Annotated in this window: 161 protein-coding genes, 4 tRNA genes, 3 rRNA genes and 1 pseudogene (2 of these 169 running past the window's edge); 91 read left to right on the plus strand and 78 right to left on the minus strand. The window is 36.0% G+C overall.

The window, feature by feature from the left end:
- Nucleotides 1–891 carry the 5' end (the start) of an EAL domain-containing protein gene (locus Dongsha4_RS11070; RefSeq protein ID WP_330202449.1) on the minus strand. Its footprint begins 1,275 nt before the window's first position, so 891 of the gene's 2,166 nt are visible here — the first part of the coding sequence; the start codon lies at nucleotides 889–891; the stop codon falls past the left edge of the window.
- 308 nt (nucleotides 892–1,199) lie between these two features.
- Here Dongsha4_RS11070 and Dongsha4_RS11075 point away from each other — a divergent pair, with 308 nt between their 5' ends.
- Complete coding sequence (locus Dongsha4_RS11075; protein WP_330202450.1) at nucleotides 1,200–1,337, plus strand: photosystem II reaction center protein K; 138 nt, start codon at nucleotides 1,200–1,202, stop codon at nucleotides 1,335–1,337.
- A gap of 149 nt (nucleotides 1,338–1,486) precedes the next feature.
- Complete coding sequence (locus Dongsha4_RS11080) at nucleotides 1,487–2,542, plus strand: glycosyltransferase family 4 protein (protein ID WP_330205425.1); 1,056 nt, start codon at nucleotides 1,487–1,489, stop codon at nucleotides 2,540–2,542.
- Here Dongsha4_RS11080 and Dongsha4_RS11085 read toward each other — a convergent pair.
- Nucleotides 2,539–2,955: a hypothetical protein gene (locus Dongsha4_RS11085; protein ID WP_330202451.1), complete on the minus strand. Its 417-nt coding sequence runs from the start codon at nucleotides 2,953–2,955 to the stop codon at nucleotides 2,539–2,541. The two genes, Dongsha4_RS11080 and Dongsha4_RS11085, sit on opposite strands and share 4 nt — an antisense overlap.
- Before the next feature lie 202 nt (nucleotides 2,956–3,157).
- Nucleotides 3,158–4,468 (minus strand): urea ABC transporter substrate-binding protein, encoded by a 1,311-nt coding sequence (gene urtA / locus Dongsha4_RS11090; RefSeq protein WP_330202452.1) that lies wholly within the window; start codon nucleotides 4,466–4,468, stop codon nucleotides 3,158–3,160.
- 101 nt (nucleotides 4,469–4,569) lie between these two features.
- Here urtA and Dongsha4_RS11095 point away from each other — a divergent pair, with 101 nt between their 5' ends.
- Nucleotides 4,570–5,190: a TVP38/TMEM64 family protein gene (locus tag Dongsha4_RS11095; RefSeq protein ID WP_330202453.1), complete on the plus strand. Its 621-nt coding sequence runs from the start codon at nucleotides 4,570–4,572 to the stop codon at nucleotides 5,188–5,190.
- Nucleotides 5,191–5,303: 113 nt separating this feature from the next.
- Here Dongsha4_RS11095 and Dongsha4_RS11100 read toward each other — a convergent pair whose 3' ends face one another.
- Together Dongsha4_RS11100 and Dongsha4_RS11105 are read right to left on the minus strand one after the other, a co-directional pair.
- The gene (locus tag Dongsha4_RS11100) at nucleotides 5,304–6,959 is read right to left on the minus strand and encodes an alpha/beta hydrolase (protein WP_330202454.1); all 1,656 of its coding nucleotides are present in this window, start codon (nucleotides 6,957–6,959) and stop codon (nucleotides 5,304–5,306) included.
- Nucleotides 6,960–7,309: 350 nt separating this feature from the next.
- A pseudogene (locus tag Dongsha4_RS11105) lies at nucleotides 7,310–7,980 on the minus strand (IS982 family transposase).
- A gap of 181 nt (nucleotides 7,981–8,161) precedes the next feature.
- On the opposite strand from Dongsha4_RS11105, the gene hisH reads away from it, so the two are divergent.
- Nucleotides 8,162–8,785 carry an imidazole glycerol phosphate synthase subunit HisH gene (gene hisH, locus Dongsha4_RS11110; protein ID WP_330202455.1) on the plus strand — a complete coding sequence of 208 codons (624 nt, stop codon included), beginning with the start codon at nucleotides 8,162–8,164 and terminating at the stop codon, nucleotides 8,783–8,785.
- Between the two features lie 108 nt (nucleotides 8,786–8,893).
- Nucleotides 8,894–9,301 carry a hypothetical protein gene (locus tag Dongsha4_RS11115; protein WP_330202456.1) on the plus strand — a complete coding sequence of 136 codons (408 nt, stop codon included), beginning with the start codon at nucleotides 8,894–8,896 and terminating at the stop codon, nucleotides 9,299–9,301.
- 322 nt (nucleotides 9,302–9,623) lie between these two features.
- Here the strand turns inward: Dongsha4_RS11115 and secF are convergent, their stop codons facing one another.
- The 3 genes from secF to Dongsha4_RS11130 form a co-directional block, all read right to left on the minus strand.
- The gene (gene secF, locus Dongsha4_RS11120) at nucleotides 9,624–10,571 is read right to left on the minus strand and encodes a protein translocase subunit SecF (protein WP_425590794.1); all 948 of its coding nucleotides are present in this window, start codon (nucleotides 10,569–10,571) and stop codon (nucleotides 9,624–9,626) included.
- Nucleotides 10,572–10,721: 150 nt separating this feature from the next.
- Nucleotides 10,722–12,134, minus strand: a complete 1,413-nt coding sequence (secD, locus tag Dongsha4_RS11125) for a protein translocase subunit SecD (RefSeq protein WP_330202458.1) — start codon at nucleotides 12,132–12,134, stop codon at nucleotides 10,722–10,724.
- 113 nt (nucleotides 12,135–12,247) lie between these two features.
- Nucleotides 12,248–13,231 carry an alpha-ketoacid dehydrogenase subunit beta gene (locus Dongsha4_RS11130; protein ID WP_330202459.1) on the minus strand — a complete coding sequence of 328 codons (984 nt, stop codon included), beginning with the start codon at nucleotides 13,229–13,231 and terminating at the stop codon, nucleotides 12,248–12,250.
- Nucleotides 13,232–13,356: 125 nt separating this feature from the next.
- Here Dongsha4_RS11130 and Dongsha4_RS11135 point away from each other — a divergent pair, with 125 nt between their 5' ends.
- From Dongsha4_RS11135 to Dongsha4_RS11145, 3 genes are all read left to right on the plus strand, one after another.
- Nucleotides 13,357–13,713, plus strand: a complete 357-nt coding sequence (locus Dongsha4_RS11135) for a single-stranded DNA-binding protein (RefSeq protein ID WP_330202460.1) — start codon at nucleotides 13,357–13,359, stop codon at nucleotides 13,711–13,713.
- 6 nt (nucleotides 13,714–13,719) lie between these two features.
- Entirely contained in the window at nucleotides 13,720–14,865 is a 1,146-nt protein-coding gene (locus tag Dongsha4_RS11140; RefSeq protein ID WP_330202461.1) for a glycosyltransferase, read from the plus strand.
- Between the two features lie 130 nt (nucleotides 14,866–14,995).
- On the plus strand, nucleotides 14,996–15,718 hold the full coding sequence (locus tag Dongsha4_RS11145) for a sugar transferase (RefSeq protein ID WP_330202462.1): 723 nt from the start codon (nucleotides 14,996–14,998) through the stop codon (nucleotides 15,716–15,718).
- A gap of 136 nt (nucleotides 15,719–15,854) precedes the next feature.
- On the opposite strand, the gene Dongsha4_RS11150 is transcribed toward Dongsha4_RS11145, so the two are convergent.
- On the minus strand, nucleotides 15,855–16,109 hold the full coding sequence (locus Dongsha4_RS11150; RefSeq protein ID WP_330202463.1) for a FeoA family protein: 255 nt from the start codon (nucleotides 16,107–16,109) through the stop codon (nucleotides 15,855–15,857).
- A gap of 107 nt (nucleotides 16,110–16,216) precedes the next feature.
- Between Dongsha4_RS11150 and sir the strand changes: the two genes are divergently transcribed.
- Together sir and Dongsha4_RS11160 are read left to right on the plus strand one after the other, a co-directional pair.
- Nucleotides 16,217–18,151 (plus strand): sulfite reductase, ferredoxin dependent, encoded by a 1,935-nt coding sequence (gene sir / locus Dongsha4_RS11155; RefSeq protein ID WP_425590795.1) that lies wholly within the window; start codon nucleotides 16,217–16,219, stop codon nucleotides 18,149–18,151.
- Nucleotides 18,152–18,399: 248 nt separating this feature from the next.
- Nucleotides 18,400–18,588 carry a hypothetical protein gene (locus Dongsha4_RS11160; protein WP_330202465.1) on the plus strand — a complete coding sequence of 63 codons (189 nt, stop codon included), beginning with the start codon at nucleotides 18,400–18,402 and terminating at the stop codon, nucleotides 18,586–18,588.
- A gap of 56 nt (nucleotides 18,589–18,644) precedes the next feature.
- Here Dongsha4_RS11160 and Dongsha4_RS11165 read toward each other — a convergent pair whose 3' ends face one another.
- Complete coding sequence (locus Dongsha4_RS11165; protein WP_330202466.1) at nucleotides 18,645–19,754, minus strand: glycosyltransferase family 4 protein; 1,110 nt, start codon at nucleotides 19,752–19,754, stop codon at nucleotides 18,645–18,647.
- A 363-nt stretch (nucleotides 19,755–20,117) separates the two neighbouring features.
- Between Dongsha4_RS11165 and Dongsha4_RS11170 the strand changes: the two genes are divergently transcribed.
- Both Dongsha4_RS11170 and Dongsha4_RS11175 read left to right on the plus strand, forming a co-directional pair.
- The gene (locus Dongsha4_RS11170; protein ID WP_330202467.1) at nucleotides 20,118–20,687 is read left to right on the plus strand and encodes a DUF1997 domain-containing protein; all 570 of its coding nucleotides are present in this window, start codon (nucleotides 20,118–20,120) and stop codon (nucleotides 20,685–20,687) included.
- 54 nt (nucleotides 20,688–20,741) lie between these two features.
- The gene (locus Dongsha4_RS11175) at nucleotides 20,742–21,959 is read left to right on the plus strand and encodes an ABC transporter permease (protein ID WP_330202468.1); all 1,218 of its coding nucleotides are present in this window, start codon (nucleotides 20,742–20,744) and stop codon (nucleotides 21,957–21,959) included.
- 90 nt (nucleotides 21,960–22,049) lie between these two features.
- Here Dongsha4_RS11175 and Dongsha4_RS11180 read toward each other — a convergent pair whose 3' ends face one another.
- From Dongsha4_RS11180 to Dongsha4_RS11195, 4 genes are all read right to left on the minus strand, one after another.
- Nucleotides 22,050–24,461, minus strand: coding sequence for a pentapeptide repeat-containing protein (locus Dongsha4_RS11180; RefSeq protein ID WP_330202469.1), 2,412 nt, complete (start codon nucleotides 24,459–24,461; stop codon nucleotides 22,050–22,052).
- A gap of 402 nt (nucleotides 24,462–24,863) precedes the next feature.
- Nucleotides 24,864–25,097 (minus strand): DUF4327 family protein, encoded by a 234-nt coding sequence (locus tag Dongsha4_RS11185; RefSeq protein WP_041922475.1) that lies wholly within the window; start codon nucleotides 25,095–25,097, stop codon nucleotides 24,864–24,866.
- 157 nt (nucleotides 25,098–25,254) lie between these two features.
- Nucleotides 25,255–26,847: a glycoside hydrolase family 3 protein gene (locus Dongsha4_RS11190; protein WP_330202470.1), complete on the minus strand. Its 1,593-nt coding sequence runs from the start codon at nucleotides 26,845–26,847 to the stop codon at nucleotides 25,255–25,257.
- A gap of 746 nt (nucleotides 26,848–27,593) precedes the next feature.
- Nucleotides 27,594–28,130, minus strand: a complete 537-nt coding sequence (locus Dongsha4_RS11195) for a DUF721 domain-containing protein (RefSeq protein ID WP_330202471.1) — start codon at nucleotides 28,128–28,130, stop codon at nucleotides 27,594–27,596.
- A 10-nt stretch (nucleotides 28,131–28,140) separates the two neighbouring features.
- On the opposite strand from Dongsha4_RS11195, the gene Dongsha4_RS11200 reads away from it, so the two are divergent.
- Nucleotides 28,141–29,055: a hypothetical protein gene (locus tag Dongsha4_RS11200; RefSeq protein WP_330202472.1), complete on the plus strand. Its 915-nt coding sequence runs from the start codon at nucleotides 28,141–28,143 to the stop codon at nucleotides 29,053–29,055.
- A gap of 105 nt (nucleotides 29,056–29,160) precedes the next feature.
- On the opposite strand, the gene Dongsha4_RS11205 is transcribed toward Dongsha4_RS11200, so the two are convergent.
- Together Dongsha4_RS11205 and Dongsha4_RS11210 are read right to left on the minus strand one after the other, a co-directional pair.
- Nucleotides 29,161–29,613: a hypothetical protein gene (locus Dongsha4_RS11205; protein ID WP_330202473.1), complete on the minus strand. Its 453-nt coding sequence runs from the start codon at nucleotides 29,611–29,613 to the stop codon at nucleotides 29,161–29,163.
- Between the two features lie 66 nt (nucleotides 29,614–29,679).
- On the minus strand, nucleotides 29,680–31,113 hold the full coding sequence (locus tag Dongsha4_RS11210) for a MotA/TolQ/ExbB proton channel family protein (protein ID WP_330202474.1): 1,434 nt from the start codon (nucleotides 31,111–31,113) through the stop codon (nucleotides 29,680–29,682).
- Nucleotides 31,114–31,300: 187 nt separating this feature from the next.
- Here Dongsha4_RS11210 and Dongsha4_RS11215 point away from each other — a divergent pair, with 187 nt between their 5' ends.
- Together Dongsha4_RS11215 and Dongsha4_RS11220 are read left to right on the plus strand one after the other, a co-directional pair.
- Complete coding sequence (locus tag Dongsha4_RS11215) at nucleotides 31,301–32,443, plus strand: 5-(carboxyamino)imidazole ribonucleotide synthase (RefSeq protein ID WP_425590796.1); 1,143 nt, start codon at nucleotides 31,301–31,303, stop codon at nucleotides 32,441–32,443.
- A 127-nt stretch (nucleotides 32,444–32,570) separates the two neighbouring features.
- A complete protein-coding gene (locus Dongsha4_RS11220) occupies nucleotides 32,571–34,034 on the plus strand; it encodes a carotenoid oxygenase family protein (RefSeq protein WP_330202476.1) in 1,464 nt (487 codons plus the stop codon).
- A 173-nt stretch (nucleotides 34,035–34,207) separates the two neighbouring features.
- Here Dongsha4_RS11220 and Dongsha4_RS11225 read toward each other — a convergent pair.
- The 5 genes from Dongsha4_RS11225 to def all read right to left on the minus strand — a co-directional run bounded on the left by Dongsha4_RS11225 (nucleotide 34,208) and on the right by def (nucleotide 46,303).
- Nucleotides 34,208–34,932 (minus strand): IS1 family transposase gene (locus tag Dongsha4_RS11225; protein WP_330202302.1). Its coding sequence is split into 2 segments (ribosomal slippage): nucleotides 34,208–34,608 and nucleotides 34,608–34,932, totalling 726 coding nucleotides; the frame shifts between segments, so codons are not numbered across the junction.
- A gap of 403 nt (nucleotides 34,933–35,335) precedes the next feature.
- Nucleotides 35,336–43,894, minus strand: coding sequence for a Calx-beta domain-containing protein (locus tag Dongsha4_RS11230; RefSeq protein WP_330202477.1), 8,559 nt, complete (start codon nucleotides 43,892–43,894; stop codon nucleotides 35,336–35,338).
- A gap of 285 nt (nucleotides 43,895–44,179) precedes the next feature.
- Nucleotides 44,180–44,557, minus strand: a complete 378-nt coding sequence (locus Dongsha4_RS11235) for a DUF4359 domain-containing protein (protein ID WP_330202478.1) — start codon at nucleotides 44,555–44,557, stop codon at nucleotides 44,180–44,182.
- Between the two features lie 32 nt (nucleotides 44,558–44,589).
- Nucleotides 44,590–45,726, minus strand: a complete 1,137-nt coding sequence (lptC, locus tag Dongsha4_RS11240; RefSeq protein ID WP_330202479.1) for an LPS export ABC transporter periplasmic protein LptC — start codon at nucleotides 45,724–45,726, stop codon at nucleotides 44,590–44,592.
- A gap of 58 nt (nucleotides 45,727–45,784) precedes the next feature.
- Nucleotides 45,785–46,303 (minus strand): peptide deformylase, encoded by a 519-nt coding sequence (def, locus tag Dongsha4_RS11245; protein ID WP_330202480.1) that lies wholly within the window; start codon nucleotides 46,301–46,303, stop codon nucleotides 45,785–45,787.
- Nucleotides 46,304–46,503: 200 nt separating this feature from the next.
- Between def and Dongsha4_RS11250 the strand changes: the two genes are divergently transcribed.
- A complete protein-coding gene (locus Dongsha4_RS11250) occupies nucleotides 46,504–48,090 on the plus strand; it encodes an iron uptake porin (protein WP_330202481.1) in 1,587 nt (528 codons plus the stop codon).
- A gap of 208 nt (nucleotides 48,091–48,298) precedes the next feature.
- On the opposite strand, the gene Dongsha4_RS11255 is transcribed toward Dongsha4_RS11250, so the two are convergent.
- Together Dongsha4_RS11255 and clpB are read right to left on the minus strand one after the other, a co-directional pair.
- Nucleotides 48,299–49,216: a glycosyltransferase family A protein gene (locus tag Dongsha4_RS11255; protein WP_330202482.1), complete on the minus strand. Its 918-nt coding sequence runs from the start codon at nucleotides 49,214–49,216 to the stop codon at nucleotides 48,299–48,301.
- Nucleotides 49,217–49,273: 57 nt separating this feature from the next.
- Entirely contained in the window at nucleotides 49,274–51,913 is a 2,640-nt protein-coding gene (gene clpB, locus Dongsha4_RS11260; protein ID WP_330202483.1) for an ATP-dependent chaperone ClpB, read from the minus strand.
- A gap of 248 nt (nucleotides 51,914–52,161) precedes the next feature.
- On the opposite strand from clpB, the gene Dongsha4_RS11265 reads away from it, so the two are divergent.
- On the plus strand, nucleotides 52,162–52,548 hold the full coding sequence (locus tag Dongsha4_RS11265) for a hypothetical protein (RefSeq protein ID WP_330202484.1): 387 nt from the start codon (nucleotides 52,162–52,164) through the stop codon (nucleotides 52,546–52,548).
- Between the two features lies 1 nt (nucleotide 52,549).
- On the opposite strand, the gene Dongsha4_RS11270 is transcribed toward Dongsha4_RS11265, so the two are convergent.
- Entirely contained in the window at nucleotides 52,550–52,957 is a 408-nt protein-coding gene (locus Dongsha4_RS11270; RefSeq protein WP_330202485.1) for a Fur family transcriptional regulator, read from the minus strand.
- 164 nt (nucleotides 52,958–53,121) lie between these two features.
- Between Dongsha4_RS11270 and hemB the strand changes: the two genes are divergently transcribed.
- On the plus strand, nucleotides 53,122–54,096 hold the full coding sequence (gene hemB / locus Dongsha4_RS11275; protein WP_330205426.1) for a porphobilinogen synthase: 975 nt from the start codon (nucleotides 53,122–53,124) through the stop codon (nucleotides 54,094–54,096).
- A gap of 230 nt (nucleotides 54,097–54,326) precedes the next feature.
- Here hemB and Dongsha4_RS11280 read toward each other — a convergent pair whose 3' ends face one another.
- The 4 genes from Dongsha4_RS11280 to Dongsha4_RS11295 all read right to left on the minus strand — a co-directional run bounded on the left by Dongsha4_RS11280 (nucleotide 54,327) and on the right by Dongsha4_RS11295 (nucleotide 57,724).
- Nucleotides 54,327–55,010, minus strand: coding sequence for a GUN4 N-terminal ARM-like repeat domain-containing protein (locus Dongsha4_RS11280; protein ID WP_330202486.1), 684 nt, complete (start codon nucleotides 55,008–55,010; stop codon nucleotides 54,327–54,329).
- A 252-nt stretch (nucleotides 55,011–55,262) separates the two neighbouring features.
- The gene (locus Dongsha4_RS11285) at nucleotides 55,263–56,024 is read right to left on the minus strand and encodes a TIGR00297 family protein (RefSeq protein ID WP_330202487.1); all 762 of its coding nucleotides are present in this window, start codon (nucleotides 56,022–56,024) and stop codon (nucleotides 55,263–55,265) included.
- Between the two features lie 88 nt (nucleotides 56,025–56,112).
- Nucleotides 56,113–56,658 carry an adenylyl-sulfate kinase gene (gene cysC, locus Dongsha4_RS11290; protein WP_330202488.1) on the minus strand — a complete coding sequence of 182 codons (546 nt, stop codon included), beginning with the start codon at nucleotides 56,656–56,658 and terminating at the stop codon, nucleotides 56,113–56,115.
- 220 nt (nucleotides 56,659–56,878) lie between these two features.
- Complete coding sequence (locus Dongsha4_RS11295; RefSeq protein WP_330202489.1) at nucleotides 56,879–57,724, minus strand: alpha/beta fold hydrolase; 846 nt, start codon at nucleotides 57,722–57,724, stop codon at nucleotides 56,879–56,881.
- Nucleotides 57,725–57,973: 249 nt separating this feature from the next.
- On the opposite strand from Dongsha4_RS11295, the gene Dongsha4_RS11300 reads away from it, so the two are divergent.
- The 7 genes from Dongsha4_RS11300 (at nucleotide 57,974) to Dongsha4_RS11330 (ending at nucleotide 66,092) form a co-directional block, all read left to right on the plus strand.
- On the plus strand, nucleotides 57,974–58,396 hold the full coding sequence (locus tag Dongsha4_RS11300) for a YeeE/YedE family protein (RefSeq protein WP_015219732.1): 423 nt from the start codon (nucleotides 57,974–57,976) through the stop codon (nucleotides 58,394–58,396).
- A 99-nt stretch (nucleotides 58,397–58,495) separates the two neighbouring features.
- Entirely contained in the window at nucleotides 58,496–58,918 is a 423-nt protein-coding gene (locus Dongsha4_RS11305; RefSeq protein WP_330202490.1) for a DUF6691 family protein, read from the plus strand.
- A gap of 192 nt (nucleotides 58,919–59,110) precedes the next feature.
- Nucleotides 59,111–61,129 carry an ATP-binding protein gene (locus Dongsha4_RS11310; protein ID WP_330202491.1) on the plus strand — a complete coding sequence of 673 codons (2,019 nt, stop codon included), beginning with the start codon at nucleotides 59,111–59,113 and terminating at the stop codon, nucleotides 61,127–61,129.
- 7 nt (nucleotides 61,130–61,136) lie between these two features.
- Nucleotides 61,137–62,972 (plus strand): two-component system response regulator, encoded by a 1,836-nt coding sequence (locus tag Dongsha4_RS11315; RefSeq protein WP_330202492.1) that lies wholly within the window; start codon nucleotides 61,137–61,139, stop codon nucleotides 62,970–62,972.
- A gap of 104 nt (nucleotides 62,973–63,076) precedes the next feature.
- The gene (locus tag Dongsha4_RS11320; RefSeq protein ID WP_330202493.1) at nucleotides 63,077–63,652 is read left to right on the plus strand and encodes a TerD family protein; all 576 of its coding nucleotides are present in this window, start codon (nucleotides 63,077–63,079) and stop codon (nucleotides 63,650–63,652) included.
- A 138-nt stretch (nucleotides 63,653–63,790) separates the two neighbouring features.
- Nucleotides 63,791–64,387: a TerD family protein gene (locus Dongsha4_RS11325; RefSeq protein ID WP_330202494.1), complete on the plus strand. Its 597-nt coding sequence runs from the start codon at nucleotides 63,791–63,793 to the stop codon at nucleotides 64,385–64,387.
- 175 nt (nucleotides 64,388–64,562) lie between these two features.
- Complete coding sequence (locus tag Dongsha4_RS11330; RefSeq protein ID WP_330202495.1) at nucleotides 64,563–66,092, plus strand: serine/threonine-protein kinase; 1,530 nt, start codon at nucleotides 64,563–64,565, stop codon at nucleotides 66,090–66,092.
- Nucleotides 66,093–66,094: 2 nt separating this feature from the next.
- Here the strand turns inward: Dongsha4_RS11330 and Dongsha4_RS11335 are convergent, their stop codons facing one another.
- The 5 genes from Dongsha4_RS11335 to Dongsha4_RS11355 all read right to left on the minus strand — a co-directional run bounded on the left by Dongsha4_RS11335 (nucleotide 66,095) and on the right by Dongsha4_RS11355 (nucleotide 71,531).
- Nucleotides 66,095–67,444: a HAMP domain-containing sensor histidine kinase gene (locus tag Dongsha4_RS11335; RefSeq protein WP_330202496.1), complete on the minus strand. Its 1,350-nt coding sequence runs from the start codon at nucleotides 67,442–67,444 to the stop codon at nucleotides 66,095–66,097.
- Between the two features lie 260 nt (nucleotides 67,445–67,704).
- On the minus strand, nucleotides 67,705–68,487 hold the full coding sequence (locus Dongsha4_RS11340) for a sulfite exporter TauE/SafE family protein (RefSeq protein ID WP_330202497.1): 783 nt from the start codon (nucleotides 68,485–68,487) through the stop codon (nucleotides 67,705–67,707).
- A gap of 21 nt (nucleotides 68,488–68,508) precedes the next feature.
- On the minus strand, nucleotides 68,509–68,850 hold the full coding sequence (locus tag Dongsha4_RS11345) for a rhodanese-like domain-containing protein (protein WP_330202498.1): 342 nt from the start codon (nucleotides 68,848–68,850) through the stop codon (nucleotides 68,509–68,511).
- Between the two features lie 69 nt (nucleotides 68,851–68,919).
- Complete coding sequence (locus tag Dongsha4_RS11350) at nucleotides 68,920–69,618, minus strand: MBL fold metallo-hydrolase (RefSeq protein ID WP_330202499.1); 699 nt, start codon at nucleotides 69,616–69,618, stop codon at nucleotides 68,920–68,922.
- Between the two features lie 185 nt (nucleotides 69,619–69,803).
- Nucleotides 69,804–71,531, minus strand: a complete 1,728-nt coding sequence (locus tag Dongsha4_RS11355; protein WP_330202500.1) for a succinate dehydrogenase/fumarate reductase flavoprotein subunit — start codon at nucleotides 71,529–71,531, stop codon at nucleotides 69,804–69,806.
- A gap of 328 nt (nucleotides 71,532–71,859) precedes the next feature.
- Here Dongsha4_RS11355 and Dongsha4_RS11360 point away from each other — a divergent pair, with 328 nt between their 5' ends.
- The 4 genes from Dongsha4_RS11360 to Dongsha4_RS11375 all read left to right on the plus strand — a co-directional run bounded on the left by Dongsha4_RS11360 (nucleotide 71,860) and on the right by Dongsha4_RS11375 (nucleotide 77,108).
- Nucleotides 71,860–74,013, plus strand: coding sequence for a WD40 repeat domain-containing protein (locus Dongsha4_RS11360; protein ID WP_330202501.1), 2,154 nt, complete (start codon nucleotides 71,860–71,862; stop codon nucleotides 74,011–74,013).
- 175 nt (nucleotides 74,014–74,188) lie between these two features.
- Nucleotides 74,189–75,340 carry an 8-amino-7-oxononanoate synthase gene (bioF, locus tag Dongsha4_RS11365; RefSeq protein WP_330202502.1) on the plus strand — a complete coding sequence of 384 codons (1,152 nt, stop codon included), beginning with the start codon at nucleotides 74,189–74,191 and terminating at the stop codon, nucleotides 75,338–75,340.
- A 177-nt stretch (nucleotides 75,341–75,517) separates the two neighbouring features.
- Nucleotides 75,518–75,958: an FHA domain-containing protein gene (locus Dongsha4_RS11370; protein WP_330202503.1), complete on the plus strand. Its 441-nt coding sequence runs from the start codon at nucleotides 75,518–75,520 to the stop codon at nucleotides 75,956–75,958.
- A 169-nt stretch (nucleotides 75,959–76,127) separates the two neighbouring features.
- A complete protein-coding gene (locus tag Dongsha4_RS11375; RefSeq protein WP_330202504.1) occupies nucleotides 76,128–77,108 on the plus strand; it encodes a glycosyltransferase family 4 protein in 981 nt (326 codons plus the stop codon).
- A gap of 12 nt (nucleotides 77,109–77,120) precedes the next feature.
- On the opposite strand, the gene Dongsha4_RS11380 is transcribed toward Dongsha4_RS11375, so the two are convergent.
- The 6 genes from Dongsha4_RS11380 to Dongsha4_RS11405 form a co-directional block, all read right to left on the minus strand.
- Complete coding sequence (locus Dongsha4_RS11380; RefSeq protein WP_217983190.1) at nucleotides 77,121–77,999, minus strand: IS982 family transposase; 879 nt, start codon at nucleotides 77,997–77,999, stop codon at nucleotides 77,121–77,123.
- 39 nt (nucleotides 78,000–78,038) lie between these two features.
- On the minus strand, nucleotides 78,039–79,073 hold the full coding sequence (locus Dongsha4_RS11385; RefSeq protein WP_330202505.1) for a sulfate/molybdate ABC transporter ATP-binding protein: 1,035 nt from the start codon (nucleotides 79,071–79,073) through the stop codon (nucleotides 78,039–78,041).
- Between the two features lie 130 nt (nucleotides 79,074–79,203).
- Nucleotides 79,204–80,016, minus strand: a complete 813-nt coding sequence (cysW, locus tag Dongsha4_RS11390) for a sulfate ABC transporter permease subunit CysW (protein WP_330202506.1) — start codon at nucleotides 80,014–80,016, stop codon at nucleotides 79,204–79,206.
- Entirely contained in the window at nucleotides 80,003–80,827 is an 825-nt protein-coding gene (cysT, locus tag Dongsha4_RS11395) for a sulfate ABC transporter permease subunit CysT (RefSeq protein ID WP_330205427.1), read from the minus strand. Before cysT ends, cysW begins: the two co-directional genes overlap by 14 nt.
- 128 nt (nucleotides 80,828–80,955) lie before the next feature.
- On the minus strand, nucleotides 80,956–81,261 hold the full coding sequence (locus Dongsha4_RS11400) for an NIL domain-containing protein (RefSeq protein WP_330202507.1): 306 nt from the start codon (nucleotides 81,259–81,261) through the stop codon (nucleotides 80,956–80,958).
- A gap of 12 nt (nucleotides 81,262–81,273) precedes the next feature.
- Nucleotides 81,274–82,335, minus strand: a complete 1,062-nt coding sequence (locus Dongsha4_RS11405) for a sulfate ABC transporter substrate-binding protein (RefSeq protein WP_330202508.1) — start codon at nucleotides 82,333–82,335, stop codon at nucleotides 81,274–81,276.
- A gap of 155 nt (nucleotides 82,336–82,490) precedes the next feature.
- On the opposite strand from Dongsha4_RS11405, the gene Dongsha4_RS11410 reads away from it, so the two are divergent.
- Both Dongsha4_RS11410 and Dongsha4_RS11415 read left to right on the plus strand, forming a co-directional pair.
- On the plus strand, nucleotides 82,491–83,282 hold the full coding sequence (locus Dongsha4_RS11410) for a Crp/Fnr family transcriptional regulator (RefSeq protein ID WP_330205428.1): 792 nt from the start codon (nucleotides 82,491–82,493) through the stop codon (nucleotides 83,280–83,282).
- Between the two features lie 128 nt (nucleotides 83,283–83,410).
- A complete protein-coding gene (locus tag Dongsha4_RS11415; RefSeq protein ID WP_330202509.1) occupies nucleotides 83,411–83,575 on the plus strand; it encodes a hypothetical protein in 165 nt (54 codons plus the stop codon).
- Between the two features lie 176 nt (nucleotides 83,576–83,751).
- Here Dongsha4_RS11415 and Dongsha4_RS11420 read toward each other — a convergent pair whose 3' ends face one another.
- Together Dongsha4_RS11420 and Dongsha4_RS11425 are read right to left on the minus strand one after the other, a co-directional pair.
- Nucleotides 83,752–84,426, minus strand: a complete 675-nt coding sequence (locus tag Dongsha4_RS11420) for an N-acetylmannosamine-6-phosphate 2-epimerase (RefSeq protein WP_330205429.1) — start codon at nucleotides 84,424–84,426, stop codon at nucleotides 83,752–83,754.
- A gap of 196 nt (nucleotides 84,427–84,622) precedes the next feature.
- Complete coding sequence (locus Dongsha4_RS11425) at nucleotides 84,623–85,534, minus strand: cation diffusion facilitator family transporter (protein WP_330202510.1); 912 nt, start codon at nucleotides 85,532–85,534, stop codon at nucleotides 84,623–84,625.
- 170 nt (nucleotides 85,535–85,704) lie between these two features.
- Here Dongsha4_RS11425 and Dongsha4_RS11430 point away from each other — a divergent pair, with 170 nt between their 5' ends.
- Both Dongsha4_RS11430 and Dongsha4_RS11435 read left to right on the plus strand, forming a co-directional pair.
- A complete protein-coding gene (locus Dongsha4_RS11430) occupies nucleotides 85,705–85,884 on the plus strand; it encodes a hypothetical protein (protein ID WP_330202511.1) in 180 nt (59 codons plus the stop codon).
- Complete coding sequence (locus tag Dongsha4_RS11435; protein WP_330202512.1) at nucleotides 85,881–87,941, plus strand: AAA family ATPase; 2,061 nt, start codon at nucleotides 85,881–85,883, stop codon at nucleotides 87,939–87,941. The genes Dongsha4_RS11430 and Dongsha4_RS11435 overlap by 4 nt, the downstream gene beginning before the upstream one ends.
- Before the next feature lie 129 nt (nucleotides 87,942–88,070).
- Here Dongsha4_RS11435 and psb34 read toward each other — a convergent pair whose 3' ends face one another.
- The 5 genes from psb34 to Dongsha4_RS11460 all read right to left on the minus strand — a co-directional run bounded on the left by psb34 (nucleotide 88,071) and on the right by Dongsha4_RS11460 (nucleotide 103,071).
- On the minus strand, nucleotides 88,071–88,247 hold the full coding sequence (gene psb34, locus Dongsha4_RS11440) for a photosystem II assembly protein Psb34 (RefSeq protein ID WP_330202513.1): 177 nt from the start codon (nucleotides 88,245–88,247) through the stop codon (nucleotides 88,071–88,073).
- Nucleotides 88,248–88,351: 104 nt separating this feature from the next.
- Nucleotides 88,352–88,879 carry a DUF4330 domain-containing protein gene (locus tag Dongsha4_RS11445; RefSeq protein WP_330202514.1) on the minus strand — a complete coding sequence of 176 codons (528 nt, stop codon included), beginning with the start codon at nucleotides 88,877–88,879 and terminating at the stop codon, nucleotides 88,352–88,354.
- Between the two features lie 82 nt (nucleotides 88,880–88,961).
- Nucleotides 88,962–101,156 carry a Calx-beta domain-containing protein gene (locus Dongsha4_RS11450; RefSeq protein WP_330202515.1) on the minus strand — a complete coding sequence of 4,065 codons (12,195 nt, stop codon included), beginning with the start codon at nucleotides 101,154–101,156 and terminating at the stop codon, nucleotides 88,962–88,964.
- A gap of 60 nt (nucleotides 101,157–101,216) precedes the next feature.
- Nucleotides 101,217–102,506: an O-antigen ligase family protein gene (locus tag Dongsha4_RS11455; protein ID WP_330202516.1), complete on the minus strand. Its 1,290-nt coding sequence runs from the start codon at nucleotides 102,504–102,506 to the stop codon at nucleotides 101,217–101,219.
- The gene (locus Dongsha4_RS11460; RefSeq protein WP_330202517.1) at nucleotides 102,487–103,071 is read right to left on the minus strand and encodes a DDE-type integrase/transposase/recombinase; all 585 of its coding nucleotides are present in this window, start codon (nucleotides 103,069–103,071) and stop codon (nucleotides 102,487–102,489) included. Before Dongsha4_RS11460 ends, Dongsha4_RS11455 begins: the two co-directional genes overlap by 20 nt.
- Nucleotides 103,072–103,252: 181 nt before the next feature.
- On the opposite strand from Dongsha4_RS11460, the gene Dongsha4_RS11465 reads away from it, so the two are divergent.
- Nucleotides 103,253–103,966: an energy-coupling factor ABC transporter ATP-binding protein gene (locus tag Dongsha4_RS11465; protein ID WP_330202518.1), complete on the plus strand. Its 714-nt coding sequence runs from the start codon at nucleotides 103,253–103,255 to the stop codon at nucleotides 103,964–103,966.
- Nucleotides 103,967–103,973: 7 nt separating this feature from the next.
- Here Dongsha4_RS11465 and Dongsha4_RS11470 read toward each other — a convergent pair whose 3' ends face one another.
- Nucleotides 103,974–104,771: a pentapeptide repeat-containing protein gene (locus tag Dongsha4_RS11470; protein WP_330202519.1), complete on the minus strand. Its 798-nt coding sequence runs from the start codon at nucleotides 104,769–104,771 to the stop codon at nucleotides 103,974–103,976.
- A gap of 234 nt (nucleotides 104,772–105,005) precedes the next feature.
- On the opposite strand from Dongsha4_RS11470, the gene Dongsha4_RS11475 reads away from it, so the two are divergent.
- From Dongsha4_RS11475 to rrf, 6 genes are all read left to right on the plus strand, one after another.
- Entirely contained in the window at nucleotides 105,006–107,051 is a 2,046-nt protein-coding gene (locus Dongsha4_RS11475) for an FAD-dependent oxidoreductase (protein WP_330202520.1), read from the plus strand.
- Between the two features lie 629 nt (nucleotides 107,052–107,680).
- Nucleotides 107,681–109,166: ribosomal RNA gene (locus Dongsha4_RS11480) — 16S ribosomal RNA — on the plus strand.
- Between the two features lie 69 nt (nucleotides 109,167–109,235).
- Nucleotides 109,236–109,309 (plus strand) — tRNA-Ile (locus Dongsha4_RS11485).
- A gap of 2 nt (nucleotides 109,310–109,311) precedes the next feature.
- Nucleotides 109,312–109,384 (plus strand) — tRNA-Ala (locus tag Dongsha4_RS11490).
- Between the two features lie 94 nt (nucleotides 109,385–109,478).
- Nucleotides 109,479–112,255 (plus strand): 23S ribosomal RNA (locus Dongsha4_RS11495).
- Nucleotides 112,256–112,306: 51 nt separating this feature from the next.
- A 5S ribosomal RNA gene (gene rrf, locus Dongsha4_RS11500) occupies nucleotides 112,307–112,423 on the plus strand.
- The 16S, 23S and 5S rRNA genes sit together here with 2 tRNA genes alongside, the layout of an rRNA operon.
- A 252-nt stretch (nucleotides 112,424–112,675) precedes the next feature.
- Here the strand turns inward: rrf and Dongsha4_RS11505 are convergent.
- The 6 genes from Dongsha4_RS11505 to sufB form a co-directional block, all read right to left on the minus strand.
- Nucleotides 112,676–113,494: a TlyA family RNA methyltransferase gene (locus tag Dongsha4_RS11505; RefSeq protein WP_330202521.1), complete on the minus strand. Its 819-nt coding sequence runs from the start codon at nucleotides 113,492–113,494 to the stop codon at nucleotides 112,676–112,678.
- A 156-nt stretch (nucleotides 113,495–113,650) separates the two neighbouring features.
- Nucleotides 113,651–114,193 (minus strand): peroxiredoxin, encoded by a 543-nt coding sequence (locus Dongsha4_RS11510; protein ID WP_330202522.1) that lies wholly within the window; start codon nucleotides 114,191–114,193, stop codon nucleotides 113,651–113,653.
- A 75-nt stretch (nucleotides 114,194–114,268) separates the two neighbouring features.
- A complete protein-coding gene (locus Dongsha4_RS11515; protein WP_330202523.1) occupies nucleotides 114,269–115,318 on the minus strand; it encodes an LOG family protein in 1,050 nt (349 codons plus the stop codon).
- Between the two features lie 255 nt (nucleotides 115,319–115,573).
- Nucleotides 115,574–115,897: a thioredoxin gene (trxA, locus tag Dongsha4_RS11520; RefSeq protein ID WP_015220403.1), complete on the minus strand. Its 324-nt coding sequence runs from the start codon at nucleotides 115,895–115,897 to the stop codon at nucleotides 115,574–115,576.
- A 486-nt stretch (nucleotides 115,898–116,383) separates the two neighbouring features.
- Nucleotides 116,384–117,460, minus strand: a complete 1,077-nt coding sequence (locus Dongsha4_RS11525) for a hypothetical protein (RefSeq protein WP_330202524.1) — start codon at nucleotides 117,458–117,460, stop codon at nucleotides 116,384–116,386.
- 260 nt (nucleotides 117,461–117,720) lie between these two features.
- Complete coding sequence (gene sufB / locus Dongsha4_RS11530) at nucleotides 117,721–119,160, minus strand: Fe-S cluster assembly protein SufB (RefSeq protein WP_330202525.1); 1,440 nt, start codon at nucleotides 119,158–119,160, stop codon at nucleotides 117,721–117,723.
- Nucleotides 119,161–119,461: 301 nt separating this feature from the next.
- Here sufB and ppk1 point away from each other — a divergent pair, with 301 nt between their 5' ends.
- The 5 genes from ppk1 (at nucleotide 119,462) to Dongsha4_RS11555 (ending at nucleotide 126,025) form a co-directional block, all read left to right on the plus strand.
- Nucleotides 119,462–121,633: a polyphosphate kinase 1 gene (ppk1, locus tag Dongsha4_RS11535; RefSeq protein WP_330202526.1), complete on the plus strand. Its 2,172-nt coding sequence runs from the start codon at nucleotides 119,462–119,464 to the stop codon at nucleotides 121,631–121,633.
- A 135-nt stretch (nucleotides 121,634–121,768) separates the two neighbouring features.
- Nucleotides 121,769–122,611: a hypothetical protein gene (locus tag Dongsha4_RS11540; protein ID WP_330202527.1), complete on the plus strand. Its 843-nt coding sequence runs from the start codon at nucleotides 121,769–121,771 to the stop codon at nucleotides 122,609–122,611.
- Between the two features lie 44 nt (nucleotides 122,612–122,655).
- Nucleotides 122,656–122,940 (plus strand): hypothetical protein, encoded by a 285-nt coding sequence (locus Dongsha4_RS11545; protein ID WP_330202528.1) that lies wholly within the window; start codon nucleotides 122,656–122,658, stop codon nucleotides 122,938–122,940.
- Between the two features lie 51 nt (nucleotides 122,941–122,991).
- Nucleotides 122,992–123,684, plus strand: a complete 693-nt coding sequence (locus tag Dongsha4_RS11550; RefSeq protein ID WP_330202529.1) for an ABC transporter ATP-binding protein — start codon at nucleotides 122,992–122,994, stop codon at nucleotides 123,682–123,684.
- Nucleotides 123,685–123,835: 151 nt separating this feature from the next.
- Nucleotides 123,836–126,025, plus strand: coding sequence for a Na-K-Cl cotransporter (locus tag Dongsha4_RS11555; protein WP_330202530.1), 2,190 nt, complete (start codon nucleotides 123,836–123,838; stop codon nucleotides 126,023–126,025).
- Nucleotides 126,026–126,351: 326 nt separating this feature from the next.
- Here the strand turns inward: Dongsha4_RS11555 and leuD are convergent, their stop codons facing one another.
- Complete coding sequence (gene leuD, locus Dongsha4_RS11560; RefSeq protein WP_330202531.1) at nucleotides 126,352–126,939, minus strand: 3-isopropylmalate dehydratase small subunit; 588 nt, start codon at nucleotides 126,937–126,939, stop codon at nucleotides 126,352–126,354.
- Nucleotides 126,940–127,270: 331 nt separating this feature from the next.
- On the opposite strand from leuD, the gene Dongsha4_RS11565 reads away from it, so the two are divergent.
- The gene (locus Dongsha4_RS11565) at nucleotides 127,271–127,468 is read left to right on the plus strand and encodes a hypothetical protein (RefSeq protein ID WP_330202532.1); all 198 of its coding nucleotides are present in this window, start codon (nucleotides 127,271–127,273) and stop codon (nucleotides 127,466–127,468) included.
- 39 nt (nucleotides 127,469–127,507) lie between these two features.
- On the plus strand, nucleotides 127,508–127,987 hold the full coding sequence (locus Dongsha4_RS11570; protein WP_330202533.1) for a Tic20 family protein: 480 nt from the start codon (nucleotides 127,508–127,510) through the stop codon (nucleotides 127,985–127,987).
- Nucleotides 127,988–128,093: 106 nt separating this feature from the next.
- Here Dongsha4_RS11570 and Dongsha4_RS11575 read toward each other — a convergent pair whose 3' ends face one another.
- Nucleotides 128,094–128,879, minus strand: a complete 786-nt coding sequence (locus tag Dongsha4_RS11575) for a fumarylacetoacetate hydrolase family protein (RefSeq protein ID WP_330202534.1) — start codon at nucleotides 128,877–128,879, stop codon at nucleotides 128,094–128,096.
- A gap of 190 nt (nucleotides 128,880–129,069) precedes the next feature.
- Between Dongsha4_RS11575 and rpsF the strand changes: the two genes are divergently transcribed.
- The 3 genes from rpsF (at nucleotide 129,070) to Dongsha4_RS11590 (ending at nucleotide 130,011) form a co-directional block, all read left to right on the plus strand.
- Nucleotides 129,070–129,510, plus strand: coding sequence for a 30S ribosomal protein S6 (gene rpsF / locus Dongsha4_RS11580; RefSeq protein WP_330202535.1), 441 nt, complete (start codon nucleotides 129,070–129,072; stop codon nucleotides 129,508–129,510).
- 23 nt (nucleotides 129,511–129,533) lie between these two features.
- Nucleotides 129,534–129,890 carry a DUF1818 family protein gene (locus Dongsha4_RS11585; protein WP_330202536.1) on the plus strand — a complete coding sequence of 119 codons (357 nt, stop codon included), beginning with the start codon at nucleotides 129,534–129,536 and terminating at the stop codon, nucleotides 129,888–129,890.
- A 47-nt stretch (nucleotides 129,891–129,937) separates the two neighbouring features.
- Nucleotides 129,938–130,011 (plus strand) — tRNA-Pro (locus Dongsha4_RS11590).
- Between the two features lie 122 nt (nucleotides 130,012–130,133).
- Here the strand turns inward: Dongsha4_RS11590 and Dongsha4_RS11595 are convergent.
- Nucleotides 130,134–130,457 (minus strand): DUF760 domain-containing protein, encoded by a 324-nt coding sequence (locus Dongsha4_RS11595; protein WP_015217959.1) that lies wholly within the window; start codon nucleotides 130,455–130,457, stop codon nucleotides 130,134–130,136.
- A gap of 244 nt (nucleotides 130,458–130,701) precedes the next feature.
- On the opposite strand from Dongsha4_RS11595, the gene Dongsha4_RS11600 reads away from it, so the two are divergent.
- Nucleotides 130,702–132,768: an AarF/ABC1/UbiB kinase family protein gene (locus Dongsha4_RS11600; RefSeq protein WP_330202537.1), complete on the plus strand. Its 2,067-nt coding sequence runs from the start codon at nucleotides 130,702–130,704 to the stop codon at nucleotides 132,766–132,768.
- 172 nt (nucleotides 132,769–132,940) lie between these two features.
- On the opposite strand, the gene Dongsha4_RS11605 is transcribed toward Dongsha4_RS11600, so the two are convergent.
- Nucleotides 132,941–133,834: a serine protease gene (locus Dongsha4_RS11605; RefSeq protein WP_330202538.1), complete on the minus strand. Its 894-nt coding sequence runs from the start codon at nucleotides 133,832–133,834 to the stop codon at nucleotides 132,941–132,943.
- Nucleotides 133,835–134,114: 280 nt separating this feature from the next.
- Here Dongsha4_RS11605 and Dongsha4_RS11610 point away from each other — a divergent pair, with 280 nt between their 5' ends.
- From Dongsha4_RS11610 to Dongsha4_RS11625, 4 genes are all read left to right on the plus strand, one after another.
- A complete protein-coding gene (locus tag Dongsha4_RS11610) occupies nucleotides 134,115–134,906 on the plus strand; it encodes a PspA/IM30 family protein (RefSeq protein WP_330202539.1) in 792 nt (263 codons plus the stop codon).
- Nucleotides 134,907–135,087: 181 nt separating this feature from the next.
- Nucleotides 135,088–136,710, plus strand: a complete 1,623-nt coding sequence (locus Dongsha4_RS11615; RefSeq protein WP_330202540.1) for a SpoIID/LytB domain-containing protein — start codon at nucleotides 135,088–135,090, stop codon at nucleotides 136,708–136,710.
- Between the two features lie 151 nt (nucleotides 136,711–136,861).
- A complete protein-coding gene (dxs, locus tag Dongsha4_RS11620) occupies nucleotides 136,862–138,778 on the plus strand; it encodes a 1-deoxy-D-xylulose-5-phosphate synthase (protein ID WP_330202541.1) in 1,917 nt (638 codons plus the stop codon).
- A gap of 386 nt (nucleotides 138,779–139,164) precedes the next feature.
- Entirely contained in the window at nucleotides 139,165–139,287 is a 123-nt protein-coding gene (locus Dongsha4_RS11625; protein ID WP_330202542.1) for a hypothetical protein, read from the plus strand.
- 55 nt (nucleotides 139,288–139,342) lie between these two features.
- Here Dongsha4_RS11625 and Dongsha4_RS11630 read toward each other — a convergent pair whose 3' ends face one another.
- A complete protein-coding gene (locus tag Dongsha4_RS11630; protein WP_330202543.1) occupies nucleotides 139,343–140,005 on the minus strand; it encodes a DUF2290 domain-containing protein in 663 nt (220 codons plus the stop codon).
- Nucleotides 140,006–140,067: 62 nt separating this feature from the next.
- Between Dongsha4_RS11630 and Dongsha4_RS11635 the strand changes: the two genes are divergently transcribed.
- A protein-coding gene (locus tag Dongsha4_RS11635) for an IS1 family transposase (protein ID WP_330202302.1) occupies nucleotides 140,068–140,792 on the plus strand; the annotation gives its coding sequence in 2 pieces (ribosomal slippage) (nucleotides 140,068–140,392 and nucleotides 140,392–140,792; 726 coding nt in all).
- 430 nt (nucleotides 140,793–141,222) lie between these two features.
- Here Dongsha4_RS11635 and Dongsha4_RS11640 read toward each other — a convergent pair.
- Nucleotides 141,223–145,245 (minus strand): magnesium chelatase subunit H, encoded by a 4,023-nt coding sequence (locus Dongsha4_RS11640; RefSeq protein WP_330202544.1) that lies wholly within the window; start codon nucleotides 145,243–145,245, stop codon nucleotides 141,223–141,225.
- 448 nt (nucleotides 145,246–145,693) lie between these two features.
- On the opposite strand from Dongsha4_RS11640, the gene Dongsha4_RS11645 reads away from it, so the two are divergent.
- The 4 genes from Dongsha4_RS11645 (at nucleotide 145,694) to Dongsha4_RS11660 (ending at nucleotide 149,353) form a co-directional block, all read left to right on the plus strand.
- Nucleotides 145,694–146,170 (plus strand): NUDIX hydrolase, encoded by a 477-nt coding sequence (locus Dongsha4_RS11645; RefSeq protein ID WP_330202545.1) that lies wholly within the window; start codon nucleotides 145,694–145,696, stop codon nucleotides 146,168–146,170.
- Between the two features lie 93 nt (nucleotides 146,171–146,263).
- Nucleotides 146,264–146,839 carry a CPBP family intramembrane glutamic endopeptidase gene (locus tag Dongsha4_RS11650; RefSeq protein WP_330202546.1) on the plus strand — a complete coding sequence of 192 codons (576 nt, stop codon included), beginning with the start codon at nucleotides 146,264–146,266 and terminating at the stop codon, nucleotides 146,837–146,839.
- Between the two features lie 347 nt (nucleotides 146,840–147,186).
- A complete protein-coding gene (locus Dongsha4_RS11655) occupies nucleotides 147,187–147,399 on the plus strand; it encodes a hypothetical protein (RefSeq protein ID WP_330202547.1) in 213 nt (70 codons plus the stop codon).
- Nucleotides 147,400–147,820: 421 nt separating this feature from the next.
- On the plus strand, nucleotides 147,821–149,353 hold the full coding sequence (locus tag Dongsha4_RS11660; protein ID WP_425590797.1) for a phytoene desaturase family protein: 1,533 nt from the start codon (nucleotides 147,821–147,823) through the stop codon (nucleotides 149,351–149,353).
- Nucleotides 149,354–149,493: 140 nt separating this feature from the next.
- Here the strand turns inward: Dongsha4_RS11660 and Dongsha4_RS11665 are convergent, their stop codons facing one another.
- Entirely contained in the window at nucleotides 149,494–151,176 is a 1,683-nt protein-coding gene (locus Dongsha4_RS11665) for an alpha/beta hydrolase (protein WP_330202549.1), read from the minus strand.
- 338 nt (nucleotides 151,177–151,514) lie between these two features.
- Here Dongsha4_RS11665 and Dongsha4_RS11670 point away from each other — a divergent pair, with 338 nt between their 5' ends.
- The gene (locus tag Dongsha4_RS11670) at nucleotides 151,515–152,579 is read left to right on the plus strand and encodes an ABC transporter ATP-binding protein (protein ID WP_330202550.1); all 1,065 of its coding nucleotides are present in this window, start codon (nucleotides 151,515–151,517) and stop codon (nucleotides 152,577–152,579) included.
- Nucleotides 152,580–152,752: 173 nt separating this feature from the next.
- Here the strand turns inward: Dongsha4_RS11670 and Dongsha4_RS11675 are convergent, their stop codons facing one another.
- Together Dongsha4_RS11675 and Dongsha4_RS11680 are read right to left on the minus strand one after the other, a co-directional pair.
- Nucleotides 152,753–154,495, minus strand: coding sequence for a R3H domain-containing nucleic acid-binding protein (locus Dongsha4_RS11675; protein ID WP_330202551.1), 1,743 nt, complete (start codon nucleotides 154,493–154,495; stop codon nucleotides 152,753–152,755).
- Nucleotides 154,496–154,624: 129 nt separating this feature from the next.
- The gene (locus Dongsha4_RS11680; protein ID WP_330202552.1) at nucleotides 154,625–155,752 is read right to left on the minus strand and encodes a glycosyltransferase; all 1,128 of its coding nucleotides are present in this window, start codon (nucleotides 155,750–155,752) and stop codon (nucleotides 154,625–154,627) included.
- Between the two features lie 88 nt (nucleotides 155,753–155,840).
- Here Dongsha4_RS11680 and Dongsha4_RS11685 point away from each other — a divergent pair, with 88 nt between their 5' ends.
- The 5 genes from Dongsha4_RS11685 to Dongsha4_RS11705 all read left to right on the plus strand — a co-directional run bounded on the left by Dongsha4_RS11685 (nucleotide 155,841) and on the right by Dongsha4_RS11705 (nucleotide 161,170).
- Nucleotides 155,841–156,575, plus strand: a complete 735-nt coding sequence (locus Dongsha4_RS11685; RefSeq protein ID WP_330202553.1) for a hypothetical protein — start codon at nucleotides 155,841–155,843, stop codon at nucleotides 156,573–156,575.
- Nucleotides 156,576–156,826: 251 nt separating this feature from the next.
- Nucleotides 156,827–158,146 (plus strand): tetratricopeptide repeat protein, encoded by a 1,320-nt coding sequence (locus tag Dongsha4_RS11690; RefSeq protein WP_330202554.1) that lies wholly within the window; start codon nucleotides 156,827–156,829, stop codon nucleotides 158,144–158,146.
- A 243-nt stretch (nucleotides 158,147–158,389) separates the two neighbouring features.
- The gene (locus Dongsha4_RS11695; RefSeq protein ID WP_330202555.1) at nucleotides 158,390–159,457 is read left to right on the plus strand and encodes an inorganic phosphate transporter; all 1,068 of its coding nucleotides are present in this window, start codon (nucleotides 158,390–158,392) and stop codon (nucleotides 159,455–159,457) included.
- A gap of 48 nt (nucleotides 159,458–159,505) precedes the next feature.
- Nucleotides 159,506–160,057, plus strand: coding sequence for a hypothetical protein (locus tag Dongsha4_RS11700; RefSeq protein WP_330202556.1), 552 nt, complete (start codon nucleotides 159,506–159,508; stop codon nucleotides 160,055–160,057).
- Nucleotides 160,058–160,165: 108 nt separating this feature from the next.
- Nucleotides 160,166–161,170 carry a phosphoglycerate dehydrogenase gene (locus tag Dongsha4_RS11705; RefSeq protein ID WP_330202557.1) on the plus strand — a complete coding sequence of 335 codons (1,005 nt, stop codon included), beginning with the start codon at nucleotides 160,166–160,168 and terminating at the stop codon, nucleotides 161,168–161,170.
- A 373-nt stretch (nucleotides 161,171–161,543) separates the two neighbouring features.
- On the opposite strand, the gene cruF is transcribed toward Dongsha4_RS11705, so the two are convergent.
- Both cruF and Dongsha4_RS11715 read right to left on the minus strand, forming a co-directional pair.
- Complete coding sequence (gene cruF, locus Dongsha4_RS11710) at nucleotides 161,544–162,443, minus strand: gamma-carotene 1'-hydroxylase CruF (RefSeq protein WP_330202558.1); 900 nt, start codon at nucleotides 162,441–162,443, stop codon at nucleotides 161,544–161,546.
- A 218-nt stretch (nucleotides 162,444–162,661) separates the two neighbouring features.
- Nucleotides 162,662–164,983: a DUF3769 domain-containing protein gene (locus tag Dongsha4_RS11715; RefSeq protein ID WP_330202559.1), complete on the minus strand. Its 2,322-nt coding sequence runs from the start codon at nucleotides 164,981–164,983 to the stop codon at nucleotides 162,662–162,664.
- A 290-nt stretch (nucleotides 164,984–165,273) separates the two neighbouring features.
- On the opposite strand from Dongsha4_RS11715, the gene Dongsha4_RS11720 reads away from it, so the two are divergent.
- The gene (locus tag Dongsha4_RS11720) at nucleotides 165,274–165,585 is read left to right on the plus strand and encodes an excalibur calcium-binding domain-containing protein (RefSeq protein WP_330202560.1); all 312 of its coding nucleotides are present in this window, start codon (nucleotides 165,274–165,276) and stop codon (nucleotides 165,583–165,585) included.
- Nucleotides 165,586–166,052: 467 nt separating this feature from the next.
- Entirely contained in the window at nucleotides 166,053–168,911 is a 2,859-nt protein-coding gene (locus Dongsha4_RS11725; protein WP_330202561.1) for a cellulase family glycosylhydrolase, read from the plus strand.
- 616 nt (nucleotides 168,912–169,527) lie between these two features.
- Here Dongsha4_RS11725 and Dongsha4_RS11730 read toward each other — a convergent pair.
- Together Dongsha4_RS11730 and Dongsha4_RS11735 are read right to left on the minus strand one after the other, a co-directional pair.
- Nucleotides 169,528–170,634, minus strand: coding sequence for an RNA-guided endonuclease TnpB family protein (locus tag Dongsha4_RS11730; protein WP_330202562.1), 1,107 nt, complete (start codon nucleotides 170,632–170,634; stop codon nucleotides 169,528–169,530).
- Nucleotides 170,631–171,128, minus strand: coding sequence for an IS607 family transposase (locus Dongsha4_RS11735; protein WP_330202563.1), 498 nt, complete (start codon nucleotides 171,126–171,128; stop codon nucleotides 170,631–170,633). Before Dongsha4_RS11735 ends, Dongsha4_RS11730 begins: the two co-directional genes overlap by 4 nt.
- A 179-nt stretch (nucleotides 171,129–171,307) precedes the next feature.
- Here Dongsha4_RS11735 and prfA point away from each other — a divergent pair, with 179 nt between their 5' ends.
- Entirely contained in the window at nucleotides 171,308–172,417 is a 1,110-nt protein-coding gene (gene prfA / locus Dongsha4_RS11740; protein WP_330202564.1) for a peptide chain release factor 1, read from the plus strand.
- Nucleotides 172,418–172,846: 429 nt separating this feature from the next.
- On the opposite strand, the gene gpmI is transcribed toward prfA, so the two are convergent.
- Nucleotides 172,847–174,445, minus strand: coding sequence for a 2,3-bisphosphoglycerate-independent phosphoglycerate mutase (gene gpmI / locus Dongsha4_RS11745; RefSeq protein WP_330205430.1), 1,599 nt, complete (start codon nucleotides 174,443–174,445; stop codon nucleotides 172,847–172,849).
- A gap of 546 nt (nucleotides 174,446–174,991) precedes the next feature.
- Between gpmI and Dongsha4_RS11750 the strand changes: the two genes are divergently transcribed.
- The 4 genes from Dongsha4_RS11750 to Dongsha4_RS11765 all read left to right on the plus strand — a co-directional run bounded on the left by Dongsha4_RS11750 (nucleotide 174,992) and on the right by Dongsha4_RS11765 (nucleotide 178,878).
- On the plus strand, nucleotides 174,992–175,717 hold the full coding sequence (locus Dongsha4_RS11750; protein ID WP_330202565.1) for a 2-phosphosulfolactate phosphatase family protein: 726 nt from the start codon (nucleotides 174,992–174,994) through the stop codon (nucleotides 175,715–175,717).
- A 72-nt stretch (nucleotides 175,718–175,789) separates the two neighbouring features.
- Nucleotides 175,790–177,130 (plus strand): TldD/PmbA family protein, encoded by a 1,341-nt coding sequence (locus Dongsha4_RS11755; RefSeq protein WP_330202566.1) that lies wholly within the window; start codon nucleotides 175,790–175,792, stop codon nucleotides 177,128–177,130.
- 184 nt (nucleotides 177,131–177,314) lie between these two features.
- Nucleotides 177,315–178,010: an acireductone synthase gene (gene mtnC / locus Dongsha4_RS11760; protein ID WP_330202567.1), complete on the plus strand. Its 696-nt coding sequence runs from the start codon at nucleotides 177,315–177,317 to the stop codon at nucleotides 178,008–178,010.
- A 184-nt stretch (nucleotides 178,011–178,194) separates the two neighbouring features.
- Nucleotides 178,195–178,878, plus strand: coding sequence for a lecithin retinol acyltransferase family protein (locus Dongsha4_RS11765; protein ID WP_330205431.1), 684 nt, complete (start codon nucleotides 178,195–178,197; stop codon nucleotides 178,876–178,878).
- 144 nt (nucleotides 178,879–179,022) lie between these two features.
- Here Dongsha4_RS11765 and cbiQ read toward each other — a convergent pair whose 3' ends face one another.
- The 4 genes from cbiQ to crtR all read right to left on the minus strand — a co-directional run bounded on the left by cbiQ (nucleotide 179,023) and on the right by crtR (nucleotide 181,826).
- On the minus strand, nucleotides 179,023–179,790 hold the full coding sequence (gene cbiQ, locus Dongsha4_RS11770) for a cobalt ECF transporter T component CbiQ (RefSeq protein WP_330202568.1): 768 nt from the start codon (nucleotides 179,788–179,790) through the stop codon (nucleotides 179,023–179,025).
- 102 nt (nucleotides 179,791–179,892) lie between these two features.
- Entirely contained in the window at nucleotides 179,893–180,255 is a 363-nt protein-coding gene (locus tag Dongsha4_RS11775; protein ID WP_330202569.1) for an NAD(P)H-quinone oxidoreductase subunit M, read from the minus strand.
- Between the two features lie 68 nt (nucleotides 180,256–180,323).
- A complete protein-coding gene (locus tag Dongsha4_RS11780) occupies nucleotides 180,324–180,854 on the minus strand; it encodes a hypothetical protein (protein WP_330202570.1) in 531 nt (176 codons plus the stop codon).
- Between the two features lie 90 nt (nucleotides 180,855–180,944).
- On the minus strand, nucleotides 180,945–181,826 hold the full coding sequence (gene crtR, locus Dongsha4_RS11785) for a beta-carotene hydroxylase (RefSeq protein WP_330202571.1): 882 nt from the start codon (nucleotides 181,824–181,826) through the stop codon (nucleotides 180,945–180,947).
- A 372-nt stretch (nucleotides 181,827–182,198) separates the two neighbouring features.
- Here crtR and rplS point away from each other — a divergent pair, with 372 nt between their 5' ends.
- From rplS to Dongsha4_RS11820, 7 genes are all read left to right on the plus strand, one after another.
- Nucleotides 182,199–182,603: a 50S ribosomal protein L19 gene (rplS, locus tag Dongsha4_RS11790; protein WP_041922587.1), complete on the plus strand. Its 405-nt coding sequence runs from the start codon at nucleotides 182,199–182,201 to the stop codon at nucleotides 182,601–182,603.
- Between the two features lie 128 nt (nucleotides 182,604–182,731).
- Nucleotides 182,732–182,803 (plus strand) — tRNA-Trp (locus Dongsha4_RS11795).
- Nucleotides 182,804–182,973: 170 nt separating this feature from the next.
- A complete protein-coding gene (secE, locus tag Dongsha4_RS11800; protein ID WP_051018172.1) occupies nucleotides 182,974–183,150 on the plus strand; it encodes a preprotein translocase subunit SecE in 177 nt (58 codons plus the stop codon).
- On the plus strand, nucleotides 183,150–183,770 hold the full coding sequence (nusG, locus tag Dongsha4_RS11805; protein WP_330202572.1) for a transcription termination/antitermination protein NusG: 621 nt from the start codon (nucleotides 183,150–183,152) through the stop codon (nucleotides 183,768–183,770). Before secE ends, nusG begins: the two co-directional genes overlap by 1 nt.
- A 19-nt stretch (nucleotides 183,771–183,789) precedes the next feature.
- A complete protein-coding gene (gene rplK, locus Dongsha4_RS11810) occupies nucleotides 183,790–184,215 on the plus strand; it encodes a 50S ribosomal protein L11 (RefSeq protein ID WP_015218085.1) in 426 nt (141 codons plus the stop codon).
- Between the two features lie 121 nt (nucleotides 184,216–184,336).
- Nucleotides 184,337–185,044 (plus strand): 50S ribosomal protein L1, encoded by a 708-nt coding sequence (gene rplA, locus Dongsha4_RS11815; RefSeq protein ID WP_330202573.1) that lies wholly within the window; start codon nucleotides 184,337–184,339, stop codon nucleotides 185,042–185,044.
- Nucleotides 185,045–185,844: 800 nt separating this feature from the next.
- A complete protein-coding gene (locus Dongsha4_RS11820; protein WP_330202574.1) occupies nucleotides 185,845–198,621 on the plus strand; it encodes a cadherin-like domain-containing protein in 12,777 nt (4,258 codons plus the stop codon).
- Nucleotides 198,622–199,114: 493 nt separating this feature from the next.
- Here the strand turns inward: Dongsha4_RS11820 and Dongsha4_RS11825 are convergent, their stop codons facing one another.
- Entirely contained in the window at nucleotides 199,115–200,689 is a 1,575-nt protein-coding gene (locus Dongsha4_RS11825; protein WP_330202575.1) for a hypothetical protein, read from the minus strand.
- A 147-nt stretch (nucleotides 200,690–200,836) separates the two neighbouring features.
- On the minus strand, nucleotides 200,837–204,820 hold the full coding sequence (locus Dongsha4_RS11830; protein ID WP_330202576.1) for a hypothetical protein: 3,984 nt from the start codon (nucleotides 204,818–204,820) through the stop codon (nucleotides 200,837–200,839).
- A gap of 464 nt (nucleotides 204,821–205,284) precedes the next feature.
- On the opposite strand from Dongsha4_RS11830, the gene Dongsha4_RS11835 reads away from it, so the two are divergent.
- The 8 genes from Dongsha4_RS11835 to Dongsha4_RS11870 all read left to right on the plus strand — a co-directional run bounded on the left by Dongsha4_RS11835 (nucleotide 205,285) and on the right by Dongsha4_RS11870 (nucleotide 223,928).
- Nucleotides 205,285–205,758: a hypothetical protein gene (locus Dongsha4_RS11835; protein ID WP_330202577.1), complete on the plus strand. Its 474-nt coding sequence runs from the start codon at nucleotides 205,285–205,287 to the stop codon at nucleotides 205,756–205,758.
- Nucleotides 205,759–206,068: 310 nt separating this feature from the next.
- Nucleotides 206,069–206,992 (plus strand): calcium-binding protein, encoded by a 924-nt coding sequence (locus Dongsha4_RS11840; RefSeq protein ID WP_330202578.1) that lies wholly within the window; start codon nucleotides 206,069–206,071, stop codon nucleotides 206,990–206,992.
- 540 nt (nucleotides 206,993–207,532) lie between these two features.
- Nucleotides 207,533–207,745, plus strand: coding sequence for a hypothetical protein (locus Dongsha4_RS11845; RefSeq protein ID WP_330202579.1), 213 nt, complete (start codon nucleotides 207,533–207,535; stop codon nucleotides 207,743–207,745).
- Between the two features lie 80 nt (nucleotides 207,746–207,825).
- Nucleotides 207,826–208,779 carry a calcium-binding protein gene (locus Dongsha4_RS11850; protein WP_330202580.1) on the plus strand — a complete coding sequence of 318 codons (954 nt, stop codon included), beginning with the start codon at nucleotides 207,826–207,828 and terminating at the stop codon, nucleotides 208,777–208,779.
- Nucleotides 208,780–209,229: 450 nt separating this feature from the next.
- The gene (locus Dongsha4_RS11855) at nucleotides 209,230–210,315 is read left to right on the plus strand and encodes a hypothetical protein (RefSeq protein WP_330202581.1); all 1,086 of its coding nucleotides are present in this window, start codon (nucleotides 209,230–209,232) and stop codon (nucleotides 210,313–210,315) included.
- A 118-nt stretch (nucleotides 210,316–210,433) separates the two neighbouring features.
- On the plus strand, nucleotides 210,434–210,691 hold the full coding sequence (locus tag Dongsha4_RS11860; protein WP_330202582.1) for a hypothetical protein: 258 nt from the start codon (nucleotides 210,434–210,436) through the stop codon (nucleotides 210,689–210,691).
- A 10-nt stretch (nucleotides 210,692–210,701) separates the two neighbouring features.
- Nucleotides 210,702–211,862, plus strand: a complete 1,161-nt coding sequence (locus Dongsha4_RS11865) for a response regulator (RefSeq protein WP_330202583.1) — start codon at nucleotides 210,702–210,704, stop codon at nucleotides 211,860–211,862.
- Between the two features lie 210 nt (nucleotides 211,863–212,072).
- Complete coding sequence (locus Dongsha4_RS11870) at nucleotides 212,073–223,928, plus strand: Calx-beta domain-containing protein (protein ID WP_330202584.1); 11,856 nt, start codon at nucleotides 212,073–212,075, stop codon at nucleotides 223,926–223,928.
- A 210-nt stretch (nucleotides 223,929–224,138) separates the two neighbouring features.
- Here the strand turns inward: Dongsha4_RS11870 and psaM are convergent, their stop codons facing one another.
- A complete protein-coding gene (gene psaM, locus Dongsha4_RS11875; RefSeq protein WP_330202585.1) occupies nucleotides 224,139–224,234 on the minus strand; it encodes a photosystem I reaction center subunit XII in 96 nt (31 codons plus the stop codon).
- A 119-nt stretch (nucleotides 224,235–224,353) separates the two neighbouring features.
- On the opposite strand from psaM, the gene Dongsha4_RS11880 reads away from it, so the two are divergent.
- Nucleotides 224,354–224,908: a ComEA family DNA-binding protein gene (locus Dongsha4_RS11880; RefSeq protein ID WP_330202586.1), complete on the plus strand. Its 555-nt coding sequence runs from the start codon at nucleotides 224,354–224,356 to the stop codon at nucleotides 224,906–224,908.
- A gap of 122 nt (nucleotides 224,909–225,030) precedes the next feature.
- Here the strand turns inward: Dongsha4_RS11880 and dnaN are convergent, their stop codons facing one another.
- Nucleotides 225,031–226,215 carry a DNA polymerase III subunit beta gene (dnaN, locus tag Dongsha4_RS11885; RefSeq protein ID WP_330202587.1) on the minus strand — a complete coding sequence of 395 codons (1,185 nt, stop codon included), beginning with the start codon at nucleotides 226,213–226,215 and terminating at the stop codon, nucleotides 225,031–225,033.
- Between the two features lie 269 nt (nucleotides 226,216–226,484).
- On the opposite strand from dnaN, the gene Dongsha4_RS11890 reads away from it, so the two are divergent.
- Together Dongsha4_RS11890 and Dongsha4_RS11895 are read left to right on the plus strand one after the other, a co-directional pair.
- Nucleotides 226,485–226,781 carry a BrnT family toxin gene (locus Dongsha4_RS11890; protein ID WP_330202588.1) on the plus strand — a complete coding sequence of 99 codons (297 nt, stop codon included), beginning with the start codon at nucleotides 226,485–226,487 and terminating at the stop codon, nucleotides 226,779–226,781.
- The gene (locus tag Dongsha4_RS11895) at nucleotides 226,771–227,052 is read left to right on the plus strand and encodes a hypothetical protein (protein WP_330202589.1); all 282 of its coding nucleotides are present in this window, start codon (nucleotides 226,771–226,773) and stop codon (nucleotides 227,050–227,052) included. The genes Dongsha4_RS11890 and Dongsha4_RS11895 overlap by 11 nt, the downstream gene beginning before the upstream one ends.
- Here Dongsha4_RS11895 and Dongsha4_RS11900 read toward each other — a convergent pair.
- The 3 genes from Dongsha4_RS11900 to Dongsha4_RS11910 form a co-directional block, all read right to left on the minus strand.
- On the minus strand, nucleotides 227,042–229,099 hold the full coding sequence (locus Dongsha4_RS11900) for an ATP-binding protein (RefSeq protein ID WP_330202590.1): 2,058 nt from the start codon (nucleotides 229,097–229,099) through the stop codon (nucleotides 227,042–227,044). The genes Dongsha4_RS11895 and Dongsha4_RS11900 overlap by 11 nt on opposite strands.
- A 56-nt stretch (nucleotides 229,100–229,155) precedes the next feature.
- Nucleotides 229,156–230,109 carry an ABC transporter ATP-binding protein gene (locus Dongsha4_RS11905; RefSeq protein WP_330202591.1) on the minus strand — a complete coding sequence of 318 codons (954 nt, stop codon included), beginning with the start codon at nucleotides 230,107–230,109 and terminating at the stop codon, nucleotides 229,156–229,158.
- Nucleotides 230,110–230,275: 166 nt separating this feature from the next.
- A protein-coding gene (locus Dongsha4_RS11910) for a HEAT repeat domain-containing protein (protein WP_330202592.1) crosses the window boundary here: on the minus strand, nucleotides 230,276–230,686 show its final stretch. It continues 414 nt past the right edge of the window; 411 of the gene's 825 nt are visible here — the last part of the coding sequence; the start codon falls outside the window, past its right edge; its stop codon occupies nucleotides 230,276–230,278.

Genomic DNA, 230,686 nt, shown 5'->3' on the forward strand with positions numbered 1-230,686 from the left:
TTTATTTATTTGCCAATAAAAAAAATCTCGATTAGGAATACCCGTAAGAGAATCGTGTAGTGCATGGTATTTTAGTTTTGCTTCGGAATTTTTTCGCTCTGTGATGTCAAAAATATAACTTCTTATCACATTTTCCTTTGATAAATAATGAATATACTGTTCATAATGCTTATCTTCTATCTCTATTTCTCTGATAATTAATTCACCATGATGCTCTTGTGAGACTGGTTTTAAGCCTTTTATGAGGGGATTATCTTGGTGTGTTTGTTTCAGCAAGTCTTCAAAGTTCAGTTTTGCAGAAGGATTACAATAAATGATATTGCCACTGAAATCAAATTCTAAAATAGGGTTAGGAGATAATTCGGGAAAAGAAGCTAATCTTTGTATATCGTAATTTTCAAGGCTATTTTTAAGATTTAATTCTGAGACAATGAGAGTGTCTTGAAGTTTTTCCCTTGCTAAGTTACTGTTAGTTAGGGGTTCGGTCTTAGATTTTTTAGAATTTAGATCACAAGAGGGATAAATGACTGTATTTTCGGAAACTTCCTGCTTATAAACCGCTTGATTTTCGTTACTGCCAAAGGCAATTAAATCACCATCTTGGAGAGAATGATGTATGATTTTTTTTCCGTTAACTAAAGTTCCATTTTGACTTCTTTTACCTTCTAAGTCTCCATCTATTAATATATACATACTTTCTCCGTTGGCTGAATCCTTACGCATTAAAGTCGCATGATGTCGAGATACGGAGGGAGAATTGAGGCGAATAGAATTGTTAGAGTGACGGCCAATAAAATATATTCCTTCTGTCAGTTGAAAGGTTGTGTCTTCCGTACAATCATCACACAGAAAAAGTAAAAGATGATTATTTTTATTGGCTGAGTCATTCATTGATGATAGACTATAATTTTAGAGAGTATTTAATGAAGTTTAAATTAAGATCACGACATTCTTATAGATTCAGGATAGCAATTCTTTTTTTATCTTAAACTATGTTAATTATGGCATTGTAATGATTATTGAATTGTGGTGTTTCCATGAAAATTTAGTTTTGATGATGATAATTGAAAAAATTAATTGAACCAAAGTTCGGCAATAAAACTTTACATTTAATGAAGAAAGTATATCATTGACCGCCGATGATGATAATATATATTACCAATTAGAAAAATTAGTTTAGTAAGGAACAATTAATTAACATGGAAGCAATGATGTTATTGGCTAAATTACCAGAGGCTTATGAGATTTTTAAGCCTTTAGTGGATGTTTTACCTGTTATTCCCTTATTCTTTTTGTTATTAGCTTTTGTATGGCAGGCTGCCGTAGGCTTCAGATAAACAGTTTTGTTATTATTAATATTTACAAATAAGCCCGTGTGAGTGAATATGGTCACAACATGGGTTTTATTTATGTTTTGATATACATTCATAATGTTGTTATTCAAAGATTAAGAGATTAGGAAGAGGGAAACATAATTAAGTCTATGATGAAAAAAGTTTTAATTTTATCTACTCCTGTGGGTGCATTAAGTTCGGGCATTGGTGGCGGTGTAGAATTAACTATTTATAATCTGATTCAAGAAATGCAAGGGCGTGGTCATATTATAAAGGTAATAGCTCCAAAAGGATCTTTTTTTGATCATGCTGATATTGTGGAAATTGAGGGAAATTTACATACTCCTGCCCAAACTCAAAGTCGGCAAACTCCTGTAATTATGCCTGATAATTCGGTTTTAGCCAATATGCTTGATTATGCTTATCAGGTGCAATCTGAATACGATGTAATTGTTAATTTTGCTTTTGATTGGCTTCCTTTTTATCTTACTCCTTTTTTTTCAACTGCGATCGCACATTTTATTAGTATGGGTTCTCTTTCTGATAGTTTAGATCAGATTATGGGAAAAATAGCAACACAATTTCCTTATCAATTTGGTGTTTACACTCAATCTCAAGCAGATACCTTTCCTTTTGCCGATAAATGTCAATGCTTAGGTAGCGGTATCGATTTATCTTTATATCAGTTTCAACCTCAACCGAAAAAACAATTAGCATGGTTAGGAAGAATAGCCCCAGAAAAAGCCTTAGAAGATGCAGTAAAAGCCTCGGAAATCACAAACATTCCCTTACTAATTTTCGGTAAAATTCAAGATCAAGAATACTGGCAAACCATTCAAAATCAACATCCCTCAGCCCCAATTAAATATCAAGGGTTTTTATCTACCAAAGATTTACAAGCACAACTGCGTGACTGTTTAGGATTGATAATGACTCCTCGTTGGGTAGAAGCCTTTGGAAATGTTGCCATTGAAGCTCTTGCTTGTGGAGTTCCTGTAATTAGCTATGCTAGAGGTGGCCCTGCCGAAATTGTTACCAATGGTAAAACAGGATTTTTAGTAACGCCTGATAGTGTAGAAGATTTAGCAGTTGCCATTCAACGTCTTCCTCAAATTAATCGCTATGATTGTCGTCAGGTGGCAGAAGATGTTTACTCTTTACCTGCATGGGGCAACCGTTTTGAATCGTGGTTAGACTCTTTTATTTAATCTAAAAAATCTGTTAGAATTTCGTCTGGTTCATCATATATATCTTCATCATCAAAAGAATGGGTAATATTTCCTTTTTCTATATGACGAGGGTTGATTTGATATTGTAGATTTTCCACCAGTTTTTCTAAGAGACGAAATCTAGCTTCTATTTTTTCTAACTCTAAATTTTTTTCTAACTCTAAATTTTTCCCTTCTAATACAGTCAGACGTTGGTTTAATTTTTCATAGTCTTGGGTTAAATTTTCTAATTTTTCATGCTCTAAACTTTCACCTAAATAATTGCCGATAATATTAGCAATTAATTTTTCTAAAGATATATTCTTTTTTTGGGCAATATCAATTAATTTTTCTTTCCACTTAAAATCAATGTGAATACTTAAAACTGATATTTTATCCACTTTTGTGTCCATTATTTATGATTGAAACTTTAATTAAATAATTAAAAATAATTTTTATAAATCTGACAAAGATTTTTTGAACACCCAAACACCTTAAGGGGTGAATAAATTCAACCCCCATCCTAATTTCCTGCTTTTTATGGAGAAACGAAAAACTGCGGTCACCGAAGTTGCGGCTACGCAGATCGCGCTTCTGATTGAATTATTGTCAGAATTAGCTCATTTTATATTTACCACCTTTAGCCGGATCTGTCCAGTCACAAGCAAAGCCTTTAGTTTCAGCTACATATTGATTCCAAGGTACTGGGTCAACAGGTGCATCTGTGGCAAAGACAATATCAAATAAACCGTCATCTCTTACCTGTCCGATTCTGACTGTTTTAGAAATATGATGATTTGGTTGCATGGTGACAAGTCCTTCAGGAGCTTGTAATGACTGACCAATTGCGGCACTTCTTACAGGCTCTAAATCAGTTGTACCAGCGGCTTCAACGGCTTGTTTCCAGAGATAAACCATAATATAAGCGGCCTCCATAGGGTCATTGGTTACTCTGTCTTGACCATATTTAGCACGAAAAGCCTCTACAAATTTGGTGTTTTCGGGACTTTCTACAGTTTGGAAATAGTTCCATGCGGCGTAATGACCTTTAAGATATTCTACCCCAATTTGTCTAACCTCTTCTTCGGCAATACTTACAGACATAACAGGATATTTATCTGGAGTTAAACCTGCGGCTTGAATTTGTTTGAAGAAAGCAACGTTACTATCTCCGTTTAAGCTATTAAAAATAACACCGCCGTTGGGCAGAGCGGCTTTTATCTTAGTAATAATGGGAGTAACTTCCGTATTGCCGAGGGGTAAATAATCCTCTCCTACGGTTGTGCCACCTTTTGCTTCTAATTGGGCTTTAATGATGGTGTTTGCCGTTCTGGGAAATACATAGTCAGAACCAACGAGGAAAAATTCCTTGCCTTTATTTTCTAATAACCAGTCCACCGCAGGTTCAATTTGTTGGTTAGGGGCGGCACCAGTATAGAAGATATTTTTAGAGCATTCTTGTCCTTCGTATTGTACGGGATACCATAACATATGATTTTTGGACTCAAATACAGGTAAAACAGCTTTTCGACTAGCAGAAGTCCAACAGCCAAATACTGTTACTACACCATCTTGATCAATTAGCTTAGTTGCTTTTTCCGCAAAGGTAGGCCAATCAGATGCACCATCTTCGACAATCGCTTCGATTTGCTTTCCTAAAACTCCGCCACTGGCGTTAATTTCTTCGATCGCAAGTTGTTCAGCTTCCACAACAGTGGTTTCACTAATAGCCATCGTACCACTAAGAGAGTGCAAGATTCCCACTTTAATGGTATCCCCTCCACCACCGGCAGGAGTTTCCGTAATGGTATCCGTAGCGGTATCATCAGCAGGAGGAGGAGCATCAGCACAGGCTTTGAGGAGTAAACTTGTTCCTAATGTAGCCGATCCGTAAAGGAGAAATTTTCTTCTACCCAGTCTTGACATAGTATTATTTTTACTAATTATGTTGTTTTAAACTAATTAATAGTAAAGATAAGGTTAAGCATATTTTGTATTTTTGGATACATAATTTTCGGGAGTGATTAGTGAAGGGTAAATTAATTGTTGTAACGGTAATTTTGATCTGTTTAACAGGGGTTAGTATTGTTTGGATGGGAGGGATTCAACCCGAAATTTTCCATGAGCAGGTAAAGAGACTAGGAATTTTTGCACCGATAATTTATGTATTGTTATATATTGTCGCTACGATTTTACTTTTACCCTCAACTCCTTTAAATGTTAGTGGTGGTTTAATTTTTGGTTTTCAATGGGGTTTATTTTGGACTGCGATCGCAGCTATTGTGGCCGCCATAGCAAGTTTTCTCTACGCTAGATTTCTGGGACAAAATTGGGTCAGACAAAAATTTGGTAGTTACCTACAAAACCTTGATGAAGAAATACGAAAAGGAGGAATGTGGTATATTTTCGCTATTCGTCTTTTACCTTTAATTCCCTACGGAATAGTCAATTATGGTGCAGGTTTGACTTCTGTTACCCAAAAAGATTATTTATTTGGTACGGTTTTCGGTACAATTCCAGGAATTTTTCCTTTTGTGATGATAGGAGCAGGTTTAGCCGAGGGCAATATATTACCTGTAACTCTTGCCTCTGGTTTGGCTGGTTTACTATTATTCGGGGCAACTTGGTTTAAAAATAAATCAAATTAACTATACTAAATAATTTAGGCAATCGCTTACAATACAACGAATGCCGTCGAGGAAATTTCCCAGTTAACAAGTATTCATAGGAAAAGATTTTTCCAGCAGAGAGATAAGCTATATTACTCTATATTATTTTCCTCTTTAAAACGCTCGATCGCATCCTTTAATTTATCAACAGAAGTCAAGGTAATGAAATCGAGCTTATAATCCTGATTTTCACTCAAATATTGAGCATAGGAAGACTGCAAATAAGGAGCATAATCCTGATTGTCATTCAAATAAATCTCAAAAAAAGCCAGAGAAATACCTCTGACATAACCTGCAATTAAATCTTGTTTCGGCAAAGCTAAAGCAATTGTTGAATCCAAAGCCTTTTTTATACCCCCATCTAATTCATCTATATTTACATGAGCTTGTCCTTCAATTAAAGCCCAATATTTATCTTCCATTTTTAACCAAGTAAAAGGCAATGCTTGTTCAATGGCAGGGGGAGTAGCAGGGTCATCACTACCAGAACCAAACATCACAGGAATCATAATTTCACTTAAACCTTTTTCTCCAAAAATATAACGATTGACAGGATTAGCGGCAAACACAGCCCCAACACGGTTATCTCTAAATTGATAATTTTGTCTTGGTAACTCTAAAGCTCGACATTCCAACAGAATTGCCAAATTTAAACCCAAATAAGGAGTATTACAAGCCTCCTGCAAGTAGTCAAAATCAATAGTTGCCCCAGCAATTGCCAAAGCAGTATAACCACCAAAAGAATGCCCTGTAACTCCCACATTTTTTAATTCTAGTAATCCCTGAAAATCTTTAGAATTACGTCTTTCTAACTCATCAATGACGAAACTAATATCTAGGGGACGATTAACAAAATCGTTAACATCAAAAATATTACCATTCAAGCCTTCAAACATTTCTTGTAAATAAATAATATCACTTCCTACGTGTTGAGGGGCGGCAATCAAAAATCCATGAGACGCAATATGATTTAAGTTCTTAGAATAATCTTCAGGACGAGAAGATAACCCATGAGAAAAAATAATCACAGGTACTTTTCCTTGTAATCCTTGAGGTATATAAACATCAACATAAAAAGAGCGATCGCGACTCTCATCTTTCAACTGCCACACCTGCTTTTCCACTTGATATTTTCCCTGTAAACGAATATCAGGTAATTCACTATAGTTAAAAGAACTATTTTGAGCCTCCTCATTCGTCCAAAGACGCATACTTTCCACTAAAGTATCTGTAGCTTTTATGATTTTTTGTGCGTGTTCTGCTCCACCCATCACTAACTCACCTTGTATCTGCAAATTAGTGGGATATTTTTTTAAAACATTCATTAAAGTCAATCCTGTGTCTTCATCCAAAGCAGATTGAATAATTGCTCCCCGTAAAGCGATACCTCCATTTTCTCCCCCCTCAAGGGTAATTCCTTTCCCCAAACGTAATAGAATTTGCTCCCCCATTTGAGTATTAAAAAAGCGAGAAACCTTCACACCATCTATATCAAGTTTTTTATTCAGAAATTCCCTAAATTTATTTTGTTGTTCTGGACTAACTCTTTGTAAATATTGTTGTAAATCTTCATTAATAATACCATCTTCAGCAAAAGACTCTAAAGACTCAACTTCCACAGATAATTTAAGAGGCCCATAAGTAAAAAAAATTTTCTCAGCCGCTTCAGTTTTGATAGGAATAGCCGTTAAACAAGCAGAAAAAAAACCAAATAAAACAACAGATACTTTAGAGGAAGTCAGTTTCATAACCTTTATTCTCAGAACAATTTATTAATAAAATCCTATTCACTATCGATTTTAGAATTAATTTATTAAAAGCTATAGTTTATGTATTTTTCTTAATATTCTTTTCTATTCCCTGTTGTCGTTGTTGTTTTTATTAAGGTAAACATACAATTAATTTTACTTAACCTGAGTTCGGGATAAATTTTCATTTATGAGTGATGGAGAAAAGGGCAGAGGGCAAAGGTAAAAGGTAAATAGTTGATAATTAATAACTTCTAACTCCTAACTCCTAACTTGTTTTCCCCTAATACCCCAAAACCCTAAGCCCCCACTTCCCTTATACCCTGACACCTACTAACCCAAGTTGCTAGTTATAAAAAAGAATGTTCTAATGTAAAAGCAAAAATAAATGATGAAATTTTTAGTAAAAAGCCTTCAAAGGTAACTGCATGAATGAATTTCGGGAATCTTCTGGTGATCTGACTAAAAACTGTTTCAATAAAATGACGAGTTGATTGCTTGAGATAATTTGCCCATGATTCATCTTTTCGTTTGGATTTGTTTTTTCTGATTACCTTTAACTTTATCCGCTCTAACTCCGCTAATTCATCTTCTACTTGATAATCATTAAATGCTTTATCACCGTAAATTTCACTATTTTCTGGGAGATTAAACGGTAATAAATCCAAACCTCTAACATCATTGGCATGACCCAGTATATATGCCCATTCAACTGGAGTTCCATCTTTGGTACTGAGTAAATGTATTCTTACACCATAAAAATAACGTTTTTTGGAAGCGATATAACCTCGATAATCTTCTGAATTGACCAGCTTACAACGATTAATTCGAATATTGTCGCATATTGGTACAGGAAAGGAATCAAGCAAGTAATTGATTTCCCCCAAAAAAAAGAGATGATGTTAAACAAGAAGTGATAACTTCTGCGTCACTCATAATTCTACGAGCGTCTTCACGGTGAGCGATCGCCTTTAATTAAGTCATCAACAATCACATAAATCTCGAAAATTTCGTCAATCATTTTTCCTTCTCATAAATATATATATGAGAATTTTAGGATTTGGTTATAAATTTATCCATAACTAGCAACTCGGGTTATTATTTTATTCTATACACAAAAAGGCTTTAACTCATTATTTATGCAACAAAGCCCCTTCAAACTGTAAAATTTAGACTTAATTCCTTTTAAATTAGATACTTTCATGACTACAATTGCCGTAATAGACTATGATATGGGAAATTTACACTCCGCCTGTAAGGGGTTAGAAAAAGCAGGGGCAAATCCTATCATTACCGATTCACCTCAAGTAATTGCCCAAGCTGATGGAGTGGTTTTACCCGGAGTAGGATCATTTGATCCAGCAATGCAACATCTGCAACAACGAGACTTGGTGACACCGATTCAGGATTTTGTGAAAAGTGGTAAGCCCTTTTTGGGTATTTGCTTGGGATTACAGATTTTATTTGAGTCATCAGAAGAAGGCAAAGAGTCTGGTTTAGGTATTATTAAAGGTCAAGTTAAGCGTTTTCAATCCGAACTAGATTTAACCATTCCTCACATGGGATGGAATAACTTAGACTTAGTTCAGGCACATCACTCCCTTTGGCAAAATCTTCCTGTATCTCCTTACGTTTATTTTGTTCACTCTTATTTTGTTTCTCCTGGTGATTCTCAGGTTATTGCGGCACAAGTTACTCATGGCTCACAAACTGTAACGGCTGCGATCGCATTTGAAAATATTATGGCAGTACAATTTCACCCCGAAAAATCATCTGACTATGGGTTACAAATTCTCACTAATTTTGTTGATATGGTAAAAAAATAAATTGAGGAGGAATTAGGAATAAGATTTTTGAATTATGATCCTAAAAACAAAGAAAAGAAATCAATTATAATTCATCTAAAATAGAAGAAAAACTAACTTCAAAAGAAAATGAATAATTTTAGCAAGATTTGTTGTGTGTTTTTTATTTTATTAAGTAGTAATTTTTCTGATAAAAAAGCCTTAGCACAAATTCAATCAACTCCTTCTGAAAATCTCCTCAGAAATCGCTACTATTTCAAACTAGGATTACAACAAGTAGATAATATTTGCCAGTCTTTCACCAGTTCCAGTCTTAAAAATGATTGCAATAAAATATTGAGTGAAACTACTTTTTTTGATCCTGATGCAGTTTTTTTCTGCGAACAAAAATTTAATATATCTTCTCGAACTATCACTTGCTTTAAATATATTCAAGATAAATTCTATGTAGAATCAGAATTAAAAGACTGTGGAAACTCAATGAATTATTCTAATATTTTTAAATGTTTAAGCAAAAAAGGAAGACCATATATTTAACATGATTTCAGAGTAAATTTTTCTGCTTATGGTAGAAAAAAAGGCAAGGAATAAACCTGAGTTCGGAGTTAAACCTTAGATATATTGACACAAATAATAGATAAATTGACTTTACATCTTTTTTCTTAAGTTTAACAGTTTTTATCGGTACAAACAGAATTAATTATTACTCTTAATACCTCATCCCACAAGGTTTTTCACATCGAACTCAGGGTTAATTAAAAATTAGTTTCCCTCTGTCATCCTTTATCCCCGCTCTCCTCATTCTTCCGCTAAACCGCCAAAACTAATCCTATCTGATATTCTTAATAGCGAACTCAGGTTAATTATTTTCAACAATAACAGGATTTTCCCAATTAGTTTTTTTCCGCCACCATCCTAATAATGTACTAGCAACAAAAATACTAGAATAAGAACCAGCAAAAATACCAATAATTAAAGCAAGGGCAAAATATTTTAAGGTTTCCCCTCCAAAGAGAAAAATTGCTACTAAAGGTAATAGAGTTGTGACACTGGTGTTTATAGAACGGGTTAAAGTTTGATTGACGGCAACATCAATAATTTCATTCATTGAATCAGCATTGCTAGTTTTACTAATTTCCCTGATTCTGTCATAAATAACGACAGTATCGTTAACCGAATAACCGATAATAGTTAACAATGCTACAAGAAACAGAGTATCAATTTCTAAGCCCATAATCAAACCTAAAATGGCAAATACTCCAGAAGTAATTAACACATCATGGAATAAGGCAACAATGGCAAAAATTGCGTAATCGGTTTGGAAGCGGAAACTTAAGTAAACGACAGTACCAACGAAAGAAACAAGTAAGGCTAAAATACCAGAGACAAAAAGTTCTTTTCCTATGGTAGGCCCTACCGTATCAATTTGGGTACTTTCAGCTTTAAATACACCTATTTTCTGTTGTAGGGCATCTTGAAGTTTTGTTCTTTCTTCCACATCAAGAGTTTTTGTCCGAATAGAAATACCCTGTTTTTCTTGTCCAACTATTTGAATACTACTGTTACCTAAATTTTCTTCTTCTAATACTTCTCTTACCTCATTGGCAGTCAAGGCACGGGAGCAATTATCAGGTACAGTACAATCTAATTCTATTTGTAAGCGAGTACCACCGACAAAATCAAGACTAGGACGAATCACACTACCGATAGAAGAATAGGAAATAATCATCGCCACAATACTGCCCAGACAAAGAATAGCGGATATTGTCCACCATAATTTTTCCCATTTAACAACACTAAATTTAATCATAAGTAATAGGTAATAAGTAATCTAATGAGTTCGGAGTTCGGAAAAAGGCTTCAGGTTTCAGGTGTTGGGGGATTGAGGTGTTGCGGTATTTGGTAGAAAATAATTAATTACCTTTGCCCCTTGCCCTTTGCCCTTTGCCCTTTGATTTTAATTATTAACTGCTTTTAGATTTGGGCAGAATAGTTCAGGGCGTTGACGCACCGCAGGAAAACCTAACACAGTAATTAGTAATAAAGTACGACTACAAGTTAAAGCAGTAAACATACTAACTACAACCCCAATAGCTAAAGTTAAAGCAAAACCTTTGACTAAGCCTGAGCCTAACCAAAATAAAGCGGCACAAGCAATTAAAGTCGTTACGTTTCCATCTAAAATGCTGGAAAATGCTCGATAAAAACCAGATTCTACCGCACGGTAAAGGGTTTTTCCATCTCTTAATTCTTCTCTAGTGCGTTCAAAAATCAACACATTGGCATCTACCGCCATACCGATACTGAGAACAAAACCTGCAATACCGGGTAAAGTTAGGGTCACTCCTGCTAGGGAAAAACAAGCTAAAGTTAGTAAAGCATAAATAATTAGGGCTATGTCCGCCAAAAATCCGGGGAGACGGTAATAAATGACCATATAGACCAAAACAAGGGCTAAACCTACTAAACCAGCGATAATACTGCGACGAATACTATCTTGTCCTAGGGTTGCCCCTACTGTGCGATTTTCTACTATTTTGACGGGTAAGGGTAAAGCACCACCTTCTAGTTGTAAGGCTAGTTCTCTGGCTTGTTCTAGGGTAAAGCCTCCACCTCCTGAAATGGTTGCTCTTCCTCCCATAATTCCTGTACTGGCATATTCAGCACTAACGGTGGGAGAACTAATTAATTCGTCATCGAGAAAGATACCTAAAGTTCTACCAGTACCTGCAATTTGTTTAGTTAATTCAGCAAAAAGTCTTCCTCCTTCGTTGTTAAATTCTAAAACTACTTCCCAATCATTACCTTGAGGGGCAGGTTGAAAATTCGCTCCCTGTAATTTCTCACCGTTTAACTCAGTTTTTTCATACAATTGCGTTGAAAGTTCCTCAATTTGTTTTTCAACAGCTTCAATTTTGCTCTGTTGTGCTTCTAGGGCTTCTCCCTGTAGGGATTGGGCTTGAAAAATTAAACTCGCTAATTCTTGCTGTTTGATTTGATACTCTGCCCGAATTTCTTGGTTATCGGTTTCCACACGAAAATCTAGTAAGGCTGTTCCCCCTAAAACCCTTTCTGCTTCTTCGGGATCACTAACGCCGGGTAATTGAACTAAGATGCGATCGCTCCCTACAGTTTGCACTACCGCCTCAGAAACTCCTAAACCATTGACTCGATTACTAATTACCGATTGCACCCCTTGTAATTTTTCAGGGGTAATTTCAGGCACTTGGGGGGTAGTTTCTAGCTGAATTGTTAACTGAGAACCGCCTCTTAAGTCTAAACCTAATTGTAGAGGCAAATTTATCAAAGTTACGATCGCTGTTGCCACTAAAATAATAATTAAAATTATAAAAGCCCTTTGTCTTTCCATTTATATAAATAAGCTAGTTTATATTTAAAATCTTCTGATGAAGATAGTGAATAGTTAATAATTGATAGTTAATAATTAATAATTCAAAACTCCGTACTCCAAACTTCTAACCCCTAAATCTGATTATTCATAATCTTGCGTACCGCATCGACAATTTGTTCTGGTTGTACGATAGTTAAACGCTCTAAAGTTCCATTATAAGGAGTGGGAATATCTTGAGATGAAAGACGAATAACAGGAGCATCTAATTCATCAAATAATTGGTCATTAATTGAAGCAGTTAACTCCGCACCAATTCCTCCAGTTTTCATACATTCTTCTACGATAATGACTTTATGAGTTTTACGCACAGATTCGCCAATGGTTTCCATATCTAAAGGCTTCAAGGAAATTAAGTCAATGATTTCAGGATCATAACCATCTTTTTCCAATTGTTTTAAAGCCTGTAAACAGTGATGTCTCATGCGAGAATAAGTCAGGATAGTAACATCTTTACCTTCTCTAACTATTTCTGCTTTATCTAAGGGCAAAGTATATTCGTAGTCTGGTAAGTTCTCTTTTAAATTGTATAATAAAACGTGTTCAAAAAACAGTACGGGGTTATCATCTCTAATGGCAGATTTCATTAAACCCTTAGCGTTGTAAGCAGTAGAACAAGCCACAATTTTTAAGCCCGGTACAGCCTGAAAATAGGCTTCTAAACGTTGAGAATGTTCTGCACCTAATTGTCTGCCTACCCCTCCAGGACCTCTAATCACTGTAGGAATTTTAAAGTTACCCCCAGAAGTATAACGTACCATCCCGGCATTATTAGCAATTTGGTTAAAAGCAAGAAGAAGAAAACCCATGTTCATCCCTTCAATAATGGGGCGTAATCCCGTCATCGCCGCACCAACTGCCATTCCTGTAAAGCTATTTTCTGCAATGGGAGTATCTAAAACCCTAAATTCTCCGTATTTCTGATATAAACCCTTTGTTACTTTGTATGATCCACCATAATGACCGACATCTTCACCTAAAACAAATACTTTGTCATCTCTTGCCATTTCTTCATCGATAGCTTGACGCAAAGCATTAAACATTAATGTTTCTGCCATCTATATTCCTTTATATACTAATTTTTAATATTTACAGCAAAGATGATCTTATCATTTTTTCACAACCTGAAGATAATTGGAATTATATGCTAATATGATATTTATTTAGTACATAGTTACCTAGTATGAGTTTAAATATAGTACATTTAGTAGGAAGAACAGGGACAGATCCTGAAATTCGCTATTTTGATTCAGGTTCGGTTAAATGTCGTCTTACTTTAGCGGTTAATCGTCCCACAAAAAAAGATGATTCCACTGACTGGTTCGAGTTGGAAATTTGGGGCAAAACGGCAGAAGTTGCGGCTAATTATGCAAAAAAAGGTAGTTTAATCGGCGTGCAAGGTTCTTTAAAAATTGATACTTGGAGCGATCGCACCACTGGAGAAAATCGTTCTAAGCCAGTAATTAGAGTGGATAGACTTGATTTATTGGGGTCAAAACGAGACAATGAAAACTATAACCAAAATAACGATAATTTTTAACCATTAATGAAAATCGCTCTGGTACATGAATGGCTTACCCCAAAAGCAACGGGAGGTTCAGAATTAGTAGTCAAGGAAATTTTACAGTTTATTGATGCTGAGGTTTTTGCTCTCATTGACTTTGAATCGGTAAATCCCCATAGTTATCTGTATCAGAGAGAAATCAAAACTACTTTTTTGCAACACTTTCCTTTTAGTGGCAATGGTGTGCAGAAATATTTACCTCTGTTACCCCTTGCCATTGAACAACTCAACCTTACTGAGTATGATGTGGTGTTATCTTCCTCCCACGCAGTGGCTAAAGGAGTGATTACTCGTCCTGATCAACCTCATATATGTTACTGCCATACCCCGATGCGTTATGCTTGGGACTTAACTTTCGATTATCTAGATCGCACCTCTGCAGGAAAAGGGATTCAGGGCATTTTCACCCGTTATTTACTCCACCAATTACGCCAATGGGATGTCATCTCTGCTAATCGAGTGGATTTTTTTATTGCTAATTCCCATCACACAGCAAGAAGAATTTGGCGTTGTTATCGTCGTCAGGCAAAAGTAATTTATCCCCCAGTACAAGTTTCTCAATTTCCCTTCAAAGCAGAAAAATCTGATTATTATCTCACCGTTTCCCGTCTGGTTAGTTACAAAAAAGTTAGTATGATTGTGGAGGCTTTTAACCGTAACGGTTTACCCCTTGTGGTCATTGGAGAAGGGGCAGAAATGGACTATATAAGAGCGATCGCCAAACCGAATATTACCCTTTTGGGTTCAGTGGATGACAAGACTTTAAAAGAATATATGTCCAACGCTAAAGCCTTTATTTATGCCGCCTGTGAAGATTTTGGCATCGCCATTGTGGAAGCCCAAGCCTGTGGAACTCCCGTGATCGCGTATAGTGGAGGAGGTGCATTAGAAACAGTGATTGACATTAGAAATAACAGTCAACAAGGTACAGGAATATTATTTTCTCCTCAAACAGTAGAAGGTTTGCTCGAAGGGGTAAAAACTTTTACTATATTAGAGAAGGAATTTAAACCAGAAAATGCTCGTATCCAAGCTGAAAAGTTCAGTGCTGAAACATTTAAACAAGATTATCTGGCTTTTTTTGACCAATGTTGTCAAAATTTTGAGATCATAAGGTTTAAAAATTGAATTTTCTGGTCATAATACTAAATAATAAAACACAAAATTAAAATTTAAAAACAGAACAGATCATAATAATTGTCCTACTAGGCAATTTTCCGTATCTGTAATTATTTATGGTGTGAAGTGAAGGAGAAACATGACAGCAAATAGCCAACTTGTCTCTGTAAAGGTAATTCAAAGTTTGGCAAGACGGGGGTTAATTCGTCTCTCTCGTCAATCAAACCGCGATCGCATTAAATTTACTAGAGAATTCTACAAACGAACCTTTGACATTGTCTTTTCGGCTTCGGTATTAATTCTATTTTCCCCTCTGTATGCAATCCTTGCTCTCTTGGTGGCTCTTAGCTCTCCTGGACCTATTTTCTATGCCCAAGAAAGAGTTGGAAAAAATTATCGGCATTTTAAATGTATTAAATTCCGTACGATGGTAGTTAATGCTGATCAAGTGTTGGAAAAAATGTTATCGGAATGTCCAGAAAAAAGAAGGGAATTTGAGGAAAATTTTAAGCTAAAAGAAGATCCTCGTATCACTTGGATTGGCAAATTTTTGCGTTTGACTAGCCTTGATGAATTTCCCCAATTTTGGAACGTTTTAATGGGGGATATGAGTGTGGTGGGTCCTCGCCCTCTTGTTCCTGATGAGTTACATAAGTATGGTAGTAAAATGGAACGAGTTTTAACCGTCAAGCCTGGTATAACAGGCTTATGGCAAGTTTCTGGGAGAAATGACATCCCCTATCCTCAAAGGGTCTTAATCGATGTTTACTATGTTAATCATCATAATTGGCTTTTAGACCTGTGGATTATTATTAAAACCATTGGGGTTGTTCTTTTTCCTCAAAATAATGGTGCTTATTAGATTGGACATTTGGGGTATTGGAGTATTAGGGTATTGGGGGGAAACAAGTAATGAGTTCGGGGTACTGTGTTAGGAGTTAAGAGTTAGAAGTTATTACTTATCAACTATTCACTATTTACCCTTACTCTTTACCCTTTCAAATATTATTGACTAATACTAAATCCGCCTCTTGAGAACGAAGTGCGATCGCAGTTGTGCTACCAACTTTAACATGGAGAGTTCCCCCTAACCAAGATTTACGAATTACTTTCACCTTTTTTCCCGACACTAAACCGAGAGACTGAAAACGAGTGGTTAAGGCTTGACCATGAATACCCGTGATAATCTGGTTAATGATAGCTGTTTTTCCACATTCTAAATTGGTTAAAGGAATATTATTATTTGATTTCATAGTTGTTTTGGCAAGGTAGTTACTTTTTAAAACTAATATTTTATTTTTGCATACTAAGAAGCGATCGCATTAAAATGAAATAAGTATGAGAACTAAACAGAAAAAATATAATGAGTAATCGTGCCACCGCGCAAAAAAAACCTTCAAAAGTAGAAAGTTTAAAAGAAAAGAGCAATTTTTTAAGAGAACCGATCTTAACTGAATTACAATTAGATACAACTCATTTCAGCGAAGACGGGATTCAAATTCTTAAATTTCACGGCTCTTATCAACAAGATAATCGAGATAATCGCAAAAAAGGACAAGAAAAAGATTATCAGTTTATGTTGCGCACCCGTAGCCCTGGGGGTTTTATTCCTCCTCAGCTATATTTGACCCTAGAAAGATTGTCAGAAGAATACGGCAATCATACCCTAAGAACTACCACCAGACAAGGCTATCAAATTCACGGTATCCTCAAAAAAGATCTCAAAACAGTAATCTCCAACATTGTTAAAAGTATGGGATCAACCTTAGGGGCTTGTGGTGATTTGAATCGCAACGTTATGGCACCCCCTGCACCCTATAAAAATAGTCCTGAGTATCAACTAGCTTGGGAATATGCCGATAAAATTGCCGACTTATTAACACCCCAAACAGGTGCTTACTATGAAATTTGGTTAGATGGAGAAAAAGCCATCAGCGCCGAGGAAGCCCCCGAAATTAAAACTGCACGGCAGAAAAACGGTAATGGTACTATATTTACCGACTCTATTGAGCCTATTTATGGCACTCATTATATGCCCCGTAAATTCAAATGCTGTGTCACAGTGCCTGGAGACAACTCTGTTGATATTTATACCCATGACCTCAGTTTAGTTGTCATAACTAATAAAAAAGGAGAATTACAGGGTTTCAATATTTTAGCAGGAGGAGGACTTGGTAGAACTCATCGTAAAGAACAAACTTTTGCTAGAGCCGCCGATGAAATAGGCTTTGTTGCTAAAAATGATGTTTTTGACCTAGTTAAAGCCGTTGTTGCTACCCAAAGGGATTACGGCGATCGCACCGACAGAAGACACGCTCGTTTAAAATACTTAATTAACGATTGGGGCGTAGAAAAATTCAGAAACAAAGTAGAAGAATATTTTGGCAAAAAACTCAAACCATTCAAAAAACTACCCCAGTGGAAATACGAAGACTACTTAGGATGGTATGAACAAGGAGACGGTAAACTGTTTTTAGGTATCTCCATCGAAAATGGTAGGGTAAAAAATGAGGGAGATTTTCAACTCAAAAATGCCCTGAAAAAAGTCATTGAAAAATATGAACTTCCCACCCGTCTAACTCCCAATCATAATGCCATTATTTATGAAATTGAACCTAAGTGGCAAGAAGACATCGAAAAAATATTTCTCTCCCACGGCGTAGAAATCAATCCTGATAACGTTAATCATCTTACTCGCTATGCTATGGCTTGTCCTGCACTACCTACCTGCGGATTAGCTACCACAGAATCAGAGCGCATTATTCCTAGTATCTTGACACGCATTGACACCCTCTTAGCTAAATTGGGAATGGCAGAAGAAACCTTTGTAATTAGAATGACAGGATGTCCTAATGGTTGCGCTCGTCCTTATATGGCAGAATTAGGTTTTGTAGGAGACTCCCCCAATGTCTATCAAATTTGGTTAGGTGGATGCCCCAATCAAACCCGTTTAGCACGTCCCTATGTTGATAAACTAAATATAGCGGAGTTAGAAACATTTTTAGAACCATTATTGGTTTATTTCCGTGATTCTAAAAAGAAAAAGGAAACTTTTGGACAATTTTGTCATCGAGTCGGCTTTGATGCTTTACGCACCTTTGCCAATGAATATCAACCTAATGCAGAAAATGTTATGAAAAAGACGACTAAAAAATCTCGTGGTACAAGAAATGAGCATCGCATCAGTGTTAACGATGAATGGTATCAAAAATTAAAAACCATCTCCAAAAACGATAACAAGCCTATGAGTCAAATTGTATCTGAGGCTTTAGAAAATTATTTTACTAACAAATAAGCAGTAGGGATTGGGGTATTGGGGAAAAACGAGTTAGGAGTTAGGAGTTAGGAGTTAGGAGTTATTAATTCTTGATTCTTAATTATTAAACCATTCCCTATTCCCTATTCCCTATTTACCTTTGCCCTTTGCCCTTTGGTTTCTTTCGACAATTTTATGAACTTCAAAAGAAAATTTTTAGGTTTGTTTTTTCTTTTCCCATATATATTGAAAATAGGTAAAAATAATTAGTCTGTAGGGAAAATATTATGTCTGAAGATACCCAAAAATTAAGGAAAATGATTGAAAATGCTTTAGCGGATGGGGTTTTGTCTCGTGCTGAAAGTGAAATGATAAAAAGAGAAATCTATGCCGATAAAAAAGTTACTCCCGAAGAAGCTAGACTTTGGCAAGATTTACAAAGAAAAATATCCGATGGAGAAATAGAAATTAATTAAAAAAGTCGGAATTATAGCAACTTAATCTTATCCAGTTTAGTATATTTATCCTAAAATCACAGTTTTGAGTACAGATGCTCTAACTTGGTGACATTGTCACTGAGAGTATATTTTTCTAACACTCTTTTCCTTGCCTTTTCTCCTAATAAGTAATTGATTTCTGGGTGATGAGAAAATAAAGGTAATATTGTCTTGAGTTGGGTGGTAACGTCTTGGGTAGAAATGACAATTCCCGCATTGGCTAAAACTTCTCCATCAGCACCAGCATCGGTAGCAACACAGGCTAAACCGCAACTCATCCCTTCTAGTAAAGATAGAGATAAGCCTTCTACTAAAGAGGGTAAAATAAAAACGTCTGCTCCTCGCAAAATATCAATACGTTTTTCTTCGTCAACGATCGCACCTAACCAGATAACATTATCATCTTGATTATATAGTGGTTTGAGATTTGGAGTTAAAGGACCATCTCCAATAATTAAAAGTTTTCCTTGTTGACTAATTCCTGAGTGTTTCCAAGCCTTCAGTAAAGACTCAACATTTTTTTCTACGGCAATTCTTCCTTGATAAACATAAAGCAAATCATTGGGATGTTGTTGCTTAAAATAGGATTTTCCGGGGGTATATTTTTGAGTATCCACTCCATTAGGAATAATGGCTAATTTTTCCCTTGGCACACCCAATTTAATTAATAAATCTCTCTGTAATTCTGAGAAAATAATAATTTGATCATATTTTGCCAAAAAAGGGGCATATAGTTGATAAGTTAGATATTGAGTGCTAGATTTGAGATTTCTCAAACGACTGTCAAAAGGTGGATGAAAGGTTGCCACTAAAGGGATATTTAGTTTTTGACAAATTTCGGGAAGGGTAAAGTCTAAAGGAGATAGGGTTAAGGAAGCATGGACAAGATCAGGTTGTAACTCACGAAGCGATCGCAGTAATATCTTACTAGATTTTGGTGCAGGAATAGTATAAATTTGAGATTTATAAAGAAAAGGAAGGCTAACTTCTGTAGAATAATGATCTTGCTCCGAATCATCATTATCTTGGCTAAAATGAAGGAAACTCACTTTATAGCCTCTTTTCACCAAAGAAGTTGTTATTTCTCTACTATAAGTAACGTTGCCACAAAAAGGGGTTTTTTTTCCAAGCCAAGCAATGTGCATTCAATTATACTTCTATGAAAGATGGACGAGATAATTTAAGTTTTAAGTAATTTAGTTTAGTAGCATAAATAGTTTAAACCAAAACAGGTTTTTTGAGTAACGACTCATAGGTTAAAAGTAGTGTCTCTCGGTTTCAGTTTACTGAAAATAATACATTGCCGATCATTTAATTACTAATTCCTCATGGAAATTTCCGCTTCAATGTAAAATAAGATACAAACACTTACTTTATCAGAATATAAGAATAAAATCTTATTCGGTAATCCACAGTGTTTAATTCACAATTATATTAAGTTATATTAATAAATAAGCGTTAATAACTTTACATAAATAACTTTACATAAATATAAGTATAGATATAATATGCAAATTTGTTTTCAAGCAGAAGAAACGGTAAAACTAGAGGTAAAACAACAAGCAATACCTATTCAACATTATCTTAGACAACCTTCAAGATTAGTAAAGGCGATCGCAGATCGAAAATTGATGACTGCTTTAAAAGATGACTGTTATCGCCTTCAAATGCACCCCCTCAGTTTTTTGGAGATGTATCATTTTCAACCTACGGCAGTGTTAAAGGTTTGGTCTGGTGCTTCTGGAAATGTTTATGTTAATTCTGTATCCTGTGAAATTAAAGGGATAGAATATCTAAATCGCCGTTTTTCTCTACAGCTTAAAGGAAAACTAACCCCAACGGAAATCGAAGGTAAAGTTTATTTACAGGGAAAAGCAAACCTTACGGTTACTGTTGATTTGCCTCCTCCACTTTGGTTAACTCCTAAACCTTTATTACTAACTACGGGTAATGGCTTACTTAAAGGGGTTTTAGTAAGAATTAAAAATAAATTGATGTCACAACTTTTAAATGATTACTATGACTTTGTTAAAAGTGAGCAAGAAAAAATCAATTCCCTTGGTTGGCAAGAAGCCTAAACTTAGGTTTTGTTAGAATAAGACATCACACAGTAGATGTAGTCTTAATCAGCGATGAAACTTAACGATGCTCTAAAAATGGCAATGACGACTATTTTTGCCAATAAAATGCGTAGTAGCTTAACTATGTTGGGTATAGTAATTGGAAATGCTTCCGTTATTGCGATGATTGGCATTGGAGAAGCGGCTCAAAGATTGGCGGCAGAACAGTTTGAGACATTAGGGGCTAATGTTCTTTTTGTTGTACCAGGTAGTAGGGAATCTCGTCGCACTACTTTTGAAGTTCCTAAAACTTTAGTGTTAGATGATGCTGATGCGATCGCATCTCAAGTGCCGACGGTGGAAGAAGTTGCACCTCAAATAAATTCTCGCTTATTGGTGACTTATCGTAATCGAAATAATAATGTATCCATAATTGGCACGACTCCAGAGTTTTTGACAGTGCGTAGTTTTGATGTTGCTCAAGGGCGTTTTATTAATGATAGTGATTTAAAACGAAATAATCGGGTTGCAGTGTTAGGTTGGCAAATAGCAGAGGAATTTTTTCCCAACGAAAATCCCATTGGTAAGCGTTTACGAGTTAAAAACGTTTCTTTTGAGGTAATTGGCATTATGGAGGCAAAAGGTTCGTTTCTAGGTACGAATCAGGACGAAACTATCTATCTACCCCTGACTACTATGGCGAATCAAATTGTCGGCAAGACTTCTAATTATGGTTTAGAATTGAGTTTCATTTCTGTTTCAGCTAATTCCTCTGACTCCATTGCGGCGGCACGATTTCAAATCGAAAACTTATTGCGCTTACGACACAAAATTAATGGGGAAGATGATTTTCGGGTGGAAACTCAGAAGGATATTCTTAGTATTGTCGGAACTGTAACCAGTGGACTGACAATGATGTTAGGTGCGATCGCAGCTATTTCCTTGTTAGTAGGCGGTATTGGTGTGATGAATATTATGCTGGTATCAGTGAGTGAAAGGACTCAAGAAATAGGTTTGAGAAAAGCAGTCGGTGCAACTGAGAATAATATACTATCACAATTTTTGATTGAAGCAATTATTATTTCTGCCATTGGTGGTTTAATTGGCACTGTGATTGGAGTTAGTGGTTTAATTATTATTGGTTTGGTTTCTCCTTTACCAACCGCCATTTCTGCTAACACCATTATTTTAGCGGTAGGAGTTTCTGGAGGTATTGGCTTATTTTTTGGAGTAATTCCTGCCCAACAAGCGGCTAAATTAGATCCAATTGTCGCTTTACGTAGTGCATAAAAGCAAAGGGCAAAGGTAATTAATTATTTTCTCCCTAATACCCTAAGCCTCTATTTTTCCCCCTCCCCTCATCCCTTGATTTCGATATATTCATATCATTTTTGTATCGGAAAAATCAACATTAGTTAAATTCGCACCATCAAAATTTACCCTAATCAAATTCGCACCTATAAATTTAGCGTTTTTTAAGTTAGCATTGCGAAAGTCAATATCTTTTAAATCTGCATTGATAAACTTTGCTTTTTCTAAGGAGGTTTGTTGAAAATTAATTTTTTCTAAGTTACTACCAATTAAATTAATATTATCTAAGCAACACCCCTTAAAACTTTCCCCCGATAAACGTAAATATTTAAAATTTCGATTTCCCAAGGCAAATCGTTTCAATAACTCCTCTTTTTCACTAGCTTTGATGATATTCTCAGGTAAATTACGTAAGGTTAAATTAAAACTATCTCCTTTGACTGCTAAAACTTCTTTTAATTCCGAATACATCACATAGTTTCCCACACCGCTAAGATACACCCATCCTTTACTGCGAGTTAAAGCCACAAATAGTTGATTCCTTAAACTAATATTATCTTCTTCTTTAGCGATGCGATCGCATCCTATAATATAAACCAAAAATGCTTCATTTCCCTTTGCCTGATAAACATTACAAACCGTTACCGCCCCATCTTGCCAAAATTGACGAGAATTATCCTGATGAGGAAAATATACTGAAATGGCATTTCTTTCTAAAACATCCCGACATTGATTTTCAATAATTTGACTTTCATAACCATTCCCTAAAACAATTACTAAAATTTGCCGACTAGGACGTAAACCATCATATCGTAGATTATATAAAATTTTTTCTGCTAAATAATTTAACTCCTCTTGACGAGAATAAAAAGACTGAAAATTGATTATTTCTCCCCTATCAAAATTATCTAACGGATGAATATATTTATTATTTTTTCTCTCAATGGTAATATTATTATTTAACTGTAAATTACCCTTCAACTCATAACCCATTTCCCGCCAATTATGAGCAGATTTTATCATACTTAAAACACCCAAAGGACGGCACCAACCCATATTAATAGCAAAAGCAGTATTGATAATTTTTTTAGGAGTGCGATAACTATTAGTTAAAGTATAAATTTTTTCTGATGGATGCTTAGAAGGTAAAATATCAGCAAATAATCCCCTTTGATAACTTTCACCAATTTGATTTAAACATTGAATTTCATCATAAGCATAAATAAGTTTTTTTCTCTCTTTTCCATTGATATAATTAGGAGCTAAAGCATTATAAACTAAATACAAAAAAGGTTGTTTACCTTGAAAAAGCCATCGGGAAGATAAAAAATCTTGAGCCTCATCTAAAATTATTAAATCAAATAAAGTAGGAATTTTTTTGCTCTCTAATAACTGACAACAAACTTCTGCCAAACTATCATTAGGTGATTGACTATAAGTATCATTAACTCTTAGTTTACTCGATTTAGTTTGATGACATATTAAACTATAAAAACCTTCTTGATTTTTATTACCCCAGCCATGAAGAATTAACAAATTTTTATTAAAAGGATCATATCCTATTTGATTATTACTATAATGTCTTAACCACTTATCAATTAAAGTTATTATCTGTTCATATAAACTACGACTAAAAAAGATAAAAGCAATTTTCCATTCAGGATATTTTAAATGAAAATAAGCCGCTTTTTGACATAAAAGTAATGTTTTGCCTGTTCCAGCAGTTCCTTTAATACCCTCAATTGCATTAATATTTTTTTTACTAATTATTTCCTGTTTTAAATCTAAATGATGATAATAATTAACTAATTTATTAATAATCTTTCCTTTACTATTATCTTTAGTTAAAACTCTATAAGTAGGAGGAGTAATAACTGATTTTCCGGTGATAATAGATAGTAATGTTTTCCATTGTTGGCTATCTAATTCCTTTCCTTTAACCACTGTAGAAGTGTTAATAATTTTTTCTTTCAACGAGTTTAAATTAAGTAAATCATTAGCAAAAATAATAGGAGGATTACTAGGTAATTTATCAAAACCTTTTTCTTGCCATGCTTCGCTTTTGATGAAGGGTAATGCAATTAAAACCCGTCCTTTGATTTGTTGAGATAAACTAGGTTCAGTAGAAAAATAATCTAAAATATTAAAAAGTTGATTTTCAGCTTGTTGATAAGGATTTCCTTGATTAGTATAAAAATTTTGATACTGCCAAAGATGTCCATTTATGCTTACTATTTGCTCAATATTTATTGCTTTTACTTCTATAATAACAACGCCTATCTTTTTCTGAAAAATAAGTATGTCTGGCTCTTTTCTTTGATTTTTAGTATTAAATAAAGGATAACGCCAATAAGCTAAAATCTCATGATTAATAAAAGCATTTTTTATTGATTGCCAAACAAAATATTCCCCTTTTTCACCCTTATTATCTAACTTCTCTGTAGCGATAAAACAGCTCTTAGGCAAGTTTATATCAGTCATTACTAGACACAATCAAAAGTTTCTTCAATTAATTAGACAGACATTTTCAAAAAACATCGGAACAAACTTGTGGTGAGGGCTTCAACTTTAATTATTATTTATTAATATATCATACTGCTTAATGGTATATTCAAAAAATAAAACAGGCTTCAATTAATATTTCTTAAAGGGTTATTAAATTAATTTGGCTCTTCAATTTTTTTCTTAGTTTACTCTTTCCAAAAACAAAACAATAGGCTATGAATTCAATAGCCCACTCTTAACAATTTATTCTTTTAACAATAAGCCAAGACGCATTTAACTGGACACTTTTATTAATTTTTGAAAATTACAATAACTATTTACTTTTGCCTTTTGCCTACCTTCATTGGTAAACTTGTGATGCGTCCTAACTCATTTTAGTTAATCAGATTCCCAATTTTCACAAGCAATTAAATCACCAATTTGATCTCTTAATAAATAATCGCATTGTTCTAATTCACATTCAACACAAACCCATTCTCTAGCCGGGATGTATTGACATAAAATGTAAATGGGTTGATGACGACTAACAACTCCTTTTTCCACTAAATGACGTGCTTCGTCTCTAATCATCTCAATTGAGTAATCCGTGGCGTTTTTGGTTAAAGTTTTCATCATTTTTGCCCCGTTAATTTTTATCCTGTTTCAATACTTAATATAGTCTAACCCAAGGAAATTGATTATAGTTACTTAATGTATCTTAAATTACATTTTTCTCAAAAAAAATCAGATATTCTAAAGGGTTGCTATAAGCCCCATAGAGAAAAAAATACTATAAAAAATCTCCTTTAACAATGTCAAATTTTCCTGACAAATTAAATAAGGATTTTAGGGCTAATTCTTGAGCAATAGGCATTTGTCCATAGGAAAACACCCAAGGTATAGATTTTGGCATATGAGATAAAAACCAATTTTTAACATAAGGGCTACCGTAAATCACCACCCCTTGAAGATTATTTTGGGATAACAATTTCAGATAAACTTCCTGACTTTCAGGGGTTAAACCTGCCCTTCCTCGAAAGGGATTTCCTCGTAGAAAAATCTGTAACAGTAATGGTTGTTGAGCATTTTGCACAGAAAATAGATTATATTCATCAAAAACCCGACGATGATAACCCCTTGTTTGTGGTATTGTAATAGCGGGTGAACTGCGATCGAGATATTCACAGTTTAATAAATCTTCCACTACAACTAAATTTATTCCCTCAGAGGCATTTTGAATGGGTATATTACCCCCTTTACTCATACTTTGGGCTAAAATTTCATTTATTACTTGACTGGCATCTGAACTATAAATGTTAGCCATAGAATGAGATTGAGAACTAACACCTTCACTAAATAGTTTTTGTTTTGCACAAGTAATCCTTGAATAACTTTCGTCAATGCGACTTTCCGATAAAATACCCGAATCTATGGCTTTAATTACTGATTTAATTGCTATCTCTGGATTATCGGGCATGAGTAAAATATCCGCCCCTGCCTGTAGTGCTTTAACGGCGATTTCCTCTGAGGAAGCATATTTTTTTACTCCCCCCATAATTAAAGCATCGGTAATAATCAAACCCTCAAAACCCATTTTTTTCCGTAACAAATCCGTTAACACCTTTGGCGAAAGAGTCGCAGGATTGTGGGAATCTAGGGCATTTACTAACAAATGGGCAGTCATAACGCTATCAACTTTTTCCTTGATAACCTTTTCAAAAGCACTTAATTCGAGGGATTGTAAACGCTCTAAACTATGATTAATAGTGGGTAAATCAAGATGAGAATCCGTTGCAGTGTCACCATGACCGGGAAAATGTTTTGCACTTGTTAAGATAGGATAATTATGACAACCCCTAACAAAAGCAGAAGTTAAATCTTCCACAGTTTTTAATTTATCTCCAAAAGCACGAACATTAATAACGGGATTATCAGAATTGTTATTAATATCTGTCACAGGGGCTAGAATCCAGTTAATACCAATAGCAAGGGCTTCTAGGGCAGTAATTTCTCCCATTTTTTCAGCATATTTAATCCCCAAACTTGGATTCTCGTTGTAAATTTCCGCTAATGCCATAGGAGGGGGAAACCAAGACGCACCAGAAAATCTTTGCCCTACTCCTTCCTCTATGTCGGCGGCAATAAATAAAGGTGTTTTCGCCCATGTTTGCAATTGTTGAGTGCGATAGGTAATTTCTGCACAGCTACCTCCTAATAAAATAACTCCACCTAAATTCAACTCTTCTATCCATTTTTTTAATTGAGGTTGAGTGGCTTCCCATGCGGGATAACGTATTTGATGATCAAAAATATAACCTGTGGTGCGTACAATAATTAGTTGTCCAATTTTTTCAGGCAGAGAGAGTTTTTCGACTGGTAACATAGCTTAATCGATGAAAAATTAAGAATTATTTAAAATCTTCTAGTATTTACTATACTCAGTGAAGGAATAAAATATTAATACGAACTCTACATCATAGAATAATAACTGCAAAATTCTTGTCTCTTGTTTATCCTCACTTAAACACTGTTTGAGTAGGTTTTTTTCAAGGCTAGTATCAAAATGTTTTACCCTCACCTCCAACTCCCTCCCACAGGCAGGGCTGTTTCATTCTAAAATTTTCTGGTTAAGGCAGGGGATACCTGAGTTCGGAGTTCGGAGTTCGGAGTTCGGAGTTAAAAGTAATAATTATTGACAAAAAAGCTCAATAAATTGATTTTAAATGAGTTTTTCCTAAATTTAATAATTTTTTATTCCAAAATTGGCTCGATGATAACTCGAAGGCGCTTTATTTTTCGATACTTTTTTCATCGAACTCAGTTGGGGAATAGGCACTCTTGCAATAGTTTTTAATGGTTTATGGTTATAAATTGATAATCTCAACATTTTTAACTACTTCTTAATCCTCAAAGCTCTAAAACCCTATATTCTTTTACTGGCAATAGTTTTAGCGTTTTTGTATTTCTACTTTGAAACCGCCCTGCCTCCCACAGGGCGACGGGAGAGTTTTTCAAATAATTGATTAATTAATCGTTAATAATTGCCGTATTTGTCACTACCTATTAGTTTTAGAAATTAATATTTCCAAGAATGAAAACATCCCCTGCTTTTTGAGTAATCTCTAATGATTATTGATTATTTTCTCGAAAGCAGTAAGCACACATTCCCCAACGGTTTAATTCTCCCTCTGGGCAAAAACTTTGACAACAGGGGCAAGTAGAGTTATTTTTTGCTCTTTGTTTAATAATTTCAAACCATTGTTGCAGGGCTTCTTGAGGAGTTTCTGTAGGTTGTGTTATAAACTCCGTAGATTCAACTAAACTGGGATGACTTAAGTTTGTTTCTGCTTCTGGAATGGGGGCAGTGTGTTGACTATACCATTTTCCAAAAACAAAATATATGTCTTTGATGGGATTTTGAATACGGCGATTAATTTTGATAATCAAGGTGCGTCTTTGTAAGGATAATTCTTGAGCCCATACTGCACTTTGAGTGGCGATGAAAAATACTTCTTCTTTAAGATAAATAGGAGATGTATGTTGTGCTATCTTTTGATTAACAATTTCATACCAGATTTTTTTTAACTCATAGTATCTTCTTTGTTTTTCCCATTGTGGTTGAGAGAGAATAGAATTTAGTAACTTATCGATCGAATTTAAGGTCATTATATAGATTATGAGTAAAGTACCGATGTCAGTTCATCCCCTGATAAAAAAAATTATACAAAATTTAGATTTAGATCTTGGAGCAGAATTAAGACGCTATGAAAAGAATACAGTGGATAGTAATATTCTAATTCCTGAATTGATGGAAACTGAATCTATTGACTTGCCCTCGAATTCTAGTTCTTTAGTTTATCATCCTCCTCTCGATAACTATGATGAAGATGAGCCAATACCTGTTGCTTCCCGATTAATAAGCCGCGATCGAACTTCCTTACTAGATTTAATCTTAACTCCTTGGGGAATTTTTGGAATAATTATATTTTTCGGAACAAATATTTTGATATTTTTAGGCATAAATAACTTTAATTTCAAAAGTCAAAACCAAGAAAAAGAAATTGTTGAACAGACTATAGAAGAGGAAAAAATTGTCAATGACATGACTCCAGAAACAGAAAAAAAAGATAGTAAAATGATAGAAGAAAATGAAGAAAAATTTCCTCCTTTACCCTCATCTCTTCCAAGTGCAGATAATAATGCAAATATTATGAATAATATTCCTGCATCTCCTTATCCTGATTTAAAAACAGCTTTAATGAAGGAAATTAATAATAACGAATTAAGTGAATCCTCTTTACCATTACCGCCACCTTTATTGGAAGAAAATTCAAATACATTACCGAGTCAAGATGAACCTATAGAGGTTAATTCATCATCTCCAAATAATCAAAAAAAAGAGTATATTGTATTAACTAATTATGAAAATATGACTCAATTTAGTAATATAAAAAAAGAAATTCCTAACGCTTTTATAACTAATATTGCAGGAGAAATGAAAATTCAATTAGGAGTTTTTAAAACGGAAATGGAAGCTAAAACAAAATCTCAACAATGGCAAAAACAAGGTATTAAGACCTTTTTGCAGTAACTTATTTCTCTTAAAATTTTTTAATATTAACTATCCTAATCTGACATAATTTTTATCTAAATACAGGACAAAAAAATACTAATCAGAGAAAAAGTAATATTAATCTTAATTGACTTTTAAAGTCCAATCTTCTTCAATGGGTTCATAACCAATATCAATTTCCTCCTTTTCAATAATACTTCTAACTTTTTCAAAAACCTCTATTCCTTTAGGTCTAATAGCTGCAATAATATATTCTTGATCTCGTTTTTCCCTAACATCTCTAATTAACTGCAAAAAAGCTGAATCAGAATTTTCCAGTTGATTTGTAGGAATAAATTCTTTACTAGGATAAATAACCACCCCATCTTCCTTGCATTCTATATAACGAGGCTGTTTTTGTTGATTTGCACCATCTTCGCTTTGTGCAATAATCTTAACTTCAGGGTTAGAATCTAAAGTTTGAGTGCTTACTACAATAATTAATAAAATTAAACTGCCAATAGTACAAGCTAAAACCGAGAGAAATGGAAACAATTCTAGTTCTATTTTTTTATGAGATTTTCTAGTCCTAGACATAATGATATTTTGGATATTTAATTATATTTAAAGTTTCTTAATTTTAATAATTCTTCATTCTTCATTTTAGTTATCAATTTGTTCCACTAAACGAATAACTCTGGGTTTACTTAAATCCTGTAATGTGGGTTGAATACCCGTAATTTTGTCTTGAATATTGACCAATGTTTTTTCAATATCTCCAACATTATGTAAAACTTCGACTATTTTCTCTAGGTTAGATTGTAAAGATTTTAACTCAGCAATTCTAGCACTAGATGCTTCTAAAGAAGTAACTTTTTCTTCTAAACTGATGGCCGCTTTATTTAATTGTTGACTGATAGCTTGAGATGCTTCCACTAAACCTTGACTGTTAGTTTCGTTATTTTTTTGGACTAAATCCACTAATTCTTTTATGTTAGTAATTATGGACTGATTCAAATCATTTTGTTGTCCGAAGGTTTGAATAAATTTGTTTCTATCTTCTAAGATAGCGGCATTAACTTCTTTAATTGTATTAAGTAATTGTTGCTCTTGTTCATAAATTTTCTGAAACTGATTCACAAATTCTGTTACTAAATTTTTAGCGGCTTCTTGAGCATAAATTTGGGCGGGAGAAATCAATTCTTCTGGGGTGGGAAGTGCTTCTTTTATTGGTTTAATTAATTCTTCTTTTGTCGGTAATTTTTTCTCAAGGGTTGTATTGATTGTATTAATAATAACTTCTGTATTGAGGTCATTTTTCTCGCCAGTTTGTTTCTCATTTAAACGAGGTAAAATATAATCGTTAATATAAATATCTGTTGCTAAAAGTAAGTTTGATTCCATCCTTTCAATTAAAACAAGGGGAATCATTACAACCACAGATAACAATAAAGCCAATAGGGTGGTATCAAAAGCCACTGCCAAACCACTGGTAACAGTTCCTATACCTTCTTTTATTTGGTCTATTTCGGCGGTATTTTCCAAAAAGCCAGTAAAACCATTCACCGCACTGCTAATACCTAATACTGTACCAATAAAGCCCAATAGAGGAATAGCCCATACTAAAATTCTTGGCACTGCGTAGGAAGATTCAGAGGCACTTAGATAAAATGATGAATCATCAAGGGCAAAATCTGTAACGGTTTTTCTACTTCCTGAGTTGATATAGGCATTAATGACTCTCCTTAAGCGATTAGTTATCATGGTAGAGGTGCGAGATAAGTCTTCTTGAAGATGGAGAAGTTGCACTGATTGATGATTTTCAAAGGAAAATTCTTCGGGGATTCCTAACTTTTTAAAAACTTTATTTTCTTTGCTAATTTTTAGATATTTATCAATAGTAATAGTAATAACTAAAAAAGCACAAAAAACAGTTAAAAATTGGGTAAATCCTCTTTTTAATAACAGCATTCCCACATAAGTTTCTTGAAAGGGTAAAGCCAAAACATAAATTAATATTGTGAGGACTAAGGCGGCAATTATTGTATTAAGAAAATTAATGTCTAATTCTTGACGGTTATTATTTTTTTGACCCATGATTGCGAATATTAATAGTTTAGTTGAGAGTATATTTTACATTAGAATATTTCAAATAATAAATAAATTTTATTGATGAAGAGTGATTTTTTCTTAATGTTTAAAGAAAGATTTGATTTGATTATAGATAGTAAATCAGAGATAATAATTTGGATAGGTAAATAGTAGCGTAAAAGCAAGAGAATTGATAATGACAAAGAATGTTGGGGTAATTGGAGGTGGGCAATTAGCATGGATGATGGCTCTTGTTGCACCAAAAGAAAATATTAAAATTTATATTCAAACTCCTCATGAGACTGATTCGGCGGTGTGTTTAGGGGAAAGAACTATTTTTGCCCCAGTTGATGATGTTTCGGCAACAGCAGAGTTAGCAAAATATTGTGATGTAATAACTTTTGAAAATGAGTTTGTTGATTTGGAAGGTTTACAGTCTTTGGTGAGGGAAGGTGTGTGTTTTTATCCTCGTCTTACCAGTCTTTCTCCTTTGCTAGATAAATTTGATCAAAGGTCATTTTTTCAATCTCAGGGTTTTCCCGTGCCTCGTTTTTCTCTGTATGAGTCGGATTCGGATTTACAAAATTTTTCTTTTCCTTTAGTTTTAAAAGCTCGTCGTCATGGTTATGATGGACAGGGAACTGTAATTGTTAAAACTCCTTTTGAATTACAATCAGCGTTGAAAAAATTTAAACAAACACCATTATTGATAGAGGAATTTATCCCCTTTGAGAAAGAATTAGCGGTAATGGCGGCAAGAAGTGCCACTGGAGAAATTAAAGTTTATCCTGTAGTAGAAACCTATCAAAAGAATCAAGTTTGCCGTTGGGTGATTGCCCCTGCTTTAATTAATCAGAATATTAGAGAAATAATAAGTGCGATCGCATCTAAATTATTAATAAGTTTAGACTATGTGGGAATATTAGGAATAGAATTTTTTATGAAGAATAATGGAGAGGTGTTAATTAATGAAGTTGCCCCTCGCACCCACAATTCTGGACACTATACCCTAGATGCTTGTGAAACTTCCCAATTTGCCATGCAACTACAGGCAATCACAGGAAAAAAATTAGGTAATACTAAATTAAAAAGCTCAGGTGCAGTGATGATTAACTTATTGGGGTATGAATCCGCCCAAAGTGAATATTTATCCCAAAGAAAAGAAATAGAGCAACTAGGAGCATTTGTACACTGGTACGGTAAAACAGAATCTCGTCAAGGCAGAAAATTAGGTCATGTGACAGTATTATTAGACGAAAAATCACCTGAAAAAATGTATCACCAAGCCCAAATGATGATCGAAAAAGTAGAATCTATTTGGTATCCCCAGAGGTAATAAGAGGGAAATCGGGGCTTAGGGTATTGGGCTATTGGGGTATTAGGGGGAAATTAATTCTTGATTTAGCTGTTAGTTATAATAAGCTGTATGTAAAGAAATATTAAGTAATTTTACGAATATAACAATGCAACAGCTAGAAAAACCAATTCAAAAACCATATAGCCTAGAAGACTGGCGAAAAGGTTACGAATCTCAAAAACAAGAATTAGAATATTGGGTTGAAGATATAGAAGGAGAAATTCCCCAAGAATTATCAGGTACACTATATCGCAATGGACCTGGATTTTTAGATGTATATGGAACACCTTTACAACATCCCTTTGATGGTGATGGTATGATTACCGCTTTTACTTTTAATGAAGGTAAGTGTTTTTTTCGTAATCGATTCGTTAAAACCAAAGAATTTTTAGAAGAACAAAAAGCAGGTAAAATGCTTTACCGAGGTGTATTTGGTAGCCAAAAACCGGGGGGATGGTTAGCTAACTTATTTGACCTCAAAATTAAGAATATCGCCAATACTAATGTTATTCACTGGGGAGATAAACTTCTTGCTTTGTGGGAAGCCGCTCATCCTTATCACCTTAATCCCGAAAATCTCGAAACTGTAGGCTTAGATAACTTAGATGGCATTTTAGAGACTGGAGAGGTATTTTCTGCCCATCCTAGAATTGATCCTACTTCTAGTTTAAACAATGGAAAACCATCTTTAGTTAATTTTGGTGTCAAAACTGGACTTTCTAGCACCATTACTATCTATGAATTGGATGAAAAAGGCAAATTATTACAGAAATATAGTCATATCATTGACGGTTTTTCTTTTATTCACGATTTTGTAATTACTCCTAACTACTGTATTTTTTTCCAGAATCCGACTACTTATAATCCCTTTCCTTTTCTTTTCGGTTTGAGAGGTGCAGGAGAATGCGTAAAATTTTTAGACAATCAACCCACCAAAATTATTCTTATCCCTCGTAATGCACCCCATAAAGATGTGATTACCTTGGAAACGGAGGCCGGATTTATTTTTCATCATGCCAATGCCTTTGAAGTAAATGAACAGGAAATTGTCGTTGACTCTATCTGTTATGCTAAACTAAGTCAAATTGATCCAGATACTAGCTACAAAGAAGTAGATTTCGATAAACTAGCACCGGGTCAACTATGGCGTTTTCAACTTAACTTACAAGATGGTAAAGTTACGAAAAAATTAATTGATCCTCGTTGTGTAGAATTTCCCAGCATTCACCCCAATAAAGTAGGCAGAGATTATCGTTATCTGTTTATTGGTTCTGCTCATCATCCCACAGATAACGCTCCTTTACAAGCCTTACTCAAATTAGATTTACAGACTAACGAACAACAATTCTATTCTTTTGCTCCGAAAGGTTTTGCCGGTGAACCTGTTTTTGTACCTAAAGCAAATCCTCAATCGGAAGATGACGGTTGGGTATTTAATCTTATCTATGATTCCAGTCGTAATAAATCCGATTTAGTTATTTTTGATGGTAAAGACATTTCTGCTCCTGTAGCTACTTTGCACTTAAAACAACATATACCCTATGGACTTCACGGTAGTTGGAAAAGTTAGTTGAGTAATGATTAAATAAGTAATCAGCAATATTGTGGATAGGAGATAGGGGTTTGGGGAATTGGGGAAAATGACTATTCATCATCTCTCTTTTATCAAACGCTGCAAAAACTTGCAATTTGATAGATTCTATAACTATTGTATATCAATCCCTAGAAATAATATTGAGAGCTTCAACTAAGTAATGTTAGTCTTTGATTTATTAACGAATCGATCGTTCCATTTACTCTAAATTTTGCAAATAGTCCCATTGTTAAATCCACCATTTCTATTGATTTTGATACTACTTTTGTTTTTCTATGAAAGCGAGCAAACCAATGACGATTATCGGAATTATTTCTTTCTATGGCTATAGTTTCGCTTTTTGTCATCACATGATACGCATCTGGATGTTTAGATAATAACTCTTGGTACGGTTTCCAATCATCAGTACAGTAGACTGTTACATCCCATTTTAGTAATCTAATTAAAAGTTTTTTGAGGGTTTCACTATCACGCTTTCCCAATTCCCAGTCGATAAGTCTGTTAGTATTACGGTCATAAGCTTTCCAGATCCATAACTTGTTTTTTTTGACTCTATAAAATGCCAAAGTTCATCTAGTTCCACAACCACCGCTTCGCAGGGTTCAGGCTTTTCATAATTTTCTAGTGCCAAAGCTCTAATCCAATTTAAAATAGTCTGAGCAGAAACATTGAGAAGCTTTGCGATCGAATTCATAGACATTCCACTGCAATACAGAATTGCTGTTTCTAGTTTCATCCACATAGGTTTACCTCGATCAATCTTATCAGTGGTGAACTGATAGTTACAGTGCTTACATTTAAACCTTTGTTGACCACGAGCAAAACCGTTTTTGATGATTTTAGTATTATGACATCGAGGGCATTGATGAGACATGGTTAATTAATGATGATAGGATCAGTCTATATCATAACATTACTTAATTGATACTCTCATAATATTTAACCTGAGTTCGGGATGAATTTTCATCTATGAGTGATGGCGAAAAGGGCAAAGGGCAAAGATAAATAGTTGATAATTAAGAATTAAAAACTCTGAACACTTATCACTCATTAATTATTTCCCCCTCATCCCCTAAACATCCTAACATCTGTAACCTTAAACCTACCCTTACCCGATATTCTTAAACCGAACTGAGGTTATTTAATATGATAAAATCCATCAAAACTTTAAATGGGTAAATTTGACTCTGTAGTATAACTCAATCCTTAGTTTCCAAGTACTTTGAAAATATTTAATAATAGTTAAAATTGGGAAGTAATAAAAAAGGGTTATACACCTAGCTGATGACTTCAAAAGCTATGCCCTCCTCTACAAAGGCATTAGAGTAATTATCAATAATGCTTTGTCTTTCTTCACTTCCGACAAAGATATAACTACCCGGATTCAATAAACTTTGAAAACGATAGATAGATTCACCTGTACTGCTACCCGGAGTGGCGGCATAAAAGGCAATACCTTCCTCTTTGAAATTACTATAATTTGCTCGAATATTTTGGCTTTCTACTTCTCCTGCAAATAAATAAGCACCGGGTATATTCATATTTTGGAAGCGATTAATCTTCATTAAATTATCGTCTTCATTGGCAACATTAAAGGCAAATCCCTCTTCGATAAAGTTCGGGTAATTGTCTCGAATATTTTGGCTTTCTACTTCTCCTGCAAATAAATAGGCATTTGGTACATCTGTATTTTGAAAACGATACATTGATGTATTGAGAATATCATAACTAATTTCTGTACCATTTTCTCCTTGCTCTATTATAAATAAGGCATTACTGAAGTCTCCTTCAAGAGTAATAGTAGAATCAGTGTTACCATCGTTATTGCTATCAATATCCAGAATAGCTGAGCCAAGAGAGAATTTCACTTGATCTGCATTAAATATGTTATCTTCGATGATAATTTTATCAGTGCGATCGAATCCTTCTATAATATCCTCGTTTAATTCGGCTAATGTACCTTGAATAGTATTCGTACCTCCACCAGTAAGATTGAACAAATCAGAAGCACTACTAGGTTCAAAAATATTGTCTCGATTATCTGCGATAAATTTTGTCGCAGTGTCAGGATTGGGGGGAGTGATAATTTCACCATCAGAAAAAGAGGAAGCATTGATAATTACTCTAGTTGAACTATCAAAATTAAAATTGAGTTGATCTGCCACTAAGAGTGTGGAAGTAAGTGAAGTATAGATATTGTAAGTATTCTGGTTAGAATCGGTATAAGTACCTTGATTTATCCAATTTCCATCGGCTTGAACTGTACCAGCTAAACCTGTTACTGTCAAAACATGAGAATAACTTTGATTGTTAATAGAAAGAACTTGATTTGTGATGTCATAAACACTTCTGGTATTAACTACTAAAGTGTTATCAATTCCTAAATCAATTACCTCGATATTTTTCAGGGAATTATTGGGAATATCCTTTAAGTTTAGGGTTTTTTCCGAGATAAGATAAGGATTAAGGAGTAAGGTATCAACTCCACTACCACCATCAATACGATGGAAGTTAAAGTCACCAATAGAAATAATATCGTTTCCTAAAGCACCGTACATCACAACGGTGCCTCCCACTGCTTCTAAATAATCATCTCCTTCTAAAGCATTCATAATCACGGGATTATCTGATGTAGCTACATAATCTGCCTGCAATATGTCATTATCGGCTGTACCTCGTTGGGTTAATTCTCCGGTAAAATCACCGCCATAGAGGGCATAACCATTATTGGCAGTGCTAACATCTGAACCCATCATCATATCAGCAAAGCCATCTCCGTTGACATCACCGCCACCTCCCACGGGTGTACCTGCGGTTATCGGGATTCCTGAATAATTAACCTCAAATCCTTGAATTTCAAATCCATTATCGCCATTCAATCCATTTGATGAGCCAAAAAAGACATTGGCATAGGGTGTGCCACTAGCATTATAGAGAGAATTACCGATAATGAGATCGTCATAACCATCACTATTTATATCTCCGGGACTTGCTAATGTGACCGTTTCTGCCGAACCAAATGATTCACCAATAGATAAATTAGTTACATAGGATGTGAAAGGAGTTGACGAAGGCAGACTAAGGGTGCCACTAGATAGATTATTAAATTGATCTCCCCCGTAAATTATATAAGTCAATTTAGAGACTCTATTTTGATTACCTATAGCTCCTTGAAACTCATATACACTGATTGCAATGTCATTATAGCCATCACCATTAAAATCACCATATCCGGCCCCTTGCACTGGAGTGTTTGGGTCTTCTATATTGCCTGTGGTAACCTTAACACCATTATCACCATTGAGTTGATCAAGATTAATACTTTGTGATGGACTACTGTTCCCAAAAAGAATATAAAATCCGTAGGATGAAGAATTGTTTAATCCGAAAAGAGCAACATCATCATAACCGTCACCATTTACATCTCCAATTCCCGCAACTGAAATACTTAATTCATGAACATCTTGGATAGCTAAATTAGGAAAATTACCAATAATTTCGATCGAAGATAGAGTAGAAGATTCCCCTCCTAAAAAGATGGTATTTGTAGAAGTAGTATTAAGTTGATAATTTCCTGAATTGGTTTCCTGTGTCAATAAACTGCCTACAATAAGGTCACTATAACCATCCCCATTAAAGTCTCCGATTCCATCGGCAGAGGTAAAAACTGTTGGTTGATAAAAAGCCCCGTTATTATTATTGTCATTACTCACCAATGTCATATAATCATCATATTCTCCGACGGGATTGGTTATTTGTGGACTTCCAAAAAACAAATTGGTTGCTAAAAGATTATTGATAACAAAATCGGCATAACCATCTTCGTTAATATCTCCAACGCCCTTTACATAGTTAGATAAAGGGAAAGGATAACCTTCATAAACATTGAGTAAAGCTACGCTGGTATGGACAGTATTGGCCGCTCCCCCAAAGACTAATTTACCAATGGAATTAAAATTAGCACTTGTAGTTCCTACTAAGACATCATCGTAACCATCACCGTTTACATCTCCAGCATTATTAACAGAGTAAGGACTAACTTGGGACCCAAAAGGAATAATAAAACCCAAAGAGCTTCGCAATTTGGTTAAATCAAAACTCTGTCCTCCTCCCATCCATGCTTTACCATATAAGATATAAGTATTAGTTAAGTCACTGCCATCAGTACCATTATTGGGAGCACTAATTAACATATCTGGGATTTTATCCCCATTCACATCTCCTGCCGAACTAATAACCGTACCTGTATAACCAGAATTAATCTGAGCATTATTTACATCAACGGGTAATAAATTACCATTAAGATCCATAATACGAGAGTTATTTTGTTGTGAATCTAACTGAAAAGTATTACTGCCATTGACCCCCAATTCAGTGATTTCACTACTACCAAACAAAATATAGCCTTGTCCAGCATTAGCATAGGCATTAGGCGCGCCAACTAATAAGTCATCAATACCATCTTGATTAACATCTCCTGCTCCTGCAACGCTAAAACCTGCTCCTCCTTTGTCAGCAACCCCTTGCAAAAATAGTCCTGATATAGAATTATCGGTATTATTGTTGAGTGTAGTTAAATCAAAGCCATTTTCATCGACTCTATTCCAGTAATCACTATCACCACCAAACACTACATAGGCTTTTCCTAGGCTTCTATTTTGGTTTAAAGATGCCGTAGGAGCTCCAATAATTATATCTTGATAACCGTCATTATTAATATCTCCTGCTAATGAAACACTACTTCCTGCTTGATCTGTATAAGCCACATCAGGATAAGGATTACTAGGAATGTTTTCAACAGGATTACTATCGGAATTAGAAATAATGGTTGCCTCTCCCTTTAACAGCACACCGTTACTACCATCCAGTTGGGATAAGTCCACAACACCGTTTTTTCCGACACTTCCCCCCCCAAATACCACATAAACTTCTCCACCATTACCAATAGTTGAACCTGATTTATTTTTTATCGCATTAGTTTGGGGTGCACCGATAATAATATCTTCAATATTATCATTATTAACATCCCCCACTGCAACGGAAAAACCAGTTGAAATATCTCCATTTTTTAAGATATAGCCATTATCTCCATTCAAATTATTAAGAGCAAAAGTACCTGTTTCTGACAATGCTTTATTAAAAACGACATAGACTAAGCCTTTACCAGTAGCACCAATGACTAAGTCATCTTCTCCATCTCCGTTCACATCTCCTACTGCGATCGCATCTCCCAATTGATCCCCATCTTGCCCGGCACTTAAAACCAAACTATTATCACTGTTTAAGTCAACAGAATCCTGTTTTGCTATATTTGAGTAAGACAATGTATAAACTTGACCCGGTTTAGCATTAGGATTTGTTGCAACTCCAGGAGCACCAACGGCAATAAAAGAATTGTTGTCACTGTAAGCTAAACTATTTCCTGTCAGCAAACCCGAGACCGTACCATTAAGAATGGTGCCATTATTGCCATCAAGTTGGTCTAAATTAAGGTTTTCATCTGTAACATCAACCTGCGCAGCACCATAAACAAGATACACGACTCCATTATTAACCCCTGTTGCCCCGATTAAAAAATCATCATAACCGTCATTGTTAACATCTCCTGCTGAACTGAGAGAAACTCCTACATTGCCACCATTTTCACCATTAACGATAAAACCAGCATCAATGTATTTTAGGGCAGTGGGTTCATCATCAATAATTGTACCAGTAGCTTCTACGGTAGCATTTTGGTCAACAGCATATTGTCCTACCAGAGGATAGGCTTGAAGACTATCACTATTTAAAATCAATCTGAAAGTTTCTGGTTTTCCTTCGTAATAGTCATCATTGATTAAGTTAACAGTAATTTCTTTGGTGGTTTCACCTGGTGCAAAAGTGATTAACCCTTGGGCTTTTTCATAATCTGAACCTTCAGTAGCCGTACTATCTAGGGTTTTATAGTTTAAAGTTAGAGGTTGAGAAATATCACCACTACGGTTAATTTGAAAAACCATTACCGAGTCATCTTCCGGTGCTTGTGCTGATTCCACATCAATAAAACTAACGGCATTGTTATTTTGAGGAATAGCTAAAATAGTGTTGCCACTAACACCGGTAGAACTATTTCCATAGGCAAAAAGAGGATCTAATGTTGCTTCTAAAACAGAAGAATTACTCCATTGCTCAGTTTTTTGGTCAAAGATACTATAGTGAATTCGAGAAACAACATTACTGTCAAATCCGCCACTAGAATCAGGGGAATTGGGATCATTAACCGTCTGAGTCCACATTAAAATTAAATTTTTTTCATCGCCCACTTCATGGAGAGTCGGAGGAATATTAGGGTTAATCGGACCACTATTTACTAAAACAGGGTTTTCCCATTCGCTACCATTCCAAATGGCGGCATAAATTTTTTGTTTATCATCTTCAGAGTTAGGAGAAATCCAAGCGATAACTAATTCTCCTGAATTTTTTTGATAGGATGTAGCTTTACCAACTATACCTTCCACTCCTGGTACTTGAGTTGCGTCACCCCAAGTATATTCTCCTGAGTCATTTAAAGTGCCGATAGAATATTTGAGCTTACCATTTTGTACGTCTTCTTGAAGAGCATCTATATTCAAAATATTGGGAGCACCAATGGCAAAGTCTTGAATCCCATCGCCGTTAATATCTCCCAAACCAGAGACAGAAGTACCAAAAGCCTGATCAGATTCAGCACCAAATATGGTCATTCCTCTTTCACTGCCTATTGTTTGCAGTTCGCTAACATTGACAACTCCATTGGTCCACTCATAACCAAAAGGGTCTCCATAAATAATATAAGAAGCACCGGCATTAACGTTATTGTCAACGGTTGTTTCTGGCGCTCCTAAAATTAAATCTCGATAAGAATCCCCATTTATATCCCCACTATTAACCGAAGCCCCCGCCCCTTGAACAGAAAAACCATTACTTCCATCCAAACTATCGAGATTAAAAGTTAACTCATTATCCAAAGATTCACTACCAAACACAACAAATGATTGGCTAGGAACATTTTGATTATTGATAGTTGTAGAAGTTACCCCTAAGACAATCTCATTGATGCCATCTCCATTCATATCTCCAGCATAGCCTACTTGTAATGTGGCTAAACTAATATTGCTATCACTTTGAAAAATGACCCCTTGCCCTTGCTCTAATTTTGCTAAATCTAAGTTTGTTCCAGTGTTAAAATCCTTTGAACCAAAAATTAAATATGCTTGTCCATTCGAGCCAATAATAAAATCGGTGATATGATCTCCGTTAACATCACCAATTAAACTTACTGTTTGTAAGGAAGATGATTGCACTCCATTATTCGCACTTTGACTGTTAATAATGTTTCTTCCCCAGTATTTAGCTTCCATTTCCTCTAATAGTATGGTGTCGGGTCGTTCATTCCAACCAAAAAGAATATTTATTTGACCAGTACCACCATTTAATCCAGGAGAGCTAATGATTATATCGTTGTAACCATCATCATTGACATCCCCAAAACTTCCCACCTGAGTGCCGATGTTTCCTTGAGGATATTCTTTAGTTTTAATCTGAAATCCGCCCTGAGAATTGCCAATATCATTGAGTTTAATCGCAGACTCAAATGGTGATTGTGTGGTGTCTTTGCCGTAAAGTACATAGACTTTTCCTGTTTCTACTTGTTCATTATTAACGCTTGATAAGGCACTGGGAGAACCAATAATGAGATCTCCATAGCCATCCCCATTTATATCCGCTCCAAAAACACTAAATCCAGCTTGAGAGAGGTTATCACCTTCTAAGGCAAAACCATTAGTTCCATCGAAATTATCAACATCAAATATAATACTGGTAAATCCGTCCCAGTGTTGACCAAACATTACATAAGCCTTGCCATTTTGAGATTTAGCATTAGGTGCACCAATAATAAAGTCATCCAAACCATCTCCGTTGACATCTCCCGCCCCACTTACTGACCAACCTGTTTGATCTAATAATTCACCCCCCACAATTTGAATAATACTCATGAAATTGAAAGTTGAAACATCGCCCAGATCATAGGGGTTGTACTCATCCCCTTGATTATATTGCTGAGAACCGAGAAAAATATAAACTTCTCCGGGCGGAATATTAGTAACAGAATCCGCATTGGCATTCGTCCAAATCACCACGGGTTGATTTTGGGGATCAAATTCGATAAGAGGATTAGAATTAATACCACTACTGCCGGGGATTTTCTGAGCTGGTTGCCACTCTCCATCAATATATTGAGATACCACCACATTAGTCAAATCCTTAGTTTCATTGGGAGCATCTTTGACAAAAGCCATTAAGGTTTCGTTGTTATCCCCTAATGCTAATACTGGAACTCCATCATTGGTAAGATCGCTATCTCCTAACACCGCACTAGAGCCATAATCTGTAGTTGTTCCCCGAATGGGGTCATAGAAGAAATTACTATTACTTTGGGTTGCTCCGAAATTCTCATCAAATTCAATACTACCACTGACCTTAAATGGTCCAATACTAAAACTATAGTTAAATATTTCTTGCAAACCTAATAAACTTTGATTGGGTTCGACCTCTATGTTCGCATTAACCAATCCCGAAAGGTCAGCTTCGATACCACCGTCAAATAAAGTAATATCCCCATCAATACCCAATCCAGCTAAAAATGTTAAAGACTGCTCAAAATCTTCTGTCTGCGTGGTGCTTGATAAATTTTCAAACAGATAACTGAAGAATTGGTCTATATTCATCGACACTGTTAATTCAGAAGGATCATCACTAGAAGTTGCTGGTTCTCCGTTTTGATTGACTAGCTGAATAATATCAGTCAAAGGATTTGACTCTTGGGCGAAAGATGCGAGATTTTCCGAAAATTCCCATTCAAGTTGAAAATTTACCTCAATACTAACTGTGGCTTGTCCTAAAGGTTCAACGCTAACCGTATAAACAGGTATTTTCAAAAGAAGTGTTGCTTCTAATTCCCCTCCTAACTCCACCGCATCCCAGTTTTGCTCTCCATCGTCTGATATTCCAAAGGTAAAGCCAGCTTCTAATAGCCCTTTTATGTTAATAATCTCATTAAAAAGTGATATTTCAACTTCTAACTCAGATTCTTCTGAGGGACTTCCCGTTACAGCATTCACACTACCTATGGCAGACAAGACAATTTCTAATTCATTTTTATACTCTTCCAGACCCTCCAAGGGTTCCAGTTCTATTTTATATGTGCTACTAAAAGTTCCATTAAAAGGGGCATCAAAAGAAAATGAACCATCAGAGTTATTTGTGGAATTTTCTACTTTTAAGGTTTTGGCTACAAAAGGGCGATCGCTGTCATAATTATAAGTTAGGTCTTGAGGTTGTGATGAAATAATGTAAGAATACAAATCCGTATCAGCATCTGGGTTATTTTTATCTGATTTTTGAGTTACTACTAAAACATTTTCATCATCAAGGGCGATCGTTGCTAAACCTTGATCCGCCACTTCGTCATTTGACAACTGGTTGGGTGTACTCCAATTCCAACGACCAAAAGCATCTACAGTGCCAATGGAATAATAAGCCTCTTTTTCATTACCTTGCCCTGAAACCCAAGTTGCCTGCATTCCACTACCGCTTTTAGCGAGTTTTAAGTTAAATCCACTAGGAATATTCGCAATGGTTTCTCCTCCTATCCACTGATTGAGATTATTGTTATAAATTGCGTGATAGATATAGCCATTCTGATTCCAGATAACATGAGAAGTGTCTTTACTATCTTTCGCTAAAACTGCATTAGAGATGTTGGGAATACTACCAATAGGATTAATCGGTTGCGGTTGTGAGGATGCTTGTGTCATAGAGAGTTAACTATTAACATTTATCAGCTCATTATCCTTTTAATTCTTATGTAGAGACATCAAAAACCACCTAATTTTAACTATTATTAATAAATCATAAAAATTACAAATGTGCGATAATTATAAAAATTACCACATTATTTTGAATAGATGTAATAATCTTAATTGTAACTGATCATCTGAACTTAATATTAGACATATTAAATGTTAATCAAATTTAAAATACAAATCAATTTTTATTAAGAAAACATCAAAATTAATCCTGTTATTTTTTGTTACTATATTTTAATTTTTATTTTTGCTGTCTATGGGAGAGGATTGATAAAGTAAAAAAAATTGATTAAATATTCCTAAAGTTTGGCTTTTATATACAGGAGTTTTAACTTGATAAATACTAAAAATAAGATAGTTATTTCTGATGGTATTTTCTGATAAAAATTGCTCGATCGCACCTGAACTTTGATCAGCTACAAAGTTACAAGTTAGACTTTTTAAACTACTTAATATATCCTCTGACTTATTAGTATTACAAATTTGGTCTTTTAATGAGGCTTGGGTATTTTCAGTAATAAATTCATTAAACTTTTGTTCATTGGGATTAGTGAAGTAGCTGTAACCAAAAAAAACAGCTAATATTAGTAAAGAAATTCGAGATAATTTCATAATTTTTACACTTAAAATAAACTACAAAAAAATTATTCTTCGGGATAAATATTGGTAATCACTCTGGTACTATTATCTCCTTGGACAGTAATATTTTTATCTCTAAGATTACCCCATGCTTTAATACCTTTTAAGTTTAAATCTGGATTTAATTGACGATAATAAACATTTCCCTCTGCATTAATTTCCTCATTATCTACATTCCAAACCATTTTATCTGCATAAATTTCTGACTCTTTATCTTTAGTTTCTCCGTAAATTCCTTCTTGTAAATAAACCTGATTTTCCTCTAAATTAAATTTAACAAAATTGGCAGTTAAAGTTGTTCCTTTATCTGGTTGTATCAACTTAGTTGGTTGATTGGATTCCATGATGCGATCGCCGTAATACCAAACAACACGAGTTGTTGCCGCTTGAAGAGAAGGCTTAATCGATTGATATTCCACATCACCACTTATGACGGCTACGCTATTATTCAAATCAACTTCTACTTGTTGGCTATTTAGTTTATCCGTGATAATTTTTTCATCAAAACGAATCATATTTAAAGGCTTATTACCAATCACTTTATCTTGAGGGATTCGCCAATATAAATGTTCCGTAGTTAATTGTAAAGTTGGTTTATTAGTAGTTGCGAAAACATCTTGACTTAACTCTAAAACTTGGTTTTTCGTATTATATATTCCTTCCTTTGCCGTCACTATTAATTTTTCATGACTAGCCTTAATTTTATCTTTTCCTGTTACAACCAAAAAATTATCCTCTGGTTTCCAAACCACTTCTTCTCCTCTAAATTCAGCTTTATTTCGAGGATCAATAACTAAAATATTTCCCTCTAAAAAAATTTCTTTTCCCTCTTTTGTCACCTCTCCTCTATCAGCTTTTACCTTCAAAATAATCTCATTATTTTCAAATAAGTTACCTACTATTTCCTCTATTTTTGCACTTTGATTATCCTGAGCATAAATTGCTTTTTCGGTACTAATTCTCCAAAGAGTATTACCATCAGCATTAGATTGTTCAATGGTAGAATTATAAAGAACTAAACCTTGTTCTACTTCCCTATTAGTCTCATTATCATTAACTTCTTGAGGAGGTTGACTTTGACCCTGACAACTAACTAAGAAAAAGCACAAGCAAAGAAAAGCAAAAGATTTTTTAATGAACATTATTTGTTTTCAATAAGTCTTAAAATTGTTGACTAAAAATAACTCAAAACTGAAAATTTCATACCAAAGATTTATCCAGTTTTAGCTGTGCCTCCGACATCAAATCCTCTTGAAGATGATCCACAAAAAGAATGCCATTAAGATGATCTAATTCATGTTGAATAATTCTAGCGATAAAATTATTATATTGTTTTCGATGCCATTGACCATCACGGGTAAAATATTCTACCTCTATATCTCGATAACGGGCAACCATACCTCTTTTTTGCTTAACACTTAAACATCCTTCTTCTTTTATCACTATTTCCTGAGAATGATTAACAATTACAGGATTTATCATGGCAAACGGTGACATAAAAGGTGCGTCAGGATAACGAATATTGGGATGAGAAGCCACAACAATGATTCTTTTTGACATTCCCACTTGAGGGGCGGCAATACCAACACCATGAGACTTGAGAGTTAAATCTAATAGCTCATCAATAATATTTTGTATTTCTTGGCAGTGAACATCTTTAACTTCTTGTGCAATTTCTCTTAAAACTGGTTCACCTATTTGTAAAATTTCCTTGATCATAATCACATTTTTAAAACCATTGTTGAACAACCAATTATCTGTCCTAGTATATCGTTTTCCCTAATCACATCAACTGAATGTATAAACCGCATTACCTGACGATTATTGGTATCGAGCAACACAAATTTTTCCAAACTTCTTCTTATACTTTTCTTAATTATTTCTTAATTTTTTCTTAAATCACTGGTGTGAGGTCTTCAATGTCGAAAAAAAATATTTATTGCCTAGCCACCGTTTTAAGTGTCTTAGCAACCCCTGCTATCGCCCAAGAAACTCTATATAGTTTCAATGAAGCAGATTCCATGGCACAAATTAATTCTGTGTCGCAATTAAGAGATGTTTCTCCCACTGATTGGGCATTTGAAGCCTTAAGAAGTTTGGTTGAGCGTTATGGTTGTATTGTCGGCTATCCCGATCGCACCTATCGAGGAAATAGGGCTTTAAGTAGATACGAATTTGCCGCAGGTTTAAACGCTTGTATGCAACAGATGGAAAGACTTATTGCCCAAAGTGAAAGCGTCTTAAAAGAAGATATAGAAACCCTCAAACGCCTGATGGGAGAATTTGAAACAGAATTAGCCGCCCTCGGTACAAGAGTTGACAACCTCGAAGGCAGAGTAGCATTTTTAGAAGATCATCAATTTTCTACCACCACCAAACTAGGGGGGGAAGTTGCTTTTACCCTTGCTCAAGCCTTTGGGGACAAAGTTACTAATCCAAATACTGGTATTAGCGACGATTTAGACACTCAGACTGTTTTAACTACTAGGGTAAGACTTCAGTTAACCACCAGTTTTACAGGTAAAGATATGTTACTCACTCGTTTGACGGCGGGTAATTTAGGACCATCTTTTGCACGTCAAACCTTTACCGATGAAGGGCGTTTTGCTTATGATGGACAGTTAAACAATGATGTTACAATTGATCGTCTTCATTACTACTTTCCCGTTAACAACAATCTCAGAATGTTTGTTATGGCAAGTTTAGGAGGACATCACTTCTATGCAGACACCTTTAACCCCGGTTTAGAAGCAGGAGGAGGAGCAAATGGTGCATTATCTCGATTCGCAGAAAGAAACCCCTTATATCGTCTTGGTTTAGGTGGTCAAGGGGTAGGTTTCCGATACAAACTAGGCACAAATTTTGAACTATCCGCAGGTTATTTGGCAAGAGGAGGAAATGACCCTTCTGAGGGGCGAGGCTTATTCAATGGTAATTACTCCGCCATGGGACAATTAGTCTATAAACCTACTGACAGAATTAAATTTGGTTTTAGCTATTTAAACGGTTATGATCCTAACGGAGTCGGTTCTGCATTTTCCTTTGGCGGTACGGGTACAAGATTTGCAAACTTACAATTAACAGGTTTAGGAGTTCCTAACCGTCCAATTTCTAGCAATTCCTATGGCTTACAAGGTCAATTTGATATTACTCCTAATTTCAGTCTTCGAGCTTGGGGGGGCTATACTTCTGCTAAACTAATCGGCTTAGGTGAAGGAGAAATTTGGAACTATGCCCTTGCTTTAGCCTTTCCAGACTTAGGAAAAGAAGGAAGCATGGGAGCGATTATTGTTGGTGCTGAACCCTATTTAGGAGGTTTAGATGTGCCTCAAAATCCTCGTTTAGTCAACGATACTCCCTTACACGTAGAGGTTTCTTACAAATATCCCCTAACGGATAATATTACATTAACCCCGGGCTTAATCGTTTTGGCCGCACCTAATCAAAATAGTGGCAGAAATGATCCCATCTATATAGGTACTATCAGAACAACCTTTACCTTTTAATTATTTTGGCTCTTCTACTTTGAGTATGATAAATTGTTAGTTAAGATAGAAAAAGGGGAAGAAGCAATTTAAATAGGTTTTAGTTTACCTAAATTTTAGATATTAGACTTGTTGTGAAATAATGTCTTAAAATGCTTGAAATCCTTGGTATATAAGATTTACAAACACTTCTAGCCTCAATGGCTACAACTTATACCCAGTAAAGTTTTCAGACGTTTTTTTTGTTATTTTGCAACAACTCTATTGTTTCTAAGGTTTTTCCTAATCCCAATCTTGCCATTTGCCATGCGTGGAGAGATCTACGAAATTCAGGATCTTCATAACGAGGCATTTTATCCAACATTGCTTTAAAGTATCCCACAACAATTAAAATCCCACCAATGACATAAGGTTTTTCCCACATTCGGTATAAACCAATGGCGAATATATACAAAGGGTGTGTACCCATAAAATATTGTCCTTTTCCCCATCTTAATCTTCCTTCAATAATCCCTTTTTCAGATGAACCCATTAACCGTTGATGGATAAACATTAAATTCGGATCATTAATACTACGAGTTCGCCATCCCTTCATTCTCGCCCGATGAAAAGCAATGCCATCCCAGTGAACTTCTCTTACTAACCCCCCAATATCTTCAAAACATTGACGACGATAGAAATTAATTTGTCCGGCTACCATCTCGTCTGCCATTCTTTCTAAAGTAAGTTTACCATCTTCTAATAAGTATGATTTTCCACTAGCAGAGCCTAAATGGGGATCTTCTCGAAAATATGCTAATAAACTGGAAAAATACTCTGGTTTAAACTCTAAATCTCCATCTAACTTGCCAATAAAATCATAATCTTTTGTTTTTAATCTTTCATAACCATAGTAAAAGGCTTCTACAACACCTGGTCCTACAGAACGTTTACCTCGATCTGGTTTTGTAATAACGTGGATCCATGAATATTTTTCAGCGGCTTTTTGTAAGATTTCTGAAGTTTTATCCGTTGAACCATCATCGACGATTAGCCATTCTTTGGGGGTTAATTTTTGATTTGCAACGGATTCGATTGTTTTTTCCAGATAGTGTTCCTCATTACGTACAGGAGAAATTAATACTATTTTCGATTCAAACTCACTCATTTTTTTTTGTAAACTGAATTGTGGATTAATGAAACAATACCTATTACTCGTTACTGATTACTCATTACTTTTCTCCTCTTTCTTACTAAATACTAAATGATCTTTCTCAAAACTAACTAACACCGTATCCCCTTCCGTAAAAGTCATTTCTAAGATTTTCGTAGCCAAAGGATTTTCTAATTCCCTCTGTATTGCTCGTTTTAAAGGGCGTGCACCATAGATAGGATCATACCCCACATTTACAATGTAATCCTGTGCCTCTGGGGTTAACTCAATGGCAATTCTTTGTTCACTCAACAGATTCTCAAGGCGTTTGAGTTGTAAAGTAACAATATGCCTTAACTCCTCTTTCTTCAAGCCATGAAATATAATTAAATCGTCAATGCGGTTAAGAAACTCAGGGCGAAAATGCTTTCTTAATGCCACTAATACCTTATCTTTCATCGGTTCATAGTTGTTATCATCCCCTGCTAATTTGAGGATGTATTCACTACCTATATTTGATGTCATCACAATAATCGTATTGCGGAAATCCACTAAACGCCCCTGACTGTCGGTAATTCTACCATCGTCTAACACCTGTAAAAGAATGTTAAACACATCCCGATGGGCTTTTTCCACCTCGTCTAACAATACCACTGAATAAGGGCGACGGCGTATTGCCTCCGATAATTGCCCTCCTTCTTCATAGCCTACATACCCCGGCGGTGCGCCAATGAGACGGGAAACTGCGTGTTTCTCCATGTACTCTGACATATCAATTCTGACCATTGCGTCTTCAGAGTCAAACAAGAAACCTGCTAAAGCCCTTGCTAATTCGGTTTTTCCGACCCCTGTAGGTCCCATGAACAAAAATGACCCGATCGGGCGATTGGGGTCTTTCATACCCGCCCTCGCGCGTCTAATGGCTGCTGAAACGATGGATACCGCCTCGGTTTGTCCGATCACTCTTTCATGAAGATGGGATTCTAATTCGAGGAGTTTTTGTCTTTCGGTTTCTAAAAGGCGATTAAGGGGGATTCCAGTCCATCCTGCCACGATTTCTGCTATATCCGCTTCGGTGACATCTTCCCTCAACATGGCATTGTCTTGGGATTGAATTTCGATTAATTTCGCCTCTTTTGCTTCGATGTCTTGTTGTAAAGTCTCTAGTTTGCCATATTTGAGTTGGGCGGCAGTATTTAGATCATAAGCCCTTTCTGCCTGTTCTACTTGCAAACGCAATTCTTCTTCTTCTTCTTTGAGGGCGTTAATTTCGTCTAAAAATTCTTTCTCGATTTGCCATTGAGATGACAATTCCCTCTGTTTCTCCTTCAATTCCTCTATTTCTTTGGAAATGCGATCGAGGCTTTCAAGGGTAGCTTTATCGGTTTTCTCCTCTCCAGATAAAGACAGTTTTTCCATCTCTAACTGCATCAAACGGCGATCGAGGTTTTCCAATTCAACGGGTTTAGAGGTAATTTCCATCTTTAATTTAGCCGCCGCCTCATCCACTAAATCAATGGCTTTATCAGGTAAAAAACGCCCTGTTATATAACGATGGGATAAAGTTGCCGCCGCCACCAAAGCAGAATCGTTGATTTTCACCCCGTGATGGACTTCGTAACGCTCTTTTAAACCCCTTAAAATAGAGATGGTATCCTCAACACTAGGTTGCTTGATATAAACTTGCTGAAAACGCCTTTCAAGGGCTGGATCTTTTTCGATGTGTTTCCTATACTCATCAAGGGTACTCGCCCCAATACAACGCAATTCTCCCCTTGCTAACATGGGTTTGAGGAGGTTTCCAGCATCCATCGCTCCTCCTTCCCGTGAACCTGCACCGACTACGGTGTGTAATTCATCGATAAATAAAATAATTTGTCCATCGGAGTTGATGACTTCTTTTAACACACCCCTCAATCTTTCTTCAAATTGTCCCCGATATTTCGCCCCTGCGATTAAACTACCCATATCAAGGGAAATTAGTTGTCTATCTTTGAGGGAATCTGGTACATCACCGTTAACGATTCTTTGGGCTAACCCCTCGGCGATCGCAGTTTTTCCCACCCCCGGTTCACCAATCAAGACAGGGTTATTTTTGGAACGTCTGGACAATACTTGAATGACTCTACGCACTTCTTCATCCCTACCGATAACGGGATCAAGTTTTCCTGCTCTGGCTTCTTCCGTCAAATCTCGTCCAAATTTAGTTAAAGATGGTTCAGATTCGGTTTTTTCGGTCTTTTCTTCCGTTTCTGCTTCCATTTTCTCGATTTTAACTTTGAAATCTCTTACTTTCTGTTCAAAGTCTTGGGGATCGAGGTTGAAACTGCGTAAGGTTTTTTTACCGATTCTTTGATCATCTGCAAAGGCAACCAATAAGTGAGAAACACCGATATATTCATCCTGCCAACTAATCCGACAATTCTCGGCGCGATCGAGCATTAAATCCAAACTACGACCTAAGTATAACTGATCCACGCTATACATTCTCGGTTGACGGGTGGCAAAGGTTTGTAATTGTTTTTGCAACCTATTAATTTCCACATTCGCCTTTTGGAATATTTGTACAGCGATGGTATCTTCTGCTAGTAAGGCAAGGAGCAAATGTTCTACTTCCAAATTCTGGTTTTTTAACTCCTTACAAATCTCCTGCGATCGCACGATCGCATCCCAAGCAATTTCAGTAAACTTATTTGGATCAGTTGGCTGCATTTTATGTCAATTATCGGTTTTCACAAATCTAATTATTAATCTTTTTTAACATAAGTGTCAAAGGTTATTTGACCTCAGTTCGGTTTTAGAATATCGGATAAGGGTAGGTTTGACGGTTGCAGGTTGCCTCTTACCGTGTGCATCGTTACCCATTACTCATTGTCTTTGCCCTTTTTTATTTCCGATTTCAGCAGATAATGCTAAAGTGGAGGGAGTATATTTTTTTAAAGTACGGGGAATAAATTTTAGTGAAACCGAACTTTAACAACAGAATAATTAATGTTAATGACTCTGGACTGGGTTGCTTACTCACCTTAGTAATAGTTAGCCTATTATTGGGAGCAGTGGGTTTACAATGGGTTGTTAACAGCTTTTTAATTCTCATCGCTTTTTTAATTATTAGTCCTGTTATTGCTTTTTGGGGTTTTCGTTGGTGGTTAAAAAGAAATTTAGTAGAGGATTCATGCCCTGTCTGTAACTATACTTTTACTGGCTTTAATAATACTGATTGTCGTTGTCCTAATTGTGGCGAATCTCTCCGAGTAGAGTCTGGAAAGTTTATAAGAGAAACTCCACCCGGTACAATTGACGTGAAAGCAGTAGATGTTGATGTTTCTGGAAATAATAACGAGTAATTTAAGAGAATTCTTTTTCCTGACAGGCTTCACAAATTCCAAAAAACTCCAAAGTGTGATAGTACAACTTAAAGTTTTGAGAAGAACACCACTGATTAAACATATCATCTACGGGACATAGTTTCTGCTTTAAAAGAAAAGACTCTCCACAATTAATACAATTAAAATGATGTGTGTGATGGTGATTGTCACTAATTAAAGAATATAGAGATTCGCCGTTTAAACGATTTCTTTCTTGAACAAATCCCTTGAGATGTAAAGTTTTAAGAGTTCTGTAAACCGTTGCCAAACCTATTTTTAACTTACTTTCTCTTAATTTTATATATAATTCTTGTGCTGTAATTTCTTGATTAATAGATTTTAGTATTTGCAATATTTTTTGTTGATTTTTAGTAAGTTTAATAAGCATTTTTTGTTGATTATTTTAGTCGCTAAATAATAGATTTTAGGTAATTTTAAATACTTTTAATACTTTATCATTCTTAAGAAAATTTCTTTCAATCGTTTTTATGGTCAAAAATTGTCTTCATTCTGTTAATATTTTATGATAATGATTATCATTTTATTAAAATGCTGTTATATCGTCCTCGTCGTTTACGTCGCACAGAAGCACTACGATCAATGGTGCAAGAGAATCATCTCACGGTGAATGATTTAATTTATCCTATCTTTGTCATGGAAGGAGAAAACATCAAACAAGAAATCCCCTCCATGCCTAGTTGTTATCGCTATTCCCTTGACTTATTATTAAAGGAAGTACAAGAAATTTATGAATTAGGTATCGGTGCGATCTCACTTTTTCCTTTAATAGAAGAAAATAAAAAGGATAACGAAGGAAAAGAGAGCTATAATCCAGAAGGATTAGTACAACGTACAGTAAAAGCCATTAAAACCGAAATTCCCCAAATAACGTTAATTACCGATATTGCCCTTGATCCTTACTCTATTTATGGTCATGATGGTATCGTTAAAGATGGAGAGATATTGAATGACGAAACCGTAGAAGTATTGGTAAAAATGGCATTATCTCACGCCGAAGCAGGAGCGGATATGGTTGCCCCTTCGGATATGATGGATGGTAGAATTGGAGCAATTAGACAGGCATTAGATAAAGAAGGGTGGATAAATACAGGAATCCTCGCCTACTCAGCAAAATACGCCTCAGCTTATTATGGACCATTTCGGGATGCTTTAGAATCTGCCCCCCAATTTGGAGATAAAAAAACCTATCAAATGGATTATGCTAACAGGAAAGAAGCCATTAAAGAAGTGGCTTTAGACATCAAAGAAGGTGCAGACATGGTAATGGTAAAACCGGCTTTAGCCTATTTAGATATTATTAGACGGGTGCGAGATTATACTAATTTACCCGTAGTTGCCTATAACGTTAGTGGCGAGTATGCCATGATTAAAGCGGCCAGTCAACAAGGTTGGATAGACGAAGATAAAGTTGTGTTAGAAACTCTTATCAGTATGAAAAGGGCAGGTGCGGATTTAATCTTAACCTATTTTGCTAAACAAGTAGCCCAAGGGTTAACTCAAAATTAGGTTAATGTAACCTGAGTGCAGGATAAATTTTCTCCGTCATGATGACAAAAGGGTAAATCCCCCTTTATCTCACTGAAATAGGGGTAGGGCAAAAGGCAAAAGTTTTTAATTAACTTCCCTCTAATACCCCAACACCTCAAAACCCAAATCCCCCAAAACCCTCACACCTGTAACCTGATACTTGTTTTAGGGATAATTTATCATATCCAAAGTAAGAGAGCCATAATAATTTATTTTTGCCATGCAGGATGAGAAAGTAAAGCATCCATAACTCTTACACCCCGGAGTTGATTGGATAAGGGTAAATGCCCGATGGGTGCAGATAAATCCCAAATGAATTCTTGAGGATATTTTGTCCATTTATTACCGCTTTTCCATTTTAATTTAGTCCAAAGTTGACTATAATCTTTGCCTAAAGATAACCATAATTGACGTTGAATTTGATAACCAAATTTGCCTTCAGAGTAGGTTTGCCAAAGAGTATCAATCGTTAACAAATCCGTTTCTGAGAATTTTTCTACTTCTGTGAAATATACCCATTTCCTTCTAATGGCTGTTTCTCCAGCTAATTCACAAAGTTTTACTCTGGTTAAAGTATCTGCTTCTTGATATTTTTTTCCTATCAATAATATTTGTAATTCACTGTAATCAATATTCTTTTCTGAGGATAATTGAACGATTCCTTGAGGAAAATGTTGATTTAAAAAGGTCTCATTTTCTGAATTATTACTATGTTTTAATACTTGATATATTTTTCCTTTTAGTGGTGATATTTCTTCTGGATTAGATAATAAAAAATCTCTTAAAAATTGGTAATTTTCTTCTCCTTTTTCAACAATCTCATCGATTAAAGCTATTTTATTTTTATCAGAAGTTTTAGTAAATTTATCTTTAAGGGTTTCTAATTCATTCATTGTTGATTATTTATTATTTTTAAATATTATTTTTAAGATAATTGCTACTATCTCTAATTCAAGATTCAATTTTGAATAATGACTAATAGTTTTTTATATTTTTAGAAATTAGTTAGATAGTTATTATAATTTTATGAGTTAAATAAAAAAGCAATAATAAACTAAATTTATCAATTATTATTTTTTCATCTTTACCATTTTACCATTATGATCTTGGGAAAGAAAAGGAGAATTGAGGTGAATCTTTAATAATTAGGTAAAGGTGACATGATAAAGAAACAATAACATAGTGGCAATAACTGCACCCAGAAAAGTATTAATAATATTGACAATTTCATTGGTTAACCAATCTATTTTTTCCTGTAAAGTTGCCCCGATAACGCTTTCTAGGTTAGTAGCGATGAAAGCTGAGATAAGACATATAACAATACCAATCGGATTGATTAAATTAGTAAGATAACCTAAAAGTGCGATCGCACCACTAGCAATTATACCAGCTATCGTACCTTCTAAACTAATTGCCCCTTCTGTGCCTCTAGCCACTGGCTGTAAAGTAGTAATTAAAAAAGTGCGTTTACCGTATGCTTTACCAATTTCACTCGCGCAGGTATCGGATAACTTAGTAGCAAAACTAGCTACATAAGCGATGAGAAAAAAATCACCCCCAGAATCGGTGAAACCATAACCTAAAGCACACACAAAGGCAATCAAAGCACTGCCCCATACATTTTCTACACTCCTTACTCCTTCTCTTTTTTCGGCAATTCCTTCCGCCATTTTCTGTGCCATGCCTACTTTAGTAATACCAGAGCCTACTAAAAAATAGAACATAACGACAAGATACCCCTGCCATTGAAGACAACCCCAGACAACTACTCCTAAAATCCAAGCATTGAGATAACCCATAACTGTTAGTAACTTTTTGGGGAGCAAAAGTGCGATCGCTAGTAATATTGTATTAATAGTAATCCCCAATAGCCATGGGTTTTGCAAAATCAAGTTAATGATATTCATTGTTTTATTCTCAACCCTTAATAGTATTTACCTAACACCCTAATTCCTAAGCTATTGTCAAATTTTGTGTTTACAAATTTATTGACTCTTAAGCACTAACTGGTTGAGAAAGATAACCTAATTTTTCTAAACCTTGTAAAACTTTGTTAACGCTTTCGTCTAATTCTTCAAGATCTGTGCGACACTCAATTTCAGGATTAGTAGGAGGTTCATAAGGGTCACTGATACCAGTAAACATCTTGATTTCACCTGCGCGGGCTTTTTTATACAATCCTTTAACATCCCTATCTTCACAGACGGCAAGAGGTGCATTTACGAAAACTTCAACAAAGTTACCTATTTTAGCCCTAACTTCTTCTCTGATAGCACGATAGGGAGAAATAGCAGAAACAATTACGATTACACCATTACGGGTTAATAGTTGAGAAACAAAACCTATACGGCGGATATTTTCGTCTCTATCTTCTTTACTGAATCCCAATCCTTTGGTTAAATTAGTACGTACAATGTCACCATCAAGTACTTCTATTTTATAACCTTGTTCTCTTAATTTTGCCTCTACTTGTTTACTAATGGTTGTTTTACCCGCACCACTCAAACCAGTAAACCAAATTGTTGCACCCTTATGTTCCATATTTTTCAATAGTATTTTTGTCTATAAGTTAATATTCTTTTGAGTATTGTACAAGTGCCTGTTACTCCAGACAAGAAATAAATGATAATGGGGTGTTAGGGCATTGGGGGATTAGGGAGATTTTTGACTTGCAGATTTTAAGTAACAATAATAAAATCTTGAAACAATCAATATCTAGTTATAGATTATAAAAATCTATTTTTCTTGATAAATTTAGGGCTTATTTTCTACTACCTAAAAAATTGATTATCAAAGGTGATATTTCTTCGGAAAAATGTTCTTGAGGATAGTGTTTTGCTTCTGGTAATGGTGTTAATTTTAGTTTATTATTTGTTTTAACTAAGTTTTCTACAGACTCAATTTCTAACCAAGGATCTTCATTTCCCCAAATAATTAAACAAGGTTTTTCCCATGTTTTTAAAGCTGTTTCTATTTCTTTTGTTGTTTGTTTTAATTGTAAATTTTTGACTATAGTTACTAACATTCTTCCTGCGGCGGATGAGGTAACAATGGGTTTTCTATATAAGGCCAAATTATTATCAGAAATAACAAATCCTGAACCTTTTTCTAAGGTGCGATCGACAATTAAGGGATCTTGTGTTACCATATCTCCCAAAAGGGGAAATCCGCATTGGGCAATCTGCCAAGGTAATTTTGCCTCAGTCGTAATGGGGGCATTTAATATTACTAAATGGTCTATTTTTTCGGGATATTTAAGAGCGTATTGAATGCCAATTGTTCCTAGAAAACCTTGAATAATTAAGGATACTTTTTCTAATTCTAACGTTTCAATAAAATCTTTTAAAGCCTCAATAAAATTATCTGGTTTGTAGCCAAATTCTCTTTTTTCTGGGATGTCTGAAAATCCCCATCCTAACCAATCAGGTGCGATCGCACGATAGCCATATTCTGCTAAACTAGGCATTATTTCCAACCAACTAAAACTTTGAGAGAATAAACCATGTAATAAAATTACTGGAACTTTATTATTCTCTTGGGGAGGTAATATTTCCCGATAAAACCATTCAAAATCACCGACTTTAATTTTATTTTCTTGTATTTTCACAGATTTTTGTTAATTGTTAAATAGTTTTTAAACAAATTACAGCATTTGCCGTTGTAAGATTAATTAAACTATTTTTTGTTCTTTTACTCAAATTTTTCTTACTTTCAGAAGCTATTGGGCAAAGGGTAAGAGGCAAGGGGCAAGAGTGTTTAATTAACTTCTCCCTAATACCCCATTTCTTCCTAACACCTCAATCAGACTATAATAAATATTGTTATAAAGTTATATGATTAATTAATTATTGGTATTATGACGATCGCATCTAGTTGGATTTATGGATTAATGGGGGGTATTCTCATTGGAGTAAGTGCCAGTATTTTACTCGCATTTAATGGGCGTATTGCAGGAATTAGTGGCATGATTAACGGAGTATTGGAATTTTCGCCGACTCAACGATGGCGTTGGTATTTTTTAGGGGGAATGATTGCAGGGGGATTTATTTATGAGTATATTTTACCTCTTCCCTCCACTCCTGCTTCTGGTGTCGCTGTTATTCCCATGATTTTAGGCGGTTTATTAGTTGGTTGGGGGACAAGAATGGGGAATGGTTGTACTAGCGGTCATGGTGTTTGTGGTTTAGGTAGGTTATCGATGCGATCGCTTGTATCAGTTATTAGTTTTTTGGCATCAGGAATGATAACTGTTTATATCACTAGACATTTAATCAATTAGAGTAATTTAGTCTATCTTTTCTTCATTCATCACCTCGTTTTCTATTTCCATCAGTATTTTTATTGTCTTACTAAATATAACTAAAATTAAATTGAAAAAATGATGAAAAAACAAAGTGTAATTGCCCTAATTAGTGGATTATTATTCGGTTTAGGATTAAGTATTTCTCAGATGGTTGACAGAGAAAGAGTACTAGGATTTTTAGATGTGGCAGGTAAATGGGATGCAACTTTAATGTTTGTCTTGGGAGGTGCAGTAGGAGTAACTTTGATTACTTTTCGTTTTATTCTCAAATTCAAACACCCTCTTTTTGAGCAAAAATTTTATTTGCCTAGCCGTCAGGATATTGATCTAAAATTAATTTTAGGAGCAGTTATTTTTGGTATTGGTTGGGGTATTGGCGGTTATTGTCCCGGACCTGCTGTTACTTCCTTAGTACAATTGAGTATCAACCCGATTATTTTTATTATTGCTTTTATTATCGGCTCATTAGGATATGAAAAAATTATGGGCAATGAGTAATTAAAACAAGGCAAAAAGCAAAGAGTAAAGTTAGAAGGGTAAGGGGCAAACTTCCCTTTATTCTCCCTAAATAGGGAGAAGGGCAAAAGTGTTTAATTAACTTCTCCCTAATACCCTAATATCCCAAGCCTCTACTTCCCCAATCCCTCAATACTCCAACATCAAAATCTCTTAATCCTCTAGTATCCGCTTATGGAAAGTAAATTACTGCGAGTCGAACGTTTATTGAAAGGAGTTGCTGATGCTACAAATTATTTACTCACAGTAAAAGATTATAATAAGGGTATTAATCAGGCTTTAGATACTTTAGGAAAAGCAACAAAAGTCGATCGCATCTATATATTTAATGTACATCCTCATCCTCAATGGGATAAACCTGCTTATAGTCAATTATGGGAATGGGTAGCCGAAGGAATCACCCCAGAAATAGATAATCCTTACTTACAAAATATGCCTTTTGATGATTTTATACCCCGTTGGTATAACATACTTTTATCGGGTGACACAGTAGCAGGAAATGTAAGAGATTTTCCCGAATTAGAAAGAATTGTTCTTCAACCTCAAGGTATTTTATCTTTATTAGTTGTACCTATTCTTATTAAAGATGAATTTTGGGGTTTTGTGGGTTTTGATGATTGTCATAGTGAACGAAATTGGACTGAAATTGAAATTTCTACCTTAAGAGCGATCGCAGGTAGTATTGGGGGTATAATTGCAAGAAGTCAAGCTGAAAAAGAATTACAAAATCTTAACCAAGAATTAGAAAAAAGAATTGAAACTAGAACCCAACAACTATTAATAGCAAAAGAAGAAGCCGATAAAGCCAATCAGGCAAAAAGTGAATTTTTAGCAAGAATGAGTCATGAATTACGCACTCCATTAAATGGCATTTTAGGGTTTTGTCAACTACTCAATAGAGACGAAAATTTGACTTATTTACAAAGAGAAAACTTAAAAATAATTAATAGTAGTGGAGAACATTTACTTAACCTAATTAATGATATTTTAGAATTAACTAAAATCGAAGTGGGTAAAATATCTCTTAATCTTGCTGACTGTGACTTGGATAAATTACTAGACAGTTTGAGGGATATGTTTTATCTTAAAACCTCAGAGAAAAATTTAGAGTTAATAATTATCCGTGATATTGATATACCAAATCATCTTCGCTTAGATGAAAGAAAACTCAAACAAGTATTAATTAACCTAATTCATAATGCCATTAAGTTTACTAACCAAGGAAAAATTAGCATCAAAATACAATCTATAAAAGATAATCAAAATACAGAAAAAATTAATCTATTATTTATAGTAGAAGATACTGGAGTAGGCATTGCCCCAGAAGAATTAAAAATTATTTTTGAACCTTTTGAACAAACACAATTGGGAATTAAATCTAATCAAGGAAATGGTTTAGGACTTTCTATTTCTAAAAATTTAGTTAAATTAATGGGAGGAAATTTACAAGTAAAGAGTAGCTTAAATCATGGTTCATCTTTTTATTTTCAGATTCCAGCTACCATTATTCAAACAAATAAAAATGTATTAAATCCTTCATTTAAAAATAAGTTAAATTTAAAAGCATCTCCAGAAAAGAATAAGATTTTAATAGTAGAAGATATAGAAGTAAATAGCCAATTTTTAATCAAATTATTAACTCCTATGGGCTTTGATATTTCCGTAGCGGAAGATGGAGAAAAAGCCCTTAATATGTGGGAAAAATATTTACCAGATTTGATATTAATGGATATACAAATACCTATTTTAAGCGGTTTAGAAGTCACACAAATTATTCGAGAAAAAAAAGACTTACCTCAACCTAAAATTATTGTTGTTTCTGCTAGTGCCTTTGCTAATGATGTTGAAAAAGCTACTTGTAAAGGTTGCGATGATTTTGTCATGAAACCTATTGTTGAAAATATATTACTAACCAAAATAGCTCAACATTTAGGTATTAATTTAGACACAAACACATCAGTTAATGACACTAAAGAAAGTTTAGACGTAAAAGAAAAACTGATCAAAAACACTTTACAAAAAATGCCATCAGAATGGATTAATAAATTAAATAAAGCCGCAAAAGAATTAAATAGAGACAAAATATCTCTACTTCTTCAGTTAATTCCTTCTGAATATGATCCACTACTAAAAATATTAAATAAAATGATAAAAGAGTATGATTTTGAGCAAATAATCAGGCTAACTCAATAAATTACCAATGAATATGTTACCCCAGCAAAACTCATTAGGCAGTATTTTAATTGTTGATGATGTTTTAGAAAATCTTGATTTATTATCACAAACTTTGACTTCTCAAGGTTATCAAGTGCGTTGTGCGAAAAATGGTTATTTGGCTTTGATGAGTATTAAACATGAATTACCAGATTTAATTTTACTAGATATAAAAATGCCCGGGATGAATGGCTATCAGGTTTGTCAAAGTTTAAAAGAAAGTAATAAAACGAAAGATATACCGATAATTTTTTTGAGCTCTGCCGACGAAATACAAGAAAAAATACAAGCCTTTGCTATTGGGGGAATAGACTATATTACAAAGCCTTTTGAAGTTGCCGAGGTATTAGCCAGAGTTGACACCCAAATGGGTTTGTTGAGGACAAGATTAGAATTAAAACAATTAAATCAAGAGTTAGAAGAAAGGGTAAAAATAAGAACTGATGAACTAGAAAGATTAAATCAAGAGTTACGGCTAGAAAATGAGGAAAGAAAAAAAATTCAAGAAAAGTTGATTTACGATGCTTTACATGATTCTTTGACTAATTTACCTAATCGCAGTCTGTTTATTGACAGAGTTAAGATGTTAATTCGTCATTGTCATCGTTTTCCCGATTATCAATTTGCTATTTTATTTATAGATTTAGATCGTTTCAAATTAGTTAATGATAGCTTAGGACATCACGTAGGCGATCGCCTTTTGATTTTTTGTGGACAATTATTCCAACGCTGTATAAGAGAAAGTGATACTGTTGCCCGTTTAGGAGGGGATGAATTTGGTATTTTACTAGATAATATTAGCGATGTTACCCATGCCATTGAGACAGCAGAAACTATCAAAATGCAGTTGAGTAAATCATCTCCGTTGTTTAATCATCATTTTAGCCCTTCCGCCAGTATTGGTATCGTTATTGGTAATTATCAGTGTCAAAATGCCGCCGATTTATTACGCAATGCCGATATAGCCATGTATCGAGCCAAAGAAATGGGGAAAGCTAGATACGCCATTTTTAACCAAGAATTACATCAACAAGCTATCCAACGTTTAGAAATAGAAAGCGATTTAAAAAAGGCACTGGCATTCAACGAGATGCGGGTATATTATCAACCAATAGTTGAATTGAAAACAAAGCGTTTGAAAGGATTTGAATGTTTAATTAGATGGCAACATCCAAAAAAAGGTTTAATTTCACCCCTAGAGTTTATTCCCATCGCCGAAGAATGTGGCTTAATTTCTTCTCTGGGAAATTGGGTATTACAAGAATCCTGTCGTCAATTAAAGCAGTGGCAAACAATATATAATCATCACTCAGAATTAAGCATCAATGTTAATTTTTCTCCCAAACAATTTGAAGATATTAATTTACCCCAAACAATTCATAATGTGTTACTCAACAATGAATTAAAATCTCATCATCTCAACATAGAAATTACGGAAAATGTTTTTTTGTCTAACAACATTACGGTGAGTAAAATTTTAAGCCAACTGGATAAGTTACGAATACCCATAAGCCTAGATGATTTCGGCACGGGTTACTCTTCTCTTAGTTATCTTCATCGCTTCCCCATTAGTGTTATTAAGATAGATGGCTCATTTATTCGACAAATGCAAAACCATAACAAATATTTAGAAATAGTGAAAACTATTACTACTTTAGGACATACTTTAGGGATGAAAATTATTGCCGAAGGAATTGAAACAGAGAAACAACTGCACACACTGCAAGAATTAGGATGTGAATTTGGTCAAGGATATTTTTTCGGCAAACCCCTTCAAGCCTCTGTCGCCGAGAAATTAATTCAAATATCTAACGAAAATTAAAATTAAACTTATGTAACTCGATCGCATCTTTATAAGAATGATTGCATAAAATGAAAAATGGAGACTGATATATAAAAAGAAACCACAAGAGAAAAACTTAAATCATGGCAATTTCATTACAAAAAGGGCAAAGAGTCTCACTAGATAAAGTAGCCCCCGGATTAAATGCGGCTTTCATTGGCTTAGGTTGGGATGTAAATACAACAGATACAGGAGGAGATTTTGACTTAGATGCCTCTGTTTTTCTGCTCAATAGCAATGAAAAGCTAATTTCTGACCAGCATTTTATCTTTTATAATAATCTCACCAGTCCAGACCCTGAAAAGTCCATTAAACACATGGGAGATAATCTCACAGGAGAAGGAGACGGAGACGACGAAGTTATTATCGTTGACTTAAGAAAAGTACCAACAGATGTCAACCGCATAGCTATAACTGTAACTATTTATGATGCAGATAAGAGAAAACAAAATTTTGGTCAAGTTAGAAACGCCTTTGTCAGATTAGTAAATGTAGAAACCAAAGAAGAAGTTTTACGCTATGACTTAGAAGAAGATTTTTCCACAGAAACCGCTTTAATTATGGCAGAAATTTACCGCAAAGATGGTGAATGGCGCATGAATGCCGTTGGGGCTGGTTATCAAGGAGGCTTACAGGCTTTACTCAATCGTTATCAATAGGAAGCAAGGGGCAAAGTAAAAAGGGCAAGGGGCAAAGGTGAAAGTTGATAATTAAGAATTAGTTTTTTCCTAATACCCCAATACCCTAATACCCTAACTCCTGACTTCTACTTATTACTTAATTATTTATTAATCATCATGGGAATTAATTTACAAAAAGGACAAAGAATTTCACTAAAAAAAGAAGCCCCTAAATTAGAACAACTAATGTGTGGTTTAGGTTGGGATGTAGCCAAGAAAAAAGGCGGTTTTTTAAGTGGTTTATTTACCACAGATTTTGATTTAGATGCTTCCGTTTTATGTTTGAACCAAGATGGTAAAATAAAATCAAATAGTGAAATCGTTTTTTTCGGCAATTTACGTCATTATTCTGATGCGATTAATCACATGGGAGATAATCTAACTGGAGCAGGAGAAGGTGACGATGAGCAAATATTAGTTAAATTACCTTTGATTCCTAAAAATATTCACAAATTAGTTTTTGTGGTTAATATTTATAATGCCCTCGAAAGAAATCAGGATTTTTCTCAGGTAGAAAATGCCTTTGTGCGTCTGGTTAATTTAAGCAATAATCAAGAAATTGCTCGTTATACCCTCTCTGGAAATGGTTATCAAGGAAAAACGGGAATGGTTATGGCCGAAATTGCCCGTGTAGATGATGATTGGGAAATGACTGCCAAAGGCGAGGGTTTTCAGGTAAAAAGTTTAGGTGATGTGATGAAACTTTATAGTTAATAATGAATAATGAATGGTTAATGGATTCACAAGGGCAAAGGGCAAGAAGCAAAGATAAATAGTTGCTAATCAAGAATTAAAAACTCCGAACCCAGAACTCCGAACCCAGAACTAGTCTTCCCTAACACCCCAATCTCTGAAACTATTATTTCTCAAATCCTAATTCTTAAAATGTATGTTTAAACCTCTATCTGATTTGGTTAAATCTTTCGGTAAAGACTCTGGCAATTTATTGGCAAATCGCTATCAGTTAGTTAGTCAAATAGGTAGGGGTGCAATGGGGCAGGTTTATAGAGCGATCGATACTCAATCAGGTGACAATCTTGTTGCTATTAAATTTTTGTCTCAAGCCCTATTAGATGATAAGATGCGTTTTCGTTTTGAAAATGAAGCGAAAATAAGTGCTTTATTAGGGGAGCAAAGTCAGCATATTGTTAGGGTTAAAGATTATGGAATTAGTGAAAATCAAGTTCCTTTTTATGTAATGGAGTATCTTGAAGGGGATGATTTAGATAGCCTCATTAAGAAAAAAACTATTTCTGTTGGCAGATTTTTATATTTAATTAAGCAGATTTGTTTAGGATTAGAATGCGCCCATAATGGTATTTTAGTCAATGGAGAATTAGCCACTATTATTCACCGTGATATTAAGCCTAGTAATATTTTCTTAGCCAAGACTGGAGAAGGGGATGTTATCGCTAAAATTCTCGATTTTGGTATTGCTCAAATTCAAGAACCACAACAGGGTTCAACTCAACAACGTTTCATGGGTACTCCAGAATACTGCTCCCCTGAGCAAATGGCGGAAGAAGAGTTACAGCCTACTTCAGATATTTATAGTTTGGGCGTATTAATGTATCAAATGTTAACCCAAAAAACTCCTATTACTGCAGATGGCAAAACTTTTCAGGCATGGTTTAAGGCACATCATGAGAATATTCCAAAGCCTTTACCTAGTTATTTGGCGTTACCTCCTGAGTTACATGATTTAGTGATGAAATGTCTATCTAAGTCAAGATGCGATCGCCCTCAAAATATAGGTGAAATTTTAAAGATTATTACACCTTTAGAGAGAGAATATAATAAAAAAAATAATTCTGAAATTAATAGTAATCCTGATTCCTTTGCGAGAAGAAAAACAGTATTTAGTGAAAATTTACCGTTACTAACTGTTTATGCTCAAAGTAGTTGGCCTAAAGATAAACCTCAGAAAAAAATTGTTTTTCCCTGTTTAACAGAAGCTCAAGAAGGTAATTTTTCCAGTTTATGGACTATGTTAGAGTCAGATGAAGTTAATCGTTTTATTCCTAAATCAACTTTTTGTTTTAATCATTTTCTATTTCAATTAAGCCCTCATCCGATGATTCTATGGGCTAATTTATTATATCGCCGTAATTATGAGCCTAAATGGCTACCTTGTTATTTAGATTTAAAAACAGAAATTGGTTCTCAAATAGTTAACAATTTAATCAGTAAAAATCTCTACTATATTCTTTTATTTGAATTAGGAAAACCTCATAAATATAAGCAATTATTAACAGTAAAAATTAATGACGATAAAGCTCAAAAAATAGAACAATTTTTAGGAAAAATTACCCCTTCTCCGTCTTCTAGCTCTCAAGCACAAATAAGCAAAATCGCCTTGAAAAAACAGTTTGAATCTGTTAAAGATACTATTATTGCGGCAATTAGTCGCAGTAAATAACCTCAGTTGATTAAACAAGGAATAGTGACGATAAAATTACAACCCTCATTTTCTTTACTTTCTACCTTGATTTTTCCCTGATGATTTTCCACAATAGCAAGTGCGATCGCAAGTCCTAATCCTGTGCTAGAATTACCAAAACTATTATTGCTACGAGCAGAATCTCCCCGATAAAATCGCTCAAATAAATGAGATAACATCGATTCTTTGATACCAACGCCATTATCTTTAACTTCTACTTGATGATAAATTTTTTGATGTTTTTTATAACTGCTTAATTGTACTTTAATTACTAATTTTTCTGATAAATTTTTATCTCCTTTACCATGAATTATGCTATTACTAATTAAGTTGGTAAATAGACGATTTAATTGAGTCCAATCACCAATAATAGTATAAGGTTCATTATTTAATTCTTGCCAGTTTATATCACTATCTAAAATATCAAAAAGTAAATCTATATTACTATTATTAGCAATAATTTTCTGTTCTTCAATGACTTCTAATAATAAACCATCTAAAGGTATTTCTCCAAAATTATAATTAACAATGCCACTATCATTTCTAGCTAAAAATAATAAATCATTGACTAAATTATTTAATCTTTCTGTTAATCTATCTAAAATTTTTAACTGTTTTTGTTGAGTATTAATATCTATATCTGGATAGGATAATAAACTTTGAATATTCGTTTTAATAGTCGCTAAAGGATTACGCAATTCGTGAGAAGCATCCGCCGTAAATTGTTTTAAACTTTGGTAAGAATCTTTAACTGGTTGAATAGCAATACCTGACAAAAACCAACCAATAGCGCCGACACTAATAATTAGTAATATAATGCCCAAACTCAAATCAACTATTAATTGTTGAATAGGTTTAACCACATCAAATAAAGGGTGACTTACTCGCAAATATCCTAAAACATAACGCCCTTTTTCAATCCTTTTCGTGATTTGACGTAATAAGTAATCATCAGAAATGCGGATGGTTTTTCCTCCAGAGTGAAAAGAAAGAGGAATTGGTAAAGGTTTTTCTAAAGTTTCCCATAGTAACTCACCATTAGGACTAAACCATTCTAAATCAATATGATCATCTTCTACTTGATTAGTGGCATGAGGATGTTGATAAAAACTTTTGTCTAAATTAACTCGATACTTTCCTTCCGCAACTGCTATTTCTTCTATTACTAAAGATGGTTCAACTATTTCAATAACGTGTTTTAATGTATCATCAATACGATCTAACAAAGTTTTATAAACATATCCATAAATACCTGTGGCAAAAATAATTAACAAGATTGCAGTAATACTTGTGTACCAAATGGCTAAACGACGACGAGTGGCTTGAAACAAAGCAATAAGGAATTAAGTAATTAGGAGTTGACGAAAAGGTATTTTGACAAAGGTAGGCAAAAGGCGATGGGCAAGGGGCAAATCCCTCTGTGTTTCCCCTTAAAAGAAACCCCCCTTTATCTCTTCTCTTGAGAGAGGAAGGCAAAAGTGTTTAATTAACAATAACTTTAACACCTACAACCGTCAAACCTGCTATCTGTCATCTGAAACCTTTTTCAAGAAATAGTTTATCATAATTACTGTGTGAAAGAATTTTAATGTTATCTTGCAATTAAGATAAAAACTGCAACTACTAAGACAAAGTAACCGAAGGCTTTTTGTAAAGATTTTGCCTCTATTTTTTGACCTAATTTTGCTCCGACAATAATACCTAAACTAGCAAATAAGCTAAAAGTTATCATTACAAACCAATTTAATTCTACCTGATTTAAGTAGCCAAAAAAAGCACTGGCGGAATTAGTGGCAATAATTAAAAGAGATGTTCCAACTGCTTCTTTCATAGGAATTCCCCCGACTAATACTAAACAGGGAATGATTAAAAATCCTCCACCTACTCCGACAAATCCTGTTAAAATACCAACTCCTAATCCTTGAAAAGTTGTGAGAATTATTTTTTGATAAATGTTATTTTGATAAATGATTTTTTCTGAATTTACTTCTTTATTAATTTCACTTTTTTTACCGCTTTTTTTTATCATGAAAATACTGGCTAGTAACATAATTATTGCAAAACTAACCAGTTGAATAGTATCAGTAATAAAGGGTAGAGTCGTTATTTTTGATCCTAAAAAAGCCCCTATCATAGCAGGAGGAATAAAACTAACTGCAACGGGTAAATTAACATTCTTTTGTTGCCAATGGGGTATTAAACCAACTATACTAACTATTCCAACTATAAATAGACTCATGGCGATCGCTTCTTTTGCTGTTACACCTACTACATATTTGAGAATAGGCACAGCTAAAATCGAGCCACCGCCACCAATTAAACCGAGACTTAAACCAACTAAAACTGCTAAAAATAAGGCGATTGTATAACGCATATCACAAATAAAATATTTAGGTTACAACTCAACGGGAAGATGATGAGATTGCCACCCCAAAATACCTCCTTCTAAATCAAAAACAAATTTTTTACCCATCGCAATCAATTGTTGTGCCACATCACCAGAGCGTTTTCCAGAACGACAATAAATGACTAAATTATCCTGTTGGGCAAGATTATGTAATTCTTGGGTAGTTAGTAAAGAAGTAGGCTTGAGTAATGCTCCAGTAATATGTCCTTGCTTATATTCTGATAATTCTCGGACATCAACTAAAGTAACAGATTCTTGACTTAACTTAGCGTATAATTGTAGAGGCGAAATCAAAATGATTTTTTCTTTTTTTACAGGAATACAGACCATTTTTCCTCCTGATTGATGAGTAGAAAGATTCGTTTTTTATTACTACTTGAAAATTATTGTTTTTAATGATTAAACTAAGCTAGGAATATTACCACATTGTTGATTTGCGGGGATAGCTTCCATGATTTTAGTCGGATTAGGTAAATTTAGATTATTCATAATCTCGACAAATTCCGCTTTGTTTTTATGGGCAATCCGAGGATTAAACTGTTTTTCTTCCTTAATAGTTGACACCATTTGCCCTCGATAATCATGACCGGGATAAACTAAAGTATTATCTGGTAAAGTAAAGAATTTTTCCGTAATAGACTCGTACAAATCCCCCGCATTGCCACTCTGAAAATCAGTTCTACCACAACCTCTGATAAATAAAGCATCCCCTGTTAAAAGATGAGTACCATCTACTAAATACGCAAAATGACAATCTGTATGTCCGGGAGATGCGATCGCTTTTATTTCGATTTTGCCCACCTTAAGGACTTCTCCATCGAGAATGTGTCGATCGGCACAACTAACCTTAGCTTTTTCAGGTACTATGCCAATACAATGGGCTAATTGTTTCAATTTACCAGTACCCGTAATATGATCCGCATGAACATGGGTTTCTAGGCAAAAAATTAAATTTAACCCCAATTCTTTGATTAACTGAAAATCACGATCAACTTGTTCTAAAACAGGATCAACTAAAACCGCTTCCTTGCTATCCTCGTCGGCAATTAAATAAGTATAAGTCCAAGTATCCTGATCAAATAATTGACGAAACAACATAATATCTTAAGTTATTTATATTGATTATATGACCATTCTACTATCTGGTTATATAATTGTAAAGACTCAGTTAGAGAAAAACATAAAGAGGTTTCTTTGAAGGGTAGATACGGAAGGGTTTACCTCTTGCCCTTTTCCCTTTTTTTCCACCATTGCTAGTAAATTTGATGATTAATGTCAAGAATTTAATATTTTCTTTCCTTTGGTTCAAACATATTTACCACAACAGGCATATAATCGATTTTTACTCCGTCTGAAGAATAGTAAGCAAGGGTATGTTGTAAGTATTGTTGATCATTTCTTGTAGGAAAATCCTCCCGTGAATGAGCACCTCTACTTTCTTGACGGTGAAAAGCAGAAGTTAAAATTATTTCCCCGACTACCATAATATTTTGCAATTCAAGGGCTTCGATTAATTCTTGATTCCAATAATGCCCCTTATCATCAAGATATATTTGACTATATTTAGCTTTTAACTCTTGAATACAGCTCAATCCTTCTCCCATAACTTCCTCAGTGCGAAATACGCCACAATGCTCCGTCATACAGTCTTGAAATTCCTTTCTTAAACTATTGATGCGGATATTGCCTTCTTGGTTAAGTAAATCTTTAATGCGTTTTTCAGCTTTAGTTAAATATTTCTTTTCATCAATGTCAGGTAAATTACGATTAGGCACATAAGATGCGATCGCACGTCCTACTCTTCTACCATAAACCACACATTCAAGGAGGGAATTACTACCGAGACGATTTGCACCATGCACAGAAACACAGGCACATTCTCCTGCCGCAAAAAATCCTTCTGTCAATTCTTCCCCATTAAGTCTCACTCTACCATCGGTATTGACGGGAATCCCCCCCATACAATAATGGGCTGTGGGACGCACGGGCATCGGTTGAGTTACCGCATCCACCCCCACTAAACGATGAGCTTCTTCCCAACAAAACGGCACACGACTCATTATCTTTTCCTTGCCCATATGGGTTAAGTCTAAATGAACGTAAATACCGCCACTACTACCATCGGGATTAATGCCCCTTCCTGCTCGAATTTCCATCACTATTGCACGGGAGGTAATGTCACGGGGTGCTAATTCCATCTGATTGGGGGCGTAATGTGCCATAAATCTTTCCCCTTCGCTGTTGCGCAAATATGCCCCTTCTCCTCGCACTGCTTCAGAAATTAAAACTCCCACAGGATACAACCCCGTTGGATGAAACTGTACAAATTCCATATCTTCTAAGGGTATGTTAACTAAGGCACTCATTGCCAAACCATCCCCAGTGGAGGCGTAATCATTGGAAGTGGTGTTAAATACCCTACCATAACCACCAGTGGCAAACATTATCGCCTTAGCGGAAACTATTTCTAAACGCCCATCACCGATGTTAAACATCACTACCCCTTTGGCTTCTTTTCCTTCAAAGATTAATTCCATCACATACCATTCTTCGTAGATAGTGACACCAAAACGGCGTAAATTATTCACTAATTCATGGAGTATAGCATGACCTGTTTTATCGGCGGCGTAACAGGTGCGTTTATGGGAATGCCCTCCAAATGCCCTCTGGGCAATTCTACCATCTTCTAAACGGGAAAATAATACCCCTAAATGTTCTAATTCGATGATCACTTCGGGGGCTTCTTTGGTAAGATATTCCACAGCGTCTTGATCTGCTAAATAGTCTGAACCTTTGACAGTGTCAAAGGCGTGGGCTTTCCATTCGTCATCTGGATCAACGTTTTTCAAACTGGCGGCAATACCTCCTTGCGCTGCCACAGAGTGCGATCGAATCGGGTGAGTTTTTGCCACTAAAGCCACATCTAAGGTAGGATTTTGTTTTTTTATTTCCAATGCCGCACGACATCCTGCTAAACCGCCACCAACAATAAATACATCATGCTTGAACATTTTGGCTTTCCCTTTTTTACCGTCACGTTTCCACTTTTCTTCTATTTTATATACATAACCTGAGTTCGAGATAAATTTTATCTATGAGTTATGAGGAAAAGAGCAAAGAAAAAAGGTCAAAGGGCAAGGGGCAAGGGGCAAAGGTAATAAACAATTAGTAATTAGTAATGATGCCGTTTAAGATTTAATTTCTCCCTAATACCCCAACACCCTAATACCCCAAATCCCCTATTTTATTACTGTCTCTATGTTGAACAAAGACTTTTTGAGTAAAGCCTAATAATTAACTATAATTATTTTGATGCCCCTAAATACAAATTTAAGTCTTATGGATGAGGATAAATTAAAGAAACTAGAAGAACAACTATACAATGATACTCCCTTCTTCGGCGATCGCATCCGACAAAATGCCGCTAAAGAGTTAATTGAAGAAAAAACTCCTCAAGCCTTGGAATTATTAATCAGAGCTTTTATTTTCAGTCAAGACAAAACTTTTCGTAATCTGATTTTAAGCAGTTTAAAAAGCATCAAAATTCAAGAAACTGCCTTAACAGATGTAATATGTCGAATATGGGCAGAAACCAGAGATGAAGAATTAAGTAAACTTATTAAGTTAAAAGGATGGGTAACAACAAGCCCCCCTGAATTGAGATTGTTAACAGCTTTAAATTTAGGATGGCGGGGCATTATCGACGAAAAAGGAACAGGAATTATTGCACCTTTAATTGATTTATATCTAACAGAAAATGATGCTTTTATCAAAAAAATAGCTCAAATGTGGCTCACTACCCTCTCTCAACCCGAACTACAAGAGGAAGTTTGTCGTCTTGCCAGTGAAGAAAATAATCAAGAAGCATTAACCTTAGCTACCGAATGCGGTTACACTCCCTCAGATCCATCTCAAGCCGCTTTATTCTGTTATTTTACACAGCAATGGGATAAATATCGAGAAATTGACCCCGATTATCAACTTTTAGAGAATTTTTACTATCATACTGCTTCAGAATTACAAGAAAGAATAGAAAAACATGGTATCGCCTTTAAAAGATTAGAGTGGATTTGGATTGTATTGGGGGGCAAAAAAGGCAGACGACTAAGAGAAATTAATAAAAGTCAATGGGAAAATATTATTCAAACAATGGTGATGGGGCAACACTGGAATTTATTAATGTCATTTGTGCCCATAGTTCCCGCAGTTTTTAGCCAGAAAATAGTTAAAAAGCTCGAAACTAAACGTTTAGCCATTAAAGAACCCGAATTAAAGCAAAAATTAACTCAATTAAGTCAATTATTTCAAAATATTAAAAGCAATATTCCTCCTCAAGGAAATTTAGTTCGTTGTTACCACACCTTAGAAGGACATTCCAAAGCTATAGAAGCGATCGCAATTTCTCCTGATTGTAAAACATTAGTTAGTGCAGGAGATGAATTAATTAGAGTCTGGGATATAAATACAGGACAACTGTTGAATACTCTTAACGGACATTTAAAACCCATTACTAGCCTCTGTTTAAGCGGTGATGGCACGATTTTAGCTAGTGGCAGTCGAGATAAAACAGTTTCTTTATGGCGTTTACCTGAAGGTAATTTAATTGGTAATTTATCGGCAAATACTGCTTCTGTATGGTCTTTAGCTATGACGAAGTCCGCTAAACTGATAGCTAGTGCTAGTTACCAAGAAATAAGGTTATGGCAATATCCCCAGAGTAGATTATTTAAAAATTTACGGGGACATCAAAGGGAAGTAGAAAAAGTGATTCTATCCCAAGATGACAGTTTGTTAATTGCTGGAGGGGGAACAAAAGATAATAGTATCAGAGTATGGCGTTTACCAGAAGGAGATCATCTTTATAATTTATTTGGTCATCAGGATGCCATTTGTGATTTAGCTGTTACCTCGGATAACAAAATTTTAGCTTCTGCCAGTAAAGATCACACAATTAAATTATGGTCTTTAGAAGAAGGAAAAGAAATTGCTACTTTAGAAGGACATTTAGGGAGAGTTTGGTGTTTAGCAATTACCTCTGATAATGAAAACCTTGTGACTGGTGGTGATGATGGTACAGTGAAAATATGGTCATTAACCACCCATAATCTATTAGATACTTTTACTGGTCACGAAGATGGTATTTTTTGTTTAGATATTAGCCCTGATGGACGCTTATTAGCTACGGGAGGAAGAGATAAAACCGTGAGAATGTGGGATTTAACCACAGGAGAAAATGTTAATACTTTAAATGTACATCAAGGAATTATCACTCGAATAAAATTTACTGATGATGGTACAAACTTAATAACAGGAAGTGGCGATCGCACCTTAAAAATATGGCGTTGGGATTTATCCCGACTATGTAATATGTCACCCCGCTTAATGACCAAAGAAGATAAACAATGGCTTAAATCAGCCCTAGAAAGCGGACATCTCACCCCCCAAGAACAAGAATGGATTACCTTATTAGCTAAGTTGCAAAAGAATGAGTAGAGAGTTCGGAGAGAACGCTCGAGCGCTCGTACACTCCTTTCAGTCGTGAACGGAGTTCGGTTACAGATGTCAAGGTATTGGGGTATTAGGGTATAGGGAGTGTTACGGGGAGGTTAATTAAACTCTTTTGCCTTTAACTTTGCCCCTTTAACTTTGCCCTTTTTGCAATCAATTAATGTCTTCTTTAAACAATTATCTTTCTCAATCTTTAAATACCATCAAAAAAGCCCATTGGTATCGTCAAGAAAAACTGATAACGGGTTTGCCTTCTGCTGTGGTAGAAATGGAAGGACAAAAATTAGTTAATTTTGCTAGTAACGATTATCTCGGATTAGCAGGAGACTCCCGACTTATTCAGGCAGGAATTGAAGCCTTAAAACAATATGGTACAGGTAGTACAGGATCGCGCCTTTTAAGTGGACATAGGAAATTACATCAAGAATTGGAAGATGCGATCGCATCATGGAAACAAGTCGAAAAAGCCCTTGTTTTTAGTTCGGGATATAGTGCGAATATCGGCACAATCACCGCTTTAGTTAAACAAAAAGATCTAATTTTAGAAGATGAATATAATCACTCTAGTTTAAAAAATGGAGCAAAACTAAGCCAAGCAAAAACAATTGAGTATAAACACGGAAATATTCAAGATTTAACCGAAAAAATAGCTCAAAACCGTCACCAATATCGCCATTGTTTAATTGTTACCGACAGCGTTTTTAGTATGGATGGAGATTTGTGTCCATTACCCGAATTAGTTGCCATTACCGAAAAATTCGATTGTTGGTTACTGATAGATGAAGCCCATGCCACGGGAGTTATAGGTAAAACAGGAGCAGGTTGCTTGGAACATTTTGGGGTAAAAGGAGATAATATTATTCAAATTGGGACTTTAAGTAAAGCAATTGCTAGTCTGGGAGGTTATGTTGCAGGGAGTCAATTACTAATTGATTTTTTACGTAACCGTTGCCCCACATGGATTTATACCACTGCCCTTTCTCCTGCGGATACCGCTTCAGCATTAGCCGCTATTAACCTGATTCAAAAATACCCTGAAATAAGAACCCGATTATGGCAAAATATCAACTTATTTAAAGAAATATTAACTACACTCAAAATCGACTTTTTTCCAACAGAATCAGCCATTATCTGCGTAAAAAACAAAACTGCGAAACAAGCACTACAATGGAGCTTAAAACTGCAAGAGAAAGGGTTTTTCGTTCCTGCTATACGTCCGCCTACAGTCCCCACCAGTCGCCTTCGTTTTTCCGTTATGGCTACCCATGAAAAACGTCATTTCGATGATTTACAATCTTATTTGGGGAGTTAAAACTATCTGCTTAACCCCCCAATTTAAAATTTTTCACACCTAAGTGTTTTTTTAAAGATAATATAAAGAGAAAAAAATATATAGAATCTTTATTTATTTTCAGTATAAGCACTTATGCAAGTTAAGATGGTATTATCAAACTCAATCATTAATGATTTACCTAGAGAAGGGTCAACAATGACAAAACATCCTGCACAACCCCACAAAGCCCATATCTTAATCGTAGAAGACGATAAAGGCAGAAGGGAACTTTTACTCAGGAAAAGTAAATATACTATTGGTAGAGCGCAACAATGTGATATTAGGATTCACTCTCCTTTCGTGTCACGTTATCACGCCACTTTAATTAGACAGTTTGATAATCAGGGATATATTTACTATCAAATTTGCGATGGAGACGGCAAATCTAGTTTTAGTGCAAATGGTATATTAGTCAACGGAAAAAAGGTTGCCAATCAAGAGTTAAAACACGGTGACAAAGTAATTTTTGGACCACAAGTATCAATTACTTATCAACATTGTCAGAGAGACATATTCCCTTCTTTACCTCCTGATGATCCTTTTGATATAACTTTAATTGATCCTGCGATGATGGTGAGTGAATGGGAGGAGGTTTGAAGCGAAATTATTGGTTAGGGGTTTAGATTAGATATTGAGGATTCGGAGATGCACAGAGAAAGATTAACAACTATTAATAACTATTAATTCTTAAAATTCTTGACAGAAAATAAAGGATCATGAAAAATGAATTGAGTTCATCAAGGCTCTATGAGATGGGATTATTATAATGGCTTTTACTCTTACTTTTTTGGTTGGTAGTTTTTTGATCAGTTTGCTATCTGTTTTCATTATTATACAAAACTTTAGTAAGCAACTTTTGGATATACCCAATGAGCGTAGTTCTCATGTTCGCCCCACTCCGAGGGGAGGAGGCTTGGGTTTTATTATTAGTTTCATTATCGCTATACTATGTTTACAGTTTGTTTCTACTCCTTATTTTACGGTTGACCCTTTTTTATTGGTAATTATTTTACCTTTAGCTATTATTGGCTTTTTAGATGATCGTTTGAATTTACCTTCTTTGGTAAGATATGGGGTGCAATTAGTCACAGCCATTTTAGGGGTGATTCATTACGGTATTTTTCCTCAACCTTGGTTAACTAATATTGGCTTAGTTGGTGTTATTATTGCAGGAATTTTAACGGTTATTGGTTTTACTGCTTTAATCAATTTTTATAACTTTATGGATGGTTTAGATGGTTTTGTGGTTAGTATTACTATCATCCAATTGAGTTTTATCGCTTTTTATCTCAATCAACCGATTTGGTGGCTTTTGATTGGGGCTTTATTTGGTTTTTTGTGGTGGAATTGGTCTCCTGCTAAAATTTTTATGGGAGATGTGGGCAGTACTGTTTTAGGTGCTATAAGTGCGATCGCACTTATTCAAGTTCAAGATACGACTATTGCTTGGTCAAGTTTAGCCATTACTCTACCCATTACTGCTGATACTATCTATACTTTGATTGTCCGCCTACGTCGTAAAGAAAATATATTTCAAGCCCATAGAACCCACATTTATCAAAGATTACAACAATCTGGCTGGAGTCATCGTCAAGTGGCCTTAACTTATAGTATTCTCACAGGTGCGATCGCACTTTTAATTATTAATTTACAAGTAATTGGTAGTTGGTTAAGTTTAATGCTTGTAATTGGTTTAATTTTCTTTGCTGAAAACTATATATCACAACAAATGACTAAACTAAATTAACCTGAGTTTTGGTTAAGCAGATTGAGGTAAAATCCATTCTAAGGAAAGGTGGGGCTTTTTTGGTTGATGACAATATGCGATTAACCCACATAATATATTGACACAGAAATTTATTGGTGAACGATGACGAGAATGTTCTATTTGTGATATGTTTTTGAGCTGATCATTGATTGTTTCGACAATCGCTCGTTTCCGAGATAAAAGTTTGTCATGAAGTCTCATTAATTTGTTCTTCATATTGCGTCTGGGTTTAGCAAAAAACTCAATACCAAAATCTTTCAGTAGCTTTGTGGCTAATTTTTGTGAGACATAACCTCTATCACCAAAAACTTTTCCCCAAAGCTCTTTTAAAAGATCGACTACAGGTTTACGGTCATCGACATTACCTGGGGTTAAACTCATATTCACAATTTCCCCCAGTTCATTGACTACCAGATGGAGTTTAAAACCAAAAAACCAATCCACAGAGGTTTTGCCTCTTTGAGCTAAATTTTTAAATACTTTATGTTGGCGAATACGGCGATTATGACAAACTTGGATCTTAGTAGAATCAATAAAACTAATTCCGGTACAGTTACCAAAACAGTGCTTGAGGTAAACACACAAGGGAATAATCGTTGATGGAATCCATTGGACAAAACGTTGATAACTGGGAAGTTTGGGAAAAGCAGAAGTCCAATATTGTTGAACGTGATTAAGATAAAAATGTTTGAAATTACGGTAATGATTTTGGTGAAAAGCAATGAGAATAGTCATAATTTCACTTAAACACAGACTTTTAGTACGAACACGTTGGACAGCACCATGAGAGATAAGTTTTTGTTGCCATTGAGGCTCAAATTGTTGGCAGAAATCATCGACATGACAAAATAAATAATCTAAATTAAACATAGGGCAGTAGTTAGTTGATGGTTTGTTATATTCAGCTTACTATCTGCCTGTTTTCTTATCCAAAACTGAGGTTAAATTAGTCTGAAAACTTTTAACTTTAACAGGTTTAATATAGACAGTTTGATCATAAATCAAATTAAGATTATCAAATTCTTCTCTACTTAAATGAGCTGTAATTTCCCAACCATCATTTAATAATAATTGTACCTGAATTTCCCATCCCAAATGAATAATTCTCTTCACCTTTGCTTCACTACTAAAATCATCTTTTTCTAGTAGAATATCTAATTCATGAGGGCGAATAAAAATCTCAGAATTTTGATGATTATTCATATTAAATAAAGGCACATGACTAGGTAAAACATTCACCTCACCAATAAACTTCATTACAAAAGGTGTCGCAGGATGATCATAAATTTGGGCAGGAGTGCCAATTTGTTCAATTTTACCCTGATTCATGACTACAATTTCGTCTGCAACCTCCATCGCTTCTTCTTGATCATGGGTAACAAATACGCTAGTCACATGGACTTCATCATGCAATCTTCTTAACCATGCTCGTAATTCTTTCCGCACCTTTGCATCCAATGCCCCAAAAGGCTCATCCAATAGTAATACTTGAGGTTGCACCGCCAAAGCCCTAGCCAGAGCAACTCTCTGCCGTTGCCCACCAGATAATTGAGAGGGGAGGCGATCGCCCAAACCTTCTAATTGAATTAAACTTAATAATTCGTCAACTTTTGCCTTAATACGTTGTTTTGATACCTTGCGAATTTGTAAGCCAAAAGCAATATTTTCTCTGATAGTCAGGTGTTTAAATAAGGCATAATGTTGAAAAACAAATCCAATATTTCGCTTACGAATATCAAGATTAGTGGTATCTTTTCCATTGATAATAATTTGACCAACATCAGGAGATTCTAAACCTGCGATCGCCCTTAAAAGAGTTGATTTACCTGAACCAGAAGGACCTAATAAAGCCACTAAAGTATTAGGTTTTACCTCTAAATTAATATTATCTAAAGCGAGGAAAGAACCGAAATTTTTAGAAACGTGATTAACAATAATACTCATAGAATTAAGAATTAAAAATTAAGAATTAAGAATGAATAATGAAAAAATTAAAAATTTAAAAAATTAAAAAAGTTGGTAGTTACGACTTTAGTCGTTAACCAAAGGCTAAAGCCTTTACCACAAGCCAAAGTTAAACTTCCTTGATTTTTGTCTTTCTTTCGAGAATTTCCTTAAAAATCAGAGTTAAAGCCGCTAAAAATCCCAATACCACCGCCGCACTAAAAGCCGTTTGAGTTTGATAATTTTTATAAGCCAACTCCACAAAAATAGGTAAAGTCGCAGTTTTGCCAATGATACTCCCAGAAACTACCGCCACCGCACCAAACTCCCCCATCGCACGGGCATTACATAACAAAACCCCATACAACAACCCCCAACGGATACTTGGTAACGTCACCCGCCAGAAAATTTGCCAATCACTAGCACCTAGAGTTCGAGCCGCTTCTTCTTGCTCTGTTCCTACTTCCTGTAATACTGGGATGACCTCCCTCGCCACGAAGGGAAAAGTAACGAAAATAGTAGCTAATACCATACCGGGTAAAGCAAAGATGATTTTAACGTCGAAATACTCCAATAAAGGATTAAACCAACCATTTCTGCCGTATAAAAGCACAATCATCAAACCAGCCACCACAGGAGAAATAGAGAAAGGTAAATCAATCAAACTCATTAAAAACGCCTTTCCCTTAAACTCATTACGGGCAATCACCCAAGAGGCACATAAACCAAAAATCGTGTTTAAAGGTACACTAATGAAAGCGATAATCAAAGTCAGTTTAACCGCTTCAATAAATTCCCTTTGTTGTAAAGCCTCCCAAAAAGGTTGCATCCCTAAATGGAAAGCCTCATAAAAAACCGCCACCGCTGGAATTAACAATACCAATGCCAAATAACCAACGGCAATGACAATTAACCATGTTTCCAAAGACTTAACTTTCTGCATAACGTCTCCCCCATTGTTGTAGCAAATTAATTACCAGTAACAGAATTAAAGAAATAAATAGTAAAACAGTACCAATAACTGTTGCTCCCACATAGTCATATTCTTCCAAGCGTTGAAAGATTAACACTGGTGCGATTAAATCTTGAAAAGGAATATTAGAGGAGATAACCACAATTGAACCATATTCTCCCACTGCCCGAGAAAAACCGAGAGCAACCCCTGTTAAAATAGGCGGAATTAAAGGGGGTAAAATGATTTTAGTGAAAGTTTGCCAATCCGTTGCCCCTAAACTCCAAGCCGCTTCTTCCACTTCCTTTTCCATTTCCTGCAATACAGGCTCTAAAGTACGAACGACAAAGGGCAAAGAAATAAACAACATCGCCACAAATACTCCTAATTGAGTAAAAGCGATTTTGATGCCAAAAGGTGCAAAAAATTGTCCAATCCAGCCCGTATCACTATAAACTGTTGCCAAGACTAATCCCGCCACCGCAGTGGGTAAAGCAAAGGGAATATCAATAGTCGCATCGATAATTTTACGAAAAGGAAACTCATATCTCACTAAAACCCATGCCACCAATGTGCCGAGAATCCCGTTAATCCCTCCTGCCAATAACGCAGTAATAAAGGTGACATTATAGGTAGCAATAGCGATGTCAGATGTGGCAACTTGCCAAAATTGAGAGAATCCCAAAGTAGAAGACTTAATAATTAAAGCTATCATGGGAATAATGAGAATAATCGTTAAATAACCGATAGTTATTGCCCAGGGAAGGGAAATTTTCTCAAAAATGCGGGTAATATCTTTCATTTTTGTCGTGAAAGGTGGCTCGTAGAATAAATTAACCATATAAAATTAAGAATTTAAGAGGTGTCAGGTGTCAGGTTTCAGGTTTCAGATGTTATTTAATTTCTCTTCCCTACTTACTTATTACTTACTCAATCTTGTAATAACCAACCTTCAAAATCCCAGTCTTGGAGTAGGATTTGTTTATTATCTTGATTTGTCCAAACTTCTATTTCTAAGGTAGAAAGATATTCAAGGGCGAGTCTGAGAGAGTTTTTTGTGCCTGTTAAGATTAAATTAAACCAACCATCTCCATCGGCTTCTTCTCCCAATAAGGCGGAGGTAATGTTAACTTTTAAATTGCAGGTGGAGGCTAAGTCGAAAATGATTGACTGTTGCAAGTATTTTGGGGGGATATGTAAGGATATTTTCAAAGATTGTGGTTGAGTGATAGTCATGTCATTAATACCTCATTTTTTATTAATACGAGCGAACATTTGATCGAATACTCCTCCTTCGCCAAAAAATTGATCTTGAACTTTTGCCCAACCACCGAAATCATCGATGGTAAAGAGATTTTGAATGGGAGGATATTGGCTTTCAAATTCCTTGAATACCTCTGGATTGGAAGGGCGAAAACCTACTTTGGCAAATTCTCTTTGGGCTTCTGGGGTGAATAAATACTCGACAAAGGCTTCTGCTACTTCCCTTGTACCGTTTTTATCCACATATTGATCAACTACAGCAACAGGGTTATCAATGGAGATATTGTAGTCAGTGGGAACAACGTAGGGTTGTTTTTCTCCTTTCAATTCAGCGAGGAGAATTTCATTTTCATAGTTAAGAAGAATATCCCCTTGCCCTTGTTTATAGAATACGTCACTGGCTTCCCTTGCATCTTTGGGCAGTATTGGCACATTGCCATAAATTTGAGTAACGTAGTTTTCCGCTTGTTGGGTAGTGCCTCCAGACTGAATTACTTGCCCCCATAATGCCATAAAGTTCCATCTTGCACCCCCAGAGGTTTTGGGATTAGCGGTAATAACTTTGATGTCTGGGTTGGTTAAGTCTGTCCATGTTTTTACTTGTTTACCTCCTTCTCTGGAAACGAAAGCCACTACTGATTTAGTGACAATACTGTTATCTGGGTTTTCCTGTTGCCATCCTGCCTCTATTAATCCCACTGATTCTATTTTTTCTACATCAGCAGATAAAGCCAGGGCAACCACATCGGCTTCTAAACCGTCAATTACTGCCCTAGTTTGAGAGCCAGAACCGCCATAACTCTGATTAAACGTGACTTTTTGTCCTGTTTTTTCTTCCCACTGTTGGGCAAATTGAGGAATGATTTTTTCGTAAGCACTTTGGGTAACAGCAAAGGAAGCAAGGGTTAAGGTTATTGGTTTATTCTCCTCTGTTACTACCTGATTTTCCCCTGTGGCATTGGATACCTGATTATTTTCTCCACAACTATTTATTAATGTACCTAGTGCGATCGCACCTATTAAGAGGAGATTTTTATTTATAAGCATAATTTATTTCTATTTGTAGGGAAATATTTATTGATTCCAATACTAAATGATTTTAGAAAAAATTTCAATACATTTAAGATGCAATTTTAATTAAAAGTCAATTTTCTCTGAGTTGTGAAAAGATGAAAGTAAGAAGTAACGGTAATTTACAGGGCATGGCACAAGAAAAAGAGAATCAGCAATCAAATATTGTTAATTTCTTAACGACGAATACTTATTTGTTTAAGGGCTTCACAGAAAAGGATTTATGGGAATTTTTGCCCTCAGAAGGATTAATTCGAGAGAAGTTATTTTCTAATCGCCCAGTATTTACGGCTTTTTTACCCGATGAAAGTTTAGATAGTTTGTATATAGTTTTAGAAGGAGGACCTGTAATCGTTCGTAGTAATCCTCTGGATCGTATTATTTCTCTCACTTATGCAGGGGGATGTTTTGGCATGAGAAGTCTTAATTTTAGTTTTGGTATGGCAACGAAAAGTTTTCCTAGTTTGGTAGAGGCTTATAAAACTACTTATGTCACCAAAATTCCTTTAGACAATTTCATTAAAATATACGAATCTTATTCCTTAGTGCGCGATCGCTATGCTAAATTATTTGAACTAAGAGAAAAATTTACTTATCACATTCTCAATTGCAGTAGTTATCCTCCTCAAGCAGTAGCGGCTTTATTAAGGGCATTAATTTATCAAGAAAGAGAATTAGAACATCAACCTAATCGTGATGGTATTTATATCTTAGACTTATCCGCAGAAGTGATCTCAAAAGCCTGTCAACTAAATCAACGTACTGTGGAACAAGTATTGAAGGGAATGCAAAAAGAAGGTTTAATCTATCTCGATAAAGATAATGACACCTCCGAAGATGTTATTCATATTCTCAATGCAGAGGCTTTGAAAGAAGTTTATAGTTCAACCAGAGACAAGGTTTCTTGGTGGCCTTTAAAATAATTGGGAAAATAAGGTCAATATTAAATTTCAGTAACAATTGATACATTATCATCGAAAAAAAGTTATGATTTGATAAGTTAAAAGAATAAATATCAATCTACTTATCGTTATTGAGTGAGGGTAAAAGCATGGGTTTATTTGGAAAAAGCAAAAATTCGGGTACAAGCGTAAAAGCTCATAGAGAAAATTTAAAGAAAAACCTAGAGCATCGTTTGACGGTTGCCAGAAGCAACGGAGATGAGAAATTAGTAAGACAATTAGAACAAGAAGCGGCTGATCTTAATTTAAGTTAGTTATATTTTTTATAGGGTATTTATCAGGGGTGACTAAATGCTAACCCCTATTTTTTTGCTTGGAATTATTTTTTTTACGAGTCAGAAGCTAGGGATTGGGGTGTTGGGGTATTAGGGAGAAATTTATTAAACACTTTTGCCCCTTGCCCTTTACTGCTAGATGATATATGTTGGTGTCATTTTATGGCTTTAATGAAACTGTGAGCTAATAAGTCAATACCTGTAATTGCTGTGCCGACAACGACACAAAAACAACCTAAATCAAGAGCTTTTTTTGCTTCTTCTGGGTTTTTGATTCCCCCCTCACAAATAATAGGTGTGTTAATCTCCCTGACTAATTCTTCTATTAAATCAAAATTGGGAGGAGTAAATTGTCTTGTGTCTTGAGTATATCCATAAAGAGTTGTGCCAATGAAATCAACTCCTAAATCTCTGGCGATAATCGCATTTTCTCTGGTATCAATATCCGCCATTACCAACTTGCCTAAATTTTGCTGAATATGGGGAATTATTTTTTCTAGTGTTTCTCCATTAGGACGTTTTCTTTGAGTTGCGTCAATAGCTATTATATCAGCTCCTGCCTCCACAACTGCGATCGCATCTTCTAAACGAGGGGTAATATAGACATCAGAATCTAACCCCATTTGTTTCCATAAGCCGATAATAGGAATATCAGGTAATAATTTTCGCACTGCTTTGATGTGATTGGGGCTATCAATGCGTAATCCTTTTGCTCCCTGATTTACACAAGCTAAGGCTATATTAGCAATAATATCAGGATCATGTAAAGGTGAGTTGCTGGGGGCTTGACAAGATATAACAAGACTAGATTGTAATTCTTTCATCGAGATTATTAATTATGGCTTTTTTATTTTAGGTAAGCTAGGAGTGCATCTTAAGTTTACTGGTTAGAGTAGGAAAAGGAAATGAGGTTATAAGGGAAAAATAAGGGCTTGGAGTGTTGGGGTATTGGGAGAGTTTCTTTTAAGGAGAGAGACAGAGGGGTTTGCATGAGTGCCCCTTACCCTTTACCCTTTTGAAATCTATTTATCCATAACTAATTTTAGGAGACTTATATTCTGGTGGTTCAATATGAATTAAAATCCTAACAGGTGCAAATTTTTCTTCTAGTTTTCTCTCTATTTCTTCTGTTATATCATGGGCAATTTTTACATCTTCGGTATCAACAATTAAGTGCATTTCAATAAATATTTGTCTTCCTAATAAACCCCTTGATGCAATGTCGTGGCAGTTAATTACTCCCGGTACTTCTGTTACTATTTTATGTATTAATTCAGGTGCGATCGCAACTTGATCAACTAACCAAGGAAGATTGCTTGTTAAAACTTGCCAACCACTTTTTAAAACTAAAAAAGCGACAGGAAAAGCTAATAATATATCTAAATATTGTAGCTGAGGTAAATTTAATCTTTCACTTTGCCAAACACCAATTAAACCAAATAACACACTAATTGTTATCCACACATCACTCATGGTGTGGGTAGCATCAGCAATTAAAATTTTACTGCCTATTTTATACCCCACATTTCGCTCATAAAAAGCAACAAAAATATTGATACCCAAAACAATAATTAAAAGCCATAATTCATTGCCTCCAATTTTAACAGGATCACCCCCAAAAATAATTCTATTTAAAGCACCAGTAATAATTTCAAAACAGGCAATTCCTAAAAAAGCGGCAATCCCTAAAGCACCAATCGCCTCAAATTTTTGATGTCCATAGGGATGATCTCTATCTGGTATAGGAGATGAAAGTTGATTTGTTACTAAGCCTAAAATATTGTTAGCACTATCAGTTACACTATGTAAAGCATCTGCTTGTAAACTTAATGAGCCTGTTATTATACCAACAATTGCTTTTAATAATAAAACAACCAAATTTAATATTAATGTAATGATTAGAACCTGCCGAACTTTTTTGCGATTATCTTGAACCATTTTTCATTTATTAATTGATGATAAAAAATAACAAACCAACTATTATTCTATATTTATTATAGTCTTAACTCATGAGAAAAAAATTAAATTATGTAAAAAAAATCTAAAAAAAATAGGCTCATTACAGAAATACTTTATAATAAAAACAAGGTTTATTGATAAGAATTTTCATGATTTATCAGAATAATTATAATTTAGAACATATCACAGAACCAATTAACAGTGCAGAACCAGAAATCAAACTGATTGTTGAGCAAGTTTTACAACTAGAAAAAGATAAACTATCTCAAAAGAATAGTCGTTATATAAATGAAGATATTTTAAACATTATTAGAAACAATATCCAATGAAAATTATCAGCTTACAACTAGCAAATTTTCGTCAATTTTACGGTAAAACTCCCATTATTAATTTTAGCTATGGTCAAAAAAATACCACAGTTATTCATGGTAATAACGGAGCGGGAAAAACTGCCATTCTTAATGCTTTTACTTGGGTTTTTTATGAAAAATTTACTGGGGCTTTTTCTGAACCTCAATCCTTAGTTAATAAAAAAGCAATTCAAGAAGTAGAAGAAGGAGCTTCTGTTGAGTGTTTTGTTGAGGTAATATTTGAACACGATTATAAAACTTATCAGTTAAAAAGAAAATGTTTTGGTAGTAGAAATAAACAAAATCAAATCCAAATAACAACTCCTCAATTATTCATGATGATTACAGGAGATGATGGTAGATGGCAACATCCTTTACAGCAACCAAAAGACATTATTGAAAAAATTTTACCTCAAAGTTTACACGGATATTTTTTCTTTGATGGTGAACATATTGATCATTTATTTAGAAGTCAAGAAAGACAAAAAATTGCTGAAGATACTAAGGAATTAATTGGGGTAAAAGTATTAGAAAGGGCGATAAGTCATTTAAAAAATGCTAAAAAACATTTTCATGAAGAATTAGAATCTTTAGGAGATATACAGATAAAAAGTCTTTTAAAAGAAAGAGAAAAACAGTGCAATTTAAAAGAAAAGCTAAAGAATAATTTTGAATTACTTAAAGAAAGATTAGCTAAGTTACAGACAGAAAAAGATAATATTTCTCAACAAATGTTAGAAGTAAGTGGTATAGAAAACTTACAGCGATTAAAACAGAAATTGCTACAGCGAGAAAAAGAATTAAGAATAACTTTAGTTGATACTCAACAAAACATAAAAAAAGAGATTAGCAGTAAAGGCTATTTAGTATTTTTATCTAAGACTTTTAAGGAATTTCAAGAAATAGTTAGTCAGATGAGGGAAAAAGGAGAATTGCCCATCGGAATCAAAAAAGAATTTATTGAGCAATTATTAAAACAACATCGTTGCTTATGTGGTAATCAATTAATTCCTCATAGTTTTAGTTATCAAGAGGTAGAAAAATTATTACAAAAAACAGGTAGTAGTGAATTAGAAGAAATTTTAATTCGTTTGGAAAGTAGTGTGAGTAATTTATTAGAATTGAGAGAAAATTTTTGGAAAAATATTAATGAATATCAAGATGTAATTAATAATTGTCGTCTGGATTTGAACCAAATTGAAAATGAGTTAGATAATCTTAATGAGCAACTAAGAAAATATCCTGATAAAAATATTCAACAGATGCAAAAACAATTGGATAATATAGAAAATCATATCCGTCAAGTAATTTTAAATCAGGGAGAAATTAACCTTCAATTAGATAATTTAGAGGAAGAGTTAACCAAGCTAGAAAAACAGATTATCAAGCAAGAGATAAAAGCAGAAAAGGAAAACTTAATTAAACGAAGAATTGAGGCAACACAAAAAGCGATTGATTGTATTTTAGAGGTGAAGAAAAGATTGGAAAACCAATTCCGTTTAACCTTAGAAAAAAGATTACAAGAAATTTTTACATCCATTTCTTTCACTCCATATAAACCTCTATTAAATGAAAACTATGAATTAAATTTAGTAGAAAATACTTTGGGTATTCCTTTACCTGTTGCCGCTTCTACTGGAGAAAATCAAATTTTGAGTCTTTCTTTTATTGGTGCAATTATTGATATGGTGAGAAAATGGTCAAAGGAAAGTCGTTTAGTCAATCTCAATTCTAGTAATTTTCCTATTGTTATGGATTCTCCTTTTGGCAGTTTAGATGAAATATATCGTCGTCAAGTAGCCAAAATTATCCCTAAGTTAGCTAATCAATTGATTGTGTTAGTAACTAAAACTCAATGGCGTAATGAGGTTGAAACGGAGATGAATAGTTATATTAATAAACAATATGTTTTGACATATATATCGTCTAAGGATGATTGTCAAGAAGATGTAATTATTCTTAATAATCAAGAATATCCACTGGTGAAAAGAAGTGAAAACCAGTTTGAATATACGGAGATTGTCGAGGTGATTTGAAGGGAAAGAATAGGGGAGAGAGGGAAAAAAGGAAAAGAAAATAGTTAATTAATTCCTCATTCCTCATTCTTAGTTTTCAATTTCTAACTATACTCGATTCCTAATTCCTGATAGAATCTCAGTGATTACTTAGACGTTAGAAGCATAAAATGCGATCGCAACTACGCCACCTAAAAGGATAACCGCTAAAGCACCCCAAATAACATAATTACGCTTTTCGTTTTTGCTAGGGGGTTCAGCCTGATACACTTTAGGCTCGTTAGCAAAGTTGTTTAATCTGCCGCCGTCTTCTGTAGTATATGGCATAGTATATAACCTCATGTAAAATGACTTTAGTGTGATTATATTCAATCACATACTTATTGTCTAATAAAAATGACCAGTTAAATCTTAAGTTTTACCTTTTGATGTTATTGCTTCTTTCTGACATCAATCACACTGCCACGAAAATTATAATTACTGCCGTCTAATTCTAAGACTGTACCAATTTTTACTTTTTGGTTGGCTAAAATTGCGCCATCATTAGTCATAGAACCTTTACCATTCATGTATAGAATCATATCTGTACTTAAGGCGACAATGGGACGAGGGTCTGGCAAGGATTTTACGCTACCATCAGGTTGAGTCGCAACTACATAATTAGGTAATTCCTCCACAGACTCTATATTTAAACTTCCTGCAGGTTCATTTCTGACAATAATTTTAACGGAAGAATTTTCTAGTGAACCAAGAAACTCTTGAGGATTTTTGACGCTTAAACCCCTTACTAACAAATTTAATTCTATAGTATCTCCTCCACTACCCACTTGTGCGATCGAACCTTTTGGACCGGGTACAATAAAAATACCAATTAAAACTAAAACTATAACTGCGATCGCACCTAAGTCTAAAATATTAATTTTGCCGAATAAACGACCTTTTGAGTCGATAATTTTCATACAATTTAACCATCAAAAATGACTCCTCAAAATATATCATAACCTGAGGGGAATTGATGATTTTTTCCCCCAAGAGTCAATTTCAGGCTACAACCGCTTCAAAAGCAATACCTTCAAGGTTAAAATTAGCATAGTTATTGATAACATTATTTGTTTCTGGTTCGCTCGTATATAGGTAACTACCCATTACATCATTATTTTGGAAACGGGAAATGACATCCGCCATTTGTGAGCCTTGAGGATAAGCATAAAAAGCAATTCCTTCTTCCACAAAGTTAGGATAGTTTTCTCTGATAGACTCGCTTTCTGAATCTCCTGCATAAAGATAACTGCCTGGATAATCGAGATTTTGAAAACGATTAAAAGTAATTAAACCATCTTGAGGAGTTGTGGAAACATAAAAAGCTAATCCTTCTTCTACAAAATTGGGGTAGTTTTCTCGGATAGATTGACTCTCTGCTTCTCCTGCGTAAAGATAAGCACCTGTATCATAATTATTATTGCGAAAACGGTACATTGGTTGATTTAAAACCGTTTCAGGAGAATTACCTCCAGCAAAAAACCCTCGTTTCAGAATAACACCATTTATCGCACCATCTAAATCGTGTTCGCTACCATCTTCAAGATGTAAAATAACTCCTTCATAATTACCATCACTATCTTCATCGAATAATTCTGCTCCCGTATCGCCATTAAAGTCAAATACTTCATAACGTTGGCTTTGGGTGTTGAATATATAGTAACGATTAAATTCATGATTGCTGTCAAAATAAAGTTTTACTTCTGCTTCCCCCTCTGTGGCAGTTACCCGAAATTCTAATTCTCCATTGATTAAACTCAAAGGATGAGTAGATTCACCTTGAATATGATGCCAACTGTTAATAATTCCATTACTAAAATCCGCATGAATATTAAATTCATCCATCAGAGGAGTATGACTTTCTTTTTCGAGAGTGACAAGCAAACCTAAGTCTTTTGTGCCAGTATAGACATCATCTAAGATTAAAGGTACAGAAACATTAATACTGCTTTCACCCGGAGTGAAAATAGCTTTACCAACAGTGGGATGATAGTCGTTTCCTGCTTTTGCCCTTCCATCTCTAGTGACATAGTGGATTTGGACATATTTATCTAAGTTACCTGTGCGTTGAATAGTAAATTTAACTTCTCCATCGGCTTCGTTAACAGTTGGATTAGAGACATATAAATTAGTGGCGGTATCTTCATTATTACTGGTATTGCTAAAAAGAGAACTAGAAACTTCTGTTATATTATTTGATTCGTCTATGGCGACAACACTATTATTGTCTGATGATACCTGACTTACGTTTTCAGGATTGAGTATTGTTTGAGGAATGTTAATTGAGGGAGCAGAAAATTGAATGTTACTATCAAAAGCATTATCGAATTTTACCCTTAAAACTGTAGGATTAATCTCTGTACCTGCATTGTTAACGGTAAACTCTAAAATATTCTCTCCTGTGATAAAACCCTCATTGATAGTAAAAGGAACGAAATCAGTGTTATAGTTAGGGTTACTAGCTAAATACTGTTCTATACCATTCAATGTAATAGTTGTACCCTCATCATCAGTATGCCATTCACCATCAATAAAGAATTGATCAACATTAACGGTATCAGGTAAATTAAAAGTTGTACGATAAGTATAATCTCCGGGAGGCGATGAGCTACTGTTATTATTATCAGGGGAAATCCATCCAGATATGCCGTCTCCTGAATTAGTGACAAGAATATCTGAACTACTGCCATCAGGAACAGATATTAATTCATAATGAGGATCGCTCGTACTATCGTTATTTAAAGGTGTGCCTGAATCATCAACGCCAGTATTGTAAAGAGAGAGAGAAAGGGGAGTAAATTCTGTGGTTTTAACTATATTCTCTAAAATGAGAACTGTTGCACCATCAACTTGATATTTTTGATAGGTTTCCCCATTGCGGTTGATTATTCCCTCATTGACAAAATCAGCACTAAGATTAAGGGTATCTTCTTCATCCATTAATACTGTAATGGTATTGTTAGATGAAAGTTGAGTCACGGTGAGAGAGTTAAGGGTTAGGGTATTTTCTCCATAGTCTTTGATGTCTAAAATTTCAAAGTTACGCAGACGATTACCGGGGGAAAGGGTTGTTAAATCCCAATTTTGTCCGTTATAGCCTGTAAATTTTAAGGTATCAATACCTGTACCCCCATCCAAACGACGAAAATAAGTATCATTAACGGTAACAAAATCATTGCCTACACTGCCATAAACTACATCAACGCCACCATTGCTATAAATTCTGTCATTTCCCTCTCCTGCAATAAAAATTTCGCCTGTGGGAGTACCAATCATGCGATCGCTCCCAATAGTACCTGTTTGATTAACTTGTTGGGTAAAATCACTGCCGAAAATAACATAAGTTAAATCGTCATCGTTACCCGGTGCGCCTACGGTAAAATCATCAAAACCATCGCCGTTGACATCTTCTCCTCCACTGAGAGATATACCTGCTTGAGACGAGGGTAAACCCATAATTAAAAAGCCCTTAGCATTACTACCATTACCTGATTGATTATTACTCAAACTACTTAAATCAAAGGGATTCGTTGCAGAATAGGTTGACTGCCAACTTGAACCGCCAAAGACAACAAAAATAGATCCTTCATTGCTTTTCGTGGTAGGAGATGATACTGCTACATCATCATAACCATCGCCATTAATGTCTCCAATGGCAGTAAAGTTGGATAAATTATATATTTTATTTAAGTCTCCTGATTTAGAAGTAGCTAACACCACATCAGGGTTATCATTAATACTTCCGTCAGTAGAACCATAATAAATAAAAACACCGCCTTCTTGAAGACTATTCAAATTAGCAATGTAACCTTGAGCTAAAACGGCAAAATCTTCAATACCATCACCGTTAAAATCTCCAATACCTTGTAATTGACTGCCTAGTTGTTGGGTTTGATTGGGTTCAAAAATAGCATTGGAATAAGTTACATAAATACTGTCATCACTGCCATAACCCACATGGGCAACATAAATATTTTGATTGAAAAAGGCAGGAGAAGTGCGATCGGAAGAAGATTGAGAGGGGATGCGATCGATGTTACTCCAGTTATTGCCATAAGTGTATAATATTTCTTGATCGCTGTCATTAGCTTGATAAAACATATAGAGGGTATCACCCACAGTTATCAAAGAAGGACCATTTGGGCTTGTTTGTCCTGATATTTGACTGGCACTACCTGCGATATTGGCACTTGCCCAAGATGAACCATCATAGTTAGTGGAGAATAGATTGTTACTTTGACTGGATTTAAAAGCAATATATAGTTTATCTTCAAAAACTGCCGCCCCGATGCGATCGCTACTAGCATGATCACCACCATCATATGGTACAGTAAAATCTGTTGACCAACTGTTACTACTACTAGGGTTAGAAGAAGATACATAAAGTACATTATCCTCCTTATCATCAGAGATAAAGAAAGTATAAAGGCGATCGTCATAAGTAACTAAAGTGGGACCTTGTTTGCTAGTTTGCCCAGATATTTGATAGAAAGTCCCATTGTTAAAATTTAAGCCTAAACCAGAACTATCGGTGACAGCACTAGCTATAATCAAATCATTAGAAGTAGAAGTAAAAGCGAGATACAAAGTGTTATCAAATATAGCTAAAGAGGGTTGATAATAAGTCTCAAATTTGCTTCCTAAATTAGTTAAACCTTCCCAATTAATTCCATCAGAACTTCTTTGCATCCAGAGAGTATTATTATTTCCACTAACTTTATCCGTTGCCTTGTATAGCATATAGAGATAGCCGTTAAATTCTATTAAAGTAGGTGCTACATTCGATGATTGATCACTAATGCTATACTGAAAACTCCATCCGTTATTATCCAAGGATGCAGAAATATTAGCGTTAGGAGAATTAATAATAGTAGGATCACCGTTATTATTTCCTAAATAAATCTTTAATTGTCCATTACCGACAGTATTGGGGCTAATTATATTGGCATTTTTATCTCCAAAACCAATATCATCATAACCATCGCCGTTAATATCACCCAAATAGTTACCAATTAATCCCGAAAAAGTTGTGCTACTAGGGTTAAGATTTCCTGACGAGTTACCTTCATATAATGTCCAAACTCCATTAGTACCAAGAAGGCTTAGATCATCATAACCATCACCATTATAGTCTTGAAGTAAACTAACATCCGTAACGGAAGTAAGTGAAGAATTAAGGAAGGATAAGTTTTCTAAACTGCTAAGATTACTAGAACCTAATTGTAAATAAAAGCGATTAACCTTGGTTAATACACCAAAATCTTGTAAACCATCACCATTAAAATCACCTAAATTAACTACCTGTTCTATTAAACTATTGTCAACGGTAAGAGTAAGATTAGTTATGGCACTACTACCATCTAAAAGATTTTCTGTACTACTACCAAAAATAATAACCCCTCCATTAGTTGAACCACCAGAATAAACATCTGCAAAACCGTCACCGTTAATATCACCTAAGATGACTACATTTTTACCATTACCATTAATAAGATAAGCATTATTAATTAAATCTTCATCAGTTGTGATTTGCTGTTTTTCTTTCAAGGTAGCATTATTGGAAGTGGAACTAACTTTGCCTGAATGGAGAGTTTTTAAAACCGTATTATTAGAATTAAGAATGTAGAGTCCACCATCTGTTGCCAAACTCAAATATGCACCATCATTATCATTTGTGTCTGTATTCCAAACAGCATATTGAGAGTTACCGGGTTGATCAAGAGGTTGTGCTTGACTGTAAAGAACAAAATTACCATCGGTTTGCATTAAAGCCTGAACTGCTGGAGTTGTATTGTCAGTTTGCCAAATGACGTTACCATTAGGATCGGTCAAAAACAGTACACCCTCATTGACATTAAATTGAGATGCCGTATTGCTATCACTTAAAACTAGAGTATAATCTCCAACGGAAAAAAGATCACCATCAATGACAAAACCGTTATCCGCAGAAATATCCGCCAGTTTGATACTACCATCGTCTGCTAACCACTGATGACCAAATACTGCATATAATTGTTGAGCGTTGGGGGCAGTTATCATCAAATCATCTACAGTATCATTATTAACATCGCCAATACCACCGAGGGCAGAACCTGCTAACTGATAAGGCTGTGAACCATTTAAGAGGAAAGTTTTTTTACTATCTGTAGCAGTGACGTTAAGATTAAACAATGTGCCTTGAGAGTCTAAATCTAAAGGTCCGAAAAGTAAGTAATTTTGTCCTACTCCCATTAATCCTTGAGGCGCACCTACCAAGAAATCTTCATAACCATCCCCATTAACATCTCCTGCTGATGCAATTTCACTGCCTGTTTTTGAGAAGGGTAAACCACCGAGAATAATTAAGTTACTAATGCTGTCTAAATCTCCTGAAGTGGGATTTCCTCCTTTGACAACATAAACTAAACCATCACTATTATCTGAACCCGGGGCGGAAATGGCTAAATCTCTTGCTCCGTCTAAGTTCCAATCATCAGATGCGATCGCACTTCCCGTGAAAGAATTTTCGGCTGTGCCATTGGTAGAAGGTAAAATCGAGCCTGTAAAAGAATAAAGAGGAGTAGTTTGATTATTACCAAAAACATAAACCTTACCTATAGCGGCGGATGTGGTATTGGGAAATAAATTTTGATTTTCTGAAGGCAGTTGATCAACCCCTACCCACTGATTTGATACACTACTAGCATAACTAGGTGCGCCCACGATTAAATCATCGACTGTTGTACTACCTGAAAAACTCTGCTTCCCATTAGCTTGGGATACCGTTAAACTGTAACCGAGATTTTCTCCATCACTCCCCGTAGCAAAAGTTTGAGCTACATTATTGTTATAGACAATAGACACTAAACCATCACCGTTGTTAGCCCCCGGAGAGCCTACAGCAAGGTCTAAACTGCTATTTTCGTCAAAATTGCCCACCGCCACTGCATAGCCAAAATAACCCTCTTTAACGGTAGGATTGAAGACAAACCCAATATTACTAGAAGCAGTATTTTTTTGATCAGAGAAACTATTATCAGAATTGATATTGACAATTTGCCCTTGATTTTCGCTGAGATAACTGCCTTTGATGACATAAACAACCCCATCGCCATTATTAACATTCGGTGCGCCAATTATTAAATCTTCTTTTCCATCCCCATCTATATCCCCAGTAGCTAAACTCATGGGATAATCACTTTTTGCATCCCCTCTGTCAGCAATACCCGTAATTAAAATACCGTTAGGATTCCCTGATAAATCAGTAGCAGTAAGGAGATTACTTTCCGCATTATTTAAAACATTACCTCCCCCGAATAATATCTGAATTGTGCCGTTATTAATTAAATTACCGTCATTATCCGTATATCCTCTATTCCCGACAATAACATCAATTTTATTATCTCCGTTTAAGTCACCCTGAGAGAGAATATAACCCATCGCAGGATTATCCGTATTAATGATAAAACCACTGTCAATCAAAGCTAAATTCGAATCATTGGCTTCTGTAACTGTGGCGATGCCCAAAACTTGATTAGAGTCAACGGTGGTAGGTTCACTATCAATATTAGCAGTATTAATACTTTGGGGAGTGCTTCCATTGATGGAATATTGAAAATTAGATAAGTTGGAAGGCTCAATATTACCTGAGTCAATGAATAAATCTAAACTTACATTGGGATTGAGGATAGTATAACTAAAGTTGCCTTCAGGATTGACAGGGTTAAGTAGTTTGTTGTTTTGTACAACCCCTAATTGATTCCCCTCACTGTTATTCACACTCCATGTAATAGTATTGCCATTACTATTTTGGGCAGTAATTGTAATTTGGTTGATGGTGGTATTAGTTTGTTGGTTTTCTAAATTAAGGGGTATGTATATATCTGCTTTTCCGTTGGGGTAAACATAACCGTTACTGTTAGCAGACACAGAAGAAACTATATCCCATGTGGGTTTATTGCTGTCGGCTAATTGAGTGGCTTTGACTTGATAGCTAGGGATAATCTGTTGTGCAGATTCATTTTCTGAATCGATAAAAGCATAATAAGTATTAGTGCCGGAGGGTAAAGGTGCAATATATTGAGCAGAATATTTACTTTTTATGTCAGTGCCATCACCAGAGATAACATTTATTAATTGTTCCCCTGTTAAGCTAGTTAAATTAGAACTGTTAACATCGTTAGCGGTAAAATCACTATAATTCAAAACGCTATTGTAAAAGGCAAATTCGTCTAAATATAGCGTGTCTTCTCCTCCTGCTAGGGTTAAATTAGTGCTATCGGGAAAAGTTAAGTCGATATTGTCACTATTAACCGTAGGTTGTCCATTCAAATATAAGTTAACTTTGTTATTTTGACCATCATAGGTGATAACAACATAATTCCAACTGTTGAGGGTAACGGCATCATCTCCCGTTAGGGTTTGATTTTTGATATTAAGGCTTAATTGAGAAGCAGTATTGATACTGAGGTTAAATAACCCCGCCATAGAGGCAAGATTGAGAGAATTTGAGGGATTATCGGCAATTTTAAACCACAATTCGGCACTGAAGGAATTACCACTGAGGAAACTTAAATCTTCGGCAAGGGTTAAACTACTGCCATTGTTAAACATTACGGATGGGTTTTTATCCCCTGTGTTGTTGGTGGGGTTTTCCAACGCACCCATTTCTCGGAAGTTGACGGTATTGTTATAAACACCGTTACCGCCTACTCCCCAAGTGCCTCGATTATTAGCGGTTGTGCCATTATATTCATCAAGACGAAAATATAGTGCAGGTTGAGCTTCGAGGGTTAATTCACTATAGGATACTTGTTGAGTTTCTGTCCAGAAAATAGCTGTTTTACCGTTAATGTTGGCTATTTCTAATTCCGTGAGAGGATCTGGGGAGGCATTTTCGTATAATAAACTAGGCTCACTCCATAGGTGATTACCTTGATCATCATAACTGAGACTAGACCAATATATGTTAGTTTCATCATCTGTATAGTTAAGCCATGCGGCGATTAGTTGGTTATTTTCTCCTAACCCTAAGACTATTTCCCCTTCTGATCCTGTTTGGGATATAATCGGAGATGCGATCGACCATTGTTGAGTTTGAGCGTTGTAGATAGAATAGTAAATATCTGATTGATTTAAACTTTCGTTAATTATCTGAGTTTGATCATCACTGTAAAACTCTCCGGGGGTTAAATTGGTAGTAACGTCACTCATATCTGCATGAACCCACGCCACTACATTATTACCTTTTTGATCTAAACTGGCAACGGGATTGAAATTAAGTCCGTCTGAGCCAATAATACTACTAGCGGTAGATAATAAAGCATCTCCTGAAGGGGCAAAACCATATTTTACAACGGTGGTGGGTTGACTAGGTGCAGTGATAACGGGGAAGTTTTGAAAATCTGCCACGATGCCATTATCTCCTGTTAGTTGTTGTTGAGGAGAAACGGGATTACCATTGACACTATTACTATAGTTGACGGTGACTAAATCCCCCATACCAATTAAGTTGTTATTATCTGTGGGGGGAATGACGTTTAAAGTGACGGTGTTACCATTAACGGTAGGTTCATTAAATAAGGAATATTCAATACCATTATTGCTAATAGTAAATTGGTTTTCGGTGGGATTACCTGTTAATTTTTGATCAAAAACGAGGGTAATTCGGTTCATATTTTGACCATCAACATTAGATACGATCGCACCTGCACCGATTATAATGGGGTTAGTTTGGCTATTAGTGGTATTAGTAAGACTAAAATCATTAAATTCGTGAATCCATAGCTTGGTATTGGTAGCATCCGTTAGATAAAGATTGCTGTTGTTATTACCATCAAAAAGACTATAACTGAGAGATAATTCCGTAGTTTCAGGGATAGTTTCTTCGAGAATAAAAGTAACGGTATTACCTAAAATAGAAGGATTACCGTCTAGGGTGTAAGTATTGCCTTGATTATCGGAAATGGTAAATTGACTAACATCAGGAATTGAGTCAACCTGCAAATTTTCCACAAAATTAAGAGTGATTATATCCCCATTTACAAAACCTGCTATGGGAGACAAGGGGGGAGTTTGTGCCACCCAAGCCATTAATATTTGCCCTGTTTTGGTAAAAGTTAGAGTTGGGGTGCTATCTTCTCCTAAATCGGCTTCAATATTGTCAATAATGGATTGATTACTAATAACGGGAGGATTAACGGCAGTTACTAGGCTACTAAAGTTAAGGGTTTGATTCTCATTGTTATAGGCTACGGCAATATTTTCATCATCGGCTAAATTATGGTTAACTACTAACTCCACTCCTTGAGAATTGGTTTGAATAGATTGTATATTAATGGTATTTTCAGGGTTGCCAATTTCTGAAGTAAGAGTAACAGTATAGTTATTGGCATTATTATCGAGAATATCGATAGTGTAGGGATCAATTATTTGTAATGCGGTTAACTCGTTTGTGGTGATTCCCTCAGAGTTACTTTGATTGGAAACTAATGTAAAAGAGGGGATTTCTGTTCCTTCTTGGGTGCGTAAATCTGTACGAGGATTGGTAGCGACAATATAACTAAGACGGTAAACTTGACTAGATTCAATATTTTCAGCTAAGTATAAATTAACGGTATTGCCATTAACTAAGTTAACTTGATTAATGTTAATTGTTTCTGTGACATTGCCATTATCATCGAGAATTTCTAGGGTAAACTGATTAGGATTAGGAATAAAGTTAATTTTTAGTTCTTCAGTAAAGTTAACAGCGATAATAGGAGTAATTTGGCTAATTTCCCCATTGCCATTAACCTGAAAGGAGGCAATTTGACTTCCATCAGCGGTTAGTAATAAATTACCTTGTCCTGATTGATTACTATAATCAACAATGGCATTGTTACTGGGTATTTTATCTAGTTTGAGAATAAGGGTATTGTCAGAAACGGAAACTGACTCGACATTTGCCCCTGCAACGGTAAACCGACTAATATCAGGGATAACATTAGTATCAAGGGGAGTATCAAAGTTGAGAATTAGCTCATTGTTGAATCGAGAATAGTTTTGACTGTTTCCTGTTATGGGGCTATAAAAAGCACTGAATTGATTTGGAGTATTATTAGTTACTGTCAGGGAAAAAGAGTCTATTACTTCCCCCTGAGTATCTTGTAGATTCAAACTACTATCAGCTGAAGTGTTATAACTAACTTGAATTAAATTAGGTTGTGGTTGGGGATTATCCCCCGTTGAGTAATCATAATTAGCATAAAAGGGAATTATCTCTGTTAATCTTAACTGTAGGATACTGCCATCAATTAAAACCTGAAATACAGGAATGGTGGTAATATTGCCAAATTGATCTGTTACTGTCACTACAAACTGACTGCCATCAGGCACAAAATCAGGATCAAGATTTTCACCCCAATCAATGGTTAATAATGAACCTTGCACCTGTGCGCCTGTGGAATCAATTTCTTCGCTAGAAACTCCAGTACTTTCGGTGGTATCTCCCCCTTCTTCCCAAGTCCAACCGGGGTGTAATGTAATACCAAAAACGATCGGACCTATTTTTATTCCTGCATCGATGGGAAAAAGCAAAAACTGTACATTAGGAGTATCGCCAATACCCCAAACTAAACCCACTTCAACCCCTGCTGAACCATTAAAATTAAGGTTTTTCGTACCTAATTGAAATTTAATTCCACCTTCAACAATAGGAAATCCGATCGCAGCTTGGTAAGCTAATTGATCTGAATCATTGGCAATGGTAATGGCATCGGCTACCGTAGAGAAAACTGCTTCTGCTAAAGCCCATACTATCGCCCCTTCAATGGTGGACTCATCACTATTAGTTGCGATCGCATTTCCCACCGCCCCTGCTAAAGAAGCAACTCCAGCCCCGAATATTTCTCCTCCCAATACCTCTAAAATAGCCGAGAAGGGAGGTTGATAATCTCCGTCAGGTAAAGGCTCGGCTTGAACATAAAAAGAAGCACCTATATCACCAAATAAACTTACATCCACTAAAGGAACTTTCACTAAAGGAAAATCCAATTCAAAAGTGAGAGTAATGCTGTCAAAAATTTCCTCTAAAAGTAGAGTATCTCGATTAAAAGACCATTCCGATTCTATACCCAAAGAAACAGAAAAAGCAGAACCCTCTTTCTTTCCTTCTTCGTCTTCATTTTCCCCTTTATTGCCCGTCGCTTCAGATACCTCTTTTTGGGCAGATTCTTCCGCTAATTCCTCTCCTTCTGCTTCTGGTGCGGCGACTACTGTAGCAATTTTCTTGAACTCTTTTCCTTCAAAAGTGGTTTTTGCTTCCACAGATAAATAAGGGTTGAGATTATCTCCACTTGAGCCAATAATAGTAGCTGAAGAAGAATTTTGACCTCCTTTGAGGGAAACTTCTATTTCTACCCCCTTCATAAAAGGGGTGAGAATTTTACTGACTATCCCTTTAGGTACATTATCTTTAGCTTTGAGAACTTCTAGCAAGTCAACAGAAAATTCTAATCCTCCCCCCCATGCAAAAGAATATTCAGGCACAACGGCTTCTGATTCGCTTTCACTGCTATCACTTTCTGCACCAATTCCCTGCCCTGTATTAGAGTTGAGAGTATTAACCGTTTCCGGGGCGTTATTGATGGGGATAAGATTAGTGATAACTCCTTGTTGACTCAATTGGGGAGAATAAGAGGCAAGGGGAGCAGTTACATCCCCATTGTAAAACAGACTATCATTGAGGGTGAATTTTTGGAAATATAGATCGGTGTCTTCTTTTATTGACTGATTGGCTTGATTGAGGAAGTTAACCTTTGAACCGACTAAAAAGACTTCTCCTTGATAAATTATAGAGGTAGGTTCTAAATCCCCTACTTGATCTGAGGTGATAGCTTGAGGATTAGCTAACCATTGTAATTCCCCTTGTTCGTTGTATGTTCCTGCAGTATAGTAAAAATCACTGTCATTATCGCTACCCTGTTGCCATGTCACTACGAATCCGGGTTGTGTCGCACCTGTATTTCCTTCTTCGATGAGATTATCGTCATATAGTAGTTTAATATTGCTTATGTCTTGATTTTCTAGTCGGGTAATCGCCCTTGCTTCCTGCCAAGTCTGGGAATTTTCGTCGTATTGTGCGTACCAGAGAAAGGAATTTTCCGCCCAAACCAGATGAGTTTGACCCTCAGAAGAAGATGCGATCGAACTTAAACCCGAAGCGAGATTTACGACCATAGCTATATTTTCACCACTATCAATAATTACTAATATAGACTCAAAAAAAAGAGATATATTTTATTTATTTACAATTCTTATCTGTTCATTTTGGTTAGTGTTTTCACATATACCTGAAATTGCCCCTAAGATAACCCAAGCTAAGATATTTAGTCTTAAGTCGAACAGACTTACATCAAATAAATTGTAGATAATATAAGCACCAAAAGCCACTAAATAACTAAAGAAAATTATGTTGTGATTCTGTTCTATTTTTTCTTCTTTGATCATTAATAATCCTTTTGCTAAAACTATGGCAATTAAACCTAATAAAACTCCCAATGTAATTAAACCTGTTTCTGCTCCCATCATTAAAAAAAAGTTATGGGGATGTCCTAAATAAATTCCCATTTTTTCTTCATATAAAACTGTAAAATTCCTTAAACCCCAACCCAATAGTGGATGTTTTTCAATTAAGTCTAAGCAAAAATTCCATTGTGTAGTTCTTAGGGTTTCTAAGGGGCGATCGCTACTTACATACATTTGATCTGAAAATCTTTGCCATAAAAAATTAGGTACTATTCTTCTCCAAAAATCTTGTAATGGTAAATTACCAAAAGAAGCCCAACTAACGATTATTCCGGAGAAAGTAATCAAAGATAATAAAAAATACCAATTACGATAAATAGCAAAAGCAATTAAACTCAAAAAAACAATAATCCAACCATTACGAGAACCTGTCAAAATTAAACCATAAACGTTAAGTGCGATCGTAAAAACTAAACATAAATTAATTTTATTAAACCAGTATTTTTGACTATTTTTTATTAGTAATCCAGTCAATAAAATAATGGTAATAGCTAAATATAAAGCTAGTGGATTTGCGTAAGGAAAAACTGAAGATGCTCTGCCGGGGGGGATACCTTCCCCTGTCAATTGCCATCCAAATAATTTATATATTATATCGATTGTTACCCAGTGAAAATTAATTTCTCCAATAGCAATTAGAACAACTATAATGGAACTCAATACTAAAGACAAAATTATAATGTAAAGTTGCTCATAAGTTTTAATAATAGTTCTTAAACTTAAAAATACCCAGAAAAAAGGTAAAAAGTGGACTATACCTAACCATGCCTCTCCTGATTTATATGCAAAAATAGAGCTAACTATTAAAAGTAAACTCAGACAAATAAAACCAAATGTTAAATAATTATGTTTAATTTGACTCCAGTTTTTAACCGATGCCTGATAACAGATATATACTAAAATTAAAATTCCTAAAAATGTTTGAAATGGCAATATTAATAAACTGAGAAATAAGAGTTTATTTAAAAAGTTTTTATCTTCATTATAAAATTTCCAAAGCATTATTAATTAATCCTCTCCCATAAGCTGTATTACTACTATTATTTTGATTGTTGTCTTTTTGTTTGATTACAATAAATCCTATAATTACTAGGATAATGACAAAAACACTTCCCATAATTAAATTATTTTTTTCAACTTTTAATCTTTGTCTTTTAGATAAAATCTTACTTGATTTCTGCTCCAAATTCTTAGAAATAGTCTGTTCAAAAAAAACTCTTGCCTTTTCTTTATTTCTCATGTTTGTAATAATAAAATCAAGGGTATTTCCCTGAGCATCTAAGGCTCTATAAAGATATTTTTTTCTACCTCGTAAATTGAAAGGAATCTGTACAATTCTCCATCCCCTTCTTTTTTTTCTCAGAGTTTCCATCGCCCTTTTTTTTGCTAAGGGAGAATATTCTTTTACTAAATAATTAATGGTTCGAGGATCAATTTTAAAACCTCTTTGTTGCATAACTTTTTTTAGTTGAGTATAGGTAAGGTTTTCTGTTACGTACCATTGGATACACAATAATATTACTTCTTCCCTAATTTGATCCCATTGATTAACATTAGATCTCCTCATTTTCTTAACCTCATTGAGCAGATTTTATTTATAATAATTATTGTCAGTAATAATATCATATTTTTAATTTTTCGATATTTTATATTTGTTCTTAGATATTGAACCTGATTATATGATCTGATATTAATACTTATTAATACTTTTATTTAGAAGTTTTTAAGCATTTTTGATAATAAAATAAATGATAGCGGTAGAAATTAATAATATATCTTTTAATTATAACCAACAACAAATTTTTAATAATTTATGTCTAAATATTAATAATCAAGAAAAAGTAGGTATAATTGGTGCAAATGGTGCAGGAAAAACCACTCTTTTTTTATCTATTTGTGGTATTTTGAAACTCAATCAGGGAGAAATTAAATTATTTGATAAAACAATTATTACGGGAAAGTTTCATCCTGAAATTGGTCTAGTTTTTCAAAATCCAGATGATCAACTATTTTGTCCTACTGTGAAAGATGATATTATATTTGGCGCGGAAAATTTGGGTTTATCATCTTCGGAAATAGAAGCAAGATTCAATCAAGTCATTACTACTGTCGGTGTTAAACATTTAATTAATCGAATACCCCATCAACTCTCAGGCGGTGAAAAATGTATGGTTGCGATCGCATCTGTACTAATTATGCAACCTAAGATAATTCTCTATGATGAACCTAGTGCCAATTTAGACTTGAAAGCAAGAAGGAAACTAATTCAATTTCTACAATCTTCCTCAGAAACTATTTTAGTCTCAGCCCACGATCTAGAGTTAATATTAGAAGTGTGCGATCGAGTCATTGTGATGAATAAAGGAAAAATCGTCGCTGACGGTATTCCTGAAAAGATAATGAGCGACGAAAAATTAATGAGGGAAAATAACCTAGAAATACCTCCCTCACTGAGCAGGTAAAATCGGGTTAATTAAACACTAGATAAGGGGAATCACCCTGATGAAGATAATTTTTCCTTACCGAAGAAGCAGTATAAACAGGATTAGATTGCTTTTTAACCGAAGATGAATCCGTAGATTTAGATAACTCTAATCTCAAATTAATGGGAGTTAAACCCTGATAGAATTTCACCGATTTATTAGGACTCAAAGAGCAATAATCGCAGATAACATAATCTAATTTAGTCGTATCATCAATATGCCAATCTTCCAAAGAAACTCCACTCATATCCGCACCATAAAAATCTGTATGAGTTCCAATAATTCCCCCCAAATCAGCCTCTCGTAGATTAGCAGACACTAAACGACACCCCAATAGATTCGCCTCTGTCAAAACAGCACCTTGGAGATTACTATGGGTTAAATTGCCATTAGTTAAATTAGCCTTAATCAAATATGACTCGGTAAAATCCGTATGTTGACAATTAACACTTTCCATCTCAGCCATACTTAAATCAGCTTCTGATAAATATGCTTTTTCTAAATTAGCAAAAGTAAAACAGGCTTTGTAACAATTTGCCCGTCTAATATTTGCTTCCCTAAGATTTGCCTGATGTAAATTAGCTTTCGTTAAGTCTGCATCAGTTAAGTTACAACCTTGTAAGTTTGCACCCTTTAAATTTGCATCTCCAAGATTGACATTAGCTAAATTTAAACCTTGTAAATCTGCATTACTTAAATCAGGAATACTGTAAGGATTTTGTAAACGCCATTCATTCCATTCGTGAATATTTCTAATTAAATTCAAATGCTGTTGATTAGCCATAATATCTATAACTATTTACCTACTCATGTTATTTACATTTCTTAATAATCTAACATAAATTTTAAAAAATGGTAATTTACCATACAGCTAAAAATTAACCTTAAATGTATTGAATACCCTTTTATCATTGGTTTTAATCCCTTATCATCGCTTATCACAAAGAAACTTTTTTTCAGTAACAATTATCTATTGATAATATATGTACAAACATACTTAACTTATCATCATAGTTTTATGATTAACTTTGGTAAACGTAACTTTTGGGGTAAATTAATCTCATTACCTTTAGCCTTGTTTGCAACATCTCCTTCAATAGCTTCATCTTTGCCAAGAAATATTGAGAAAACAGAAGAATGTGAAATTCTAGTAGTAGGAGGCGGCTTGGCGGGAGCGGCAACAGCCTATGAGGCTTTGTTAAGAGGAAAAACCGTTTGCTTAACGGATATTACCGACTGGGTAGGTGGTCAAATTTCATCACAAGGTACTTCTGCACTAGACGAAAGAAACACCCAAAGACAAGAGTTATTCTTTCCAAGAGGCTATTTAGAATTGAGGGATAACATAGAAAAATACTATGGCAAGTTAAACCCCGGAGAATGTTGGGTTAGTCAATCTTGCTTTTTGCCCAAAGATGCCCATACCATTCTATTTGAACAGTTAGAAAATGCTGCCAAGAAAGGCAAAGGTAAATTAAAATGGTTTCCCAATACCGTTATTAAAGACTTAACCATTGAGACATTAAATAATAGCGGTACAGGACAACAAATCACAAGTGCGATCGCAATTCAACATCAAGCCCTGCCAAACACACCCCCATTAAATACAGAACCTCTATCTCAAATCATCGAAGACGCTTACACTTATGAAGATTCCGAGAGATTAAAAAAAACCATCATTAAATTTTCCCCTCCTCAAAATGGTAAAACTAATGACAAACTAAAGTGGATAGTGGTAGAAGCAACAGAAACAGGAGAACTTATAGCCTTAACCGACGTACCCTATAAACTAGGAATCGACCCCCGTAGCGAACTTGAACCATCATCATCAAGTGCTACCCCAGATCCTTATTGCACCCAAGGATTTACCTACACCTTCGCCATGGAACAAACAGAAGAGCCTCAACCTCAATCTAAACCTTCTTTCTATGAGCAGTATGAGCCTTACTATAGCTATGAATTAGAAAGATTAGCAAATTTTGACCTTGTCTATACCTATCGCCGTATATGGAAAGCACAACCTAGCGAAACAGAGACTTTTCAAGGTATAACTTGGACAAAACCCACTCCTGGTGATATATCCATGCAAAACTGGACATGGGGCAACGACTATAGACCCGGAACACCTCAAGATAACCTCATCTACACCAAAGAGCAACTACAAGAAACAGGACAGCTAACATCTGGGGGATGGATGGGAGGTTTACGCACAGAAACCCTCAGAAAAGGAGAAGAAAATGCCCTAGGTTTTTACTACTGGTTAGTAGCAGGTACAACAGACTCTCAACTAGGAGAAGGAGTAAAAAAACCTCATCCCAATCAAAAATTACTCACAGGCTTAAATTCTCCCATGGGTACAATGCACGGTTTATCAAAATATCCTTATATGAGAGAAGCAAGAAGGATTATTGGCAGACCTAACTATGCTTATCCTGACGGTTTTATGGTAAATGAAATTGATATTTCTCGCCGTAACTACCACGATGATTATTATCGGCAAGTGTTAACCCCTGAACAATATCGGCGCCTACAAGCTCTTTTAGCAGGTTTGGAAGGCTTTTCCGTATTAAGTGGCGAGATTGATCCTGATGAAGTGAAAAATAGAAGTCGCTCAACCATTTATCCAGATTCCGTTGGCATCGGACACTATGCTATTGATTTTCACCCCTGTATGAATGAAAGCCCCCCTGAAAAACAAGGAAACACAGAAAGAAAAGGAGAAAGAAGGGGGCAAGGACAGGCTTATCCCTTTCAAATACCCCTATCAGCTATGATTCCACAAAAAATAGATAATATGTTAGTTGTAGGTAAAAGTATCGCTACCAGTCATATTGCCGCCGCCGCTTATAGGGTACATTCCTTTGAGTGGTCTTCGGGTGCAGCCGCAGGTGTTACAGCGTCATTAGCCTTAGATAAAGCAATTTTTCCTTATGAATTTACAGAAGGATTTGCTTTTAAAAATAAACCATTGCAGGAGTTGAAAGAAACTCTCAACCAAAATGGTAATCCCACTAAATTCCCCAACACATCCATTTTCAACAACAATTGGGATGATTGGCGCTAGTAATTAAACGCTGTTTGGAGTGAAAATATAAGACGTGGGCAAGTGGTATTATGGGTTGAACAATGTTGAAACCTTCTGGTGCTGTAAAGATTTGACGGGAAAGATAAGAGTCAAACTTGTGATTAGTCATCAAAGAATTGAACAGAAGAGAATCAACCATATTCCTTCTAAATTTCTTAACCATTAATCTAATATCTGAAACCTGACACCTTAAAAACACCAAAAATTTGGTGCTGAAATCAAACTAACTAATTTTTCGGAGAATACCTAACCAATCTCTGAGTTTAAAATTCATATTATTCTGCCTCCCTGTTTGATAATTAGCACATACGGGGAAAAAATAATATTTTTTTAACTCCCAAAAATCTTATTCTGTAAAGGATAAGAGGCTTTATCAAAAAGAAAAAAGAAAAAAGTATGTAGAAAAAGTTGCCAAATTAAAAAAGGTTAGTTATATTAGTATTTGTGCGATTGAGCCACCACGCTCAACTCTGACACACCACGAACCTCGATAATTCAATATTTTTCTAGCCATCATAACCAAATAATAATCCTTGTTCAATTCATTTAATTGAAAAACAAAAAAACAGGAATCGGGTTGTGAAAACAAGCAATTGTGAGTAATAACCACTATGGAGAGTTTGATCCTGGCTCAGGATGAACGCTGGCGGTATGCCTAACACATGCAAGTCGAACGGGCTCTTCGGAGCTAGTGGCGGACGGGTGAGGAACGCGTGAGAACCTGCCTCAAGGTCGGGGACAACAGTTGGAAACGACTGCTAATACCGGATGAGCCGAATAGGTAAAAGATTTATCGCCTTGAGAGGGGCTCGCGTCTGATTAGCTAGATGGTGAGGTAAAGGCTTACCATGGCGACGATCAGTAGCTGGTCTGAGAGGATGAGCAGCCACACTGGGACTGAGACACGGCCCAGACTCCTACGGGAGGCAGCAGTGGGGAATTTTCCGCAATGGGCGAAAGCCTGACGGAGCAATACCGCGTGAGGGAGGAAGGCTCTTGGGTTGTAAACCTCAAAACTTAGGGAAGAAAAAAATGACGGTACCTAATGTAAGCATCGGCTAACTCCGTGCCAGCAGCCGCGGTAATACGGAGGATGCAAGCGTTATCCGGAATCATTGGGCGTAAAGAGTCCGTAGGTGGCACTTCAAGTCTGCTTTCAAAGACCGAAGCTCAACTTCGGAAAGGGAGTGGAAACTGAAGAGCTAGAGTATAGTAGGGGTAGAGGGAATTCCTAGTGTAGCGGTGAAATGCGTAGAGATTAGGAAGAACACCAGTGGCGAAGGCGCTCTACTGGGCATATACTGACACTGAGGGACGAAAGCTAGGGGAGCGAAAGGGATTAGATACCCCTGTAGTCCTAGCGGTAAACGATGGATACTAGGCGTAGTGCTGTAAAAGGGACTGTGCCGAAGCTAACGCGTTAAGTATCCCGCCTGGGGAGTACGCACGCAAGTGTGAAACTCAAAGGAATTGACGGGGACCCGCACAAGCGGTGGAGTATGTGGTTTAATTCGATGCAACGCGAAGAACCTTACCAAGGCTTGACATCCTGCGAATCTTGATGAAAGTTGAGAGTGCCTAAGGGAACGCAGAGACAGGTGGTGCATGGCTGTCGTCAGCTCGTGTCGTGAGATGTTGGGTTAAGTCCCGCAACGAGCGCAACCCTCGTCCTTAGTTGCCAGCATTAAGTTGGGGACTCTAGGGAGACCGCCGGGGAGAACTCGGAGGAAGGTGGGGATGACGTCAAGTCAGCATGCCCCTTACGTCTTGGGCTACACACGTACTACAATGGTTGGGACAAAGGGGAGCGAAACCGCGAGGTGGAGCGAATCTCATCAAACCCAGCCACAGTTCAGATTGCAGGCTGAAACTCGCCTGCATGAAGGAGGAATCGCTAGTAATCGCAGGTCAGCATACTGCGGTGAATCCGTTCCCGGGTCTTGTACACACCGCCCGTCACACCATGGAAGTTGGTCACGCCCGAAGTCGTTATTCTAACCCAAGTGGAAGGAGACGCCGAAGGTGGGACTAGTGACTGGGGTGAAGTCGTAACAAGGTAGCCGTACCGGAAGGTGTGGCTGGATCACCTCCTTTAAGGGAGACTTCTATTAAGAAGTCAGCAAGGAAATGGGGGTGGCTAGGAAAATAAAGAAAGAGGTGTTGGGGCTATTAGCTCAGGTGGTTAGAGCGCACCCCTGATAAGGGTGAGGTCCCTGGTTCAAGTCCAGGATGGCCCATTGGGGGTATAGCTCAGTTGGTAGAGCGCCTGCTTTGCAAGCAGGATGTCAGCGGTTCGAGTCCGCTTACCTCCAGAAGAACAAAGTTTAGCACGGTGAGAAATCGCTACTGCTGAACATGGTGTTCAGTGAGAACCTTGAAAACTGCATAGAAAAATAGGGAAAAAAAGGTCAAGAAAAGAAGGGCCGATGGTGGATACCTAGGCACACAGAGGCGAAGAAGGACGTAGCAACCTGCGAAAAGCCTCGGGGAGTCGGAAGCAGACGTAGAGCCGAGGATGTCCGAATGGGGCAACCCTAAAAACACACCTATGATTTAGGTGATGAGCGAACCTGGTGAACTGAAACATCTTAGTAGCCAGAGGAAGAGAAAACAAAAGTGATTCCCCTAGTAGCGGCGAGCGAAGCGGGAAAAGCCTAAACCATTGTCTAAGGAGAATGGGGTAGTGGGACACCAAAAAGTGACCAAGAAAGTTAAATGAACTAGCTGAAAACTAGACCAAAGAAGGTGAAAGTCCTGTAATTGAAAACTGACAAGGCATAGGTGAATCCCGAGTAGTCAGGGATAAGTGGAATCCCTGGTGAATCAGCCACGACCACGTGGTAAGGCTAAATACTACTGTGTGACCGATAGAGAAAAGTACCGCGAGGGAAAGGTGAAAAGAACCCCGGGAGGGGAGTGAAAAAGAACATGAAACCATCGGCTTACAAGCAATGGGAGTCTCATTAGAAGGGATGACCGTGTGCCTGTTGAAGAATGAGCCGGCGACTTACAGGTCGTGGCGGGTTAAGATGAAAAGTCGAAGCCAAAGGGAAACCGAGTCCGAAAAGGGCGTTAGTCACGGTTTGTAGACCCGAACCTTGGTGATCTAACCATGTCCAGGATGAAGCTACCGTAACAGGTAGTGGAGGTCCGAACCGACCAATGTTGAAAAATTGGCGGAGGAGGTGTGGTTAGGGGTGAAATGCCAATCGAACCAAGAGCTAGCTGGTTCTCCCCGAAATGTGTTGAGGCGCAGCGGTGTGAAAGGTCATCGGGGGTAAAGCACTGTTTCGTTGCGGGCTGGGAGACTGGTACCAAGATGAGACAAACTCAGAATACCGATGAATGGTAGCACTAGTGAGACGGTGGGGGATAAGCTTCATCGTCAAGAGGGAAACAGCCCAGACCATCAGCTAAGGTCCCCAAGTACTAACTAAGTGAGAAAGGAGGTGGGAGTGCTTAGACAACCAGGAGGTTTGCCTAGAAGCAGCAATCCTTGAAAGAGTGCGTAATAGCTCACTGGTCAAGCGCTCCTGCGCCGAAAATGAACGGGGCTAAGTTAGTCACCGAAGCTATGGACTACATTGTAGTGGTAGGGGAGCGTTCTATTAAGGGTGAAGCATTAGCGGCAAGCAGATGTGGACGAGATAGAAGTGAGAATGTCGGCTTAAGTAGCGAAAATTAGGGTGAGAATCCCTAACCCCGAAAGCCCAAGGGTTTCTCCAGAAGGTTCGTCCGTGGAGAGTTAGCCCGGACCTAAGGCGAAGCGAAAAGCGTAGTCGATGGCAAGCAGGTAAATATTCCTGCGTGGCTTAATTGGAGTTGCTACAGGGACCCGTGAAAACTAAGCACACCCTGAGTGGATTGGGAGCGAGTAATCGTGAGTGTGGAAAGATAGCGGCAAGAAAAGCTGTAGTAATGTTGAGAATTAAGTCCCGGTACCCGAAACCGACACAGGTGGGCACGTAGAGAATACGAAGGGGAGCGAGGTAACTCTCTCCAAGGAACTCGGCAAAATGACCCCGTAACTTAGGGAGAAGGGGTGCCACCGAGAGGTGGTCGCAGTGAAGAGTCCCAGGCGACTGTTTAGCAAAAACATAGGTCTCTGCAAACTCGAAAGAGGAGGTATAGGGGCTGACGCCTGCCCAGTGCCGGAAGGTTAAAGAAGTTGGTCAGCGAAAGTGAAGCTAGCGACTGAAGCCCCGGTGAACGGCGGCCGTAACTATAACGGTCCTAAGGTAGCGAAATTCCTTGTCGGGTAAGTTCCGACCCGCACGAAAGGCGTAACGATCTGGGAGCTGTCTCGGAGAGAGGCTCGGCGAAATAGGATTGTCTGTGAAGATACGGACTACTTACACTTGGACAGAAAGACCCTATGAAGCTTTACTATAGCTTGGAATTGTGTTCGGGCTGGCAGTGCGCAGGATAGGTGGGAGGCGAAGAAGTATTCCTTGTGGGGGATACAGAGCCAACGGTGAGATACCACTCTCTGCTAGCTAGAATTCTAACTCATTTGAGGACAGTTTCAGGTGGGTAGTTTGACTGGGGCGGTCGCCTCCAAAATGGTAACGGAGGCGTACAAAGGTTACCTCAGACTGGTTGGAAATCAGTCGAAGAGTGCAAAGGCAGAAGGTAGCTTGACTGCGAGACCAACAAGTCGAGCAGGGTGGAAACACGGTCTTAGTGATCCGACGGTGCTGTGTGGAAGGGCCGTCGCTCAACGGATAAAAGTTACTCTAGGGATAACAGGCTGATCTCCCCCAAGAGTTCACATCGACGGGGAGGTTTGGCACCTCGATGTCGGCTCATCGCAACCTGGGGCGGAAGTACGTCCCAAGGGTTGGGCTGTTCGCCCATTAAAGCGGTACGTGAGCTGGGTTCAGAACGTCGTGAGACAGTTCGGTCCATATCCGGTGTAAGCGTGAGAATATTGAGAGGAGCCTTCCTTAGTACGAGAGGACCGGGAAGGACGCACCGCTGGTGTACCTGTTATCGTGCCAACGGTAAACGCAGGGTAGCCAAGTGCGGAGAGGATAACCGCTGAAAGCATCTAAGTGGGAAGCCCACCTCAAGATGAGTATTCTGGTGTAAGGTCACGGGAAGAAGACCCGTAAATAGGCACAAGGTGGAAGTGCAGTAATGTATGAAGCCGAAGTGTACTAATAGACCGTCATCTTGACCTAAGGAACTATAAAATTCTATGCAGTCTTGAAGGTTGTTCCTTCGAGAGTATAGCTGGTGTGATTAGCATTATGGAACCACTACGAACCATCCCGAACTCGTGGGTGAAACATAGTAGCGGCGACGATACTGCTTGGGAGACCGAGTGGGACAATAGTTCCATGCCAGCTTCAACATTCATTCTTTACAATTCTATCTTTCATCGAAACATCAAAGACAAAGAATCACCTCACATTGTGTAGGTGGTTTTTTATTGTTGAATAACTATAAGCTAAAGTGATTAACATAATCAGTGTCAATGCTTTTAATCGCTTATTTTATATTTTTGTTCTCTCTAAATTATTCCTCCCTTTTTTATCTCTAAACATTTCTTCTATACCCATTTCTTTTTTCGTCAATGCGTAAATTCTATTAATAATCATTTAATTTTTAATTTCTTTTTGACTAGATTTCGTTAATTGTTCTATTTGTTCTAAAGTGGGATTAAGGGTATTAATATTTTCCGAAAGCCATAGCAAATATTCTATATTACCGGCCGGACCAGTAATAGGAGAATAAGTTAAATTTTGATATTGCCATCCTATTTCTAGGGCATGGCGTAAAACTTGATCTATCGCTTCGGCTTGTAAACGATAGTCTCTCACAACTCCATTCTTGCCTACTTTTTCTTTGCCTACTTCAAATTGAGGTTTTACTAACAAAATAACATCTCTGGGAGTTATTAGTAATTCCCATAATTTTGCTAAAACTTTAGTTAAAGAAATAAAAGACAAATCCATTACTCCTAAATCGGCTGGTGTTTCTCCTTGATAGAGTTTTTCTGGAGTTAGATGACGAAAATTAGTTCTTTCTAGGAGGGTAAGTCTTTTATCCTGTCTTATTTTCCATGCTACTTGTCCATAACCCACATCTATACCATAAACTTTTTTTGCCCCTTGTTGTAATAAGCAATCGGTAAATCCCCCTGTGGAAATTCCTCCATCTAGGCAGATTCTCTCTTTTACTTCTATATTAAAAGATGCGATCGCTTTTATCAGTTTTTCTCCCCCTCTGGAAACGAAGGGAGGTTCTGATTCTACATCTATAATACTATCTAACGGTATCAAAGTACCTGGTTTATCTACTATTTGCCCCTTGACTTTTACTTTACCTGCTCTAATTAGTTTCTGGGCAGTTGTCCTTGTATCACATAATTGTTTTTCTGTTAACAGAATATCTATTCTTTCTTTGTTTTTTGGCAAGATTTATTTCTCCTTGTTTATTTTTAAGAGGGCAAGGGGTAACGATGCACTGGTAATTAATAATCAGTAATCAATAATGGATGCACTTATAAGAATTAGTTTTCCCCTAACACTCCAATACGCTAATAAATTAATTAATATACTAATATCTAGTCATTAATTATTTAACTTATTTAATTCTGATAATACTTCTTGAGAATGTATAGCAGGACGCACCCCTAAAAATTTTGCAACCAAAATACCTTCAGGATTTATAATATAGGTATGACGGAGCGATCGACCACTTAACCATGAACCATAAGCCTTACTAACTTTACCTTCCGTGTCAGCTAAAAGGGGAAATTTTAATCCTTCTTCATTACAGAAACTCTGATGGGAATTAACATCATCGACGCTAACTCCGATAATCTCTGCATTCAAGTCATGATATTTTGGTAAATCCTGTTGAAATCTTTTTGCTTCTAAAGTACAACCGGGGGTAAAGTCTTGCGGATAAAAATATAACACTACCCATTTTCCTCGATAATCGTGCAAGGAAATTTCTCCGTCTCCTAGGTTTGTCGGCAGGGTAAAATCCGGTGCTGATTCGTTAAGGGAAGGCTGTATTCCTCCCAATGCCATAGCAGAAGGCATAAAATTAAAGGAGGCAATGAGAATGAAACTAAAGACAAGAATATTGCGTAATAAATGTTTGAACATAATTTATGATGAATGATTTAGCACTGCTATACTACCCTAATTTCGATAATTTTAACTATTTCTTGATTCTAATTTTTATCGGTATTGAGGAAGACAATAGGGAGATTCTTCACAGGAAAATGTATTAATTAACTGAATCATTTGATAAAGACGACTAAATTTTTTTGCTTGTAAATGAAAGGCTATTTGAGGTAAATTTAGGCTATCTTGTTCTGATTTTGTTGATCTTCTTCTTTCTATTTTACCTGTTGATAAAACGTCGGCAAAATTATCATTTAATTTCTGAAGTTGAGCATCTGTTAAGTCATAATTTAATCTGATTACGAATAAGTCTTCTATATAGCGACTAGAATGATATACTCGATAAAAATTGGTAATAATTTCACAGGCAGATTCTACATTATCTGTTATTTGATATATTTTTATGTCATCTTCTTGAATATATCCTCTAGCTAAAAGATTTTCTACCAAGTAATTATGCCAATTGTGCCAATATTTACCGCCGGGTTTATCGATTAAAACTAATGGTATTAAAGGTTGTCTTCCTGTTTGGCAAAGGGTTATGGTTTCAAATGCTTCGTCTTGAGTGCCAAATCCTCCGGGGAAAAGTGCGATCGCATCACTTTCTTTTAAGAAGAATAATTTACGGGTAAAAAAGTATTTAAAATTAATTAATTTGGGGTCATTAAAAATAAATTTATTAGCCGTTTGTTCAAAGGGTAATTTAATGTTTAAACCGAAAGAATTATTCGAAGAAGCACCTTCATTTCCAGCCTCCATAATTCCACCACCTGCCCCAGTTAAAACCATAAAACCTAACTGAGAAATAGCATGAGAAAAATCTCTAGCAAGTAGATATTCAGGACTATCTACAGGTGTTCTAGCAGAACCAAATACGGTTATTTTTCTTCTACTTCTATAATCCGAAAAAGTCTGAAATCCCCTTTCTAAATCTTTTAATGTTCCTGTTAATATTTTCCATTCGAGGCGATCGAGTTCTTTTTTTTCAACAATTCTAATCAATGTTTTAAAACTCTTTTTTAACCATTTACTTTTTCTTGTATTTGGTAAATTTTTGACTAAATTTTTAATTGTTGCTAATGATGGAGAATTAACTAAAGACATTATATAATTTTTTTACTGATAATGTAGAGAAAAATGGCTCTCTTAACTTTGGATATGATAAACTATCCCTAAAAAAGTATCAGGTTTCGGATTGCAGGTTTTGGGGTATTAGGAAGAAGTTAATCAAACACTTTTACCTCTTGCCTTTTGCCTTTTCTAAATTCCTAATTAAAACCTATTGACGAATTACTACTTTTACAAAACAGTCCCACGCAGAAATAATCAACGTGGGAGAAGTTGCTATCAAATGATTGCTTAAAGATGTTTTTCAAGGGTGTTGGATAAAGTAGTTTTAGGTACTGCACCCACTACCATATCTTTTTTCTCACCATCTTTAAAAACCATCAAAGTGGGAATACTACGAATTCCGTATTGACTAGCAATTTGAGGATTTTCGTCGGTGTTTAATTTAACGACTTTCACCTTACCTTCATATTGTTGAGCTATTTCCTCTACCACAGGTGCAACCATACGACAAGGTCCACACCAAGGAGCCCAAAAGTCAACTAAGACAGGCAATTCACTATCTAAAACAACTTCTTTAAAATCCGCTTCTTTAACTTCTGTCACCTCTGACATTGCACTTATTTCCTTAAACTAAAGTTTTTTGCATTTTAAATACTATCAGATTTTACCATAGCAAATATTAGGACTCTTGCAGATAATTATTACTAGAAGTTTACATTACCCGATTTCGGAATTCATTGTTAGAGGTTTAGAGCTAAAATGAACCAAATTCGACAAAAAAAGTAGATAAATTGATTTTCTTTTTTTAGCTTCTTTAATTAATTAATGTTCAGAAAATATTTACCGTCAAACCTGCTCTTAACTAATATTCTTGTTTAACAACTGAGGTTAGACTATCTATCTAAATCACAAATGATTCAAAAAAAATCCGCCCCTAAAAATAAGAGCGGTTTATGGTGTGAGGAGTGAACGGAAACTTTGTCTCCGCCATCTCTATTCTAAAACAATTTAAGATGCGATCGAGGCTTCAGACGCAAATTTTGTCCATAATTTCCCTGAAAGTAACAAATATTTACATTGACTCTGTAGTTAAGCAAACTATCTTAAAGAATAATATAAATCAGCCGCAATACCACCATACTGATTTAATTTGTCTGCCCCCTCACCATAGACAAATTCAATGGCGACATTTGATAAAACTGCATCGATAATTAAAGAGTCAAATTCTTGGCTATCCATTGGATAGGGAATCACGAGGGTTTTTACTCTACCTTCTTTTAAGGCTTTTTCTACTCCCTGTCTTTCTAATACAGCAGTGCCATTCTTGTTGAATTTATAGACTAAGTTTTCTACTACAGTAACATCATGATCCTGCTCGTAGGAATAGGCCATGGGTTTAACAATCTCCGCAATTTCATTATCCGCTAGTTTGAAATCCATAGGCTCGATCGCAACTACTAAATTCTTAACCGCAGGATTGAGGGCATTATTGATTTTAGCTGCCTGTTGTAAATTTCCGCCAAAAACTAACCTTGCATTTTCTAAATGTTCGATGAAATATTGATTAATTTCTGTCGCCATTTCTCGGATAAAACGCATTTCAAACTCTTGATCACGGCGATCGCCGGCGAGGGTATCAGCTTTACGTCCAAATTTTCTGGCTAATTCGTGTTCTGTCTCAATTTTAATTTCATTGGTAGAGCGAGTTAAAAATATATCAACGATTCTTGCTTCTGAGCCTGAAAAGAGAATAGCAGTGTATTCTTTATATTGATCTAAAGCAAATAAAAGATGTTTAACTTGAGGTAATCCGTAATATACCGAGGTTTTCATGGGCACGGGTAAATCAACACCCACTATATCTTTAAAATCTGTAAAAAGTGCGATAGCCCTTCCCGTTGGCTTTTCACTTTGTAAATAATTAAAGATCATATTTTCAGTATCAGCCCAGATTTTTTGATTATCCCAACGTTTCATTTCTTCTGGGTTTAACTGAGACTCAATTCGTTTTAATTCGTTTTTTAACTCAATTTGCCACGCAGGTTGTTCCCTTCTATTATCAGGATTAGTAGAATCTATATTCACATAAACACTGAGAATGGGATTATTTTGATAATCGTGAGTGCTAACAAACTCCTTAAAAGAATCGAGAATTTCGGTTACACTTATCTTCATCTTTATTGCTCTTTACTTTTACTTTTTATAATCTATGACTAAATACCCAATGAAGTAGTAGTCATTAATCTCATTTTCTCTGATTTAGGTAATATTAGACATTAACTTTTATAACCGAATAAATCAACCAGATTCGGGTTCGAGGTAAGGAATTTTTTTTGAGTGATAAGTAATGAGTAATAATTCAAAATACCTGAAACCTTTAATCCGACACCTGACACCTAAAACCTCTTAATACTTCATTCTTAATACTTCATTCATTATCCGACACTACCTTCTAACTTAAGACTGAGTAACTTATCAGCCTCCGCCGCAAACTCCATGGGTAACTCATTTAATACGTCTTTACAGAATCCACTTACCAACATAGAAATGGCATCTTCCTCAGAAATACCTCTTTGGGCAAAATAGAATAATTGATCCTCTCCAATCTTAGAAGTAGAAGCCTCATGCTCCAATTTAGCGGTATTGTTATCTACTTGAATATAAGGAAAAGTATTAGCTTCTGCATTGTCACCAATTAACATGGAATCGCATTGAGAGTAATTTCTTGCACCAGTGGCTTTATTGCCCATTTTCACCAAACCACGATAGCTATTTTTGGATTTACCTGCCGAAATTCCCTTAGAAATAATTGTACTGCGGGTGTTTTTGCCAATATGCACCATTTTTGTGCCAGTATCCGCCTGTTGCATATTATTTGTCAGAGCAATAGAATAAAACTCCCCTACAGAATTATCACCCACTAAAACACAACTAGGATATTTCCATGTTATTGCTGAACCAGTTTCCACTTGTGTCCAAGAAATTTTTGAATTTACCCCTTTACACAAACCTCGTTTAGTCACAAAGTTATAAATACCACCCTTACCGTTTTCATCTCCTGCAAACCAATTTTGCACTGTAGAATATTTAATCTCAGCGTCATCTAGGGCAACTAATTCCACCACCGCCGCATGAAGTTGATTACTGTCATACATAGGAGCGGTACAACCTTCTAAATAGCTAACAGAAGCCCCTTCTTCCGCCACAATGAGAGTACGCTCAAATTGTCCTGTTTCTCCGTTATTAATGCGGAAATAAGTTGATAATTCCATGGGACATTTTACCCCTTTGGGAATGAAAACAAAAGAACCATCACTAAATACTGCGGAATTGAGAGCGGCAAAATAATTATCAGCAGTAGGAACAACAGTACCCAAATATTTTTGAACTAAGTCAGGATGTTCGTGGAGAGCTTCAGAAATAGAACAGAAAATAACTCCAACTTCTGCCAATTTTTCTTTAAAAGTGGTGGCAATAGAAACACTATCAAAAATAGCATCAACAGCTACATTACTCAATCTTTTTTGTTCAGAAAGAGGAATCCCTAATTTTTCAAAGGTTTCAAGCAAAGTGGGATCAACTTCATCTAAGCTATCTAATTTTTTCTTTTGCTGTTTAGGAGCGCAATAGTAGATAATGTTTTGGTAGTCGATGGGGGGATAGCCTACATGAGCCCATTCAGGTTCACTCATTTGTAACCATTGACGATAGGCTTTGAGGCGAAATTCGAGCATAAATTCAGGCTCATTTTTTTTAGCGGAGATTAATCTAATTACGTCTTCATTTAAGCCTTTTGCGATCGTATCTGATTCAATATCCGTGACAAATCCGTATTTATAGGGCTGATTAACTAGATTTTTTACAGTAGCGCTCATATTTAAGTTAATTAATTATTAAAATATATCTTCTTGGTTATTTAGTTTAACAACATTTTTGTTGTTTAAGTCGATTGTAAGTCATTTTTATCTGCTTTGCAAAACAATAAGTTTTTAGGTTTCAAGTATTAGGGTATTTGGGTGTTGGGGAGAAGTTAATTAAACACTTTTGCCCTTTTTACTTTACCTTTTGTCCAAATTGCTTATTAACCTAATCATAACGTGAGAGTTAAGCCCCTCAAGATAAGATAATGAGAGGCAAGAGTACATCCTTATAATCATCACATTATTAAAAATAGCTATGAAAACTGAGCAAATGACAGAGCAAGTAGTTAATATTGAAGATCATCAGTATTATTTTAATAGAGAATTAAGTTGGCTAGAGTTTAATTATCGAGTATTACAAGAAGCCCTAAGTGAAAGAACTTTGTTGCTAGAAAGGCTTAAATTTACAGCAATTTTCAGTTCTAATTTAGATGAATTTTTTATGGTTAGGGTGGCGGCACTAAAAAGACAAGTGGAAGCAGAAGTGAGTAAGTTAACCCCTGATGGTAGAACTCCACTACAACAAATTCAAGATATTAATAAACGTTTGCGTCCATTAGTTAAGCAACAAGTAGAAAACTTTGAATACAATCTTAAGCAAGAATTAACGAACCATAAAGTATATCTCATCAACTTTGTGGACTTAAATCAAGAGCAGAGAAAGTACCTTCATGACTATTTTGATACCAATATTTTTCCTGTTTTAACACCTTTAGCGGTTGATCCTAGTCACCCTTTCCCTCATATGTCTAATTTGAGTCTTAATTTAGCTGTTTTGGTGAAAAATCCCGATAATGGGGCTGAATTATTTGCTAGGGTAAAAGTTCCTAAGACTCTTCCTCGTTTTGTTACTTTTCCTCCTGAATTACGACAAGTTAGTAATCTTGATGATGATCCTCTTTGGGTAGGTGTGCCTTTAGAACAAGTGATTGCCCATCATTTAGAGACGTTATTCCCCGGTATGGATGTTCAAGAATGTCATAATTTTCGCTTAACCCGTGATGCCGATTTAGGGGTGCAAGAGGATGAAGCAGATGATTTACTTTTAGCCATTAAACAAGAGTTACGGAAACGACATTTTGCGGGTTCGGCGGTAAGGTTAGAAATCCATCCTACCATGCCTGAAAATGTCAAACAAATGTTGATGCAGGGTTTAGGTTTGGAGGAAATGGATATTTATGAAATAGATGGTTTATTGGGGTTGAATGATTTATTTGCTTTTATGGGTTTACCTTTGCCAAAGTTAAAAGATGTTCCTTGGAATGGTATTGTACCTCCTCCTTTTGATCAGTTTCAAACTTTGGAGATGGCTAGGGCTAATGAAAGTGATGATAATGTGAGTGATGAGTTTTTTGCCATGATTCGTAAATCTGATTTATTGGTACATCATCCTTATCATTCTTTTTCTGCTACTGTACAACAGTTTATTACTCAAGCCGCGCATGATCCAGATGTCATGGCAATTAAAATGACGCTTTATCGTACTTCGGGGGATTCTCCTATTATTAAAGCCTTAATTGATGCGGCGGAGAATGGCAAACAGGTAGTGGCTTTGGTGGAGTTAAAAGCCCGTTTCGATGAGGAAAATAATATTATTTGGGCGAGAAAACTAGAAAAAGCAGGGGTACACGTTGTTTATGGTATTGTGGGTTTGAAAACTCATACTAAAATTGTGTTAGTTGTCAGAAAGGAAAAAGACAAGATTCGTCGTTATATACATATTGGTACGGGGAATTATAATCCCAAAACCGCTAAACTTTATACGGATGTGGGTTTGATTAGTTGTCGAGAAGATTTAGGTGCAGATTTAACTGATTTATTTAATTTTTTAACGGGTTACTCTAAACAGCAATCCTTCCGTAAGTTATTAGTTGCCCCAGTGACAATGCGCGATCGCATGATTGAAATGATTGAACGAGAAGCGGAACATTGTCGAAATAATGGTACTGGTAGAATAGTAGCAAAAATGAATTCTTTAGTAGATGTGCAGATTATCCGTGCTTTATATCGTGCATCTCAGGCAGGGGTAAAAATAGATTTAATTATCAGAGGTATTTGTTCTTTACGCCCCGGAGTGGAAGGGGTAAGCGAAAATATTAAGGTTATTAGTATTGTGGGGCGTTTTCTGGAACACTCACGAATTTTTTATTTTCAAAATAACGGACAAGAAGAAATTTATATCGGTAGTGCTGATTGGATGAGTCGTAATCTTTCTCGTCGAGTTGAAGCAGTAACACCCATTGAAGATCCTGAATTAATGAAACAATTACAAGAAATTTTGGGCATTATGTTAGCAGATAATCGTCAATCATGGGAATTACACAGTGATGGCAACTATCTCAGAAGAGAAGCAAAAGAAGGAGAGAAAGAGTTGAATACTCATGAAGTTTTAATGAATATGGCTCTTAATAGCAGTACGATGATTTAGTTTTTCTCTGTGGGGATTAAGAATAGGGTAAAGGTAATAAATTGTAATGAGCAATGAGGAATTTACTTTTCCATTAACTCAATAGAGAATTATAATTTTGAATGTTAAGATCAAAGAAAAAATATTCTCGAAATAATGAAAAAACTATCACCATTGATAATATTAAGTCTTTTATTATTGTCAGGTTGTGGTGTATTTGGTGGTGGAGGAAGTGACAATCAAGCTAATATTACTCCGACTCCCCCTCAACAACCCACTCCTGACGGAGAAAACCAACAAGAAAATCCTGAAGAGGCGGTTATAGAGGAAAATATGAGCAGTACCAATAGTGTTCCTAATGCTCTTATTCCTTCGACTAATCCGAAAGAGAGACTAAACCAAATAAGTCAGGGAAGAGGTGATCCATTTGGTTCTATTCGCCCCCCTGCAGTAGTTAAAGTGTCTGCTAGTCAACCTGTTCCTCCCTCAGCAGTTGCTAAAGCCATTTTGCGTGAACCTGTGTCTAATGTTTCAGAAGGAGCAAGTAATGTTGGAAATTCTAATACTGCCAGTGGTAGAAACTCGCAAAATCCTACCGTGAGTAAGGATGGTATGCCGATTAGTGGTCAGAAATTTGATGCAGAAGGAAATGTTATTCCATACACTCCACCTGAACCAAAAGAGGCAGAAAGTATTGTTATTTCAGGAATTGCGGATCTACAAGGACAGAACATTGCTTTTGTGACAACTCCTTGGGACAATATGACTCGTAGTGTCCGAGTGGGAGATACTTTGTCAAGTCAAGATTCCGGGGTAATGATTCGAGTCAAAGATATTCGTTTTACATATCCTCAAACTATTGCCTTAAGGGATAATAATCAAATTGTTTATCAAAATATTAATGATTCTAATGGTATTGTGGTTTTGGAACAGTATGGGCAACAGGTTACAAAAGAAATTGTCGGAGTCCAAAAAGATCCTGTAGAATCACAAGGATAATATGATGATTATTTATTATTGCTAATAGGGAGGAAATAACTACATTGTCTCAAACTATCACTAATCAAAAACAAAAAAATCTTAGTTGTCATCGTTTACCTTTGGCGGTTTATCGAGAAGTAGCCGCCCATTTAAGACAAGTGGAAGGAGTTAAGACCCAATTGCTACCTCAAAAAGCGAAGGATTTTGATTATTTACAAAGTCAGGTAGGAGGTTTAAGTGTTAGTTATCCTGATCAATTAGAAATTGAAACTCAGGTGAATAGCATCTTAACTTATTATGAGAATAAATACGGTAAGTGGGAAACCATAGATGATGACGCTTTGTAAATGAGATTTATGGGGATATTTGACAAAATCCTAAAATTTTAGTGGCAGACAATGAACTCATCTATTTCAACTCCTCAACCTTTGATTAAACTAGATAACATTTACAAAATTTATGGTAGCGGTGATATTCAAGTTAATGCCTTATCCGCTATCAATCTCAAGATAGAATCAGGAGAATATTGTGCGATTATGGGTTCTTCTGGTTCGGGAAAGTCCACGATGATGAATATTTTGGGATGTCTCGATCGCCCCACGGCAGGTAATTACTATCTTAATGGTAAAAATGTGGCGGATTTATCCCGAAAAGAATTAGCTCATATTCGTAATGAACAAATTGGGTTTGTTTTTCAACAGTTTCACCTTTTACCTCAATTAAGCGCCCTTGAAAATGTCATGTTACCCATGGTATATGCGGGAATTTCTGAATCGGAAAGGAAAAAAAAGGCAACGGAGGCATTAATTAAAGTTGGTTTAGAAGCAAGGATTAATAATAAGCCTAATCAGTTATCTGGGGGACAACAGCAAAGAGTTGCGATCGCACGTGCTATAGTGAATAATCCATTAATTGTATTAGCAGATGAACCGACAGGGGCTTTGGATTCAGAAACAACAAAAGAGGTTATGAGTATTTTTCGCCAACTCAATGAGGAAAAAATTACCATCATCTTAGTAACTCATGAAAAAGATGTTGCTGAGGAAACCAAAAGAATTATTCATTTTGCTGATGGAAAAATTATCAGTTAATTAGCAATCAAGGGGCAAGGGGCAAAGGTTAAGGGGCAAAGCTAATTAATTACCCTTTTCACTTTGCCCTTTTTTCTGAATAGTCTATGAGGTAGGCTATATTGAGAAATGTTTGTCTATTTCCAATCACTACCATCGTTAATAATCTTATATGAATACTAACCAGCAAAAAACATCAGGTTTAGGCACTTTTGGAGGTGTTTATACCCCTTCTATCCTCACTATTCTGGGGGTAATCATGTATCTGCGTTTTGGTTGGGTAGTGGGAAATGTTGGTCTATTCGGTACTTTTATTATTGTCACTCTTTCTAATCTCATCACTTTTCTAACTGCTTTATCTGTATGTGCGATCGCAACTGATCGAGTAGTTAGGGCAGGAGGGGCATATTATATGATAAGTCGTTCTTTAGGTATTGAAACAGGGGGGGCGGTAGGTATTCCTTTATATTTTGCTCAAGCCTTATCCGTTGCTCTTTATACCCTAGGTTTTGCTGAAAGTGTGGTGCAAATTGTTCCTAGTATGGAAGCCTATGAAGTCTATATTGCTTTAGCAGTGACAATTGGAGTGGGAATTTTAGCGTTAACCAGTGCAGAAATTGCCATTAAAGCCCAATATTTTATTATGGCGGCCATTGCACTTTCTTTAATTTCTTTCTTTTTAGGGCATCCAGTGGAACAAACCCACGTTGAGTTATGGAGAACCACAGATGTTTCTTTTTGGCAAGTATTTGCCGTCTTTTTCCCCGCCGTTACGGGTATCATGGCAGGGGTTAATATGTCTGGAGACTTGAAAGATCCCACAAAAGCCTTACCTATTGGCACTTTAGCCGCCGTCGGCACTGGTTATGTTATTTACATGGTTATTCCCTTATTTCTTGGCTTACGGGCTGATGCTCAAACCCTTGTAGATGAACCATTTATCATGGCTAGAATGTCTTTTTGGGGAGGTGCGATCGCTCTTGGAGTGTGGGGAGCGACTCTTAGCAGTGCCATTGGTAGTATTTTAGGAGCGCCTAGAGTTTTACAAGCATTAGCAAGGGATGGAATTTTGCCCAATCAACTCAATTTTTTAGGGCAGGGAAATGGTAGAAATGATGAACCTCGTATCGGTACAGCAGTAACTCTAGGGGTTGCTATTGCGGCAGTCTGTTTAGGGGATTTAAACTTAATTGCCCCAGTATTGACAATGTTTTTCTTAACAACCTATTTAGTTTTAAATGCTTCGGCAGGAATTGAAAGTTTTTTACAATCTCCTTCTTTTCGTCCTACTTTTAAAGTAAATTGGTTTCTTTCTTTTTTGGGGGCAGTGGGATGTTTAGCCGTAATGTTGTTGATCAATGCGATCGCAACTGTTGTAGCAGGTATAATTGTCTCAGGAATTTTCCTTTATTTACAAAGACAAGAATTAAAAGTAACTTGGGGAGATAGTCGGCGAGGAATGTGGATGGCATTTTTACGCACAGGTATCTATCAATTAGACCAATTAACCGATCCCAAAAATTGGCGCCCTCACATAATTGTCTTTTCCGCTTCCCCCCATAAAAGTTGGTCATTGATTGAATTAGCAGACAGTTTTAACCACAAAGGATTATTGACTGTAGCCAGTATTGTACCTGAAAGGAGAGAATATGAAAGCAAAAAAAATCTTGAAAATACCATCAAAGACTATCTCAGTAAAAATAATGTCCAAGCCTTAGTCAAAATAATTCGCTCCAATCAAAATTATGCCGTTATTCCCCAAGTGGTAGAAACATACGGTATTGGTGCTTTAATACCTAACACTGTTTTACTTGGTAACAGTAATGCTAGTTTTAATCAAGATTGGGAAAGTCATAAACAATATTGTCAAACCATCGCTCAACTACATCAACTCAAACGTAATATTATCATTCTGAAGGAAAACAGCGATCGTAAATTAGGTAACTATCAACGAATAGATATATGGTGGAGTGGTATTCAAGCTAATGGTAGTTTAATGTTACTTCTTGGCTATCTACTCAAAAACGATTGGCAATGGCGTAAAGCAAGTATTTTTGTCAAATTGGTCATAAAAAATCCTCACGCCTTAGAAACTACCCAAACCAATCTTAACAACCTCATCGAAAAACTAAACATTGACGTGATTCCTCAAGTTATCGTCTCAGAAGAAACCTCTTTTGAAAAAATCTTGTACCAATATTCAGATAAGGCGGATTTAATCTTTTTAGGATTAGCTGAACCTCAAGAAGATTTTGACCAATATTACTATCAATGGCAACAAAAAACAAAAAATTTACCGAGCGTTGCTTTTATGATGGCGGCTAATGATTTTCCCTTTGAAGAAGTGTTGCAAAAAGACTAAGTTACGTGAGTTCAATTTAAGAATATCGAAATAAGGGCAAGTTAGTTTTGGGTTTAACAGAATTGGGGGATTGGGAAGAAACGAGTTCGGAGTTCAGAGTTCGTAGTTCGGAGTTAAACTTAGCAAATATTGAGTTGAAACTATTTAAAATTGATTTTTCGACCTTATTTACTAATTTTAACGGTTGTTTTACTCATTTTTAAACTCTGTCTTCCCATACTGATTCCACACCTCAACGGGGTTTTTAATTCTTAATTATCAACTATTTACCTTTGCCCCTTGCCCTTTTAACTTTGCCCTTTAACCTTTACACCATTTACTAAATATTACCAAGCTAAATAAGGTAATTTTTCCCCAGTATTTTTGATTTGGCTAATATTTTTAATTAATAAACTGCAAGTATCCCATTTTCCAGTAACGAGCATATTTCTTGCACCAGAATCAATTTTTACCGCACTGCTATAGTGGCCACATTTAACCTTTAAACCTTCCAAATCCAAAGTCATTTGAATGTCTGGATTTTCTTGTAATAAATTTTGAATACTCTTAATATTTTCCGCCGCAGAAGTAACGCAGGGAATCCCCATAGCTAAACAGTTACCAAAAAAGATTTCCGCAAAACTCTCTCCCACAATGGCTTCTATACCCCAACGTGCGATCGCTTGTGGTGCGTGTTCTCTACTAGAGCCACATCCAAAATTACCATTGACAACTAATATCTTCGCATTTTGATACTGAGGTAAATCAAAAGGATGTTGACCATTTAAAGCCTTTCTATCATCGGCAAAAACCTGCTCTCCTAAACCATCAAAAGTAACGCAACGCAGAAAACGTGCTGGTATAATGCGATCGGTGTCAATATCATTACCAACTAAAGGAAGACCTTTTCCCGTGATAACAGTTCTTTCACTCATACTCTTTTATGTGTAGAAAATAATTTAGCATTCCTTATTTTACATTAGTTAGAAATAAAAATTAGATATTCATAAAATACAAAGTTATAACAACCGCCAGATTGACAGATTAGTTAGGACATTTTTTCATATTCAATATCTCAGCACATCTTAAACAAAATAACTACTACTATATTACTTCTCCGATAAAGAGGGTTTAGAGAGGAGAGTAAGAAATTGTGGATTTCTACACAAATTTATTAATAAATGTAGCAAAATAGTCATTTTTAAAAGGGAAAAAAGCTACAATAAAGGCAAAATTCACCTAAAATAATCAAAAAAGGGGGGAATCATGCTAGTAATTCTCCAAAAGGAACAGATTTTAAATACAGATACTATATGTCAAACTTGCTTATGGGCTAATCAACAAGGAAGCCCTCGTTGGCAAGGAGGGAAACTCGGTTGTGGTCACTGTTTAGGTACATCAGAACCAAAGCAACCTCAATTATACGAATGTCAGATGGGGTTTCGTCTTGTTAATATCGTATAAATAAACATTGGTTAAAATCAAACACCTAATCTTAAATTTATGAATTGGCGAACCTCATCTACTGACTGGAAAGATAGACTCTTTGCATCTCTCGTTTATCTTTTCCCTCTTTATTATGCCCTAGAGTTTGGCAGTTTTTTATTTGGACAATTCCCCTTTTTACAATTAATTGTCATCCCCCTTTATCCTCTGATTTTGATCAATCAAATACCCTTTGGCGGTTTTATTCTATTTATTGTTTTATTTGCCGCAGTGGTGCGAAATGCTCGTATCAGTCATTTTATTCGCTTTAATACCATGCAGGCAATTTTAATTGATATTCTACTAATTCTTGTCGGTTTGGTTTTCAATGTCATTTTTAGGGGTTTAGGGACATCTTTGCTTACGGAAACTATTTCTAATGCACTATTTTTAGGTACTTTGGTAGCCTGTTGCTATGGTATTTTTCAATCTGCGTCAGGTAAATATGCAGAAATGCCCACTATATCTGAAGCCGCCTATTCTCAAGTACCTTGGTAGTGAGTTCGGAGTTCGGGGTTAAATTCAACTAAATATTAATGAAAATTATTTGATAATAAGGGCTTTAGCCCTCACTACAAACCTGTAATAATATTTCCTTATTAATTCACTCCGTTGAACTAGCTTCGATAAAGTTGGTTAACTTGCCAATACTTTCAATTTCTACCGTTACTGAATCTCCCACTTGTAGAGGGGCAATGCCTTCTGGAGTACCAGTTAAAATTACATCTCCGGGTAATAGAGTCATAATTTGAGAAATATAAGCCACTAATTCTTCAGGCGAAAAAACCATATCAGATAACAAAGCAGATTGCTTCGGCTCGTCTTCGTCTTCATTGATATATGTTTGTATTCTTGCTCCTGATGTCAATTCTCGCACAATCCAAGGACCTAAAGGGCAAAATGTATCAAATCCCTTCGCTCTGCTCCACTGTCCGTCTTTTTTCTGTAAATCTCTAGCAGTTACATCATTGGCAATGGTATAACCCCAAATCTTATCTTTTGCATCTTCAATACTACAACCTTTGGTGCGATCGCCTATAATTAAAGCCAACTCTCCCTCAAAATCAACTCTTTGAGACTGTTTAGGGTAAATGACTGCCTGTTCATGGGCAATAATAGCAGAAGGGGGCTTAAGAAAAATCAAAGGCTCTTTCGGTACATCTGAACCCATTTCTGCCGCATGAGCAGAATAGTTTTTGCCCACAGCCACAATTTTAGAGGGAGCACAGGGGGGCAGTAACCGATAATCGGATTCTTGTAAAATTAAATCTGTTACTTTTCCATTTAACCACGGTGGAGCATCTAAAACTTCTACAGTACGATTCAGTTGTAATCGACCATAATAGGTTTGTCCACTAATGGTTTTTACCCTGACATAACGTTGTGCCATAATCGAAAAATAAAATGAATTATATAATGATAATGATTGTGCAATAAATTCTTTTCTGCTATAAATATATAAGCACTATTGTCCGAAAGTATCAATAAAAATATTTTTCAGATAGAAATAGGACAACAAAAAACCTTGCTTCTGGTAACAAAAAGAAGCCTTTACAGTCCAAAAGGAGAAACTTACAAAAATGATTAATACCTATGAAATGATGTTTGTCTTGCGTCCTGATTTAACTCAAGAGCAAGTCAACGGACAGATGCGCAAATATCGTGATTTCCTCAAAGAAAATGGAGCAGAAAAAGTATCCCTTGAAGTTTGGGGCAAACGTCGTCTAGCTTACCCTATCCAAAAATTTCAGGAAGGAATATACATTCTAACCTACTATACAGGTGATGGTTCTCAAGTTGCTTCCATGGAAAGAGATATGCGTTTAGGAGAGGAAGTTCTACGTTATCTTACAATCAAATTAGATTCTGATTTCGACTTTGAAGAAAAAGATATTCCTTCCGCACCCTCTACAACTTCTGAATCACCCATAGAGTTGCCAACTCCTGCGGCCGACTCTGCTTCCACAGAGGAAGTTAGCGAAGAAGTAGAAGAAAACACGGAAACACCTGTCGAAGCGTAATTTTCTCTGAGAGGATAAATTACTTGATTAAACAAGGTAAAGGATGGCGTATTGGCTGGAAAGAAAATCCTTGCACTTATCAAGGGTTATTGGGAGGGGAAGATTGGGCAATGGAGCTAACTTCCGCCGAAATGGCCGATTTTTGTCGTCTTTTACCAGAAATTAATCAAGCAGTTATTGATATAAGTCAACATCTCATGGATGAAGAAAAAATCGTCTGTGAGATGGAGAGTGAGCTTTTGTGGTTAAGTGCAGAAGGATACCCTCAAAACTATTCCTTGCGGGTTATTTTATCTCAAGGTAGATGCTGTGAAGGAACTTGGTCTGTTGAGGTTGTACCAGAGCTTTTAAAGGCTATACAGTCTTTTCAATTATTTTAACTTGACGACTTACTTTTTTTTGACTATAATAGGATAATGTGATTAAACGGGGCGTAGCGCAGCTTGGTAGCGCACCACTTTGGGGTAGTGGGGGTCGTGGGTTCAAATCCCGCCGCTCCGATTTTTTTTAATGTCGAAGATAATTGAGTCTTTCTAGGCGAAGTTTATTCTGGAAATAATCAGATTAGGTATGGTTATTGGGGTTGAACATTGTTCAATAAATCCCCTGATAACTTACAAAAATTAAAGAGAATCAGTGTTACTGATACTGTCTTCTAAGTCCTTTCTTTTTTCCATCTGGCAAAGAAAATAACCAGTCATCATGGCCGAAGCTAATAAATTCGCTAAGTACTGTCTGTCTGTTACAATCTGTACGTTAAATCCATCAGAGGGCAAAACTCCTAATAAACCTTGTACATTGTGAGTGATAATTTCTCTTACTTCGGGAGTTGCAGATTGTGCGACTCTTTCTAATGTTTCTGGATGTTGCTTCTGTAAATATTCGACTAATGTATTTTTGAGTGTTGTTTCTGATTCGCGCTGAAAAAAATTAGAATCAAATACCATTATTAATTTCCTCTGTTGGAATTTACGCCGTTACTCTTTGCTTTGTTAACAATATGATAATCTTTTTTTCTCGATTCTGTCGGCTAAATATCTATCCACAAATTTATTTTTACTGGTTTATGATGAAGATATTGTTACAATAGTTAACAAAACTAGGCTCTCGACAAGATCTTGATCTTTCATTGAGATATTCTAGCTCAGTTATTCCAATTGTTCTTGACCAAAGAGTATAGTAGAAAATTTTATGACTCAAACTATCATCCCCCCAGAAAGTAAAGAAAACCTTGACAATATAGATGACAATATCGTTAACATCCATGATAATCCTGTTGTTATCCCCATAAAACATAAGGAAGACTTAGGTCCTGTGAGTGATATGTCTCCTGATAGTTGGCGGTATCACCCAGATATGATTATTGAATATTATCGTCAACGTCCTTTACAAGTATTCGGAAGGTTATTAAATATTCTTTTTCCATTTCTGTCTTTTTTGTTAGATGGTTGGTGGGATGGTTTTTGGGGAAATAAAAAGAAAAATGAGTCGAAACGAGCTGTAAAATTAAGAAAAATTTTGACAAAATTAGGTCCGGCTTATATAAAAATTGGTCAAGCCTTGTCCACACGCCCTGATTTAGTGCCTCCTAAATACTTGGATGAATTAACCAGATTACAGGATCAACTACCTCCTTTTCCCAATGAAATTGCTTATCAGTTTATTGAGGAGGAATTAGGGGCAAAGCCTCAAGAAGTTTATGCAGAAATTTCTGAACATCCTATCGCCGCCGCTTCTTTAGGACAAGTATATAGAGGAAAGTTACATTCAGGGGAGGAAGTAGCGATAAAAGTACAGCGCCCTGATTTAGTAAGACGTATCACCCTTGATATTTATATTATGAGGTCGATCGCATCTTGGATCAAAGAAAATGTCAAAAAAATTCGCTCAGACTTAGTGGCCATTACTGATGAGTTAGCCGCCCGTATCTTTGAGGAAATGAATTATTTGCAAGAAGGGGAAAATGCGGCTCGATTTAAAGAATTATATGGACATATTCCTGAAATTTATGTACCGAAAATTTATTGGGAATACACTGGGCGCCGAGTCTTAACGATGGAATGGATTAATGGCACAAAATTAACTAAAATCAAAGAAATTGAAGCTCAAGGCATCAACGCCACTGGATTGGTAGAAATAGGGGTACAATGTTCCTTACAACAACTATTAGAACATGGATTCTTTCATGCTGATCCCCACCCGGGTAATTTATTAGCAATGGAAGACGGTAAACTGGCTTATCTCGATTTTGGGATGATGAGTACGATTTTACCTTATCAACGATATGGCTTAATTGATGCGGTTGTACACCTTGTAAATCGTGATTTTGAAGCCCTTGCCCAAGATTATGTCAAATTAGACTTTCTAACTCCTGAAACGGACTTAACGCCCATTATTCCAGCCCTAGCAAACGTTTTTAATAATGCTCTTGGTGCTAGTGTAGCCGAACTTAATTTTAAGCGAATCACAGATGAAATGTCGGCAATGATGTACGAATTTCCGTTCCGAGTACCGGCTTACTATGCTTTAATTATTCGCTCAATGGTGACATTGGAAGGTATAGCCATTAATATAGATCCCAATTTTAAAGTATTAAGTAAAGCCTATCCCTATGTTGCCAAAAGACTATTAACAGATCAATCTCCTGAGTTAAGAAAATCCCTGAAAGATTTGTTATTTAAAGATGGTAGTTTCCGTTGGAATCGTCTGGAAAATTTATTAAGAAATGCCAAAGATTCCCCCGATTATGATTTTGACAGGGTGATTAACCAAGGCTTAGATTTTCTGTTGTCGGAGAGAGGTGAGTTTATCAGAGAAAGATTAGCCGATGAAATAGTTAATTCTTTAGATAACTTTGGGCAAAAAACATGGATTAATATTTCTACCACCGTGCGAGAAACTCTTGGTTTCAATAATGGCTCATCTGTGAATCATAATAATGGTAATGGTAGAAACGGGAGTCATAATAATGGCAGTAATGATGAATCTTTTGAAAGATTGATGAATATTGTTAAAATTCTTCAAGAAACTGATGGATACGATCCTTTAAAATTAATTCCTGTAGTCACAAATATTATTCAGAATAAAGAAACTCAAAAATTAGGACAGAAAATAGCTGGAGGTTTAGCAGAAAAAGCAACAGCAAGGTTAATTCGTAGTTTATTACTAGAGTCTAATAATGGTAATAACTATAATGGCAATGGTAAAAATGGGGTTAAAAATAATCCTCAATATTCTTTACCTAGTGCAAGAAAATAAAGGCTTTATTTCTATTACTTTGAGTAAGTGGGTAGAATATATCTAAATCATCGGAGGGCGGTAGGTAAGTGCTTGAGCAAAATAGATTGTATTTTTTGAAATTAATCTTTTAGGTTGTCAATTCCCTGTTGCTTACCCTAACCTACAATGTTAAATCGAACTCAAGTTAATCTTACTCAACTTGTTGAATTTGAAAATCTATATTTTTTTTCTGCTCAACTACACTAATTAATTTATTGATAGATTGGCTTGATATTCCCCAACTTAAATTACTCATATTTTTTACTTGATTTTCGGGGATGTCGTTCCCATTTTGATAGATATAAGGATTACCTAAAGGGGGATATTTTCCTAAACCATTAATACCTATTAGTTGCCCTTGTAAATTGAGAATTGAGCCTCCACTCATACCACTATGAACATTATTTGTATAACCAATTTGATAGCCCCCGATTAAAGGTTTTTGTAAAAATTGGCTTAAATTTCCGAAAGTGTATTTAATGTTTTCTGATTGTTTTAAATTGTCTTGAAAAGGGAATCCACTAGCTAAAATCAATTCATTTTTCTTGGGTATATAGTTATTTTTGATATTTATGGTTCGATATTCTTCTTGACTTTCAAAAGTTAGTAAAGCTAAATCATCAACTATTAAATTATCATTATTTTGCCAAATAACTTCCCCTTTATAAATTTTTCCTGTGTGAGTTTGAATTTGATAATTAATTTCTTTGTTATCAACTACATGGTTATTTGTTAATACTAAATAAATATTTTTTTTCTGACCAATTATTACTCCTGAACCACCTATTTCATGGTCATCAATATTTGCGAAAACTCTAACATTTACTAATTTTGCTATTTCTTTTAATTCTGTTTGATTAAGACTTTTTTTGGTTATTGTACTATTTTTACCTATTTCTTTTATTTTGGTTTCGAGGGTTTTATGTTGGGTAATTTTTTGCTCTTGGATAATGAAAATGAGGGTAAAGAAAAGGAAAAATGCGATCGCCCACAACTGCCATTTTTGACGAAATACCTTAATAAATAGCTGATTTACAGGCAACATAGAGAAAGTTTAACCAAAAAAGATAATGCCATTTTAACATTGTAAATTCATCTTAAACAGAGAACTCAATATCGACAGAAAAAACTTAATTTGCCTAACTCCATCTAATACTTTTTCAGCAAAGCCCTAACACATCTTATTCGTAGCATTATATTCTCGTAGATTTTTAAATAATGCAACAGGTGAGTTATAACCCTAATCTTAGAATGATGATTTAGAATAAAATTAGTCTAAAGTAATATAGAAAATATAGTTAATTAAAATAAAGGTCAAAGTAATTATGGGAATTTTTGATCGCATCAGTAGGGTAATAAGAGCAAATGTCAATGATATGATTGATAAAGCTGAAGATCCTGAAAAGGTTTTAGAGCAGAGTATCCGTGAAATGGGCGATGACCTCGTTAAAATGCGTCAGGCTGTAGCACAAGCGATCGCCTCTCAGAAAAGAACAGAGCAACAGTATCAAAAAAATATGAGTGAAGCCAATACATGGCAACAAAGGGCGCAATTAGCTTTATCAAAAGGAGAAGAGGGTTTAGCAAGAGAAGCCTTAGTGAGAAAGAAAACCCATGCTGACACAGCCGCTACTTTAAAAGCACAATTAGATGGTCAAGTACAACAAATTGATGCTCTTCGTCGTAATTTAACTGCTTTAGAGAGCAAAATTTCAGAAGCAAAAACCAAGAAAGATATGCTTAAAGCCCGTCTCAGTGCGGCTAAGGCTAATCAACAATTACAGGAAACTATTACCAGTGTCAATACAAGTTCTGCCATGTCTGCGTTTGAACGTATGGAAGACAAGGTAGTGCAAATGGAAGCCATGTCTCAAGCATCTGGAGAATTAGCGGGAATGGGGGAAGATGCCAAGTGGGCGGCATTAGAAGGTGGCACGGCGGTAGATGATGAATTGGAAGCCTTGAAACGTCAATTATCTGGTACTCCTGAACCCAATATTGCCTTACCTGCTGGTAATAGTGATAGCGATATTATTGAAGGTGAAACAGTTTCTAGTAATTCTGCACCTATTGATGATGAATTGGAAAAATTGAGAGCGGAATTAAGAAAAAGCTAATTTTATGGGGTTTTAGGGGGTTAGAGAGAAACTAATTCTTAAAGTGCATGATTACTCATTACTGATTATTAATTACCTTTGCCCCTTGCCCCTTCTAATTACAAGTGTCTATAGCAAAACAAGTCAATGATTGAACTTTATCTTATACTATGAAATAGTTAAAAATATTGATGACTTTTATATGACAATTTTAAATAAAAATAAGGAAAAAAATAATTGGTTATTAAAATTTAATAAACTTTTCTTGAATATTTCAATATTAACTATTATTCCTTTTTTATTTCAGACTTTACCCCTTTTAGCATTGGATCTACAAATTGGGATTGTGCAAAGATTCGGAGAAGAATTAGAAGATGAAATAACTTTAACAAGTATTGGTGAAGATAATTTAAAACTAACTTTTACAGATAATCTCACAGGGGAAAATAAATCTTTAACGACTAAGCAATTAAAACTAGACATCATACCTCAGTCTTTACCCCATAAATATATTGAAGAAAGATTGATATTAGGGGATCATGGTACGTTTGAAACTGCTGAGGATGATGCTAATAATTGGAGAGAATTGGGTATTGATGTGGAGATAACCCAACCCGGGCGTTGGCAGGTGTGGGCAAAGCGTAGCACTTACAACACTCCTTTTTTAAGAAGATTATTATTGGAACAGTTACAAGAAGCAGGTTATAGTAACGTCTATATTGAAACAGCTATTTTATTGGAAAAGCCAGAAGTTTCTTTTTCTGTAGGAGAGAATAATTATCAAGTAAATTTTTTAGAAATTAGTAGCAATCAGGGAGTAATAGAAATTAAAGAAGGAAAAGACGGCAAAAATCGCAAATATGGGGGCAATTTTACTCTTCAGCCCAATTCTTATGGTAATTATACTCTGGTTAATAAAGTGGATATAGAAACCTATTTGCGGGGGGTTGTACCTCATGAAATTGGAAGCAATGCACCCCTAGCCGCCGCTCAAGCTCAAACTATTATTGCTCGAACCTACGCTTTACGCAACACAAGAAGGTTTGCGGCTGATGATTATGAGCTTTGTGCAAATACTCATTGTCAAGTTTATTATGGTTTAAGTGGTACATCAAAAATAGCAGATCAGGCGATCGCATCTACCAAGGGATTAGTATTAACTTATGAAAATGAATTAGTAGATGCCTTATATTCTTCTACCACAGGGGGAATAACCTCTAATTTTACAGATATTTGGAATGGAGAAAATCGCCCTTATCTAAAATCTGTGATTGATTCACCGCAACAAGTGTGGAATTTAAGTCAACAAAGTCTTGAGTCTGAAGATAATTTTCGTAAGTTTATCTCTTTGGAAAAAGGCTTTAATGAAACGGGTAGAAGTTTATTTCGTTGGCAAAAACAAAGTAGTATCGCAGATTTAACTAAAGATTTGCAAAAATATTTAACCCGAATAAAACATCCCCTTGTAGATATAAAAGAAATTCAATCTATGAAAATCACAGAGCGATCGCCCTCTGGTAGAATCTTAAAGTTAGATGTAAAAACCGACTTAGGAGTTATTACCCTCGAAAAAAATGAAGTCAGAAGTGCCTTTGCACCCCCCAGAAGCACCTTTTTTTACCTAGAGCCTATTTATGATAAAAACAAAAAATTAACAGCCTATCAATTTATTGGCGGTGGTTTTGGTCATGGAGTAGGGCTAAGTCAATTTGGTAGTTATAATCTTGCTAAACTAGGTTGGACTGCGGAAAAAATATTACAATTTTATTATCCCGGAACACAAGTTCAACCTTTAAAGGATAATCAGGCAGTCAACAACAACTAAACTAAAGACAATTTTTGTCATTCATGAAACATTACAAAGATTTATAATCCTTTACCTTAAAGCAAGAAAAGAAAAATTAAGACAAAATAAAGGAAAGTAGTCTTAACAATCTGACATATTAATCAATATATATTATAGGGAAAAAAGAATAATGCACATAAGTGAAATAACCCATCCCAATCAACTACATGGTTTATCAATTCGGCAGTTAGAAGACATCGCGCAACAAATCAGAGAAAAGCATTTAGAAACCGTAGCGGCAACAGGAGGACATTTAGGACCTGGTTTGGGGGTTGTGGAATTAACCATTGGCTTATATCAAACCCTAGATTTAGATCATGATAAGGTAATTTGGGATGTGGGACATCAGGCTTATCCCCATAAAATGCTCACAGGCAGATACCATGATTTTCATACTTTAAGACAAAAAGATGGCATTGCAGGGTACTTAAAACGCTGTGAGAACAAATTTGACTTTTTTGGTGCTGGACACGCCTCTACAAGCATCTCAGCAGGGTTAGGAATGGCTTTGGCAAGAGATAGCAAAGGAGAAAATTTTAAAGTAGTTTCTATTATCGGTGATGGTGCGTTAACTGGAGGTATGGCATTAGAAGCCATTAATCACGCAGGGCATTTACCGAATACTAACTTAATGGTAGTTCTAAATGATAACGAAATGTCTATTTCTCCTAATGTGGGGGCGATTTCTCGTTATTTGAATAAAGTACGCCTATCTGACCCCATTCAGTTTATCACAGGTAATTTAGAGGAACAATTCAAACATTTGCCTTTATTTGGTGATGGAGAAAATTTATCTCCTGAAATGAAAAATCTGAAAGAGGCCATGAAACGTCTAGCAATGCCCAAGGTTGGGGCAGTAATTGAGGAATTAGGCTTTACTTATTTTGGTCCTATTGATGGTCACAATTTGAGCGAATTGATTGATACTTTCAATAAAGCCCATAAAGTGAAAGGTCCTGTTTTAGTTCATGTGGCAACGGTGAAGGGTAAGGGTTATGCTTTGGCAGAAAAGGATCAAGTAGGTTATCATGCTCAAAATCCCTTTAATTTAGCTACAGGTAAACCAATCCCTTCTAATAAACCCAAACCTCCTAGTTACTCCAAAGTTTTTGCCCATACTTTAACAACTTTGGCGGCAAATAATCCCAAAATTATAGGCATTACGGCGGCAATGGCTACTGGTACAGGTTTAGACAAGTTACAACAAAAACTACCTGATCAATATGTTGATGTAGGAATTGCAGAACAACACGCTGTCACTTTAGCGGCAGGTTTGGCTTGTGAGGGGATGCGTCCTGTAGTTGCTATCTATTCTACTTTCTTACAACGGGCTTATGATCAAATTATCCATGATGTGTGCATTCAAAAATTACCTGTATTTTTCTGTTTAGACAGAGCGGGTATTGTGGGTGCAGATGGGCCTACTCATCAGGGTATGTATGATATTTCTTATTTACGTTGTATCCCCAATATGGTGATTATGGCGCCCAAAGATGAAGCGGAAATGCAACGAATGATTGTCACTGGTATTAATTATACTGAAGGTGCGATCGCAATGCGTTATCCTCGTGGTAGTGGTATCGGTGTACCTTTAGCCGAGGAAGGCTGGGAAGAATTAGAAATTGGCAAGGGTGAAATTTTACGTCAGGGGGATGATATTTTACTACTTGGTTATGGTTCAATGGTCACTACTGCTATGCAAACTGCAGGTATTTTAAGTGAACACGGAATAGAAGCAACCGTGGTTAATGCACGTTTTGTCAAACCCTTAGATACAGAGTTAATTTTACCTTTAGCCGAAAAAATTGGTAAAGTTGCCACTCTCGAAGAAGGTTGTTTGATAGGTGGTTTTGGTTCAGCAGTGGCAGAAGCCTTAACAGAAGGAGAAGTTATGGCGAAATTAAAACGTTTTGGTGTACCTGATATTTTAGTAGATCATGCTAAACCCGATCAATCTTTTGCTGATTTAGGCTTAACTGCACCTCAAATTTCTGAGCAAATTCTTTCTTCTTGGTTTGCTGAAAAACCGGCGGTTGTGGCTAATTAATCTTTGTTAGGGGTGTTGAAAAAGTGTTTTGGTGAGAGTAGGTATTAGGTGGCAGGTATTTTTTCTTAATAACCCAAGTTGCTAGTTGGAAATTTTCACTCTACAGTGATAAAAATGGAGTGAACCTGAGTTCGGAGTTCGGAGTTCGAAGTTCGGAGTTAAAAGTAATAATTATTGACAAAAAAGTTGAATAAATTGATTTTCAATGAGTTTTTCCTAAATTTAATAATTTTTTATTCCAAAATTGGCTCGATGATAACTCGAGGGCGCTTTATTTTTCGATACTTTGTTCATCGAACTCAGGTGAGTGAAAATAAAATGGTTAACCAAATAATTGTTATCTAAACTGTTGTAGATAATTCGGCTAAAGTGACCGCTTATGATGCATGAGATCCTTGAGATGCGATCGCACCTTTCTTGGTACAATAATTAAGATGCGATCGACCATGAACAATAATTCAGCAACGCCATTAAAGCTTTTAGACAGAGACGAAACCTTCAATGTATAAAGAAAAGATCAATATCATCCGAGAAAAAAAAGACTAAAAAAAACTTGATATTATGTTAAAGTTTTATTGAAATATGAATTAATTGCTCTTCTATTTTAGTAATAGTTGATGGAAATAAATTCGCTTTAAAATTTAGTGTTTGTTGATATTTTATAAATGCTGTATTATAAAAATTTTGTAAGATAAAATTCATAAAAACATTAGGAGTAAGAGGGGAAGAAACTGGAATACGACAGTTTTTAAATTGACCTAAAGTTAAATGGCATTTAGGATGATATATTTCGCTAAAATTTTTAGGATCATAATCAAATCTAATTGGTGTAGGTAAAATATCTTTAACTATTATATCAGCATAAATCTCGTCATCTTCATAAATCTCAGGTTCATTATGAAAAGACTCTAAAAAAGGTGAGGGAAAAAAAGCTAATCTATGGGAAATTAATTGATTATTTTGAAAAGTATATAAAATTTGTATTAAAGCACCATCTAACATTTTAAAATTGAAATTCCTCTGTTTATTTAGTTCTTCATATATATCCTGATAAGAAATATTCTTTAGAGCAATGGATAAATCAACCATATTAGAATAACAGACCATGATTTGATTATTGATAACTTTTTGTTGAGAGGGATAATTTTGGTCATCACATAGTCCTACTTCAATTAATTTAGAAGTTATATTTTGAACTTCTTTAAAAATATCGCTACAAGTAATCATTTATGAGAGTATCAATTAAGTAATGTTATGATATAGACTGATCCTATCATCATTAATTAACCATGTCTCATCAATGCCCTCGATGTCATAATACTAAAATCATCAAAAACGGTTTTGCTCGTGGTCAACAAAGGTTTAAATGTAAGCACTGTAACTATCAGTTCACCACTGATAAGATTGATCGAGGTAAACCTATGTGGATGAAACTAGAAACAGCAATTCTGTATTGCAGTGGAATGTCTATGAATTCGATCGCAAAGCTTCTCAATGTTTCTGCTCAGACTATTTTAAATTGGATTAGAGCTTTGGCACTAGAAAATTATGAAAAGCCTGAACCCTGCGAAGCGGTGGTTGTGGAACTAGATGAACTTTGGCATTTTATAGAGTCAAAAAAAACAAGTTATGGATCTGGAAAGCTTATGACCGTAATACTAACAGACTTATCGACTGGGAATTGGGAAAGCGTGATAGTGAAACCCTCAAAAAACTTTTAATTAGATTACTAAAATGGGATGTAACAGTCTACTGTACTGATGATTGGAAACCGTACCAAGAGTTATTATCTAAACATCCAGATGCGTATCATGTGATGACAAAAAGCGAAACTATAGCCATAGAAAGAAATAATTCCGATAATCGTCATTGGTTTGCTCGCTTTCATAGAAAAACAAAAGTAGTATCAAAATCAATAGAAATGGTGGATTTAACAATGGGACTATTTGCAAAATTTAGAGTAAATGGAACGATCGATTCGTTAATAAATCAAAGACTAACATTACTTAGTTGAAGCTCTCCCCTCGAATAATATCAACCATAGTTTTCAAAAAAGAGTTTATAGGCAGGGCAATCGCATACTAATTTTTGGTCAACGAAGTCATAATACTTTGAACGATCACTAATGATAAAATGCTAGTAATTTTCTCAATAAAACCTGCTTTTTTGACTCTTATTGCGAAAATAATGGAGTATGCGTTCGCCCTGAGTTTATAGGCAAATAATTGGATATAGCTTTATCATACGAATTACTTGAATTTATCTCTTAAAACTTTTAATAATCTTTTTTTCAAAATAATCGTTTATATATAGCTTTTAACAAATTATTATAACAAACAAGCATGAATAAACCTGTTCCAAAACCTATGATTCACTTTGCTTTATTTAGAATTGTTGCAAAATAAATAATAAAGGTGGGCATTGCCCACCCTACGATTTAATGATTACTCAATACCTTCGATGCGATCTTCTGCTTCTTGGTAGAGTTGTTGTAACCTTTCGATATTCTCATCGGAAGTTTCCCAGTAACCACGCCCGTTAACTTCTAAGAGGGTGCTTACCATACGGCGGAAAGAGTTGGGGTTTAAATCCATCAATCGTTTACACATCTCCTCATCTTGGATAAATGTGGTGTTGGTATCTTCATAAACCCAGTTATCCACAGCGTCAGCAGTAGCACTCCATCCCATTGTATTTACAAGGCGTTTGGATAATTCTCTTACCCCTTCATAACCGTTAGATAACATACCCTCGTACCATTTGGGATTTAATAATTTGGTACGCGCATCTAAACGCACGGTTTCGGAAAGAGTACGCACTTGAGCATTGGCGGTGGTGGTGTCTGCGATATATGCAGAGGGTTTTTTACCGTCATCCCGCAAAGATGCAACTACTTTGGTAGGATCAGAATCGAAGTAGTGGGATACATCCGTTAAGCTAATCTCAGAAGAATCGAGGTTTTGGAAGGTAGCATCGGCAGTTTTCAGGGATTTCTCAAAAATTGCTCGGTTTTCGTCCATTACCCCCGGATTATCGGAGTTAAAGGCAAAGGATTTACGGTTTAAGTACATATCCCGCAATTCTTGCTCTTCTTCCCAACTACTATTTTCTACCGCTAGGTTAACGTTACTAGAATATGAACCAGAAGCGTTAGAGAATACACGAGTTGCCGCTTCACGAATGTTAACGCCCATTTCTTCCGCTTGTTCTAAAGCGTGTTTGCGGACATAGTTCATTTCTAAAGGCTCATCAGCTTCAGCCGCTTTTTTCACCGCTTGATCTAATAATGCCATTTGATTGATGAATAAGTCACGGAATACGCCCGAACAGTTAACCACTACGTCAATGCGAGGTCTGCCCAACTCCTCTAAGGGTATCAATTCGAGTTTGTTGACGCGCCCTAAAGCATCAGGCACGGGTTTAACCCCAATCATCCACATAATTTGAGCTAAGGATTCTCCGTAGGTTTTGATGTTATCCGTTCCCCATAATACACAAGCGATGGTTTCTGGGTACTTTCCGCCGTTGTCTATCTTTTGACGCTCTAATAGTCGATCAACCACGATTTTAGCTGATTGTACCGCCGCTAGAGTGGGGATTTTTTGGGGATCGAGGGCATGAATGTTTTTACCAGTGGGTAATACATTGGGGTTGCGAATGGGATCTCCACCGGGTCCGGGTAGTACATATTCACCCTCAAGGGCTTTTAATAAACCGCCTAATTCATTATCGGCACAAACTTGCTCTAAGCAAAATTCGAGGTATTCAAATAAGGGTTTGATGGCTTTTTCATCGACTTTGGTGTAACCTAATTCGTGTAATTTTGCTACCCAGGGTTCTTTTTTGCCCATATTGAAGAAGTTTAGCTTAGAAACAAAGGAAACTCGCCCTTCTGCGTTGGTTTGCTCCTCTACTAAGGCTCTTACTGCAGCTCTGGTGGCTTCAGTAATTTGTTGTAATAATTCCACATCCGCTAAGACACCTTTATCAGCGTTGCGGTAAATTTCCTCCATATTGCGTCCAATACTATTGGCGATGATGGTAGGTAATGCCCAGATACCTTCGTCTTCTCTGTCTAAACTGGCTATATTCACCAAAGTTGCGATCGCCTCTTCTGCGGTGGGAGGTTTACCGATGATGTGTAAGCCACAGGGTAAAAGACGAGATTCAATCTCCATCAACTTGCGATAAACAGCACCGACAATGTGATCTCTTTCATCTTGAGAAAGGGTGCTAGAATCAAATAAATCCGCTTCTTGCCCTTCAGGGGAAGCAATTTCGGGGATGTCTTTGTCTAGGTTGCAGATACGGGCTTTATCGACAATGGTATTGACAATTTGCACACCGCGCCCACCATCTTTAAGGCTTTGATATGAACCGATTAACTCGCTTAATTCCTCTAAACCTTTATATAATCCAGCATTTTCCGCAGGAGGGGTTAAATAAGAAATGGTAGCGGCATAACTACGGCGTTTTGCAATGGTTGCTTCACTGGGGTTATTAGCAGCATAGTAGTAAACGTTAGGAATATTACCGATTAAACTGTCAGGATAGCACTCCCCAGACATACCCATTTGTTTACCCGGCATAAATTCTAGTGAACCATGAGTTCCAAAATGCAATACAGCGTCAACGCCCCAAACCTTTTCAAGGTAGGTGTAATAAGCGGCAAAGCCATGATGAGGAGAAGCAGAGCGAGAGAAAAGTAATCTCATGGGATCGCCCTCGTAACCGAAGGTGGGTTGTACACCGATAAAGACGTTACCGAAGTGTTTACCGTAGATTAATAGATTTTGTCCATCGCTGTTGAGATGCCCCGGAGGTGCGCCCCAGTTTTCCTCTAATTTCTTAGAATAAGGGGTTAAACGCTCGTATTCTTCCACACTCATACGATAGGCGATATTTAATTCTGGGCTAGAATATTGAGCCTGTGCGTCATGGATTACCAGTTGCATCAATTCTTCGGGGGTGTCTGGCACGTCTTGCACGTCATAACCGTTATTTTTCATGCCTTTTAACACTTCATGAATTGAGCCGAAAACGTTTAAATAAGCGGCTGTACCCACGTTTCCTTTGTCGGGAGGGAAGCTAAAGACGGTAATTGCCAGTTTTTTCTCTAATTTGGGTTTTTTGCGTAAATTTGCCCATTTTAATGCACGAGTTGCGATCGCCTCTACCCTGTCTTGGAGAGTGATAGATTTACCCGTGTTACCATCTTTCCCTGATAAAATAATAGGCTCGATCGCACCATCTAATTCAGGAATAGCGATTTGTAATGCAACTTGGATAGGGTGTAAACCGAGATCACTTTCTTCCCATTCTTCCGTAGTTTGGAATACTAAAGGTAAAGCTACCATGTAGGGACGATTGAGACGGGTTAAGGATTCTACCGCTTTAGGATGATCTTGTCGAGCAGGACCCCCTACCAATGCAAAACCAGTCAAAGAAACTACAGCATCAACGATGGGTAAAGGCTCAACTCCCTCTACAGGCTTATCCCAGAAATACTCATCCACAGGTTTCGAGAAATCCAAACCACCAGCAAACACAGGGATAACTCTTGCACCACGATATTCCAATTCCTGCAACATCGCCACATAGTGGGCATCATCTCCCGTTACCAAATGGGTTCTTTGTAAGACTAAACCCACACAAGGAGCAAGGGGATCTTTCAAATCCTCACCGATGTCATCACGGGTATTGTACCACGCCAAATAATCCTTAATGTTTTCAAACATTGTCGGGGCGAGGGGATGCCAAATACCCATATCAGGATAGACAACAGGCTCGGCATAGTCTTTACTAGCTAGTAAGGATTTTTCTCCCGTAAACACATATTTATCTGCTAACATCAAGAAGAAGTTTTCTAGGTTATCGGATGAACCACCTAACCAATACTGAAAACTCAACATGAAGTTACGAGCATCCTGTGCCTTTTCAACAGGGAGATATTTTAATACAGTAGGTAAAGTGCGTAATAATTTGAGCATCGCATCCTCAAAACCAGCACCAGACTTCTGTTTACGCTTTTTCATAAACTCGCCAATGACGCTCTTACTTTGCCCTAACTGTGCCATACTGAAGCTACCCATTTTGTTAAGGCGCATCACTTCAGGCATAGACGGGAAAACCACAGCAACATCTAAGTTATCTCGATAGGGTGTTACTGCATCTACAACTTTCTGAGCTAATTCTTCGATAAAGATAAGAGAGGCAATGAAAATATTTGCTTCTGATATATCCTTTTTAAATTCCTCGTAATTTTCTGGGCTTCTCAACTCCTCAATTAAATAACCACTTACCTCAATGGCAAGGTTAGGATTGTGGGCGTTGATGGATTTAACTGCTCCAGAAATGGCACTCTGATATTGTGACTCTAGTACCACATAAACTACCTTCATTAAAGCACGTCCTTGTAAATCTTCTGGTGCTATATGTCGGATAGCTGATTTTACGTTAGTAAACATTAAGCAGAAAACTCCGTGTTATATGATTTTTATACTAGGTATGTGAAAAAATAATGACTTGCCCAATAAATAATAGGCTCTTTATTGTTTTTACCATGAAAATAAGCTCTTTTACCTAGATGAAGTCTTTTTTTACGGTTATCCGTAGTTTTTTGTTACATCTCTTTACACTTTCTACTCGATGATTGCTGAAAAAATATTTTGGTGAAGGTGAAAAATGGCAAGGGGTAAACCCCTCTGTGTCTCCCCTTAAAAGAAACCCCCCTTTTATAACCCCTATCGAGGAGGGAGAGCAAAAGTGTTTAATTAACTTCTCCCCAACACCTAAATACCCTAATTCATTCTCTAACACACTGACATCTGAAACCTGCCCTTATCCTATATTTTTATGCCTAACTGAGTTTAAATATTCCCTATAATTACTGAAAATGAAAAAGTAAAAAATGATATGACAAATTATATAAATCCTGCTCCCACCGTAGATATAATTATTGAATTAAAAGACCATGATTATCGTCCTATCGTTCTAATTGAAAGAAAAAATGAACCTTTAGGGTGGGCAATACCGGGAGGATTTATGGATTATGGAGAGTCAGTGGAAGAAACAGCTATTAGGGAGGCAAAAGAAGAAACTTGTCTTGATATTGAGCTTCTTGATTTGTTATATGTGTATTCTGACCCTTCAAGAGATGCTCGTAAACATACTTTGAGTGTTGTTTTTATTGCTGAAGCAGTGGGGCAACCAATACCTGCCGATGATGCTAAAAATTTAGCTATATTTCCTATTGAGAAAATACCTTCTAATCTCTGTTTTGACCATGATTTGATTCTACAAGACTATCTTAATTATCGTCTCAACTTCAATTCTAAAGGAATCTGTTTTCCTACTCGCCCTTTACCAAAAATTAAAAAAAGTAACGCCTAACTATAAAATCTGCTGGAGTTAAAAAATAGTAGTTAAAATTCTTTTAATTAATGGATCAAAAATCCATGACTATATCATTACTTTTTATTGTTCATGACAGAAAGCAATCAACCAAATTTAGACTCTTTTACTAGGACACAAATATTAGGATTTATGGGCATTACCGCCCTAATTCTCCTCATTATCTCTCAGGTATGGCAACGATTAGGCAAAATAAATCTCATCCCAGTCAAATTTAATCTTCATGACTTTTCCATGGGAGTTTTAATTGCGATCGCAATTATTATTGCTAGTAGTATTTTAACTAGAGTATGGGAAGATTATCGCCACAGTGCCGAAAAATACCTAAATTTAATTATTTCTCCCCTAATTTTTGCCGATTTAATTTGGGTGGGTTTACTCCCCGGATTAAGTGAAGAATTATTATTCAGAGGAGTTATGCTTCCTGCTTTTGGTTATGATTGGTTAGCTTTAATCCTTTCTAGCGTCTTTTTTGGAATTTTACACTGGAGTGAAGTTAGCAGTTGGCATTATGTTGTTTGGGCAATTATTATCGGCTTTGTGTTAGGTTACAGTGCTTATATTACTGGTAATTTATTAGTACCCATTGTCGCTCATAGTTTAACTAATTTTGTTTCTAGTTTACTTTGGAAATTAAAGCATCCTTAATGGATGTTGCTCCAAAATATTTTAAGGTGTCACCTCCACCAGTAATTTTATCTCTAACTGAGGTGATAATTGATTTTTTACAAATGATTTAGGAGTGCTATATTAAACTAAAATCCTGAATATCATAACTTAATAAAACTTAATTAAATAATATAACAAAAGGAGCATTTTTTAATGTTTAAAGACTGGAATTTTGATGATTGGTTAAATCATATCTTATTTTTTTTCACTGTATTGTTATTACTTTACTCGTTCTTCTTTGTTTAGAATTTATAATATAAACATAGGCTTTTATAGAAAAAAAATAGCTATTCAAAATTTATAAAATTTAAAATTCAAGAGGGAATATGAATTTAAAAATGATGCTTTTTTCTGGAATTATGACTGCTTTAATTGGATTAATGTTAGGTTTAGCTGTGTCCGAAATTTCTCAAAGAGTACAGCGTCGCAATATTGTCATTGTTGGTGGAGGAGTATTAGGTTTTGTTTTAGGCTTTACCTATCAAGGAATTAAGCAAGAAAAAGATGAAAGACAAAAAGAATATGAAGATACAAAGTAGATGGCTTTCTGACTTTGAATATGATAAATTTCTTCTAAAAATAAAGTGTAAGGTTTCAGGTGGCAGGTTTTAGGTTGAAGTAAAGTTGTTAATTTATGGCAATTACATTTTTGTTATGAATAAAGCCTTGTAGGTTAACGTTTGTAGTCATTATTTTATATTGTTTTATTCTACTCACTGTAAAAGAGCTAAATATATAGATTTTTTGCACAAGCTAACCCTTGAGTTAGATGAAAAAAGTATTGAACAATAAGGAGTTGAGACTTCTAATAGACAAGACTTTCCTCGAAAAAATTATTAAATTTGAGATATATTTTAAATTAATTTAACCTCAGTTTATGTTAGTTATAAATACCTTTGACTGTTCTTTTGTTTCCTACCCTCCTAACATAACTTTTTTATCAAACCCTAAATAGAAATGATGAGTAGAGATAGAGAAATAATTATTATTGGGAGTGGTTTGGGGGGTTTATGTTGCGGTGCAATTTTGGCTAAGTATGGCTATGATGTTTTAGTCTGTGAAAGTCATAATTTAGCTGGAGGATGCGCTCACGGTTTCCGCTATAAGGGTTTTAAATTTGATTCAGGTCCTTCTCTTTATTCGGGTTTATCTTATTCTCCATCAAGTAATCCCTTACGGCAAGTTTTAGACATCGTTGAGGAAGATATTGAGTGGAAAAACTACGACAATTGGGGATGTTGGTTGCCAGAGGGCTATTTTGATATTGCAGTGGGTGCGGATAATTTTCATAATCTATTGTTGCAGTTACGGGGAGAAGAAGCAGGAAAACAATGGCGTAAGTTGCAAGAAGTGATGAAACCTTTGGGAGAGGCTTCTATGGCTATTCCTGTTCAAGCCTTTCGTTATGACTTGGGGGCGGTTTTGACTCTTTTTCCACACTTTTCCTCTATGATTCCTAATATATTTTCTGCGAAAAAACTAACAGGTAATTTTGGAGCGATTATGGATGAGGTAGTAGAAGATGAATTTATCCGTAATTGGTTGGATTTACTCTGTTTTATGTTATCTGGCTTACCTGCCCATGGCACTTCGGCGGCGGAAATGGCGTTTATGTTTGCGGAATGGTATCGCCCTGATGTCACTCTTGATTATCCAGTGGGAGGAAGTGAAGCCATTGTCGATGCTTTGGTTAGAGGTTTGAAAAAAAATGGTGGTGAGTTAGTTTTATCTAGCCATGTGGCAGAAATTATTATTGAAAATAATCAAGCGAAAGGGGTGAGATTAAGTAATCATGAAGAAATTAAAGCAACTAAGGCTGTTATTTCTAATGCCTCCATTTGGGATACTTTGGCTCTGATTCCTGAAGGAATGTTGGATTCTGAATATAGAAGCAAAAGCGAAAAAACTCCCATGAATCCTAGTTTCATGCACCTTCATTTAGGGATTGATGGAAAAGATATTCCTGATGACTTACCTTGTCATCACATGATTGTTAATGATTGGCAAAAGGGAGTTACTGCTCCTCAAAATGTAATTGCGGTTTCTATTCCTTCTCTTTTAGATTCTTCTTTAGCACCTCCGGGAAAACACTCTATCCATGTTTATACCCCTGCTACAGAACCCTATGAATTATGGGCAAATTTAAACCCCAATAGTCAAGAATATCAAGAAATGAAAGAGATGCGATCGCAGCCTATGTGGGAAGCCCTAGCCCGATTTATTCCAGATATAAAAGAGCGATGTGAAGTAAAATTAGTGGGTACACCTTTAACCCATGAACGCTTTTTAAGACGTTATCGAGGCACTTATGGCGCCGCATGGAAAGCAGGAGAATCTTTATTTGCCCCTGCCACTACTCCCATAAAAAATCTATATTGCTGTGGTGACTCTACTTTTCCCGGTATTGGTGTCCCCGCCGTTGCCGCCAGTGGTATTATGACGGCTAATACTGTGGCAAATGTTTTCCAACAATGGAAATTTTGGCGTGGGTGAATTAAAAAGCTGTGATTTTTAGTGTAGATCAGGAATGGACAATAGTCACTCTTGCAGTGGTAATAATATTTTGAGTGCTAGATATTTGGAGTTTTTTAAAACATACCATATAACAATTGAGCAATCCCGAAATTTTGTCTTTAACGGAAAATAAGGTCATAATTGTCCATCAAAAATTGTTCGTATTTATCCCTCAACTCGGGTAAAAATTGAGATGTAATTAAAAAGGTTTTAAACTCCTGTCCTTGACTTAAATATTGAGCATAACTAGACTGTAAAAAGACTCGATAATCTTCTTCGTTTCTTAAATGTACTTGGAAGAAAGCTAACATCATGGAGTTAGTATATTCATCTAATAAGTAAGGAGAAGGTAGAGTTAAATTTCCCACCGTTTCGATTAAGTCTGTAATACCTGCATCGAGTTGGGAAAAATCTACATGGGCTTGTCCTTCTTGTAGTTGTAAATAAACATTTTGATCTGTTAAAAAAGGAAATGTCCTTGCCTGTTCAAAAACAAAGGGAGTTGCGGGATCATAGCTACCTGCGGCTACAAACATGGGAATATCAATATTATTCAATCCATCAATGCCAAAAATAGAAGCATTAACAGGGTTAATCGTGAATACTGCTTTTACCCTTTCATCTCGGAAATTATAATCTTTTCTAGGCAGTTGTAAAGCACGACATTGCAGTAAAAGAGCAGTGTTAAGATTGCCAATCTCTAAATTACAACTACGCTCTAATTGTTGAAAATTAATTTTTGCTCCTGCCACAGCCAAAGCAGTATAACCTCCAAAAGAATGCCCCCCTACTCCTACGCTTTCGAGATTTAGTTTTCCACCAAATTGCTGATTATTTAAACGAGTTAATTCATTTAATACAAACGTAATATCTAAGGGGCGATCGATAAATTCATTGAGACGAAATATCTGACGAGATAAACCAGCCAAGAAATCTTCTGTTTGCTGTATATCACTGCCCGGATGTTGAGGTAAAACCACCACATAACCATAAGAAGCCAAATGAGTTGCCCATCGGCTAAAATCTTCAGGGCGAGAACTTAACCCGTGAGAAAAAATAACTACAGGGATATTTTCACCTTTTAATTCTGCTGGTTGGAAAATTTCTACATATAGTTCTCTATTTCTGGTAGCATCAAAAAGGTTTAAACGGGAATTAGTCACAGAAAATGCCCCTAGTTGGCGAATATCTGTCAATTTACTAAAGTCAACAGGTTCAGATAATTCAGCTTCTTTCTCTCCTAATCTTGCTACCTCATTGACAAACAAATCACTACCATTAACTACTAAGTTAATTTGCTCACTGTAGTTTAAAATTCGGGGAATATTAATTTGAATATCAACAGCTAAATTACGCAAGACATTTAAGAGGGTTAAACCATCTTCTTCCATTGCGGATTTGATTAAAGCCCCTCGTAACAAAAATTTTCCGTTACTTCCTCCTCGGATATTAATAACTGAGCCAAAATAATTAAGCAATCTTTCGGCTTCATCTGTGTTCAGAATACGAGATAATAAAACAGGGTCAACTTTGACAGGAGTAGTTAACGCTCTTCTAAACTCGGCTTTTTGTTGTGCATCTACCCTTGCTAAATTTAGATAAAAACCCAAATTTTGATTAACAGTTCCATCTTTTGCAAACTTTTCTAAAGATTCTACTCTCAAAGAAGCAATTAATGGACTATAAACAAAAAAGATATTGTCAGCAGAATAGCTAGTTTTAACGTTAAAGATACCTAAAGACAAAAAACTCAGACTAATGGCAGTTAATTTTTTCCCAAACGAAATCGGAGAGAAAATCATAAATTTTAAGAATATACAAAGATAAAACTATTTCAAGATAATCTTAAAACTTATTTTTGTTTTATTTGCAAATCTTATAAAAATTAACACAGAGTAGTAAAGAATAAAAAAATTGCTTCTTTTACTTTGAGTCTGTAAATGAATAGTTAAGGTAGGTAATGGGCAACAGGAGATTATTAAATAGTAACTGACTACTAACTCCAAACTCAGGTGAGTTAGGTAAGATGTGAGGGAGAAATTAGTTGCTAAAAATGTGCAATTTGAAGGGTAAAGTGATATATTTAAAATTGTTGAAAATAATTCTTATTAAATATCAGTTATCATTGGCGAGGCACATAATGGTAGATTCAGTAATTCTTCAAGTTAAAGCAGTAAGTAAAAAATTCTCTGCAAAACAACTTCCTGCGGTAAATCAGGTTAGCTTTGACTTAAAACAAGGGGAATTATTAGGTTTATTGGGTCCTTCCGGATGTGGTAAAACAACTCTATTAAGGATGATTGCTGGTTTTGAAAGGCCTTCCGAAGGAAGCATTTTTTTAGCAAATAATATGGTAACGGGAGATTCTATCTGGGTTGAACCCGAAAAGAGAAAAACTGGTATGGTGTTTCAAGATTATGCTCTTTTTCCCCATTTAAGTGTTGCCGATAACATTGCTTTTGGGCTAAAAACGAAAAAACCTCGCCCTAACAATCAGGAAATAAAACAAAGAGTTGCTGAAGTTTTGCAATTAGTGGGTTTAAGTGGTTTAGAAAAGCGTTATCCTCATGAGTTATCTGGTGGGCAACAACAGCGTATTGCTCTGGCTAGAGCCTTAGCACCCCAACCTGAATTAATTTTGTTAGATGAGCCTTTAAGTAATTTAGACGTACAAGTGCGAGAAAGGTTACGCCATGAAGTAAGAAGTATTTTAAAAAGCACTAACACCGCCGCAATTTTTGTTACCCATGATCAAAGTGAAGCAATGGCGATCGCAGATAAAATTGGGGTAATGCAAGATGGAAAACTATTACAGTTGGGAACTCCAGAAGATATTTATACTTGTCCTCAATGCCGTTTTGTAGCGGAATTTGTGACTCAGGCAAACTTTGTACAAGCTACTAAACAAGGGGATGTGTGGTGTACCGAATTGGGTGAGTGGAGTTTAAATTTACCTGTTAATTATCAAGAAGGAGAGCTCATGTTTCGTCAAGAGGATGTTATTTTGCATCCTGATGAAGAAGGGGTAACAGTAATACAGGAAAGGGAGTTTTTAGGTAGAGAGTATCGTTATTGCTTGGAAACTCAATCAGGAAAAAGGCTTCATGCCCGTACCGATGTGAAAACGCAGTTACCTGTGGGAACAAAAGTAAAATTAGACGTGATACCCGAAACTGCCCAAATTTTCCCTCTCATTAAACATTAGGGAGAGGTGTCAGGTTGCAGGTTTAGGGGAGTAATGAGTAATTATCAACTATTCACTATTGCAAGAGTGCCTATTCCCTGTCTGAACCAGAAAATTTTAGAATGAAACAGCCTTGGGTATTTGGGGGGAGGGGTGTTGAATATTCACCCCTTGAAACAATCAAACAATCAGGTTTAAGCAGGATAGATACGCAAACGGCGATTTGGTTCATCGCCAAAACTGTCCGATCGCAGTCTATAATGTTCAATTAACTCATGTTGCATTTTCCTAACTTTGGCACTTCTGGGCAATAACTCCACTGGTTGCCCTTGAGGAATAACAATTTGCTCCACTGCTAAACGGGCTTCTTCTAAAGCCTCAATTTCATCATCACTGCCCACCCTTGTTAAAACCCTTATATCTAAAGATTCAGGCTCATTACCATCCTCTAAACTAACTAATTCTCTTAAAGCACGGGTAATATGGGGAATGCTATTAGATTTGATGCTTTTAATGGGTAATTGACGCTCTTTTGCTAATTGTACTAACTTTGAATGATGTTTAACTTGCGATCGCAGTGCCAAAACCGCATCCGCCGAATCTAAATCCTTAGTTAACACAATTGGTAACTTGAGAATAGAAATAACATGATCTAAATGACTCTTACCAATACCATAAGGATAAAGATAAATCGGGAAATCCTCTCCATTAGGACCAGGAGTCCTCATTTTTTGTCCTGTTTTTTCTAGTTGATACCACGAGTTTGCCAACATCTCTTCAAACTCATTATGAATAGGCTGAGGAGTTATGGGTAAAGGAGTCATTTTTCCCTGAGCCCTTAAACCTGTAGGCTTATTAGGAATATCAATTAGGGTAGGAGGATTGGTACTGACTTGTTGAGGAGAAGAAAAACTGGGATCTCTGGTAATAGAGACTTCTCCCGCATCATTAACCTGTCTTAACTGAGGTATAGGCTGTTTACCCCTCAATAAATAATCTACCGTTTGAGCAACATCTTCATGGACTACCCATTTTTGTCTTTCCCACATTTCCACCGCAATCTCAAAGGTGGGAGGGGCTTTGCGCTCTAAAACGGTTTTTTGTGAACCACGCCGACGAGCTTCTTCATCGCCAAGAGTTACCGATTGAATCCCACCAATTAAATCCGATAAGGTAGGGTTTTTAATTAAATTCTCTAAATGATTACCGTGAGCCGTACCAACTAACTGTACACCTCTTTCAGCAATGGTTCTAGCGGCAAGGGCTTCTAATTCCGTACCAATTTCATCAATAATAATTACTTCAGGCATATGGTTTTCTACGGCTTCAATCATTACCTGATGTTGTAATTCAGGCCGTGCCACTTGCATTCTTCTGGCTCTACCGATAGCAGGATGAGGTACATCCCCATCTCCAGCGATTTCATTAGAAGTATCAATGATAACCACTCTTTTTTCTAGTTCATCGGCTAAAACCCTAGCAATTTCCCTTAAAGCTGTGGTTTTACCAACTCCGGGGCGGCCTAATAACAGAATAGATTGACCACTTTCGACTAATTCTTTAATCATAAGAATAGTGCCAAACACCGCCCTACCAATACGACAGGTTAAACCAATAATGTCCCCCTGACGATTACGGATAGCACTGATGCGGTGCAATGTGCGTTCAATTCCTGCTCTGTTGTCGGCACTAAAATGTCCTACCCTCGCCACACAATGAGCTAAATCCTCTCTGGTAATTAATTGATCACTTAAATATTCCGTACGATGAGAAAATCTTGCTTCTGGTTTTCTACCTAAATCTAACACTATTTCTATCAAGGAATTTTTTTGAGGATGATTTTCTAATGGTTGTTTAATGTTTGAAGGCAGTATCTCCAATAATTTGTCTAAATCATCGGTAATTTGCATTCTGTGAGGGGGTAGTTTTAATTCCATTCTTGATGTTAATAAAGTAGGTTTAAAAAGAGTTTAAGTATTTTGGTGAATTTGTCAAATATTTATTTGTGTCCATGATAACTATTAATATCAGTTTTGTTAGCAATTTAGCTATTGTTTCACTCATTTTTATGATTCTGAGTCTAATTCTGTGCTTCGCCAACTAAGTTTTAAATTTAGCCAATAATTCCAAATAGTGACAATTGCGATCGCACCTAAGTTTGCTACATATCGATTTAAACCGAAAATATTATAAAAAATATTGAGAAATAGAACGTTAAGAATTAATCCTGCCAAACAAATCAGGTTAAACTTAATAAATCGCTTAATTTTGCGTCTTTTACCCGGTTGAGTTTGGGCAATATCTCGAAAAGTCCAACTATCATTCCAAAGAAAATTATTGATAATAGCTAACTCTGCGGCGATGATTTTACTGCGAGTTAAAGGTAAACCAAGGGTAGAAGAGTCACTCAAGAGGTAAAGAAAACCCATATCAACAAAGACACCGCTTAAACCTACTACTCCAAAACGAAGAAAACGCTCGAATTTCCATAAAGATAACCTTAAACGTACTAAGTGGCGAATATAGTCAATATACTGCTGTTTTGTCACCTTACTTTGACCTTCTTGTCTTTCTTGGAAAACGTATCCCACTTCGCTAATCCAACCGATTTTACCTTTGGCTAAAACTTCGATTAAAATTTTGTATCCCAAAGGGTTTAATTTACTATTGGCTAAACAACGACGACGCACCAAAAAATAGCCACTCATGGGATCGGAAACTCGTCCAATTACACCGGGTAAGATAATTAAACCTAAAGTTTGAGCGCCTCGGGAAAGAAACCGTCTTAATAAACTCCAGTCGCTTACTCCTCCTCCTTCTACATGACGACTAGCAACGGCTAAATCTGCCCCTTTTTCTATTTCTGACCATAATTGTAATAAAGACTCTGGGGGGTGCTGTAAATCCGCATCAATTACCCCTAAAATTTCTCCTTGGGCTTTTTCCCATCCTTTCATCACTGCGGTAGATAATCCTTTTTCCCCTTGACGGCGAATAACTTTGAGTTGGGGATATTGATTACTTAAATCTTGGGCTATTTTCCAAGTTAAATCGGGACTATCATCATCCACAATAATTATTTCATATTTCTGCTCTAAGGTGCGATCGAGTAGAGATGTCAACTGAATAATTAAAGGGGGTATATTTTCGCTTTCGTTATAAGTAGGAATAATTAAAGATAGTAGCAAGGACAAAAATTAAAAATGGTAAATAAACTATTAATAATTTTAAGATAGTTAGGGTGAAGAAAAAAATATTAGACGAGCTTACCTGATAACATTCATGTCAAAAGAAATACCTAGACTATTCCAAAAAACAAAATTACTTGAAGGGCAAATAGATGAATTTTTAGACAAAATAGCGGAAGGTGCAATTCATTTTGAAATCGGGATGACGGCTTTTTTGGGGGCTGGAAAAGTCAATCAAACATCAGAAGAGCAGTTATTTCAGATTAATAATTTAAAGGAAAAATGTAGTGAATTACGTCGAACTATTGTTAATATCCTCTACACAGAAATGTTAATTCCTGATTTTAGGGGGGATGTTTTAAGTTTATTAACTAACTTATTTTCTTTGCTAGATGCGTTGGGGAAAAACTTTCAAGAATTAATGATTGAGCATCAAGAAATTGAGTCAAAAAGCCCTTCTAATCCTGAAGAAGAAAATAATCACATTGAAAATCAAACTAGAATTCAAAAAGAAAACCATTTGAGCGAAGGAGAATTATTATTATTGGTGAAAATGGTGGTTAAAAGTGTGGAAATGGTGGTAGTGGCGGCAAGGGACTTTTTTCGTAATCCCAAGGCAGTAAGAGATCATATTTATCAGGTTAGGGTATATGAGTCAGAAGCTGATCGTATTTCTATTAGTATTAAGAAAAATATTTTTTCCTCTAATTTAAAATTTTCCCATAAAATTAACCTCAGAGATAAAGTTAATGCCATAGATGCGATCGCAGATAAAGCGGAAGAAGTTGCTGACGAATTATCTATTTATGCAATACAAAGAATTATTTGAGTAGTGCAATAAAGTTGTCATGCTCATTCAAGCACAAGAAAAAATTAATCACGTAAAAGCAAAAAAATCAAAAGTATTGGACTTAAGTTATGATTCTAGTCAAGAAGAAGAACAAAAATTATAGCCATTTTAAATAGGAATGAAACAAAATCAAAACCTGTAACTTTTGTTTATCAAAGACTTGAGTTTTTAAAGTGTCTCAACGTTAATTGAAATAACTATAATTATAGTTACACTAAAAATAAAAAATTATGATCAGTGTAAATAAAAAAGATTTATTTCAAGCTAAATTAACAGGTAATTTTCTAAATTTAGAAAGTCAATTACAAGAATATTTTATTAACTCTAATAATTTATTAGATTTTACTGAAAATGAAACAAAAAATAATCTCAATATTCTAACTAAAATTTATTTATATCAACGAAAATATGATGAAGCAAAACAATTTATTAACTCTATACTAGAAGCAAAAATTAAACAATTAGGAGAAAAAGAAAATAGTGAAGTTGCTTTTATCTTAGAGAATTTGGCTTTTATTACTTATTTAGAAACTTATTATCCTTTTTTTCAAGACACCACAGAAGCAAAAAATATATATCTTCAATTATTAGAAATTCAAAAACAATTATATGGTCAAAATAGTCTTAAAATAATTCAAATCTTAATAGTAATAGGTGTCATTAGCAATCAGAAAGATGCTCCAGAATTTCTTGCTCAAGCTCTTGATATATGCGATCGCATCTTAACAGACAATGATATAGAATTGGCTTATTTCTTATGGCAAATAGGTTCAACTTTATTGGATAAATGTTATTCTTTTGGTGCTAAATCTTCTGAATTAGAATATATAGAAGTTGTTTTAACAGAATCCTTAGAAATTTGTCAAAAATACCTGCCTGAATCTCATCCTTTATATCTTTCTTGTATGATTAATTTAGCCCAAACTAAACATCATTTAACACATTACGAATCTGCTGAAAAGTTATGGAGAAAAAGTCTTGCTGAGTATGAAAAAAAGTTCTATCCTTTTCATCCACAAATATTTAACCTACGTTACCATTTAATAGTTAACTTGCAAATGCAGAGTAAACACGAAGAATTAACAGAATTTAAAAAAATACAAGACAATTATAGGGAATATCACCAAAAAAGAATAAAAGGAATTGTATTTAATGATCCTGATTTTGATACCACCTTATATCCTCTCGAAGATATTTTAACAGGAGAAGATGAAAATCAAGGATTAGATTTTGACTTTGCCACTGAGTACGAAAAAATGATAGAAAAACAACGAGAATATTTATCTCAAGATAACTTTTATGTTGCTAATTCTTTGGAAAATTCGGCTTATGAGAATTTAAGAAAATCTGAGTTATTTCTACTAACTGAAGTTGAAACTTTATTTTTAAGAGCCTTACAGATTAAAAGTAAGATTTTAGGTCATAATCATGACGAAGTTTTAGATATATTAGCAAGTTTAGCTTATGTTTATGAGTTACAACAAGATCAGGATTCTTATAAACTTTGTTTACAAAAAATAGCCCAATTAAAAATAACGAAACAATCATAAAATTAATCTATAATTATTAATACTATTTATTTAATTATGCTGAGTTAGAGATAGTCATAATGCTTATTTATAAACAGTTATAAGTAAAACAAATAAAGTCTAATTTTCACTGATATTTGCGATCGCACAATCTATACAAAATCTATGAAGTTAGTCTAAACTACATCTAAGAATTAGGGTTTAATGTTCCTTCATCCAGTACATTGTTGCCCTTTTCCTTTTTTACTTTTCTGATAAAATCAAATGAATTTAATTACAACTTTAATTTTTCTCTCTAGTGGCTTGTTTTTGGGATGGTCATTGGGTGCTAATGATGCTTCAAATGTATTTGGTACGGCGGTAGGTAGTCGCATGATTCGCTTTTCAACGGCGGCGACAATATGCAGTGTTTTCGTGATTATCGGTGCAGTTACAGGAGGTGCAGGGGCGGCTCATGGTTTGGGAGAATTAGGAAAAGTGAATGCCTTACCCGGTTCATTTACTGTGGCTTTGGGAGCGGCTTTAACGGTGTTATGGATGACAAAATTAGGACTTCCTGTTTCTACTTCTCAGGCAGTGGTAGGGGCAATTATTGGTTGGAATTGGTTTAGTGGCTCACCAACGGATTTTCAGAGTTTGGGTAAAATCGTTAGCACTTGGATTCTTTGCCCGATTCTGGCGGGTGTTTTTTCCTATGGCATTTATCAGATAGTAGTAATTTTAATTGAGCGCACTAAGCCTCATTTATTGAGCTTGGATAGTAATGTGCGTTGGAGTTTAATTTTTGTGGGTGCATTTGGTTCATATACCCTCGGAGCGAATAATATTGGTAATGTTATGGGGGTTTTTATTTCTGCCTCCCCTTTTAAGGATATAAATATTGCAGGAATTACCAAAATTTCTTCTGTAGAACAATTATTTCTACTAGGTTCGATCGCGATCGCCATAGGAGTATTTACTTATTCAAAAAAAGTAATGATGACTGTAGGAGATAGTTTAATGGCTTTATCTCCTGTAGGTGCTTTAACTGTAGTCTTGGCAAACTCTTTAGTTTTATTTATTTTTTCTTCCAAAGCCCTATCAAATTTTGTCGTTAATTTAGGCTTACCAGCCATCCCTCTTATTCCCGTATCTAGTTCTCAAGCAGTAGTTGGAGCAGTGATAGGAATTGCTTTTTGTAAAGGATTTAAAGGAGTTAGACAGATAAAATGGGGAGTATTAGGGGAAATTGCGTCAGGATGGATTACAACTCCCATCATTTCTGCTTTTATTGCTTTTATTCTCTTATTCATCGTGCAGAATGTTTTTGATCAACAAGTTTATATGACTTAACATTGCTATATCGTGAATTGTTCATTGTTTGTTGATTTCTAAAAGCAAATGAAATATCTAACTAAAAATATCAAATTTTTTGGTGTTAAGAGCTTAATTTTACTACTATCACTATCTTGTTTTAATGATGCTAAAGCCCTTCCTCCAGAGCAAATATTACCCAAAAGAATAGAAGATTTAGAGTATCTAGGAGGTGCTTGGATTCCATTAAATAACAGTGAAGCCATGTATGGGGGTAATTTAGATGAAGGCAGTTATTGGTATCATCTTGCTCAGGGAAAAAATACAGTATTTTTAATACTTCAACAGTTACAAGCAAGAACTTCTGATGGAAAACCAATCATGAAAAATCTGGATGTGGTTGTTGTGCCAGAATTAGCAAAACAATCAACCTATGGGATTATGACAGGAGTACAAGAAAATTGTATTTATCCGAATGGACAAAAATTGCAAGATAGTCGAATATTGATTATTGTCAAATATCATCAAGATACAGCAACACCGATTAGGTCTTTTTTGGCAAATTTGCAAACTGAAAAATGGGAAACTCCCCCTGCTTCAACAATTAAAGGTCTTGTTTGTCAACTGGAAATACCCTAAATTGGAATACAAAAAAAAGTAACGTAACAATAGTAAATCATTAATTAAGATTAATTCCTCTGGGGAAAATTCGATTTTCTTAACTCCTAATTCAGATAATATTATTTTATGAAAAAAGTTATTATTACTCATCCGATCGCATCTGCTACCATTGAAAAATTTAATTTAAAATCAATTCATAAAAAGTATAGTTTAGAAGATAAAAAAGCCTATTATCAAGAAATAAATAATCAAGCAATTTTATATGTACCAGATATTGGAGCAAAACAAATTCCCGATGAAGAAAATGATCCTAGTATTGATAGATTAGGAGATTTACTAACTCAATTTCAACCTGATATTTTAATCGTTGGTAGTAATGCTGTTCCTGCTTGGGTTCTAACTTCATGGCGTGAAGCAGTGGGTAATGAAAGAGAATTAATGGTAATTAGGAGAGGAGTTGACACAAGAGCGATCGCAGTTTTTACCGCCGAAAAATTGAATATAAAAGTGGGTAATTTACCCGGTATTAATTCCCCCTATGTTGCTCAACATATGCTCAAATATTTAGAGCTAGATAAAGCAGATAAAAATAAAAGTAAAATCGCCATTATTGGAGTGGGAAATATAGGTAAAGTTATTGTTAATGAATCCTTAAAATATAATCTTAATACCCATATTTTTAGTCCCTCTTTAATCGATAAAAATAGACAAAGTTTTTACTTACAAGAAAGAGGAATAAATCCAACACAAGTAATTTGTGAAGATTCCTTAGCCAAAGTAATAAATAATGCTACCCATGTTGCGATCGCAATTCCATGGAAAGATAAAGACGGAAAACCCCAAGCAGACTTAATCACAGCACAAGAAATAGAAACCTTAACACAACCTTGCAAAATAGTGTCAGCATCTGTACCAAGAATCTTTAGCGAATCGGCTTTAAAACTTATGGATGAGTTAAGTCAACAAGGAAATATGTTTGTCAGGATAGATACAGCCCAAAGACGAGCAGAGGAGTTTAAGCCCTTATATCCTCATCTACAATTTGCCCACAACGAAGCATTTGCATCTCCTGAATGTCAGGAAGCCTTAGATTTAGCGATGTTTGCTTTAATTGAACAACATTTTAAGTGATAGAAAGTTGAGGGGTTAGGAGAAAGGGAGATGAGGGGATGAGGGGAAGGGATGAGAGGGAAAAACTAATTAACCTGAGTTTTGGATAAGCTGAAAGCTGAAACCAACTCGTAGTCAGAAAACCTAATAGCTTCTTCTTAGAAATAACGATAAAATTGCCTTAAACCGAACTAACGTAAAATCAATTTATTCAGCTTTTTTGTCAATAATTATTGCTTTTAACTCCGAACTCCGTTCACGACTGAAAGGAGTGTACGAGCGCAGCGAACTCTCCGAACTCCGAACTCAGGTGACACCTAACCTTGTTGGATATTCTTAAACCGAACTGAGGTTAATTAATTACCGTTGCCTCTTACCCTTTGCCCTTTTGAGATTAATTAAAATAAGCTAATTGTGCGTTATCATTGGGAGTCTCTTCCCTATAAGCCAATCGAAGAAAAATAATTAAGGGTACAATTCCCAGTAAAATACCGAGGAAAATAGGAACATAAAATCCTGCCCCGACACTCATAATCATCGCAAAGCCGAAGTTTCCTAAATATACAGCAGTAGGAATTGTTAAGGAAATTTTTTCCCACTGTAAAGGTTTGACTCGCCAAATTAAGGTTGCTACACTCATAAATATTGCTCCTGTACCGAACCAACCGATAAAGTTTTGATAGGGCATTCCAAAAAATTCTCCCGGTTGATCCCATTGCCAAAATGGTACAGATGTTTGACTCATGGCAGGATCTAAAACAAAATCCCATGAGGTTAATAATAATGCACCAAATGCGATCGCACCTAAGTCTTTTAACCAATTAGGAATATCTAATCTATTCAAACCGACTCTAGCAATTAAATAACTGCTGAAACCCAGGTAAAACCAAGAAAGAGGAATAGTAAAAGGCACTAATCCAGCAATTTTATAACCTAATCCTGAAAGATAATGGTATGCACCGAAGGGAAACCCCGTACTTGTACCTAATAACTCGCTGGTTAAAGAAATACTTAAGGCAGGAAGCATAAATCCTAACCAATGCCATAACCCTAATTGAGTATAAGCATAAACTGCGATCGCACTCCACCCTAAAATCATATAGACAACTCCGCCCCCAATCATTGACCAACTGAATGCAGATTGACCAATCGGAGGTAAATTGGCGATAAATTCAGGATGAGGTAAGACTAACAATAAACCAGCCAAACCAAAAGCCATGGCTACAATATGACCGATGAGAAAATAACCTGCTTTGGTATTGAGGATTTCCCTAAAGTTGATTTTAAATACCATAAATATTGCTCAATTTTGCAAAATTTTATTTATTCTTAATATCTTACATTTTATTCTTAACTTTTATTAAGATATAGTTCAGATTTTACTATTTCAACACTTCAGATTGACAGAAGAAATAGGGTATTGAGGAGATAAGGTGTCAGGTGTCGGGTTTCAGGTGTTAGAGGGAAGTAATGAGAATGAAACTTAGGAGTTTTTTATCATTCACCCCATCACTAATTGCCTCTTGTGACACCATCGACAACAGAACGAACTCCTGTGCTACCTTCAAAAGATCCTGCATTACCTTCCCAATTAAAATCACTGATACTCAGATTCACAGAACCTAATTCTAAAACAGGGTTGTAGCGTAAGATTATATTATAAGTTCTACGGCTAAATTCCAAAAAGTAGTCGGTACTTATTTCTTGATTGGTTTTAACATTGATGAAACTTTGAACTCCTGCTCGGATTGGTCCGTATAATTGTTGAGTTAGCCCTAATGATAACACTTGATCATCTGCGAAGCGATCGAAGAAAAAGGGAGATTGATCCCCCCTAATGCCTTGACTAAAACTGACCTGAAATCCAGTGTAGTCAAAAAATAAATCAGAAAAATGACCGATTTGCCCTTGTAATCCTACGGTTGCGGTTATACTGGGTTGGGTGTCACCATTACTGTAATAACTACCAACCCCTGTTAATCCTGTATTTAAACTAAGATATGGCACAACAGGAGTGGGAGTAAATCTTAACCCTTGATCTGGTGTGGGGGGCAATGCTTCTCCTGACCATAGTAAGAAATTACCAGTCACGATCGCCGCTCCTTGAAAACGGGTTAAAGTGGCACGATTGTTATCTCTTTTGCTTCTCAGTAAATCTTGATTGTCGGTGTCAGCGTTGATATTTTGAACAGATGCTTGATAAACTAAACCAAAAGGACTATTGGCGATGGGAATATAAGGAGAGGTAAGAATTGCTCCATAGCTTTGTTGTACTGTTTGGAAACCCAATGAACCGTTAAAGAGGCGATCGCGGTAGTTGTATTGTAAACTGAGGGTATGAGGGGCGTTTAATTCTCCTAGTTTTTGATCTAACTGCACACTGCCACGCAGACGGTTTTCAATATTATCTAAGTCTAAACCAGTAAAATTAAGAATTCCGTTAAGGCGCGTGCGTTCAGCAAAATCCACCTCTAAATTTGCTACTAAACCGTAGCTACTAGGGTTAAATATGCCCCCATTTTCATCAGGGTTAATGGCATTATCATCAAAGAAAGAATCGGGGAAAAATGCCCTTTGTACCAAAAAGCGAGGAGTTAGAGTAAAACGGGTTTTTTGATCACTATAAACCTCAAAATCTCTTTCTATATATAATCCCCCTAAATCTTCCCCATCAAATCCAATATTAAATAATCCGGGGCGGCGATCGCGCCTATCGAAAACTAAACGATCTTGAAACAAAGGAATAGAAACGGTTTGGTCAAATACAAGACGAGATTTAGTAGTTGTTAATTCATCCTGAAAAGGAGAGATACTTCTTAATCTTGCTGTATCTGCTCGAATTTCAAACTCTGGAGGAGAAAACGGGTCATTAGTAATACGTACATTAGTAGCAAACCATCCCTCACTATTAAAATCTACCTTCTCCGCCTGAAAACGAAAACGATTAATTTGCCCTCCACTGGAAGTTGAAGGTGCGCCCCCCGCCTGTTGCAATAAAGATAAATCTCTCACACTACCAACCACAAAACTATAACCCTCCGCCGATGTCACCCTTCTTAGGGGTTGATTAGCTTCTATTTGTTGAGAAAGAATTTGAGCATTAACAGGATTATTCCCCGTATCTCCTCGAAAATCTTGGGCTAGATTTGGTTGATATATCTCCCCTTGAGCATTAAATATTACCCCCTCATCCCTCACAAAATAGTACTCGAAGCGGTCGCCCCTTAAACTTTGCTCCCCCCTTTGTAAACTTACATTTCCCTCCGCTACAGCGATGCGATCGCGCAAATTAACAGAAACTAGATCAGCCCTCAACACCCCATTAGAAAATCGAATTACCACATTACCCCTAGCCTTAACAACTTCCTGTTGATCGAAATATTCCTGCTCATCTGCCAGAATTTCCACTACATTTAAAGAAGAATTAACAACCTCTTGACCTATGAGAGTATTTTGCACCACAGAAAAACCTTTCCCCTCAGTGTCAAAATCATATTCCCGTGATGAGCCTTTACGACTGACAGTAATTAAACGCTTTACATCAGTGGCAAAACGAAAAGAAGAATTATCATCAAAACTAACCGTTGATTGTCCTAAACTATTTATCCTCAAAGGTGTGCCTAAACCATCTGCAGTTATTTCAGGGGGATTTTCCACAAAAATAGGAATAGGCGGAATTTCTTCCGTTTGTACACGAGGAGAAAAAACAGAAGTATCTTTTTCAGCAAGAATAATCGAAGATGGATTCTGATTAACAATAGTAGTATTCTCTTCCTGTATAGAACCATTATAGGGAGTGACTGCAATTAATGTACTACTAAGAATCGGAATCATTTTTTTTACTCTATAGTTGTAAAATAAGAATTATAACTTAGAAATAAACCCATAGAGATCCTAATTGAGCTTTATTCAAAATAAACGCAAAAATTTGAGAGTAAAACTAAAATAGTGAATGGTAAACAGATTTCAAGTAAAAATTAAGAGTTATTTTCCCCTTTTATTCTCCTCCTTCTCCTCAATCCCTCAACATCCAACATCCTTTTTCCCACCTTAGAATACTTAAATGATGAGCCTGTTAAGTATAGTAATAGGAATAGTAATTCTCTAATTATTGGTAAGTTTTCATGAGCAGAATTATAAAAAAAACAATAATTTTTGTTAGTATTATTATTTTGTTAAATGTATCTACAAACATTATAGTTAAAGCTGAAACCATAGACAAAAACAGTCAAAACTTTTCTTCATCTAGGGAAAAAAAAGAAAACTTATACTCACAAAAACCATCTAAAAAACTTCCCCTCTGTGCTAACACAGACTGTGATTGTAAAGATTTTAAAACTCAGGTAGAAGCTCAACAGGTTTTAAACGCATTTTCAGGAGACCCTCATCGGTTAGATAGAGACAAAGATGGCGTTGCTTGTGAACATTTACCTTAGCAGAAAATTGTAATAAATCAGCCACGCAAAAATGTTAAGTCTGCTGATTTGAATTAGGTTTATGGTTTACAGCTATTTTCAGATCCATAAATTTATGAGTAGAAGTGAGTATTTTACTACATTAAAAATTATTTAATTATGAGCGGTTCATCGTAAATATTAGAGATAACCGTTCAGCATTTTTTACTTAAAAATGTCATTATAGAGGTAGTTATAAAAAGTCAGTAATTTTCTTAAGAAATATTTAAAATCCTTAGCTATTAAGTATCAGAAAGTATTAATGTGATAGTAAAAAAGCTAATTTGTGTGAGGTTTAGTTAATACAATATTCTTAGATTTCGATGAATAATTAAAGATGCAAATAAATATCATAATTTTTACTTAATTAAATACTCTCTAAAGAAATAACCTGACTGACTGCTTATACACTCTATCTTTATAAACTCACACTTAAGGAATCAGAATAAATGGTTAATACCGTTGATTTTGCTTTAGTTAATGATTGGGGTTCAGGTTTTCAAGGACAACTCACAATCACAAACAACAGTAGCTTATTGATTTCTGACTGGACTTTAACTTTCAGTGCAGATTTTGAAATTACAGATCTTTGGAATGGTACGATAATAAATCGTCAAGGTAATCAATATACCGTTAGTTACCCTAGTTGGGATCGTGATATATCTCCTCAAGAAACTGTTTCCATTGGTTTCATTGGTAAACCTCTCAACACAACTTTTTCCGAACCAACTAACTTTATACTCAATGGTGAGGGTGTTAACGCTGAAAATCCTCTTCCCCGTATAACCATTAGTGATGGAACAATAACAGAAGGTAATCAAGGAATATCTTATCTTATTTTTACAGTTTCCCTTGACTCGGTAAGTAATCAAACTGTTACGGTGAACTATAGCACTATAAGTCAAACAGCAACAGCATCTCAAGATTATGAACCCATGTCAGGGGTTTTAACTTTTGCGGTGGGAGAGATAACCAAAACTATTTCTGTACCAGTATATGGTGATAATTTAGTAGAACAGAATGAGACATTACAGGTAATTCTGGACAATGCTTCTGGGGCAGTCATTGGAGATAGTCAAGCATTGGGAAATATTATCAATGATGACCAAAATCCCCCTTCAGAAAATAATAGTGATATAGTTGTTGATTTCACCGTCAATAATCAATGGAATAGTGGTTTTACTGGTACGATTACCATTACTAATCAAGGAACAAACCCTATAGATGGTTGGCAACTGACTTTTAACGCACCATTTGAAATAGTTAATGTTTGGAATGCTAATAATAATAGCAATGATAGCCAAGGTTATAATTTTTCCAATCTGAGTTGGAATCAACAAATTCCCGTTAATGGTTCGATTTCTTTTGGCTTTAATGGTGCATGGACCCAAGGAAATATTCCTGAGCCTAGTAACTATTCATTCAATGGTATTCCCCTTGAAGATACGGGAGAAAATGTTGTTTTACCTACTTTAACGGTTAATAATGTCACTGTTACCGAAGGAAATAACGCCATAGCTAATTTTATCGTTACCCTGAGTGAACCTAGTCAAAGGGTAGTAGAAGTAAGATATAGTACTGAGGATAATTCTGCTAGTGCTGGTTTCGATTATGAAGCTATTAGCGGAAATTTAGTATTTAACCCCGGAGAAACAAGTAAAGCGATCGCAGTTAATATTTTTAATGATAGTGTCTTAGAAGATAATGAGACATTGAGCTTAAATTTATCTTCTCCTGTTAATGCAACCATCGAAGATGGACAAGGAATCGCAACTATTGTACAAGGGGGAATTACTGCTGAGGGGGGATGGCAAACTCAGGGTAATCAAATTATTGACCCCGATGGAAACCCTTTCAGGATTAGCGGAGTTAACTGGTTTGGATTAGAAACGAGTAATTTTACTCCTCATGGTTTATGGGCAAGAAATTATCGAGATATGATGGATCAGATGAGGGATTTAGGATACAACACCATCCGACTTCCTTTTTCTAACCAACTTTTTGATTCTGGTAGTGTTCCCAATAGCATTAATTATAGTCTCAATCCAGATTTACAGGGGCTTAATGGATTACAAATCATGGATAAGGTTGTTGACTATGCAGGACAAATAGGCTTAAAAATAATCCTCGATCGCCATCGTCCTAGTGCCGAGTCTCAGTCTTCCTTATGGTACACCAATCAATATTCTGAAGCAAGATGGATTAGTGATTGGCAAATGTTGGCTCAACGCTATAGTGGAAATAATACAATTATTGGGGCAGATTTGCATAATGAACCCCATGGCTCGGCTACTTGGGGTAGTGGAAATATAGCTACAGATTGGCGTTTAGCGGCGGAAAGGGCAGGAAATGGCATTCTCTCTGTTAATTCTAACTGGTTGATTTTTGTGGAAGGTATCGAAAACTATAACGGCGAAAATTACTGGTGGGGTGGTAATTTAATGGGAGCGAAAGATTTTCCTGTACGCCTTAATGTGGCCAATCGTTTGGTTTATGCCCCCCATGATTATCCTGCTTCGGTTTATCCGCAGTCGTGGTTTAATAGTGCTGATTATCCTCAAAATTTGCCCGATTTGTGGGATCGTCATTGGGGTTATCTTCATCAAGAAAATATTGCTCCTGTACTACTAGGAGAATTTGGAACAAAATTGGAGACAAGAAGCGATCGCCTCTGGTTAGAAGAACTAATAAACTATCTAGGAGAAGGAAGTAACGGTATTAACTGGACTTATTGGTCATGGAATCCTAACTCTGGCGATACTGGGGGTATTCTTCAAGATGACTGGAATACCGTTAACACCGATAAACAAAATCTTCTTAATAATCTTTTAATTGATAACGGGGGGATTTCGTCTTCTGGTACTTTGATGATGGAAAATAATAATCCAGAAACGTCGTTGTTTGCTTTAGAGTCCTCAGAAAATTCTAATGATGGTCAAACCCTGAATAATTCATCTAATTCTGACCGAGATATTTTAATTAACTTCCAAGTAGATAATCGTTGGAATGATGGTTTCACTGGCTCTATTACTATTACAAATCAGGGAGAAACACCGATTCAAGGTTGGGAATTAGAATTTGATTCTTCATTTGCCTTAACTTCTCTTTGGAATGGAAAACAAAAACAAATTAGCAGCGATCGCTATTTAGTCTCTAACCTATCATGGAATGAAGAAATACCCGTTAACGGTTCGATTTCTTTTAGTTTTAACGGATTATGGAACGGAGAAATAATACCGAGTCCAGATAATTACTTTTTAAATGGACAACCATTAATTGATATTTCTAGTCTTTCTTCAATACCGTAATCCTGAATTAGTCATCTGAAATTCCCTTCTAAGAAGTTGTTTGAAAAGTTTTAGATCCCCCTAAATCCCCAGGGCTGTTTCATTCTAAAATTTTCTGGTTAAGGCAGGGAATGGGGAATAGGCACTCTTGCAATAGTTTTTAATGGTTTATGGTTATAAATTGATAATCTCAACATTTTTAACTACTTCTTAATCCTCAAAGCTCTAAAACCCTATATTCTTTTACTGGCAATAGTTTTAGCGTTTTTGTATTTCTACTTTGAAACAGCCCTGCCCTAAATCCCTCTATTTAGGAGGGGTTTTTTCTAGGAAAAAAAGATTATGAAGAGAAAATATATTATATTAGTAGCAAAAAAGAAACAGCAGAGAAGTTTGCAGAAAAAATACAAAATAATTGGAAAATAGAAAATATTATGGGAGTGTAAGCGTCGCTACAAGCAGTTCGCTCTTAGATAATTTTATCCATGATTATATTTTATCTTTTTGTGGTTTACCCAAATGAAAAGCCGCTCTAAAGAACTTATGATAATCAAGAAAATCTAAGATTATCTGTCAATTTTCTGCTTCACCGTGTCCTAATAATCTAAATTATTAGTTTGTCTGACACTCCACAGACTTACACGGTAGAGCTTACCGCATTTTCCAAATTAATTGAAGCATTTAAGTCTCTATCAATAATTAGTCCACAGTAAGAGCAATTAAAGGTTCTATCTTTTAGCTTTAAATCTGATTTAATTTCATTGCAATTAGAACAAGTTTTAGAAGATGGAAAACATCTATCTACGATGTGTAAAATTGCCCCATACCAGTCACATTTATACTCTAATTGTCTTCTAAATTCATAAAATCCACAGTCTGCTATGGCACTGGCTAATCGGTGATTTTGTAGCATTCCAGACACATTCAAATCTTCAATCACTACCTCACTGTGGTTTTTGGTGAGGTAATGAGTTAATTTGTGAATGGCATCTTTCCGAATACAACTAATTCGATAATGGAGTTTTGCCAATTTTACCGATGCTCTTTTATAGTTAGTAGAACCCTTTACTTTCCTACTTAATTCTCTTTGTAAATGTGCTAACTTTTTCTTGACAGTTCTATAGGCTTTAACATTGGGAAATACTAACCCATTACTCAATGTAGCTAGTGTTTTTATGCCAATATCACAACCGACTCTACCAAAAGTATGTTCTATTTTTTCTGGCTCATAATCTACTTTGTAAGAAATAAACCATCTATTAGCCCGTTTAGAAATTACACAATTACTACCTGATTTTTTTACTAAAATTGAAGGAATAAATTTTTCATAAGTTTTAACCCAACCAATTCTAGGTAATTTAATTTTGTTTCCTTTGATTTGGATATTACCTTCGAGATAGAAACTATCTCTGTTATTTTTCTTTTTAAATCGAGGTGGTTTAGCTATTTTGTTAAAAGATCTATCCCAAGCAATTCTTAAGTCTCTAAGAGCCTGTTGAGGGCTACATTTTGATACTTCATAATACCATTGATTTTGACTTTTTACTTCTGCTACTAATCGTTTATGTAAATCAATAGCACTGGGAAATTTTTGTTTATTGTCAGGGTTTGCTTGATTATAATCAAGTATTTCCTTGCAAATAGCTAATCCCCAATTATAAGCATGACGTGCAACTCCTGCGTGTTTTGCCATAATTGTTCGTTGCTTATTATTCAGTTTTAATTCCGTTTTGAAACTAATCATTTTTTCTGTACTTGTTCAAATAATTTGTCTCCTTCTTCGGTTAATGCTGACATTAGTTTTCTATGCTTACGACTTCTTGAACCATAAAGTCTAGCACTGAAAACAGTAATTATTTCCAAAACGTCTTGTGCTAATTCTTCTTCAAAAGTCGGTTGATCTCCTTTATGAATAATTACAATCTCGATTCCTTGCAATTCACACAATGTGAACACTAATTCAGAACCAAAACGAAGCAACCTATCTTTATGAGTAATAACGAGACGTTTCATTTGCTTCTTTAGTATTTTTTCAAGCAACAAAAGCAATCCTTTCTTGTGATAATTCATGCCTGAGCCTAAGTCTTTAATTATTTCAGCAACATCGTAATATCTAGTACCACCTTTAGTTTTTCTAGTCGGCACTATTTCTCCTGTGGCTTCCCACTTTCTTAGAGTGTCTGGGGTTGTTCCTAGTATTTTAGCCGCTTCTCCTATCTTAACTAATCTTTTTTCCATATACATGGATTAGCATAGATTTTATTAAATAACAACAAACTGTTATCTACCCTGTAATTCACCAACGCTTATTAACTATTCACGATTCACTAATTAAGAGACTTACCAATAGCAGTTAAAATAAGATAAATATAGTTTGACTTTATATTGATAATTTTATTCGAGTTTATATATAAATAATGGCAGAATCATATTTGTTAGAAAAATTAGCGTCAGTAGAGACAACTTTCAAAGAATTAACTAGACGCTTGGGAGATCCTGATATTGCAACGAATCCTGATGAATTGCAGAAAGTGGCAAAAATGCGATCTTCTTTGGAAGAAACTGTGATGACTTATCAAGAATGGCAAAAAGCTCAAGAGGATTTAAAAGGGGCAAGGGAAATATTGAAGGAGTCTAAGAGCGATCCTGAAATGCAGGAAATGGCACAGTTAGAAATTGAAGAGTTAGATAATAAATTGGAGGAATTAGAGCAAAAATTAAAGATTTTACTCCTCCCAAAAGATCCTAATGATGATAAAAATATCATGTTAGAAATTCGTGCTGGTACTGGTGGCGATGAAGCTAGTATTTGGGCAGGAGATTTAGTCCGTATGTATTCTCGTTATGCGGAGATGATGAATTGGAGTGTTAAGTTACTGAGTGAATCTTTAGCGGAAATGGGGGGATTTAAGGAGGCAATTTTAGAAATTACCGGGGAAAGTGTTTATAGTAAGTTGAAATTTGAAGCAGGTGTGCATCGGGTGCAAAGAGTTCCTGTGACAGAGGCAGGAGGAAGAGTTCACACATCAACTGCTACGGTTGCCGTAATGCCTGAAGTAGATGAAGTTGAGGTACAAATTGACCCTAAAGATATTGAAATGACAACGGCTCGTTCTGGTGGTGCTGGAGGACAAAACGTTAACAAAGTAGAAACTGCAGTGGATTTATTCCACAAACCTACTGGTATTAGGGTTTTCTGTACGGAGGAGCGATCGCAGCTTAAAAACCGTGAACGGGCAATGCAGATTTTACGGGCCAAACTTTATGAAATCAAATTGAGTGAGCAACAAGAGGCAGTTACTTCCATGAGGAGATCGCAAGTAGGAACAGGGGCGCGATCGGAAAAAATCCGAACTTATAACTATAAAGATAACCGAGCAACAGATCATCGTTTAGGTAGAAACTTTGATTTATCTTCTGTTTTAGAAGGTAAAATAGATGATGTGATACAGGCTTGTATTGCACAGGATCAACAAGAAAGATTGGAAAAAATGGCCGCTTCTCCAACTACGGCTGAAGCAATTTAACTTACAAGCTATTACTATTAGGTATTACCTGCGTTCGAGATAAATTTTCATCTATGAGTGATGGCGAAAAGGGCAAGAGGCAAACCCCCTTTATTTATCCCCTACCCCTCTGTGTATCCCCTTTGAAGGGAAGAAGGACAAAAGTGTTTAATTAACCTGAGTTTTGGATAAGCTGAAAGTATTATTGTCTCGTAGTCAGAGATATAGCTTATTAGAAATAACGATAAAATTGCCTTAAACCGAACTAACGTAAAATCAATTTATTCAGCTTTTTTGTCAATAATTATTGCTTTTAACTCCGAACTCCGAACTCCGAACTCCGAACTCAGGTGACACCTAACCTTATCGGATATTCTTAAACCGAACTGAGGTTAATTAACTTCTTCCCCTAACACCCCAATACCCCAACACCTCAATATCTCTAATGTTTTATAGAGAAATACTAACAGGGGTTCTGCTGGTTTTGACTTCGTATTGAGGTTGTTTGAATAGAGATACTCCTGTCATTTCTTCTGGTTTAGGTAGTTGCAGTATATCGAGAATAGTGGGTGCAATGTCTGCTAATTTGCCGTTTTCTCTTAGTTGTACGTTGCCACCGTGACCGGGTATTTTTCTTTTTTCTCCTTCAATTAAAATCAAGGGTACTAAATTGGTGGTGTGGGCAGTCCAAGGATTACCTTCTTCATCTTTCATATATTCAGCATTACCATGATCTGCTGTAATGATTACTGTGCCTCCTGCTTGGTTGATAGTTTTGATTAATTTACCTAAACATGAGTCAACGGTTTCGATCGCATCTATGGCGGCATCTAAATTGCCTGTATGCCCCACCATATCAGGGTTTGCATAGTTCATGACGATCAGAGAATAAATGCCCTTATTAACTGCATTACAAGCGACTTGGGTTACTTCTACCGCAGACATAGCCGGTGCTTTATCGTAGGTTGTCACCATAGGACTAGAAATCAATTCCCTGTCTTCTCCTTCGAGGGGTTGTTCTAATCCACCATTGAAAAAGTAGGTAACATGGGGATATTTTTCTGTTTCGGCGGTACGAAATTGTTTTAATCCAGCCTCGGCGATGACTTCTCCGAGAATATTGGTTAGTTTTTGGGGCTCAAAGGCAACTTTAACGGGCAAATTGGGGTCATATTGAGTAAAAGTTGCAAAATAGAGGTTTTCGATTAATTCTCTTTTAAAACCGTCAAAATTCGGCATTATGAAGGCGTGACAAATCTGACGAGCACGATCGGGTCTAAAATTGAAGAATATAATACCATCTCCTGATTCTACTGCCCCTTTACTGATACGAGTGGGTTCAATAAATTCGTCGGTAATATCTTGACTGTAGGAATCTTTTAAGACTTGTACTGGTGTTCTACCATCTCCTTCACCATCTATTGTATATAAATCATAGGCTTTTTGTACTCTATCCCAACGGCGATCTCGATCCATGGCAAAATAACGTCCGCAAACGGTGACAATTTTACCTAAACCGATTTTGTTAATATGTTCTTCAACCGCCTGAATATAATTAACTCCTTCTGTAGTATTGGTATCTCTGCCATCGGTGATAATGTGAACACAAACCTCATTAACACCCTGTAATTTTGCTAAATCTAACAAGCCAATTAAATGATCAATGTGAGAATGAACACCCCCATCAGAGCATAAACCCATCAGGTGTAATTTACCCCCAGACTGATTTACTTGTTGACAGGTTTCTTCTAATACAGGGTTTTGAAAAATTGAACCATCTTCCACTGCATCAGAAATGCGTACTAATTCCTGTGGAACAACCCTCCCCGCCCCTAAATTCAAATGTCCTACTTCTGAATTACCCATCTGTCCATTGGGTAAACCAACGGCTTTACCAGAAGCATTGATTAAAGTATTGGGATAGACCTCTAATAAACTATCCATTACAGGAGTTTTCGCAAGTGCGATCGCATTATCTTTTTTTTCAGGACGATAACCCCAACCATCAAGAATGACTAGCACAACGGGAGCTATTGGTGCTTGATTCATTGTCATAATTTAACCAATTAATATAAATTGTAAAAATAGTTGCAATTTGATCTTAACACTGATATTTTGTCGCCGTAACAACAGTTTTTCAACTTTACTTGACATTCAGTTATACTTTATTAGTATATATTTTGTGCATTTTGTTACAGTTTTTTAAGTCAGATCACTATTGCGTTAATAAAAGAACACCATAGCAAATATTAAGAAAATATTAAAGAGTTCGGAGTTCGGGGTTCGGAGTTCGGAGAGTTCGCTGCGCTCGTACACTCCTTTCAGTCGTGAACGGGGTTCAGAGTTTGGGAAATGATAAGCTAGTTTGCATTGAATTTTACTTGTGTGGTTGGGGAATGGGGAATGGGCAATAGGCAATAGTTAAGAGTTACAGTCTTTTTTTTGCAGATAGTAAAAAATGCAAGTTAAATGCGTCTTAGCTTAACTTAAAATGGGATTCCTACCCATTACTCTTTACTCTTTACTCATTATTGACACCATTAAGGTAAAATCATCATTGTTCACTGTGATATACCTTTGGATTGATTAACCAACGTGAAAATTTCTGTTTATTATACTCCCGAGTCAACTCCAGAAAATGAAATTCCTGATTGTGCTGTGGTGATTGATGTACTAAGGGCAACTACAACCATTGTTACGGCGTTAAATAATGGTGCAAAATCTGTTAAAGCCTACAGTGATTTAGATTTGTTGACCAAAGAAAGTAATTTATTGCCTCCTGAATCTCGCTTAAGATTGGGAGAAAGAGGTGGAAAAAAGGTTGATTTTTGCGATTTGGGTAATTCTCCCCTCGATTGTACTGTGGAAACAGTGAGCGGAAAACAGTTGTTTATTAGTACAACCAATGGTACTCGTTCTTTACAAAGAGTTCAAGAAGCAAAAACTGTCATTGCTGGGGCGATGATTAATTATCAAGCAGTAGTGGATTATTTGCAAGAAAAACAACCCGAAACTCTATGGTTATTGGGTTCAGGTTGGGAGGGAGGCTATTCTTTAGAAGATACTGTCTGTGCAGGTGCGATCGCATCTTTGTTGGTGGATACCAGTAAACCTGATATGATTGGTAATGATGAGGTAATTGCTTCTATTGCCTTATATCAACAATGGCAAGATAAACTGTTAGATTTATTTAAGTTGTCTAGTCATGGACAAAGATTATTGAGACTAGCCTTAGATGATGATTTGAAATATTGCTCTCAGAAAAATATCACTGATACTTTACCAATACAAACTTCATTGGGATTAGTTTCACTTAAGTAATTAGTCATTGTTTTTTACCTGAAACCTAATTAATTCATTATTCATTCTCAATTCTACATTTTGCACAAAATTATGTCTAAAGTTAAAACCATTGCCAAAATTGCTCAACTCTTAGCCTCTGAGTTAGAAATCAAAAAATTTGACATCTATGGTTCAAGTGTAGATCAAACCAGCGTCCAAGTGTTTCAGGGTGAGCCAAAACAGGTAAAAGCCTCTCAGAAATCAAGTGTTATCGTCAGGGTATGGAATGAAAAAGAACAAATTGGCGTGACATCTACTACTGATGTGGATGAGGTAGGAATTAAATTAGCTTTGAAAACTGCTTTAGAAGCTAGTTATTTCGGTGTGACAGACTATATCCCCGATTTTAGCCCCTCTGCTACCGCTAGTTTACCTGAAGTTCATCGAGAATTGGGTAGTCAAACCCCCGCTTCTGATTTAATTGAAAAGTTGATTACTTTAGAAACGGATTTATTAAATGCCCATGATGCGATCGCATCTGTACCTTATAATGGTTTAGGAGAACAAGATATAGAAAGATTTTACCTTAACAGCGATGGAGCATTAAGAGAAGAAAATCGCACCTTTACCTCTTTATATCTTTACGCCAAAACTGAACAGGAAAACAAAAAACCTAGAAGCGGAGGGGCGTATAAAGTTGCCAATAGTCTCGAAAAATTGGATATTGAGGGTTGCTTTCAAGAAACCATTGAGAAAACCCTGAGTCATTTAGACTATCAACCCATTAAATCGGGCAAATATCGAGTTGTCTTTTCTCCCGAAGCCTTTTTAAGTCTTTTAGGTGCATTCAGTAATCTTTACAATGCTCAAAATATTCTCGATAAACAAAGTCTTTCCACACCCGAATCTTTAGGAAAACAAATCGCATCTCCTCTGATTTCTATTAATGATAATCCTTTACATGAAGGAAATGTAAGCGGTGAAACTTTTGATGGTGAAGGCACACCCACCCGTAATTTATCCATTATTGATAAAGGAGTTTTGGTTAATTTTCTTCATAGCAGTGTGACAGCAAAAAGAATGAATGCTCAACCCACAGGTCATGCTAGTATTGGGGCAAAAGTGAGTATTAGCCCTAATTATTATCATGTTTTTCGTGGTCAAGCCCCCACTACTGAATATAGTTTAGCTGAGGCAGAAAATGTTATTTTAATTGATGATGTTCAAGCCTTACACGCTGGAGTTAATGCTTTACAAGGTTCATTCTCTCTACCTTTTGATGGTTGGCTAGTTAACAAAGGAGAAAAAGTCAGTATCGAAGCGGCTACCGTTGCAGGAGATTTTCTCGATTTATTAAAGTCTATTATTTTTGTGGAATCTGAGGCGGAAGTTACTCCCAGTGGTGTTTGTCCTCGTATTTGGGTTGATTCTTTATCTATTACAGGTCAATAATTTAATTAGCAAAGGGCAAAGTTAAAAGGGCAGGGGGCAAAGGTAATAAAATTAGTAATTAGTAATGATGCAAATGATGCAGTTTAAGAATTAGTTTCTCCCTAATCCCCTAATACCCCAACACCTTAATGCCCTACTTCCCCTTTAATGTCCTCAAAAAAACTCCGAATCTTGAAAGTAATTTATGATTAAAGCGATTTTAACTGATATAGAAGGCACTACAAGTTCTATTAGTTTTGTTCATGATATTTTGTTTCCCTATGCTTATGAAAAAATGGGGGATTTTTTATCTCAACATTGGTACGATGAAACAGTGAAAAATGCTGTCGGAGAAGTCGCAAAAATAGAAAATTTAGATAGCTATACTCCCTCTCAAATTACCTCTATTTTACAAGATTGGATAAAGTGCGATCGTAAACTTACTGCCCTAAAAGATTTACAAGGAATTATTTGGGAAACTGGTTATAAAAATCAGGATTTTTGTTCCCATGTTTATGAGGATGCCTATGAAAAATTAAAGTTATGGCACAGTCAAAATATTCCCATTTATATTTATTCCTCTGGTTCTGTTCATGCCCAAAAACTTTTTTTTGCTCACACTCAATATGGCGATTTATTATACTTATTTTCTGGTTTCTTTGATACTAATATTGGCAATAAAAAAGAATCTAATTCTTATCAAAAAATTAGTCAATCTATAGACTTAAACCCAAATGATATTATTTTTCTATCTGATGTTGAAGCCGAAGTTAATAGTGCCTCTCAAATGCAGATGAAAACAGTCTTAGTTGCACGAGATTTACAAACATTTAATCAATTAAATACAGAGCAATCAATTTCTCATCAATTAGTTAAATCTTTTGCTGAAATAACTATTTAAAACAGCAATAAATAAAACATAAAAACTATTGACAAAATAGAGCTTTTTTGTTATAATTAAAGTATAAATAAATAAGCCACCTTTTCTTGACCCGTAGCGGTTGGGGAGGGGTGGCTTGTGTCTTTTTTTGCAACATTTGATAAATTAGGTTTAAATGGCATCTTATGAGGGTGAAAAATTCTACATGGCATTTGGAGATCAAATATACGTATGGCGCAATTTTCGTAGTTTAGAAGGGGTTTATCAGCATCATGGCATTGATGTTGGTGATGGTAGTGTGATTCACTATCGCAAACCCTCAGAAATTATTGAACAAACTTCGTGGGATACTTTTAGTCGTGGTAATTCTGTCTATATGCGCGAATATCCTCAAGGTTTTACTTTTATTCCCGAAGTGGTGGTAAAACGTGCTTTTACTCGCTTGGGGGAAAATAAGTATAATCTCGTTTTTAATAATTGTGAGCATTTCGCTACTTGGTGTAAAACAGGGGTTAGCGAAAGTCAACAGGTGAAAGACTTTATTCCTACGATTAATCGATTAGATACTTTTAATTTATTTGAACCATTAAAAAATGCGTTTCAGGGCAGTAATGATATTAATAATTCTCAGCATTTGCTCGAAGATGCTTTAGGTAAAATAAGGGTAGTTTGGGAACAAATTCAACCCCAATATCAAGAAGCACTAACAGAGATTGATACATGGCAAAAAGTTGCTGTGAGGGCTTTACAGAATAATAGAGAAGATTTAGCGAGGGAGGCTTTAACGAAGAAAAAAAGTTATGAAAAAAAAGCCAAGCAGTTAGAAATTGAATTGGAAAAACTGGCGGTAATGACAGAAAATTTACTTAAAAATAAAAATATTATTTAACCTTAGCCTAGAAAAAAATTATCATAAAAATGACTATTATTTGCTAGTTATGACAGATTAAGAGAAAATAATCCTTTATTGCCTATTGCCTATTCCCTACCCCAACCAACAATTTACAGACTCAAAATAATATAGCAAAAAAAGTTAAAATATTGTCTGAATAATAATTATAGATACACTTATAATTACCACACTATAACAGGCAATCCAATCAGATATTTTTATGTTCTGCTTATGGCTATTTTTTCGCTGAGAATTGTAACCGTAACCTCTTAATATCATGGCTTGATAAACTAGCTTGGATTCGTCATAACTTCTTACTAATAAACTACCTATTAACTGAGATATAATTCTTAAATTACGGCTACTGAATTGATGAAAATTAAATCCCTTCAATTTTAATGCTCTGCGCATACTCAAGATGCGATCGCCCATTTGTTCTAAATAGCGGTATGTTAATAACATCATATCACTAATGATAGGAGAAAGTCCCAAAGATCTTAAAGTCTTAAGTATAGTTAAAAAAGGAGAAGTACCCAATAAAACTAATGTGGTTGTGATGATGCACAAGAAACGAGTAATTACTAATAAAATTAACAAGCAACCCTCTTGTTTTATCGAGAGAAATCCCCAAGAAAAAATCGTTGTTTTTCCCACTAAAAAAGGTAATAAAAAAATAACTGCTAAAATAAAAATTCCGGGGTAGCGAAGATGAGAAATTAAATATTTTATGGGCAGTTTAGAAAGGGAATAAAGAATAACAGTAATGAAAATAATAACAGGCAAAAAAGATAAACGCTGAATAAAGGCAAAACAAAAAATTAAACTGAGTAAAGCTATTAATTTCGGTTTAGATTGCCAACGATGAATAAGAGAGTCTAAATAAACATACTCATCTAATGATAATTTCATAATTAAAGATTGCAATGGATATAGAGAGAAAATACTGCTTTTACCATTGACACCTATTCCCTCTCTATGTTTTCTACACTATTTATACTATGACAATTAACATTAACTTAATAAGTATTTTCCTTCAGAGTCAGGGCTTTCCACTTTTGGTAAACCCATACTATAATTTAATACTCTTGAGTCTAAATTGTAGCTAATTTCCCCTTTATTCAATAAACCACGAATAAAATGCTCTAAATCTGAGCCAATACGACGTAAATTATAATCATTCAAATCCTCCCCACTATAACTTTCCACTAAGTCATCAAATTTGCGGTAAACTTTTTGTAAAGTCATTTCTTCCCAATTAAATTCATTATCAGGGTCAATATCGAGAGTTAAAACTTGTTCAGAGGGGATTAACTCATTATTTTGAATTTCTGCGGCATAAATTCTAATGTGACGAGTAGTAGATTTTATTAACATAGTATGACTTTATGATTTAATCATTGCTTTTGCATTTTATTTTGCCACAAAACACCATCAAAATATTTTTAATTATGGTCAATTTTAGTCAACACATCTAAAATTAGTTTTTTTTGTTCCTCATCGTAACCCCATCGGCTCAAAAACTCCTGATAAACCCCTTCTTTTTGTTTTATCGTATTTATTAACAAGATAATTTTTTCTTTAGTTTCTGGTAAAGATAATTCTTCAATCAAATTTAAACTTCTTTGGGTAACTTTAAAGGAACTTTCCGCCATTTTAGGGTTACTATTTCTTGTATGGGTTAGTCTCATTGCTGTTGACATAGCCACATTTTTAACTAACAATTCACTTACAATTTGAGGAGAAGTTTTTAGTCCATTTATGATACCTTGGGATAAGTTATCAACCACAGAATTATCGCTAGTTAGATAGGTAACAAATAACCCTCTTGCCCCATTTTCCGAGGCTACTAGAGAAGAGATAACCTCCTCTTTTTCTGCTTCTGATAATTGCTTTATCTGCTCAATAAATCTCTGTGTAAGTGCGATCGCATCTTCAAAAGAAATATTCTTATCAGCGATTAAATTATTATTCATAAATCCACATTTATTTTAACAATTCACCAATACAAAAAATCACCCAGAAGGGCAATTAAAAATAATTAAAGAAAAAATTAAACCCAAAAATTAATGCTTTTCGTGAAAACGAATACCGAGAAAAATATCATATAAAAAACTGCCAAAATTTTTGCCCTTCAATAAATCTAAAGATTGATCACAACCCTTAGCATCCAATAAAGGCTTAGTTGCATAGTAAGCAGATTCATACTTATACCAAGGAATAGAAGGCCAAAGATGATGAATTAAATGATAATTTTGTCCAAAAATAAGAAAATTTAGAACTCTACCCGGATATACTCTAGCATTTTTCCAGCGATCGCGCTCTTTAAAAGGACGATGAGGTAAATAATCAAAAAATAAACCTAAAGCAATACCCACCACTAAAGCAGGTACAAACCAAAAATTCATCACATAACCAATAAAACCATAGTGAATTCCTAAGAAAACCACCGTAAATAAAAACAAACGACTCAAAAACCACTCTAAAAGTTCATATTTCTTCCATAATCTTCTTCTAAAAAAGAAAATCTCATGATAAAAAAATCTAGCGGCAATCATCCATAAAGGCCCCCCCGTTGACACAAAATGATCAGGATCATTTTCAGGATCATTAACATGAGCATGATGTTGTAAATGAACCCTTGTAAATACAGGAAATGCAAAGCCTAGCATCAAAGCACTACCATGACCCAAAATAGAATTAATAATACGATTGCTGTGGGCGCTGTTATGAGAAGCATCATGGATCACAGTACCAGAAATATGCAAAGCTAAAACATTAGCAGTAAAACAAAGCCAGTCAGGAAAACTCCAGAGAAAATAACCAGAGGTAGAAACAGTAATCAAAGAGAGGGCAACTATAAACATAAACACATTGGGATTAAATCCACCCGGTGCTTTCAAATATTCTCTTGGGACTGATGTCAATACAGGTGAAACCGACTGCATTGGTATATTTTGCTCCTTGCGTGAAATTAATGATTATCTTGTGGTAGTTTACAATATTTTGCCCATTAAGGTAAAGATTTGTAAATTTGAACTATGATCATATCCACAATTTCCCTATCTCCATACCAACGCTCTTTCATCGCAATAAAAATAGTTAATAAATAAAACAAGTTGAATAAATTTTAATACTTTTTAAATTAATTGCTCTTTGTTTTCCCTCTTTTTTGTTACCTTATAACTAAACCCATCAAGTGAATTGACGATAAGTACAAGATCTGAGTCAAACACATCCTCAATCACTTATTGACAAAGAAGTCAAATAAAAGTTATGATGAAAAATTGTGAGTTTTAAAGCAATCAATCTCCATGTCTATCAACGCAAATGCGATAATCCAGTCTATTGAGGCGGAATATCTAAAAGATAAAGACAGTATCCCCACCATTCACGTCGGCGACACTATTAAAGTTGGTGTCCGCATTCAAGAAGGTGGCAAAGAAAGGGTACAGCCTTTTGAAGGTACAGTGATCGCAATGCGTCACGGCGGTATAAATAAAACTATCACCGTTAGACGTATTTTTCAGGGAGTAGGAGTAGAAAGAGTATTCTTAATCCATTCCCCCATCGTTGCTAATATCCAAGTTCTCCGCAGAGGTAAAGTGCGTCGTGCTAAACTTTACTACCTCAGAGACAGAGTTGGTAAAGCAACCCGTATTAAGCAACGTTTTGACCGTCCTATTGACACTGTTAAAACAACAAAAAGTAAAAAGAAAAAATAGTCTTCTATTTCTCTCACAAACCCTAACTACTTAACCGTAGTCTTTTACCAACTACTATAATTGTTAGCCTAAAATACAAGGTTTCACCCTTGACAAAAGTTAACAAGATTGTTATAGTAATATGATATACGTCCTTAGTTCAGTGGTAGAACGTCGGTCTCCAAAACCGAATGTCAGGGGTTCAAATCCTCTAGGACGTGTTGGAATAGACCTTTAAGAATGGTTAAGTGATTATATAATAAGTACTTGTTAGTGGTGTCTTAAAATAAGTCGCTACAAACAGAAGTTAACTAATGAGGGAATAATCGTGACTAATAAAGATACCGTAAAAGCAAAAAACGCAAATTCCAACGAAGCTCAAGGAAAGGAAATCATCTCTAGCGGTTTTGTCGAAGAAACAAAACAAGAATTAGCTAAGGTGGTTTGGCCTTCTCGACAACAGTTGTTAAGCGAGTCAGTAGCTGTCATCTTAATGGTTACAGTAGTTGCTACTCTAATTTATTTAATGGATAAATTATTTGGCTGGTTGGCTGGGAAGGTGTTTTAATGAACAATTTTCCTGAACAAGAACAACAAACAGAAGAAACCCAAACTAGAGCAGTGGGTAAGCCCCGTTGGTATGTAGTTCAGGTAGCCTCTGGTTGTGAAAAGAAAGTCAAAACTGACCTCGAACAGAGGACTAATAGCTTTGATTTGGGCGATCGCGTCTTACAAATTAGAATACCTCAATCACCGACTGTAAAAGTCAAAAAAGATGGTAGTCGTGTTCACGGAGCAGAAAAAGTCTTACCCGGTTATGTGTTGGTCGAGATGATTCTTGACGATGATGCGTGGCAGATGGTGAAAAATACCCCCAACGTAATTAACTTTGTAGGGGCAGAACAACGCCGTGCCGTAGGTAGAGGAAGAGGTCATGTCAAACCCTTACCCTTATCTCCTTCTGAAGTAGCCCGTATCTTCAAAGAGTCCGAAGAAGCCGAACCCGTCTTAAAAATCGATATGCAAGTGGGAGATAAAATCCTCGTGCTGTCAGGACCATTTAAAGACTTTGCAGGGGAAGTTATTGAAGTTAGTACCGAGAGAAACAAACTCAAGGCGCTATTATCAATTTTTGGACGTGATACCCCCGTAGAATTGGAATTTAACCAAGTAGAAAAACAAGGATAAATAAAAGGAAACTTGAATAATGGCGAAGAAAGTCGTTGCACTGATTAAATTGGCTTTACCCGCAGGGAAGGCTAATCCCGCACCTCCAGTAGGTCCTGCGTTGGGTCAACATGGTGTTAACATCATGGCATTCTGTAAAGAGTATAATGCGAAAACCTCCAATCAACCCGGAATGATTATTCCTGTGGAAATCTCTGTATTTGAGGATCGTAGTTTTACTTTTATTCTCAAAACCCCTCCTGCTTCAGTTTTAATCAAAAAAGCCGCAGGAATTGAAAAAGGATCAAAAGAACCTAACCGTGCTAAAGTAGCCCAAATTACCAAAGCTCAGTTAGAAGAAATAGCTCAAACCAAAATGCAGGATTTGAATGCTAATGATATTGATGCGGCAATGAAAATTATCGCAGGTACAGCTCGTAACATGGGCGTTACCGTTGTTGATTAATTCGAGAAATAACTTTCCATCGAAGTTTGTGAATTGATGGTGGTTTAACTGCTAAAAGATTTTCGCAATCTGGGGAGAGGTTTTTACTTCGTTAGTTTACCCAAGGAGATACATTACACCAATGAGTAAGAAATTAAGTCGAAGATTTAAAGAAGCCTTAGCCAAAGTTGAGGCTAAAGCCTATGAGCCTTTAGAGGCATTACAACTGTTAAAAGAAACCGCAACGGCAAAATTTGATGAAACTGCCGAAGTACATATCCGTTTAGGAATTGACCCTAAATATACTGATCAACAATTAAGAACTACTGTTAGCTTACCCAAAGGGACAGGACAAACTGTTCGAGTTGCAGTTATCACCAGAGGGGAAAAAGTAAAAGAAGCCAGTGACGGCGGTGCAGATTTAGTCGGTGATGAAGATTTAATCGATGAAATCCAAAAAGGAATGATGGATTTTGACGTCTTAATCGCTACTCCTGACATGATGCCCAAAATTGCTAAATTAGGTCGTGTTTTAGGTCCTAAAGGCTTAATGCCTTCTCCCAAGGGTGGTACTGTTACCACCGATTTAGTGGGTGCTATTAACGAATTTAAAGCAGGTAAATTAGAATTCAGAGCCGATCGCAGTGGTATTGTTCACGTAATGTTCGGTAAAGCATCTTTCTCTGCTGATGACTTGTTGACCAACCTCAAAGCAATTCAAGAAACCGTCGATCGCAATCGTCCTTCTGGTGCTAAAGGTCGTTATTGGCGTACAATGTTCGTTTCTTCTTCTATGGGGCCTTCCATTGAGGTGGACATCAACAGTTTAAGAGACATGAAAACAGCTTAATTGCCAAGGAATTTAGAGTTAGGAGTTTAGAGTTTTTTTAAGTAATAAGTAATAAGTAATAAGTCAATAAGAAGTAATTTTTATTAAAAATTATTTGATCATTTAGAACGCTAATATAGCAATTCCCAAATTTATGAGGTAAGATATTTTTAACATTATTGCTTATTCTCCATTACTGAATCCAATTAAGTGATATACCTCAGTATTTAGATTTAGATAAACCCTATATATAAACTCGTAATAATACTTATCTAAAAATTAGTTGCGATAAAGATGTTTTTCTTTTCAAGTTTTTAGATCTTTATTAGCAAAAGTTGCATACAAATACAACAATTTATTTAAAATTCAAGTTAAACACTGTTGCCCGTTGCCTACCTTGATCTAAGATTTTAGGTCAAACTTAGGTGTTTCTCAGTAAAAATAATTAAGGGTGTTTCTCAGTAAAAATAATTAAGTTTATAAAAATTTAAAAAAAAGACTTTATTAAAACTTTAAACAATAAATTATTTCTCATAATTGAATAATGTTAAGATCATAGTATTGAAATTCCTATGTCTAGTTCATATTGTTATCTATAATCCAATTTCAATTTTTACGATTTGTTGCCTAGAAAAAAAAGATAATACTGTGGATTACACTTAGGTACTCACCTAAAAGAATTTTGTGAGGCAAGACTTTTGCCGTATTCATACATTGTTTATAGTAGCAAACGATATTAAATAGTATTAATTTATTCCCTTTTATTCTCAAAAATTTATTTTATTTTTCAACTTAATTTAACTCTTAGAAAGAAAAAAAATATGGCTGTTACAATAATTGACTCTAATCTCACTCCCTTCGAGTATATTTTTAACGAAGATAATTCCCTTATTTTTAATACTATTTCCCTTAATGATGATCCAAGTGCGATCGTAACTGTCACTCTCACGGTATCTAATGGCACATTAACTCTTGATACCAATGCTATACCGAATTTAACTTTTACAACAGGAGATGGAACAAATGACACTGCCGTAGAATTTTCTGGAACTTTAGCAAATGTAAATGATGCCTTAAGTGGTTTAGCTTTCGCTCCCAATGCTAACTTCAACGGTAATGAAACTCTTAGTATATCTATAAGTAGTAGTGTTTCTGATGGAATAAATCCGCCTATTGTTACCACTGACAGTCAAAATGTTTCTCTTTCAATTACTGCGGTTAATGATGATCCTATTTTAACTCCAATAAGTGCCTTAGCCGTTGATGAAGGAGAGGCTAACGTAGTTTTTACTAATGATCAATTTGGTTTATCTGATCCGGACATCATCACAGGGCAACAAGTAGTAACCCAACAGATTGTCAGTATCGAAAGTCTTCCCACTAAAGGTACTTTAAGACTAGATGGCAATATTTTAGTAGTTGGTTCTGTATTCTCTTATGATCAATTATCTCTACTAACTTATACCCATAATGGCGATGATGTTAGTCCTGGTGATACAGATTTTTTCACCGTCAAAGTTAATGATGGTGGTGGTGGTGAGTCTGCCATCACTCAAATTGATATTAATTTAATTCCCGTTAATGTAGCCCCCATCGTTGGTTTTGAGGAAGTTGCTTTTCTTGAAGGTTCAATTAACAACGTAAGAGCACCCATTATCGATTTGGGAGACATTGCCGACACTCCTGCTACTGCCACTGTAACAATTGATGCGGTAGATAATGCAGGTCAAGGAAGACTATATTTTGATACTAATAACAATGGTTTTTATGATACTGGAGAAGACTTAGTCGTTGGGCAAACCTTCACCGCAGATCAAGTTGATCAAATTAGATTTGATAGTAATGGTGCTGAACCAACTTTACCCTTACCCTTCTATACTATCACTGTTACTGATGCAGGTGGCGGTTTAGGTGCAGGAAATGAGTTAAGTACCACCGCTACTATTCCTGTATTTATCAATCCTGTTGATGACGATCCCACTTTAGGAGTTAATAATCCTTTAACAGTAGAAGGTGGAAGCACTACAGTTATAACAGATAGCTTTTTACGAGTGGATGATATTGATAGCGAAGCAAAAAATTTAGTTTATTCCCTTGATAGTCGCCCCACAAAAGGTGTTCTACAGCTATACATAGGAGGAGCAACGGGAGATAAAAATGATGATAATAATTGGGTTAACTTAGGTATCGGTGGTTTATTTACTCAAAAACAAATTGATGACGAGGATATTCGTTATGTTCATGAAGTTCATAGTACCAATGCCACAGATAATGATTCTTTCAGTTTCGTTGTCAGAGACTCCGCTTTAAGAACTATTTTTCCTATTGCAGATGAGGAGGGGGGGATAAGAAGTACACCTCTACCGTCGATCGATCCTCGTCCTTTAGATATTATCACCTTTAACATTAATATCAATAATCCACAAACTGATCCCCTAGTTACAAATCCTTCGGGTTCAACCACTGGTTATGGAGGTGATACGGGTACAAGATTAGATAATGCTCCTATAGTTGATGTAAATACTACTTTTACAAAAAATAACTCTCCTCAAGTTCCCGATGAAGGTGGTTTCAACGTCATCACTGATGAAATGTTAAATTACAAATTTGTAAACTCTGGAGTAACAGTAATACAGGATGAGCAAGTTGTTTATACTCTAAAATCTTTACCTGATAATATTGATCCTAGTGGTGGATTATTCAAAAATGGAGTTAAGTTAGTTATTGACTCTACTTTTACTCAACAAGATATTAATGATGGTTTAATCACTTTTGTTCATAACGACACAGAAAATTTTATCAGTAGTTTTGACTATTCCGTCAGTTATGGTGGTGAAATTCGCATTAATGATACTTTTAGTATAGATGTTAACCCTGTTAACGATACTCCTACCATTGGTCAAGGTTCTTCTGTTACTTTAAAAGAAGGAGAAGTAACCACCATAACATCTTCTCAATTAAGTCTTAATGATGTGGATGGTGATAATGGCAACTCAGATAAAGTAGGAATAGGTTTCGCTACCATCAATATCCTTGAATTTCAAGTAACGGCTCTACCGACTCATGGTACTTTATTTCTTGATGCTAATGGAAATGGTCTTGATTTCACTGATAATAATGGAAATGGAAAATTTGATCCGGGAGTAGATACATCAACAGAAATCATTACTACAACTCAATGGATTGCTAAACAAGACTTAATTGACGATAAAGTTAAGTATCTTCACGACGGCACGGAGAATTTTCTTGATCAGTTTACGGTTCGAGCAAGAGATGACCAAAATATACCTGAAGTTCAACCTGATAGTAGTATTAGTGGTAATGCTGTCATCAATATCGATATTTTCCCTGTCAATGATACTCCGATCGTACCTTTAACATCATCTACTGATCCTGCTAATGATATTACCATTCCCGATCCTTTTCCGGGGGAAGTTGCAACTGCTACCAATAAGGGTTTAGGTTTCGTTACTCCCTTAAATGAAGGTGATACTGGACTGATTGATAATAGTTTATTACAAGCAATAGATTCTGATAACAACAGTATTCAAAGACAATATCGCCTTACCCAGGCAGTCCAAAATGGCACGTTATTATTAGATGGTAAAGTCTTAGGGGTTGGCAGTACCTTCACTCAAAAAGATATTGATGATGGTAGATTAAGCTATAAACATAACGGCTCAGAAAACTTTACTGATTTTTTCCGTTTCACTATCAGTGATGGAAACAAAACTACCAATGTAGCACAATTTGACATTAAAGTTAATCCCCTTAACGACAAGGCAACTCTAGCTACTGCTACTACTACTTTTGATTTGGGTTCACCTGATCCCCTCGCTATTACGGGTATTAGCGTTGCAGATGTTGATTTAGTTAATGTTGTGGTGGGTGAAACCGATCGAATCCGAGTTACGATCGATCCTAAGTTAACTCAAGCCTATGGTAGTCAAAATAGTGGTGATACTTTTGATAGTGGTACATTGAATTTGACCAACACAACAGGTATTACTTTCATTCAAGGTACTAATAATACCCTAGGGAATAAATTAGTTATTGAGGGAACTTTAGCAGATATAAACAACGCTTTAGCCTCTCTTACTTATCAAACCAATACCGACTTAAACCAGACGATCGAGCTTAATGTAACTGTGGACGATCGCCTTTATGATGGTAGTGGTAATGTTATTGGGGCAAATGGTGGTTTATTAAATCAAAATCCTTCTGGAGGTACATTACCTTTAAATGATGCCAATAACACGATTACGAGAGTAATTAATATCAATGTTTCTACTGTTAACGAGGATACTGGAATCCTTAATGTTCCCGCAAATGTTACCGTTACAGAAGATGTAGCAAGTGGAGCAATTTTTAGCGGTATTGAAGTCAGAGATCCTGATACTTTTCAGGCAACTAATAATACAGTTCAGTTGTCGGTAACAAATGGTACTTTGTCTTTTAATAATCCTCCTTCTGGTTTTACCATTACAGGACAAGGAACAAATACTATTAATATAACTGGTACTTTTGAACCAGCATCCATTGATGCTTTGTTTAATGCCTTACGATATACGGGCAATGCTAATTTTAATGGTAGTGATACTCTAAATATTCAGGCTGTTGGACAAGGTAGTGTTGGACAAGGAAGCAGTAATATTGCGATCGCTGATATTCCTATTACTGTTACTCCTGTTAATGATACTCCCACTGTAACAGTACCAAATACTCAGATTCTGAATAATTCTAGTATTACTTTTAGTAGCGGGAACGGTAATCTTATTTCGATCGACGATATTAATGATTTCAACGTTACGAACACTCCTGATGCCGTAAATAATTTCCGAGTCACACTTACAGTCACAAAAAGTGGTAATCCTGATGGTACTTTAACAATCAATGGGGCATCTGGTTTAGTAGATAGTAATACTGATGCACATATTGTTGTCTTGGAAGGCACAAAAGAATCAATTAATCAAGCCCTTGATGGTTTAATTTATACACCCACAAACTCTAACTCTGATCTTGCCGCTACCCTGGATATTTTAGTGGAAGATTTAGGCAATGGCGGTACTCTTATCAGTGGAAATGGGGGAAATTTAACCGATCAAAAACAAGTTATTATCAATGTATCTGACATCAACGATCGACCCTTCTTTAATCAGTTAGATGGTACTTCTGCTAACCCTTACATTGAGAATGATGGTGCAATTATTCTTGATAGTGATGCTATCTTAAAAGACAATGAATTAGAATTATTCAACAACTGGCGCGGCTCAGTTTTAACCATTCAAAGAGGTACAGTTGATGGCAGTAACAATGGTACATTTACCCCTAATGCTGAAGATATTTTTGGAGGCTCAATTCTCAGTGGTGGTAACGTAATTGTTAGCGGAACGACGATCGGTACTTTTACTAATACTGGTGGTGTTTTAACCATTAATTTTAATAATAATGCTACTAACAGTTTAGTTGACAGTGCTTTACAACAAGTTACTTATCGTAATAGTACTGAAGATCCTCTACCATCCGTCAATTTAGTTTATACCATTAATGATGGTAACAGTATCAATGGCGATCCTATCCCTTCCGGTTCTCAAGGAAGTGGAGGAGCATTGAGTTTCAGTCAAGCTATTACCGTTAATATTACCCCTCAACCAGATGCACCTGTTATCACTCCGACTACGGGTAATGCTATCTTTACCGAAGCAGTGGGGCAAATTGGCAACAATACCGCTATCGATGTTGATAATGCCATCACTCTAACAGATGTGGATGATACCCAGATGACAAATGCCACTATTTCTATTAGCAGTGGTTTCACAACAGGGGATGTTTTAAATATTAACGGTGCTACTGTTGGGCAAGTTATCGCTGGTACGAATATTACTTTTGATAGTTATAATTCTGGCACAGGTGTTTTAACTCTTTCTGGCATAGACACAAAAGCGAATTATGAGACCGTTTTACGCTCTCTTACCTTCATCAATACTGGTGATGATCCCACTAATACAACTCGTACTATCACTTATAACGTCACTGATGCTAACTCTGATGGTGCTGGAGCGGCTACGGGTACAGCTACCAGAAATATTACGGTTATTCCTGTTAATGATGAACCCACTTTAATAAGTAATGGTTTAGATCCTAAATTTGTAGAAGGGAATAATTTTAAAACTCTTTTTAATAATTCGGTGACAAGTACCATTGAAGCGGGACAATTAATTAATCAACTTGTCTTTACTGTTGATAATATCCGAAATGGAACTTCAGAAAGAATACGTCTTAATGGTGTTAATCGTCCCTTGATTACTAATGTAACAAACCTAAATATCAATAATGGGTTTACAGCAACCATTAGTTACAATTCAGGCACAAGAATTTCAACTATTACAATTAACCACACCACTGGTGCAACTCCTGCTCAAATAGATGCTTTAGTTAATGGATTTGCTTATAGTAATACAAGTCAAGATCCGACGGCGGGAAATCGAGTGGTTACTATTACTTCCATCACAGATAATGGTGGTGTGCTTAACGGTGGTGATGATAACAGTAATCTTAATTTAGTCTCAACCATTGAAGTTATTCCTGTTAATGATCAACCTACTCTCAACGCAACAGGAGTTAGCAATGCACCCTATAACGAAAATGCTTCTGCTGTTGATCTTTTCAGTACTATATCAAGCAGTACGATCGAATCTGGACAAACTTTAACTCAGTTACAATTAACTGTTAGTAATGTCAGTGATGGAGTAAATGAAGTTTTAAATATTGATGGAAGTGCAGTTACATTAACAAATGGTAATACTATTAATACTACTAATGGTTATACTATCAACGTTTCTGAATCATCTGGAACTGCAACCCTAACCATTACAAAGACAGGAAATGCAACCACGGGTCAAATTAACAGTTTAGTTGATGGTCTTTCTTATCAAAATAACAGTGAAGCACCCACGGCGGGAAATCGAACTATTACTATCACCACTTTAACCGATAGTGGAGCTAATAATTCTTTTGATGTGGATGGTGTAACTTACAATAACGATAATTTTAATGAAAACGTTAACCGCATAGCTACTGTTGTTGTTAATCCTATTAATGATGCTCCTGTCTTAAATCCTGCTCCTGATTTAAGTCTCTCCACCACAGAAGATATAGGTATTCCCTCTGGGGCGGTGGGCTTTTTAATTGGTGACTTTGTCGATTTAGTTAATGGCAGTGGTAATGACAACATCACTGATGTAGATAATAACCCCTCCACAGGTATCGCATTAACTAATGCCAGTAATTTAGGGAAAATTTATTACTCTACCAATAACGGGACAAATTGGACTGAATTTACGGGAACTTTGTCCGACAGTAATGCTCTTTTATTGGCAAATGATGGAAATACCCGTCTTTTCTTCTCTCCGAATACAGACATTAACGGTACTTTAGCAAGTGGTATCACCTTCAGAGCATGGGATCAAACCACTGGCACGAATGGCGGAACTGCTAATACTACTACTAACGGTGGCACAACTGCCTTTTCCAACGACACAGACACTATTCGTATTCAAATTACCCCTGTAAATGATGCTCCTACTCGCACCATTGCTACCACCAACCTAGCATCAATTTTAGAAGACAATACTAACCCTGTTGGTGCAACAGTTGATTCTTTATTTAACCCTACTTTTTCTGATGTAAGAGATAACCAAATCGTCAATAGTGGTTCATCCCCCAACAATTTTGCAGGAATTGCCATCACCAATAACAATGCTAATGCTTCTACTCAAGGAGTTTGGCAATATTCTTCTAATGGTGGCACAAGTTGGACTCCTTTACCTTCTGTATCTTCTAGCAGTGCTTTTGTTCTAGCTCCCACTGATTTATTGCGTTTTGTGCCTGTTGCTAACTATCACGGCACTCCGGGGAGTTTAATTACCCGTTTAATAGATACTTCTTCTGGGGCGGTAACTTCAGGCACAACGGTCAACGTTAGTAATGATAATAGCCTTAGTGGTGGTACAACCCAGTATAGCAACTCCAGTAATGCTGTCACCTTAACCACCAGTGTCACCTCTGTTAACGATGCCCCTAGTGGTACAGATAATACCGTTACCACTAATGAAGATGCGGCTTATACCTTTACTACTGCTAATTTTGGTTTTACTGATCTTCCTAATGATTCGATCGCACCTAATAACCTTAATCGAGTTTTAATTACTACTTTACCCACCAACGGTACTTTAACTCTTAATGGTTCATCTATCACTGCTGGTACATTTATAAATGTTGCGGATGTCAGCGCTGGTAATTTAAGATTTGTTCCCGACACCAACGAAAATGGCAATAACTACGCTACTTTCACCTTCCAAGTAGAAGATAATGGAGGCACAGATAATAATGGAGTCGATTTAGATCAAACTCCCAATACTATTACCGTTAATGTTAATCCTGTTAACGATGCACCTATTGCCCAAGGTACAGTATCAATTAACCAAGAATCAGAAGATAATAATAATCCTAGCGGTACAATCATTAATAGTCTGATTCTCGATCCTGCTAACTATTCTGATAACCTCGACGATATAGTTACTGCCGTCGGTACAGATAATGATACACCCATGAGTGCGATCGCAGTTATTGGTAGTAATAACTATGTAGCAGGGCAAGGTACTTGGCAATATAGTAACGGCAGTGGCGGATGGATTAATATTCCTAATAGCGGATTATCTAATGCAAATGCTCTCATTATTCCCGCAGGAAGAGATATTCGTTTTGTACCCAATCCTAACTTCTTTGGCACTCCGGGTAGTTTAAACGTTCGTTTAGCCGATGGTACAAATATTTTAACTGCAAGTACCAGTTCGAGTGATTTTAAAAATCTTGGTACGGTGGGAGGTACAAGTGCATGGTCAAATGGTACTGTTACTATTACCACTAATGGTATAACTAATATAAATGATCGTCCCACTGCTACTAATACTTCCATTACAGGTGCAGTGGAAGATAATCCCACTCCTGCCCTTGATGTAACAGGTGCTAACTTTGGCTATAGTGATGCAACTGATAACCAAACAGGAATTACAGGGGGAGGTAATGCCAGTAGTTCTTTCGGTGGAATTGCGATCGTCGGTAACACCGCCGATTCGGCAACCCAAGGAAATTGGCAATATAACACGGGTAGTGGTTGGGTTAATGTGGGTTCGGTTTCCGATAATTCAGCTTTAATTCTCCCCGAAAATGCACAATTACGCTTTGTACCTAATGCTAACTTTAATGGCAATCCTGATCCTTTAAGTGTCAGAGTTGCAGATACTTCCCAAACTTTTGCTAGTGGCGTAAATATTACAAGTAATTTAACTCAGACTAGCACATGGTCAGAAGCGATCGACCTTTCAGCACCTATTAGTCCTCGCAATGATAATCCTGTTTTAACTGCTACTCATGGAAATATTTCCGTTACAGAAAATAACACCACTGGCACAGGAAACTCCATAGAACCTGTCAACTTACTCAGTAATTCTGATGTTACAGATATTGACTTAACCACCACCAATGGTTTAGCTTCTAATATTTTTGGTGCAGGTACTATTACAGCACGAATCACAGACGGGGTGAGCGGAGACATACTGCAAATTGATCCCAGTTTTACCCTACCTAATGGTGTCACAGTAAGTGGTGGTACAGGTAACATTCCTTTTCTTATCACCCTCGATGAGGATACCACTCTGACTGAGGTAAATAATATTCTTAACAATATTCAGTACAGAAGTTCTAGTGATAACCCCACTAATTTTGGTACGGATAACACCCGTCAATATAATATTTTTGTAAATGATGGGAATAATGTTCAAGGTGTAAACAACAATGCAGGAGGACTAAATCCATTAGACTCCGACACTCTTTCTGGGGGAATAGCGATTACACCCACCAATGATCCCCCTGTCATTGACTTTGATCCCACCGACTTGGGGACTCTTAACTATACCACTACTTTCACAGAAATGAGCGTTCCTGACACGGGGGCGAATGCGGTTAACTTCACTATTAATAACGGTTCTGGTACTAATGTTAGCGATCCTGATAGCACTGTTTTAAGTAACCTAACAATTAGTATAGACAGTAATACCATACAAACAGGGGATCAACTGCGTTTAGGTACAACGGTCATTGACTTAACCTCTGCCACAGGTTTTGGAACTGTTACCTATGGTGGTACAACTTTTGCTTACAATGTGTCTGATGTTAGTGGTCAGCGTACTATCACTTTTACTAATAATAGTGGTGTTACAGCTCCGTTAGGAGACTTTGAAACCCTTGTTGATGACCTGAAGTATAACAGTTCTTCCGATGACCCCAATGGTACTCGTGTCTTTAGTGCTACCGTTACTGATGACGGCAATCTTACCTCTGGTATCGCAACTTTTACTGTTAACTTAGTAGGGGTTAATGATTCTCCAACTTTTACAGACCTAGATAATTTAATCCACATAGAAGGTGAACCTGCGGAAATTTACGATAATGATGTGACTTTGAGTGATATTGATTCTCCTAACTTCAATGGTGGTTTTTTGAGAGTCTTTTATCCTAGTCCTCTTAATCCGGGAGGAGTGAATAATAGTTCATTCGATTCTGGTGATCAACTCGGTATCAATACCAGTGGTGATATAACTATTACTGGGGTAAATAATAATATCGTTAACTATCAAGGGCAACGCATCGGTGTCATTGTACCAAGTTTAGATGGACAGAATGGAACAGAACTCCGTATCAGATTCGATCGCGACGAGGCAACCCCGACAGCAGTAGAAGCATTAATCGAAAATGTTACATTTAACAATACATCAGATGATCCTTCTGCAATTGATCGAGCAATACGTTTTCTAGTTATTGATGGAGATGGACTAGATAATGGGGGAAGCGATCGCACTGCTTTAACCAGAACCATAACAGTTATTCCTGTCAATGATGAACCTACTCTTACTGCTACAGGAGATAATCCTACCTACACGGAAGGCGATCCCCCTGTAACCGTATTTAGTGGTGCTTCTGCTAATACTATTGAAGCAGGTCAAACCCTCACAGACTTTGAAATAACTATTACCAATGTCACCGACAGTGATGAAATATTAACCATTGATGGTACGGCTATCAGCTTAAGTAATAGTTCAGGTACAACTGCTACAAATGGTTTTAACTACAATGTTCATGTGGATGCTTCAAATACAGTTACCCTTACTTTTAGTGGAGGTAGTTTAGATACCACGCAAATGGCAGTCTTGATAAACAGTATGACTTATAGTAATACAGATCAAGACCCGAACGATATTAATCCCAGAGTTATAACTATTACCTCTCTTTCCGACAGTGGGTCTAACGGTACTACTTACACCGATGAAAATGGTAATAATTATACTGATGATAATATAAATGATACTTTGGCGATCACCTCAACTATAACCGTATTTTCAAACGAACCTCCCAATGTCCAAGGGGAAACGAATACAACTCCAGAAGACACGCCCTTAAATATCACGGCAAGTCCCTCCACTGGACTGTTAGCCAATGATAGTGACCCTAATGGTGACATCTTAAGAATTACCCAATTTAGCGTTGATGTTAATGGGGATGGAACTATTGGAGTTGCAGAAACCTTCAGTATCCCCCCTAACAGTAATAATAGTGTAACTAGCATTACCAAGAAAGTTAATGGTATAAATGTCACTGTAGGAGATTTAACTATTGATTCCAACGGTGGTTATATCTTTACCCCTGCACCTAACTTTAACGGAACAGTACCGATTGTCACCTATACTGTTAGCGATACACAGGGCGCTACGGCAACAGCGAATCTAAACCTAAGCGTTACTCCTGTTAATGATAGTCCTCTCGCAGATGATGTAACTTTACCCGCTATTGCTTCTAACAATACTAATCCCACAGGTACGCTTATAAGTAATTTATTTAACACCACTCAAAATACATATAATGATGAGCGCGATCGGGTGACGGGAGGTAGTAATGTTAATAACTTATTGGGAATGGCAGTTGTGGATAATGTTGCCAATGCTTCTACCCAAGGAACATGGCAGTATGAATATCGTCGTCGTTGGTATCCTATTCCTACTAATGCTATTACTTCAAACACCATTAATGACACCAAGGCGTTAGTTTTACCTGTTAACACCTCCATTCGTTTTGTTCCTGTAAATGGTTTTACTGGTACTCCTGAATTAGATGTCAGATTGATTGATAATAATACTGGTTCTGCTGGTTTATCAACAGCATACGGTTCAATTACTATTCCTACTTCTAATGTTAATCTGGGTAGTAAGAGTACGGGATTACCAAGCGGTAGTCCAACGAATGATACCAGTGCCATTAGTTTACTAGCAAAAGTCAGTATCAATGTTGGTCCAGTGAATACCCCTCCTGTTATTAATGATCTCGATGGGGATGTTTTACAGGTTACACCAACTGATCCTGCCATTATCATTGATGAAAGAACTATCGGAACTGTGTCAACCCTAGTGGATACGGAACTATTAAAAACTGGTGGTAAACTAACTATTACTCCTAGTATTTCCGCTTCCTTTGATGGTTCTTATGACCTCACTGGTGAAACACTATCTTTCAATACTGGTTCTGGTATAACTCTTGATACTAGCAATCCCAGTAATCAGATTATAAGTATTAATGGTCAGCCAATCGGTACTTTTATAGGAGGAGATGATGGAAATCCTTTAGTCATAACCTTTAGCAAACAACTTACGAATGGTGAAGCCAATATTTTAATTAGCAATATCACCTACGAAACTGATGGAGATAAAGGGGTACGATCGATTTCTTTCTTAGCGAATGATTCTCTCCTTAATTCCAATCTGGCAACGGCTTATGTCGTTATTAATGATACTCCAAATGGTTTCATATCGTCTTTTGACACCCAACCAGGTCCTGATATTATTGAAGGTACTGCACAGAATGATTTTATCAATGGTCGGGGTGCTAACGATATTCTTTATGGAGCTCAAGGAGATGATTTGTTAATGGGAGAAGCAGGAGGCGATCGACTCTATGCTGGAGATGATAACGATACTGTTTCAGGAGGAGATGGTGGAGACTTTTTGGCAGGGGAAAATGGTGATGATTTGCTGATGGGTGATGCCGGACGCGATCGACTCACAGGAGGTTTTGGCAATGATACCCTGATTGGTGGTGCAGAAGCGGATAGTCTCACAGGAGGAGGCGGTATGGATTATTTTGATTACCGCAATCTTAAAGACTCTATTTTGGGAACTTCTGCTGTTCCTCTTTATGATTTAATTGAGGACTTTAATCCCAATGAAGATAAAATTATTACCCGAAACTCTATTACCTTTAATTCTGGTATGTTGAGCGTTGCAGGTTTAACGGAATCAAACATTCAATCCGTGTTAACAAATACAACATTCGGAGCTGATACGGCTAGTTTATTCAAGTTGAATGATTCACCGTTAAGATATTTCCTCGCTATCAATGATTCTAATGCAGGGTTTAGTGCAACCACAGATAGTATTATCGAACTTAAAACCTTCGTGGGTATCGATTCAAGTGTTTTTGCTACTATCTAATCTCATAAGGGTTGAACAATCTTCAACCCCTATCTAGGTAGGTTTTTTTCATTGTCGGTTCAGTTGCTGAAATTTGCGATCGCTCTGTTGACTGCTACGCTCTATTTCTTGACTTAAATGTTTGAGTCTGAGATCAGTTTTTTGCAGTTGGCGATCGATTTCTTTCTGAGATTGAGCTAATTCTGCTAAAATTCTTCAAACATCATCGACAGTGGTGGTCATAACTGTATTTAACCTGAGTTTTGGATAAGCTGAAAGCTGAAACCAACTCGTAGTCAGAAAACCTTATAGCTTCTTCTTAGAAATAACGATAAAATTGCCTTAACCCGAACTAACGTAAAATCAATTTATTCAGCTTTTTTGTCAATAATTATTGCTTTTAACTCCGAACTCCGAACTCCGAACTCCGAACTCAGGTGACACCTAACCTTATCGGATATTCTTAAACCAAACTGAGGTTATTTACGTCAAATTGACTGTTTTATTTGTTTTTCTATTCTAAACCAGCACCCGCACCAGCACGGATGATAGAAACTTGCTCATGTAACTGTGTTGCTTGATCTAAAGCGAAACCAGCGGCCGCATCAAAATCCCATAACTGATCTGCGGCGGGAGGCCCTCCATCCACGACTAAATCATCTATGGTACTTAAGTTTGGGTCGATCGCATCAATGGTAAAACTTGGGGTGATTACTAAACAAGCAGAAGTCGTACAGTCTAAACTAGCATAAAATCCATTAGCAGTTCCTCCAGAAAAATAGAGGGCATTTGGAAGGCTTAATTCTCCAGTTACCGACTGCACTGCACCGTTGGGAAGAACTAAAGTCGCACTACCAGAAACAAAAGCAGAAGGACGATCATCTGGAGATAAACCATTTTGTCCAGCTCCAGCTCGAATAACAGAAACAACATTGGATAATTCTATGAATGGATCTGCATATGAATAAAGAATCGCTGCGGCAGAGGCATTCAAGTCAAAACTAGAAGGGGTCAAACTACTAGAAGGAGCAAAAGGATTACCCGGCAATACTTCTCCCGGAGTGATAGACAATTCTGTTATATATAAATAATCAGGTAGATTAACCGGATCTACTTCCAGATATTCAGGATAGATAGAAACACAACCAACATCCGCAGATGTACCGGGGGCGGCACATAAAGGGCTAGGGGCATTCCCAAAAAATAAACCTGCAGGTAATGTCATTTCGCCACTAACAGACATAGTTAAGCCATCAGGATTAGTCACAGTAATGCTACCCATTGCCCTAGCTTGGACTTGGGTTGAAAACACCCCCCCTGAGTCTTTTACCGCTCTGATGATAGATACTTGCTCTGCTAAAGTATTGTTCGGATTTGTCAATAAATTGGCGGCGGTAGAATGGAAATCAAGTATGCCAGGTTGAAGAATATCAATAGCACCAGCGTTAACAGATAATTCAGTTATTATGGGAGTAGGATTAGTCAATGGAGCTTCTACAAAAGGACTAATCTTAAAGCAACCAGTACCGTCAGCACAACCAGTTAAGCCAGGAGTTCCATCATCTATAAGACCCTTAAAGTATAGACCTGCAGGTAAAGATATTTCTCCACTAATTGTTTGCATTGAACCCCCAGGACTCATTAAAGTACTTTCCCCCGTTGCGATCGCCTGTTCTGTGGTAGGATTGCGCAAAAATTCGGGATTAGCTCTTAATATAGAAATAATTTGGGAAAGATTGCCCGTTGCATTTGCCAGTTCAATCGCCGCCTGTTGTTGTAATGTAGGGGCTAAATTATTAAAATCTATTCCCCCCGGATTTACCACTAACTCATAAGTTGGATTACCTTCAATATTGCTACCGCTTGTGCTAGGAACAGGAATTATTGTTAAGGTATTGCCAAAATTCCCCACAGGAACGGATAAACTACCTCCAACTGTTTGAATATAATCACCACTAGCACTGGGAATAAAATTAACGATCGCCCCTGTGGCTGTAGCTTGGGCATTGGCTTCTTTTGCTGTAGTGCTAACCATTGTTAAAGTTGTCAGCAGGGGGATAATGGCAGTTTTAATTTGTTTTATATTCATGATAGTTTGATAAGGTAATATATTCAAAAAGCAATACTAAATTGATGAGTAGTTCTAAATGTTATCGAATGACTTTAGCTCAAATTTACAGTAAATTCTCTCCCAAAACCAATTATAAGCTAGTACGCATCTAAATCGTCATTAGCCCTAAAAACGTAGATCTCCTTTTAAACTCCCGATGAAATCACCGCTTTCTGTCACCCCTAATTCTAGGCGCATAGAAGCCCTACTGTCAGGCATTTGATACTCAATAATACCTCCATAGCTTAATTCTTCTTCCCTACTGTTAAATCCCTGATTGAGATCTATATAGTTACGAACATAAGGACCTATTGAAAAGTTATCTGTAATTTTCTGAGTTGCTTCAAGACCATAATAAACAGTATTACCTAATTCTAAGTTTCCCCTGAAAATCGGTCCATTATTGAAACTGAATCTTCCGTTAATAAAGCCTACTACTTCGCCGTTTCCATACTGAGGAATAATACCTAATGCACCGGTAACAGAAGTGCCATAACTGCGAGTTTGACGAGAGTATGTATAAGCAAGGGTAATCTGCCAAGGGTTATTACCACTACTGGCACTATTCCAACTAAAGCGGAATAAAGGGCTATGGGTACTGATAGCTTTTAAGATATTATTTTCATCAAATTCAGGGGTAGAAAAATTAGCTGTGGCTAAAGCGTTAACATAAACCCCTATCCATGGTTCTTCAAAGCCAAAATCATTACGACTTAAATCCCCGACAGAGTTAGGATCAACGTTAAACCATACCCCTGTATTGGCTGTATAAGCCCAATCTCCTGATGTTCCACTATAAAGCCCTTCGATGGTGGGCAAATTTACATAGCCGTTAAAATATTTAATATCTATATCCCGAACAAAATCTCGTCGTAACACGAAGCGATCGTATGCTAAGTCAAAGGTTTTGATAGGTACAGGGTAGGTAGTTAAATAACGAGAATTAAACTCTTGGACAAATTTTTGTCCTTCAGGGCTAATTAAAATTACCTGACTACCAAAATTTTCGTTGATAGGTTGCCCTCGATTTTCAAACTCGGTAGGTTGCAAAGGAATTGTATTCCCCAAAAAAGTTAAAGGTCCAAAATCTCGATTAGAAAGCCTTGCGGACTCGATAAATGTATTTCCTTCCCTCCAATCACCTATATCTTGTTGAATGAATTGTACTGCCCTTTTGATATTACCCGTTCTTATTTGAAAAATGTCTGACTCATCAGGAGTAACATAGGTTGGGAAAGTGATAAAACCAGACACCTGATTTAAACTACTAGCAGAATTACCATAGCCGATCGTACTATTCAAGCGGACGTTTATATCTCGTCTTTGTTCTGATGTGGCTTTAGTGGCAATGGGTCTAAAAATTTCATTGTTATCCCTCCTTTCTCTGGCTTTTTCGAGACTCTCATCTAAAATGTGCAGATCCAAAGTGTGAAATACTGCTCCCAGCATCATACCAATACTAGCGTTAATACTTTGAGTCTCATCAACATTGTTTAAATCGTCTGAGAGGGTGACAGACAATCCGGGGTTAGTAAATAGATTATAAAAAACTGCCCCTATATCTTCTTGGGAGTATTGCAGTAAAAAACGATTATGTAAGCCACTGAAGTAGAATCTGTACCAGTCTTTTTGATCATTAGCAATTTCAAAGGTGTTAATCTGAGGCGGCTGGATTCCCATATTGAGCCAAAAAAGAGAATTCCAATAATGATAATTTTTCTCTCTTTCGCTTAAGAAAGGATTAACCAAAATATTTAATAAGTCTTGGTTGTCAAATTTTCCGTCTTGAGCGATTTTGATGCCGGGGGTGGAAGTAACCTCACGGTTAAAAATAGGAGCTGAACTTCCTGTAATAGGATTTGTCCAATAAATTCCTGCTTCTTCTAATATTTCTTTGGAAATAGTTTCTCCTCTTTTGAAGTCAATATCCGCTAATGCCGTTAAATCATTGGTAGGAAAACCTTGTAAGATGAGGGGGCTATTTTCTACATCTAAATTGCGAAATAACGCTCCTCCCCCTCTGGGATTGAAGGTGGAAGCGACACCGATTTGACTATCATTAACAGCTTGGGGAGATGGTAAAATAATTGTTTCTTCGCCCGTACCAATACCACTGGTATTGAATTGAACATCTCCTGCGGGTACTCCTTCTGGGTTAACTACTTCCCCTGCTAAACTAAGTACCTGAAAATTTGATAAATCCTCTACATTAAAGAGTCTTTGTAAGTCGTTAGGTATTACCCAAACTGCTTGATAACCAGAAAAACTCTGTCTTTGAGTTAATATTTGTCGTTGAGTAATATCTGTTTGTCTTCCTTCATAGATTGCCCCCCCTAAGATACCTGCGACACTACCGACAATGGTATTGTCTTCTAACACCCAGTACAATTGGTCTTTATAAGGATAATAACCAAAACCAAATTTATTCCAAAAGGGATTGCGATCGGACTCTCTTAAGTCTAAATTAAGATACATATCATCGATGCGAGGCTTAAAAATAAAAGGAGAAAAAGTGAGACTATCTGAACCTCCGATAATCCAAGGATATTTTGTGGCAGTACCACTTAAAGCCTTATCAATAAATTCGGCAACCACTTCAGGCGGTACAGTTATGGTATCGGGAGGCTCTTGTTCTGGCTCTGGAGGTTCATCTTGTAAGGGGTCAACGGGTAAGGTTCTAGGGTCAGGTTGACGCTCAAAAGGTATTAGTCTATCTTCTGCTAATAAATCGCTTTGGGCAAAGAACTGTTCTTTCGCTAAAGAGTAACTGTCAGAATTTTGCCAATTTTGATTCTGGTTCTCTGTGATATTTAAAGCTAGTGGGGGGATGGTAAAAGATTCATTAAGGGCAATTTGAGGAGTAAAAGCAGAGTTTCTCCTTTCAGGAAGAAATAATTGGGCTAAATCGTATTCTTCTATATTCTGAGCAAGGAGATTGTTATTAAAAGGTGTTAAACTGACCTCTTGGGCAAAATCCGCAGGATTGAGAGCAATTTGAGGAGTAAAAGCAGAGTTTTCCCTTTCAGGAAGAAATAATTGAGCTAAATCGTATTCTTCTACATTCTGAGCAAGGAGATTGTTATTAAAAGGTGTTAAATTGACCTCTTGGGCAAAATCCGCAGGATTGAGAGCAATTTGAGGAGTAAAAGCAGAGTTTTCCCTTTCAGGAAGAAATAATTGAGCTAAATCGTATTCTTCTACATTCTGAGCAAGGAGATTGTTATTAAAAGGTGTTAAATTGACCTCTTGGGCAAAATCCGCAGGATTGAGAGCAATTTGAGGAGTAAAAGCAGAGTTTTCCCTTTCAGGAAGAAATAATTGAGCTAAATCGTATTCTTCTATATTCTGAGCAAGGAGATTGTTATTAAAAGGTGTTAAATTGACCTGCTCATCAAAACTGTAAGGATTAAGAGCGATCCGCAAAGGGGCATCTTTGATGGGCGCATCTTGAGGTGGTGTGATAAATAGCTGTGCTACTTCATACTCTTCTATATTCTGAGCAAGGAGATTGTTATTGAAAGGAGTAAAATTGACCTGCTCATCAAAACTGTAAGGATTAAGAGCGATCTGGGTAGCAGTGCTTTGGGCGATCGCACTTTCAGGAATATACTTAACAAGACCATCATTGGAGTATTTTAAAAACTCCTGTTGCCTGTTGCCTGTTGCCTGTTGCCCACCTTCACCAGTGCCTTTTATTTCCTGACTGAGTATAAATGACTGAGCTAAATCATACTCTTCTATATTCTGAGCAAGGAGATTGTTATTAAAAGGTGTTAAATTGACCTGCTCATCAAAACTGTAAGGATTAAGAGCGATCTGGGTAGCAGTGCTTTGGGCGATCGCACCTTCAGGAATATACTTAACAAGACCATCATTAGAGTATTTTAAAAACTCCTGTTGCCTGTTGCCTGTTGCCTGTTGCCCACCTTCACCAGTACCTTTTATTTCCTGACTGAGTATAAATAACTGAGCTAAATCATACTCCTCTATATTCTGAGCAAGTTGATTGGGAAAAATACTCGAACTCACCTTCTCTGTCTCAACAAAATCCTCCCTATCCGTAAAAACCACTGCGTAGCTACTACCATTTTTTTGCAAAAAAAATATCAAAAATACAAAAAAATATAGAATATTTTTGCCAATACATCTATTTGTAAAAAAAGATAAAAACACCTCATACTTATTTTTTTTTTTCATATTAAACTTCTATTAATCATCTCGTGTTTTCTTTATAAACACTTTATAGTCATATATATATATATATGTGTGTGTGTGAAATATTTTTTTATTAATGTGAACTTTAAAGTTTATAGATTATAGATTATCAGAGAATAGAGATACAAGAGAAAATAACTTTAGTAAATTGCTTTATCGGCATTTTATATCATTTTATTTAAAATAAAAATAAATTAAGTGTAAAAAATATGATTTTTTATACCCTGATATTATATGATTAAATTGTGCTAAAAACAAAGACTAAATTTCCTTCTACAATATTGACAATGGAATTAGTCAATGTTATTATTTAGCAGTTTATTTATCGAATGCAACAAATATCTACTTAGGTATAAATCATGAGAAAAACTTTATTAGCTTTAGGTGTAGCAGGATTAGGCTCTTTATTAGCTGTTCCTGCTTTTGCTCAAACTTACGCTTCCGGTTCTTCCACCATCGTTTTAATGAACGGTGCTAGTCAGTCCGTTGGTGCAGAAATTTCCTTACCTACTGGTACTTACTTTACTGGTGGTGTCTCTGCAACACTAGGTACAGTTGCAGGTGCAGCCGTTGTTACCCCCACCTTAGAAACCCCCGGAGATCCTTCTTTAGTTGGAGAATCTGGTTTAGCTATCAACGATCAAAACTTCGCTGAATTAGTTGTCGATCCCGGTTTACCCGATTCCGTTGCTGGTTTAGGTGGTGGCTCTACTACTTTCACTGCGGCGGCAGCGGCTCAGTTAGATTCCTTAGATCTAACGACCAATCCTGCAGATCTTGCTTCTGTGGTTTCTATCATCCGTGCTGGTGCTGGAGTCGATGGTTTAGAGTAACTATATTTTTTCCCTTTTTGATGGTTGGTGCATTCTTTGTATCGATCATCATTGAAATAATTGGTAAAAGTTTCTTCAACCAGTCTCGGAGGGGAAAAGGAAAGTAAAAATTAATTCTTCATCATATTTTCACTTATAGCAAACAGACCGTTAGTGGGGATACTATCCTTTGAATCTCTAACCTTCGTACTGAACTTTACTAACTTTGATTGTCATTCTGAACGAAAGTGAAGAATCTCGGAATATCCTTATTAAATTGACGATTGCTATATCAATCATAGTATCGACAAAATAAAGGAGTTTAAAAATCATGGCAGTTTATAATTATACTGGCAATACGACTATTACCATTACAGACACGTTGATCACTGCAGGTTCTGGACCTGATACCTTAGTTGGGGGAGACTCTGCCATCGGAGACATCACGGCAACTAATAATATTGATGGTTCGGCTCTTACCGCAGGTCATAACTTATTAATAAACTTAGCTAGTACCCGTAGTACCATTCGTATTGATGATGATGACGATCTGACAAATGGATACGAAAGAACAGTGGGAACAAGAAATTTCTTCACCGGTACAGTTACAGGCGGTGCGGGGAATGATACCCTCCTAGGAAACAGTGCAGATAACATCTTTATCGGTGGTGCGGGAAATGACTACCTTGATGGTGGCAGTGGCGATGATTCTCTCGATGGCGGTGCTGATAATGATACTCTTATCGGTGGTGTCGGTGACGATGTCTTAACTGGGGGAACAGGTGTTGACTCCCTTAATGGTGGTAGTGGTGATGATAGCCTTACGGCTGGGGATACTGGTGGTAGCACCCTCGATGGCGGTAGTGGGGATGACTCTCTTGTTTCTGGTACTGGTGTTGACACGCTTATTGGGGGTTTGGGAGGTGACAGCCTAACTAGTGGCGGTGGAAATGACATTTTCCTCTATAATAGCTTAAGGGAATCTAGTTTAACCTATGGTGTTGATAATATCACTGATTTTACTACAGGCGACATTATTCGTACTCCCAATTTAGCAGACATTACAACCATTGGCACAAGTGTCGCAACAATTAGTACATTTGATGCTAGTACCATCTCCACTTTATTCAGAACTCAAGGAGTAGGGGCAAATCAATCTATTGTCTTCACCTTTGGTGGTCATGATTATCTTGGTATTAATGATAGTAATGCGACTTTTTCAGCTACCTTTGATGCCATTATCCAAGTTAGTTAGTCCTAGTATTCCTGAGTGATTCAGGTAAATAAAGAAAAACTAACTAAGTCAAATCGACCTATTTTTTTTGTTCGCAAGTCCCCCTTAATGAGGGGGATTTAGAGGGATATTGCAAAGTTAATTAGATACACACCTCCATTAGTAAAAAAAGAAATCAATATCTTAATTTTTGAACAAGAAAAGGTGTGAAAAATTACATAGTAAATCGAAGTCTATTAAACCCCTACCTTACTTTCATTAATCCTAAAGTAAAATAGTTGAGCTTAATCTTATATTAAGATCCCACCTGAGTTCGATATAAGAAAAATGGTAAAAGTTAAGGTGGGGAAGCATAGGAGGTGTGGAATAAGTATGGGAAGACAGAGTTTAAAAATGAGTAAAACAACCATTAAAATTAGTAAATAAGGTCGAAAAATCAATTTTAAATAGTTTCAACTCAATATTTGCCAAGTTTAACTCCGAACTCAGGTGATCCCCAACTCCCATTAATAAGGAAAAAATATAATTAAAACATTTACGAAATAAAAGGGTGAAAAAACTATGGCAGTTTATACTTACAGGGGAGATTCAACCATTGCTATTACGAATACTGGGATCGTCACAGGTTTAACAGGAAATTTTGATGATACTTTAACAGGTGCTACAAATACTGTCATTGGAGATCGCACTTCCACTAATGATATTGACGCATCAGGTCTTGGTTTTACCTATAGTATGCCAGTTAACTTAGTACCTGTAGTACCATCTTTATAAATAAAGTCTCTATTATTTAAGGGCAGGGAATATTTAAACATTAACTTAAAAAATTTAATTAAATAAGGAGTTTAAAAATCATGGCAGTTTATACTTATACAGGAAATGCAAGAATTATCATTAGTGATAGCCAAATCACTGCGGGTGCTACAGGAATTGAGGATACCCTAACAGGTTCAACAAACACCATTATCGGCGATCGCACAGCATCTTCAAACGTGATCATAGCTAATACCGTTGGAAGTGAATTAACAGGGAACTTATTAGTAGATTTAGCTAGTACCCGTAGTACCATTCGTATTGACGACGATGGAGACGGCAACTTCGATCGAACCGTGGCAACTCGCTTCTTTTTTACTCGCGCATCAGGAGGTAATGGTAACGATACTCTACTAGGAAACAGTGCGGACAACGACTTTACTGGAGGTAATGGTAATGATAATCTTCAAGGAGGTGCTGGTAATGATGGTCTTCAAGGAGATGCTGGTAATGACATTCTAATCGGTGGCTTAGGGGATGACACCTTAAACGGCGGTAATGGCAATGATACTCTTGAAGGCGGTAGTGGCAATGATATACTTGCAGGTATTGCTGATAGTAACATTCTTGACGGTGGTAGTGGTGATGATTCGCTTTTTGGTGGTAGTGGTACTGATACCCTTATCGGTGGTTTCGGTGCAGATACCCTAACTGGTGGAGGAGGGAATAATACTTTCACCTATAACAGTCTGAATGAGTCCAGTTTAACCTATGGTATTGACACTATTGAAGGCTTTAATAGTGCGAACGATACTTTATCTCTTCCTAGTGGTGCACCGAGTATTACTTGGGCAGATGGAAATTCCCCCGTCGCAATTTCTGCACTAAATGCCACAGAGATAACTCGTTTATTCAGAAGTGAGGGAGTGGGGGCAAACGACTATATTTTCTTTAGCACTGGTGGAACTACATATCTCGCCATTAACAACGCATCATCGACCTTCTCTAGTTCCCTTGATGCTGTTATAGCTTTTGAAAATCCTAGCTTCTCCTAGCTTCTAAAGTAAAGTCTCCCTTATTAAGGGCGATTTAGGCAGGGCTGTTTCAAAGTAGAAATACAAAAACGCTAAAACTATTGCCAGTAAAAGAATATAGGGTTTTAGAGCTTTGAGGATTAAGAAGTAGTTAAAAATGTTGAGATTATCAATTTATAACCATAAACCATTAAAAACTATTGCAAGAGTGCCTATTCCCTACCTGAGTTCGATGAAAAAAGTATCGAAAAATAAAGGGTTGAGAGTTATCATCGAGCCAATTTTGGAATAAAAAATTATTAAATTTAGGAAAAACTCATTTAAAATCAATTTATTCAGCTTTTTTGTTAATAATTATTACTTTTAACTCCGAACTCCGAACTCCGAACTCCGAACTCAGGTATTCCCTGCCTCTCTTAATAACAGAAGAATATAATTAAAACATTTACGAAATAAAAGAGTTAAAAAACTATGGCAGTTTTTACTTACACCGAAGATGCAACGATAATTATTACAGATACACAGATCACCGCAGGTCCTACAGGAATTGAGGACATTTTAACTGACGATATAAATATGGTGATCGGCGATCGCAATTTTATCAACAATATTGACGCTTCAGGTCTTACAAATAATGTGCTAGTGAACTTAGCGAGTATCCGTAGCACCATTCGTGTTAGTGACGGTAGGAGTGTTGGAACTCAAAATTTCTTCACTGGTACAGTCACTGGAGGAGAGGGCAATGATACTATTCAAGGAACTACGGCAACTAATACTTTAGTCGGAGGTCCAGGGGTTGATTACATAGATGGTGGTCGTGGGGATGATTTTCTCGGAGGAGGTCTTGGTAATGATTTTCTCGATGGTGGAGAGGATTTCGATACCGCTATTTTTGATGGTAAACTTGCCGACTTTTCTATTAGGATGGAAGATGAAGTTATCATCGTTAGTACAGACACTGAGACCGATATTTTAATCAATATAGAACTATTGATGTTCTCAGATCAGGCTGTTTTAGTAGAAAATCTACCCATAGAACCAACAGAACCAACAGAACCAACAGAACCAACAGAGCCGACAGAGCCGACAGAACCTAAAGTACCCATTGAAACACTATTCAATGATCCTTTATTCCGTTTCCAAAATAGCGATCATCCGAATGCCTACCTATATGCAGGGGAAACAGAAAGTCAGAGTGTTCGTGCCAATTATCCCAACTTTGTGGAAGAAGGATTTGCTTTTAATGTGAGTAACGAAGCGGATGATAGATTAATAGCCTTTTACCGTTTCCAAAATATGGCAGTACCGGGTTCGTACTTATACGCAGGAGAAGCAGAAAGTCAAAGTATCCGTCAAAATTATTCTAACTTTAAGGAAGAAGGTATTGCATTCTACGCTCTCGATGGAGGAGCAAATCTGGGAGTTGATATTTATCGTCTCCAAAATACTCAACACCCCGGTAGTTATATCCTTGTGGGAGAGGAGGAAAAAAACAATATTCTCGCCAATTATCCTCAATTCACACTAGAAGGAGTTGCTTTTGAAGTTTTTGTCTAGCTTATTCGAATTTGCTTGAGATATGTCCTCTATACTTGTACTCTTCATAATCTTTATCTATTAATTTTAACCAAAACCGATTTTAATTTATATATTAATATAAAGAATCAATATAAAAATGGATATATACTTTGAGGATAAACAAGAAAGTATGATGAAAAATGGAGTTCCTGAATTGCTAGACCCGAATTTGCTGAAATCCGCCCGTGAAATTTATAACACTTATCGCTATTTTCACATTAAATTAAGCAAACCGCCCATTGGAGTTGCTATTAATCGCAAAACTCATCGAGGTCAACTACTATTTACTAAACGTCCGATTTTACTTCCGTGGGAAAATTTTATTCCTATTCATCAAATCGAATCAGAAAATTAAAAAACTTTTTATGTATGGCAATTTACAGGAAATAGATATTAATTCTCTATTAAATTTTTTAGCTAATCAAAAAAAAACTGGTTTGCTATTAATTGAAAGAAAATATGATGTTTTCCTCAGCCCTATTTTTTATTTTATATTGATATATCAGGGTTCTATAGTATTCGCAGGGGATGAAAATTCTTTTACACTAACTAGACTTAAACAATATTTAACTGCCTATAAATTACACAATAGTATTAAATTTATTCGAGATGAAATTAGTAAAACTAATAGCATTGTTGAATATGAAGCATTATTAATATTAATAAAATATAATTATCTATCTTTTGAGCAACAAAAAAATATTGCTAATAAGATTATTGAAGAGGTTATTTTTCAAACAATAAATTTACGAGAAGGTAACTTTATTTGGCAAGATAATTTTAGTTTACAACCCCTAAACTTTTTTTTTAAATTAGAGGACATTTTACCAAAGGTAATAGAAGATTTATATCAATGGCACAAATTAAGCCATTATTTCCAATCTCCTTTACAGTGTCCTACTATTAGCTATTCAGAGCAAGAAGGATTAATTAATCAGGATTTAAGTGTTAAATTTAATCATAAAATAGATGGCAAAACTTCTTTGTTACAGTTATCTCGTTTTGCTGATAAAAGTATAATCAATGTGGCACATTTAATTTATCCCTATTGCCAACAAAATTTAATTAAAATGATTAATCGCTACGGAGTAAGTCAAGGAGAAATCAAGAAAAAAAATTATAGAAAAGTAATTTGCTTGAGTGAAAATAAAAATTGGTTGCAAGAAGTAGAAATTATTTTAGAAGAGGAAAATTATATTGGTTTAAATGCTAGTAACTTAAATGAGGGTTTAAATTATATTTTTAATACCAAAGTTGATTTGATAATTGTTCAATCAGACACAGGAAATGAAGATGCAGAAAAATTTTGTAAAATAGTTCGTAGCTTAATGGAATATCAAACTTTACCTATCATGATAGTTGCTGATAATTTCTGTTTTCAAAACTACTTAAAATTAAAAATTTATGGTGCGAATGAATACATTAGCCAGAAAATATTTCAAAAACAAGGGATTACTTTAATCAAAAAATATGTTGATGATAATTCTGAAGGAAATCTAGCCATCTTAACAACTGATGTTACGTAAAAAGATAATTAGTTGTTGTTTTGAGGTGTCAGGTGTCAGGTATCAGGTATCAGGTTTAAAGTCAAAAAAATTCACCCTTTTTTCTTTTGACTTAGTTTTCCGATTAAACAAAGAGAATGAAGTTTAACTGATAAAAATTGTCAGATTCTAGGTTATTTAATATAAACTGAAGAATAATGACTTAACGCCCTAAAAAACTGGGATTTAATTATGGCTCTTAATCTTGCATCTCATCGCACCGCTACATCGGTTGACCCTTCTACTGGTATTAATCATATAGTTTGGGCAGATAATGAGTTTATATATCATGCTACCTATAATGAAAATTCAGGCACTTGGGAAAATGCAAATGCGATCGCATCTTTAGGTAATCAAACTATTAGTAATCTTAACTTAGTCATCAATGATGGTTTAATTAGTGAAGGGCAAAGTCAATTACCCGGATTAGTAGTAGTATGGCAAGAGGGACAAAAGAATGACAGCGAATTGTACTATACAGCCGCCCAATATGACGAAGTTCAAAATTTACAATGGTTAGACACTCCCCAACCTTTAACCGTTGATGAAGTAGCAGATTTAGAGCCAAAAGTTATCGTAAAAGATAATGAGATAATCGTAGTTAGTACGAAAGTTAACATCGATAATGTCGAAAATTTATCCATAAAAGAAGATACAGACGTTTATTTTCAACAATTCACCGTCGATAGCAGTTTATTCACATCTCCACAAAATATAAGTGTTGCCAACGCCGTTTACTCTCCCCGTCTTGTCAATAATGGCGTAATTAATACAGGAGTTGTTAGAAATGCCTCCTATAATCCCTTCACCGAGAATGAAATTTTAGCTTTTAATGAAACTATTTTAGCCTCTGATGATAGCTCATTTGAAGGTTTACTTGGCTCGTGGAATGCCCAAATTTATTTTTCTGGTAGCTTACTCGACTCATGGAAATTAATAGATAGTACCCCTAATGATAGCTTTTTGCGATCGATCATCAAACCCTTTTTCGAAATTTTTGAAATTGAAGGAGTATTAAAAACTGGGGTATCTCCAGAGTGGCTAGGTAATCAGGATCGATCATTATTTGTGGAAACCGTAGCCAATTTAAAGGTAAAAACTCCCCTCGAATTAACCGCCCCTTGGAAAGTCAAAAATGATGCAGGAGGAGAAGACGATTCAAAATCCCCCATTAGCATTGGTGCATCCATCGATTCTAAATACAGTTTTGAACCCAATTCACCCTTTGATTTAACTCAAATATTAGATAAAATTACCGTAAGTGCATCCTTAAAGTTTCCTGTCGTTTCCGCCGCCGAAACCGCAGGGTTTTTCACTCTTGATTTAACTGGTAGTATTGGGGCAGACTGGGAAATTACGGGTACTCCTGATCCTATTGGGGGGGATTATTTCCCTGATAATTTTGGGGCGGCGTTGGGTGTTTTAGGAGTAGGTGCTTTAGCTCAAGGTACTATCTTACTATTAACTTTAGATAACAGTAGTAATTTATCTAGTGCCATCCTTGCAGATTTGGCTATTAGTTTAGGTGAAACTTTTGGAGCTTATATCAACGGTGTTGCAGAAGGGTTAGACTTAAGTAGTACAATTGGTTTTCCCATTATCAGTGCGGGGTTTAGTGGAGAAGTCAAAATTCCCATTATCCCTATCTTTAGTGCAGGAGTGGATATAGGTACAACTGCCGCCGTTAACTGGGGTTTAGGGGATACAGATACTACTTTTACCCTTAACTTTCCCATTGATTTTAATGTCAAATTAGGTCCTATTGGCTTTGGCTTAGACTTTTATCCCGGTTGGTCATGGACTATTTTTGACAATGACAATACTTCAAATGCTGTTACTGCAAATTTGGTGTTAGCTAGTGAGTCTCAAGCTCAAGTAATAGGCTCTTTGTTATATGTGGATTTAGGAGCAACTTTTACCGATTTACCCAACCCTAATGATTTTACCGTTACCGTTACGGATATAAGTGGTAATGAAGAAATAATCGAAGTTTTTAACGTTTTGCAAGGAAATTCTGATACTTCTGTCATCTTGCAGTTAAAAAATGTTATACCTCCTTCTGCCAATGCCAACTATTTAACCTCAGATAATCCTGACACCACAGAAAACCCCATTGTTTTAAATTTCACCAATAATGAAGGTTTAGTGGATACTAACGGGAATCTTATCCCCAATATCAACAATTTATCGGCAGAAAACAATACTCCTGACACTTTTAACTTTACCTTTAACCCCACTACAGGCAACAGTCAAAATTACAGTAATTCTTTAGCAATTAAAACTCAATCGGCATTAGAAAACATTGAGGCGGATTTAAGTCAAGATAGTTTTCTCAATCTTAGCTTAACCAGTGGTGGTTCTGTTTTGGCGACTTGGGTGGCGGATGTGCCTCCTATTAAACCCATTGCAGGTTTTGTTAATGGCAGTGTAATTACTCTCAATTTTGTGGATACTTTGGGTAATTCTGGGAGTAATGAACCAAATTTGAGTCAATTTACCGTCACGGATGAAAATAATAATAGTTACACCGTTGAGAATATTAGTAACTTAGGTAATAGTATCACCTTAACCCTCGATCGCGCCGTAGCCCAAAATACCGCATTAACCATTGACTATCAAATCGCTTCTACCACTAACAATAACGAAAGTCTTTATATCCTCAACAGCACCACTAACACTAAACTATGGATTGATAATTTTGAAAATCTTGCTTTAACCAATATTACTGGTACTAACAATGCTCCTATTTTACTAGGTATAGGTGCAATAGTAGAAAATATTAACAGTAATAAAATTACCCTTGTTTTTGACCAAAATTTGAGCGGAAATCCCATCAATAGTCAATTTGAGGTTATTAATAATGGGGTTACTTATGTTATTGACCCAACTATTACCGTTAACAATAATACCGTTATTTTGACCGTTGAACCTCCTACAGGCTCAAATTTGATTGGTATTGGGGATTTAGTAACAGTCAGTTACACGGGGAGTAACGCCCAAACTCAGCAACCGTTAACGGGTAGCGGTGGTGTGGTAGCAGATTTTAGTAATGCTCCTGTTATCACCTCTGATGATACTCTCACCACAGTTATTAAATATGGTTTTGGTCCTTCGGGAGATAATTTACTATCTAATATTACTAGCATCCCCGGCTCTACTGGTTTAAATTTATATCCTGTTACAGCTTTAGATCAAGAAGGAAATAGTGTTATTGTTTGGGCAAATGTTGATAGCACAAATATTCCTGTTAATTTAACTCCGGGGGAATACTATACTCAAGAACAATTTGAGAATATAACGGATATTTTAGCTACGTCTGATCTTTACTACTCTATTTATAATCCAAACAGTGGAGAATGGACTATTGCAGAAGCTATTGAAACTTTAGCAGGAACAGATAGTAAAATAGCATTAGGTAAAGGGGTTGATGATAATTTGATGGCAGTGTGGTTAAATACCAACAATGGGGAAACTAATATTTATTGGTCAACCCTAACCTATAATAGCGGAACACCTAACTGGAGTACTCCGAACATACTATCAGATAATGCCAAACCTGACCCTCTTACTGAATTAACTATAACCTCCTTAAATGGTCAACCTGCGGTATTTTGGACGGAAACCCAACCACCATCCTACTATGAGTTAACTACTTCTGAACAACCATTAATCTATTATCGTCTAGCAGAAACTGAAGGCACAACCCTAGTTAATGAAGGGATTTTTGGTGCAGGAGGAAATGGCACTTATAGCGGTGACGGCGTGACTTTTAATCAACTGGGTGCATTGGAAAACACTACTACTGGTAAAGGAGATTCTAATTCGGCCGTATTGTTTAATCAAGGCAGTGAGGCAACCTCTGGGAATATCTCTTTATCCGATAATGCTTTTTCCCTTGAATTTTGGTTTAATGCCTCTGAATATGTTGGTGGAGATACCCTAAATCTGTTATCTTTACAGGGGATTTTAGATTTTTATGTAGTAAGTAGTGCATCTGATAGATCTTTTTTCCGATTCCGCACCAATCAAGACACCTACGATAGTGAGGAGCAAAATCTTACTGCTAATCAATGGTATCAAATTGTCTTAACCTATGACGGTAAAAGTGAACAATTAGCACTTTATTTTAATGGGCATCCTCTTACTATTACATCAGAAGTGACGGGAGAAACAGGAGAAGAATTTTTAAGTGATATACAATTAGATTTACCAAACAATACCAGTCTCACTTTAGGAGATTTTAATAATAACAATAAAGCCAATATTTCCCTCGATGAGGTAGCTTTCTACAATAAAGTATTAAGTTATAGTAATGCACCTAGTAATTTTAATGATGTTGATAATTTAACAGGTTCGGATGTTGCCCAAATTCTACTCAATACTAACGACATTGGCAATAAATACAACTCTCAATACATAACCCCAACCCCATCTGGTGCAAAAAGTTATTATGTTACCTACAACTCAGAATCAAGTATCTGGGAAAATCCTGAACAAATTGAGCCAGAATTTGAAGTTATCCCTACTCAATTATCCTCTGCTAATAAGCCTGAATGGGATATAGTTTCTGCCACTCCTGCTAACAATAACGGTAATATTGCCCCCAATGGCACACCTGATATTTATTTACCTCTCAATCTCACTAATCAAACTATCAACAGGGTAATAAATTCGATCGAAGTTACTGCTCAAACAAGCTCAGGTAATACTTTAACATGGAGTATCGGCACAGGGGAAGGTAATCAATTAGGGGTTGTACAAAATAATAAATTACTTAATCCTTTAAATCCTGATAAGAGTTTTGCTTATACTGTTCTCAATCCTAACCTTGATTTTGATTTATTTGTCGATGCTGGAACTAATGACCCTTCTACCTTATCTAACTTCCAATATTCTATCAATGGGGGTAATCCTGTCAACTTCTCCCCTGCGGATGTAACCAGTGAACCCACAACCATTAATTCTAATCAGGTGATGGGCATTGCAACTGTTACCGAAGCTAATGATTCATCTCTTACTTTAATTGATAGTGGTTTTATTACTAATACGGATAATTCTGCCATAGGCTATGTCATTACTAACGGCGATTTAAACAATGACGGCAAAACAGATGTTATTATCGGCAATCGAGGTTATACAGATACAGAAGGTAATGTATTAAAAAATGGTACGATACAAATATTATTCGGTGGCGGTAGTGTCTTAAGTAACAGTCAAACCAATCCCTTAACAACTACTGATTTAAGTGGTAATCCTGACGGTGTTTTAATAAAAGGTATTGCAGATGGTGGCGATGGTAATGGTGATTATACTCTCAGTTTAGCAACAGGGGATGTTAATGGTGATGGTTTTGATGATTTGGTTATTGGTGCACCTAACGTTAATAATGGACAAGGGGCGGTTTATGTCATTTATGGTTCAGCTAGTTTAGCAGGTAAAACCATTGATGTTACTAATTTAGGCTCTCAAGGTTATACTATCATACCTAATATCTCAGGTTCTGTAGCATTCGGGTATTCTGTGGCGATAGGAAATTTTAACGGTGGAAGCAGTGCAGATATTGCTATTGGTACACCGGGGGCTAATAATGGTAACGGAGAGGTTTATGTTGCTTATGATGGAAATAGCAACTATTCCACTGTCTATAGTTCACAAATTGACGGAGAATTAGCAGGTTATTCTCTTGGGGTGTCTGCCTATAAAGGAACATCTAGTCCTAGTACTTTTACTAAAAATACCTCTGATGATCTCATTATAGGTGCGATCGGTTATCAGGGTAATGTCAATAATGATTGGGCAGGGGCGGATGATCTTCCTGATGGTACAAATGACCTAAATAGTTATCCTAGTTCTTCCTCCGTGCAGTTGGGTGCAGTGTATGTATTTCGGAGTAACGGCACAACAAGCAATACTTTTTCTTCAACTCCCTATGTAAGTTACACGGGAGCAAATATAGCCAACAGTAACGGCACGGCTAGTAATGTTTTAGCAGGAAGTGCTTTAGCTAGTGCTGATTTAGATGGTGATGGTACTCAAGATTTGGCGATCGCATCTGAGGGAGCAAATGATAATAATGGGGGGGTGTATGTTATTAAGGGGGGGGTTTCGAGTAACAGTAATTATCAAAACCTTGCAACTGTTGCAAATCTGAATATAGTGGGAGGCATTGCGAAAAGTGAAACAGGGGCGATTATTACCTCCGCAGGAGATTTAAACCAAGATGAGTACGAAGATTTTTTGATTACTGCACCCCAAGCAGGAAACGGCACAGGGCAAAGTTATGTGCTTTTTGGCCCCTTAGATTTAAGCCAAATTGGTAAAACATTTGATCTCAACGTCACCGCCAATGACAGCAAAACCACTTTCTTACTTAATGGTAGTCTGCCCTATCAGTTAGCGGGTACAGCAGGGGGAAGTATCGGTGATATTAATAATGATGGTGTTAATGATTTGATGATAAGCGCCCCCAATGCAGGACAAATTTATAGTCTTTATGGACATCCTTGGTTAGCGGATGATGGTAGCATCAAACTAGCGAATATTACCGCCGATAATGGCTTTGTCATAGATGGCAATTCTTACAGTAGCTTTGATATTGGTGGAATTTCCGTTTCTCAACAACAACTAAATACCTCTCCTGCCTTAGCAACCAATGATGGGGTTGTTTATCTTGCCTATAAAGGTCAAAATAACAATAATAGTTTATACCTTACAACCAGTAGCGATCAGGGGCAAACATGGAGTAATGCTATCCTTCTTCCCACTGGCATGACAACAGATAAACCACCTTCGATCGCATTTTATAATGGTGTTTTATATTTAGCTTATAAAGGGGTAGGAAATAATCAAATTAACATCACCTACAGCACTAATAATGGTCAAACTTGGAGCAATCAATATCAAATTTCGGGACAATCAACCCCAGACACTCCCACTTTAGTTGTTTATCAAGGAGAATTACTGGTTTTATTTACCTCTAATGATTCTCAAAGTCGCCTCATTTATACTCATTCAAATAATCCTCAATCGGCAAATTCTTGGTCATCCAATCAAACTATATTGACATCATCGGGAGGTAGTAATCAAACATCGGCTAACGCCATGAGTGCTACGGTTTTAAATGATAATCTTTACATTGCCTATGAGGGAGGAACAAAAAGTAACCCTTCCTCTAAATATTATATTACTTGGACTGATGACACAGATTTGAGTAGCCTGTCTTGGAATACTCATCAAGAGGAGAATATTAAAGCTACAGGTGCAGTGGGATTAACTTCTGATCAAAATAGTCTTTACTTAACCTATCGAGATAGCAACAATAATATTTATTTAGGTAATTCTAATAATGGCAATAATTGGTCTGAATTTTCTCTTATTCCTTCTCAAAATGCTATAGCAACTCCCACTCCGATTATTTCAGGAGAAGAATTAATTATTAGCTACCCTGATCAAAATAATGCCATAGATGTTATTAGTTCTGATATTCCTTATTTAAGCGCGATCGAAGCTGGAAACATAAATATAATTTTAGGGGATATTAATGGAGATGGTTTTGCAGATATTCTCTCAGGAGGAGAGGGGGGATTAGTTGTTGTCTTTGGTGGTAGCACTCAAGATTTATTAGACAGTGCTAGTGGTAGTCAAAATTTAATTATCACCCTAGAAAATGATTCAATTACGGATGCGGTAAAACTAGGAGATTACAACGGTGACGGTTTAAGAGATTTCGGTGTTTTAACAGAAAATGGTGATTTTTACCTAATTTTGGGTAACACTAACCTTTCCTCACAAAGAAATTTAACCCTCACAGAATTTGCGATTAATAATACCGTTAACGTTAATACCATAGGAGACTATAACGGAGATGGCTATGATGATTTTGTCGCAGAAAAAGACGGACAAATTCAACTATTTTTAGGCAATGCGGAAGGAAGTATTACTAATAGCTCGATGGAAATGAGTTTAGAAAACTTCACCATTGGCGGATTAGGGGATTTCAATGGCGATGGTTATGATGATTTTGGTTATGGACTTCCTCAAGCTAACATTATTGATAATAATAACCCCATTGGTAATGGACAATTTACCTCTTATCTGGGAAACAGTAACTCTCAATTTAATAACCCCGTCACTATTAATCCCTTTGATGCCTCTGCTTACTCAGGGGTGTTAACTTCTAGTCAATGGGGTATTTACGGCTCAACCGATAGCAATTCTGTTGTTAATATTAACTCGACTATATCGACTCAAGGAGTGGATTTATCGCCCTCCATCGTGGCTTACAATGGCTATTTGTATATGGTGCGTAATGATAACAATAATAATGACCTTTGGGTGCAAAGAAGTCATGATGGTTATAACTGGGAAGGGGAAGTTAACTTGGGCAGTGGTTTTCAAACGGATAAGAAAACTTCTTTAGCTGTCTTTAACAATACTCTCTATTTGGGTTTTAGGGATACCTCAGAAAGGGTTATGTATGCTTCGGCGGTGGAAGATGACAGTAGCGTTGCAGGAATTCGTTTTAATAATCCCATTCAGGTAAGTGGTAATAATCAGTTTCAGGAAAGTGTGAATGGGCCTTCTTTGATTGAATTTCAAGATCAATTATATGTGTTCTTTATTTCCAACGATGGCACGAGGGAAATTATTTACTCTGTTTCTGATACGGCTAATAGTAACAGTTGGAGTGCCAAAAAGAATATATTTGCTAATAGTTTTAATCAATCTAGTGATCATCGTGTTAGTACAACTATTCTTAATGATAAACTGTATGTAGCTTTTACAGGTAATGGTAATAACTCTCTCAATGTTGCTTCTAGTAGTAATGGCACTGATTGGAGTCGTACAGTATTGTCACAGTTTGCTAGTTCTGAGGGGCCTTCTATCGTAGCAGGAAATAATCAGCTTTATTTATTCCATGAGGGGGCAACTTCTAGCGGTGGTAATGATTTTCAGGTATTTTATCCTACCTCTACCGATGGAGTTAATTGGACAAATGCGATCGCACTTGCTGATAATGTGATTGATGATGCACCCTATGCCACATTTTTTAATCAAAGTATTTATGTAGCAATGGCAGGGTTAAATGATGATTCTCTCAATGTCTATGTATCTGATCCATTTTATGAAAGTAATCAAACTCAACAATTAGGTAGTCAACTCCAAACTATTGGCGATTTTAATGGGGATGGCATCGAAGATTTTGCCGTTTTAGCAGAAGGTTATATTGCTGATTTAGGAATTTTAGATGATTTAGCCTATAAAAATAATCGAGGTGCATTATTTATCTACTATGGTAAAACTACTGGTATAACTAACACTTCTCTCCCTGATGTGGTTTTAGCTTATACAACGGTTTCTGATGGTGATGATCTTTATCAGATGACTAATTTTAGCGCGATCGGTGATACTAATGGTGATGGTTTTGACGATATTGCCATTTCCTCTCCTAATACTTCTCTCACCAGTGACAAAACAGAAGATGGAGTGGTGACAGTGGTATTCGGTGGCACGAGTTGGGGAAATCAATACTCGAAAGATAATCCCTTTGACTTAAGAAGCCTGAGTAATAATCAAAATCCCACTAATAACTCTAATGATAACGGTTTTACCATAAAAGGTTTAGCCAGTTCTCAAGCAGGTATTGCCCTTGACGGAGGGGATGATGTTAACGGTGACGGATTTAGTGACTTTGTTATCGGTGCACCTGGAAATAACGATAATTTGAGTTTTGTCTTGTTTGGTAGTGACTTCACCCAAAAAATTAATCAAATAGGTTCGATCGGTGATGATATAATGATTGGTACAGCCACAGGAGAAACATTTATTGGTAGTCAGGGAGAAGACCAAATTTATACCAATGGTGGCGTGGATGTTGTTTATAGTGCCAATGATGACGACTTTATCACCGTTAGTGATACTTATTTCCGCCGTATAGATGGTGGCACGGGAGTAGATATATTAAAATTTACCGGTTATAACCGACAAGATTGGGATTTAACCAAATTTTCAGGGCGTTTACACAACCTAGAAATTCTCGTCACAGAAGATTATGGGGCAAATACCCTTACTATCAACTCTCTCACTGTTAATCAAATCTCAGACAATAACACCATTACAGTGGTGATGGATAAAGATGACACTCTTAATCTCAGCCCAGATTTTGCAGAAGATGGATTCGTCAATCAATACAATCAAAGATTTATCCGCTATACTTCCAATACCTCATCAGCGACAGTCTTAGTCAACAGTCTTAACGATGTCAATTACTCTCCTATAGATTTCTCCTTATACAACACAGGAGTAGATGATTCAGGGGTTAAAAGACCCAATGGTACTATTAACGATATACACTATGAATTAACATCATTCCCCTCAACCAGTGTCGGAGAAATTATTATTACTGACGGTAATACTACCATCTCAAGTTTTATCCAACCTAATCAACGTAATAGTAATAATAGTCTAAGCACGGCACCGGGGGACTATACTTATAAAACCTATTTGACAATTCCTGAAAGCGTTAATCCCAATGGTATATCTATCAATGGAAAATGGGCTACTGATGATGAAGGTATAACGATAAAAGTAAACGGAGTTGCTCAAAATCTATCGGTAAATCCTAATTTTAATACTGGTTTTGTGCCTTTTACTCTGGATGAAGGATTTATTTCAGGAGAGAATGCGATCGAGTTTACTGTCAATAACGCAGGTACTACCAATAATCAAACCTACTTGCAAGTACAATTTGAGGATGTTTTTGTTGCTAACGGCAATGCAAGTATAAAATTTACTGCACCTATCACTAATTCTCCTGAAGTAATTACCATTGCTGAAATTAGCGAAAATGCTACTATTTCTGCCTCATCAACTCAAGGAATTTCTAGTGATATTTTCACCGCCGACAATGTCGATGATAGCCAAACTCGTTTATTTGTTTCTAACCCTACTGCTAACGAAGCTAGTGGAGAAATAGAGTTTACTATTCAACGCACAGGAAACTTAAATAAATATGTCCAAGCTCACTATATCAGCACCGATGGAAGGGCAAAAGCAGGAAGCGACTATAATCCCGTGCTAGGAAGATTAATATTTGCCCCCGGAGAAACAACTAAAACTGTTTCCGTGCCTTTACCGTTAGATGATGTTTATACTGGCACAAGGGAATTTGGTTTACTGGTAACTCTCGAAAAAGAAAGTAATACTCCCCTTAATAATCAATTTTCCATTTATGTTGATCCCACAGATGGACAAATTCGTAATTGGAATCATATCATACTCGATCGCCCTTTGAGTGTTATGAATGGTGATTTAGAATTTAGAGTGACAGCCAATGAAGGAAAAGCCGAGACAAAAATTTACTTTGAAGGAGATAGTAATTTTAATAGCTACTACATTTTTAATCTCAAAACCGAAAAATATGAACCCTTTATCCTTAACGGTGATTTTGGGGCAGAATTATTTGACGAAAATGGAGACGGTAAAAATGACGGTGTTATTTTAAATCTCCAAGATGGTGGCGATTATGACTTAGATGGTGTAGAAAATGGAATCATTCATAAAAGAGGATTTTTCGCTGATGGTGATGCCCCAGAAATTATTTTAGACACTGCCATGTATCGTTTTCGCAGTTTAAACACTGACGGCAGTTATCTTTATGTAGGCGAGGAGGAAAGAGACTCTATTTTAACCAACTACACAAATAGCTTTATTGAAGAGGGATTAGCCTTTTATGTCTCTGATACCCCTGAAGATGGCTTAGTAGCTTTCAATCGTTTTCGCAATACTAACCAGACAGGAGGATATATTTACGCAGGAGAGGAGGAAAGTCAGTCTATACAAGCAAATTATCCTAATTTTGTCTCTGAAGGCATTGCTTTTTATGCTTATCCTCAAGGTGCCCAGATGGCAAATAATATTACTCGTTTTCAAAATAGTAATTTTCCCGGCTCATACTTATATACAGCCTCCCCAGAAACAGAAACAGTAATAACTAATTATGCGAATACCTTTAATCTGGAAGGGTTAGCTTTCGAGGCTTTAGTTTAGCTGAGGTGTTAGGTTTCAAGTTTCGGGGTGTAGGGGTGTTAGACGATTGGGGTATTGAGGTATTGGAGTGTTAAGGTTTATTCAACACTTTTGCCCTCTCTCCTTTCGAGGGGGGATAAAGAGGGATGTCTTTTAAGGGGAGACACGGAGGGGTTTACCCCTTGCCCTTTGCCCTTTTAACATTAATTCCTAATTCCTAATTCAATTAGTTTATTTGTACAATTCTGTAGCTAAACGAAAAGCTAAAATACCGGGGATTAAAGCAATAACCAAAGCCACGAATACTTGAGTTTCAGAAATAGGCATAAGAAAAAACTCCTGTAATAAAGGTAAATTGATACAATTTGTAAATTACTATTTAATGTGCCTTAAGATGGTAATAATTGCATGAGTTTGTAATAATTTGCAACAGAATTAAGTAAGTTATGGTTTTATCTCGTTGGTTTGCTTCGGCTAATAAAATAAATATTCACAAAAATGCTCTTGCATCTAAAATAAAACAAGATCCTTACTATCGTTTTCAATCAGACTTAGAAATCGAGGTTGGAGCACAATTGGGGATAAAAATAGATGTGAATATTGCTTCTGTAGATGATTGGCTAAGACTACCGGGTATTTCTATTACTCAGGCGAGGAATTTAGTAGAAATAACCAATTCTGGAATAAATTTTCTCTGCTTAGAAGATTTAGCGGCGGCCTTGGGAATATCCGTTTTAAAAATACAGTCATGGCAACCTATTTTATATTTTGCCTATTATGCTGATGATAGTTTTCATGCACCAGCAAAAGTTAATCCTAATAATGCCACACTTAACCAATTAATAAAAATTCCTAATTTAAGCCAAGATATAGCTCAACAAATTCTGATTGATAGAGAAAGCAATGGTAAATATCGTCATATTGCTGATTTACAAAAAAGGCTTAATCTAACTCCAGATTTTGCTTATCATTTAATGAATTACTTTCAGTTTTCTAACTAACCTGAGTTTTGGATAAATTTTTCTGGTTTTAGTGTTGGGTTGGGGAAACCCCTCTGTATCTCCCCTTGAAAGGGAAGATGGGAAAACTAATTCTTAATCTGTTATTGATTGAAAGAAATCTGCTAGTCTCTAATTTGCACAGGCATAATTAAATAAGTCATTTGGGTGCCACTGAGAGGAGTAGCAATAACGGGTTGGGTTGCACCATTAAATTGAAACTTGATTTCATTGGCAGATAGGGCTTTTAATCCATCCATCAAGTAGCGGATATTGAAGCCAATTTCAAAGTTATCCCCGTTGATTTCGGCACTAATAGACTCTTTGGCGTTACCTAATTCTTTTGCTTCTACAGATAAGGTTACTTGCTCGTTATCAGAATTCAAGGTAAACTTGACGAGATTATTTTTTTGATCACTTAACACGGATACTCTTTCTAAACTCTCAATCATCCGTTTGCGATCAACTACCATTGTACGCTCAAAATTGTTCGGAATCAACTGGTTATAGTTGGGGTATGCACCATCTAATTTTCGGCTGGTAAGGTTTTGTTGCCCTAATTCAAAGACTACTTGCCCTTCATCGACAAATAAGGCAATGGATTCTCCTTCTTTTGCCATGGAAAGGATTTTTTCTAATTCTCTTAAGGCACGGGCAGGAATGGTTATAGTGAAATTTTGTTCTTCGGTAATGGGCGGATTAGAGTTATTTTCTTCTTCTGATTCTTTTGTCTCCTCAATGGCACTGGTTTTAACAACTGCTAAACGATGGCCGTCGGTGGCGGCAAACTCAAGAGTATCAAGATTGCGGGTTAAATGTACTCCCGTTAGAATTTGTTTAGTTTCATCATTACTTGCGGCAAATAATGAGCCTTTTAAACCTTCATTTAAGGCGGCTACGGGTAATAAAAAGGCTTCTTCTCTTTCTACGACGGGTAATTCAGGATATTCTTCTCCTTTAACTCCTCTTAGTTGAAATTTTCCTGAGAGGGAGTTTATGGTAACGAGGGGATTTTCTTCCATTTCCTCTTCTTCGTAGGAAATAGTTACTTCTCCTTCTGGTAAACGGGCGATAATATCATTTAATAGTTTTGCAGGTAGGGTGATTACTCCTTCTTCTTCTACTTCTGCACAAAAGCAACTGCGCATTCCTAAACTCAAATCAAAGCCTGTGAGGGTGACTTGATTTTTAGTTTGATTGGCGACTAATAAAACATTGGCTAAAATGGGATGAGTCGGACGAGTTGGCACAGCACGACTAACTAATGATAAATTATTTTTGAGATCAACTTGAGAACAGACAATTTTCACGGTTTTTTCCTGATAGAAATGAGTCTTTTATTTTTGGCACAGCCCTTTAAAGTACTATACATTCTCTTTTTTGTCAAATAGACATCATATGAAAATATGAGCAAGATAACTGTTTTACGGTGCAAAAATCATAATTTTTACCAGAAATTAAATGATAAAAAAATAACACAGATTAGAATTATATATGAGATCAAATAGAGAAACAGACACATAAATGAGAGAATAAAATATTGACAATGTCAATACGAACTTGACTATAATTAAGTAGAATGGATCTTATATTTATCCTGAATGGTATAACCTTTATTTGGAATGAAGAAAAAGCCAAGCAAAATTCCTTCAAACATAAGGGCATTACTTTTGAAAGAGCTGCCGAAGCATTTTTTGATCCCTTTTTGGTGGTAATGGATGCTAGTCGTAATTATGAAGCTAGAGATGCCGTTATCGGTATGGATAAAAATAATTACCTTTTATTTGTGGTTCATATTCAACAAGAAAACGATATGATTCGCATTATATCCGCCCGTCAAGCAACTCGTCAAGAACGTATATACTATGAAAATTGAAACATTGAAAAAAAGACTAAAAAGCAATCGCCCCATGAAAAGCGTTACTCTCCGTATGCCTGAAGATGTAGTGGAAGAATTAAAAGCCATCGCACCCCTATTAGGATTTTCAGGTTATCAACCTTTGATAAGGGCTTATATAGGGCAAGGATTACGACAAGATTTAGAAAAACTCGAAGAAAGTAATGTTTTGGAATTAATTGATAGTTTGAAACGTCAGGGAGTTGAAGAAACTATTATTAATAATGCCCTTGCGGAAATTAGCCATTAATATTTGTAATGTTTTGCAGTTTTTCCTTGAGTAATGGCAAGTTGATAGGTTTACTCATATAATCATCCATTCCTGCATTTAAGCATAAGATGCGATCGCAGTCCATAGCATTAGCTGTCATTGCCATAATATAAGGTTGTTTTTCTGGGGGGAGATTTTCCCGAATCCATTTAGTGGCGGCGATACCATCCATTTCAGGCATTTGCATATCCATTAATATCAAGTTATAGTCTTTTTGCTTAAGAAATTGAATTGCATCTAAGCCGTGATTAGCAATATCTGCTTGATAACCTAATTTTTTCAGTGTTAGTGATATGACTTTTTGATTTACTAAATTATCTTCAACAATAAGAATTTTGAGGGAAGATTGAGGAGTTGGAGAAGAAACAGAAGAAGAAACCATAGAAGAAGTTTGTGGATTATTACCGAGGGACAAAACAACCCTAAAATAAAAACTAGAACCTTTATTTTCTTCGCTTTCTAACCAAATTTCTCCTTGCATCATCTCCACTAAGCCTTTACAAATAGCTAATCCTAAACCTGTGCCACCATACTTGCGGTTAATGGAAGCATCTAATTGAGAAAAAGGTTGAAACAATTTTGATTGTTTATGAAGAGGAATACCGATACCTGTATCTTGAACTATAAATAAAATTTGATAAGCTGAGAGTCTATCGTTAGGGTTAATTTTTTTGCCTTTAACAATTATCTTAACTTCCCCTTGTTTAGTAAATTTCAAAGCATTGGAAACTAAATTGAGTAAGATTTGTCTTAAGCGAATTATATCTCCTAAAAAGTATTCAGGAAGAGAGTCATCTATTTCAAAAGTCAGGGATAAATTTTTTTCTTGGGCTTGGAATTGCAGTAAATCAATAACCTTTTTGACGCATTGTCTTAGGGAAAAATTTTTTGTTTCTAACTGTAGTTTATTGGATTCAATTTTTGAGAAATTCAGAATATCATTGATAATTGTCAGTAAACTTTCTCCACCGTCACGAATGGTGAGTAAAAATTCTTGTTGAATGTCGTTTAATGAAGTGTCTTCCAAAAGATTAACCATGCCTAAAATGCCATTCATGGGAGTGCGAATTTCATGGCTAATCATTGCTAAAAACTGACTTTTGGCTAAGTTTGCCGTTTCAGCCTCTTGCTTGGCTTTGATTAATAGTTGATTGCGTTGTTTAAATTCACATAGAAGATGAACGCTCCATCCTAATAAACTAGCTAAGATTAAACCAACAATTAGTATAACATGAGGAAGTATTGAGCGATACTTTTTCAGAAAAGAGTTATTGGGAATAATCTTAACTTGCCAATTAATGCCTCGATATTCTAAATCGATGGATTGTTGCCACTGTAAATTATCTTTTGGTGGTGCATAAATGCTACTATAAATTAGTTGGGAATCTTGATAAATAAAAATTTGATAGCCTTTCCATACCTCTTGACGGAAAACAGAATAAAGGAAGTTATTTAATTTAAAAACCGCAGTAATAAAACCATCGAAGCGAGGGGGTTGATTTTCTCCTTCATCAATCCAAAGGGGAGTATAAACAATAAAGCCCTTATCCCCTTGAATTAGATTAACGACTGGACTAATATAAGTTTTATCCTCAATAATAGCAGTTTCGATCGCACTTTTTCTTCTTCCTTCAAACTTAATATAGAGATTTTTAACATCTTCATTACCCTTTTCAGGCACTAACCAAGCTATATAATAATCAGGATTAACCCATTGAATCGACTGATAACCAGTATAATCTTGAATATATTGAAGAGCATCTTTTTCCCATCTTTCTTTGGGAGTGCCTTTTTCTATCTCCCATCGTTGTTGCATTCTTTCTAAGGCTAACACTCTTGTTTTTAACTCTAACTCTGTTTTTTGTCGTAAAGAAATTAACTGAGTTTGCACTAAATTTTCTACTTGGCGGTGATTATATTCCTCCAGAAAAAGAAAAGTTACCATACTAACTATAGCCATTCCTACCCCTATGGATATAGATATAATTGTCTGAGGTTTACGCCACAGAGGGTTAAATATTTTCATCGATATAAGGAATGAGTAGTGAGATTAAAGCATTTAATTAAATATTTGGGGAGGAATTAATTGTTAACCGATATATTTTCTTGAGTAGTCAATTGAAGGAAGACTTCCTCCAAAGAGGCTTTTAAGCGTTTCATTTCATAAATTCCTATGCCTTCATGAACTAAAATAGAGGCTATTTCTTTACCTACTTCAGAATCATTGTTCAACGACAATTTTATTATAAAACGATTATCAATTCCTGTTATGGGTTCAATGATAATTTTATCAATTGCGTCTATTTTTTCCAGTTTAGAGGTTAAACTACTAACTTCTCCTTCCACCTCTAAGTGATAACCCTTATTATTAAGTTGTTGTAAAAGTTCCTCTGTTTTCCCTGTAGCGATTACCATACCCTGATTAATTATGGTGACTGTATCACAAGTCATGGTTACTTCAGGTAAGATATGGGTGGATAAAATAATAGTTTTTTCTTTTGCCAAACTTTTAATTAAATTACGCACCTCAATAATCTGTCGAGGGTCTAAACCAACCGTAGGTTCATCTAAAATAATAACAGGAGGATCATGAATTATGGCTTGGGCAATACCCACTCTCTGACGGTATCCCTTTGATAATTTCCCAATAATACTATTGGCACGATCTTCTATTTGACATAATTCTATGGCTTTTTTAAGCAGTGAAGTGCGATCGCATCTAGGAATATTTTTAATTTTCCCGACAAAATCGAGATATTCTGTCACCGTCATTTCTGGATAGAGAGGGGGATTTTCAGGTAAATAACCGATTCTTTCTCTAACAGCAAGAGGATTTTCATGGACTTCAAAACCATCAATAATAGCTTTACCAGTAGTCGCAGGGATATAACCACTCAGAATGCGCATGGTGGTGGTTTTTCCTGCACCATTTGCCCCCAATAAACCCAAAATTGAGCCTTTTTCAACAGAAAAGGAAATATCCTTGATTGCTTGGGTTGAACCGTAGTTTTTACTTAATTTTTCGACCGTAATCATTGTTTTTTAACTTCAGTTCAGTTTAAGAATATCAGATAAGGTTAGGTGTCAGGTTTCAGGTTTCAGGTTGCAGGTGTTAGGGAAATGAGTTAGGAGTTAGAAATCGTTAATTATAAACTATTTACCTTTGCCCATTGCCCTTTTAACTTTGCCCTTTTCTTAAAAGTTATAGCAAACTATCCATTAACTCCATAATTTTGATTGCTTCAGGATGAATTGAGTCTTTTTCCTCTGTTTCCTTGGCAATAGCAGACTCTAGTAAACCTTTCATGGCAATTAACTTAAGGCTATTTTCCGCAAAGGTAGCACTAATAGCTTCAGCAGAGTTCGTATAACCGATCGCACCTAAGTCCATCAAAGCTGATCTTCTCAATTGTAGCTCTTTTCCTTGCAAAGCAGTAACAAGAATTTCTCCATAACTATCCTCTTCTGTTAGTTGATACATTGCTCTCGCCGCTCCATAAGCCACTTTAGGAATAGGGTGCTTCAGAAAAGGCTTAATTAAATTTAGGGCATTTTTTGCCTTTAAAGTGCCTAAAGCCTCAATAATCGCCTCATAAGGTTCATGGGGATGAGG

The sequence above is a fragment of the Cyanobacterium sp. Dongsha4 genome (genome assembly GCF_036345015.1).
Taxonomy (GTDB): domain Bacteria; phylum Cyanobacteriota; class Cyanobacteriia; order Cyanobacteriales; family Cyanobacteriaceae; genus PCC-10605.

Excerpts from the sequence above, each read along its gene's own strand:
- Dongsha4_RS11075 (WP_330202450.1), top strand. The coding sequence starts at position 1,200 with ATGGAAGCAATGATGTTATTGGCTAAATTACCAGAGGCTTATGAGATT.
- Dongsha4_RS11080 (WP_330205425.1), top strand. The coding sequence starts at position 1,487 with ATGAAAAAAGTTTTAATTTTATCTACTCCTGTGGGTGCATTAAGTTCG.
- Dongsha4_RS11085 (WP_330202451.1), bottom strand. The coding sequence starts at position 2,955 with ATGGACACAAAAGTGGATAAAATATCAGTTTTAAGTATTCACATTGAT.
- urtA (WP_330202452.1), bottom strand. The coding sequence starts at position 4,468 with ATGTCAAGACTGGGTAGAAGAAAATTTCTCCTTTACGGATCGGCTACA.
- Dongsha4_RS11100 (WP_330202454.1), bottom strand. The coding sequence starts at position 6,959 with ATGAAACTGACTTCCTCTAAAGTATCTGTTGTTTTATTTGGTTTTTTT.
- hisH (WP_330202455.1), top strand. The coding sequence starts at position 8,162 with ATGACTACAATTGCCGTAATAGACTATGATATGGGAAATTTACACTCC.
- Dongsha4_RS11115 (WP_330202456.1), top strand. The coding sequence starts at position 8,894 with ATGAATAATTTTAGCAAGATTTGTTGTGTGTTTTTTATTTTATTAAGT.
- secD (WP_330202458.1), bottom strand. The coding sequence starts at position 12,134 with ATGGAAAGACAAAGGGCTTTTATAATTTTAATTATTATTTTAGTGGCA.
- Dongsha4_RS11130 (WP_330202459.1), bottom strand. The coding sequence starts at position 13,231 with ATGGCAGAAACATTAATGTTTAATGCTTTGCGTCAAGCTATCGATGAA.
- Dongsha4_RS11135 (WP_330202460.1), top strand. The coding sequence starts at position 13,357 with ATGAGTTTAAATATAGTACATTTAGTAGGAAGAACAGGGACAGATCCT.
- Dongsha4_RS11140 (WP_330202461.1), top strand. The coding sequence starts at position 13,720 with ATGAAAATCGCTCTGGTACATGAATGGCTTACCCCAAAAGCAACGGGA.
- Dongsha4_RS11145 (WP_330202462.1), top strand. The coding sequence starts at position 14,996 with ATGACAGCAAATAGCCAACTTGTCTCTGTAAAGGTAATTCAAAGTTTG.
- Dongsha4_RS11150 (WP_330202463.1), bottom strand. The coding sequence starts at position 16,109 with ATGAAATCAAATAATAATATTCCTTTAACCAATTTAGAATGTGGAAAA.
- Dongsha4_RS11160 (WP_330202465.1), top strand. The coding sequence starts at position 18,400 with ATGTCTGAAGATACCCAAAAATTAAGGAAAATGATTGAAAATGCTTTA.
- Dongsha4_RS11165 (WP_330202466.1), bottom strand. The coding sequence starts at position 19,754 with ATGCACATTGCTTGGCTTGGAAAAAAAACCCCTTTTTGTGGCAACGTT.
- Dongsha4_RS11170 (WP_330202467.1), top strand. The coding sequence starts at position 20,118 with ATGCAAATTTGTTTTCAAGCAGAAGAAACGGTAAAACTAGAGGTAAAA.
- Dongsha4_RS11175 (WP_330202468.1), top strand. The coding sequence starts at position 20,742 with ATGAAACTTAACGATGCTCTAAAAATGGCAATGACGACTATTTTTGCC.
- Dongsha4_RS11180 (WP_330202469.1), bottom strand. The coding sequence starts at position 24,461 with ATGACTGATATAAACTTGCCTAAGAGCTGTTTTATCGCTACAGAGAAG.
- Dongsha4_RS11185 (WP_041922475.1), bottom strand. The coding sequence starts at position 25,097 with ATGAAAACTTTAACCAAAAACGCCACGGATTACTCAATTGAGATGATT.
- Dongsha4_RS11190 (WP_330202470.1), bottom strand. The coding sequence starts at position 26,847 with ATGTTACCAGTCGAAAAACTCTCTCTGCCTGAAAAAATTGGACAACTA.
- Dongsha4_RS11195 (WP_330202471.1), bottom strand. The coding sequence starts at position 28,130 with ATGACCTTAAATTCGATCGATAAGTTACTAAATTCTATTCTCTCTCAA.
- Dongsha4_RS11200 (WP_330202472.1), top strand. The coding sequence starts at position 28,141 with ATGAGTAAAGTACCGATGTCAGTTCATCCCCTGATAAAAAAAATTATA.
- Dongsha4_RS11205 (WP_330202473.1), bottom strand. The coding sequence starts at position 29,613 with ATGTCTAGGACTAGAAAATCTCATAAAAAAATAGAACTAGAATTGTTT.
- Dongsha4_RS11210 (WP_330202474.1), bottom strand. The coding sequence starts at position 31,113 with ATGGGTCAAAAAAATAATAACCGTCAAGAATTAGACATTAATTTTCTT.
- Dongsha4_RS11220 (WP_330202476.1), top strand. The coding sequence starts at position 32,571 with ATGCAACAGCTAGAAAAACCAATTCAAAAACCATATAGCCTAGAAGAC.
- Dongsha4_RS11230 (WP_330202477.1), bottom strand. The coding sequence starts at position 43,894 with ATGACACAAGCATCCTCACAACCGCAACCGATTAATCCTATTGGTAGT.
- Dongsha4_RS11235 (WP_330202478.1), bottom strand. The coding sequence starts at position 44,557 with ATGAAATTATCTCGAATTTCTTTACTAATATTAGCTGTTTTTTTTGGT.
- lptC (WP_330202479.1), bottom strand. The coding sequence starts at position 45,726 with ATGTTCATTAAAAAATCTTTTGCTTTTCTTTGCTTGTGCTTTTTCTTA.
- def (WP_330202480.1), bottom strand. The coding sequence starts at position 46,303 with ATGATCAAGGAAATTTTACAAATAGGTGAACCAGTTTTAAGAGAAATT.
- Dongsha4_RS11250 (WP_330202481.1), top strand. The coding sequence starts at position 46,504 with ATGTCGAAAAAAAATATTTATTGCCTAGCCACCGTTTTAAGTGTCTTA.
- Dongsha4_RS11255 (WP_330202482.1), bottom strand. The coding sequence starts at position 49,216 with ATGAGTGAGTTTGAATCGAAAATAGTATTAATTTCTCCTGTACGTAAT.
- clpB (WP_330202483.1), bottom strand. The coding sequence starts at position 51,913 with ATGCAGCCAACTGATCCAAATAAGTTTACTGAAATTGCTTGGGATGCG.
- Dongsha4_RS11270 (WP_330202485.1), bottom strand. The coding sequence starts at position 52,957 with ATGCTTATTAAACTTACTAAAAATCAACAAAAAATATTGCAAATACTA.
- Dongsha4_RS11280 (WP_330202486.1), bottom strand. The coding sequence starts at position 55,010 with ATGAATGAATTAGAAACCCTTAAAGATAAATTTACTAAAACTTCTGAT.
- Dongsha4_RS11285 (WP_330202487.1), bottom strand. The coding sequence starts at position 56,024 with ATGAATATCATTAACTTGATTTTGCAAAACCCATGGCTATTGGGGATT.
- cysC (WP_330202488.1), bottom strand. The coding sequence starts at position 56,658 with ATGGAACATAAGGGTGCAACAATTTGGTTTACTGGTTTGAGTGGTGCG.
- Dongsha4_RS11300 (WP_015219732.1), top strand. The coding sequence starts at position 57,974 with ATGACGATCGCATCTAGTTGGATTTATGGATTAATGGGGGGTATTCTC.
- Dongsha4_RS11305 (WP_330202490.1), top strand. The coding sequence starts at position 58,496 with ATGATGAAAAAACAAAGTGTAATTGCCCTAATTAGTGGATTATTATTC.
- Dongsha4_RS11310 (WP_330202491.1), top strand. The coding sequence starts at position 59,111 with ATGGAAAGTAAATTACTGCGAGTCGAACGTTTATTGAAAGGAGTTGCT.
- Dongsha4_RS11315 (WP_330202492.1), top strand. The coding sequence starts at position 61,137 with ATGAATATGTTACCCCAGCAAAACTCATTAGGCAGTATTTTAATTGTT.
- Dongsha4_RS11320 (WP_330202493.1), top strand. The coding sequence starts at position 63,077 with ATGGCAATTTCATTACAAAAAGGGCAAAGAGTCTCACTAGATAAAGTA.
- Dongsha4_RS11325 (WP_330202494.1), top strand. The coding sequence starts at position 63,791 with ATGGGAATTAATTTACAAAAAGGACAAAGAATTTCACTAAAAAAAGAA.
- Dongsha4_RS11330 (WP_330202495.1), top strand. The coding sequence starts at position 64,563 with ATGTTTAAACCTCTATCTGATTTGGTTAAATCTTTCGGTAAAGACTCT.
- Dongsha4_RS11340 (WP_330202497.1), bottom strand. The coding sequence starts at position 68,487 with ATGCGTTATACAATCGCCTTATTTTTAGCAGTTTTAGTTGGTTTAAGT.
- Dongsha4_RS11345 (WP_330202498.1), bottom strand. The coding sequence starts at position 68,850 with ATGGTCTGTATTCCTGTAAAAAAAGAAAAAATCATTTTGATTTCGCCT.
- Dongsha4_RS11350 (WP_330202499.1), bottom strand. The coding sequence starts at position 69,618 with ATGTTGTTTCGTCAATTATTTGATCAGGATACTTGGACTTATACTTAT.
- Dongsha4_RS11355 (WP_330202500.1), bottom strand. The coding sequence starts at position 71,531 with ATGTTCAAGCATGATGTATTTATTGTTGGTGGCGGTTTAGCAGGATGT.
- Dongsha4_RS11360 (WP_330202501.1), top strand. The coding sequence starts at position 71,860 with ATGGATGAGGATAAATTAAAGAAACTAGAAGAACAACTATACAATGAT.
- bioF (WP_330202502.1), top strand. The coding sequence starts at position 74,189 with ATGTCTTCTTTAAACAATTATCTTTCTCAATCTTTAAATACCATCAAA.
- Dongsha4_RS11370 (WP_330202503.1), top strand. The coding sequence starts at position 75,518 with ATGACAAAACATCCTGCACAACCCCACAAAGCCCATATCTTAATCGTA.
- Dongsha4_RS11375 (WP_330202504.1), top strand. The coding sequence starts at position 76,128 with ATGGCTTTTACTCTTACTTTTTTGGTTGGTAGTTTTTTGATCAGTTTG.
- Dongsha4_RS11380 (WP_217983190.1), bottom strand. The coding sequence starts at position 77,999 with ATGTTTAATTTAGATTATTTATTTTGTCATGTCGATGATTTCTGCCAA.
- Dongsha4_RS11385 (WP_330202505.1), bottom strand. The coding sequence starts at position 79,073 with ATGAGTATTATTGTTAATCACGTTTCTAAAAATTTCGGTTCTTTCCTC.
- cysW (WP_330202506.1), bottom strand. The coding sequence starts at position 80,016 with ATGCAGAAAGTTAAGTCTTTGGAAACATGGTTAATTGTCATTGCCGTT.
- cysT (WP_330205427.1), bottom strand. The coding sequence starts at position 80,827 with ATGAAAGATATTACCCGCATTTTTGAGAAAATTTCCCTTCCCTGGGCA.
- Dongsha4_RS11400 (WP_330202507.1), bottom strand. The coding sequence starts at position 81,261 with ATGACTATCACTCAACCACAATCTTTGAAAATATCCTTACATATCCCC.
- Dongsha4_RS11405 (WP_330202508.1), bottom strand. The coding sequence starts at position 82,335 with ATGCTTATAAATAAAAATCTCCTCTTAATAGGTGCGATCGCACTAGGT.
- Dongsha4_RS11410 (WP_330205428.1), top strand. The coding sequence starts at position 82,491 with ATGGCACAAGAAAAAGAGAATCAGCAATCAAATATTGTTAATTTCTTA.
- Dongsha4_RS11415 (WP_330202509.1), top strand. The coding sequence starts at position 83,411 with ATGGGTTTATTTGGAAAAAGCAAAAATTCGGGTACAAGCGTAAAAGCT.
- Dongsha4_RS11425 (WP_330202510.1), bottom strand. The coding sequence starts at position 85,534 with ATGGTTCAAGATAATCGCAAAAAAGTTCGGCAGGTTCTAATCATTACA.
- Dongsha4_RS11430 (WP_330202511.1), top strand. The coding sequence starts at position 85,705 with ATGATTTATCAGAATAATTATAATTTAGAACATATCACAGAACCAATT.
- Dongsha4_RS11435 (WP_330202512.1), top strand. The coding sequence starts at position 85,881 with ATGAAAATTATCAGCTTACAACTAGCAAATTTTCGTCAATTTTACGGT.
- psb34 (WP_330202513.1), bottom strand. The coding sequence starts at position 88,247 with ATGCCATATACTACAGAAGACGGCGGCAGATTAAACAACTTTGCTAAC.
- Dongsha4_RS11445 (WP_330202514.1), bottom strand. The coding sequence starts at position 88,879 with ATGAAAATTATCGACTCAAAAGGTCGTTTATTCGGCAAAATTAATATT.
- Dongsha4_RS11450 (WP_330202515.1), bottom strand. The coding sequence starts at position 101,156 with ATGGTCGTAAATCTCGCTTCGGGTTTAAGTTCGATCGCATCTTCTTCT.
- Dongsha4_RS11455 (WP_330202516.1), bottom strand. The coding sequence starts at position 102,506 with ATGCTTTGGAAATTTTATAATGAAGATAAAAACTTTTTAAATAAACTC.
- Dongsha4_RS11460 (WP_330202517.1), bottom strand. The coding sequence starts at position 103,071 with ATGAGGAGATCTAATGTTAATCAATGGGATCAAATTAGGGAAGAAGTA.
- Dongsha4_RS11465 (WP_330202518.1), top strand. The coding sequence starts at position 103,253 with ATGATAGCGGTAGAAATTAATAATATATCTTTTAATTATAACCAACAA.
- Dongsha4_RS11470 (WP_330202519.1), bottom strand. The coding sequence starts at position 104,771 with ATGGCTAATCAACAGCATTTGAATTTAATTAGAAATATTCACGAATGG.
- Dongsha4_RS11475 (WP_330202520.1), top strand. The coding sequence starts at position 105,006 with ATGATTAACTTTGGTAAACGTAACTTTTGGGGTAAATTAATCTCATTA.
- Dongsha4_RS11510 (WP_330202522.1), bottom strand. The coding sequence starts at position 114,193 with ATGTTCAAACATTTATTACGCAATATTCTTGTCTTTAGTTTCATTCTC.
- Dongsha4_RS11515 (WP_330202523.1), bottom strand. The coding sequence starts at position 115,318 with ATGTCTTTAGTTAATTCTCCATCATTAGCAACAATTAAAAATTTAGTC.
- trxA (WP_015220403.1), bottom strand. The coding sequence starts at position 115,897 with ATGTCAGAGGTGACAGAAGTTAAAGAAGCGGATTTTAAAGAAGTTGTT.
- Dongsha4_RS11525 (WP_330202524.1), bottom strand. The coding sequence starts at position 117,460 with ATGAAGATAAGTGTAACCGAAATTCTCGATTCTTTTAAGGAGTTTGTT.
- sufB (WP_330202525.1), bottom strand. The coding sequence starts at position 119,160 with ATGAGCGCTACTGTAAAAAATCTAGTTAATCAGCCCTATAAATACGGA.
- ppk1 (WP_330202526.1), top strand. The coding sequence starts at position 119,462 with ATGAAAACTGAGCAAATGACAGAGCAAGTAGTTAATATTGAAGATCAT.
- Dongsha4_RS11540 (WP_330202527.1), top strand. The coding sequence starts at position 121,769 with ATGAAAAAACTATCACCATTGATAATATTAAGTCTTTTATTATTGTCA.
- Dongsha4_RS11550 (WP_330202529.1), top strand. The coding sequence starts at position 122,992 with ATGAACTCATCTATTTCAACTCCTCAACCTTTGATTAAACTAGATAAC.
- Dongsha4_RS11555 (WP_330202530.1), top strand. The coding sequence starts at position 123,836 with ATGAATACTAACCAGCAAAAAACATCAGGTTTAGGCACTTTTGGAGGT.
- leuD (WP_330202531.1), bottom strand. The coding sequence starts at position 126,939 with ATGAGTGAAAGAACTGTTATCACGGGAAAAGGTCTTCCTTTAGTTGGT.
- Dongsha4_RS11565 (WP_330202532.1), top strand. The coding sequence starts at position 127,271 with ATGCTAGTAATTCTCCAAAAGGAACAGATTTTAAATACAGATACTATA.
- Dongsha4_RS11570 (WP_330202533.1), top strand. The coding sequence starts at position 127,508 with ATGAATTGGCGAACCTCATCTACTGACTGGAAAGATAGACTCTTTGCA.
- Dongsha4_RS11575 (WP_330202534.1), bottom strand. The coding sequence starts at position 128,879 with ATGGCACAACGTTATGTCAGGGTAAAAACCATTAGTGGACAAACCTAT.
- rpsF (WP_330202535.1), top strand. The coding sequence starts at position 129,070 with ATGATTAATACCTATGAAATGATGTTTGTCTTGCGTCCTGATTTAACT.
- Dongsha4_RS11595 (WP_015217959.1), bottom strand. The coding sequence starts at position 130,457 with ATGGTATTTGATTCTAATTTTTTTCAGCGCGAATCAGAAACAACACTC.
- Dongsha4_RS11600 (WP_330202537.1), top strand. The coding sequence starts at position 130,702 with ATGACTCAAACTATCATCCCCCCAGAAAGTAAAGAAAACCTTGACAAT.
- Dongsha4_RS11605 (WP_330202538.1), bottom strand. The coding sequence starts at position 133,834 with ATGTTGCCTGTAAATCAGCTATTTATTAAGGTATTTCGTCAAAAATGG.
- Dongsha4_RS11610 (WP_330202539.1), top strand. The coding sequence starts at position 134,115 with ATGGGAATTTTTGATCGCATCAGTAGGGTAATAAGAGCAAATGTCAAT.
- Dongsha4_RS11615 (WP_330202540.1), top strand. The coding sequence starts at position 135,088 with ATGACAATTTTAAATAAAAATAAGGAAAAAAATAATTGGTTATTAAAA.
- dxs (WP_330202541.1), top strand. The coding sequence starts at position 136,862 with ATGCACATAAGTGAAATAACCCATCCCAATCAACTACATGGTTTATCA.
- Dongsha4_RS11625 (WP_330202542.1), top strand. The coding sequence starts at position 139,165 with ATGAGATCCTTGAGATGCGATCGCACCTTTCTTGGTACAATAATTAAG.
- Dongsha4_RS11630 (WP_330202543.1), bottom strand. The coding sequence starts at position 140,005 with ATGATTACTTGTAGCGATATTTTTAAAGAAGTTCAAAATATAACTTCT.
- Dongsha4_RS11640 (WP_330202544.1), bottom strand. The coding sequence starts at position 145,245 with ATGTTTACTAACGTAAAATCAGCTATCCGACATATAGCACCAGAAGAT.
- Dongsha4_RS11645 (WP_330202545.1), top strand. The coding sequence starts at position 145,694 with ATGACAAATTATATAAATCCTGCTCCCACCGTAGATATAATTATTGAA.
- Dongsha4_RS11650 (WP_330202546.1), top strand. The coding sequence starts at position 146,264 with ATGACAGAAAGCAATCAACCAAATTTAGACTCTTTTACTAGGACACAA.
- Dongsha4_RS11655 (WP_330202547.1), top strand. The coding sequence starts at position 147,187 with ATGAATTTAAAAATGATGCTTTTTTCTGGAATTATGACTGCTTTAATT.
- Dongsha4_RS11660 (WP_425590797.1), top strand. The coding sequence starts at position 147,821 with ATGAGTAGAGATAGAGAAATAATTATTATTGGGAGTGGTTTGGGGGGT.
- Dongsha4_RS11665 (WP_330202549.1), bottom strand. The coding sequence starts at position 151,176 with ATGATTTTCTCTCCGATTTCGTTTGGGAAAAAATTAACTGCCATTAGT.
- Dongsha4_RS11670 (WP_330202550.1), top strand. The coding sequence starts at position 151,515 with ATGGTAGATTCAGTAATTCTTCAAGTTAAAGCAGTAAGTAAAAAATTC.
- Dongsha4_RS11675 (WP_330202551.1), bottom strand. The coding sequence starts at position 154,495 with ATGGAATTAAAACTACCCCCTCACAGAATGCAAATTACCGATGATTTA.
- Dongsha4_RS11685 (WP_330202553.1), top strand. The coding sequence starts at position 155,841 with ATGTCAAAAGAAATACCTAGACTATTCCAAAAAACAAAATTACTTGAA.
- Dongsha4_RS11690 (WP_330202554.1), top strand. The coding sequence starts at position 156,827 with ATGATCAGTGTAAATAAAAAAGATTTATTTCAAGCTAAATTAACAGGT.
- Dongsha4_RS11695 (WP_330202555.1), top strand. The coding sequence starts at position 158,390 with ATGAATTTAATTACAACTTTAATTTTTCTCTCTAGTGGCTTGTTTTTG.
- Dongsha4_RS11700 (WP_330202556.1), top strand. The coding sequence starts at position 159,506 with ATGAAATATCTAACTAAAAATATCAAATTTTTTGGTGTTAAGAGCTTA.
- Dongsha4_RS11705 (WP_330202557.1), top strand. The coding sequence starts at position 160,166 with ATGAAAAAAGTTATTATTACTCATCCGATCGCATCTGCTACCATTGAA.
- cruF (WP_330202558.1), bottom strand. The coding sequence starts at position 162,443 with ATGGTATTTAAAATCAACTTTAGGGAAATCCTCAATACCAAAGCAGGT.
- Dongsha4_RS11715 (WP_330202559.1), bottom strand. The coding sequence starts at position 164,983 with ATGATTCCGATTCTTAGTAGTACATTAATTGCAGTCACTCCCTATAAT.
- Dongsha4_RS11720 (WP_330202560.1), top strand. The coding sequence starts at position 165,274 with ATGAGCAGAATTATAAAAAAAACAATAATTTTTGTTAGTATTATTATT.
- Dongsha4_RS11725 (WP_330202561.1), top strand. The coding sequence starts at position 166,053 with ATGGTTAATACCGTTGATTTTGCTTTAGTTAATGATTGGGGTTCAGGT.
- Dongsha4_RS11730 (WP_330202562.1), bottom strand. The coding sequence starts at position 170,634 with ATGATTAGTTTCAAAACGGAATTAAAACTGAATAATAAGCAACGAACA.
- Dongsha4_RS11735 (WP_330202563.1), bottom strand. The coding sequence starts at position 171,128 with ATGGAAAAAAGATTAGTTAAGATAGGAGAAGCGGCTAAAATACTAGGA.
- prfA (WP_330202564.1), top strand. The coding sequence starts at position 171,308 with ATGGCAGAATCATATTTGTTAGAAAAATTAGCGTCAGTAGAGACAACT.
- gpmI (WP_330205430.1), bottom strand. The coding sequence starts at position 174,445 with ATGAATCAAGCACCAATAGCTCCCGTTGTGCTAGTCATTCTTGATGGT.
- Dongsha4_RS11755 (WP_330202566.1), top strand. The coding sequence starts at position 175,790 with ATGTCTAAAGTTAAAACCATTGCCAAAATTGCTCAACTCTTAGCCTCT.
- mtnC (WP_330202567.1), top strand. The coding sequence starts at position 177,315 with ATGATTAAAGCGATTTTAACTGATATAGAAGGCACTACAAGTTCTATT.
- Dongsha4_RS11765 (WP_330205431.1), top strand. The coding sequence starts at position 178,195 with ATGGCATTTGGAGATCAAATATACGTATGGCGCAATTTTCGTAGTTTA.
- cbiQ (WP_330202568.1), bottom strand. The coding sequence starts at position 179,790 with ATGAAATTATCATTAGATGAGTATGTTTATTTAGACTCTCTTATTCAT.
- Dongsha4_RS11775 (WP_330202569.1), bottom strand. The coding sequence starts at position 180,255 with ATGTTAATAAAATCTACTACTCGTCACATTAGAATTTATGCCGCAGAA.
- Dongsha4_RS11780 (WP_330202570.1), bottom strand. The coding sequence starts at position 180,854 with ATGAATAATAATTTAATCGCTGATAAGAATATTTCTTTTGAAGATGCG.
- crtR (WP_330202571.1), bottom strand. The coding sequence starts at position 181,826 with ATGCAGTCGGTTTCACCTGTATTGACATCAGTCCCAAGAGAATATTTG.
- nusG (WP_330202572.1), top strand. The coding sequence starts at position 183,150 with ATGAACAATTTTCCTGAACAAGAACAACAAACAGAAGAAACCCAAACT.
- rplK (WP_015218085.1), top strand. The coding sequence starts at position 183,790 with ATGGCGAAGAAAGTCGTTGCACTGATTAAATTGGCTTTACCCGCAGGG.
- rplA (WP_330202573.1), top strand. The coding sequence starts at position 184,337 with ATGAGTAAGAAATTAAGTCGAAGATTTAAAGAAGCCTTAGCCAAAGTT.
- Dongsha4_RS11820 (WP_330202574.1), top strand. The coding sequence starts at position 185,845 with ATGGCTGTTACAATAATTGACTCTAATCTCACTCCCTTCGAGTATATT.
- Dongsha4_RS11825 (WP_330202575.1), bottom strand. The coding sequence starts at position 200,689 with ATGAATATAAAACAAATTAAAACTGCCATTATCCCCCTGCTGACAACT.
- Dongsha4_RS11835 (WP_330202577.1), top strand. The coding sequence starts at position 205,285 with ATGAGAAAAACTTTATTAGCTTTAGGTGTAGCAGGATTAGGCTCTTTA.
- Dongsha4_RS11840 (WP_330202578.1), top strand. The coding sequence starts at position 206,069 with ATGGCAGTTTATAATTATACTGGCAATACGACTATTACCATTACAGAC.
- Dongsha4_RS11845 (WP_330202579.1), top strand. The coding sequence starts at position 207,533 with ATGGCAGTTTATACTTACAGGGGAGATTCAACCATTGCTATTACGAAT.
- Dongsha4_RS11850 (WP_330202580.1), top strand. The coding sequence starts at position 207,826 with ATGGCAGTTTATACTTATACAGGAAATGCAAGAATTATCATTAGTGAT.
- Dongsha4_RS11855 (WP_330202581.1), top strand. The coding sequence starts at position 209,230 with ATGGCAGTTTTTACTTACACCGAAGATGCAACGATAATTATTACAGAT.
- Dongsha4_RS11860 (WP_330202582.1), top strand. The coding sequence starts at position 210,434 with ATGGATATATACTTTGAGGATAAACAAGAAAGTATGATGAAAAATGGA.
- Dongsha4_RS11865 (WP_330202583.1), top strand. The coding sequence starts at position 210,702 with ATGTATGGCAATTTACAGGAAATAGATATTAATTCTCTATTAAATTTT.
- Dongsha4_RS11870 (WP_330202584.1), top strand. The coding sequence starts at position 212,073 with ATGGCTCTTAATCTTGCATCTCATCGCACCGCTACATCGGTTGACCCT.
- psaM (WP_330202585.1), bottom strand. The coding sequence starts at position 224,234 with ATGCCTATTTCTGAAACTCAAGTATTCGTGGCTTTGGTTATTGCTTTA.
- Dongsha4_RS11880 (WP_330202586.1), top strand. The coding sequence starts at position 224,354 with ATGGTTTTATCTCGTTGGTTTGCTTCGGCTAATAAAATAAATATTCAC.
- Dongsha4_RS11890 (WP_330202588.1), top strand. The coding sequence starts at position 226,485 with ATGGATCTTATATTTATCCTGAATGGTATAACCTTTATTTGGAATGAA.
- Dongsha4_RS11895 (WP_330202589.1), top strand. The coding sequence starts at position 226,771 with ATGAAAATTGAAACATTGAAAAAAAGACTAAAAAGCAATCGCCCCATG.
- Dongsha4_RS11900 (WP_330202590.1), bottom strand. The coding sequence starts at position 229,099 with ATGAAAATATTTAACCCTCTGTGGCGTAAACCTCAGACAATTATATCT.
- Dongsha4_RS11905 (WP_330202591.1), bottom strand. The coding sequence starts at position 230,109 with ATGATTACGGTCGAAAAATTAAGTAAAAACTACGGTTCAACCCAAGCA.